The sequence below is a fragment of the Caulobacter sp. FW305-C-30-S16 genome (assembly GCF_058783025.1).
The window spans coordinates 1189943-1413342 of sequence record NZ_JBYSYH010000001.1 but is presented as its reverse complement, the minus strand read 5'-3'; the positions used below and the strand labels follow the sequence as shown (position 1 = coordinate 1413342).

Here is a 223400-nt window from a genome sequence, read left to right as displayed (position 1 = left end):
ACATTCCAGGTCAGCCGCTAGAGGCGCCCTACCCCGCCGGCAGCGGCGGCAGGTCGAGACGCCGGGCGTCGGCCACCTTCACGTAGAGCGCGCGGATCGCCTTATCGAGCGCGGCGTCCCGCGACGTTTCGACGGCGATATGCAGCTCGATCAGGGCCCGGCGAAGCGCGGCGTTCGAGGCGTCCAGCGCGGCCAGCGACAGGTCATCGTCCGGGCCCTTCGCCGCATCGGCGAAGCGCTCGCCGTACACCCCCGCCACCTCGGCGAGCAGGGCCCGTATGGCCCCGTTCTCCCAGACCCGCGCGGCGATCCCGCGCTCGGCTTCCTGGGCGCAGAGCAGCGAGATCATGCCGGTGACGCCGATCCGGGCCTGCAGGAAGTCACCGCTGGATTCGGGAGGCGGCGGCTCCATCAGACAGAGGAAGTTGCCCAGCAGCAGTTCAGGAACGGTCGGGGTCATGCCAGCGCCTCCAGGGCCGCGAGCCGGTCGGCGAGAATGACGTCCTGGCGACGGGCCGTGTACCAGCCCGAAAGGCCGAGCACCGGGTCCTTCAGGCCGCCCGCGCGGTACTCCTTCGCCGAGGAAATCCAGATCGCCTGGCCCTTCACCGAGGCGAACAGTTCCCACCAGGCGAAGGCGGCCGGGTCGACCGTCAGGCCGCTGGCCTTCTCCCAGATCGCGATCGCGTCGGCCTTCGGCAGCATGCCGGAGACGCGGTCGGTCTCGCCGTAGCACCACAGGGGCTCCATGGCCCAGCCGAGGTCCTCCAGCGGGTCGCCGATGTGGGCCATCTCCCAGTCCAGCAGGGCGACGACCTTGCCGGCGCCGTCGTGCATGAAATTGCCGGTCCGGTAGTCGCCATGGACCACCGACAGCTTCTGCGCCGGCGGCGGCGGATTGGCGCGCAGCCGACGGATGCAGGCGCGGACGATCGGCTGGGGATGCTCTTCGTCGGCGTCGATGACGCCTTCCCAGTAGTCGAGCGCGGCCTTCCAGCAGCCGTCGAGCGGCGGCGCGGGCGTCGCCTCGGCGATCGGCAGCGTCAGCGGGTCCGCCGCGGCGATCACGCCCAGATGGCCATAGAACTGCTCGCCGATGGCCCGGGCATGCTCGCCGTAGGGCGCGACGGTGAACGGGCTCTGCGCCTTGCCGCCGTCAATGCGGCCCATGATGAAGAACGGCCGCTCAAGCTCGGCCCCGTCTTCTTCCAGCGCCACGGCCTCGGGGACGGGCAGCCCGACGCCGAAGAAGGACCGGAAGGCCGCGAACTCGAGCTTGCGCTCGGTGTCGATCAGGCTGCCGACGGGGTCGCGTCGCAGGATCAGTCCACGCGTGCGGCCGCCGGCCTCGACGTCGAACCGGTAGGTCTCACGGCTGGCCCCGCCGGGGATGCGCGAGATGGTCGTCACCCGCGCCGGCGTCTCCCAGATGCGGGTCAGATAGGCTTCGAGCTGATCCTGTAGCGTCACTTGGCCATGTCCAGAAGGCCGGCGAAGCCGGACGGACCATGCGGGCCGATGACCAGCTGCTCAAGCACGCCCCTGCCCTTGCGCACCTTGCCCGCGGCGTCGGTGAAGACGACGTCGGACAGGGCCTGGACGTGCAGATTGAACGGCAGAGTCGGGTCGGCCTCGGCCAGGACGATGTTTTCGCGCTCGACGGTCAGCTGGCCGTGCAGCTGGCCGTGGCCCCACTTGGGATGGGTGTAGCCCAGACCCATCATCTGGAACTCATAGAGCGGCTGGAAGGCCACCGAGCCCGCCGGCTTGCCGTAGTCGTCTGTCAGGGTGACGATCGCGCTCTTGGCGTGCCGGGAGTTGCTGCGCCATTCGATGGCCGCGGCGCCGTTGAGATGCTCCATGCCCTCCTCGCCGGCGCCGTCCGGCGCCCAGACCGCGCGCGTGTTCCACGGCCGGCCGGTGGCGTCCTCATTGCTGTGGAAGAAGAAGCTGCCGTCCTCGAAGCTCGACGGCGACCACAGCCAGTAGAACTGCGGCGGCTGTTGCGGCACGACCTCCTGGCTGTCGCGGAAACCGACCGGACGCACGCCCCAGGACCGGTCGCGCGTGCCGACGAAGCCGTCCACCGACCGACGCTCGCCGTCCAGTTCGATCCAGCCGGTATAGGAGCCGTTCTGGGTCAGCCGGGTGTAGTCCATGAAGGTCCGCGTGCCCTGACGGCGGACGAAGCGCGGCTCCTCGATCGGGAAAGCGCGGCCGGTGAAGATGATCTCGCCCTTGAGGCCGTGCTCGGCGGAGTCGACCGTCACCTTCAGCTTGTTCAGCGGCTCGAGGATCTCGATCTTCAGCGGACCGGCGGTCAGATCCATGCGGTCGCCGAGCCAGCCGCTGACATGCAGCGCCGTCTCGACCCCGTTGCGGACGACGACAAAGGCCCCGTCGACGACGTTCAGGTGCGGATAGACGCCGAACGCCACGGCAAAGAAGTCCTCGCCCTCCGTCGGATGATAGCCGTTGAAGAAGTACCGGTCGTAGAAGTTCCGGTCGGTCCCCGAATAAGCGATCGGCTCCGCCGTCTGGTGGATCGGGAAATCGTCGCCCTTGGTCAGCGCCATGGCCTTGCTCCTCCAAACGGCCGACGCTTCTCAGATGAGCGTTTCGGGCCTACAGCCCCCAAAGTGAACGATGACAACCTGACTAGGCAACCGTGACGGAGGGTAAGGCGTGAAAAGCTGGACGAGGCGCACCTGGATGACCCTCGCCGCGATGAGCGGATTCCTCGCGGTGGCCATCGGCGCCTTCGCCGCGCACGGCGTGACGGACCCGGTCGCGAAGGACTGGCTGAAGACCGGCGCGAGCTACCAGTTCATGCACACGATGGCGACGCTGGCCTGCGCGACCTTCATGAACATCGGCGCGAAGCGAGCCCGCTTCGCACCGGCCTTCTTCCTCGGCGGGACCGTGCTGTTCTCGGGTTCGCTCTACGCCATGGCGCTCGGCGCGCCGCGCTGGCTGGGGATGGTCACACCGCTGGGCGGCCTCTGCTTCCTGACCGGCTGGGCGATCCTGGCCTGGGCCGCACGGGACGTGGATAGGGCCTGACGCCCATCCGCCCTCCCATCCCGTCATGGCCCGACCGGTTCGGGCCATGACGTCGCTAGTTTGAGGTCCGGGTCGCGTCCCTCTTAGGCAGCGCCAGCCCCCAGAGCGCGGCGCTCGACCCCAGCAGGCAGATCATCATCACCACGGCCATCGGCCGGGCCGATCCGTCGTGCAGCACGCCCGCGAGCCACGACGCAAACGCCCCCGCGGCGAACGACAAACCGCCCATCAGGGCCGAGGTCGAGCCGGCGCGCATGGGATCAACGCTGAGGGCGCCGGCCATGGTGTTGCCGGCCATAAGGCCGTAGCTGGCCAGGCAGGCGAACAGCAGCGGGAGCAGCAGCCGTGCGCCGCCCAGCCCCGTCAGCCCCGCGATCAGCAGCAGCACGCCGAAGCCCAGCGCCGCGAGGCTGGCCCGGGCCAGGACCTGGTCGGGGTTCAGGCGCCGCAGCAGCATCCGGTTGACCTGCCCTGCGCCGATCACGCCGAACGCATTGCAGGCGAAGACGACGGTGTAGAGGAACGGCGTGAAGCCGTAGGTCTCGATCATAAGGTTCGACGACGAGGAGATGTAGGTGAACAGCAGCGCGCCGTTCAGGCCGCCGCCGAGCGCATAGCCGATCAGTCGCCGGTTCGAGATCAGCACGCGATAGGCCTGCAGCGGAGTCTCCGAACGCGCCTGCCGGGCGGTGGCATCGGAGCGGCTCTCGCGCAGACGGAAGAACACCGCCAGCCCGCACAGCAGGCCGAACAGCGCCAGCGACCAGAAGATCGCCCGCCAGCCGAGGGCTGCGAGCACCAAGGCCCCTGACATCGGCGCCAGGATGGGCGCGAGGCCCATGATCAGCGTCAGCAGCGACAGCATCCGGGCCGTCTCGGTATGGTCGAAAAGGTCCCGCACCACGGCCCGCGCCACGACCGCGCCCGCGCAGCCGCCCAGCGCCTGCGCGAAGCGGGCGGCGATCAGCCAGTCGGGGTCGCGCGCCAGGGCGCAGGCGATGGAGGCGGCGACATAGACAGCAATGCCGACCAGGATCGGCGCGCGCCGCCCGAACCGGTCCGAGGCCGGGCCGTACAGGAACTGGCCGATCGCCATACCGAAAAGGAACACCGCCAGCGTCGCCTGCTGCTGGCCGGCGTCCGCCTTGAGGTCCGCGCCGAACGCCGGGAACGCCGGCAGGTACATGTCGATCGACATCGGCGCGAAGGCCGTCAGCGAGCCGAGGAGAATGACCAGCCCCCAGGGCGTGATCGTCGGACGGGGCGTGGCGGGGGACGGGCTCAAGGTGGGGCGTGTTTAGGGACGGATGCGCTCCAACTCAATCCTCCCCACATCGTGGGGAGAGGGACCGCGCAGCGCGCGGTGGAGGGGCCAGCGCGGGCGCAAGCGGCCTCATCCTGATTTCCGGTCATTCCGGCCAATCCACCGCCGGCCCCTCCACCATGCTCCGCATGGTCCCCCTCCCCGCTTCGCGGAGAGGAATGAAGCGGGCTTGCCTTCCCCAACGACTGCCGGGCAGCATTCCGAAAACACACCCAGGGAAACGCCACATGTCCGCGATCACCGCCATGATGCCGCCCGTGCAGTACGCCGACGTCAACGGCATCCGCATGGCCTACTACGAAGCCGGACCGCAGGGTGAAGGCGTGCCGCTGGTGTTCTGTCACGGGTGGCCGGAGCTGGCGTTTTCCTGGCGGCACCAGATCAAGGCGCTGTCGGAGGCCGGCCGCTGGGTGATCGCGCCGGACCAGCGCGGCTACGGCCTGACCGACGCCCCCGCCGAGGTCGAGAGCTACGCCCTGGAAAACCTGTGCGCCGACCTGATCGCCCTGCTGGACGCCAAGGGCATCGAGAAGGCGATCTTCGTCGGCCACGACTGGGGCGGCTTCGTCGTCTGGTACATGGCCATCCGCCACCCCGACCGCGTCGCCGGCGTGATCGGCCTGAACACCCCGTTCAACGAGCGCGCGCCGGTTGACCCCATCGCCATCATGCGCGCGCGGCTGGGCGAGCGGATGTACATCGTCCACTTCCAGACCCCGGGCGAAGCCGACGCGGTGCTCAACGCCAACGTCCGCAAGGCGATGAACTTCTTCATGAAGCGGCCGATGGACATGCCGGCCGCCCCGAGCGCGGGCTTCGCCACCGAGCGCAAGCCGGGCGATCCGAGCGCCTTCGCCATCGTCGACATGCTGGAGGCCTACGACCCGTCGGTCGACCCGCGCGAAACGCTGATGACCGAGGCGGAGTTCGAGGCGCTGGTCGAGACCTATGAGCGCACCGGCTTCACCGGCGGCATCAACTGGTACCGCAACTTCACGCGCAACTGGCACGCGTCCGAAGGCCTGGAGCATCGTGTGCGCCAGCCCAGCCTGATGATCATGGCCGAGAAGGACGCGGTTCTGCCGCCCTCGGCCGCCGACGGCATGGAAAACCTGATCCCGGACCTCGAGAAGCAGCTGGTGCTCGGCTCGGGCCACTGGACCCAGCAGGAAGAGCCCGAACAGGTGAACCGCATCATGCTCGACTGGCTGGGCCGGCGGTTTCCGTCATAGGGGGCACGTACCTTCGGTACATGTCCCCTTCTCCCTGTTTGTAATTGGCCCCGACCGCCGGGGGGCGCTAGAACCGCTCCATGGATCGCTCAGCGTCGCCGCCCGCCCCAGGTCACTCCAGTTTGCGCCGGAGCCTGTACCCCGAGATCGACGCCTACAGTTTCGGCTGGCTGCAGACCGGCGGCCCGCACGAGCTCTATTACGAAGAGTGCGGCAACCCGAAGGGCAAGGCGGCCATCGTTCTGCACGGCGGCCCGGGCGGGGCGATCAACCCGACCATGCGGCGCTTTTTCGACCCCGCGAAGTGGCGCGTGGCGCTGTTCGACCAGCGCGGCTGCGGCAAGAGCCGGCCCAACGCCAGCCTCGAGGACAACACCACCTGGTCGCTGATCGAGGACATCGAGCGGCTGCGCGTCCATCTCGGCGTCGAGAAGTGGACTGTCTTCGGCGGCTCCTGGGGCTCGACCCTCGCCCTCGCCTACGCCGTGATGCACCCCGAGCGGGTCGAGGGGCTCGTCCTGCGCGGCGTGTTCCTGCTGACCCAGCGCGAGCTGAAGTGGTTCTACCAGGACGGTGCGTCCTTCCTGTTCCCCGACGCCTGGGAGCGGTTCGTCGGCCCCATTCCCAAGGGCGAACGCAACGACATGATCGCCGCCTACCACAAGCGGCTGGTCCACTCCGACCGCAAGGTCCAGGCCGAGGCCGCCGCCGCCTGGAGCCAGTGGGAGGGCGACACCATCTCGATCCGCGGCCCGGAGGCCAGGCCTCCGAAGTTCAACGAGGTCGACTTCGCCATCGCCTTCGCCCGCATCGAATGCCACTTCTTCGCCAACCGCGGCTTCTTCCCCGAGGACGGCTGGCTGCTGAAGCAGGTCGAGAAGATCCGCAAGATCCCCGGCTGGATCGTCCAGGGCCGCTTTGACGTCGTCACGCCGCTGGAAAGCGCCTGGGCCCTGCACAAGGCCTGGCCCGAGAGCCGCTTCGACATCATCTGGGACGCTGGCCACGCCTCGACCGAACCCGGCGTGATCGACGCCCTGATCCGGGCGACGGATGAGGCGGCGCGCCTCCGCTAGACGCGGCCCGCTCGCCGTCCTGAAAAATCGACGCCGTGCGTGGAACCAATCGCGGTCCGGCGCATTCGGGGTCTGGCCAGGGACCATCGCGTCGGTGGCTCCCGGGGGGTAATCGAAGACATGTCCAGCCTGGCGCCGGCCGGCCCTCCGTGGCCGTAGTCCTCATCGTCGAAGACGAGCCCTTCATCCGCCAGGTCGCGGACTGGACGATTGGTGATCTGGGTCACACGACCCTGCTGGCCGACGATCTGGAGAGCGCGCTCGACCATCTGGTTGGCCCGCAACAGATCGACGCCCTGTTCGTGGACATCCGCCTGCACGCCCTGGTTCAGAGTGGATACGAGGTGGCCAACCGCGCGGTCGGCATGAGGCCGCTGTTGCGGGTGCTCTACACCTCCGGAACGCCGCTCTCGACCGCCATGACCGATCAGTTCACCGACGGCGCGACCTTCCTGCACAAGCCCTATACGCCGGCCCAGCTGGAACAGTCGCTGGAATTGCTGCTCCATTGAGCCCAATGGGTGTACGCTCCGGACTTGCGCCGGAGTTCATGTCTCCGAGTCAGGAAACCCGATCACCAAATCACCGGCCGCCTCCTCCACGGAGCCCCTGCCAGGACCGGCCGCGACCTCGACGGTCGACGGCCAGACCGAGGAATCCATCGTCAAGGCCGGCGCGCTGCAGAGCGCCATCTTCAACAGCGCGAACTTTTCCAGCATCGCGACCGACGCCCGCGGGGTCATCCAGATCTTCAACGTCGGGGCCGAGCGGATGCTGGGCTACACGGCGGGCGAGGTCATCAACTCGATTACGCCGGCCGACATCTCCGACCCCCAGGAGCTGATCGCCCGCGCGCAGACGCTCAGCGCGGAACTGGCCACCGACATTACGCCGGGCTTCGATGCCCTGGTGTTCAAGGCCTCGCGCGGGATCGAGGACATCTATGAGCTGACCTACATCCGCAAGGATGGCACCCGACTGCCCGCGGTGGTGTCGGTCACAGCCCTGCGCGACGCGAACGGCGTGATCATCGGCTATCTGCTGATCGGCACCGACAACACCGCCCGCAAGCTGGTCGAGGAAGAGCAGAAGAAGTCGGACCAGCGGCTTCGAGACCAGCAATTCTACACCCGGTCGCTGATTGAATCGAACATCGACGCCCTGATGACCACCGACCCCTCGGGGATCATCACAGACGTCAACAAGCAGATGGAGGCCCTCACGGGCTGCACGCGCGACGAGCTGATCGGCGCGCCGTTCAAGGACTGCTTCACCGATCCGGCGCGGGCGGAGGCCGGCATCAAGCGGGTGCTCAGCGAGAAGTCCGTAACCGACTATGAGCTGACCGCCAGGGCCCGCGACGGCAAACAGACCGTCGTTTCCTACAACGCCACGACCTTCTACGACCGCAGCCGCACCCTTCAGGGCGTATTCGCGGCGGCCCGCGACGTGACCGAGCGCAAGCGCGTCGAGGCCGAACTGCAACAGGCCAAGGCCGACGCCGAGAGCGCCAGCCGCACCAAGTCCGACTTCCTGGCCAGCATGAGCCACGAAATCCGCACGCCCATGAACGCCATCATGGGCATCGCCGACCTGCTGGCCAAAACCAGCCTGACGCCCGAGCAGGACAACTTCGTCCAGATCTTCCGTCGGTCGGGCGACAATCTGCTCAACCTGATCAACGACATTCTCGACCTGTCGAAGGTCGAGGCCTCGCAGCTCGATCTGGAGCGAACCGGCTTCGCGCTCGGGGATCACCTGGAAAAGGTCATGGAGATGGTCGCCGGCCGGGCCCATGAGAAGGGCCTGTCCCTGACCTGCGAGATCGCGCCGGGCGTCAGCAAGGACCTGATGGGCGACCCGACGCGGCTGCGGCAGGTTCTGCTGAACCTGCTGGGCAACGCCATCAAGTTCACCGAGACGGGTACGGTCTCGCTGAAGGTCGAACCTGATCCGGACCTCGCGGTCCCGACCGCCTTGCGGTTCAGGGTGTCTGACACGGGGATCGGCATCGCCGGCAACAAGCTCGCGCAGATCTTCGAACGGTTCACCCAGGCGGACTCGTCCACCACGCGTCGCTTCGGCGGCTCGGGGCTGGGCCTGACCATCTCAAAGCGTCTGGTCGAGTTGATGGGCGGGCGCATCGGCGTGACCAGCACGGTCGGCAAGGGGAGCGTCTTCACCTTCTCGGTGCCATTCGAAGTCTGGGCCGCCGCCGCCCGGACGGTCAGCGCCCCGCTGGGCGCTGGACCGGCCGTCGCCCTGCCGCGCCTGCGGATCCTGATGGCCGAGGACTCGCCGGACAACCAGACGATCACCCTCGCCTATCTCGAGGACACCCCCTACCGGATCGATGTCGCCGAGACCGGCAAGGCCGCCTTCGAGATGTTCCGGACGGGCGACTACGACCTGGTGCTGATGGACCGGCAGATGCCCGTCATGGACGGACTCTCTGCGACACGCGCCATCCGGGCCTGGGAAAAAGCCAACGACCTGGCGCCGACGCCGATCATCGCCCTGACCGCCTCGGCCCTGAAGGGCGACCGGGAGACCTGCCTCGCGGCGGGGTGCACGGCCTATCTGACCAAGCCGATCAAGCAAGAGACCCTGCTGCAGGCGATCTTCGACTTCTCGGCCGTGGCGCAGGCGGTGCTGGCGAGACGCGTCAAGGCCGAGGCCCTCTCGCTACCGCCCGGCCCGCGCGTCGCCCTGCGCGTACCGGCCTACCTGGAAAACTGCCGCCAGAGCGTGGTCGACATCCGCAACGCTCTCGACCGCGCCGATTTCCCGGCCGCGACGGTGCTCGGGCACAATCTGCGGGGAACGGGCGGCGCGTTCGGTTTCCAGCACATCACCGACATCGGCGCCGGCCTGGAACTGGCAGCCGAGGAGTCCGACATCAAGGCCTCGCGCGGCTGGGCGACAGAGCTGGATCGCTATCTGGACGATCTCAGACCGCTGCCGGCCGCCTGACGAGCCCGTCAGCCCCGGAGCGGCTTGAGGGCTTCGGCCCATCGGTGCAGTTCATCCAGCGCCTTGCCGGCCGACGCTTCCTGCATCGGTCCCGGCTTGAACACGCCGTCCTCGATATGTTGCCCGGCCATGTGCACCGACACCTGCTCCGGAATCGGCATGATCTTCAGCGTCGTCAGGATCTGTTTTTCCATCTGCACCGCGCGCAGGCCGCCAGACACGCCGCCGTAGCTGACGAAGCTGGCCGGCTTGTAGTTCCATTCGCGGTAGAGGTAGTTCAGCGCGTTCACCAGCGCCGGCGGCGGGCCGTAGTTGTACTCCGGCGTAACGAACACGAAGGCGTCGGCCTGGGCGACGCTGGCGCTCCAGGCCTTGGTGTGATCGTGCTCGTAGCTCTGCATCATCGGATGCTTCGGCTCGTCGTAGACGGGCAGATTGAAGTCGGCGATGTCGATCAGCCGGGCGTCGAACTTTCCGTGCGCGACGGCGGCGTCATGGAACCAGCGGGCGATCGTCGGACCGACGCGGCCCGGCCGGGTGCTGCAGATGATGGTCTGAACGACGAGGGACATGGCGAGCTCCTGTTTCGCCACCACTCCTGTTCCAATTCGCGCGCAATGTCACCTGGAAAGGCGACTACATCAGCGCGCCTCTCCCGCTTGTGACTTCGGAATAGCGGTGCACGCGCACCGACTGGACCAGACCGAAGCCGATCATCACCGTCAGCATGACCGTGCCGCCATAGCTAAGCAGCGGCATGGGCACCCCCACGACCGGGGCCAGGCCCATGACCATGGCGCCGTTGATAAGCACATAGAGCGCGAACGTGGCGGTCACCCCGGCGGTGGACAGGCGGCCGAAGTGGCTGTGGCTGATCGAGGCGATCCGCAGGGCCATGAAGATGATCGCGCCATAGAGGAACAGGATCGAGAAGCAGCCGGCGAACCCGAACTCCTCGGCCAGGGTCGCGAACATGAAGTCGGTGTGCTTTTCCGGCAGGAAGTCGAGCTGGCTCTGGCTGCCGAGGCCATAGCCCTTGCCCAGCAGGCCGCCGGCGCCCAGCGCGATCTTCGACTGCAGGATGTGATAGCCGGACCCGGACGGATCGGCTTCCGGGTTGAACAGCACGTCGACCCGCCTGCGCTGGTAGTCGTGCAGCACGAAGAAATACATGGTCGGCGCGGCGACAGCGACGGCGGCGATGCCGGTGGCTATGAACTTCCACGACAGGCCGGCCAGGATCATGATCGCGACCCCGGTAAACAGGATCAGCAGCGAGGTGCCCAGGTCCGGCTGGTGCGCCACGAGCAGCGTCGGCAAGGCGATCAGGAGGGCCGGGATCAGCAGCCACCAGCTCGCGCGGGCGTTGTCGGCCGACATGCCGTGATAGAAGCGCGCCAGGGCGAGCACGATGCCGATTTTCATCACTTCCGACGGCTGGAACCGCAAAGGCCCGATCTCCAGCCAGCGCTGCGCGCCCTTGGCCGAGTCCCCCACCAGCTCCACCCCGACCAGCAGGATGAGGGCCACGGCGTAGATCGGATAGGCCAGGGTGAACCACAGCCTCAGGTCGACCATCGCCAGCACGATCATCATCACGAAGAACACGCCGAAGCGGATCAGGTGCGGCGCGGCCCAGGGCTCCCAGGAGTTGGGCGCGGCCGAGAACATCATCATTCCGCCCGCCCCCGCGATGAGGCAGAGGATCAGACAGAAGGTCCAGTCGATCTCGGCGAACTTGACGATCAGCCGATCGCGCTCGCCGGGACGGGTCAGGCCGCCACTGGTCATTGGGGCGCTCCCGGTGTGATCGGCGGCGGCGCGCCGACGGCGGGCGCGGGCGGCGCGGCGCCGACGGCCAGGGACGCTTCATCGAGCTCGGGCATCGGCAAGGGCTTCTCGATCCGCGCGCGCAACTCGGGGTCCTTCAGCAGGGCGACCCGCATGACCTCGCGCGCCCGTGGCGCGGCGGCGGTGGCCCCGCCCAGGCCGCCGTGCTCGATCAGCACCGAAATGGCGTAGCGCGGGGCGTCGATCGGGGCGAAGGCGATGTACCAGTTGTGATCCTTCAGCGCCCAGCGGACGCCGGCGCTCTTGCGCGACTCGCCGTCGCGGAACACGCGCACCTGCGCCGTGCCGGTCTTGCCGGCCATCAGCACGTCGCCGAGCCCGAGCTGGCTCTGGCGGAAGGCGGTGCCGGACGTGTCGTTGGCCACGGCGATCATGCCGCCGCGGACGTAGTCCATCAGCTCCTTGGGATACGGCAGGTCCGGCACGGCGTTGCCGGGCGGCCGGTCCACGCCGCCGACCGACTTGATCAGGCGGGGATTGAGGGCCTTCACCCCATTGGCCAGACGCGCGGTCATCACCGCCGACTGCAGGGGGTTCACGTTGATATAGCCCTGGCCGATCCCGTAGTTGACGCTGTCGCCCGGGTGCCAGGTTTTGTCCTTCTTGAAGTTCTTCCGCTTCCACTCACGCGAGCCGACGATCCCCTTCTTCTGGCCGGGGATGCCGATGTCGAACGTCTGCCCGAGGCCGAAGGCGCGAGCGGCCGCGGCGATGCCGTCCGGCCCGATCTTCAGCGCGGTCTGGTAGAAGTAGATGTCGCAGGAGTTCTTGATCGCATCGTGCATGTTCTGGGCGCCGTGCCGGCCCCAGCAACGCCATGTCCGCCCCCCGAAGTACCAGCTGCCGCTGCAGTTGGTCCGGATGTTGGGGTCGACGCCGGCGGACAGCGCGGCCAGGGCGACCATCGGCTTGAAGGTCGACCCGGGCGGGTAGGTGCCGCTCATCACCTTGTCGAGCAGCGGCTTGCGCTCGTACTGCGCGAGCGCGCGGTATTCCGGTCCCGACAGGCCCTTAACAAAGCGGTTGGCGTCAAAGCTCGGCGTCGAGGCCATGCACAGCAGGTCGCCGTTCCGGCAATCCATCACGACGATCGCGCCGCTTTCCTCACCCATCACTTCAAGCGCGCGGTTCTGGATGTCCGCGTCGAGGGTGAGGCGGATCTCCTTGCCCGGGGTGGCGGGAATGTCGCCGCCGGGATCCTGGCGGACCACGCGCCCCCGGGCGTCGACCTCCTGCTTCTGCGCGCCGGACTTGCCCCGCAGATCGATGTCGAACGCCTTCTCCACGCCCTGACGGCCGATGCGGAAACCCGGGTTGTAGAGCAGCGGATCAGGACTGATCCCGGCCTTCTTGGCCGTCTCGATGTCCTTGTCGTTGACGCGGGCGACGTAGCCGATGACGTGCGCGAAGGCGCCGCCATAGGGATAGACCCGCACCTCGCCCATGTCGGCCGTCACCCCCGCCAGTTCAGGCGCCCGGACGTTGATGCGGGAAAACTCCTCCCAGCTCATGTCCTCCATCACCTGGACCGGCGCCTTCTTGGGCGCGCGCTTGATGTCGCGGATCAGGCGCTCGCGGCGCTTGGCGTCAATCGGCACCAGCGTCGCCAGGTCATCGACCGTCTTTTCTACGTCCATGTCCGTTTCCCGCGACACCAGCAGGCGGAAGTTGGGACGGTTTGACGCGAGCGTGACGCCGTTGCGGTCGAGGATCAGGCCGCGCGGCGGCGGCACGATGCGGAAGTTGAACTGGTTGGACTGGGCGAGCTTCTGGTAGCGCTGCGCCTCGACGATCTGCAGGTGGACCAGCCGCCCGGTCAGCGCCAGCAGACCCACGCCGGTCAGGCCACCCATGAGAAAGGCGCGACGCGTGAAGGCGCCCTGCTTCTCGTTGACCTCGCTGAAGAAGATTGTCGGTTCGCTCATCGGAACCTCACGTCCGCGTCTTCAAAGCGGTCGATCAGGCGGTGGGCGAACGGATAGAGGATGGCGGTCGCGAGCAGCTGCCAGACGACCCCGACCACGCTCGGCGCGGCCTTTACGTCCAGCATCGTGACCAGGTAGCCGGTGACCATCGCGACCACGGTCATGCCGGCGTACCAGGCCCACATCATCGGGCGGCTCTGGCCGGTCATCATGTTGCGCATGGCCAGCGTCACCGCATAGGCGAGCAGCAGCGAGACGACCCAAAGGCCGAGCGTTCCGCCCCAGTAGATGTCGAGAAACAGGCCCAGCAGCAGCAGCACCACGGGCGCCAGGATCGACGGACGGATCACGGCCCAGCCGAACGCGCAGACCATCGGAAAGATCGGCTCGGGCAGCCGCAGGCCGAACAGCTGGATCGGCGCCGCCAGCAGGATCGTCGCGCCGATGCACATCAGGGCGGGCACGCCGATCCAGCGCCACGGGTCCAGAGGCCGCGCGGCCGAGAAGCTCATTGGGCGGGCCCCGCCGGCGCGGCCGCGGGGGCCTTCTGGGGCGGTGTCGCGGCCTTCGGCGTCGGGACGGCCGGCGCGGCCTTCTGGGGCGGCGTGGTCGCCGGGGTCTTGGCCGCGGGAGTCTTGGTCGCGGGTGTCGCCGCCGCGGGGGCCGACGCGCTGATGATCCGGTCGTCGGGGTTCTCGGTGATCACCGGCGGCAGGCGCGTGGCGGCCAGCGCCTGCTGATCGGCCAGCTGCGAGTAGTCCTTGAACTTCAGGATGCGGATCCAGTCGATCGCGCCCGCGTCGGCGTCGAGCACGACACGCCAGCGACCGTCGAGACCCTTCACGGCGCGACCCACGGGGAGGCCGCGGGGCAGCACGCCGCCGTCGCCGCTGGTCAGCACCCGGTCGCCGTCGTGAACCGCGTCGCGGCCACGCAGGTAGTCGAGCTTGGGGTTGGGTCCTCCGTCGCCGGTCAGGATCGCCCGGGCGTTGCTGCGATCGATCATCACTGGCGTGCGCGAGGCGACGTCGGTCAGCAGCAGGATCCGGCTCGCATTCCGGGAGACGCCGACGATCCGGCCGACCAGCCCCCGCTCGCTGAGCGCGGGATAGCCGACGACGACGCCCGCGTCGCTGCCGGCGTTGGCCAGCCGCGCATTGGCGAACGGACCGCGCGAGTCGGTGACGGCGCGGGCGGTGACCATCGGAATCGGCGGGTCGGTCCTGACCCCCAGCATGGCGCGCAGACGCTCGTTCTCGTCGCGCAGCCGCACAGCCTCGTCGGCCTGGGCCTGGAGGCCGGCCATCACCTTGTGCAGGCGACGGTTCTCATGGGCGACGGCCACATAGCTGCGCAGCCAGCCGAGCAGGTCGCCGGTCCAGCGGCCGGGCGCGGCGACCGCGCCGCCGACCGGCGCGGAGACGGTGTCCACGGCCTGGCGCGCGGCGCCGTACGCTTCAGTCTGGAACGTCTCGCGACGGTCGCTGAGCAGAATCGAGACGCCCACGACGCCGCAGACAATCAGGGCCACCACTGCCATCCAGGTCAGCGGAACCTTCAATTCGCCGAACGAATCCTGACGCAGAGCCACCCGATGTCTCCGTCAGGGCCACCCCCGGCCCCGACTCATATGCTGATGTTACGCGAGAGTGCTTTCCAGCACGCCCTTCATCCACTTCGGGTGTTCAAGAACCTTGCCACACCCGAGCGCGACGCAGGACAGCGGGTCGTCGGCCACCGTCACCGGCAGACCGGTGTGGTCGCGGATCTCGGCGTCCAGGCCCCGCAGCAGCGCGCCGCCGCCGGTCAGCATGATGCCCTTGTCGGCGATGTCGCTGGCCAGTTCGGGCGGCGTCGCCTCGAGCGCGACCTTCACGGCCTCGACGATCTGGTTGACCGGTTCGGCCAGGGCGTCGGCGGCCTGCTTTTCGGAGATGCGCACCTCGCGGGGCACGCCCTGCATCAGGTCGCGGCCCTTGACGTCGATCGACAGGCCTTCGCCGTCGGCCGGCGCGCGGGCGGTGCCGATTTCCTTCTTGATCCGCTCGGCGGTGGTCTCGCCGATCAGCAGGTTATGGTGGCGACGCATGTAGCTGATGATCGCCTCGTCCATCTTGTCGCCGCCGACGCGCACGGAGCGCGAATAGACGATGCCGGACAGGGACAGCACGGCCACCTCGGTGGTGCCGCCGCCGATGTCGACCACCATCGAGCCGGTCGGCTCATGGATCGGCAGGCCGGCGCCGATCGCGGCGGCCATCGGCTCGTCGATCAGCCCGACCCGGCGGGCCGAGGCGTTGAGGCAGGAATCGTTGATCGCGCGGCGTTCCACGGCGGTCGCGCCGGACGGCACGCAGACGATGACCTTGGGGTTCACGAAGCCCTTGCGGTTGTGAACCTTGCGGATGAAATACTTGATCATCTCCTCGGCGACTTCGAAGTCGGCGATGACCCCGTCGCGCATGGGACGGATGGCTTCCATGTGGCCCGGCGTGCGGCCCAGCATCTGCTTGGCCTCTATGCCCACGGCATGGACGATCTTGCGGCCGCCCACATTGCGAAGCGCCACGACGCTCGGCTCGTTCAGGACGATGCCCTTGCCCTTCATGTAGATGAGGGTGTTGGCCGTTCCGAGATCGATGGCGATGTCGTTGGAAATGGCGCCGAAGAGAGAGCCGAACATTCAGAGCCTTGATTCTGAGAGCTTTTGGGACGGGCGGGTCGGAGCCTGCAAGTCCCACACCAGACCAAGGGCGCGCGCCCCGGAGCGCCGCATAGCCGAGGTGACAGGGCAAGCTGACATCACGCCGTGTGCACCGCGAACGTGTTGATTTCAAGGTCTATTGCGAATGGGTTTTAACCGAATGCGGCGAGGACCACCCCGAGCGCCGTGACACCCCCGGCGAGCCATTGGCGTGGCGTCACCCGTTCGGCGAAAAGCCGCCGTCCGGCGAGGGCGGCCATCGGCATTTCGACCACCCCGACCGCCCGCACGGGACCGGCCGGCGACAGCGCCAGGGCGATGAACCAGCCGGCCGACGCGAGCGCTCCGAAGAGGCCCGCCCCCATCGAGACCCGCCAGGATCCGAGCGCCGCCATCAGCGAACGCCGGTCCTTCAGGGCCATCCACAGCGTCAGCCCGGCCGACTGCATGGCCTGGACGATGGCCACGGTCACCAGGGCCGCCGGGATCGGATGGGCCGGGTCGAGCGCCAGGGCGCTCTGGCGAAAGGCGTTGGCCGAGATGGCGAAGCAGAAGCCGGATAGCGTGCCGAGCCCGGCGGCCGTCCAGTCGCGCGTCGCCTCGCCTGTTCGCGGCCAGGACAGGACGATGAGGCCCGCGCTGGCCAGCAGCACCCCGCCCCAGCCGCGCAGGCTCAGGTGGTCGCCGAACATCAGCAGACCGAGGATCGCCGCGAACGGCAGGCCGCTCTGCTGGAACGCGGTGCCGAGCGCGAAGCTCGACCGCTGCATGGCCGTCAGCAGGGCCGCCGTGGCGCCCAGCTGCATTGTCCCGCCGAGCGCCGCCCAGGCCAGCGTGACCGGCGTGACCTGAAGGTCGGCCGGCATCAGCAGCAGGGCCACGCCCGAGAACACCAGGCTGAACGGCAGGCCGAACAGGAACCGCACCAGGGTCGCGCCCCACGGCCCGGCGCCGGTCAGCAGGCTGCGCTGCGCCGCGTTCCGCGCAACCTGGCAGGCGGCGGCCGCGACGGTGATGGGGATCCAGAGCATGGAGGCGGGCTAGAACCCGCTGGCGATCGCCGTGTCGGGCTTGCCCTTCTCCTTGCGGGAGAAAAGGTTGTTCAGCGCGTTGACGTAGGCCTTGGCGCTGGCCGTCAGGGTGTCGGTGTCCGCCGCCTGGCCGGTGGCGATGCGGCCGTCCTCTTCCAGACGGACCGAAACCTGCGCCTGGGCGTCGGTGCCCTCGGTCACCGCATGCACCTGGAACAGGCGCAGCGCGGCGGCGTGCGGCACGATCTCGTGGATGGCGTTGAACACCGCGTCGACGGGACCGTCGCCGCTGGCCTCGGCCTTCTTCTCCACGTCGTCGACCGAGAGGGTCAGTTCAGCGGACTGGCCTTCGGTGCCAGCCACGACGCGCAGATGCACGACGCGGATCCGCTCCGAACCACGGGCCAGGGCGTCGTCGACCAGCGCGATCAGGTCGTCATCGAAGACATGCTTTTTCTTGTCGGCCAGTTCCTTGAACCGGACGAACGCCTCGTTCAGGGCGTTCTGGCCCAGGTCGTAGCCCAGCGCCTTCAGCTTCTCGCGGAACGCATGGCGACCCGAGTGCTTGCCCATGACCAGGTTGGTGGCGCCCTGCCCCACGTCCTCGGGGCGCATGATCTCGTAGGTCTCGGCGTTCTTGAGCATGCCGTCCTGGTGGATGCCGCTCTCGTGCGCGAACGCGTTCTTGCCGACGATCGCCTTGTTGAACTGCACCGGGAAGCCGGTGATGGCCGAGACGTAGCGGCTGGCGCGAGTGATGTGGATCGGGTCGACATCGCTGTCGAAGCCCAGGGTCTCGCCCCGGACCTTGAGGGCCATGACGATCTCTTCCAGCGCGGCGTTGCCGGCGCGCTCGCCGATGCCGTTGATCGCGCACTCGACCTGGCGCGCCCCGCCCTGCACCGCGGCGATGGAGTTGGCCACTGCCAGGCCCAGGTCGTTGTGGCAGTGGGCCGAGAAGATCGCCTTGTCCGAGTCCGGCACGTTCAGGATCACGTTCCGGAACATCAGGGCGTATTCTTCGGGGAAGCTGTAGCCGACGGTGTCGGGCAGGTTGATCGTGCGGGCGCCGGCGCGGATGGCGGCGTCGACGCAGCGGTAGAGGAAGTCCGGCTCGGTCCGGGTAGCGTCCTGCGCCGACCATTCGACGTCGTCGCACAGGTTGCGGGCGCGGGTGACCGACTGGACCACGGCTTCCAGAACCTCGTCCTGCGACAGCTTCAGAATGTAGTCCCGGTGCTGCGGGCTGGTGGAGATGAAGGTGTGGATCCGGCCACGTTTGGCCGGGCGGATCGCCTCGGCGCAGCGGTCGATGTCGACGGCGGCGGCGCGGGCGAGGCCGCAGACGGTGCTCTCGGTGACGATCTGCGAGATGGCGCGGACGGCCTCGAAGTCGCCGTTGGAGGCGATCGGGAAACCGGCCTCGATGACGTCGACGCCCATCTCCTCGAGGATCTTGGCCAGTTCGAGCTTCTCGTCGTGGCTCATCGAGGCGCCGGGCGACTGCTCGCCGTCACGCATGGTGGTGTCGAAAATGATGACGCTGTCGCGCTTGGCGGCGGATACGGGGGCGGTCATGGGAATTACTCTGCGTTGGCCGAATGCTTGGGATCAGGTGCGAGTCGAATGAGCCCCTGAGCGCCCGGCCGCGATCAAGCGGTCAGGCGGACGCCCAGGGGCGGCTAAGCCCCGTGGCGCGTAGAAGCAGACCGGTGTGATCGCATTGCATGGGCGCTGGATAACGGAATCCGGCGATTCAAGCAACAGTCTTGCGCCGGAGCGGCCACACACCGCGTCCTGCGCAAGAACTTTCCGTCCGTGTGCGGGCCTACTCCGGTCGCGTCACGATCGGAAAGGCGCCCGCCGGCCGGTCGAACCAGCCGACGAGCTTCTGCAGCGCCAGCGGACTGCCCTGGATCTTGGCCTCGCCCGACATGACCTTCGGTCCAAGCGGCGCGCCGGTGAACAGCGACTGCAGCAGCAGAGCCCTCGGCAGGGTCAGGGTGGCGTCGGCCTTCACCCCATCGCCCGCCGGCTCGGCGGTCAGCACCTGGTTCCGCACCTGCACCAGATAGCGCTCGTTGCGGTCCGGGAAGACGAACAGGATCCGCAGTTCGGCGTCGCCGGCCTTGGCGGGATCGAGACGCACAGCCAGCAGATCGAAGATCATCGGCGTGGGCAGGTTGGCGACCATGTCGGGCGAGCCGGCCGACAGGCTCGCCTGGATTCCGCCGCGCAGTTCGGCGGCGGCCATAAGGTACATGTTCCGCCACAGGGAGCTCTCGGCCTGGTAGCCCATCTGGTCATAGGCGCGGGCAAGGGCCTCCTTCGCCTCCATGTTGGCGGGCGCCGACAGTACGACGTTGTTCAGCAAGGTCGCGGCCCAGCGGTAGTCGCCCTTGTCGTGGGCGGCCTGGGCCAGCGCGATCACCTTGCCCGCACCGCCCATGGCCTCGACATAGCGACCCGCCTCGTCCGCGGGCGGCAGCACCGCCAGATGCACCGGATTGGCGTCGTACCAGCCCATGTAGCGCTGATAGACCGCCCGGCTGTTGAAGCTCATCGTGCCGTAGTAGCCGCGGTTGAACCACTCGCGGGCCAGAACCGGCGGCAGCGCGATCCGGTTGGCGATCTCGGCGCCGACATAGCCCTGGTTCATCAGGCGAACGGTCTGGTCGTGCAGGAACTTGTAGGCGTCGCGGTGGCTCGCCAGATAGCTGCGCACCACGTCGCCGCCGAACCTCGGCCAGCCGTGGCTGGTGAACATCACCTCGGTGCGGTCGCCATAGAGGCCGATCGACTCCGACAGATAGCCCGCCCAGGCCTTCGCATCCCGGACCAGCGCGCCGCGCGGCGTCAGCACGTTGTGCATGGTCGCATTGGCGTTCTCGGCCATGCAGAGGACTTTCAGGTCCGGGAAGTAGATGTTCATCTCGGCCGGCGCTTCCGTGCCCGGCGTCACCTGGAACTCCATCCTGACGCCATCGACGGTCAGGATCTCGCCGGTCCGGTGAACGCTCACGGTCGGCGCGATCAGGGTGATGGTGCCGCGCGAGATGCCCTTGCCGATGCCGGAGGTCATCTGGCCGTCCCGGCCCGGCGCCAGCCCCGTGCCGAACTGGTAGTTGGCCCGGCGGCTCATGGCCGGACCGGCGATCACGTTCTCGCTGACGGCTTCCTCGAGAAAGCCGTGCGGCGCGATCACCTGCACCTTGCCGGCGTCGACGTCAGCCTGGCTGATCACGCCCTTCACGCCGCCGAAGTGGTCGGTGTGGCTGTGGGTGTAGATCACCGCCACGATCGGCCGGGCGCCGAGCTTCTCGGTCACCAGCGCATAGGCCGCCTTGGCGACCTCCGCCGTGGTCAAGGGATCGATGACGATCCAGCCGGTCTGGCCCTTGATGAAGGTGATGTTGGAGACGTCGAAGCCGCGCACCTGCCAGACGGTCTCGCTGACCTGGAACAGACCGCTCTTCGACAGCAGCTGCGCCTGACGCCAAAGGCTGGGGTTCACCGTGTCCGGCGCCTCGCCCTGGAGGAAGTCATAGGCGGTCAGGTCCCAGGCCGCGACGCCGTCGGCCCTGCGGATCACCGGATCGGCCAGCGTGCCCACGTAGCCGCGCGTGGCGAAGTCGAAATCCTGGCGATCCTCGAACGGCAGGGATTTCTTGAGCGCGGCCTGCGCCCGGATCGTGGCGGTGGAAGGCGCCTCCGCGGCGCGCGCCGGCGCGGCCAGCAGCAAGGACGCCATCAGGACGGCAGACAGTCGGCGCATGGAATCCTCCCCGGAGACTCGTGATTGATCCGACCCTAGAGGGTCGCCGCCAAGCCCTTTGTAACCCCGGTTACATTGAGTGATCCGGGATCAGCTCCCGGCGTCCTCCCGTTCGGCCGCATCCTCCCGGCGCCGTAGCCAGCCCCGCGCCACCCAGGCGCCGCCGACCCAGATGACGGCCGCCAGCGCGATCAACACGACATGCTGCATCCCGCCGCCGCGCACGATCTGCACCACCGAATTGCCGGCGAAGGCCGTCAGGGCGATCTTGGGAACAATGCCGATCGCCGTCCCGCCCAGGAAGTCGCGGAAGCGCATCGGCGCGACCCCGGCCGCCATATTGACGACGATGAACGGCGCCGCCGGCACGAGCCGCACGATCAGGCTGGCCATGAAGCCATTGCGGCCGATCAGCTTCATGAACCGCGCGAGGCCTTCGCTGGCGACATCGCGGATCAGCCGCCCGCCGAACGCCCGACCCAGCCAGAAGCCGATGGTCGAGGACACGAGAGTGCCGATCCAGCTGTAGGCGAGGCCCGTCCACGGCCCGAAGGCGACCACTGCAGCGGCGATCAGGACGAACTGCGGCACGCCGACAAAGGCCAGCACCGCGAATGCGCTGACAGCGACCGGCAGGGCCCAGAGGCCATGCGCCGCGCCCAGCCATTGCTCGACCGCCGCCTCGCCATTGAGACCCAGCAGCGGCGCGGCGAACAGGAACACCACGCCCACGCCCCCGAACAGCAGGAAGGCGACGACCACGGTCCGCCAGGCCTTGGCGTCCATGTTCATCAGAAACTGGAAGGCGCGCTTCATGCCCAAGGCCTCGCCGATCACACCCGGAGGGTCAAGCGGGATCACGGCGCATTGACGACCGCCGCTGTTGTCATCGGAACGACGCGAAAACGATCAATGTTCGGTCATCTGCCCTCAACGCCCATATCGGGCGCCTCCCGGCATTGACGCGGGAAGGCGCGGGCCCGTTGCGTTAACGGAACGTAAATCCGCGACGGGGGTCGGGGCTACGATGAAGACGATTGTTGTGACTTCCCGCAAGGGCGGTGTCGGCAAGACCACGGTGGCGGTGAACCTCGCCCTGACCGCATTCGCCGGCGGCGCCCGCGTCATGCTGGCGGACATCGACCCGCAACGCTCAGCGACAGACGCGCTGAAGGCGCGAACCCGTCCCGGCCCGGCGCTGATCGAGACCACGGCGGGCAAGCTGTTCCAGTTGCACATGGCCGCGGGTCGCGAAGGCGTCGACCTGCTGGTCATCGACACGCCGTCGACGCCCGAGGCCGAGGTGGCGCTGGCGATGAACCTTGCGGACCTGTGCCTGCTGGTCAGCCGGCCCAACTTCCTCGATGTCGCATCGGTGGTGCGTTCGTCCGAGGCGGTGCGTCGACTGGGGCGCACGGGCCTGGTGGTCCTCAACCAGGCGCCGCCCAGCCGCAAGGGGATCGAGCCGCCCGCCGTTCTGCGCGCGATCGAGGCCCTGCGCTTCGGTGGCCTGCCGCTGGCCACCGTCGGCCTGCGCTCCCGGGCCGTCTACCAGGCGGCGATCGCGCACGGCGTTTCGGCGGCCGAATGGGACCCGACGTCGACGGCCGCCCGCGAGATGGCCGGCCTGTGGCGCGACATCCAGCGGCGCCTGGGCCTTGGACTGGCAGCCGAACGGGCCTGACCTGCCGCCGTTTCGTTGCGCCGCAGCACGGGCGCGTCTATGACCCCGGGCAATCCTGACACACCGAGTCCGGGGAGCCCCGCAGAACCATGTCGATCGAGTCGCAAGCCCTTCGCCGCATCAAGCCGTCCGCCACGATCGGGGTCAGCGCCAAGGCGCGCGCCCTGAAGGCCGCCGGCCGCAATGTGATCGCCCTGTCCGCGGGCGAGCCGGACTTCGACACCCCCGACAACATCAAGGAAGCGGCCATCGCCGCGATCCGCGCCGGCAAGACGAAGTACACCGACCCGGACGGCATGCCCGAACTCAAGGCCGCGATATGCGCCAAGTTCGCCCGCGAGAACGGCCTGACCTACACCCCGGCCCAGGTTCACGTGGCGCCGGGCGGCAAGCCGGTGATCTTCAACGCCCTGATGGCCACCCTGAACCCCGGCGACGAGGTGATCATCCCGGCGCCCTACTGGGTGTCCTATCCGGACATGGTCCTGCTGGCCGGCGGCGAGCCGGTGTCGGTCGAGACCTCGCCCGACAACAACTTCAAGCTCAGCCCGGCGGCGCTGGAAGCGGCGATCACGCCCCGCACCCGCTGGCTGATCCTCAACAGCCCGTCCAACCCGACCGGCGGCGCCTACACCCGCGCCGACCTGCAGGCCCTGGCCGACGTGCTGCTGCGCCACCCGCAGGTCTGGGTGCTGACCGACGACATGTACGAGCACCTGGTGTTCGACGACTTCGAGTTCACCACCATCGCCCAGGTCGAGCCGAAGCTCTACGACCGCACCCTGACGATGAACGGCGTGTCGAAGGCCTACGCCATGACCGGCTGGCGCATCGGCTATGCGGCCGGTCCCGAAGCGCTGATCAAGGCCATGGGCAAGATGATCAGCCAGACGACGTCCAACCCCTCGTCGATCAGCCAGTGGGCGGCGGTCGAGGCGCTGAACGGTCCGCAGGACTTCATCAAGCCGAACGCGAAGCTCTTCCAGACCCGCCGCGATCTGGTGGTCTCGATGCTCAACCAGGCCGCCGGCATCCACTGCCCGACCCCGGAAGGCGCCTTCTACGTCTATCCTTCGGTCGCCGGCCTGATCGGCAAGACCGCCCCCAGCGGCAAGGTCATCGAGACCGACGAGGACTTCGCCAGCGAACTGCTGGAGAGCGAAGGCGTCGCAGTCGTTCACGGCGCGGCGTTCGGTCTCTCGCCCTATTTCCGCATCAGCTATGCGACCAGCGAGGACATCCTCGAAGACGCCTGCGGCCGGATCCAGCGCTTCTGCGGCAATGTGAAATAGGGCGATGGCGATCGGTCCGTTCGACGATGACCTGTGGAGCGTCGGTGAGGCCGAGGCGCCCGACGGCGTGTCGATGATCGTCCGGTTCCGCTCGCACCTGCCCGCTCCGGCGGCGCGCGAGGCGTGGCGGCATCTCGTGCAGATCGGCTGGTCCTGTGAATCGGCCGACGAGGACGGCATGCCTGATGACGTCGAGAGCGGCCTGCAGGACGCCTTCGAGGATGCCCTGCTCGGGCAGGTCGACGCCCAGGGTCATGGCGCCCAGGTCGCCAGCCTGACCGGCGGCGGCGTTCGGGAATGGCGCTACTACACCCGCGATCCCGAGGCCTTCTTCGGGGCGCTGAACGAGGCCCTGAGCAGCCATCCCGAATACCCGCTGGAATTCACGGTGTTCGAGGACCCCGAGTGGGAAGGCCTCGCCGAGCTCCTGCCGCCGGTGAACTGAGACGAAAACGGGGACACGCACTCAGAGTGCATCTCCCCTCGCCGTCACCAGGCCGGAGTCGCCAGCACCTTCGCCTCGGCCTCGCACCCTTCGGTGAACGGTCGCGCCTTCAAGGCCGCCTCCAGTTCGACCTTCGCCGCGGCGAAGTCGGCCTGGAACTCCGGCTTGCCGTGCTCGGCGGCGACGATCGCCGCCGCGACGGACTGGCCGGCGACCACCGAGCTGTAGTTGTGCACCCCGCAGATCGCCCGGCCATCGCCCACGGCGCGGCCGCGCATCAGGATCGCGTCGGCGCGCTCGGGCAGCATCTCCGCCAGCACCAGGGCCACGGCCCAGCCCCAGGCGGAGTGGCCGGACGGATAGTCGAAGTTGGCTTCACTGTCGGGCAGCACGCCGCAGGTTTCGCCCGGATCGACCCTGTAGGGCCGCGCCCGGCCGTACGACGCCTTGGGCGTGTTGACCGCGCGGGCGATGTCCGGCGCCATATGCAGGATCAGCTTGGTGGTCGCCGGCAGGGCGGCCAGATCCATCTTCACGCCGATCGCGCAGCTCATGTTGCTGACCACCATCCGCTCGTTGAAGTCGGCCTGGGCCATGGCCCATCGCGGAGATCCCTTCATCGCCCGGGTGGCCCGGAAGATCGCCCGATCGGCCTCGTCGCGCGGCGAGCCGGCGGCCGGCGGCGGATCCAGCAGGTCGAGGGTGTCGCCGGCCGCCTCGCCGAGGTAACCCACGCGCGGGATGACCTGGGCCACCGCCAGGCCGCTGACGCAGACCGCAGCCAGCAGTCCGGCAGCCGCCAGGGCCCAACGGGTTCTCGAATCTGGATGGTTCATGGTCGCGCCCTCCCCGGCTGCCTGCTGTTCTGAACGCCAGTGTCGGACGCTTCGCGCGGGATCACAAACCCCCTTGCGCCTTTCCCCACGGAACGCGGCAGGCTGTTGTCCTGACGCTGGCGGAGCCACACCATGACCGACCTGTTCGACCCTTTCGACGCCAACGGCCTGCGCCTGCAGAACCGTATCGCCCTGTCGCCGCTGACGCGCACCCGGGCCGACATGGCCGGCAAGGTCGGTGCGCTGCAGGCCGAATACTATGCCCAGCGGGCGACAGCGGGCCTGCTGATCACCGAGGCCACGGCGGTCACGCCGGGCGGTCGCGGCGGCGCCTACTGCCCGGGCCTGTGGGACGACGATCAGATCGAGGGCTGGAAACAGGTCACCGACGCGGTGCACGCGAAGGGCGGCCTGATCTTCAGCCAGCTGTGGCACGCCGGGCGGCTGAGCCACTCGTCCCTGTCCAACGGCGCCGGCGCGCCCGTCGCGCCCAGCCCGATGAAGCAGCCCGGCCAGATGTTCGTCGAAAGCGGGTTTGCCGAATACGAGGAGGCCCGCGCCCTCGACCTCGGCGAGCTGCCCGGCCTTGTCGCAAGCTTCCGCGCCGCCGCCGTGCGGGCGAAGGCCGCCGGCTTCGACGGGGTCGAGCTGCACGCCGCCCACAGCTATCTGATCGACGCCTTCCTGCGCGACATGACCAACAAGCGGACCGACGCCTACGGCGGCTCGATCGAGAACCGGGCCCGCCTGCTGGTCGAGACCCTTCAGGCGCTGGTCGAAGTCTGGGGCCCGGCCCGCGTCGCCATCCGGCTGGCGCCGATCGGCCACGCCTACAACGCCTGGGACAGCGACCCCGAGCCGCTGTTCACCTATGTGGTCGAGCGGCTGAACGACCTGAAGATCGGCTGGCTGGATCTGGTCGAGGGCGACACCGGCATCTCCCGCGAATGCGAGCCGACGTTCGACCTGCAGAAGGTGCGCCGGCTGTTCAAGGGCGTGACCATCGCCAATAACCTCTATGACCGCGACCTGGCGCTGAAGGCCCGGGCCGAAGACACCGCCGACATGGTCGCCTTCGGCCGCGCCTTCATCGGCAACCCTGATCTGGTGGAACGCCTGCGCCGGAACGCGCCCATCGTCGACGCGCCGCGTCAGGCCTACTACGGCGGCGGCGCGCGCGGTTACACCGACTTCCCGACGCTCGCCGACGCCGGCTAGTTCAGCTCGCCCTCGCGAGCCTCGGCGCGCTTGATCATGGACTTGAGGTTGCCGCACCGCTTGATCAGCGGGGCCATGGCGGCTTTCGCGCCCAGCGAGGTGACGCTGAACCGGAAGCCGCCGCTTGCGACGGTGATCGGTCCCCTGGCCGTCGCCATCGACTCGATGGCTTCAAGGGTTCCGGACTGGTCGCCGGTGCTGCCGCGATAGCCGGCGCGACTCGTCAGCTGGGCGACTCCGCCGGGCTCCAGCCGGACCGAGTCAAAGCGGAACGGAACGCGGCGGCGGCCTTCGATGACCGCCTTCACGCTACGCCCGGCCTTCAGGCCCCGGGCCGGACCGCGCGCGACCAGCAGATAGACCGGATCTCGACCGCTCAGACAGGTGACGCTGATGCTGGAGCCCTTGCCGTCGCCGATCGCCGCCACCGGGTTGGGGCCGGCCTGTTTGATCCAGACCCATCCGCGCGCATCGGCGTCACCGGCCAGGACAAGCATGGCGGCGATGCCGGCGCCGAGCCGGAAGACCTGTCGAACCATGTCAGCGCTCCGATCAAGGCGCGGCGACCGGCCTTCGGCCGGTCCCTCCACCGGAGCATAGGCGGACCGTCGGCGGTTCGCCCAGTGTCCTGACCGCAGAAACGCCGCCCCGGAGATCCGGAGCGGCGTTCTGTCTTCGGGGCTGTCCGGTCCCGCGCGGACAATCGCGTCCGCGCCGGCCCAGGCGGCCTACCAGCGGTAGCGGGCGCCGAGCGTGACGGCCGTATCGGTCCATTCGTCGTTCCAGCGGTAGCTGGCGTTCAGGAAGGCCGAGACGCGCTCATCCTTGCCGAACACGTTGATGCCGCCGCCGACCTCGGTGAACATGCCTTCGAACTGGTCGTCGACGATCAGATCGGGACCGGAGTTGACCAGCGTGGTCTGGCCGTCGCCGTCGAACTCGTTCCAGGCCCGGGCGATGGCCGTGAACTGGACCTTCATCGTGTCCATCTCGACGAGCGTGCCGATCCGGGCGCCGATATTGGCGCGCATGCTGGTGGCGTCGTCGAACGAGACAACGCCGCCACGGACCGCCAGATCATCGATCGTGGTGCTGACGTAGCTGACGCCGGCGACGGGTTCGATGAAGGCGCTCTGGCCAAGGGCGAAGCGCCAGCCGCCCTCGACCTGGACACCCAGGCTCGAGAGTTCGCCGGACGCCGGCTCGTTGATCAGTGCGCCGTTGTTGAGGCTCGGCGTAGCGTAGGCCACGTCCAGCTTCAGCGCGTTGACGGTCGCATCGAGGAACAGGCCGCCGGCGACATAGCTGCCATAGAGGCCGAACAGGCCGCCCTCCATGCTCGCCATGGTCTGCGAGTTCGCGAAGCTGACGTCGGAGTCGACATAGCCGACGCTGGCGCCGAACACCCAGGCGGAGGTATCGCCACCGCCGCGGACCAGATCCACGCCGCCGATCAGGGCGACCGTGCTCTGTTCATAGCCGGTGTCGAAGGTGAACGCGCCGGCCGGGCCGGAGTAGGTCTGGATCCGGTCGCGTTCGGCTTCGGCGCCGACGATCTTCATCCAGATTCCCGAACCGGACTGGCCGTTGCCTTCCAGACCATCACGCAGGTCGGCCTGACGGTCGAACCAGACGCCGGTCGTGGTGTACCAGGCCTGATTGCCGGCCTGGACGAGGCCGACGAATTCGAAGGCCTCGCTGTCCGGCGCGCTGACCAGGGCCATCTGCGCCGCGCCCTGGGGGACCAGGGTGTAGAAGAACAGGCCGGTGTCGAGTGCGCCGGCGCCGCCACGGGTGGTGTAGCCGCTCGACGCCGGATCCAGCCGCAGCGAACCGGCGGCGATCGAGCCGCCCGTCGCGTCGACCAGCACGATGCCGCTGTTCATGCCGCCCGGACCGGCGTTGGTGTTGTTGACCCGGATCAGGGTCAGGCCGGAGACCGCGCCGCCCGGAAGGCTGAGGCAGTCGGCGACGGTCGCCGCAGCGCAGTTGACCTGGGCGGTCGCGCCGAGCGAGGCGTCAAGCGCCACGACCGACCCGCCGGAGCCGACGAAGCTCGTGCCGATGCCCGTGCCGGACATGACCAGGCGATCATTGGTCTCACCGTCGGAGGTGGTCCCGTTGAGGCTGCCCAGCAGGATCAGGCCGGAGTTGTTGAAGCGCTCCAGGCCCGTGAGGGTGAAGGTCGAGGCGCCGGCGGTTTCGCCGACGACGATCCGGCCGCTGTTGGTCAGCACGTCGCGCGGGGCGACGCCGGTGTCCGCGCCGAAGTCGAACGTGGTCGCGCCGCTGGTGGCCAGAAGGCCCACGCCGGTGTTGGCCACGGTGTCATTGCCGGCGCTGAAGGTCGTCAGGCCGGTGGTGTGCCAGGACGTCGCGCTGGTGTTGTTGACCAGAACGCTCGAACCGGCGGCCAGTCCGGAGAAGTCCATCCGGCCGTCGATGCGGCCGCTGTTGTTCACCGTGACCGACCCGCCCGTGCCGCGGATGGCGAGGTCGCCGGCCGCGCCGAGGATGGTGGCGTTGGTCGAGCGGATCAGGCCGGCGTTGTTGATCGTGGTCGTCTGACCGGCCGTGGTGGTCACGTCGACAACGGCCGTGGCCGCGCTTGTGCCCAGACCGCGAACCGAACCGGCGGCCAGCACGTTGACGACGCCGCCGTTGACGCCGGACGTCTGGATACCGTTGGCGCCGCCCTGCACGACGCCGCCGGCAGTGACACTGAAGGCGCCGTTACTGGTCAGGTTGACGCCGTCAGCGACGCCCCGGACCGTGCCGGTGGTCGAGACGGTCGAGGTCCCCGTGCCGCCGTTGGCGACCTGGATCCCGTTGCCGCCCGCATAGACCGAGGCGGTGGTGACGCTGATGGCGCCCGCACTGGTGGGCTGGGTGATGGTCGCCTGAACGCCGTTGCCGCCGACCGACGTAACGGTCGTACCGATCGCGCCATTGCTGACGACCGTGACATTGCCGTCATTGACGCCGTCAACGCCGCCGTCGCCGATACCTGTCGAGCGGGCGTTGATCCCGATCGTCCCGGCGGTCAGGGTCGTACCCGCCGCCGTGGTGATCAGCACCGTGCCGCGCGCGCTGGACGCGTCGATCGCCGTGCCGGTGGTCGCACTGATGTCGCCCGTGGTGGCCACGGTGACATTGCCCGTCTGCGGCGGGGGGCCGAAGGCGAAGAGCGGCAGGCTGGAGGCGACGATAGCGTCCCCGTCCGCCGTGACGACGGCGGCATTCACTGTGACGCCGTTGCCGCCGTACGCGACGATGCCCTCGCTGCCCTGACCCGTCGCGCTGACGGACTGGCTGTTGACCACACCGGTTCCGTTCCGGTTGGCGTTCACCAGAATGCCGGTCGCATTGCTGCCGGTGGTGACCACCGACCCGCTGTTGACCGTGGCCGTCGCGCTGGTGCTCGACGCCTGGATGCCGACGGCGTTGGCGCCCGTGGTGGACAGGGTTGTGCTGGTGACCGTGACAGCGCCGAAGCCGCTGGAGGCGCGGATGCCGTTGGACCCGGCGCCGAGCGTGCGGACGGTCGTCGCGCGGACGATCACAGGCGCGGTGTCGCTGGTCGCGACGACGCCCTCGGCGCCCACGCCTTCGGTGCGGACCGAAACCGCGTCGACCGTGACCGAACCGGTATTGGTGTTGGCGTTAACGCCGGTCGCGTTGGCGCCCGTGGTGATGACCGAATTGACCGACACATCCACCGCGCCGTCCGCTGAACTCGCGAACAGGCCGCTGGCGTTGACGCCGGAGGTGGTGATGCGGTCGAAGTCCGCCGTGATCGCGCCGGCGTTGGTCGCCAGCAGGGCGCCGAACGCGCCATCGTCGGTCGTGTTGATCAAGACGCCCGTGCCGGCATTGACCGTGATCGACTCGGTCAGACCGCCCTGGAGGACGAACAGGCCGATGTTGAGGCTGCCGCTGGTGTCGACGATCACGTCGGGTTCGACGTTGATCGTGAAGTCCGTCGCCGGAACGTAGAAGATGCCGTTCGGATAGGGATTGCCGGCCGGGGTGCAGGTGACGGTCGCGCCGACGCCGCATTCATCGATGGCCAGGGCCGCCGACGGCGTGAGGGCGACGCCCGTCAATGCCAGAAGGGTCGCACCGGCCGTGCTGGCCATGAGTGAAGACGTCGCCAGCCATACGCTGCGGCGACCCGTGGATTTCGTTGCAGTCAAGCTGCGCCCTCCAGACAGTAAAAAACACGCACCGTTGGCGCGCGTTTCAAGAACAATGTGCGACGGGGTGTCGCTCCATTGCTGATGAACGCTACCCGTTTCGGGTGGTTCCATTGGACGGGGCAAATAATGAAGCTGATTTATTTCAGATAGTGGCAAAGCAATGTTTGCCGCTTTTCAAATTGAGACGACAATACGAACAGCGCTTGGCAAATATGTTCAGGGCTTGAATTCGAAGCCGCCGCCTTACTCAGGCATAGATTTGTCGTCAGCACCGGATGTCGCGGGAGCCGGCGCAGGCCTGTGACTTGCGATGATGGCGCGCGCCACCTCCCGCATCAGAGCCTGGCGTGTATCGAACGACGCCCGCGACTGACCGATCATGACGGCGACCGCATACACCTTGCCGTCCGGCGCGGTCAGCAGACCCACGTCGTTGTGACCGGTAGCCAGGCGTCCCATCACCTGACCGGTGCCGGTCTTGTGCTGCAGCGTCCAGCCCGGCTCAAGCCCGGCGCGCAGCCGCCCGCCTCCTGTCGAGGTTCCGGCCATCAGCTTGAGCAGGTAGGCCGTCGACTCCGGCGACAGCAGCTCGCCCGCGTGCAGCCGCGCCAGGGTGTCGACGATGTCCAGCGGGCTGGCGGCGTCGGGCGGATTGGCGAGATAAGCGTTCAGCGCCGCGCGGCGTTCCGCCGGCGGCAGTTTTTCGCGATCTTCCCAGAACGTCCGGCCGAAACTGTACTCGGGCCGCCAGCTCAGGCCGGCGGCGCGGGTCTGCATCTCCTTCTCGCCGGGCCCGAAGCGGATCTCGCCGAGGCTCTTGCTGACGATCGCCACCTGCACCGCCCACGGCCCGCCCACCTTGCGGATCAGGGCGTCATTGGCCGCGTTGTCACTCTGCTGGATTTCGGCCGCCAGCAGCTGGGCGATGCTGGCGCGATAGCCGCCGGGGCCCACGCGATCCCGGATCGGCTGGTGGAAGATGCTGAGGTCTTCCTTGCGGATCACCACGGTGTCGGTCAGCGCGAAGTCGCCGCGATCAATGGCGTTCAGGACGGTGATCGCCACCCACAGCTTGCTGACGCTTTGTTGCGGCAGATGGCTGTCGCCGTTGAAATTGACCGCCCAGCCTTCGCTGACATCGAGCACGGCGATGCCGGCCTCGCCGTCAAACCCGGCGCCCAGCCGCTCGATTTCGGCGCGCAGGATCTCTTCCTGCGTCGGCGGCCCGCGCGGCGCCGGCGCCGACAGCAGGTCAACCCTCTGGATCCAGGGCGGCGATGGCACGGCGGAGACGGCCGCCATCGCGATACCGCCGATCAGAAGTCCGCCCAGAATGGATCGTCCTCGCCGCATGGCCCTATAAGACCATCACGGCGCCGATCCGGCCACTAGTCTCGGGTGTCAGGCGATATCGCGGAAGTAGGGTTCGACGGTTCCCTGCAGCTTCACGGTCATCGGATTGCCGTGGCGGTCGAGGGTCTTGCCGACGCTCAGACGCACCCAGCCCTCGCTGACGCAGTATTCGTCGACGTTGGTCTTTTCCTCGCCCTTGAAGCGGATGCCCACGCCGCGCTCGAGGATCGCCGCGTCATAGAACGGGCTCTTCGGGTTGGTGGCGAGGCGGTCGGGAGGGGTGTCGCTCATGTCGGTCGGCTCTCAGGCGTGGAGGCGGTCTGATAGCCATCCTCGCGCCGGAAGCCAACGAAAACCCCTCGCCGGGCGGCGAGGGGTGATCGGGACCGGGCGTCAGCCCCTAGTGCTTTTCGCGCCAGGCCGCCTTGGCCGCGTCGGCGGTGACGTTCAGATGGACCTTCTCGTCATCGACGAAATCGACCCACGACGTCGGGATCAGGTGATGCTTGAAGCCGCTGCCGAGGTCGAACTTGGCCAGCTCGATGTCGGTGCCGAGCACCTTGTCCACCTTGCCGACATGCTTGTCGTCCGAGCCGACGACTTCGAGGTGTTCGCGGATTTGCGTGGCGTCAATCATGGGAAGTCTCCTGTGATGGGTTCAGCGCCCCCGCCTCGATGTCGTAACGGTCGCAGCCGACCACGGTTGCGCAAAGACCGTTGTTCTTGTTCAGTCGCCGCACACGCCAGCAGAAGGTCCAGGCATGAAGGCTCTCCTCGTCGCGGCGCTGATCGCGCTCCTCCCGGCCGCCGCCCTCGCCCGTCCGGGACTGGACGCCAGCATCGGTCCCGACGGGGTGACGATCACCGACAGCGAAAAGCCGGTGCTGTTCTATCGCACCAAGCCCGCTGACCCGTCCGTCGAGCCCGGCAGGCTGAACTACGTCCATCCGCTCTATGCGCCGGACGGCACGATCCTGACCGAGGATCGGCCCGCCGATCACCTGCACCAGCGCGGGGTGTTCTGGAGCTGGCACCAGATCAGGCTGGGCGGCGACCAGGTCGCCGACGGCTGGTTCATGAAGGGCCTGACCTTCTTCGTCCGCCAGACCAACTTCGACGGCGAGCGCGGCGGCGCCGGCGTACTGACGCTGCAGGTCGACTGGATCATCAACAGCGGCCCCGAGCTGGTGTTCGTGGCGAAGGAGGTAACCAAGGTCCGCATCCAGCCGCTGAAGGACGGGACCCGCCGCATCGACTTCGACACCACCATCACCCCGCTGGTCGATGACCTGTCGATCGGGGGCAGTGATGACGCCAAGGGCTACGGCGGCTTCTCTATCCGACTGGTCGCCTCCGACCGGCTGGTGTTCGCCTCGGGCGGCAAGGCGGTCAAACCCGCCGTCACGCCGGTGACCGCCGCCAGCTCGATGGGCTTCACCTGGCCCGGCCAGCCCGGCCTGTCGAAATGGGCGGTCGGCATGGCCTGCAAGGTCAACGGCCGGCCCGTCAGCCTGTGGATCCTGCGCCGCGAAACCTCGATGCAGAACTGCGTCTGGCCCGGCCGCGCGCCCGTCGCCTTGCCGAAGGACAAGCCGCTGCGTCTGCAATCGACCCTAATCATCCGGGCGACCGGCAAGTGACCGAACCGGTCAACCTGAACCGTTTTCGCAAGGCCAAGGCCAGGTCCGAAGCCAAGGCGACCGCGGCGGAAAACCGCGTCCGCTTCGGCCAGACCAAATCCGAACAGACGCGGGTGGAGGCCGAACGCGAAAAAGCCGCCCGCGACCTCGACGGCTCCAAGCGGGACACGTGAACCCCACCCTGCAAAAGCGCTCGGTCAACCTGCACGGCCACGCCACCTCGCTGGCGCTGGAGCCGGAGTTCTGGGCGGTGCTGGACACAGCGGCGAAGGCCGGCGGCTTCAGCATGTCGGGCCTGATCGCCAGCATCGACGACGCGCGCGGGGAGCGCCCGCTGGCGTCAGCGTGCCGCGTGTTCGCGCTGGAGCAATTGCAATCACTGTCATCCCGGACGGCGTAGCCGATCCGGGACCCAGATTTGGCTTAGAGTCGATCGGGGTCCCGGATGGCCTTCGGCCTCCGGGATGACAGATCAGGTCAGGCGTCGAGCTTGCGGCTCAGTGGCCTGTCGCGCTGGTCGGCGGGGATGCTCTGATAGATCGTCGCCGGCTTGATGTTCAGCCGCGCGCGGGCCGCCTCGAGGTTCTCCCCGAACAGCTTCACGTAGTCGACTTCCGGCAGCCAGGCGGCGGCCTTGCCATTGCGGAACGCCTCCATCACCGCCTTGCGGTAGGGATGGCCGTTGCCGATCTTCTGGTACTGGTGCGCGCCCGCGTGAGCGATCAGCGCGAAGCCGAGGCTTTTGGTCTGGCTGTAGGAAAAGGCCACCACGCAGGCCTCGCCGAGCCCGTCGGTGCTGTAGCCCGTCAGCACGTGCCAGACGTCGTGCACGTCGCGCATCCGGCGGCCATACCAGGCGAAGGGATGCGGCGCGTCGATCTCGCCCTCGGCGGTCTTGCGGCTTTCCTCGGCCAGACCCTCGGCGCTCAGGCCGCGCGGCGCGATGAAGTTGCGATAGGCCTCACCGACCGTTCCCGGACCGAAGGTGTTCAGCCAGGCGGTATCCGACAGACGCTCGCAGAACTCTTCGCGCTCATAGGCCAGACGGCCGCCCTGGGGTGTCGACAGCAGGCGCTTGTAGCCCCGGACGATCGTATTGCCCGACAGCGCCCGCATGATTTCGAACACCTGGGCGGTGTCCTCCTTGTCGGCGATCAGCTTGCGCAACGCCTTGGCCGCGCGAAGCGGCTGGAGCCTGAACGCATTGCGGTCCCGCATCGCCGGCGCGGCGGTCTGGACAGGAGCGGCGGGAGCGGAATCGAAGGCCATCAGTCGCGGTCCTTGTGTCTCGTGACCCCAAAAATGACGCAGGCGTCATCTTTATGCAAGAGCCTCGCAATCACAGGACCGCGACCGTGTCTTTTCCGCCTCAGCTACTGCGGGTTGGGCAGCGGCGCGTCGGGCAGTTTCGGCGCTTCGGGCAACTGGGGCGCCTCGATCTTCACGTCGACGCTACGATCGGGGACCACTGACTGGCCCGAGTACATCATGAAGCCGATGATCGCCGCGACGACCACCAGGCCGCCGACGATGAACGCCAGCCAGGGCGTTCCGCCGGAGGAGGAGGATTGTTCAGCCATGGGGTGTTTCCTTCGCGTGTGATTGTGCCGCGAATAACGACGCGCGACCCCGGCGGTTCCGCTTAGTCCGCGCGCGCCGTGTGCTACATATGTTCCGATGTCCGACTCTCTCCTGCCCCAGCCGCGTATCAGCGACCTCGCCCGCGTAGACGGCGCGCCAGCCTATCTCGACGGCCTGAACCCCGAACAGAAGGCCGCTGTCGAGGCGACGGAGGGCCCGATCCTGGTGCTGGCCGGCGCCGGCACGGGCAAGACGCGCGTCCTGACCACCCGGCTGGCGCACATCCTGTCGACCGGCAAGGCGCGGCCCTGGGAGCTGCTCAGCGTCACCTTCACCAACAAGGCCGCGCGCGAGATGCGCGAGCGGATCACCCACATCATCGGCCCGCAGGCCGAGGGGCTGCGCTGGCTGGGCACCTTCCACTCGATCGCCGCCCAGATCCTGCGCCGGCATGCCGAGCTGGTCGGGCTGAAATCGAGCTACACCATCCTGGACACCGACGACCAGGAGCGGCTGATCAAGCAGATCCTGCTGGCCGAGAACATCGACGCCAAGCGCTGGACGCCCAAGGCGCTGTCAGGCCTGATCGACCACTGGAAGAACCGCGGCTGGACGCCGGAGCGCCTGCCGCCCTCGGAAGGTGCGGTATTCGCCAGCAACCGCGGCCAGCAGCTCTACAGGATGTACCAGGACCGGCTGCGGGTGCTGAACGCCTGCGACTTCGGCGACCTGCTGCTGCACAACCTGACCATCTTCCAGCAGCATCCCGACGTGCTGGCCGAGTACCACGACCGCTTCCGCTACATCATGGTCGACGAGTACCAGGACACCAACGTCGCGCAGTACCTGTGGCTGCGGCTGCTGGCCCAGAAGCGCCAGAGCGTCTGCTGCGTCGGCGACGACGACCAGTCGATCTACGGCTGGCGGGGGGCGGAGGTGGACAACATCCTGCGCTTCGAGCGTGACTTCCCGGGCGCGACGGTGATCCGGCTTGAGCGCAACTACCGCTCGACCAGCCACATCCTCGCCGCCGCCAGCGGCCTGATCGCGGTCAACAAGGGCCGGCTGGGCAAGACCCTGTGGACCGAGGGCGACGAGGGCGAAAAGGTCCGCGTGCGCGGCGTCTGGGACGGCGAGGCCGAGAGCCGGCTGGTCGCCGAGGAGATCGAGCGCTGGAAGAAGGACGGCCGCAAATACCGCGACGCCGCCATCCTGGTCCGCGCCAGCTTCCAGATGCGGGCATTCGAAGAGCGGTTCGTAATGCTGCAGATCCCCTACACGGTGGTCGGCGGCCCGCGCTTCTTCGAGCGCGCCGAGATCCGCGACGCCCACGCTTATCTGCGGCTGGTCCAGTCGCCCGACGATGACCTGGCCTTCGAGCGGATCATCAACGTGCCCAAGCGCGGCATCGGCGACACCACGGTGCAGAAGATCCTGCAGATCGCGCGCGGCGGCGGCGTCTCGGCGGTCACCGCCTCGCGCGGCATCGTCCAGACGGACGAGCTGTCGGCCCGCACCCGCACGGCCCTGGCCAACTTCATCCGCGATCTCGACCGCTGGGCGAACCTGTCGGCGACGGGCACGCATCATGACCGCCTGACCGAGACGATCCTCGAAGAGAGCGGCTACACGGACGCCCTGCGCCTGGACAAGGGCCCGACGAGCCAGACGCGGCTGGAGAACCTCAAGGAACTGGTCCAGTCGATGGGCGCCTTCGAGACCCTGGGCGACTATCTGGAGCACGTGTCGCTGGTCATGGATCTGGATCGGGGCCGGGGCGATGACGCGGTGCAGATCATGACCCTTCACGCGGCGAAGGGGCTGGAGTTCCCGCTGGTCTTCCTGCCCGGCTGGGAGGAAGGCGTCTTCCCCAGCCAGCGCAGCATGGACGAGTCCGGCGAGAAGGGCCTCGAGGAAGAACGCCGCCTGGCCTACGTCGGCGTCACCCGCGCCCGCCAGGAGGCGCGCATCAGCTTCGTCGCCAACCGCATGGTCTACGGCCGCTGGACCAGCCAGCTGCCCAGCCGCTTCGTCGACGAATTGCCGCTGGCCAATGTCGAGGCGAGCAGCGAGACGGGCTACTACGGCGGCGGCCCGGGCATGGCCCAGCCGACCTCCAGCCGCTGGGACGACGACCGCACCTTCGGCGCCGGCTACTCCTCCCCCGGGTGGAAGCGCGCCCAGGAACGCGGCTACCACGGCGGCCCCGCCGGCCGCACCCAGGTGCTGGAAGGCGAAGGCAAGCTGGTCGCCGTCTCCGAGGGCTCCGCCGCCAGCGACTACAAGCGCGGCGACCGCGTGTTCCACATCAAGTTCGGCTACGGGAAGGTGACCGCCGTCGAGGGCAACAAGCTGACCGTCGACTTCGACAAGGCCGGGACGAAGAAGGTGCTCGACGGGTTCGTGGAGAAGGGGTGAGGTCGGGCGAGGTTGTGGGCCGCATGATGTCCCAACAGTTCCGTCACGGCCCGACTTTCACGGGCCACCCAGGAACACCGTTGGTGGTCGTACACCTCTGACCGTTCAGCACCCCATGCCAGTCGACGCCGCGCCTGGATGGACGCCAGCGAAGCCGCCTCAAACGCTCCGTCTCCCCTTGCGGAAAAGGGTCAGCGCTCGCGAGACACTCAACCCCGCGCTTCAGCGTCCCCACTCCAGGGCGCCGTCCCTCGCGCGGTCAGGCCCCACTGCACGGCCGCGAACGCAACCAAAGCCGGCCTGCCGCGCTCTGCCTGCGAGACACCCGCGAGGACGCTGCTGATGACGATTTCCGCCCTGATGCTGGCCGGCGCCATGGTCTTTGGACAGGGGGCGGCGGCCGACCAGCGGTCCTTTGCCGCCAGTCGCACCGACGCGATCCGGTCGGCGGCGACGCAGCAGGCGGCGCAGGCGCCGGCGCCCGCCGCGACGACCGTCCGTTATCCCAGCGCCGACGGCGACATCCTGGCCAACCTCGGCGGCGCCATGACCGCCCTGCCCCTCCCGTCCACGCCGCCGATCGCGGCGACCTTCCCGCCGACGAGGCCGGCGTCCGCCTATCCGTACAGCACGGACGGCACCGGCCTGCTCGGCGGTCCGAAGTAGGAGGATGCTCCCTATCGGGGGAGCTGTCGGCGAAGCCGACTGAGGGGGTCGCCCGAAATCTGAGCGGACCCCCTCCGGCCCGGCTGCGCCGGTCCACCTCCCCCGATGGGGAGGATATCTTGGCAAATCCCTTGCTGCGCCCGGTCCAGCCTGCGCCGCAATGGGACACCGAGCATGACCGACCGCATTCTTCCGCCGCTGAACGCCGAGCAGAAAAAGATCGTCCGCAAGGAGATCATGCGTTTCAACCACCGGCTCGAGCAGACCGGCCTGTTCACGGACTCGGCGCTGGCGACGCTACTCGACGAGCATCCGCGCGACGAGGTGACGATCTGCACGATGCAGCCGAACCCGCCGGCCGACGTCCGCTGGATCGCAGGCGAGGCCAACGGCATGAGCGGCGAGGAGCTTGTCACCGCGGCCCGCACCGGCGCCCTGTGGGTGTCCCCGCGCAGCGCGATGACGAAGAACCCGCGCTACAAGGTGGTGTTCGACCAGCTGATGGGCGAATTCTCGCAGGCCACGGGCCTGCCGGTGCTGACCGCCGATGCGGCGGTGCTGATCTCCAGCCCGCGCATGGGCATCTATTTCCACGTCGACCCGGCCGAGACGATGCTGTGGCATATCCGCGGTCACAAGACGATGCACGTCTATCCGCCGCGCCAGGACATCGTCACCGAGGCGGCGCTGGAGGCTATCCTGCTCAAGGAAAACCTCTCGGACCTGCCCTGGTCGCCTTCGCTGGAGGACCATGTCCTGCCGGTGCCGCTGAGCCCCGGCCAGGCGGCGTTCTGGCCCCAGCATTCGCCCCACCGGGTGGTCAACGGCGACGACCTGAACGTCTCGATCTCGGTCGAGTTCTCCTCGCCGCAGTCGATGCTGACCAACGCGGTGTTCTACACCAACGGCCGGATGCGCCGGGCGCTGGGCTGGGCCCCGAAGTCGCGCGGCCTGATGCAGGCCTTCTCGCCGGCCTATCTGCTGGCCTCCAAGGCGCTGAAGACCTGGGCGCCGCCGTCCGCCAACGCCGAGCGCGCCCATGCCCGTCAGTTCGATGTCGACCTCTCGGCGCCCGGCTGCATTCGCTGGCGCGAGGGCATGGCTCCGGACTGGGCCGTCGTCGCCGAGCCGGCGAAACCGGCGCGCAAACCGGCGCGTCGACGCGCAGTCGATCGCAAGGCCGCGTGACGGCGGGCGTCCCTGACGTTATGGGGACGCCATGACCGATCAAGCCGTCCAGATCATCGCCCGGGGCCCCCGCGCCCTGGCTGAAGCCGCCGCCGAAGCCCTCGACGCCAATCCGCTGCTGGAGGGCGCGACCTACTCGATCCTCGAAGAGGATGAGGACAAGGATCTGTGGCGGATCGACGCCTTCCCGACCTCGACGGAAGAGGCCGAGGGGATCGAGGCGTCGCTGATCGCCTCGGGCGGCCTGACCGTGATCGTCGAGCCGCTGGCCGACGCCGACTGGCTGGCCATGGCCCTGTCCGGCCTGCCCCCGGTGCGTGAGGGCCGCTTCTTCGTCCACGGCGTTCATGACACCGGCCGCGTGCCGCCGAACGCGGTGGCGCTGCGCATCGAGGCCGGCGCGGCCTTCGGCACCGGCCATCACGGCACCACGGCCGGCTGCCTGCGCGCCTACCACGACCTGCTCAAGGCCCGGCGCTTCGGCAAGGTGCTCGACGTCGGCTGCGGCACCGGCGTGCTGGCCGTGGCCGCCGCCCGCACCGGCTCGCGCCGCGCCGTCGGCACCGACATCGACGGTCCGAGCGTCCGGATCGCCAACGAGAACGCGAAAGAGAACGCGGCCACCGCCCGGTTCGTCCACGCCTCAGGCCTGAACCACCGGCTGGTGCGCCAGGACGCGCCCTACGACCTGGTGTTCGCCAACATCCTCGCCCCGCCCCTCGTCGCCCTGGCGCAGGACATCAAGGGCGCCCTGCGTCCCGGCGGCGTCGCGATTCTGTCCGGGCTGCTGCGCACGCAGGAGCGGCGGGTGAAGGCGGCCTACCTGTCCAAGGGCTTCCGGGTCGTGCGGCGCATCCACCGCGACGCCTGGGCGACCCTGGTCCTGCAGCGGGGCTGACCGGAACCCCCGTCAGAGCGCCGCGTTGTCTGGGCGGTCGGGGGCTCATCCCCACGGAGGGCCGCCCATGACCAACATCGATCCCCACAACCCGCCGCCCTATGACAGCCGCGCGACGGCGTCGCGCAGTGGCAGCTCGACCCCCTGGGTCGTCGCCGCAGTCGTCGCCGTTGTGGCCATCATCGCCGTCGCCTTTATGGTGACCCGCCAGACCGCACCTGAGACCGACGCCGCCGCGATCGCCCAGGCGCAGGATCTCGGCCGGGCCGAAGGCGCGCTGGCCGGGGCGCAGTCGACGCTGAATGCTGCCGAAAACGCCGCCCGCACTGCAGCAGCCCAGACGGGCGCCGAGGCTGCCCAAGCCGCCGCCGACGCTCGCGCCGCTGCGGATCGCGCCGCCCAGAGCGCCCAGGACGCCGCCGACCGCGACGCTGCCCGGATGGAGGCTCCGCCGCCGCCTGAACAGCCCCTGCAATAGGGCGTCAGACGACCTGCAGCACGGTCCCGTCGAGGGCCATGAGGCCGATCTCGACCTCCATGTGCGGGTGTTTGACGAGGATCGCCGACCGGACCGCGTAGAGCTGTTTGACGTGGCTCTTCAGTTCCGTGTCGGCGTCCTTCACCGCGGGCTCGCCGAGGATCATCTTGTAGGCGCCGCAGTCGCGGTGATCGAGGATCATCACGCGGTGAACCTCGTGCAGGGTGATCGCCAGGTCGAGGTGCTGCCAGAACACCTCGCTCCAGGCCGGGAACCGGTCGTTCAGCGCGCCCAGCGAGGCGCCCGCCAGAACGACATGGTCGTATTTGTCCTTCAGGCCACGGGCGTTCATGTAGGTCTCGACGTCGTGGACCAGCCGGAAGTCCATGCAGGTCAGCAACAGCATCTCGGTGTGCCCGCCCGCCCGGGCGACGCCCGGCTGGAGGGTCGACAGCAGGCTGACGCCCGCGCCGAGGGCCACGGCCTGCATCGCCTTTCGGCGCGTCATCCGCGGGGATTGAATGTGGTCGCAGCAGGTCATGGGAGCTCAGCCAGGTTGATGCAGGTCGCTTCAAGCTGGGCTGCGCCGGTTATCAATCGGTTTCCGACGGTGGCGCCGATCCCGCGGGCCGCATAAGTTGCGCCCATGCGCCAGACCTTCGATGAATCGACCGACCCGTCGTTCGGGCCCCGCCACGTTCCGCTGATCCGCCAGGCCATGCAGGCCCAGGGTCTGGACGGCTTCCTCATCCCGCACGAGGACGAGCACCAGAACGAATATCTGCCGGAGGCCAACGACCGCCTCGCCTGGGCCACCGGCTTCACCGGCTCGGCCGGCGCCGCGGTGATCCTCAAGGATCGGGCCGCCGTGTTCGTCGACGGCCGCTACACCCTGCAGGTCCGCGAGCAGGTGGACCAGGGCGTGTTCGAGATCCGCGATCTCGTCGAAGGCGGCATGCCCGCCTATGTCGAAACCACGTCGAAGGGCGCGGTGATCGGCTATGACCCGCGCCTGCACAGCCCGGACGCCCTGGGCCACCTGCGCGCCGCCGCGGACAAGGCCGGGGCGACGCTGAAGCCCGTCGATCCCAATCCGCTGGACGCCGCCTGGGGCGCGTCGCGGCCGCCGCAACCGACCGCGCCGGTCGTGCCCCAGCCGCTCCAGTTCTCCGGCGAGGACTCGGCCACCAAGCGCGCGCGCATCGGCGAGGCCCTGGCCCGCGACGGCGCCGACGCCTCGGTGATCACCGCCCCGGCCTCCATCGCATGGCTGTTCAATGTGCGCGGCGGCGATGTCATCCGTTCGCCGCTGCCGATCGGGCAGGCGGTTCTGAACGCCGACGGCACGGCCCGCCTGTTCCTCGATCCGGCCAAGGTGACCGAGGACCTGCCCGCCTGGCTCGGCAACCAGGTCACGCTGGAACATCCCGACGCGCTCGCCGGTGCGCTCAGCGATCTCAAGGGCAAGAAGGTGCTGGTCGATCCGGCGCAGTCCTCGGCCTGGTATTTCGACACCCTCGCCGCGGAAGGGGCCACCGTGGTTCGCGGCATGGACCCCTGCACCATGCCGCGCGCCTGCAAGAACGCCACGGAGCTGGAGGGCGCGCGCCGCGCCCACATCCGCGACGGCGCGGCCCTGACCAACTTCCTCCACTGGATCGCCACCGAAGGGCAGATCAATCCGCCCGACGAGAAGGAGGCCGTGACGAAGCTCGAGGCCTTCCGCGAGGCGACCGGCGCTTTGAAGGACCTGTCGTTCGACACGATCGGGGCCGCCAACGGCCATGGCGCCCTGCCCCACTACCGCCCGACCGAGCGCAGCAACGAGCGCTGCGCCCAGGGCTCCCTGCTGCTGGTCGACAGCGGCGGCCAGTATCTCGACGGCACCACCGACGTGACCCGCACCATGGCCATCGGCGCGCCGTCCGAGGAAATGCGGCAGCGCTTCACCCTGGTGTTGAAGGGTCATCTGCATCTGGCCCGTGTGCGCTTCCCGGTCGGCACGACCGGATCGGCGCTGGACGCCCTTGCCCGCGCGCCGCTGTGGAACGCCGGCCTCGACTACGACCACGGCACCGGCCACGGCGTCGGGGCCTATCTGGGCGTCCACGAAGGTCCGGCGCGGATCGCCAAGGCGCCGAACACCGTCGCCCTGCGGCCCGGCATGATACTCAGCAACGAGCCGGGCTACTACAAGCCGGGCGAGTACGGCATCCGCATCGAGAACCTGCAGTTCGTCACCGAGGCGACCGACGTCCCGGGCGGCGAGCGGCCGATGCTGGGCTTTGAAAACCTCACCTGGGCCCCGATCGACCGCGCCTGCATCGAGGTCGACATGCTGACCGACGAGGAGCGCGCCCAGATGGACGGCTACCACGCCCGCGTGCTCGAACTGATCGGCCCGATGGTGGACGCCGAGGTTCGCCTCTGGCTCGAAACCGCGTGCGCGCCGCTTTGAACGGCGCCACCCTCTCCTGAGGTCACTCGGGGGAGGACGCCATGTTCGTCGGACACTACGCCGCCGCGATCGTCGGCAAGGCCATCGCGCCCAAGGCGCCGCTGTGGAGCTATATCGGCGCGGCCCAGCTGCTGGACATCGGCTGGAGCGCCCTGGTGATGGCCGGGGTGGAGAAAGTCAGCTTCGACCCCGAGCTGCCCGGCAGCCCGCTGGTGCTGGAGCACATGCCCTGGACCCATAGCCTGCCGGCGGCGGTGCTCTGGTCGATCGCTGGACTACTGCTCGCCCGCGTCCTGTTGCGCGTGCCGTGGTGGACGGCGGCGATGGTCGGGCTGGTGGTCTTTTCGCACTGGGCGACGGACTGGCTGGTGCACCGACCGGATCTGGAGATCTGGCCGGGCGGCGAGAAGGTCGGTCTGGCCCTGTGGAACTTCCCGGGCGCGGAGAAGACGCTGGAGATGGGCCTGATCGCCGTGGCCGGCGCCTGCTGGCTGTGGAACCGCGGCCGGTTCGGCCGCACCGCCTGGCCGGCGCTGCTGTTCCTGACCTTCCTGGTCGCGCTGCAGATGGTCGGCGAGTTCTCCGAACCCGCAGGCTCGGCCTTCGCCTTCGCGCGACTGGGGCTGGTGGTCTATCTGGCGGTGACGGCCGTGGCCTGGCTGGCCGATCTGGGGATCAACAGGGACGAGGCGTAGCGCACTCTCCCTCACCACCGTCATGGCCCGACTTGTTCGGGCCATGACGGACAGTGGCGGGGTCAGGACGCCCCGATCAGCTCCAGCCACTCGTCCTCGGTCAGCACCTTGACCCCGTGTTTCTCGGCGTCCTTCAGCTTTGACCCCGCCCCCGGGCCAGCGACCACCAGATCGGTCTTCTTGGACACCGAACCGGCCGTCTTGGCCCCGAGCGCCTCGGCCTGGGCCTTGGCCTCGTCGCGGGTCATCTTCTCCAGCGCGCCTGTGAAGACCACGGTCTTGCCGGCCACGGCGGTGTCGGTCTTGGCCTTGGCCAGCGGCTGGATGGCGTCCAGTTCGGCGACCAGCGCCTCGACCAGCGCCCGGTTATGCGCCTCGCGGAAGAAGGTCGCGATCGACTGGGCCGCGACCGGGCCGACGCCGTCGATGCCGGACAGGCGCAGGAAGTCCTCGCCCGGCGCGCCGCCCGCCGCCTCGCGCACAAAGCCGACGAGACCGGTCCAGGTCTCGAACCGGTCGGCCAGCGCCCTTCGGGCCGGACTGGCGAGGCCGGCGAAGGCGTGGTCGACCTTCGTGGCCATCGGCGCGTCCGGCCAGGGGTCATCACCGACCGACCCGGCGAGCGACAGCAGCTGGTCCCGCGCCTTGGGACCCATCCCGTGCATCTCGGTGAGCTCTACGTAGGCCGGGCTCGGCGTCTGCTCCGACGCCGCCAGCACGGCCCGCTCGAGCTCCTCGAAACTGTCGAACGCCCGCGCCAGATGGGTGGCCGTCGTCTCGCCGATGTCGCGGATGCCCAGACCGAACAGGAACCGGTCCAGGCTGATCGTCCGGCGGGCGTCGACGTTGCGGATGATGTTGGCGACCGAGGTCTCGCCGTAACCGTCCCGCTCGCGCAGGGCGGCCAGCTTCGCCTCGTCGCGCGCCAGGCTGAAGATGTCGGCCGGGGCGTTGATCCAGCCTTCCTCGATGAAGGCCTGCAGTTGCTTCTCGCCCAGCCCCTCGATGTCGAAGGCGCGTCGCGAGACGAAGTGCATCAGGTGGCGGATCTTCTGGAACGGACAGGCGAACTCGCCGGTGCAGCGACGGGCGACCGTGACCGCGCCGCTGGCCGTCGTCTCCTGCACCACAGGCGTCTTCAGCGGGCAGATGCAGACAGTCGGGAACTGATAGGGCTCCCCCCTGCCGGGCCGGTCGGCGTCCACCGGTCCCAGCACCTGCGGGATGACGTCGCCGGCCCGCTGCAGGGTAACGGTGTCGCCGATGCGGATGTCCTTGCGGGCGATCTCGTCGGCGTTGTGCAGGGTGGCGTTGCGAACCACCACGCCGCCGACCGTCACCGGATGCAGCCGCGCCACCGGCGTCAGGCTGCCGGTGCGGCCGACCTGGATGTCGATGCCCTCCAGCACCGTCGTCGCCTGCTGGGCGGGGAACTTGTGGGCGATGGCCCAGCGCGGCGAGCGGGAGACAAAGCCAAGCCGCTGCTGCCAGTCCAGCCGGTCGACCTTGTAGACGACGCCGTCGATGTCATAGGCCAGCGTCGGCCGGGCCGTGCCGATATCGCGATAGACGCCCAGCAGCCCCTGCGCGTTCTCCACCCGGCGCGAGCGGTCGTTGGTGGTGAAGCCCCAGGCCGCCAGCATCGCCAGCGCCTCGCTTTGGGTCGGGGCGAATGGGCCGCTGACTTCGCCCCAGGCGTAGGCGAAGAACCGCAGAGGCCGTTTGGCCGTGATGGTCGGATCGATCTGGCGCAGGGAGCCGGCGGCAAAGTTGCGCGGGTTGGCGTAGGTGCGCTGGCCGGCGGCCTCGGCGACGGTGTTGAACGCCTCGAACTCCGCCAGCGGCGCATAGACCTCACCACGGATCTCGATGACCTCGGGCCAGTCCCTGCCGGTGAGCCGGGTCGGGATGTCCTTCAGGGTGCGCAGGTTGGCGGTAATGTCCTCGCCGGTGCGTCCATCGCCCCGGGTCGCGCCGCGGATCAGCACGCCCTTCTCGTAGCGGATCGAGGCTGACAGGCCGTCGATCTTGGGCTCGGCGGTGAAGCCCACGGGCTCGCCGACGGGCAGGTCGAGGAACCGCCGCACCCGGGCGACGAAGGCCTCGACCTCCTCGTCCGAGAAGGCGTTGTCCAGGCTGAGCATCGGCACGCCATGCTCGACCGGCGCGAACTGCTCCGACCGCGAGGCGCCGACCTTCAGGGACGGGCTGTTCTCTCGCACCAGATGCGGAAAGCGCGCCTCGATCTCTTCGTTGCGACGCTTGAGCGCGTCGTACTCGGCGTCGCTGATCGTCGGGGCGTCATGCTGGTGATAGCGCAGGTCATGCCCGGCCAGTTCGTCGGCGAGCCGCTCAAGCTCGACGGCGGCTTCGGCTTCGGTGAGGTCGGGGACGGCGATCACGGTCATGAAGCGTGCGTGGCTCGATTCGTTGCGTGGTTCGAGACGCTCGCTTGAAGCTCGCTCCTCACCATGACGAACACTATTGCAGCACTCCCCCGCTCGTCATCCTGAGGAGCGGCGAAGCCGCGTCCCGAAGGACGCACTAGGCCCCGATCAGCGCCCTGGCCGCCGCGCGGGCCGCGTCCGTGATCTCCGCGCCGGCCAGCATGCGGGCGATCTCTTCCTCGCGGTCGGCGGGCGACAGGGTTTCCACGGCCGTACGGATCCGGGTGTCGTCGCCGCTCTTGCTAATGCGCCAGTGGGCGTGGGCGCGGGCGGCGACCTGCGGGCTGTGCGTGACGACCAGCACCTGGGCCTCGCCGGCCAGACGGCGCAGGCGCAGGCCGACCGCGTCAGCCACGGCGCCGCCGACGCCCTGGTCGACCTCATCAAAGATCATCAGCGGCTGCGCGCCCTTCACGCGACCGGCCAGCGCCGCCTTCAGCGCAAGCGCGAAACGGGCCAGCTCACCGCCAGACGCGATGGCCTCCAGAGGGCCGAACGGCGCTCCCGGGTTGGTGCAGATTTCGAAGGCCACCCGATCCATGCCGGACGGGCCGGCGCGATCTTCGGACAGGGCCTCGACCGCCGCGCGGAAGCGGGCCTTCTCGAGCTTCAGCGGGGCCAGTTCGCCCTCGACGGCCTGGGCCAGACGGTCGCCGGCCGCGCGGCGCTCGGCCGACAGGGTTGCGGCGGCGGCCATGTAGGCGGCGCGGGCGGCAGCCTCCGCCGCCTTCGCCTCACGAAGAGCCTCGCCGGACGTTTCCACGGCGCGCAGTCGGGCGGCGAAGTCCGCGCGGACGGCCGGCAGGGACTCCACGGCGACCGACAGCTTGCGGGCCATGGCGCGCAGGGCGAACAGGCGCTCCTCGGCCTCCTCGAGTCGCTTGGGATCGAGATCGAAGGCCTGGGCGGCGTGGTCGATGGCCGCCTCGGCCTCGCGGACCTCGCTGACGGCGCGGTCGACCGCTTCAGCGGCGGCGCTCAGGCGCTGGACGGCGGGGCCGTCAGCGGCCGCGCCGGCCTGGATCGCCCGTTCCCGCGCCCGCTCAAGCGCCCGGAAGGCCTGCGACAGGCGACCGGCGGTGCTCTCGCCCCCCAGGGCGTCACGGGCGGCGTCGACGTCGCCCAGCGCCTTCTCGGCGGCGCCCAGGAGGGCCCGCTCCTCGGCCAGGGCGGTTTCCTCGCCCTCGCGCGGGTCGAGCCGGTCGAGCTCCCCCAAGCGAAGGGTCAGTTCCTCGATCTCGGCCTCTGCGTTGGCGGCCTGGTCCCGCAGCGCGCCGGCCCGCTCCCGCGCCGCCCGCCAGCCGCTCCAGGCCGATGCGACGGCGCCCAGCGACACGCCGCCGAAGGCGTCCAGCAGGGCGCGATGGGTGCGCGGGTCGAGCAGGCCGACGGTCTCGTGCTGGCCGTGAACCTCGAGCAGCAAGGCGCCCAGCTCCTTGAGCGCGGCGACGCCCGTCGCCTGATCGTTGACGAAGGCGCGGCTGCGGCCGTCCGCCGACAGTTGCCGACGCAGGACCAGATCCTCGTCGCGTTCGTAGGCAAGGCCCTTTTCATCGAGCAGCGCCCAGACCGCGTGATCGGCAGGCGGCGAGAAGATCGCGGTGGCGCTGGCCTGGGCGGCGCCGCGCCGAACGAGGCTGGCGTCGGCGCGGGCGCCGGTGGCGAGGCCCAGGGCGTCGAGAATGATGGACTTGCCGGCGCCGGTCTCACCGGTAAGCGCGGTCAGCCCGGGACCGATGGCGAGATCAAGCGCCTCGATCAGCACGACGTCGCGAATGGCCAGCCCGATGAGCATGACCGCAGTCTAGACTGATTTTGCGAAAGTCAGCGTCGGAACAGTCGCCCGAACACACCCTTTTTCTTCGGCGGAGCCGACGGCGTCGCCGTGACCGGCTGAACGGCCTCGGCAGGCGGCGCGACGACGGGCGCCGTCTCGCCCGGAGGCGGCAGGGCCGTGCCACGACCCAGCAGACGGTCGAGGTAGCTGCGCTTGGCGCCCGGCGTCTTGGGCTCGATCGCCGGCTGCAGGCCGCGATCGGTCAGCAGGTTGTAGGCGTCGGTGTACCAGGGATCGCCCGGGAAGTTATGGCCGAGCACCGCGCCGTTGTTGGTGGCTTCCTGCAGCAGGCCCACCGTCAGATAGGATTCGACGAGGCGATACAGGGCTTCCGGCGTGTGAGTCGTGGTCTGGTAGCGGTCGACCACGGTGCGGAACCGGCCGATGGCGGCGATCGTCTGGCCCTGGCGCAGGTAGTAGCGGCCGATGGCCATTTCCTTGCCGGCCAGCTGGTCGTTGACCATGTCGATCTTGAGCCGCGCGTCGGCGGCATATTCGCTGCGCGGGAAGCGCGTGATCACTTCGTTCAGCGAGGCCAGCGCCTGTTCGGTGGCGGCCTGGTCGCGACCCACGTCGACGATCTGCTCGAAGTAGCAGATGGACTTGAGATAATAGGCGTAAACGACGGAGGCGTTGCCCGGATAGAGCTGGATGAACCGCTCGGAATCCTTGATCGCGTCGGCGTACATGTTCGCCTGGTAGTGGGCGAAGCCGGTCATCAGAATCGACCGGCGCGACCACTCCGAATAGGGGTGCTGGCGTTCGACTTCCTGGAAGTAGGCGACGGCCTCGGTCCAGCGGCGCTGGTCCAGCTTGTAGGCCCCCGTCGAATAGAGCAGCTCGACCGGACGCTCCTCGTAAGCCAGACGCGGCTTGGGTTTTTCGCGCGCACAGCCGGCCGCCGTCAGCGAGACAGCGATGGCGAGGATGAGAAGGGCCGCCCGGCCAGTCGATCTAGGAAGCACGTACCCTCACTTCGAACCCGTTCGTGCGCTCCCGAGCGCAGCCTTCGGCTTCTACACCACACAAAGGCGGGCGCAAATGCGGCGGAAAGCGATCAGCCGACCTGGGCGAGTTCCGGCGCGAAGGTGCGGACCCGCCAGGCCTGCGGATTCGCCACCAGAGCGCGCACCAGCTGGTTGTTCAGGCCATGGCCGGCGTAGAGCCCCTCGAAGCGGGCCATCAGCGGCGCGCCGAGCACATAGAGGTCGCCGACGGCGTCCAGCGCCTTGTGGCGCACGAATTCGTCCGGGCGACGCAGGCCTTCCGGGTTCAGCACGCGGTCGCCGTCAAGGACCACCGCGTTCTCCATCGAGGCGCCGCGGGCCAGGCCGGCCGCGCGCAGGGCTTCGACGTCCTTGAGGAAGCCGAAGGTGCGGCAATCGGCGAGTTCGTCGCGGAAAGACTGCTCGGTGATCTCCAGATCGACGCGCTGGCGGCCGATCGGCGCCGAGTCGAACTGGATTTCGAAGGCCATCTCGAAGCCGTCGCAGGGCAGAAGGGCCGCGGTCTTGTCGCCTTCGACGACCTCGATCGGCTCCAGCACCTCGATAAAGCTGCGGGGCGCCTCCTGGCGGCGGCGACCGGCGCGGTCGAGAATCTGGATAAACACGGCGGCCGAACCGTCGAGGATCGGCACTTCCGGGCCGTCCAGTTCGACGACGGCGTTGTCGATCGCCAGCGCCGACATGGCGGCCATCAGATGTTCGATCGTAGAGACACTCGCGCCGGCGTCATTGTTGATCACCGTGCCCAGACGCGTCTGGCCCACGGCTTCGGCGGAAACACGGATGGCGTTGTCGCCGGTCTTGAGGTCGGTGCGGACAAAGGTGATGCCGGCGTTCGGCGCGGCAGGGCGCACCGCGACCCGCACATGCGCGCCAGTGTGGACGCCAATACCCGCGAAGATCACGGGGCCGGCCACAGTGTGCTGATGATACGCCGACACGGACACGAAGAACCCTTTGACTGACTGCCGAGGGCCAAGCGCGGCCGCTCAACCCCCTGCATGCCATTTAAGAGCTATGCTGCAACGCGGCAAAACAAACCCTGTTTCGGATTGTTACCCTTTTAAGGCGCTGAAAAGATTGGATAAAACGAAAATCCCGGCCGGACTGTAACAGCCCGACCGGGATCGTTAACGCTGGCGGTTGAGCCGGTCGCCCGGCTTTTCCCGTGTGAGGCTAGTTGGCCAGACGGCGCAAGAAAGACGGGATTTCGAGATCCTCGCCCTCGTCGGCGTGGGACTCTTCCATCATCTGCGGCTGGGCGGCGGTCGCTGCCCGGCCCGTGGCGCGGACGGCGGGCGGGCCCTCGTAGCGCTGTTGCTGCTGCGGACGGCCGCCGAACAGGCTGAGGAATCCCTTCCGTTGCTGCCGGCTGTCCTCGAAGTGCGGATCCGCATAGAGCGGCGCGTCGAACTCGCCCTCTTCCGCGACCAGTGGATCGACGATGACCGTGCGCGGCGCCTCGACCTGCATTGTGTGATGCGGAGCGGGCTGGGTGATGATCGCCGGCTGGCTCGGGGCCGGCGGGGCGTCAAAACCCAGATCGGACTGCTCGGCCTCGAACGTCAGCTCCGGCTCGACATAGGCCGGCTCGGCCCGCCGGACCTGGTAGGCCGGCTCGACCGCGCGGGCCGGCTCGTAGGCGGGTTGCGCAGGCTGGACGGGCTGGGCGGCGATCGGCTGCACCGGCTCGACGATCAGGGGCTTGGCGGTCGCGTTGACGCGCTGCGGACGCGCCGGCTCGATGGCGGCGATCGAGGCGCCGTCCATGCCGGTGGCGACGACCGACACGCGGATCGAACCCTCCAGGGCCGGATCGAAGGCCGCGCCGAAGATGACGTTGGCTTCCGGATCGACCTGGTCGGTGATGGCGTTGGCCGCTTCGTCGACTTCCAGCAGGGTCATGTCGAGGCCGCCGGTCACGTTGACCAGCACAGCCTTGGCGCCCTTCAGCGAGACTTCATCGAGCAGCGGGTTCTGGATGGCGTTCTGGGCTGCCATGAGGGCGCGGTCTTCACCGGTCGCCTCGCCGGTGCCCATCATCGCCTTGCCCATCTCGGTCATGACCGTGCGGACGTCGGCGAAGTCGAGGTTGATCAGGCCCGGCAGCACCATCAGGTCGGTGATGGAGCGGACGCCCGAGTGCAGCACCTGGTCGGCCATGCCGAACGCTTCGGCGAAGGTCGTCCGTTCGTTGGCGACGCGGAACAGGTTCTGGTTGGGAATGACGATCAGGGTGTCGACGTAGCGTTGCAGCTCGGCGATGCCCGCATCGGCCAGCCGCATACGGTGACGGCCTTCGAAGTGGAACGGCTTGGTGACCACGCCCACCGTCAGAATGCCGCGCTCGCGCGCGCATTTGGCGATGATCGGCGCGGCGCCGGTGCCGGTGCCGCCGCCCATGCCGGCGGTAATGAAGACCATGTGGGCGCCGTCGAGGTGCTCGCCGATCTCGGGCGAGGACTCCTCCGCGGCGCTCATGCCGACTTCAGGATGGGCGCCGGCGCCCAGTCCCTGCGTCGTGGTCACGCCCAGCTGGATACGACGATCCGTCTTGGCGAACTGAAGCTGCTGGGCGTCGGTATTGGCGACGACGAACTCGACACCCTCCAGCCCGGCTTCAATCATGTTGTTGACCGCGTTTCCGCCAGCCCCGCCGATGCCGAATACGACAATCCTGGGCTTCAGCTCGGTCGTCTGTGGTGCGTACAGCTTCATAGTCGGGACCCCGCGTCCTGTTGTTCTTTCGAACGGTCCGGCGAGCCACCCGCCGGGAATGCCTTACGGCGGGGTTAACATCGGACCCACATCCTTAATCGGCAGTTAACCGCATAGCGTGAGTCGGCGCGGGATCGAGACGCCTGCGGAGCAAATTTGTTGATTCGTAAGGGGTTGCGCGAATCAACGCGCCTTTACCTGCTACAAATTATCACGGAGCCAGGCGGCGACCTTGGCCACGGCCCCGGCCTTGGGGTCCAGCGGCTCGCGACGCACACGGGCGCCGGCAAGGGCTTTGGCCGACACGGCTTCACGCGGACCGAAGGCGGCGCGGTGCAAAATGCCGGCGGCTGCGCAGAAGGCAGGACCGGTCACGGCGTCCGCCAGGTGCGGCACCCGGCGCGGCCGTCCCAGACGCACCGGACGATCGAACACCCGAACCGCGACCTCCCGAACGCCGGCCAGCTGGCTTGCGCCGCCGGTCAGAACAATGCCCGCCCCCGGCTCGATCGGCGCGCCGGAAGCCTTGAGGCGCTCGCGCAGCAGTTCCAGGGTCTCCTCGACGCGCGGTGCGATGATGCCCTTGAGCAGCGAACGGGGCGCGATCACCGGGCTTGCGCCCGGATCGTCGCCGCGCGGCGGCGCCTCGATCATCTCGCGGTCCTCGTTGGCCGAGGCGATGGCCGACCCGTGCAGGGTCTTGAGGCGCTCAGCGCCGGCGCGCGATGTGGAGAAGCCGCGGGCGATGTCCTGGGTCACGTGCTCGCCGCCGACGGCGAGACATTCGACGTGGACCAGGCTGCCGCCGCTGAACACGGCCGCGGAGGTGACGCCCGCGCCCATGTCGATGCAGACGCAACCCAGATCCATCTCGTCTTCTTCAAGGGCCGCCAGGGCAGAAACGAACGGCGCGGCCACCACGCCCTCGAACTGCAGGTGCGCGCGCTCCACGCAGTGTCCGAGCGTCTGGAAGATGGTCTCGGCGATCGACACGACGACCAGATCGACGCCGAGCGACTTGCCGAACATGGCGCGCGGGTCGCGCACGCCCTTCTGGCTGTCGACGGTCCAGGCGATCGGCAGGATGTGCAGCGGACGGCGACCGGGCAGCCGGATCTGGTCCAGCGCCGCGGCGAGCGCCCGGGAGCAGTCGTTGTCGGAGATCGGACGGGCGCCGATGGAAACGCGCGAGGACACGCGGTCGCTGCGCATCTGGCCGCCGGCGGTGGCGATGGTCACGCCTTGGACGCTGACGCCGGCGACGGACTCGGCCCGCTCGACCGCCAGGGCGATGGCTTCGGCCGCCTCGTCCATGCTGGAGATGGTCGCGCCCTTCACGCCGCGCGACTGGACGTAGCCCACGCCGGCGGTGGTCAGGGTGCGGTCGGAGCGGCGCACGCCGTCGGGCTTCATTACAAAGCAGGCGACCTTCGAGGCGCCCAGATCCACGGCCGCGATCACCGGCTGACGGGCGAGCGCCGCCTTCAGGCTGTCGCCAGCCTGTTTGCGATCATCCTGCCGCGACAGAGTCTTCACCACCAGACGTCCCCCAAAACCCTATGCGCCGCCCGAAGCGAGCGGCTCGCCCGGCAACGGCGCCCCGCGCGGGCGAACGGCGATGATGCCGGGCTCACGCAGGTCGATACGTTCAAATCCAAGTTCCAGAATGCGCTGACGCTGATCCAGCTGGTCCAGCTGGATCAGGGCCGATTCTTCCTCGACGGCGGGAAGCTGGACCAGCCCGCCGTCCTTCAGCCGAAGGTCCCAGCGACGGCCGTCGACCCGCACGATGGCTTCCAGCCGCTCAACCAGCCGCGGTCGCGAATGAACCGCCTGCAGGATTCGCGCGGCGCCCTCGTTGGCGCCCTCGCCGACGATCAGCGGCAATTGCGGGAAGCGGCCCGGGTCGGCCTCGGGAATCGGCGTTCCGGCGGCGTCGATCACCGTCATGCGGCCGCGGTTCTGCCAGACCGCCAGGGTCGAGCGTTCGCGCACGGCGACCACCAGGGTGTCCGGCAGCAGGCGCACGATCTGCGCGTCCTGGACCCAGCCGACGGTTTCGACCGACTTGCGGACGGCATCGAGATCTATGTCGAGGATCGGCTGGCCGATCGTCAGGCCGGTCGAGGCCAGGATGGCGCGCTCGGCCATCGGCGAGGCGCCCTGCACATGAACCTGACGCAGCTTGAAGCCCAGGCCGGCCGTCTGGCCGGCGACGGCCTGCTGGGTGTTGTGCGCCAGAGCCTGGGCGCGGTGGCCCGTGGCCAGGGTGACGATCAGACCGACGCCGAACACCGCCCCGGCGGCCATGATGGCGAACCTGGGCGGCAAGCCAACGCCACGGGCAGCGCGCAGCTTGGCCGCGGTCTGTGGCCCCTTGGCGGAGGCGCGGGGTTTTCCCTGACTCTGGGGCGCTTTGGCCCTGGGCCTGGCGTTACCTTGCCGGGCCCCCCGCAGTGTTGCGGGCATACGCGTCCTCCACGATCCAGAACACCAGTTGGTCGAACGACATTCCGAGATGCGCCGCCTGCTCAGGAACCAGAGAGGTCGGCGTCATTCCGGGCTGCGTGTTGACCTCCAAGAGGACCAGAAGACGTTTAACGGGGTCATAACGCAGGTCACTTCTGGTCACACCCCGGCAACCAAGAGCGGCATGAGCGAGCTCGGCCATGCGCAGGGCGCGGTCGAAGTCCTCCTGCGGCATCCGGGCGGGCACCACATGCTGGGAGCCGCCCTCCGCGTATTTGGCGTCATAGTCGTAGAAGCCCGAGGTCGGGACGATCTCGGTGACCGTCAACGCCTTGCCGTCCCTGACCGCGACGGCCAGCTCCAGCCCGTCGATATAGGGCTCGATCATGACCTCCTCGCCGTAGGTCCAGGAGGGGGCGACGATCTCCTGCGGCGGCCGGTTGGCGCCGTCGAACACCAGGAACACCCCGACCGAGGAGCCCTCGGCGTTCGGCTTCACGACGTAGGGCGGCTCCATCACGTGACGCTGTGCCGCATCAAAGCGGTTGAACAGGCCGCCGCCGGGCACCGTCACGCCGGCCGCCGCGAGCACCGCCTTGGACTTGGCCTTGTCCATCGCCAGGGCCGAGGCCAGCACGCCGCAGTGCGTGTAGGGGACGCCCAGCGTCTCCAGCACGCCCTGAACGCAGCCGTCCTCGCCCCATTCGCCGTGCAGGGCGTTGAAACAGACGTCCGGCTTGAGGTCGGTCAGCACCCGGGCCAGGTCCCGCCCGGCGTCAACCCGACTGACCTTCGCGCCCAGGTTTTCCAGCGCCGTCGCGCAGGCTGCGCCCGACACGAGACTGACCTCGCGTTCCGAGGACAGGCCGCCCATCAGGACCGCGACATGGCGGCCGGCCAGGGGAAGGGACATGCAGAGGCTCCAGAAGCTTCAGTGGTGCTTTAGCCGCCATAGCAGCCGGGTGTTAAGCGGCCGCTGCCATCGCGTGGATTTTCGGTGGAGACGGCCTCCATTCAGGGACACGCACTGAAGTGCATGTCCCTGAAGGTCACTTCGCCCGGAAATCGACGTCGCTGTCGGCCAGCATGTAGAGCAGCGCGGCCCAGGCGGCGACGTTCTGGTTCAGCTGGACGGGGTCCACCTTGTCGAGCGTGTCGTCCGCCGAATGGTGCAGGTCGAAATAGCGGCTGGCGTCCTGGCGAAGGGTGAACACCGGCACGCCGGCCGCCTGGAGGCCCTCGACGTCCGAACCGCCGAACGGCGCGGGGTCCCGCGAGATGAAGATGCCGAGCGGGGCGAGCACGGTCGGGAGTTCGGCCAGGGCCGGCGCCTTCATCGCGTCCTTCGGCAGCATCAGGGTGTAGATGCGGTCGGCGCCCAGGTCGCTCTCGCTGGCCATGACGATGTTGGGCATCTCGTCCTTGCGGGCCGCCGCGTAGGCTTCGCTCGAGCCGCCGGACTCCTCCGAACCCCACATCACCACGCGGATGGTGCGGCGCGGGTGCTTCGGCAGGTCGCCGATCAGCTTGGCCGCCGCGGTGGTGATGGCGATGCCGGAGGCGTCGTCGATGGCGCCCGTGCCCGGATCCCAGCTGTCGAGGTGGCCGCCGATGACGATGATCTCCTCCGGCTTGCCACTGCCGGCGATCTCGCCGGAGATATTCCAGGCCACGCCCTTGGGATCGGTCGTCGAGGCGAGGCTGAGTTTGATCCGCACCGGGCCGCGCAGGGCCAGCTCCTCGATCAGATCCGCGTCGGGCACGCCCAGGGCGGCCGCCGGAATCTTCGGCGCATCGTCGGCGTAACGGGTCAGGCCGGTATGGGCGAGACGCGAGTCGGAGGTCGACACCGAGCGCATCAGGAACGCCACCGCGCCGCGTTTCGCCGCCTCGGAGGGCCCGGTGCGGCGCGGCAGACCGGCTGCGCCATAGCCCTGCCCGTCCTGGGTGCGGGTCATCGGCTGGTTCACCACGGCGATCTTGCCGGTCAGCGATCCGACCGGCGCGGCCAGCAGGGCGGCGTAGCTCCGGAACACCACCACCTCGGCCTCGATGCCCTTGGCCGGCGTCGGGACGGTGCCGCCCAGACCGATGATCGACAGCTGGAACGGATAGGGGCCCGTGATCGAGGCCGACTCCGCCCCGCGGATCCAGGCGGGCTTGGCGAATTCCTCGACCTTGATGTTGGTGAAGCCGAGCTCGGTGAAGGTTGCGACCGCCCAGTCCTTCGCACGCGCCATGCCGGGCGTGCCGACCAGCCGAGGTCCGACCTCGGTGGTCAGGTCCTCGAGAACCGTCCAGGCGGTGATGTCGGTCAGGGCCTTGTCGCGCAGCACGACCGCGGTGTCGGCGGGTTCAGCGGCGAAGGCCGGGGTCGCGATCAACGACAGGGCGGCAAACAGGGCGGCGCGACGCATGGCTTACTCCTTCGCCGGCAGAGGCCTGCCGATCCGTTTGATTTCCCAGTCGAGCTGGATTCCGGTCTTCGCCAGCACGTCGGCCCGGACCGCCTCGCCGAGGCCCTCCAGGTCGGCGGCGGTGGCGTCGCCGGTATTGATCATGAAATTCGAATGCAGGGGCGAGAACATCGCCCCGCCGAACGGTTTGCCGCGCCAGCCGGCCTCGTCGACCAGCTTCCAGGACGAGTGCCCCGGCGGGTTCTTGAAGGTCGAGCCGCCGGTCTTGTCGCGGATCGGCTGGGTGGTTTCGCGGCGGGCGGTGATCTCGGCCATGCGGGCCTTGACGGCCTCGGGGTCGTCGGGCGTCCCGCGAAACACCGCCTGGGTCCAGAACATGGTGTTCGGCTCGACCACCGTGTGGCGGTAGGTGAACCCGAAATCCGCGTTGTCCCAGATCCGGAGCTCGCCGGTCCGGTCGTAACCCGTGGCGGAGACGAGGATGTCCCTGGTCTCACGGCCATAGCAGCCAGCGTTCATGGTCAGGGCGCCGCCGATCGTGCCCGGAATGCCGGCGTAGAACTCCAGCCCGGCCAGCCCAGCGTTGGCCGCCGCCCGCGCCACTTGGGCGTCGAGCACGGCGGGGCCGGCGATGACCAGGTCCTCGTCCACGGTGATCTCGCCGAACGCGCGGCCGGCGCAGCGGATGACCACGCCCTCGACCCCGCCGTCGCGGATGATGACGTTCGAGCCGACGCCCAGAATGGTCAGCGGGACGTCCGGCGACAGGGCGAGCAGGAAGTCCCGAAGATCCTCCGGGTCCGCCGGCAGGAACAGCACATCCGCCGGCCCGCCGACCCGGAACCAGGTGAACGGCGCCAGCGGCTCATCGAAGAGCAGCTTGCCGCGGACAGACGGGAGGTTTTCGCGCCAGGTCATCGGCGAATTCCTGCGTGGTTCGAGACGCTCGCCTGAAGCTCGCTCCTCACCATGACGAAGAGAGATGCAGCCCCAACCCTGTTCGTCATCCTGAGGAGCCCGAAGGGCGTCTCGAAGGACGCATCAGGGCCAATGCGATCCCTCACGTCAGCGCCTCAAGCTGCCCCGGAAGGGCATAGGACCAGCTGGTGATGTCGCCGGCGCCGCAGAGCACCACGATATCGCCGGCCTTCGCCTCTTCCTTCACCAGCGCGGCCAGCGCGCCCGGCCCCTCGAGCGGGATCGCCCGGCGGTGGCCGTAGCGGCGCAGGCCTTCGACCAGGGCGTCGCGATTGACCCCTTCGATCGGCGCCTCGCCGGCGGTGTAGACGTCGGCCACCACAACCACATCGGCGTCGTTGAAGCAGGCGCTGAACTCGGCCATCAGGTCGCGCAGCCGGGTGAACCGGTGCGGCTGGACCACGGCGATGACCTTGCCCTCGCCGGTCACCGCGCGGGCGGCGGTCAGCACGGCGGCGATCTCCACCGGATGGTGGGCATAGTCGTCGATGACCCGCACGCCGTCGACGACGCCGGTGGTCGTGAAGCGGCGCTTCACCCCGCCGAACGCCTTCAGGCCCGCGCGGATCGACTCGGCGTCGACGCCCAGTTCGCGCGCCACGGCGATGGCGGCGCAGGCATTCATCACATTGTGCAGGCCGGCCATCGGCAGGGTCAGGGCGTCGTAGCGGATCGGCTCGCCTTCGCGCGGGCTGATCACGACGTCGAACTGCGCGCCATCCGGCCCCATGGCGATATGCGTGGCGCGGACCTCGGCCTGCGGGTTGGTCCCGTAGGTCACCAGCCGCCGGTTCTCGACCCGGGCGCTGAGCGCCTGGACTTCCGGGTGATCCACGCAGATCGCCGCGAAGCCGTAGAACGGGATGTTCTCGATGAAATCCTGGAAGCCCTTCTTCACGGCGTCGAAGTCACCCCAGTGGTCGAGGTGCTCGGCGTCGATGTTGGTCACCACCGCCACGGTGGATTTCAGCTTCAGGAAGGTGCCGTCGCTCTCGTCGGCCTCGACGACGATCCAGTCGCCCTCCCCGACCTTGGCGTTGGTGCCGTAGGCGTTTATGATTCCGCCGTTGACCACCGTCGGGTCCAGCCCGCCGGCGTCCAGCAGGGCGGCGACCATCGAGGTGGTGGTGGTCTTGCCGTGGGTGCCGCCGACTGCGATCGAGAACTGCAGCCGCATCAGTTCGGCCAGCATCTCCGCCCGGCGCACCAGCGGCAGGCGGCGCTCGCGGGCGGCGGCCATCTCGGGATTGTCGTGCTTGACCGCCGTCGAATAGACGACCGCCGAGGCGCCCTCCACCTGGCCGCCCTCGTGGCCGATGAAGATGCGCGCGCCGAGCTTCTCGAGCCGCTCGGTGTTGGCCGACGCTTTCACGTCCGAGCCCTGCACCGTGTAGCCGATGCGGATCATGATCTCGGCGATGCCGCTCATGCCGATACCGCCGATGCCGATGAAGTGCACGGGGCCGATTTCGAAGGGGACAGGGCGTCGACGCTGGATCATGGCCAGCGCCTTACCCCAGAGCGGTCCGCTCGACCAGATCGGCGAGTTTTTCGGCGGCGTCGGGGCGGGCGACGGAGCGGGCGCCGGCGGCCATGCGGGTCAGCATTGCCGGATCCTTGAGCATGGCGTTCAGCGCGCCGGCGAGGCTGTCGACGGTCAGTTCGTCCTCGAGCGCCACGGCGGCCGCGTCAGCGTCGGCCAGCAGGCGGGCATTGAAGCGCTGGTGGTCGTCGGCGGCGATCTTGAGCGGCACGAGCAGCGACGGCTTGCCGGCCACGGCCAGTTCGCAAACCGTCGAGGCGCCCGCGCGGCCGATCACCAGATGGGCGGCGGACAGGCGGCCGGCCATGTCGCGGAAAAAGGGCGCCACCTCGGCCTTGACCATGGCGTTGGCGTAGGTCCGGCGGGCGCTGTCCATCGACTCCTTGCGGGTCTGCTGCTGCACCTCCAGCCGGGCGCGGATGTCTTCCGGCAGCCTCAGGATCGCCTCGGGCGTCGTTTCCGAGAGCAGGCGCGCACCCTGGCTGCCGCCGGTAATCAGCAGCCGCAGCGGGCCGCCGGGTTCGGGCGCGACATAGGGCTGGTCGTAGAGGGCGCGGATCTCCGGCCGCACAGGGTTGCCGACCACATGGGCGCCGGCCTTGACCTTCGCCGTGGCCATCTCGAGCGTCGGGAAGGCGCAGGCCACGGCCCGGACCTTCGGCGCAAGGAACCGGTTCACGCGGCCGAGCACCGCGTTCTGCTCGTGAATGACGGTCGGCCGCCCCTGGCTCAGCGCCGCCAGCAGGGACGGCAGCGAGGGATAGCCGCCGAAGCCGACCACGACGGCCGGGTCCATGCGCTTGAAGATCTGCCGCGCCTGCAGCGTGCCGCGCAGGACCGTGAAACCGGCTTTCGCCATGCCCAGCGGATCGCCGGACTTCGCCGTGGCGGCGGACAGGCTGATGCGGATATCGGCCGGGAACTTGTCGGCGTACATCGCGCCGCGATCGTCGGTGGCGAGCAGAATCCGCCAGCCGCGCCGGATCAGTTCCTCGGCGAGCGCCTGGGCGGGAAACATGTGACCGCCCGTGCCCCCGGCGGCCACGACGGCGATGCGTTCGGGCATGGACACGTCTTACGCGAACGCGCCGGCGCGGGCGAGACCCTCGCTGGGCGTATAGGCGCCGGGCCGGCGCCGGGTCAGGCCGAGCGCCATGCCGAGCGTCAGGCCCATGGCCAGCATCGAGGAGCCGCCATAGCTGATGAACGGCAGCGTCATGCCCTTGGTCGGGATCATGTTGAGGTTCACCGCTACATTGATCAGGGCTTGAAGCCCCACGATGACGAAGAGGCCCGCCGCCGCGACCTGCTCGAACGGATCCGACAGCCGCAGGGACTTGTAGAGCCCCCGGATCACCAGGAACGCAAACAGTCCGATCAAGGTCAGGGAGAAGACCAGGCCGTACTCCTCGGCGAGCACGGAGTAGGCGAAGTCGGTGTGCATGTCGGGCACGCCCCGCTTCATCACCCCCTCGCCCGGCCCGCGGCCGAACAGGCCGCCGGCCCAGATCGCCTCGGAGGCCTGGGTGATCTGGTGCTTGTCCGCCTTGTCCGAACTGAGGAAGGTCTCGACCCGCGCCTGGACGTGCGGCAGCAGGAAGTAGGTGCTGCCCAGGCCCACGAGGGCCGTCGCGCCCAGGCCCATGATCCAGCTGATCGGCACGCCGGCCATCCAGAACGCCGCCCCGAAGGCGATCGTGATCAGGATCGTCTGGCCGAGATCGGGCTGTTTCAGCAGCAGTGCGACCGCCAGAAGGTAGAGGCAGAAGGCGATGAACACGCCCGGCACGCCCTCGCCCTTCTGGCCCTCGGCGAACATCCAGGCGACCAGCACGATCAGCGCCGGCTTCATGAACTCCGACGGCTGCAGGGTGAAGCCGAGCAGATGAATCCACCGCGTGGCGCCCTTGGCTTCGTGTCCGATGAACGGCAACGCCGCCATCAGGAAAATCATCGCCAGATAGACGAAGAAGGCCACGCGCCGGATGGTCTTGGCCTCCAGCATCGAGACGCCGATCACCAGCACCCCGGCCATGCCGCCGAACACCGACTGGCGCAGGGCGAAGTGGAAGGCGTCGTCGTAGTGCAGCCGCGCCGCCGCCGCCGGGCTGGTGCCGAACGACAGCAGGACCCCCAGCGCGATCAACGCGAACACCGTGCCCAGCAGCCAGCGGTCCATGGTCCACCACCAGTTGCCCAGGGGCGTGGTGTCGGACCTCAGGAAGGTGTGGGGGCTGTAGCTCACGCCCGGGCTCCCTTGAGAGTCGGCCGCTGCAGCGACTCGACAGCGGCGCGGAAGGCTTCGCCGCGGGCCTCGAAATCGCTGAACTGGTCGAACGAGGCGCAGGCCGGCGACAGCAGGACGATCGCGTCTTCGCCGCTGGCCTCGGCGTCAGCGAAGGCCGCGGCGGTCGCCGCTTCGATGGTGCCGGACCGGACGCAGGGCGCCTTGCCGTCGAGGACCCTGGCGAAATCATCGGCGGCCTCGCCGATCAGGTAGGCCCTGGCCACCCGGCCGAACAGGTCGGCCAGCGGCGCGATGCCGCCCTCCTTGGGCTGCCCCCCGGCGATCCAGTAGACGCGCGGATAGCTGCTCAGGGCCTGGCGGGCCGCATCGGCGTTGGTCGCCTTGGAATCGTTGATGAAGCGGACCCGCCCGACGGTCGCGACCGTCTCCATGCGGTGCGCGAGACCGGGGAAGGTCATCAGGCCTTCTGCCGCCTCCTCGGCCGGTACGCCCATGGCCCGCGCGGCGGCGTAGGCGGCGGCCGCGTTCTGCCAGTTGTGCCGGCCAGGCAGGGAGCGGGCGCGCAGCAGGTCGGCGACTTCGATCACCCGGTCGCCGGTCGCGTCGTAGAGTACGCCCTGAATCGCATAGACGCCGCGGCCCATGGAGCGGCTGGCGCTGATCGGCCAGATGGTCCGGTGGTTGGCGGCGGTGATCTCGGTGCAGATGCGCTGGCACCAGGCGTCATCGACGCCGATGATGGCCGTATCGCCCTTGGTCTGGTTCAGCAGCACCCGGCGCTTGGCGGCGACGTAGCCCTCCATGCCGCCGTGGCGGTCCAGATGGTCGGGCGTGATGTTCAGCAGCACCGCCGCGTCGGGCTTGAGGCTGGAGGTCAGGTCGAGCTGGTAGGACGAGACCTCCAGCACATAGACCGCCCCGCCGTGCATGTCGGGCAGGTCGAGCACGCCGACGCCGATGTTGCCGCCGATCCGCGTATCGCGTCCGGCGCTGGCGCAGATGTGGCCGAGCAGGGCCGTGGTCGTCGACTTGCCGTTGGTGCCGGTAATGGCGGCGACCTTCGGCCGCTTGTGGGCCGGCGCCGAATTGACCGTCCGGGCGAAGAGCTCGATGTCGCCCAGCACGTCCACGCCGGCCGCCCGCGCCATCTCCACCGACCAGTTCGGCTTGGGGTGCGTCAGGGGCACGCCCGGCGACAGCATCAGGGCGGCGAACTGCGACCAGTCGGCGGACTTGAGGTCGACGACCGGAAAGCCCTCGGCCTCCGCCACGGCGCGGCTGTCCGCCTTCTCGTCCCACAGCGCGACCTGCGCGCCGCCGGCGACGAGCGCGCGCGCGGCCGTCAGCCCGGTCCGGCCGAGACCGAACACGGCGACCTTGCGTCCCTCGAAGCCGTGGATGGGGATCATGGCGGGTTTCTCGTCTCCCTAGCGAAGCTTGAGCGTGGCGAGGCCGATGAAGGCCAGCATCAGCGAGACGATCCAGAAGCGGATCACGACGGTCGACTCCGCCCAGCCCAGCTTCTCGAAGTGGTGGTGGATCGGCGCCATCAGGAAGATGCGCTTGCCGGTCCGCTTGAAGTAGGCGACCTGGATGATGACGCTGAGCAGTTCGGCGACGAACAGGCCGCCGATGATGGCCAGGACGATCTCGTGCTTGGTCGCCACGGCGATCGCGCCGAGCGCGCCGCCCAGCGCCAGCGAGCCGGTGTCGCCCATGAAGATCTTGGCCGGCGGGGCGTTGTACCAGAGGAAGCCGAGCCCTGCCCCGATCAGGGCGCCGCAGATCACCGCCACCTCGCCCACGCCCGGCACGAAGTGCACCTGCAGGTACTGGGCGAAGACGTAGTTGCCGACGAGATAGGCGATCAGGCCGAGCGCCGCCGCCGCGATCATGACCGGCACGATGGCCAGGCCGTCGAGACCGTCGGTGAAATTCACCGCGTTGGAGAAGCCGACGATCACCACCGCCGCGAAGGCCAGGTAGAACCAGCCCAGATTGACCAGCAGGTTCTTGAAGATCGGGAAGGCCACGGACGTCGACAGTTCCGGCGCCTCGGGCGACTTGCCGCCGAACCAGACCAGCAGCCCCGCTGCGGCGAGGGCGATAGCGAACTGGATTACCAGCTTGACCGGCGCCGAGACCCCCGCCGTGGTCTGTTTGGTGACCTTGTCGTAGTCGTCCATGAAGCCGAGCACGCCGTAACCGGCGGTAACCATCAGAACGACCCAGACGTAGATGTTGGTCAGGTTGGCCCACAGCAGGGTGCCGCCGATCGCGCCGGCGAGGATCATCAGCCCGCCCATCGTCGGCGTGCCGGCCTTCTCGAGCACATGGCGCTCGATCCCTTCCTTGCGGATCGGCTGGCCCTTGCCCTGCTTGGCGCGCATCCAGTTGATGAAGCGCGACCCCATCGCCACAGCGATGATGAAGCCCGTCGCCGTCGCCATGCCGGTCCGGAACGTCAGGTATTTCAGCAGGTTGAGCAGCGGGAGAGAGTCCCGCCATTCGGCCAGGAATTGCAGCATCAGGTCGTCCCCCCCGTCACATCGAGCGCGGCCAGGGCGGCGGCTATCGCGCTCGCCCGGCTTCCGTTCGACCCCTTGACCATCACCAGATCGCCCGGCTGCACCGCCGAGGCGATCGCCGGCGCGATATCGGCCGCCGCCTCCGCGTAGCCACCGCGCCGAGTCGGCGGAAGGGCGTCCCACAGCGATTTCATCATCGGCCCGGCGCAGAACACCAGATCGACGTCCGCCGCCTCGATCGGTTCGGCCAGGGCGGCGTGATAGCCGAGCGCTTCGGCGCCCAGTTCGAGCATGTCGGTAAGCGCAACGATCCGGCGTCCACGTTCCTGGCGCCCGCCGAGGGTTTTCAGCGCCGCGGCCATGGAGATCGGATTGGCGTTGTAGCTTTCATCGATCAGGGTGAAGGCGCCGCCGGCGATCCGCACGGTCCTCTCGGCGCCACGCCCCGCGAGCGGCGCGAACCCGGCCAGGGCGTCCAGCGCCGTCGCTCGGTCGACATCCATCGCTTCGAGCGCCAGCAGCGCGCAGAGGCTGTTCAGCCCCCAGTGCAGCCCGGTCTGCAGCAGCGGGTAGGCGACCGGCTCACCGTGGATCACGGCCCGAACGCTGGCGGCGCCGTGCGCGGCCCGGAAGTCGACCAGCCGGGCGTCGCAGCCCTCGCCGCCGCCGAACGACACCACCCGGGCGCCGGCCGCCCGGGCCGACTGGCTGAGCATCTCGAACCAGGGATTGTCGGCGTTCAGCACGGCGACGCCGTCAGGCTCAATGCCATCGAAGATCTCGGCCTTGGCGCGGGCGACGCCGGCCTCGCCATCGGGGAAGTTCTCGGTGTGGACGGGACCGACCGTGGTCACCACGACGACCTGCGGCCGGACCATCTTCGACAGCGGCGTGATTTCGTCGGCGTGGTTCATGCCGATCTCAAACACCGCCCGCTGTGTGGCCCAGGGCATCCGCGCCAGCGTCAGGGGCACGCCGATATGGTTGTTGTAGGACTTGACCGACGAATGCCAGCGGCCGGCGCCGGCGAGCCCCGCGGCGATCGCCTGGGTGACGCTGGTCTTGCCGACCGAACCGGTCACAGCGGCCCGGACGGCCAGCGACCGGTCACGCGCGGCGACGCCCATCGCTTCAAGCGCCTTGAGCGTGTCGGGTACGAGGACGTGAGGTCCTTCCACGGGACTGGAGGCCAGCACGCCCGCCGCGCCGGCGGTCCGCGCGCCCGGCGCGAAGAGATGGCCGTCCCGTTCGCCGGTCAGGGCGACGAACAGGTCGCCGGGATCGACCGCACGGCTGTCGATCGAGACGCCTGTGGCTTCGAACGCGCCGCCCGCCACCCGTCCGCCGGTCGCCCTGGCGATATCGTCCGAGGTCCACAACACGTCAGCCACGGGCTGCCTCCAGGCCAAGGGCCGCCACGGTCTCGGTCACATCGTCGAACGGATGGGTCACGCCGGCGACCAACTGGCCCTGCTCATGGCCCTTGCCCGCCACGACGAGCACGTCGCCCTGGCCCAGCAGGTCGGCGGCGGCGCGGATCGCCTCACGACGATCGCCGATTTCACGGGCGCCAGGCGCGGCGGCAAGGATTTCGGCGCGAATAGCGGCCGGGATCTCGGAGCGGGGATTGTCGTCGGTGACGATCGCGACGTCGGCCAGCCGGGCGGCGATCCCGCCCATCAGGGGCCGCTTGCCCCGATCGCGGTCGCCCCCGGCGCCGAACACCACGATCAGGCGGCCTTCGGTGTGCGGACGCAGCGCCTTGAGAACGGTCTCCAGCCCGTCGGGCGTATGGGCGTAGTCGACATAGGCGTCGCCGCCGCGCGGGCCCGCGCCGACATGCTGCAGGCGGCCGGGGGCGCCCTTCAGCTGTTCCAGGGCCCTGAGCACCGCGCCGGCGTCCTCGCCCGCGGCGATGCACAGGCCGGCGGCGACAAGGGCGTTGTCCGCCTGGAAGGCGCCGGCCAGCGGCAGGTGAAGATCATGACGCTGGCCGTCGTGTTCGATCGAAAGCTGTTGTCCGTCGGCGGTCAGGCGCCGGCCGGCGATGTGCAGGCCCTTGCCCGCTTCACCCGTGGAGAAGACCGGATGGCCGGCGGCGGTCGCCGCGTCTGCGAACGTCCCGAACTGATCGCTGTCGGCGTTCAGCACCGCGGTTCCGCCGGCCTGCAGCAGGGTCTCGAACAGCCGCAGCTTGGCGGCCCGATAGACGCCCATCGTGCCGTGATAGTCGAGGTGGTCCTGGGTCAGGTTCAGAAAGCCGGCGGCGGTCAGGCGCACGCCATCCAGCCGGCGCTGGTCAACGCCGTGCGAGGAGGCCTCCAGCGCCACATGGGTAACGCCGTCAGCGGCCAGCTTCGCCATCAGTTCGGCGACATCGGCGGCGTCAGGCGTGGTCAACCCCGGGGGCGTGATCTGGACGTCCGGAACCCCGAGCGACGACACGGTGACGCCCAGCGTGCCCATGCTGGCGGCCTTGCGGCCCAGCGACGCGAAGATCTGGCGACAGAAGGTGGCCACCGACGTCTTGCCGTTGGTGCCGGTCACCGCGACACAGACAGCCGGCTGGACGCCGTACAGGGCGGCGGCGGCCAGGGCGTAGGCGCGACGCAGGTCCTCGGCATGGACAACCGGCACCGCCGGGTGACGGACGTCATCGGGGGCCAGGATGGCGGCGGCGCCCGAAGCGACCGCGCTCTCCACATAGGCTCTGCCATCGACCTTCGAGCCCGGCAGGGCGGCGAACAGGAACCCCGGCGCGACCTTGCGGCTGTCGGCGGTGACCCCGGTGATCAGCGGGTCCGGCGTGACGGGCCGACCGATGAGCCGGGAGAGCAGCGCGGTCACAGGCCGGCCTCCGGCGTCGCCATCATGGCGGTCGCCCGCGCGGCGATCAGGGTCGGCGCGCCGGGCGCGGGCGTCAGCCGGCGAGGCACGCCGAGGAAGGGCGCGACGCGATCGATGGTGCGGCCGACGGCCGGCGCCGCGACCCAGCCGCCGGTGCGAATGCCGCCCTTGGGTTCGTCCAGCAGGACCAGAACAAAGTAGCGGTCGGCCTCGACCGGGCCGTCCGTCGGGAACACCGCCGCGAAGGACCCCACCTGCTTGTAGGAGCTGTAGCTGCGGATTTCGGAATCCCACTTCTCGCCGGTGCCCGTCTTGCCGCCGACCGACAGGCCGGCCGCCTCGGCCTTGCGGCCGGTGCCGCCCACCACGTTGCCGCGCATGATCTGGAGCATCGACAGGGTCGTGGCCTCCGACACCACCCGGGGGCCCTGCGGCCGGAAGCCTGGCGCCGCCTTGCGGATGGTCAGGGGGACCATCTGGCCGCCGTTGAGGATCGCGCCCATGGCCTGGGCGAGGGTCAGCGGCGAGACATTGATGCCATGGCCGAACGAGACGCTGGCGATGTCGTCATCGTTCCATTTCTTCGGCGTCAGCGGACGGGCGGACTCGATCAGCTCGACCTGCGCGCGGCGGGTCAGGCCGAAGGCGGCGAAGTACCGCGCCAGCTGCTCGTTGCCGATCGCATGGGCCAGCAACGCGGTGCCGATGTTGGAGGAGTGATTGAACACCTCCCGCAGGGTGAGGATGCGGTTTTCCCCGTGGTAGTCGTGGATCGTGCGATAGCCGATCTTCAGCGGCGCGCGGGCGTCGTAGGTCGAGTCCGGCTTCGCCACGCGGGTGTCGAGGCCGATGGCCACGGTGAAGGCCTTGAAGGTCGAGCCCATCTCGAACACCGAGGCGGCCGCGCGATTCAGCTTCTGGTCCGGCGTGGCCCGCTGCTGGAAGTTCGGATCGAAGTCCGGCCAGCTGGCCATGGCGACGATCTCGCCGGTGTGGACGTTGGTGATGATGCCGACCGCGCCATTGGGCTTGTACTCGGCGGCGGCGACGGCCAGCTCCTCCTCGAGCGCCGCCTGGACACGGACATCGATGGACAGCGCCACAGGCTTGCCGGCCGCGCCGGCCTTCAGGATTTCCTCCTGCAGCGCACGCTCGGCGCCCGCCAGACTCTCGCCGCGCCGTTCGGTGTAGCCGATGAAATGGGCGGCGAGCGGCCCGAGCGGATAGACCCGACGCTCCTCCGGTTCGAAGATGATTCCCGGCAGGCCCAGTTCATGGACGCGAGCGCGCTCGGCCGGCGTCAGGCCGCCGATCAGGAAGGCGCGCTTCTTCGCCGCGAGGGCCCGGTCGATCTGCGCCGGCGTCAGTTGCGGCAGGGCGGAGAGCAGGCCGGCGCGGGTCTCGCGTTTGCTCCAGACATCCTTGAGATCGAGCGACAGCGAGTAGTGGACCAGGTTGACCGCGAGCAGTCGCCCCTCGCGATCCACCAGATCCGCGCGTTCCGGCGCGCCGACGGCGGTTCCGCCGGCCCGGCCGGACTGCGCCAGCGTCGCCGACCAGAGGGCGCCCCCGGCCATGACGCAGAAGGCGACGGCGAACACCATCAGGACGACGAAGATGCGGATGCGGGTGTCGTTCTCGGCCCGACCGTCGGCATGAGCGCGTTCGAACGCATGCTCGACCCGCCAGACGCGTTCGATGATCCAGCGCCAGAGCAGCGGATACCTTTGCGGGGCGAGGTCGGCGATGCTCATGGGACCGCGACACTCACGGTGGAGACCGGTTGCGGCCGGGGCTGTTGCGCAGCGAGGGTCGACAGGGTGTCGACGGTGGCCTCCTGCCGCGCGGCCAGCGGCGCGAGTTCCAGATGCCCCCGCGCCAGCCGCTCGAGCCGCTCGGGCTGCTCGAGGTGCGCGACCTCGGCCTCCAGCAGCCGGATGCGCTTGCGCTCCTTGTTCATGTCGACTTCGACCTGACCGATCTCATTGCGTTCGCGGCCGGCGATGGTCTTGGCCAGGTTCACGCTGATCGCGAGCATCAGCAGGGTGGCGCCCAGCACGATGTTCAGGGTCCGAAAGCCGCGAATGCGATGGTTGAGCAGCGCCCTGATCATGCCGCATCCCTCCAGGCCGGCGCATCGGTGCGCACGCCGGCGCGCAGCTTGGCCGAACGGGCGCGGGGGTTGGCCGCGAGCTCGGCGTCGCCGGACTCCATCGCGCCCTTGAACGGCAACTCGAAGGTCGGCGCGGGTCCGCCCGCCACAGGCGGAGCATGACGCGAGCCGCCCGGCAGGTTGCCGGACCGGGCGGTGAAGAAGGACTTCACGATGCGGTCTTCAAGCGAATGGAAGGTTACCACCGCGAGCCGGCCGCCGGTCTTCAGGATCTTTTCGGCGGCGACGAGGGCGGCCTCCAGTTCGGCGAGCTCCTCGTTCACCGCGATCCGCAACGCCTGGAACACCTTGGTGGCCGGGTGGGTCTTGGCGCCGCGACGGCCGCCGAGGGCCTTTTCGACCACGTCGGCGAGATCCAGGGTCCGTTCGAAGGGCTGCGTGGCGCGCCGCCGGATCAGGAACGACGCGATGCGGCGGCTCTCGCGCTCCTCGCCGTACAGCCAGATGATCCGGGCCAGCTCATCTTTTTCCAGCGTGTTCACGAGGTCAGCGGCGGTCGGGCCCGTATCGCTCATCCGCATGTCGAGCGGACCGTCGCGCATGAAGGAGAACCCGCGGTCCGCCTCGTCCAGCTGCATCGACGAGACGCCGATATCCAGCGCCACGCCGTCCACAGAACCGGGGCCGAAGTGATCGCCCATTTCCGAGAACCGCGCCTCGATCAGCTTGAACCGGCCGGTGGCCTCAAGCGGCGCGGCGAACCGGCGGGCGGTCGGGTCGCGGTCGAACGCAACGACCTGGGCCCCGGAATCGAGAAAGGCGCGAGCGTAACCGCCCGCGCCGAAAGTGCCGTCCACGATGATCTCGCCGGGTCCGGGCCTGAGGACGCGGGTCACCTCATCAAGCAGCACGGAGAGATGGGGCGCCTCGCTCACTCGGCCGCCCCCGTCAGCCGGGCGCGCTGGGCGGCGCGCAGTTCGGCCAGGCCCGTGCGGGCGGTTTCTCGCGCGGCGGCCCGATGCGCCTGGAAAGCGTCTCGGGTCCAGATCTGGAACCGGTCGCCCATGCCGACCACCGACACCCAGTCGGTCAGGCCGACCATGTCGCACAGCGCCGGCGGCAAAGTGATGCGGCCCGCATCGTCGAACGACAGCCTGGCCATGCCGCCGAACACGCTGGTCTCGAGCGCCGAGCGCAGCGGATCGCCGAACGGCAGCTCTTCGATCATCGCGACGTAACGATCGAACAACGCTTTGCCGCCACCCTCCAGGCAGTCGGCTTCGATCGAGGGGAAACAGAAGACGCCGTCGAAGGGTTGGCCGACCGCCGCACGGAACTCATGCGGCACGACGATGCGGCGCTTGCTGTCCAGTTGCTTGTCGAAGGTCGACAGGAACACGTCGCCCAATCCCCGCCCAACGTCGCCCAACCCCTTCGGCGACACAAACTGGGTTAACATGGGATAAAATGGGACGCAATGACACGCGAGCCCGTTTCTTTACGAAAACAACTATGTCGCAGACCGCGTTGGCTGGCACAGGCTCACTATCCACAGAACATACACTGAACACGTTAATAACAGCGGGGATAACCGCGGCCGCGTTGCAGTCTAGAAGTGTGAGGACAGGCGGATCAGACGGCCTGTAAGCCGGGTTCTGTGCCAACGCCCTTGCGGGCGCGCGACGATCATTCCTCTGGACCGGCCCTTGCGGGACGGTTCTCGCGACCAACCCGGACGCCTCGGGCCGGAAACGGCCCTGCCTCGCAGTATCCCCGAAGGGACATACGGAGCGCGGAATCCCTATTCGGTCTTGCTCCAGGCGGGGCTTGCCATGCCGTCCGTGTCGCCACGTCCGCGGTGGGCTCTTACCCCACCCTTTCACCCTTCCCGCCGCCGAAGCGGAGGAGGTTTGCTTTCTGTGGCGCTATCCCTCGGGTCACCCCGGGCGGGCGTTACCCGCCGCCTTGTTTCCGTGGAGCCCGGACTTTCCTCGACCCCCGAAGGGACCGCGATCGCCCGGCCGTCTGATCCGGGGCGGGTTGTGGGCGAAGGGGGCGATGGGGTCAATGATGGTGCGTGGTTCGAGACGTGGACCTGAGGGTCCGCTCCTCACCATGACGAACAGGGTGGGCGATCAATCCCTGGACGTCATCCTGAGGAGCGAGCCTCAAGCGAGCGTCTCGAAGGACGCACGATCAGGCCGCCGCCCGCAGCACCGCCATCAGCCGCGCCCGGGTCAGGCCGTCGGCCACGCCGTCGAAGCGGGTCTGGACCCAGTGGCGCTGGAAGGCCAGGACCACCTCGCGGGTGTTCTGGTCGAACTTGCCGGTCGGGGCGCAGTCGTAGCCCAGCCGGGTCAAACCGGCCTGCAATGCGAACACCCCGACCCCCTCGGCCCCTTCGCTCAATGGCTCGCCCGGCGCAGGGTCAGCTTCCGCCCAGACGCCGTGCCCCGCTTGTGCAAGCGCCTTCCAGGGAAACAGTTCGCCGGGGTCCTGCTTGCGGGCAGGCGCGACGTCGGAGTGGCCGATGATGCGGCTGTCCTCGATCTCCCAGCGGGTGCGGATGTCGGCGACCAGCGCGATCACGGCGGCGATCTGGGCTTCGGGGAAGGCGCGGTAGCCGAACTCGTGGCCGGGATTGACGATCTCGATGCCAATGGAGGCGTGGTTGACCCCCTCTTCGCCCTTCCAGAACGAGACGCCGGCGTGCCAGGCGCGGCGCTCCTCGGCGACCAGCCGGAAGACGCGACCGTCCTCCTCAACCAGATAGTGGGACGAAACCTTCGCCTCGGGATCGCACAGCCGCGCCAGCGCCGCCTCCCCGGTCTGCATGCCGGTGTAGTGCAGCACAATCATGTCCGGGAGCTTGGTCCGGGCGTCGAAGTTCGGCGACGGCGCGTCGATGAGGGTCAGGGTCATAGGAACCGGTTTCGCATCTGCAGCAGCAGCGGCATCACGTTGTTGGGCCGGAGCGCGATGATCAGCACCCCCGCCAGCGCCAGCGTGGCGCCGATGGCCATTCTGGCATCGAAATGGTCATGGGTGACAAGCACCCCCAGCACGATCGTGAACAGGGGCGTCATAAGGACGAGCGGCGAGATCAGGGTCGCCTCGTACTTCTGGATCAGGCCGTAGTAGGCCGTGTGCGCGATCACCGAGATGACGATCGCCGAATAGAGCACCGCCGCCAGGAACGGCCAGCCGGCGGTCAGGGTCGCGGCCCACTGCCCCTGTTCGTTCAGGGCGCTGAATCCGAGCAGCGGCGCGGCGGAGGTGAACCCGACCCAGGCCTGGAACTGCAGCGGCTTCACGCCGTCCATCTGCTTCATCATGACCGCGCCGAGGGACCCCGCCAGCGCAGCCGCCGCGACGAGCCAAAGACCGACGGACATGGACATGCCGCCCGGCCGCCACATGACCACGAGCGCCCCGGCAAGGGTCAACACCATGCCGATACCCCGCCGCCAGCGGACCTGCTCGCCGAGCATGACCATAGACAGCACCGTGGTCATCGGCACGCCGAGCTGGATCACGATCGAGGCCGCCGACGGGCTGGCCGTCTTCAGCGCCATGAACATCAGCGCGAAATTGGCCCCGCCGATCAGCTGGCAGACGACGATCAGCCGCCAGATCGGTTTCGGCGCGGGCAGCAGCCAGGGCAGCGTGCAGAGCATCACCACCGCGAACCGCGCGCCGGCATAGTAGAGCGGCGGCACGCCCCAGTGGGCGATGACGATCTTGCTGACGATGGTGTTGGTCGCCCAGACGAAGCACATCAGCACGAGCAGGGCGAAATCGCGGAGGGCCATGAGCGACCTCTAGTCCCCTTTCGTCGCGGAAGGCGAGCGCCAAGGCGACGATTGCGTCACCGCCGACGGGTGAACCTCAGGGCCGTCCGGGTGGCCGAAAAGGCGCAGACCTTGTTGTCGACCAGTCCGTGCGCCTTGGCGGCGGCCATGACCTCGACATCCTTCAGCCTGAGCAGTTTCCCCTTGAGCGAGACGATCCACAGCGCCCCGCGCTCGGCGAGCCGAGGGATCAGGTCCGGGATGCGGGCCAGGTCCTCTGCGCTGTCGGCGCTGTAAAACAGGATATCAAGTTCGCTGAACGCGTTCGACAAAGTGGCGCGGCCCGCGAGTTCCGCCGCGAACTCGGGGTCTTCGAAGCCTTCGATGGCGACGGCCATGCCGGGCTTTACGCCCAGCTTGTCCAGTCGGCCGGGCGGATTGAGGATCGCTTGCGCCCACCGCGCGGCCTGAACCGCGCCCAGGGCGAAGCGCGAGCCGTCGGCGAGCACCAGATCACCCTCCTCGGCGACCAGCCCTTTCAGCGCCTCGCCCTCGAACACCCGGCGGGTCGCGCCGCGAAAGATCAGTTTCGGCGCTTCCCATTGCAGCCTGCCGACGTCGACGCCGTCGCCAAACCGGGCGGGAATGGAGTCAACGTCCTTGCCCATCAGACCGGCGTGCCCGCGTTCAGTTTGCGGCAGGTCTCGGCGAAGGCGCGCCGGAGCGCGGGCGCAGCCACGGCGAGCGGTCCATAGGTCTGGGCGCCATAGCTGATGGAGATCGGCCCGCCAGCGGTCAGCGCGGTCAGCAGCCCCTCGTCCACAGGTCCCGTCGCGCGGATCCGCGGGCCGTGCGCGCCCTGCCCGGCCACCGCCACAAGGGCGACGACCGTATCGCCTGCGCCGATCGAAAGCCGCTCCTCGCTGGCGACCGGCGTCAACGTCGCGGCCTCCACCATGAAACCGTCATTCCGGGCGCAGACCAGCCGCAGGGGCGATCTGCCGGGCATGGTCTCGGTCATCCAGGCCATTTCGACGCTGTTCTTGCCGATCGCAAAGGCCCAGCCGTTGGGATCGGGCGTCGCCGCCGGAGCCGCAGCCGGCGGCGACGCCGTTTGCGACGGGTCTGGTCCGCACGCGCTCAGCAGGAGTGCGGCCAGGAGGCAGGACGCCGCCCTCATTGCTACATCCCCTTGAAGTTCGCCGGGCGCTTCTCGAGCAGGGCGTCGACGCCCTCCATGTGATCCTCGGTCAGGTGGCAGATGGCCTGGGAGGCGGCGCTCATCTCCAGCAGGGTGTCGTAGCTGGTGCTCTGGCCATGTTTGAGCAGGGCCTTGGCCAGACGCAGGGCGTGCGGCGGCTGCTGGGCGATCTTTTCGGCCATGGCCATGGCTTCGTCCATCAGGGTCTCGCCCGGGACGACCCGGCTGACCAGGCCCCAGTCACAGGCGGTCTGCGCGTCGATCACGTCGCCGGTGAACAGCAGTTCGGACGCGCGGCTCATGCCGATGGTCCGCGGCAGCAGCCAGGCGCCGCCATCGCCGGGGATCAGGCCCAGCTTGAGGAAGGTGACGCCCATCTTGGCGCCTTCGGCGGCGATGCGGATGTCGGTCATGCAGGCGACATCGCAGCCCAGGCCGATGGCCGCCCCGTTCACCGCCGCGATGGACGGAACCTCGAGGCCGTAGATGGCGCGGACGATGCGGTGGATGTTGGTGCGATAGTTCTCGCGGATGCTGACGGCATTGCCGCCGAACGCGCCCTCGCGGTCCTTCATGGCCTTGACGTTGCCGCCCGCCGAGAAGGCGCGGCCGGCGCCGGTGAGGATCACGCACCGCACGTCCTTGTCGGCGTTGATCGCCGCGCAGGCGGCGGCCACCTGGTCGCCGTCGCCCGGCGCGCCCAGGGCGTTCATCGCGTCCGGCCGGTTCAGAGTCAGGATGGCGACATGGCCGCGCTTTTCGGTGGTGATCAGGCTCATGGTCGCTTCCCCGGTTGGGTTGTTGTGCTGTCGCCATTCCATAGCCGGGCGAAAGCCGCGCGTCATCGGCTAGCGACGCCTTCACCATACCCGTCTGGCGGGGAAACGGGATTGTTGTGGATAACGCGGATCACCGGGCGACAAACCGGTTGCGGGGACGAGTCCCAGCTCGTGCACCGCACATCCACAGCCTCTTCCCGAACGCTGCACAGTCGCGATTTTCAGGCCTGTTGCGCCCCGCCCGGACCCGAAACACACTCGGGACGTCGAGAGGAAACGCGGCGCGGGCGAGACGGGAAACCGGAAGGCCAGGCGGGCGGGACGCTCCAGGGAGACGGACCGGGGGGAGACCCGCGGAGACCGGACCGGGAGCGGATCGATGAGGACCGGGGGCGACCCCGGACACCCGGCGATCCACTACCTCCAGACCGCAGGACCCGCAAGGGCCCTGGGTGAGAGGGCGATGCGGCCGGGCGACCGGAAGCACCGTCCTCTTGCTCGTTTGGGGCAGCGCTTTCCCTCCGCCCCCTCCACAATCGTTGATCGTCCCTTGGCGCCCCAGCATCGTCGACCTAGGTTCTGCGAGCAGCAGCCGGGGACACCGCCATGACCACTCGCCGTCAGATGATCGCCGCCTCGCTGGCGGTTCTGGCCGCCGCCTGTGCGCCCAAGCCCAAGGCCCCGACCGGTCGAAAGACGATCCGGTTCGCGACCGACTGGCGCGCCCAGGGCGAGCATGGCGGCTTCTACCAGGCGCTGGCCAGCGGCGAGTACGAGAAGCGCGGCCTCGACGTGACCATCATGCAGGGCGGGCCGAGCGTGAACGTGCCCCAGCTGCTGGCCGCCGGCGCCATCGAGCTGGGCATGGGCTCCAACAGCTTCATCCCGCTGAACATGGCCGCCGAGAAGGCGCCGGTGAAAGCCGTCGCGGCCTTCTTCCAGAAGGACCCGCAGGTGCTGATCGCCCACCCGGACACGGGCGTGGCGAAGATCGCCGACATGACCGGCCGGCCGATCCTGCTGGCCGACGCGTCAAAGACCGCCTTCTGGGTCTGGCTGAAGGCGAAGTACGGTTTCACCGACGCCCAGACGCGCAGCTACAACTACAGCCTGGCGCCCTTCCTCGCCGACAAGCGGGCCATCGTGCAGGGCTACCTTTCGAGTGAGCCGTACCAGGTCGAGAAGGAGGGCGGTTTCAAGCCGGCGGTCTTCCTGCTCGCCGACGAAGGCTACCCGGGCTACGCCACGATGGTGCTGGCGCCGAACAAGCTCATCGAGGCCGACCCGGACACCGTCCGTGCGTTCGTGGAGGCGAGCGCCGTGGGCTGGAAGGCCTATCTGCACGGCGACCCCGCAGCGGCCGACGCCCTGATCCTGAAGGACAATCCGGAAATGACGCCGGCCCTGCTGGCCAATGCGCGCGAGCAGATGCGCAACCACGGCATCGTCGAGTCCGGCGACGCGGCCGGCGGCAATGTCGGCGCCATGAGCGAAGCCCGCTGGGCCGAGTTCTTCCGTGTGACGTCGGAGCAGGGCGTCTATCCGAAGGACATGGACTATCGTCAGGCCTTCACCCTCGATTTCGTGACGCCGAACGCGTGACCGCCGCCCTCGCCTCGGTCGAGGTCGACTACCGCGGCCGTCAGGCGCTGGGGCCGTTTGACCTGACGCTGGCGGCCGGAGAGGTTGTTGCGCTTGTCGGGCCGTCGGGCTGCGGCAAGTCTACGGCGATGCGGCTGCTGGCCGGCCTTGAATCCCCGAGCCGGGGAACGGTCGAGCGAACGGCCGGCCGCGGCGAGACGTCGCTGGTGTTCCAGGCGCCGACCCTGGCGCCGTGGATGAGCGCGACGGCGAATGTCGCCCTGCCTCTGGAACTGACCGGGATCGACCGACGGGAAGCGCACGACCGTGCACGGGACGCGCTGTCGAAAGTCGGCCTGGCCGACGCCGCCGACCGCAGGCCGGCGCAACTGTCCGGCGGCATGGCGATGCGGGTCTCGCTGGCCCGGGCGCTGGTCACCCGCCCCCGCCTGCTGCTGCTCGACGAGCCGTTCGCGGCGCTCGACGAGATCACCCGGCGCACGCTGGCCGATGACGTTCTGGCCCTCTGGTCGGACCTCCGACCGGCCATCCTGTTCGTCACCCACAATGTCGAGGAGGCCGTCTACATGGCCTCGCGGGTTGTCGTGATGACCGCGGGCCCCGGCCGCATCGCCGGCGAGGCGCTGGTCGACGGGCCGATGCCGCGCCCGGCCGGGTTTCGGACCACGGAAGCCTTCCGCAGAACCGCCGAGCAGGTATCGGACCTGCTCGGGGCGGGCATGGGGCGGGCGGCGTGAAGTCCCTGACCGCCATCACCGCGCCTGTCGTGTTCATCGGCCTGCTGCTCGGTGTCTGGGAGGCCGCCTGCCGGCTGCTGGAGACGCCGAGCTACCTGCTGCCGACGCCGTCAGCGATCGGCCAGGCCCTCGTCCAGAACCTGCCGCTGCTCGCCTCGTCGGGATGGAACACCCTGGCCACTGCGCTGTGGGCGCTGCTGACCGCGAGCATCCTGGCCAGCCTGCTGGCGCTCGCGGCGGGCCTCAGCGGCCTGGTCGAGCGGGCCATCCAGCCGGTCGTGGTCACGCTGCAGGTCACGCCGGTGATCGCCATCGCACCGCTGGTGACGATCTGGGCCGGCCTCGAGCATCCCGAGCGGGCGGTCATCGGTCTGGCGGCCGTTGTCGCCTTCTTCCCGATTTTTTCCGGCGCCCTGACGGGCCTGAAGGCCGTCGATCCGGACCTGGAGCGGTTGTTCGACCTCTACGGCGCGACCCGCTGGCAGAAGCTGACGCGGCTTCGCCTGCCGACGGCCGTGCCCTTCCTCCTGGAGGGGCATAAGGTCGCAGCCGGGCTGGCGGTCGTCGGCGCCGTGGTCGCCGAGTTCGGCGCGGGCTCGGGCGGATCCCAGGGTCTCGCCTGGCGGATTCTCGAAGCCAGCAACCGGTTGCAGACCGCGAAGGCCTTCGCCGCCCTCTTCGTTCTGGCCGTCATGGGCGCCGGGCTCTACGCCCTGCTGCAGATCGCGGAGCGCCGGGCTCTGGTCTGGTGGCGCGGGCGTTAGGCGCGGATTAAGCGGCATCGGCTAGACCTGAAGGCTCCAGATCATCGGAAGCGTTCATGCGTCTCGTCCTCGCCATCGCCATCCTGGCCTCCAGCGCCGTCAGCGCCCACGCCGGCGAGGATCGCTATGGGCCGCGCGCCGCGCCGGCGACCGGCGGTCAGGCGCCTGTGCCCTATTCCGGTCCGATGCTGCGCTGGAGCGGCAAAACCGCCGCACCGGCAATCGCGTCCGCAGCGCCCCGGCAGCAAGCTCCAGCCCGTCCGGAGCTGATGGCCGGCGGCATTTATGGCAGGGGGGCGGCGACCCAACCGCCCATGGCGATACCGCCCGCTGCCGCCTACACCGCCCCGCGCGCCCTGTCGGCTGCGCCCGCGCCTGCGCGTTACGCACCGCCGCCGGCCCAGCCGGCCGCGCCGCAAAGCCTGTACAGCGCGCCTGCGCCCCGCGCAGCCGCCGCCACTCTGCCGCCGCCCCCCGGCGCGACGGCGGTCCAGGGAGGTCTTTACGCCTCGGCCGGCCCCCGCTTCTATTCCGTACACCGTCCCTATGGCGAAACGCCTGACCCGATACCGGCGACGCCGGAGGGCGGCGCGCCCGCCTATCGGCCCGAGGCCAGCCTGGCCGGTGCGGTCGCCCTCAGCGGCGTGGGCGATGGCGTGCTTTCCGATGCGCCGGCCGGAGACGATCTCGGCGGCGTCGGCGCGTCCGACGCGGCGGAAGAGGCCGAGCGCGCCGCCCGGCGCGAAGCAGAGCGCGCCGCCGCCCGCCGCTCCCCCGCGGGGAGCGCGAAATGACGACGGCGCCCGCCGGCGGCAGTCGGCTCCATGACCTGATCGCCCTGGCCGGCGAAACCGACAGCAGCCGCCGACGCGAGTTGCTGCGCGGCGTGACTGACCTGTTCTTCTCCGGCAGCCGGCATGGCGCCACGGAGATGGCCCTGTTCGACGACGTCCTGAGCCAGCTGGCGGGTGAGATGGAGCTCGCCGTGCGCGCAGAGCTTTCAACCCGCATGGCGCAAGGAGGCGGCGCCCCGGCGGGCCTGATGCGGTCGTTGGCGCGCGACGACATCATGGTCGCCCGCCCGGTGCTGCAGCACTCCTACGCCCTGAGCGACGCAGATCTGCTTCAAGTCGCCCGCACCCACGGCCAGGATCATCTGCGGGCGATCTCGCAGCGGCATTCGGTGTCCGAAGCCGTGTCTGACGCGATCGTCGAGCGCGGCGATGACCAGACCCTGGGCGTTCTGCTGCGCAACGAGGGCGCCGAACTCTCGCGCGCATCACACGAGCGCGTTATTGATCGCGCCACCGTCAATCCGGCGCTGCACGAAGCGGTCGTGAACCGCAAATCCCTGCCGGCCGATCTGCTGAACGAGATGTACTTCGTCGTCGAGGCCAGGCTTCGCGACCAGATCATCGCGCGGAATGCCGGGATTGACCCCGCCCAGCTGGATTCCGCCCTGAGCGCCGGGCGCAAGCGCGTCGCCGTCGGCGACGGGGTGCTGCCCGCCGACTACGCCGAGGCGGAGGCGGCCGTTAAGGCGATGAAGGCCAAGGGCGAGATCAGCCCCCGCACCCTGGCGGCCATGCTGCGCAACCGCGAAACCACCCGCTTCCTCATCGCGCTCGGCGTGCTGGCCGACATCGACTTCCACACGGCGCGGCTGATCCTGGAGCGCAAGGAACTCGACGCCCTGGCCATCGTCTGCAAGGCGGCGGATTTCGACCGCAGCCTGTTCCTGACCTTCACCGTTCTGATCCTGGATCGCGCCGACGACGCCATGTCCCGCGCCAAGGCGCACGGCGACCTCTACAGCGCCCTGCCCCGCGACGCGGCCCTGCGGACAATCCGGTTCTGGCGCATGCGCCGTTCGACGGGCGATGTCGCGGCGGCCTAGTTCGGCGGCGGGTTCCAGACGAGCGGAATGCGGACCGTCCCGCCGACGATGGACTTTCCATCCTGATCGACGGGCGACAGCAGGAACTTCGGCGCCAGACGGAGCGCGGCCGCTCCAAATCCGCTTTCAGCCGGCGTTTCCTCCGCAACCACGCAATCGGCCAGGCGACCCGTGGCCAGCAGGCTGCAACTGATCACCGCACGGCCGGCCAGACGGTTCGCCATCGCCCTGCGAGGATAGACCTTCAGGAAGTCCTGCCCGGACGGCTTCGCCAGCCATCGCGGCAGACCATCAATAGCGGGCGGGGGCGGCGGCGCTGGACTTTCAATCAGCAGGGCAAGCGCCAGCACCATAGCGGGCATGTGCGGCCTCCGATTTCCTGGCGCCGGGCGTGGCGGTGAGCGCCGGGACTACTCCGGCGTGTTCTTCCAGATGATCGGAATCTGGACCATCCGTCCAGCGACGGGGCGGCCGTTCATATCCACGTCGGGCATCCTGAAAACCGGCGCCAGGGCCAGGGCGGCGGCGCCGTAGCCCAGGCCGGCGGGGGTCTCCGACTTGATGGAACAGGCCTCGAGCCGCCCGGCTCCCGTGATGCGGCAGGCCATCACGACCTGAACCTCGGCCGGCGGGCTCTCGAGGTAAGGCGTCACCCGGCCGATGTCGTCGCCGGTAGGCGTCTGGAGCCACGACGGCTGAACGACCATCGCGTCCTCGCCGAGGGTCGGGCCGGACAGCAACAGCGTGACCAGCAGGGCTATCACCAGCGTTCATCCGCCTGGTGCGGCGCGCCGCGGGTCCGCAACCGCTCCAGCGCCTGATGGGCCAGGTCGGTCAGCGACCGCATGCCTTCCTCGCCGAACACATCCATGGCGGTGGCGAGCGCGACGGACGCCGCCTCCAGCCCGCCGTCATCGCGGCCGGTGATGTCGACGCGGGTTTCGTAGAGGCGGGCCAGATTCATCTGCGCCACGGCCCAGGCGACCGGTTCGACGGAAGGCTTGAGCCGGCAGAGTTCGGTCTTCAGCGCCGCGACGGCGACGTCCAGCACCGCCAGATCGCCGGTCAGCTCGGCCTGCCGGCCCAGCGCCATGGCGCGCGCACCGGCGGCCTGGGCGCGCAGGGCCAGCGCCGGCTGTTCCTTCAGCACCAGTTCCGCGCGGTCGAAGCAGGTCACGGCCTGTTCAAAGGCGCGGGGATTGTCGCTGGTCTCGCCCAGCAGGATCAGCGCCTGGCCAAGGCCGGTCTGGATGCGGGCCCAGTCGAGCGGGCTGTGATCCTTGGCCACCTGTTCCAGCGCGCCGGCCAGCGCGTCCACGCCGTCCGCCGCCACGCCGACGTCGCCCGTCAGTTCCGCCAGCAGCGCCAGCGCCGCGCCCTCAGCGGCTCTCGCCCGACCCCAGCTCAGGGGTTCGACGGCCAGGTCCAGTCCGGCGACGACGGCTTTCGCCTCCCGTACGCCCTGCTCGATCAGGTCCTTGTCCCGCACCGCCGCGCCCGCCAGGGACAGCAGGTCCGCGCGGGTTGTGCGGTGTTCGGCAGCCATCAGGCGCGCGGCGGGACTGGCCCGCCCGGCGGCGGTCAGGACGGCCAGGGGCGTGTCATAGGCCGCCGTGATCGCGGCGACGTTGTTGCTCGAGGCCAAGGCCGAGCGGCCCCGAACGCCTGCCAGCGCAGCGCCGGCCAGCGCCGCACCTACGCCCGAGGCCGTGGCCGCCTCGCCCAGAACCCGCTCGGCGGCGGCCACCAGGCCCTCGTCTCCGAACAGTTCGGCGCCCAGCAGGGCGCAAAGCCCCTGTTCCGCCTTGGCCCGGGCGACGCCCGAAGCCTTGTGTTGTTCCGTGAACAGCTTCGCCGCGGCCTCGGCGCCCGAGGCGGCCTTGCGCAGGGCGGTGGCGTCTCCGGACCGGCGGGCGACTTCGCGCCAGGCGACGGAGGCCTCGATCAGCCGCGTGCCGCGATCCTTGACCCCGATGCGCCCGGCCGCCACGTCCGCGCCCCGCGCCTCGTTGATCAGCAAACGCAGATCAAGGAGCTCCAGCAGGGTGGAGTCTCCCCCCGTCAGACCATCCCGGAATACCCCGGCGACGGGCTCGCCCCCCAGGAAACGGCGCAACTCACGACCGAACTCGAACATGCGACGCCTGCTCCCCGGCGAAATCCGTCCCGACCCGGAACACCCGGAGGACAGTCTTCAGGAGCAGAGCAAACGCCGGTCCCAAGCCGTTAACAAGACGTAAATTTCTTCGGTATGGTTAACGCGACGCCTTAGCCGCCCGTGGGCGGCACCCGTGCGGCGCAGGCCGCCAGCCGCGCCCTGGCCGCCGGATCACCCGCCGCCAGCAGCGCCTTCTCAACGGCCCGGTCCCTCTTCTGGTCGGCCTCGGCCCGGGCGGAAGACATTCCGGCCCGCTGGGCCGAATCCATCGTGGCGAACGACCAGAACATCGCGTTGTCGAACTCGGGATTGGCCGGAATGCCGGTGACCGGGTCCTTGACCAGCTCCGCGGCCGCCTGGGTCACCGCAGCGCAGGCGAGGCTCTCCGGATAGGGCGGCGGCCCGGAGGATGCGGCCAGGATCAGGGACGCGGACAGGACTGACGCGAGCATGGCGGACCTCCAGGTTCGGTCGCCAGTCAATCACGGCCCGCGCCGGCGTCCATACTGCAAAGAGGGGGCTAGCCGCGTTCCCGCGTCCGCAGGAACTCCAGATCCGGGTACCTTTCGGCCACGTAGTTGATCTCCCAGGCGGACTTGCCGAGGAAGATCGGCGAGGCGTCAATGTCCTCGGCCATGGTGGTGCGGTGGGTCGAGGCGAAGGTCTCGATCTGGGCGGCCGTGCCGTGCAGCCAGCGAGCCTCGGCGTAGGGCGCCGGCTCGAAGATCACGTCCAGCTGGTATTCGTTGAGCAGCCGGTCGGCCATGACCTCGAACTGCAGCTGGCCCACGGCCCCGACGACGAAGTCCGATCCGAGGATCGGGCGGAACAGCTGGGTTACCCCCTCTTCCGCGAGGCCTTCGAGGGCGCGTTTGAGGTGCTTGGCCTTCAGCGGATCCTTGACCCGCACGCGGCGCAGAATTTCCGGGGCGAAGTTGGGCAGGCCGGCGAAGCGCAGCGCGCCGGTCTCCGACAGGCTGTCGCCGACGCGCAGCACGCCGTGGTTGGGAATGCCGATGACGTCGCCGGCGTAGGCCTCCTCGGCCAGTTCGCGGTCGGAGGCGAAGAACATGATCGGCGCGTTGACGCTCATCTGTTTGCCGGTGTTCTGCGCCTTCAGCTTCATGCCACGCTGGAACTTGCCGCTGGTCAGCTTGAGGAAGGCGATCCGGTCGCGGTGGTTGGGGTCCATGTTCGCCTGGACCTTGAAGACGAAGCCGGTGACTTCGCTGTCGCCCGGCAGGACCTGGGTCTCCTCGCCATTGCGCGTGGCCTTCACCGCCTTGGGCGGCGGCGCGAAGGCGGCCAGGGTCGCCAGCAGCTCGCTGACGCCGAAGTGGCGCAGGGCCGAGCCAAAGATCACCGGCGTCATGTGCCCTTCGAGGAAGGCCTGCTGGTCAAACGGCTTGGACGCCTCCTGGACCAGCATGGCGCCCTCCTCCAGCTCGTCGCGTTCGTCGGGCGACAGCAGGGCGTCGATTGCGTTGGACTTGAACGCGACCGGCGCGGGATGACCCTCGTCGCGGTTCTTGCTGAAGGGGATCAGCGTCTTGTTGCGGAAGTCCATCATGCCCTTGAACCGCCCGCCGGATCCGGCCGGCCAGTAGAGCGGCGCCGGATCGAGCGCCAGCTTGGAGGCGATCTCGTCCAGCAGGGCGAACGGGTCCTGGGCCTCGCGGTCCATCTTGTTGATGAAGGTGACGATCGGAATGTCGCGCAGGCGGCAAACCTCGAACAGCTTCAGCGTCTGCGGCTCGATGCCCTTGGCCGCGTCCAGCACCATGACGGCGGCGTCGGCGGCGGTCAGGGTGCGGTAGGTGTCTTCCGAGAAGTCCTCGTGGCCCGGCGTGTCCAGCAGGTTGAACATCAGGCCGTCGTGGTCGAACGTCATCACCGAGGCGCTGACCGAGATGCCGCGCTCGCGCTCGATCTTCATCCAGTCGGACCGGGTGCGGCGGTTTTCGCCGCGCGCCCGCACCGCGCCGGCGGCCCGGATCGCCCCGCCGGCCAGCAGCAGGTTCTCGGTCAGGGTCGTCTTGCCGGCGTCAGGGTGACTGATGATGGCGAAGGTGCGCCGGCGCGCGGCTTCCAGGGCGGTCGTGTTGGACATGGCGGCGGGGGTAGCCGTCCCGCCGCCGTTTGTCACCTGTCGCCGGGGCCTTCATCCGCCGGCTCGCCGGCCGCATCCGCCAGCTGGCCGGCGCGAGCCTGGGCGATCAGCCGTTCCGCCGCATCGGCGAGCGAGCCGCCGTGCGGATTGTTGGCCAGCGGGGTCAGCAACGCGATGGCCTGGGGGAACCGGCCGCGCTTCATCAGCGCCCGCGCCGCGTTGAGCCGTATCGTACCGACCTGCGGCGCCAGTTCATGCGCCTTGAGCAGCACCGCCAGGGTGTTGTCGGTCGGGTAGTCCGGCGTCATCGAGCGCGACTGGGCGTAGTTGTACAGGATCTGGTAGCGGTTCTGGTCGACCGCGAACGCCTTGCCCAGCCAGGGGCTGGCCTCGGCATAGAGCGCAGCGCGGCGGGAACGGTCGGCGTCTCCGGCGAAGATGCGGCTCAGCGCCATCAGCCACAGGGCGTCGGCGTCGCGGGCGTCGGCGGCGATGCGGCGGGTCAGGATCGCCTCGCCCGCCGACCGGTCGCCGAAGGTGATCTCCGCCCGGGCCAGGGTCAGGTCGGCCAGACGGTCTCCGGGAAAGCGCGCGGCGCGCTCGCGGATCTCGGCCAGGAACGCCGGACGATCGCTTGCGGGCACGCCGCTCTTCAGACGCTGCGCCTCAAGCAAAAGCGCATCGGCCGACGGCGGCATCTCCGTCACTACAAGCTCGGCCGGCGGCCGCGCGGTGCGCTTGTAGCGAATGCCGGGCGTGGCGCGCAGGTACTGCTTCAGCGTCTTCTCCGCGGTCACAAGATCCGTACCCAGCGCCGTCTCGAGCGACTTGACCGGATCCTCTCCGCGACCGATCGCCAGCAGATAGTCGCCCAGCCGGGCCTTTCGCGCCGGATCGCTGAGCATGTAGTGCGTCAGCAGCCAGGACTGGGCGTAGTACATGCCCCTCGCCCGGTCCGGCCCGTCTCCGGCCCGGATCGGCGGGGCGATGGCGGCGATGGTGCTCAGCGGCAGCCAGGCGTTGTTGGCCAGGTTCGCCGCCCGCCCCTGCGGTGCGACGCCGACTTCAATCAGGGTGTCCTCGACCCGCGTGGCCCCGAAATACTCGGCATAGCCCTCGACCAGCCAGGCCGGATAGGCGGCGGCGAAGTGCTGCATCATGAAATGATGGACGTACTCATGGAACAGGAAGCGCTGGCCGTTGCCCGACCCCCGCTCGCCGCGGATCGCGACGGCGTAGATGTCGCCGAGGTTGGCGCGATAGACGCCGGCGACGTATTCGGTGGCGTCGGGCCAGCTCCGCTTCAGGTCCTTGTTCCCCCCGACGAGATAGATGTCGAGCTTGCGGGGCGGCGCTGCGGACGGGTCCATGCCATGGGCCATGCGCAGCAGGCTGTCGAAGTCCTCCAGATCGGCCGCAAAGTTGCGCAGGTTCGACTCCGGCCCGTCACTGTAGAGGACGAAGTGGGCCGTCTCGGCCCGCAGCCATTTCGCCTCCGCCGCCGATGCGCCCCATCCGGTTGCGACCAGCAGGCCGACGACGACCGCCAAGACGGCGCGGAACATTGGCGACACGGCGGAACTCCTAGCTTGCGGCGAGCGCCGCCTGAACACGCTTCATCAAGACCCTGGCCCGTTCGACCAGATCGCCGCCATGGGGACTGTTGACCAGGGGCCGTAGCAGGGCCTCGGCCTCGCGCCAGTTCCTGCGGGCCATCAACACCTGAATGAGCTCGAACCGGAGATCAACCACCTGCGGCGCCTGACGGTAGGCGGTGACCAGCAAGGTCTGGGTTTCCAGCGTCGGAAAGCCGGTCTCCCCTCGCCGGGCCTGGGCGTAGGCGAACAGGATCCGGTAGTCCGTCGGGGCGAGCTGCGCGGCGCGCTGAAGCACCGCCAGGCCCTCAGCCCGCAGCGCCTCCGCTTTCGTGTCGTCCTTTTCCTCGTCCGCCGCGTAGTTCAGGTGGGAGCCCAGAATGAACATCGCCTCGACGTCGGTCGGGTTGGCCTTGATCCAGTCACCCGCCACGGCCCGGCCCTTGGCCGGATCGCCCAGTTCCATCTCTGTCTGGGCCAGGGCCAGCATGGCCAGCTGGTCGCCGGGGAACTTCGCCGCCTTGGCGCGGATCATCGGCAGGTAGGCCTCGTTCGTCGACTTCCAGGAATGGGCGACCAGCTGCATCCGGTCGAGAAGCAGGGCGTCCGCGGACGGCGGCAGAGCCGTAACGGTGATGGGCGGCACGGCGAAATCCGTCCGCTTGTACTGGGTGTAGAGCAGACCGGTGTTCATGTACCGGCGCAGGGCCTCGTCCAGCGCATCGGCGGACATGCCCGTCGCCGTGACCATCGCCTCGACGGGGTCCGCCCCCCGGCCGACCGCGGAGGCGTAGGCGCGGAACTGCCCGAACCGGGCCGGGTCGCTCATCAGATAGTGGGTGAGCAGCCAGGATTCCGCATAGAAGTCGCTCCAGCTGGAGGTCCCCGGCCCGCGCTTGTTGGACAGCACGTCGGCGATCTTCAGCCACCGGCCATCGCGCAGTTCCGACGAGCGCCCGACATTGACCCGTCCGACCTCGACGAACGCGCCCTTGATCCGGGTCGTGCTGTAGTATTCGGCGTACCCCTCGACCATCCAGGCCGGATAGGCCCCCGGAAAGTTCTGCAGCATGAAGTGGTGCACGTACTCGTGCTTCAGGGTGACGGAGTCCTCGTCGTCCCCCTCCAGGACGGCGATGGCGAACACGTCGCCCGGACCAGAGGTGTAGTAGCCGGCGACCATGTCGCTGGCGCCGTGCCAGGTGCGCTGGAGATCCGCGCGGCTGCGGACGAGGTAGATCGGCAGCTTCCGGGGCGGTACGCCGGTCTCGGGCAGGCCATGGCGCGCGCGCAGCAGGCTGTCGAACGTCTCCATCTGGATGACGTAGTCCCGCAGGACGCTTTCACCCCGGTCGGTATAGATGATGAAGCGCGGACTCTCGGCCCGCAGCCACTTCGCCTGCGCCGCTGCGGGTACGAGCAGGAGCCCGACGGCCGCTGCCAGAGCCGCAACCCAGCGTTTCCATAGTGGCATCGCCTGTCCCCCCGGGCGTACGCGCCTCAACTTCAACGCGCAGGTTAGGCGAGCGGTCGGACGTCCGTAAAGGTTCGGAAAGCCACGGCAGCCGGGATTCGTCAGGCGGCGAGGCGCCGCCACACCTGCCGGTCAGCCTCGACCGTCGTCAGGGAGCCCTGCTTCTGGCGTTCGTACAGCAGCGCCATGACCTCGAACCCGATCTGGCAGTAGCGGGTCTGCACCTGGTCGATCGGACAGCCGACCGCCGTCGCGACGAACAGGGCGGCGTTGATCTCCGGCGTCCGCGTCATGATCAGCGCGGCCAGGCGCTCGGCCCGTTCGGGATCGGTGTGCGGCAGCATCGGGTTTTCCGAGAACAGCTCGGCGCCGAGTTGCTCCACGAACCTGTGACTGAGACGGGCGAACCGTCGCGCAGCGACCGGCGGGGCGAGATCAAGCGCGTCGAGATTCAGCACGACGTCGTTCATCAGGAAAAGCATGGTTGGCGCGCCGGACACTGCAGAAGGAACCGACCCCATTTGAGCCGGTCGGGCTTTCAGTCCGGTGTAGAAAGGCGGTTAACGGCGCGGCTACCGGTGTTCCACGGCCTCGACGAGGAAGTGCCGGCCCTCGCGATCATCGATCTCGACGATCCAGACATCGGGATCGATACGCAGGGCGCGCTGGGCATAGGCGTCCAGATCGGCCTCGGCTTCGGAGATCACCGGCTGCATCCAGACGCGCTCGCCATCGCCGCGGGTCGCCTCGCTGTAGAGCCGCGCCGTGCCGGCCTTGCGATCCAGCACCTTGACCAGGACTGCGCCCGCGCGGGGATCGCCCTTGCGGACCACGACCGGAAAGGCGCCGCCCAGTTCGGCGCGGCGCAACAGCGCGCCCACCCAGATGTCCGTCGAAAGAAGCACGACCGTTCCCGCTAACCGAACCGCAACCCGCACACTCTAGGCTGCGCCCTGCGATTTCAGAGCATACGGAAAAAGACCGGTCCATGACGAGCCCGCGCACGGCGCCTCTCCCCCGGTGGCGGGAAATCTGGCTGGCGGCGGCCGTCTGCGCCACGCCTTGCGTCGCCCTGGCCGGCAGTGCGCTGGACCTGTTCTACGAACGGTCCGTCATGGCGGCGGCTGATACGCGTTGCGACCTCTTCGATCCGGGCGTCTCCACGGCGCTGGATGCGGCAAGGGTTCAGGCGCGGGGCGCGGCCTTGCGCGCCGGCGCCAGTGAGGACGTCCTGCTCGGCGTCGAACAACGCGCGCGGGCGAAGGCCCAGGCCGCCGATTGTCGATCCGCCGACGTCGCGACAGCAGCCGGTCGGGTCCGGACAGCTTTCGAGGGCTATTCCCGCATCAGCCGCCTGACCTACCCGGGCGACACTGCGGCCTGGCAGGCCGACCGTACGATTTCCATCGACGGCCCTCTCTGGCGGCTGTCGCAGCCGTCGAAGTTCGGCTGGGACAAGATGGTCTTCGGCCTGGGCGGCAAGCACGGCCAGGGCGTGCTGCTCGCCTCGGCCAGTTTTGCAGACGGCGCCTCGCCCTACGCGGTGCGGCTGGTGATGCGCGACGTCAGCCGGACATCGGGCCCGTATCTTGATCGACGTCTGGCGGGGCCTGACGGCCGCATTCCGCTGGCCGGGCGGATGCCGCCGTCGGCGACGCGCGCGTTTTCGGCCGAGGCCCGCAGTCCCGCATCGGCCCGCCTCGCCCCGGCCGGCGCGAAGTCCGCCCTGCTCGTCCGCTTTCCGGCCCAGGCGACCGAAGCCCTTGCACGGCTTGATCCCCGCGAGGCCGTGATGGTTGAGTTCGTGTTCTCGGGCCGCGAGCGGGACGCCGTCCGCCGCGCCTATGTCGAGGTCGGCGACTTCGCCGCCGGCAGGGCCTTTCTGAAGGTCGAAAGCCGTTAGCGGATCGGGTTGAACGCGATCACGTTGTCGCCGACAGGCGGCGGGACACCCTGTTCCGGCTTGATCAGCACCGGCAGCCTGACCGTGACCGAAGTGCCCTCGCCCACCGTGCTTTCGATCGTCATCTCGCCACCGTGCAGTTCGGCGAACGAGCGGACCAGCGACAGCCCCAGCCCGGTGCCCATCTGGCGCTGGGTCGGATCGCCGGCCTGTTCATAGGGCCGCCCGAGGCGTTCGAGATCGTCCTTCGAAATGCCGACGCCCGTGTCGGCAACGACGAGTTCGAAGACTCCATCATAGCCGTGCGCGGTGACGGTCACGGCTCCGCCCTTGGGGGTGAACTTCAACGCGTTGGACACCAGGTTCAACACGATCTGCTTGATCGCCCGGCGGTCGGCATCGACGTCCAGCGCCCCCTGGGCGATGACGCCGCGCAGCCGGACGCCGACGCCGTCAGCCTGGACTCGCATCAACCGCATGGCCGCGGAAACCGCCTCGCGGGCGTCGAAATCCTCGCGCGACAGCTGGAAGCGTTCGGCCTCGATCTTGGACATGTCGAGCACGTCGTTGATCAGGTCCAGCAGGTGGCCGCCGGACTCGTGGATCAGGTCGCCGTACTCGCTGTACTTGTCAGGCAGCGGGCCGAACATGCGCGCCCGCATGATGTCCGAGAAGCCCATGATGGCGTTCAGCGGCGTCCGCAGTTCATGGGACATGTTGGCGAGGAAGCGCGACTTTCCGGCGGCCAGGCTCTCGGCGTCCTGCCGCGCCTGCTCGAGTGACGCCTCGCGGTCACGCTCAGGCGTGGCGTCGCGCACGACGGCCAGCAGCAGGTTCTCCTCGACCCGGCGCAGGGTGACGGCCGACCAGCGGTCGACCGCGCCGGCGGGGGTGAAGCCGACCTCGGCCGCGCCCTCCGATGAAGCCTTGCGCAGGCCATCCAGAATGGCGTTGCGATCCCGGCCGCCAAGGGCGGCGGCGGCCAGACCCAGGGAGCCCAGGGTGTCGCGCGAAATCCCTGCCGGCGGCCGGCCGAACATCGCGCGCACCCGGCCGTGCGGATACAGCGAAAGAATCAGGTGCGGTTGCTCCTCGAGGACCGCGCGCAGGCGTTCGACCTCGTCATCCAGCCGGATTTCGCGGCGGTTGACCTGGCGTTCGATCATGATCAGGCCGGCGCCGAGGCCAAGGCCGGTGGTCGCCAGGGCCGTCAACCCCATCCAGAAGGCGACCATGCCGGTCGGCGGAGCCGGCGCCAGACCCGCCAGAACTGCGAAGGCGGAAACGGCGGCGGCCATCAGCGCCAGAGCCGCGCTCTGCGGCAGGCGTCCGCCGCCGCCTTGCGCCGCCGCGGCTGCAACGGGCGCGAGGCACCAGGCGGCCAGCGGCCCGGCGACGCCGCCGGCGAGGATACAGGCCAGGCATCCGCCAACGGCCCAGAGAACCAGCATCAGGCCCTGGTCGCGGCGCGACTGACGCCGGCGCGTCGCCAGAGCGACACCGGCGGGCAGACCGCCGACGAACAGCGCCGGGGCGACCGGCCAGAGCGTTTGCGGATAGATGATGGCGAGCAGGACCAGGGTGATGCCGACAGTCGACAGCCAGGCGATGGACCAGACGCGGCTTCCGCGCGTCAGGTCCGCGTGCGTCGCCGAAGCGACGCCGCCCACTTGGGCCTCGTCGGAGTCGCTTTCGCCCACTGGCCTATCGTCCCCTCGCCCCGTTCTGGGCCTTGCAAGGACAGTAGCGGCCTCTCGCCCCCGGCTCCAGACCGCTCAATCGCCGGGCGACATGAATTGGTGGGCACTCGCGCGGGGTCCTGTGGACAGAAACGGATCCGTAACCGTGAAGCCCCATTTTGGGCCGATGACCAGGACGGTACGGCCTTCAGCCGCGCCCCTGCAGTCCGACACTCCGGGGCGCAAGTTCGAACTGCCGGCGGCGCGCGATCCAGCGCTCGACGAGAGACGCCGGGCATTTCTGCGCGCGATCAGTCATGAGCTGAGAACGCCACTGACCTCGATTATCGGCTTCTCCGAGATTATCGCCGCCGAGCTTTACGGCCCTCTGGGCGCGCCGCAGTACCGGGAATACGCCGAACATGTCCGGCGCAGCGGGCGTCGACTGCTGAAACTGGTCAATCAGGTGCTGGAGATCGCCAGGCTCGAGGGCGGCGCGGCGGACATGGCGCTGACGCCTCAACCGCTGGTGCACCTGCTCGACGATGTCGGCGATCTGCTGCGCGAAGACCTCCTTGCCAGGAACGGACGGATCGTCGTCGCGGACGAATCCGACCTGCCGACCGTCCGGGTGGACGCGCGGGCCGCCCGCGACCTGCTGTTCAATCTGATCCAGAACGCCCTGCTGCACGGGCCGGTCGATGGCGCAGTCGAAATCCGCGCCCGCCAGGAGGGATACCAGGTCGTGATCGAGATCAAGGACGCCGGCCCGGGCGTCGATCCGGCGGACATCCCCGGCCTGCTCACCCTTTTCCCACAAGACGCCCCCTCCAGCCCGATGACCCTCCGTATCGGGCTGGGCTTGCCGATCGCCAGGCTGCTGGCCGAGGCCATGGGCGGCGGACTGGCGCTGTCCTCGGCTGAAGGGCGCGGCCTGACGGCGATCGTGACCTTGCCCGCCGCCTGATGCCGCCCTAAGTGCGCGGTCCATGACCACCAGCATCTCCGAAGCGTTGGCTGAGCTCGCCGGCGAATTTGAACTCCTCGGCGATTGGGAGGAGCGCTACCGCTACGTGATCGAGCTCGGACGCGAGCTTGAACCCCTGAGCGACGCCGAGCGGTCGGACAGCAACAAGGTTCGCGGCTGCGCCAGCCAGGTCTGGCTGGTCACCGAGCCGCGCGACGACGGAACCGTCCATTTCCGGGGCGATTCTGACGCCCATATCGTGCGGGGACTGATCGCCATTCTGATGCGGCTCTACGCGGACCGCACGCCGGACGAGACGCTGGCCTTTGACGCCAACGCCGCCTTCGCGACGCTCGGCCTCTCGGGCGCCCTGTCGACCCAGCGGTCAAACGGTCTGGCGTCGATGGTCGATCGCATCCGCCGCGACGCCGGGGCGCTTCAGCAGCCCAGGCCGTAGTGGGTCGCCAGCCGGCCCAGCGCCAGCTTCAGCACCGTCTTGCCCGCCCGCCGCGGCAGCCCCAGCGAGCGCTCCGCCGCCTCGAGCGCCGTGCCGGCGAAACAGACATGTTCGAGGATCTCTCTGAGCCCCGGGCCGACATCCGTCAGGGCCCGGGCGATCCTGGCCTTGGCGGCCCTGGCCCGTTCCGCCGGATCAACGCCTGGGCCGCGCCCGCCCCGCGCCCTGGGCCCGGCGTCCCAGGCCATGGTCAGGCGACCGACCGTGCCGGCGGCTACGAAGTCATCGCGCAGTTTCTCGGCCGCGGCGATCTCCGGCAGGGTCAGCCAGGCCTCGCCCCGACCGTCGCGCCGGCGCGCCAGCCAGGCGATGGGCGACTCTCCGAGATTGACAGTCCTCAAGGCCGGACGGCCGTCCGGTCCGGTGACCAGACGGCGGCCCTCGATGAGGCTGGGACGGCCGGGCGGCGGCGGCGCTGAATCTGTCGATACCCGCGCCAGGCGCCAGCCGCCCTCGGCCCTGACTTTCAAACCCGGGTCCCGCGTGAGCGCCGCGAAGTCCGCTTCATCAATCTGGACCGAGGACCGCCGGCGACGATCGGCGGACAGGCGGACGGCGTAGAGCCCCTCACCTTCCGCATCGAGCCAGGCGCCGGGGCGGGCGAGGACCCTCAAGGCGCGCACGACCGGCGCGCTCATGGCCGCGTCTCCGACCAGGAATCGGGCGCCTGGCGAATACAGGCTTCGAGTTCGGCCAGTCGGGCGTCGATCCCGGGATCGTCGCGCAGGTCCTCGACCACCCGGACGGCGTTGCTGGCCGTGGTCCGGTCGCGCCCGAAGGCCGCCGCCACCCGGGCGAGCGACCACTCGAGCGTGACATGCGCCAGATAGATGGCGATGTGCCGGGCGCGGGTGGCGGCCTGGCTGCTGCGGGTTCGGGCGGCGATCTCGCGCGCGGGCAGATCGGTGGCCAGCCCGATAAGACTGGTGATGAAGGCCGCCTTCAGCCTGTCGCGGCGATGATCGGGGGGCGGCCCGTAGAGATCGTCCTGGTCCTGAAGTGTCATGTGATCCTCGTCATCGCCGCCATCAGGACGGCGCGTCCGCCCACTGTGCCGGATTGCGATGGGTTGAGGATAATATTCCTATCTATGGACGCGCAATAGGAAAATTGTCATTTGTCCGCAGGCGTTTGCCCGACGACAGAGTCAACTGCGCCTCAGAGGAACGGGAAATCGTGGATCGACTTGGCGGCGATCAGGCCGCGCGGATGCCGGACAGGTCGCCCTGCACGCCGACGACGGCGTCGTAGCCCAGGATCATGTCGACGTTGACGCCGTCGCTGGCGAGCGGGAGGCGCAACCACAGCAACGAAACGTGGCCAGAGCCACGCCAGGACAGGCTGTGGCAGCCGACGGCCGGACGACGGTCCTCGACCACCTTGTCGAGTTCAGTGCGCCAGTAGTCAGCGGTCTTGGATCCATAGACATCGCTGAGGGTCCGACCCGTGATCTCCCGACCGTAAACGCTGTACAGGCCAGTGCCCGCCAGACGCAGGCGGTAATCACGGCGCAGGCCGTCGACGACATCGATCAGGCTGACCGTAGGGAGCAGGCGTTTGAAATCTTCGGGACGGATGTCCGCCCGCCCGGGGATCCGGCCGGCCTGGCGCAACGAGGCCCAGTAAGCGAACAGCTCTTCATGGGCGCGGGCGGCTGTCGCCGAAGCGCCCAGTTGCGCGGCCATCTACAGAATCCTTAACAACCCCTTGGAATCACCGGTGATTCACTATCGCTTAACCAGCGAATCGGGGGCAAGCGAAATTCGCGTTGCGCGGCAAAGTTTCGCGCGCGGAGTCAAGGATCTGGCGAAAAAGCTGAGTCTTCACAACAGAAAGGGGCGGCGAGCCGAGCCCGCCGCCCCTCTGGCATAAACCGGAAAGAGACGCCTTAGCGCTTCTTCTTGGCCGCCTGACGGCCGCCCTGGCCGAGGCCCATCTGCTTGGCCAGTTCCGAACGCGCCTTGGCGTAGTTCGGAGCGACCATCGGGTAGTCCTTGGGCAGGCCCCACTTGGCGCGGTATTCCTCGGGGCTGATGTTGTACTTGGTCCGCAGGTGCCGCTTCAGCGACTTGAACTTCCGGCCATCCTCGAGGCAGACCAGATGGTCCGGCGTGATCGAGCGGCGAACCGGCACGGCAGGTTCCTTGGGCGCAATCTCGACCGTCACCGATCCGCTGGCGACTTCAGTCAGCGCCTTGTGGACGTTCTGGATCAAGCTCGGGATATCGTTGGCGGCCACGGAATTGTTGCCGACATAGGCGGACACGATGTCCGTCGTCATCTCGATGATCGCGGATTTGTCTTCCATCTGACCTTGTTCCATCAATTTGGAGATTGGACCCGACCGGAATCGGCTCGCGTCATTGCATTTCGACGCTGCATATAGCGCCCGTTCCAGGGGCACAAGCATTTCGAACATAGAAACGGGAGCAATTACTCGTCGCCAAGGCAATGGAAGAACGGCGCCCTTCAATCAATCAACGCGTCTTCACTCGCACGTTTCTGTCCGGCGACAGGATATCAGCGGCGGCGCAGGTCGCCGCCGAGGGCCAACATCGCAGCCCGTTGCGGTTGCGAGAATTCGTCGAGCGCCTGTTCGTCGCCGTTCCGGATCGCCTGGATCAGCGCCGGGGTCAGAGCCGAAGACAAGGACCAGTTCCAGTACCGCAGCACCGTTTGGGCCCGATCGACCGCAATCGTGTCGAACAGGGTCAACACCCGATCCAGTGTCGGCGCGACATTGCCGGCCGCATCCGTCTCCGGGCGTCGCAACGCGCGCCAAAGCAGGCGCACATTGTTGCGCGGCAGACCGGTGGCCTTGCAGAGGATCGCCAGCGGCTCTCCGCCCGGATCAGTGAAGATCTTCGCGCCGGTCATCGGCTTCAGGCCGGACAGGTAGGCGATCTCTTCCGCCACTTCGCGGGTGAAGCTCTCGGACGCGACCTGGACGGCCTCGTCCAGGCTTTCAAAGGGGCTCTTGGCGATCGCCGCGCGGTTGCGCTGACGGCGCTCGATGAACTGCAGCGCCTTGCGGGTCAGCGGGTCCTGCCAGTTCTCGTCGGCCGCCATCGCGAAGACGTCGCTGACCGCCTCCTGCAGGACTTCCCGCGAGACCGCGAACCGCTGAAGGATCACTCGCCGGGCATCGGCGTCCGACCACCAGAACATCACATAGGCATGGCTCGGCCGCAGTTCGCTCCGGCGCAGCAGCAGCGGAATGTGCCGGGGGTTGTCACGGGTGCCGGCGACGATGGTCTCGATCGCCTCGTGACTCAGCTTCGCAAGGTCGTTGCGCAGCAGGGCTTCGGTCACCGCGGGCTCGCCGCGCTGAACCAGTTCGTCGGCGACCATCTCGTTCAGGCCGCGGCGCGCGGCGATCAGACGGCGATGCTCGAGCGTTCCACTGCGCACACAGTCGATCAGGTCGCCGTCGCCGACGGTCGCGCTGTTCTCGAGCAATTGCCTGGCGACCTCGAGGTCGTCGCGCATCAGCATGCGGGCGAGGCCGGTGGGAATGTCCGAGACGTTGGCGATCCGCCGGGCGATCCGGATACGCTCGTCGAGGGCGGCCTCGCGCAGAAGCTCTACGATCAGGTCGGCCGTCATCGATCGCTCGAACGTATTGACCCGGCTGCCCGGCAGACAGACGACGTCCGCCAGCCGCTTCAGCAGCGTCGTGCGCGACCGGGCCGGCGGCGGAGTCGGCGGCACGGCGTCGCGCCCCTGACCGACGTCAGGTTGATCAAATGCGGGCCGGGCGGCGGGATCGCTCATGATTCACGGGGACGGGCGGCGCCAGAGCGCGCCGCTGCCCCGATCACACCAGAGGCTTGTTAACCGCTGGTGACCGCGCGGCTATTTGAACGCGCGCTGGTCCCAGTAGGGCCAGATATCCGGCAGATCGCTGGATACCTTGTCCGGATAGGCCGGGGCGCGCTTCTCGAGGAAGGACATGACGCCCTCCTTGGCGTCACCCTGGGCGCCGCGGGCCATGATCGCGCGGCTGTCGGACATGTGCGCGTCCATCGGATGCGGCGCGCCGACATTGCGATAGAGCAGCTGACGGGTCAGGGCGACGGACACCGGCGCGGTGTTGTCGGCGATCTCCCGGGCCAGGGCGTAGGCCGCCGGCAGAAGATCTTCCGGCGCATGCAGCGAGCGAACCAGGCCGCCGTCCTTAGCTTCCTGGGCCGGGAAGACGCGGCCCGTGTAGCACCACTCCAGCGCCTGCTGCAGACCGACCAGTCGCGGCAGGAACCAGGACGAGGCCGCTTCCGGCGTGATGCCGCGACGCGCGAACACGAAGCCGAACTTGGCCTCGGTCGAGGCCATCCGGATGTCCATGGCCAGCTGCATGGTGACGCCGATGCCGACCGCCGCGCCGTTCACGGCCGCGATCACCGGCTTCAGGCTTTCGTAGATGCGCAGGGTCAGAAGACCGCCGCCGTCGCGGTAGACGCCGTTGACCTTATTGGCCTCGCGCGGGTCGCTCTCCAGCTTGGCGTAGTCGAACGTCTTTTCGCCGCCGCCCAGGTCCGCGCCGGCGCAGAAGGCGCGGCCGGCGCCGGTGACCACGACCACCTTCACCGCGTCGTCAGCGTCGGTGATGTCGAACGCCTTGATCATCTCCGCCATCATCTGGGTGGTGAAGGCGTTCATCCGGTCGGGCCGGTTCAGGGTGATCGTCGCGATACCGTCCTTCACGTCCAGAAGGATGGTCTCGAAGGTCGGGCTGGCCATGGCGGGCTCCTGATTTGCTGTGTCGCGCGGATGAAGACCGCCGGACGTGACGGAAGGCAAGGGGCCGACTAGGCCGCCTTGCGCTCCGGAGAGAAACTGACGCCGAGCTTGCGGATGGCGTGGACGAAGTTGTTCGGCGCGATGTCGATCTCGCCGTTCCAGCGCATGTCCGGGAAGCGGGCCAGGATCTGGCGGTAGGCTTCCTCAAGCTGGATCTGCGCCACGCGCTTGCCGATGCAGGTGTGGGGGCCGTAGCCGAAGGCGATGTGCTTGTCGGCGTTGGCGCGGGTCACGTCGAGGCGGTCGGGATCGGCGAACACGGCCGCGTCCCGGTTGGCGGCGCCATAGTACATGATCACCTTCTCGCCCTCGGCGATCGTCTGGCCGTTGATCACCGCATCGCGGGTGGCCGTGCGGCGCATGTAGATCACCGGGCTGACCATGCGGATGAACTCGTTGACCGCGCCCGGCAGCAGATCCGGATTGGCGATCAGTTTCGCGCGCTCTTCGGGAAACTCCGTCAGCAGCTTCATCGAGCCCGACAGGGTGTTCCGCGTGGTGTCGTTGCCGGCGAAGACGATCAGCAGCCAGGAGCCGTCGAGGAACTCGTCGCTCAGTTCCTCGCCCTCGACCTTCGCCCGGGCGATGGCGGTGAGCAGATCGGCCTGGGGGTCGAGGCGGCGCTTGTGCAGCATGTGCCGGCCGTAGTCGAACATCTCTTCGACGTTGCTGTTGAAGTCGGCGATGAACTGCATCAGCTCCAGCGTCGGCGTGATGCCGGCTGTCGCCTGCTCGCTGGCCATGTTCTGGGCCATCTCGAGATAGTGCATCCACTTCAGGAATTTCGGGCGATCCTCGGGCGGCACGCCGAGGATTTCGCAGAGCGTGAACAGCGGCAACACGGCGGAGAAGTTCTCCACCAGGTCGCACTCGCCCTTGTCGGCCATCTCGTTGAGCAATCGCGTCACCTCGCCGCGCACCTTCTCGGTCACGCCGCGCAGGTAGGAGGGGGTGAAGTAGGGCATGTGCTCGCGGCGCAGCTGCAGGTGATTGCCGCCGTCCAGATTGATCATCGCGTCCATCGAGGCGCGGTACAGCAGGGCGTGCCGCTGCTCGGGCCTGCCCTGGGCCATCAGGATGCCGCCGCGCTGGCTGGAAAAGGTCTCCGGGTCGCCATTCACCGCCATGACGTCCTCGTGGCGCGTCACGACCCAGAACCCGGGCCCGCCGTGCCGCGTCTCGGAGTGCCACATGACCGGCGCCTCGGCGCGCAGCCGGGCGAAATCGCTCCAGGGCTGGCCGTCGCCGAACTTGCGGATGTCGGTCATGTCGACCCCGTCCAGCACGGGCCAGGCCTGCGGAAAGCCGGGCCCAGGGCGGCCGTCGACGGCGGTCTCGCTGATCAGTTGCATGGCCCGAACCTCCCAAGGTTATCGTTGTTACGGCGACCATAGGGCAGTCGGGTGACGGGGCAATCATCACCTCGCGTCAGCTTCCGCGACGGCGCCCTTCCCTTCCGGCCTTCCGCGCCCGTAAGGTGATCGCCGATCAGGCGAGCGGAGACTCTCCGGTCATCGAGAGGACACGAGGCAGGGGCGCCATGAGCGACATCATCGAAGCGGACTACATCATCGTCGGCGCCGGCAGCGCCGGCTGCGTCCTCGCCAACCGGCTCAGCGCCGACGGCAAGACGAAGGTGCTGTTGCTCGAGGCCGGCGGCGACGACCGGCCGACGAAGAACCCCTCGCAGTTCCTCTCCAACATGATGATCCACATTCCGGTCGGCTACTCGCAGACCCTGAAGGATCCCAAGGTCAACTGGCTCTATTCTACCGAGCCCGACCCCGGCACCGGCGGCCGCACCCACGTCTGGCCCCGCGGCAAGGTGCTCGGCGGGTCCTCCTCGATCAACGGCCTGCTCTACATCCGCGGCCAGGACGCCGACTATGACAACTGGCGCCAGTTGGGCTGCGAAGGCTGGAGCTGGGACGACGTCCTGCCCTACTTCCTGCGGTCGCAGCATCAGGAGCGCGACGCGGGCGACCTGCACGGCAAGGGCGGGCCGCTGAACGTCTCTGACGTCACGACCACCCATCCCGTGTCTGACGCCGTGGTCGACGCCTGCGAACAGGCCGGCATTCCGCGCCGCGCCGACCTGAACGGCGGCGACCAGGAAGGCGTGAGCTACTACCAGCTGACGGTGAAGAACGGGCAGCGCTGCTCGGCCGCCGTCGCCTATCTGCATCCGGCCATGGGTCGCCAGAACCTGCGGGTCGAAACCAACGCCCTGGCCTCGAAGGTGCTGTTCGAGGGCAAGCGGGCCGTCGGCGTCGCCTTCACCCAGAACGGCGTCAAGCGCACCGCCCGGGCGGCGAAGGAAGTCATCCTTTCGGGCGGCGCGGTCAACTCGCCGCAACTGCTGCAGCTGTCGGGAGTCGGCCCGGGCGGCCTGCTGCGCGAGCACGGCATCGATGTCGTGGCGGATCTGCCCGGTGTCGGTGAAAACCTGCAGGACCACTATGTGATGAGCGTGCGCTACCGGCTGAAGCCGGACGTAATCTCGGTCAACGAGCTGACGCGCGGTCCGCGCTTCATCGGCGAGGCGATGAAGTTCCTGTTCCAGCGCAAGGGCCTGCTGACGCTGTCGGCGGCGCATATCGCGGTGTTCTGCAAGTCGCGCCCCGACCTCGCGCACCCGGACATTCAGTACCACATCCTTCCGGCCACCATGGACGCCGACAAGCTGGCCAACGAGCAGAAGATGGAGCTGGAAGGCGCACCGGGCCTGACCATCGCCCCCTGCCAGTTGCGCCCCGAAAGCCGCGGCCACATCCGTATCAAGTCGGCCGACCCGAGCGTCTATCCGAGCATCTTCGCCAACTATCTGGCCGACAGTCTCGACCAGGAAGTGGCCGTCGCCTCGCTGAAGATCGGCCGGAAAATTGCCGAACAGGCGGCGCTCGCGCCCTACATCGACCACGAGATGAACCCGGGTCCGGAATTCCAGAGCGACGAGATGCTGCTGGAATACGCCCGCGGCGCAGGCACCACGATCTATCATCCGGTCGGCACCTGCCAGATGGGCAGTGGCCCCCAGGCCGTGGTCGACGCCCAGCTGCGGGTTCACGGCGTGGAGGGCCTGCGGGTCGTCGACGCCTCGATCATGCCCCGGCTGGTCAGCGGCAACACCAACGCCCCGACCATCATGATCGCCGAAAAGGCCAGCGACATGATCCTGGGCAAGTCGGCGCCATCCGCGCTCGCTGCCTGACCCCTATCGTCTCTCCTCAAACCGAAGCGTCTGAACCATGCACCCCTTCATCCACGCCCAGACCCAACCCGACCGCGCCGCCTACATCATGGCCGGAACGGGCGAGACGGTGACCTACAAGCAGCTGGACGAGCGCTCGAACCAGGGCGCCCAGCTGTTCAGATCGCTGGGCCTGCAGACGGGCGACGTCATCGCCATCTTCATGGACAACAGCCCGCGCTATTTCGAGCTTACGTGGGCGGCCCAGCGCGCGGGGCTCTACTACACCTGCATATCGTCGAAGCTGACCGCCAGCGAGGTCGAGTACATCGTGCGGGACTGCGCCGCCAAGGTGTTCATCGCGTCCGCCACCGTCGGCCCTGTGGCTGACGAAATGCCGGCCCTGATCGGCGACCTGACGCTGTTCATGACCGGTGGCGCGAAGGCTCCGTACGCCAGCTTCGAGGCCGCGCGCGACGCCATGCCGTCGACGCCGATCGCCGACGAAGCCGCCGGCTCGGACATGCTGTACTCGTCCGGCACGACCGGCCGCCCGAAGGGGGTCAAGCCGGCCCTCACCGGCCTGCCGATCGACTCGCCCAACTCGCTGCAGATGATGAGTCAGGCGCTGTTCGGCTTCACCAACGACTGCGTCTACATCTCGCCCGCGCCGCTCTATCACGCGGCCCCGCTGCGCTGGTGCATGAGCGTGCACAAGCTCGGCGGCACCGTGATCGTCATGGAGAAGTTTGACCCGGAGGCCATGCTGGCGCTCATCGAGAAGTACCGGGTCACCTGCGGCCAGTTCGTGCCCACCCACTTCGTGCGCCTGCTGAAACTGCCGGAAGCCGTGCGGGCCAGGTACGACGTTTCGTCCCTGACTTCAGCGGTCCATGCCGCCGCCCCCTGCCCCGTGCCGGTCAAGGAACAGATGATCGCCTGGTGGGGTCCGATCATCCACGAATACTACGCCGGCACCGAGGGTAACGGCTTCTGTTACATCGGCTCGGCCGACTGGCTGAACCACAAGGGCTCGGTCGGCAAGGCCGTGCTGGGCGAACTGCGAATTTGCGACGAGGAGGGCAATGCCTTGCCGCCGCGCAGCGAAGGTCAGGTCTATTTCGAGAACGGCCCGCCGATCACCTATCACAACGACCCCGTGAAGACCGCCGAGAGCTACAACAAGCATGGCTGGACCAGCCTGGGCGACGTGGGCTGGGTCGATGAGGAAGGCTTCCTCTACCTGACCGACCGCAAGAGCTTCATGATCATCTCCGGCGGCGTGAACATCTATCCGCAGGAGATCGAGAACCTGCTGGTGACTCACCCCAAGGTCGCCGACGTGGCCGTGGTCGGCGCGCCGGACGACGAAATGGGCGAAAAGGTCGTCGCGGTCATCCAGCCGGCCAACTGGGACGAGGCCGGCGACGACCTGGCGGCCGAGTTGAACGCCTATGTCCACGCCAACCTCAGCGGCGTGAAGCGGCCCCGGCAGATCGATTTCATGGAACAGCTGCCGCGCCATGACACGGGCAAGATCTACAAGCGCCTGATCCGCGACGCCTACTGGGCCGACAAGGCCGCCAAGATCGGCTGACGATCGCGCAGGCGGGTCGGTCACCGGTCGCAGCTCAAGGTCCCGGGCGGTCGGGGCGGCCATCTCGCCGACCCCATGGCGTCCGCGCCGGTGAATCACCGGCGTGGACGCGCCGGCGTCAGTATCGACGCGACCGGTCTGAAAAAATGCAGCTGCGCATTAAATGGCGCGAACGCCGTCAGGCCTGTCCGCGTCGGTCGATGAGGACACTCTGCACCGCTCGGCCGAAGTAACCTTTGCGATCCGCCAGCCGGGCGAAGGCCAGACCGCCGCCGCTGTCGCCGACCCAGGTTTCGGCGTCGAGCAGGATCCAGGACCCGACCGGATCGCGGCTGAAGCTCACCGACAGGTCGGCGTTGATGAAGGTCCACTGCTGGAAGTCCAGCACCGCCGAGACGCCGTTGCAGAAGTCCGCCGTGAGCGCCGCCCGCATCACCGGCGTGGTCGCCTCGCCCTCGACGATCGCCCGGTCGGCGCGGAACCAGACAGCGGCGGGGCCGGGCTTGCCCCATTCCCCGCGAGCGATCTTCGCCGACATGCCTGAGCCAAAGCCCTGGCTGGATCCGAAGCCCGGACGCCGGGCCTCGTCCTCGGGCGGCGCCTCGAACGCCAGCGGGCGGAAGCCGTCGTGGTCCGGCAGGTCCTGCGGCTCGTCACGCAGCTTCAGCACGCTGGCGCGGACGCATTCCTTGCCCTCGGACAGCAGGCGGATCTGAAGGAGTTGCAGCTTGCGGCCCTCGCGCAGGACCTCGGTCTCGATATCGAGCGTGGCCACCGGCACCGGCCGCATCAGGTCGACCGTGATCCTGGCCACCCGCATCGGCCGGGCCGAAGGAAACCGCTCCGCCGCCCGCGCGACCAGTGCGGAAGGCGCGCCGCCGTGCTGCATCGTGGGGTCCCAGGGACCGGCCGAAAAGGGCGTCGCGGCGGCGCGGGTTCCATCGAGGCTGAAGACGTAGTCGCTCACCGTGATCCTCCGCGGGCGCTGCTGCGCTCGTGTTCGCCCCGTGCCGTGACGGAAATCAATGGCCGGGCTTCCCTTACCCGTCGGCACGGGGCAGAAAGCTGGCGAACAAGCGTTTGAGGAAACAGCGCCATGAAGGAAGTCGACTACAAGGATCTGCAGAGCCTCGTTGGCCAGGAGATCGGCGTTTCGGACTGGGTCGAGATCACCCAGGAGCGGGTCAACCAGTTCGCCGAGGCGACCGGCGACCACCAGTGGATTCACGTCGACGTCGAGCGGGCGACCCGCGAGATGGGCGGCCCGATCGCCCACGGCTACCTGACCCTGTCGCTGATCCCGTTCCTCGGCGCCGGCATGCTGCGCGTCAACGGCGTGACCCGCGGCATCAACTACGGCAGCGACAAGGTCCGCTTCACCAACATGGTCCGCGTCGGCAAGAAGGTGCGCATGCGCCAGAAGCTGCTGGCGGTCGAGGCCAAGTCCGGCGGCCTGCAGATGAAGAACGAATGCACGATCGAGATCGAGGGCGAGGATCGCCCCGCCTGCGTCGCCGAGACCATTTCGGTCATCTACGGCGGCTGATCTCCCGTAGAGGCCCTGCCCGCCGATCACGCGCCCTTCACGACCAGTCGCCTGGACCGTGAAGGGTCCGCGCCCTAGATCAGGTTTCGGGGAGAGGCACGGAGAGAGATCGATGCCCTATCGCGTGACACGCACCGACGCCGAATGGCGCCGCCTGCTGACCGCTGACCAGTACGCCGTGCTGCGCAAGCAGGGCACAGAGCGCCCTTTCACCAGCCCGCTGGACCATGAAAAACGGCGGGGCGTATTCCATTGCGCCGGCTGCAACTGGCCTGTGTTCAGCTCGGTCGACAAGTTCGACAGCGGTACGGGATGGCCGTCCTTCAAGAAGCCGATCAACGCGCGGGCGACGGGTACGTCGATCGACCGGTCATTCTTTTCGGTCCGCACCGAAGTCCACTGCGCCAACTGCGGCGGGCATCTGGGACATGTGTTTCCCGACGGCCCCAGACCGACAGGTCAGCGATGGTGCATGAACGGGGTCGCCATGATCTTCCGGCCAAGCTGACATGACAACGGCCGCGGATCGCTCCGCGGCCGTTCTCTGTTCTGATCCGGACAGACCTAGCTCTTGAACGAGCGGTCTTCCTGGAGGCGGTGTTCGAAGGCGGTGATTTCCTCGTCCGCCTTGTCCCGGGCGTAGCCGTAGCGCTCCTGGATCTTGCCTGCGAGCTGGTCGCGCTTGCCGGCGATGACCGTCAGATCATCGTCCGTGAGCTTGCCCCACTGTTCCTTCACCTTGCCGGTGAATTCCTTCCAAGAGCCTTCGACGCGGTCCCACATGGCGGTACTCCTTGCATGGTCATGGCGTCCGTGGACGCCTCGCAACAAGAACCGCCGGAAGGCCTCAGGGTTCCGCCGCTTCTTCGGCGGACGCCGTTTTTGATCCGACCGGAGGCGGGTCGGACCGAAGCGCGGCAGGCGGCTTGACGCCGTCCAGCATGTTGATCGCCTCGCGGATGAAGCGGGCCTGGGTGACGATGCCGATCTCGAGCCGCTCGCCCGACAGTTCGACCTGCTGGGTCAGCATGCCGGCGATGAACTGAACCTCCTGGGCCTCCGTCGCGCCGGGCCGGCGGCGCGCGGCCTGGGCCATGAACACCGGCCCGCCGGAGTTGCCCGGGAACACGCTGAAATCCAGCAGGAAGGTGGGGAACGATGCGGACGGCGCCAGCGGATAGGAGGCCACCCGGCCGGACCGCAGGATCGGGAACCCCGCCTGGTTGGCAGCCAGGCCGCGCGGGAAGCCCAGCGCCATCATCTCGTCGCCGGGACCGAGCGCGTACCGGGTGAAGGTCTCGTCCTCGGCCAGCCAGGCCAGTGGAATGGCGGCGCGGGCGAACTCGGGCGGCGCCTCGATCACCATGGCGGCCACGTCCCGGTCAGGATGGCGGGTCCAGAGCGGCTTCTCGCCGTCACGGATCGTCAGCGGCGTCGGATCGTAGCGCCAGCCGCCTTCGGAGGTCCTGGCCCGAAAGCCGATCTTCGCCGAGGCGATCGGCATTCGGTCGAGCACGTGGGCCGCCGTGACGAGCACGATGCGCGGCTGGCCTTCAGGCGTCGGCGCGTTGATCAGAAACCCGGTGCCGACTGTGCGCGTACCATCGCCAAGCGGCTGTTCGAGCTGGACCGTCGCGTTGATCAGGTCGACCGAAAGGTCCCAGGCCATCGACGCCCCCCGCCCGTACGCTTACCATCGGGCCATTCGCGCCCGTCTCATTACCTGCGCTTCATTTGACCAGAACCGCGGCGGCGCACAAGCTGGCGTCCTGCCGCACCCGGAGAGTTGATACATGAATCGGCGAGACCTTTTGGCCGCGACCGCCGCCGCCGCCCTCACCACCACCCTGTCCACCCGGAGCGCCATGTCCGCCACGCCCAAGCCTGTTCCTCCCGTCGCCCGCAAGATTCCCAAGCGCACCGAGCAGCTGGGCCGCGTCCGCGTCGACGACTACGCCTGGATGAAGGACGACAACTGGCAGAAGGTCCTGCGCGACCCGACGCTGATCAAGGCCGACGTCAAGGAGCACCTGACGGCCGAGAACGCCTATACCAAGGCGATGCTCGCCCCGACCGAGGCGCTGCAGGCGGCGATGTTCGAGGAGATGAAGGGGCGCATCAAGGAAGACGACGCGTCCGTTCCCGACGCCGACGGCCCCTGGGAGTACTACACCCGCTTCGAGAAGGGCGCGCAGCACCCGATCCACGCCCGGCGCCCGGTGGGCAAGACCACCGGCGAAGTGATCCTGCTGAACGAGGAAGCCGAGTCGAAGGGCAAGTCCTTCTACAGCGTCGGTTCCGCCAGCCACACCGCCGACCACGCGCTCTACGGCTGGACCGTCGATGAGCAGGGCTCGGAAGTCTACCGCCTGCATGTCCGCGACATCGCCACCGGCAAGGCCGTCGGCGATGTGGTCGAGAGCGTCTCGGACTTCACCTTCTCGCCGGACTCGAAGTGGATCTTCTGGACCCTGCGCGATGACAACGGCCGGCCGGCCAAGGTCTACCGCCGGCCGATCGGCGGCGCGGCGAAGGACGACGTGCTGGTCTATGACGAGCCCGACGAGGGCTTCTTCATCGGCGCCGGGGTCACCCCGTCGCGCAAATGGATCGTCATCAGCTGCGGCAACCAGGAAACCAGCGAAGCCTGGCTGATCCCGGCCTCAGACCCGACCGCCGCGCCGAAAGTCGTCGAGCCGCGCAAGGTCGGGGTCCGCTACGATCTGGACCACTGGAACGACCACTTCGTGATCCGCACCAACGCCGACGGCGCGGTCGACTTCAAGCTGGTCAAGGCCCCCGAAGACAAGCCCGGCAAGGCGAACTGGACCGACTGGGTCGCCCACAAGCCCGGCAACCTGATCCTCGGCACGGGCGCCTTCCGCGATCACTTCGTGCGGCTGGAGAAGGTCGACGCGGTGAACCGGATCGTGGTCACCGCGAAGGGCGGCGAAGAGCACGTCGTCGGCTTCGACGAGGCGGCCTACGCGCTCGGCCTTGATGGCGGCTACGAGTACGACACGACCAGCGTGCGGTTCACCTACAACTCGATGACCACGCCGCGGCAGTGGATCGACTACGACATGGCGACCCGCAAGCGGACCCTGCGCAAGACGCAGGAAATCCCGTCGGGCCACAATCCGGCGGACTACGAGACCCGTCGCCTGAATGCGAAGGCTCCGGACGGCGCCGAGGTGCCGATCTTCATCCTGATGAAGAAGGGCACGAAGCTCGACGGATCCGCGCCGCTGCTGCTCTACGGCTATGGCAGCTACGGCATCTCGCAGGAGCCGAACTTTTCGATCCGCAACCTGAGCCTGGTCAACCGCGGCTGGATCTGGGCCACGGCCTGCCCACGCGGCGGCGCCGAGAAGGGCTGGGGCTGGTTCCTCGACGGCAAGAAGTTCAAGAAGAAGAACACCTTCACCGACTTCATCGCCTGCGCCGAGCACCTGCACGCCAACGGCTACGGCAAGCCCGAGCGGACCGTCGCCTATGGCGGCTCTGCCGGCGGCCTTCTGATGGGCGCGATCACCAACATGCGGCCCGAGCTGTGGGCCGGGATCATCGCCGCCGTACCGTTCGTCGACGTGATCAACACCATGAGCGACACCAGCCTGCCGCTGACGCCGCCGGAATGGCCCGAGTGGGGCAACCCGATCGAGGACCCCGAGGCCTACGACTACATGATGAGCTACAGCCCCTATGATCAGGTCTCGGCCAAGCCGTACCCGGCCGTGCTGGCGACCGGGGGTCTGTCCGATCCGCGCGTCACCTACTGGGAGCCGGAGAAGTGGGCCGCCAAGCTGCGCGACCACACCACCAGCGGCGACCCGATCCTGCTGAAGATCAACATGGAGGCCGGTCACGGCGGCGCGTCGGGCCGGTTCGACTTCCTCAAGGAGATCGCGCTCGACTACGCGTTCGCCGTCTGGGCCGTGGATCGCGGATGGACCAAGGCCTGATCCTGAGAGCAGCCTCGGCGGACGACGCCGGGGCGCTCGCTGATATCTACGGCGACGCCTGCCTGCACGGGTCGGGCACGTTCGAGGAGGTCCCGCCGGGGCCGGCGGCCATGGCGGAACGGCTCGAGGCGATCCTCGCCAGGGGCCTGCCCTACTACGTCGCCGAGCTGGACGGCCAGGTCGCGGGCTATGCCTACGCCTCGCCGTTCCGGCCGCGCACAGGCTATCGCTATACCGCCGAGGACAGCGTCTACATCGCGCCCTGGGCCAAGGGCCGTGGCCTCGGCAAGGCGCTGCTGACGCCGGTCATCGCCGACTGCGAGCGGCTGGGTCTGCGCCAGTTGATGGCCGTGATCGGCGGCTCGGAGAATGCGGCGTCGATCGCGCTGCACCGGTCGCTGGGGTTCGAGCTCAAGGGCGTGATGACCGGCGTGGGCTTCAAGCTCGGGCGCTGGATGGACATCGTGATGATGCAGAAGGCCCTGAACGGCGGCGTGGAGACCCTGCCAGCCGGACCGGGGCTGCCGCTGGGCGGGGGATAGCAACCAACCGGCGCCCTTCGAACCACGCATTGCACGCGCCCCTCCCCTTCCCTACCTTCGCCCCATGCGATCGATGCGCACCCTTGTCCTGACCCTGATCGCGGTGCTGTTCGCCGTCAGCGGCATGGTGCGCCCCGCCCCGGCGGAGGCCGCGCCCTCGCCCTCGCCCTGTCACGAGGCGCCGGCGCATCACGACAAGTCCGTTCCAGGCCAGGCCGCCATGACCTGCTGCATCGGCTGTATGCCCGCCCCGACCGACGCCGTTGTCGTGTTGACCAGCCTCGCCGCCGAGCGGCCTGCCTATGACCAGCCGGTCTCCGGACTCGAGGGCCGTCTGACTGCGCCGGATCCTGACCCGCCACGCCTTCGCGTCTGAAGCCACACGCCGCTATTGTTGTTTCCAGACAGAAGGAGGGTCCGATGACCCCCGCTACCCGTTCGCGCCTGTTTGCAGGCGCCGCCGCCGCGAGCCTGATGCTCGCGCCCGCCGCGTTCGCGCAGGATCACGACCATCACAGGCCGCCCGCTCCGGCGGCGGCTCCAGCCGCGACGCCGCCCGCAGCCGATACAGACGAAGACACCGTCGTCGGCGGCATGAGCCGCATGACCAGCGCGCTCGGCCCCTATGGCCCCGGCCGCGACGCCGGCGGCACCGCCTGGCAGCCGGACGCCGCCCCGCATGGCGGTCTCCATCTCATGCCCGGCGACTGGATGGTCATGGTCCATGGCGAGTTCAATCTCGTCGCCTCCGAACAGACCGGCCCGCGGGGCGACAGCCGCAGCTTCGCCGCCGGCATGATAATGGCCATGGCCCAGCGGGATCTGGGCCCCGGCAAGCTGCAGCTGCGGGCCATGCTGAGCCCCGATCCCTTCATGGGGCCGGAGGGCTATCCGCTGTTGCTGGCCACCGGCGAGACGGCCGACGGGATCACCCATCTGGTCGACCGCCAGCATCCGCATGACCTCTTCATGGAGCTGTCGGCCAGCTACAGCCTCCCGGTCGGCGACAAAGGCAGTCTGTTCGTTTACGGCGGCCTGCCCGGCGAGCCCGCGTTCGGCCCGCCGGCCTTCATGCACCGCAGCGCGGCCATGGACAGCCCCGAGGCCCCGATCAGCCACCACTGGCTGGACTCCACCCACATCACCTACGGCGTGGTCACCCTGGGCTTCGTCCATGACCGCTGGAAGGTCGAGGCCTCGACCTTCAGGGGCCGGGAGCCGGACCAGCAGCGGTGGGACATCGAGACCGGCGATCTCGACTCCCGCGCCGTACGACTGAGCGTCAATCCGACGGACAACTGGTCGCTGCAGGCCAGCTGGGCGGACATCAGGAGCCCCGAGGCGCTGGAACCGCTGGTCGATGAGGAACGCGTCTCTGTCAGCGCCCTCTATGGCCGCGCGTTCGGCAGCAGCGGCTTCGCTTCGGCCACCGGCGCCTGGGCCCGCAAGGAGAAGGACGGCGACACGCTGGACGCCTGGCTGTTCGAGGGCGCTGTCCAGGTCAACGACGCCTGGACGGTGTTCACCCGCGCCGAGCAGGTCGACCAGGCCGAGCTCGCGCCGGGCAACATCTACACCGTGCGCAAGGTCTCGCTCGGCGTGATCCATGACTGGCGCCTGAGCGATGACATCAAGCTCGGCGTCGGCGCCCTGATCAACGGCTTCGACATCCCCTCTCCCCTGTCGGCCAGCTATGGCGACGCGGGCGGGGGCATGGCGTTCATGCGCCTGAAGATCGGGTAGGTCAGCCGCGTCCAAGCGCGCGGGCAAGCGCGGCGGCGTCGTAGGGCTTTTCCAGTCCCACGGCGCCGTCGATCCCGATCACACTGTCCTTGTCGCTGTAACCGCTGGCGAGGACCACCTTCAGACCCGGTCGGAGCACCATGGCCTTCCCCGCCATGACGTCGCCCCGCAGGCCGGGCAGGCCGATGTCGGTGAACAGGATATCGACGCGGGCCCCGCTCTTGAGGATCGCCAGGGCCGATGCGCCGTCGCCGGCTTCGAGCACCACAAAGCCCAGGTCGCTGATCATGTCGGCGGCCGCGGCCCGGACCAGGACCTCGTCCTCGACAAGCAGCACCACCTCGCGGCTGTCGAGCAGGGCGGCCGCGACCTTCCGGGCCAGATCGGCCTTGCCGTAGGGCTTGGACAGCAGCGCCACGCCCTCGTCCAGCCGGCCATGGTGGACGATGGCGTTCTCGGTATAGCCGGACGTGTAGAGCACCGGCATGTCCGGCCTCAGCAGGCGGGCTTCCTTCACAAAGGCCGGGGTCTTCATCGAGCCGGGCATGACGACGTCGGTAAACAGAAGGTCCACCGGCTCGCCGCCCCTGAGGATTTCCAGCGCCGCGTCCGGACCGTCGGCCTGGATGCAGTTGTAGCCGAGGTCGGTCAGCATGGCGCAGGCCGCCTCGCGGACCGCCGCCTCGTCCTCGACCACCATCACCGTCGCGCCGTTGCCGTCGACCAGCACCTCGCGCGTGTCGGGGAGCGCCTCGGCCTTGCGGGTGCGCGGCAGATAGATCTTCACCGTCGTGCCCTGGCCGGGCTCGCTGTAGATCTGAATGTGGCCGTTCGACTGTTTGACGAAGCCGTGGACCATCGAAAGACCCAGGCCGGTGCCCTTGCCCTCGCTCTTGGTGGTGAAGAAGGGCTCGAACACCCGGGCGACTGTTTCGGCAGACATGCCCTGGCCCGTGTCGGACACCGCCAGCATGACGTACTGGCCGGGCTTGATATCGTCGTCGCGGGCAGCATAGCGGTCATCCAGCGACGCGTTCGCCAGTTCAATCGTCAGCCGTCCGCCGCCGGGCATGGCGTCCCGCGCATTGATCGCGAGGTTCAGCAGGGCGCTTTCGACCTGCGCAGGGTCGGCGATGGTGTTCCACAGGCCACCGGCGACAACCGTTTCGACCTCGATCGCCGAGCCCAGCGTCCGCCGAAGCATCTCGGCCATGGTCTGGACCAGCCGGCCGGCGTTGACCACTTCCGGCTCCAGCGGCTGGCGTCGGGCGAAGGCCAGCAGCTGGCGGGTCAGGTCGGCGGCGCGATCGGCGGCGTGGGTGGCGTTGGCGATCCGGGCCAGCGCCTTCTCGTCCTTGATGGTGCGCTCGATCATCTCGAGGTTGGCGCGGATGACCTGCAGCAGGTTGTTGAAGTCATGGGCGACGCCGCCGGTCAGCTGGCCGACCGCTTCCATCCGCTGGGATCGCCGCAGCTGCTCCTCGGCCTGCTCGCGTTCGGTAATGTCGCGCGAGGAGCCGACGATGCGGGTCGGCCGGCCCGCCTCGTCGAAGACGGGCGCCAGCATCGACTCCCAGGTGATCCGGCCGACGCCCGGCACCTCGGCCGAGTCGCGCTGGGCGCTGGTCTTGCCGGTCTCGATGACGCGGCTGTAGAGCTCGGTCAGGCGCGGGCCCATGACCGGGAAGGCTTCCATCACGTCGCGGCCGCGCCAGGGCGCCATGTCGCCGCCGAGCAGTCTGGCCAGGGCGGGGTTGAAGTCGCCGATCAGGAAGCGGCCGTCCGCCGTCACCTCGAAGGTGTAGAGATAGTCGGGGATGTTCTCGAAGACCGCCCGCACGAGGGCGTCGGCGTCGCGCCGGCCCGTCTCGGCGGCGTCACGTCCGGCAAGCGCCGCCGTCAGCGCCTGATTCGAGCGGACCATGGCCACGATCATGACGGCCAGACACAGCAGGCCGGCGCCGCCTAGGCCGAGCGTCAGCAGCAGGCTGACCTGCTCGTCCTTGCGCGCCTTGATCTGGCGGGTCGCGAGGAGGTCTCGCTCCACCGCCATGACCTCGGCCGCGAGGCCCCGGATCCGGTCCATCTGGACCTTGCCGATACCCGACGCGATACGATCCCGCGCACCCTCGATGTCGCCGGATCGCGCCAGGTCCAGGTTCTCGCGCAGGGTCTTGAGGCGAAGGTCGGCGGCCTGCCGGAGTTGCTCGACCCGGGCTGCCTGCTCCGGGTTGTCGGACACCAGCTTCGCCAGAAGCGCCTCATGGCCGGGTACGCGCGCCGACCCGGTCCGCCAGGGTTCGAGATACACGTCCTCGCCCGTCAGCAGGTAGCCGCGCTGGCCGGTCTCGGCGTCCTGCAGACTGGAAAACAGGGACTGCGCGGCGATCATCACCTCGTGGGTGTGATTCACGTCCGCCTGGCTGCGGCGCAGGGCGACCATGTGATTGAAGGAGGAGAAGGCCGTCAGCCCCGCCATGGCGAGGATGAGGAGGATCGGAACCAGAAGAGACCGCTTCGACTCCGTCACGCACGCACTCCCCGGCCAGACAAGCGCCGCAGCCCGCAACCTATCGGGCCTCGGCCAATCGGCAAAGCGCCGCGTTCCCCGGGGCGGGGGTTCGTCGATGAGGGAAGAAGTGGCTGGGGAACTAGGACTCGAACCTAGAATGACGGTACCAAAAACCGCTGTGTTACCATTACACCATTCCCCAGCAGGAACGGCGCGGCTCCGGGGAGCCATGCGTCGCGAGGCGGGTCAGATAGCGCAGGCGGGGACCGGATGCAACGTCGTGCGAAACGGTTTCTGATGGTCGCTTGCGGTCCCGGGAAGTCGCCTCTATAAGCCGCGTCCTTACGTCGGAGTGTAGCTCAGTCTGGTAGAGCACCGTCTTCGGGAGGCGGGGGTCGAAGGTTCGAATCCTTTCACTCCGACCATCTTTCCCGCGCCCCGCGAAATCCTGATTCAGAACGATTTCGCGGGGAGTGTGTCCCCGTGTTCATTTGACGCGAACGCGCTTCCCTATAGCGTGAGCGCTCAGTCCACCCGGGGTTCCCGATGAAGCAGTTTCTCCTGACCATGGCCGGCGTGTTCGCCGGTCTGGTGTTGTTCTTCGTGCTGATCCCGTTCCTGGTGATCGGATCGATCATCGGCGCAGCCAGCAATCCGAAGGACACCACCCCGGCCCAGGCCGTGCTGGAACTGGATCTGCGCGGCGGCATGACCGACCAGGAGTCCAAAAACCCGTTCGCCGCGTTCGGCGGTTCCGGCCTTTCGGTCGTCTCGGTCATCGAGACGCTGCGCCACGCCGAGACCGACGACAAGGTGAAGGGCGTCTTCGTCCGCCTGCCTGAAGGCGGGATGGCGCCGGCGGCGGCGGACGAGCTGCGTCTCGCCTTCCTGCACTTCCGCAAGGCCGGCAAGCCGATCTGGGCGCACAGCCAGGGCCTGTATCCGTCCGGCGTGGTGACCTCGACCTACATGCTCGGCGCGGCGACGGACGCCCTGTGGATGCAGCCCGACAGCTCGTTCCAGGCCGTCGGCCTGGCCGGCGAGGACATGTTCTTCAAGCGCTTCTTCGACAAGTACGGCGTGAAGGCCGACTACGAGCAGCGCATGGAGTACAAGAACGCCGTCAATCCCTACCTCTACAGCGATTACACGCCCGCGCACCGCGAGTCGGCGACGTCGTGGATGGGATCGGTCTACCGCACCGGAATCCTGACCGCCGCCATCGACCGCAAGAAGGAGCCGGTCGCCTTCGTCCGCGCCATCGAGGCCGGGCCCTATTCAGCCGAGGACGCCGCCCGCAAGGGTCTGATCGACAAGGTCGGCCAGGTGCGCGAGGCGAGCGACGCCCTGATCGCCCGGGTCGGCGGCAAGGCCAAGCTGGTCGAGTTCGATGACTACATGACCCAGACGGTCCGCAGCCAGCGGGCCGCGGGCGGGCTGGGCGGCAAATCGGTGATCGCCGTGATCGGCGCCGAGGGCCCGATCATGACCGGCCGCGGCGGCAGCGGAAATCCGTTCGCCGGCGATGAGACGGTCTGGTCCGACGACGTCTCCGAGGCCTTCTACGACGCCATCGAGGACAAGGACGTGAAGGCGATCGTGTTCCGCGTCTCCTCCCCCGGCGGGTCGGACACCGCGTCCGAGCAGATCCTGGCGGCCGTGAAGGCCGCGCGGAAGGCCGGCAAGCCGGTGGTGGTCAGCATGGGCACCTACGCCGCCTCGGGCGGCTACTGGATCTCGTCGTCGGCCAACGAAATCGTGGCCCAGCCGACGACCCTGACCGGATCGATCGGCGTCTATGGCGGCAAGTTCGCCCTCGGCGACGCCCTGTCGCGGTTCGGCATCGATGTGCGCACCACGGCCGTCGGCGGCGAATACGCCGGCGCCTTCGGCACGGCCGGCAGTTTCACGCCCGACCAGCGCGCCGCCTTCGCCCAATGGATGGACCACATCTATGACGGCTTCGTCGGCCGCGTGGCCGAAGGGCGCAAGCTGCCCGTCGACCGCGTGCGCGAAATCGCCAAGGGCCGGGTCTGGACCGGCGTGCAGGCGCGGCAGCTGAAGCTGGTCGACAGCCTCGGCGGCTACTACGAGGCCATCGACCGGGCCAAGGCGCTGGCCGGGATCAAGGGCGAAGTCCGCATCCGCCATATGGACTCGCCGTCGTCGCCGTTCGAGGCGTTCGAGAAGATGTTCGGCGTCAGCTCGACGTCCGTGCGCACGCTGGCCGCGGCCGGTTGGGTGATGGGCGACCCGCGCGCCGCGGCGATCCTCGACGAGATGGCCGCCGCCCGCCTGCGCGCCAGTCCGTCCGGCGCCGCCGTGCTCGCGCCGACGCCGGTGCGGTAGCGGGGGTCTAGCCCTCCAGCTCGGCGGCCGACATGACGCCGCCGGCGATCAGGATGTCGGTCAGCGGCTTCAGCCGGTCGCCGTAGCGTTTCCAGCGGCCGACGGAGCTGGCGTAGACCGGCTTGCGGACCTGGGCGGCGCTGGCCGTCGCCACGGGCGCGGCGTTCTCGTGGAAGGTCAGCGCCGCATCGGTCCAGGGCAGGTCGAGCCAGGCCAGCAGCGCCCGCGCCTGGCCTTCCTGGTCGGCGACGACGTCCTCGTAGGATACTTCGAGGAACCGGTCGGCCGGCAGGGTCTCCCGCCAGTGGGCGACCAGGCCGTCGAACGCCAGGTAGAAGCGCGCCGTGGCCTCCAGCGAATAGACCCAGTCGTAGTAGGCGAACCCGGTCGAGAAGATCTGGCGGAAGATCGCAAGGCAGCTGTCCACCGGGTGGCGGCGCAGACAGACCATGCGGGCGTTCGGCAAGGCCGCATGGATCAGTCCGGCGTAGAGGAAGTTGAGCGGCAGCTTGTCCGTGAAGCGACCCTGCCCGGGGTGGCGCGCCCGGATCGCTGCGACATAGTCAGCGCCCAGCCGCGACAGGTCCGCTGAGGACGCCGCCGCAAGCGTCGGGCCGTCGATCAGCTCCCGCGTCGGCGCGCCGGCCAGTCGGCGAGTGAGGATCGCCAGATCCATCGGCTCTCCCGCGGAGATGACCGAGGGGTGGCTGGTGATGATCCGTTCGACCAGGGTGGTGCCGCTGCGGGGGAGGCCGAAGACGAAGACCGGCTCGCTTGAGGGATACCCCGCCGACGCGGTCGCAGGCCGGGGCGCCGTGGCGCGCGCCGCGGCGAACAGGGCGTCCTGCCACGCAGGCAGCGTGGTGGCGGCGGCCGCACGCGCGGCCTTGGCCCGGAGCAGCCAGTCGAAGGACGCCAGCGGCTCGCCCTGGTCCTCGTAAGTCTTGGCAAGCGCGTGACCGATCCGCAGCCGCCGCTCGGCATCTCCGCCGGCGCCCGCGAACAGCCGCTCCAGAGTCGGGATGAAGTGGTCCTCGCGCGTCTGGGTGACCATCTGGACCAGCGCCGAGATGGCCCGGTCGTTGTCGGGCTCCAGCGTGACGCAGCGCCGCCAGGCCTGCTCGGCGGCGGCCAGGTCGCCGAGAAACTGCTCGGCCCAGCCGAGGTTGAGCAGGTAGCCAGGATGGGTCGGCGCGTGCCGGTGGGCCGCGCGGAAGCAGACGGCCGCTTCCGCCTGGTGGCCGACGCGGCTGAACACCACGCCGAGGGTATCGAATGTCTGTGCCTGCGTCGGGCCCAGCGCCAGCGCCTGTTTCGCGGCGATCAGGGCGGGGCCTTCGCGGTTCAGACCGATCAGGCTGCGCGCGAGATCGGCGCCCCAGGCCGCTTGACGCGGGTCGATCGCCAGCGCGCGTTGAAGCAGGTCGATGGCCTGGTCAAAGACCCGTTGGTCGGCGGCGATCCGGCCCAGCAGGGCATAGGCGGCGCCGGCCTTTGGATCGATCCGCAGCGCCTGGAGGCAGAGGCCGTGCGCCTCGCGCGCCTGGCCGCGCCCGTAGTGCTGCAAGGCCTTGTCGATCAAGGAGGCGGTCGGGGCGGACATGGCTCTGGCCTATCTGTCCTCCGCCCAAAAGAAAAGGGCGGCGGAGTTTCCTCCGCCGCCCCGTTCAGGTCTCTGATGAGATCAGATTACCACTTCTTGGACACGTTCACGAAGAGGCTGCGTCCAACCAGGTCGTAGCCGTTGAGGGCCGCATTGCCGAGGCGGAACTGGCCGGCCGACTGGGACGGAGCCCGCTCGTCGAACAGGTTCGTGATGCCGCCGACCACGGTCCAGGTGTCGAACTTACGACGGACCGAGATGTCGTGGTACGCCGTGAACTCGGTGTACTGCTTGTAGTACACGCTGGTTCCGTAGCGGGTGCTCGGGAACACGTCGCCACCGTACTCGGGGGTGTCGGAGCCCTTGCCGATCAGGTCGGTCGCCCAGTTGAACGTCCAGTCACCGCTGTCGAAACGCGCGCCGAGCTGGCCGGTGAAGTCCGGACCGTCGTAGCCGAACGTCGTACCGTTGTAGTCGTCGGCAGCGACGCTGGTTTGCAGCTGGGTGGTCGTGCCGAGCTGCCAGGTGAACTGACCGTCCAGCGTCAGTCGACCGAGGTCGAATTCGTGCTGGTAACGAACGGTCAGGTCGATACCGCGGTTCTTCTCTTCGGCGATGTTGATGTAGTCGTCATGCACTTCGGTGATGCCGAAGTTGATGCCGGCGCCGCCGCGGGTGAACTGCGTGCAGAAGTAGTTCGTCGGGAAGCTGGTGCGCGAGTAGCACTGCTCAACAACGTTGCCGGCGCCGAACTTGGTCACCGAGTCGGTCAGCGAGATGTCGAAGTAGTCGATGGCCACGTTGAGGTCGATGAAGCTGGGGGTCCAGATCACGCCCAGGGTGTAGGCCTTGGACTCTTCAGCCTTCAGACCGGCGCCGCCGCCCGAGTAGATGAGCGCCGAACCGTTGGTGCCGCCGCCGTAGCCAGACGGAAGCATCGGACCCGCAGGGTTGGTGCCGCAGTTGAACTGCAGGATCGGGTCGGTGCTGTTCTGCCACTGGATGCAGGGGTCGACCGAGGTCTGGCCCAGGAAGCCCGTTTGGTCGCCGAGGTATTGCTCGTACAGCGCCGGGGCGCGGAACGAGGTGCCGTAGGTGGCGCGGGCGCGGAAGGCCGGAACGACCTGCCAGTTGAGGCCGACCTTGTAGGTGCTGTTGGAGCCGTAGCTGGCGTAGTCGGTGTAACGGCCCGACAGCGACAGATCGAGGCTCTCAATGCCCGGCATGCCCTTGGCGACCGGGATCGCGAACTCGGCGAAGACTTCCTTGATGGTGTCGTCACCCGCCGTACGGCCGGCCGAGGTCAGGCCCCAGATGTTGTAGGTCTGCGACGTGATGCCAGGCGTGTCGTCGATCGCTTCCTTGCGCCATTGGAAGCCGATGGCGGCGCCCACCGGACCGGCCGGCAGGGTGAACAGGTCACCGGAGATGCTGCCTTCGACCAGGTCCTGGTCGTAGGTGGTGGTGCCGGTTTCGGTCGCGAACAGGAACGCACGCTCGGCGGCCGTGAAGTTGCCCGAGATGACCCGCGAGGTGTACCAGGGGATACCGCCGACCGGCAGGGTCGAGCAGTTGCCGCCCGGCAGGCCGTTGGAGAGCGTGATCAGGGTGTTGTCGCAGGCCGAAGCCGTCGCGGTCGTGGCGAGCACGCGGTCGTTGTAGACGATGTCGCCGGTGTACTCACCGTCCGAACGCGAGAACTGGTAGAACAGGTCCCAGTCCCAGTTGTTCAGGAAGGCGCCGTCGAAGGTGCCGCGCAGGCCGATCACGCCGCGGGTGTAGTCGATTTCCTGCGAGAAGCTGTACGGGATCGCGATGATCGGCCGCATGATGCCGCGGTCGGTCAGGCCCGTCGTGGCGAAGACGGCGTTGTTCGGGTTGTTGGCGACGACGCTGGGGAACAGCTGACGAACGCTGTCCTGCTGCGACTCGCGGCGGTTGTAGAGGAATTCACCGTAGAGCTCGGCGCCCGGGGTGATGTCGTAGCCGAACGTGCCGAACAGCGTCGAGCGCTTGACCGGGCTGATGACCGTGCGCTGCTGGTCATAGGGGCTGTCGTAGTTGGCGTACGGGAACGTATCGGCGATGCCGGCGCGAGCCGAACGGATCAGCTGGGCGGCGAGACCGCCGCCGAAACGGGCGGGATCCGGCAGCGACGTGGCGGTCACCGGATAGACGCCGGCCAGCGCCGGGTCACGGTACTGGAAGAAGCCGCCGTAGAACTGCGGAAAGTCGAACACGTTGTTGATGACGTTGTAGCACTTCGGGTTGCCGTCCAGACCGAGGTAATCGATCCGGGTCATGTTCGAAGCGCGGAGCAGATAGTCCGACGAACAGGACAGGTTGTCGCGGTCGCTGCGGCGCAGGGCCTTCTGTTCCGAGTAGTCGGCCGAGATCGTCACGAAGCCGCGGTCGAAGGTCTTGCCCCAGACGCCGTTGAAGCGGAGGTACTCGCCGCCCTGCTCTTCACCGGCCTTGTAGAAGGCCGAGAGTTCGCCGCCGTCCAGGTTCGACTTGGTGATGATGTTGACCACGCCGGCCACGGCGTCGGAGCCGTAGATCGACGAAGCGCCGTCCTTCAGGATTTCGACGCGCTCGATCGAGGAGTTCGGGATGACGTTCAGGTCGACCGGGCCGACCGTGCCGCGCACGCCGGCGGGACCGACGCGACGGCCGTTCAGCAGAACCAGGGTGCGCGTGGCGCCGAGGCCGCGCAGCGAGATCGTGTTCACGCCGGGGCCGCCGTCGACGACGAAGCCGGTCAGCATGTTGTTGACCTGGAACGAGCCGCTGGCCAGCGTCGACTGCTGGAGGATCTCGGTCGTGTCGACCAGACCTTCGAGCGTCGAGGACTCGGCGGTGATCACCTGGATCGGGGCCGGGCTGGTGAATTCAGAGCGCTTGATGCGCGAGCCGGTGACGACCAGGGCTTCGACTTCGGTGTCGTCTTCGTCGTCAGCCGTGGTGGCGGGAGGCGTCGTCTGAGCGAACGACACAGTGGGCGTGGCGACGGCGAGCGCGGCGGCGAAGCCAGCGATCACGGTCGTGCCCAGGAGAAGCTTGCGGTCCAGCATTTGGTTTTAAATCCCCAGTAACCCGATGATTCAGCGGCCGAGAGACGGCCGGCCACGGGATACAATCCCGCGCGGTACGGCGAAACTAGCAGCTTCGGCGCCCCCGACAAGAATGTTGACGCAATTTCGCCCCATAGCCATCCCGGCGTAACAATCCCGCCACAGTTTCCCCCTGAGCGGGCATGGCCTGCCGAAAATGCTTACAAAAAGGGAAAGGCAAGATCAGCTTGGCGAAACCGCTGAAGCGGCTAGATTAGCCGCCGATTGGCCGTCTGTCGGCCGCGCTTCGCCACCATACCTTACGTCATCGGGGAATGTTTCCCGTGACGGGCGAGCGAAAACCAGCTTCGAGGGGTCACCGTGACGCCGAAACTCCGTTCCTTCTGTCTCGCCGCCGCGATTTCGCTGCTCGGGCTTGCCGCGGCCGCGCCCGGCCAGGCCCAGGCGCCCGCAGCCGCGCCGCCCAGCGCGGCCGACTTCGACCGCGAATCGGCCATCAGCAATGTCAGCCTGTCGCCCGACGGCAAGCACCTGGCGGCGCTGGTTTCGCCCGATGGCGTCAACGTCTACGTCTCCATCTGGAGCACCGACGCGATGGACAAGCCGCCGGTCAATCTCGGCTGCGGCGATCGCTCCAAATGCATGGGCGTTGGCTTCCTGAAGAACGACCGGATCCGGATCTCGGTTCGCCAGACGATCACGTCGGGCTCGAACAAGACCCACCTGTTCCGCTTCTTCACCACCGACCTTGAAGGCAAGGTCTGGCGCAACGCGCTGGGCACCACCGACCAGACCACCGGCCCGAACGCCGGCGTGGTCTCGACCCTGCCGCGCGACCCGCGCAACATCCTCATCCAGAGCTATGAAGACGCCAACTTCTACCTGCTGGACCTCTATTCGGGCAGCCGCAAGAAGGTCGGCACCGGCTCGGAGAAGTTCGGCGGCGAACAGGTCGACCTGAAGGGTGAAATCCGCGCCCGCCAGTCCGTCGATTTCGAGAACGGCAAGGTCTACGTCGCCCAGTGGATCCGCAATCCGGCCAACGACCAGTGGGAAGAGCACTTCCGCTGGTTCGCCGCCGACCGCGAACCCAAGGAGATCGTGGGCTTCAGCGAAGACCCCAACATCATCTACGTGCGAACCAACGCCGGCCGCGACAAGACGGCGGTGTTTGAATACGACATCGCCGCCAAGAAGTTCCTCGAGCCGATCTTCGAGATCAAGCTGTTCGACGCCAGCGACGTGATCCAGTCCTCCGCGGCGGCCAACTACGGCGCGATCCTCGGCTTCGCCTACGAAGGCGAGACCGGCAAGGTCTACTGGGTCGACGAGAAGATGAAGGCGATCGCCAAGGGCCTGCGTCAGGCGCTCGGCATCACCACCGTTCCCGTCGCCTGGACCGACATCGCCACCGGCGAAAAGGCCCGCTTCTCCACCGGCGACGGCGCTGACGCGACCATCACCGACTGGTCCGACGACATGAAGTACGTGATCGTCGTCAAGTCCGGCCCGCGCCAGCCGCCGGAGTACTATCTGCTGACCGACGGCGCGAAGCTGACCAAGCTCGGCGCGCAGCGTCCCTGGCTGAACACCGCCGCGCTCGGCGACACCCGCCTGATCCAGTATCCGGCGCGTGACGGCTTGCTGATCCCGGGCTTCCTGACCACCCCGCGCCCGGAACTGTACGGCGCGGGCCCCTACCCGACGATCATCGTGCCGCACGGCGGCCCGTGGGCCCGGGACGGCATGGGCTGGGACGGTTCCGGCTGGGTGCAGTACTTCGCCTCGCGCGGCTACGCCGTGCTGCAGCCGCAGTACCGCGGCTCCGACGGCTGGGGTCAGAAGCTCTGGCGCGCCGGCGACGCCGAATGGGGCGGCAAGATGCAGGACGACAAGGACGACGGCGTGAAATGGCTGATCGCCCAGGGCATCGCCGCTCCGGACCGGGTCGCCATGCACGGCTACTCCTACGGCGGCTATGCGGCCATGGCGGCCTCGGTGCGGCCCAACGGCCTGTACCAGTGCGCCATCGCCGGCGCGGGCGTCGCCTCGATCGACCGCTTCCGCGAACTGGTCAACCAGAGCCGGATTGGTCGGGAACTGCAGCGTCCGTCGATCCAGGGCCTGTCGCCCGTCGATCACGGCCCCGAGGTCTCGATCCCGATCTTCCTGTACCACGGCGACCGTGACGTCACGGTGCCGATCGGGGAGTCGGAGCGGTTCGTCGCGGCCCTGCGGGCCGCCGGCAAGCCGTACAAGTACCTGGCCATCCCGGACATGGGCCACCAGTACAACCGCTGGGAAGCCGGCCAGACCGCCATGGTGCTGAACGCGGTGGAAGCCTACCTCCGCACCGAATGCGGCCCAGGCGGGCTCTGACCCCACCCCGCGTCACAGCGGACAAAACGACGGAAAGGGCGGGGAGCAATCCCCGCCCTTTTTCGTTGGCCGGGGCGGGGGCTTCGGGGACATGTACCGCAGGTACGTGTCCCCCAATCGAGCGGCTGGTTTAGGGGACACGTACCTTCGGTACATGTCCCCGCGCGTTCGGAGCACGGCTTCGCGCCCTCACGGTGGGTGAAGGTCGGGAGGGCGCGGCGCGCTCGGGCCTCAGCGGGTGCTGAGGGGGTGTAGAGGGTCTGAGAAGGCCAAGGCCGTCGCGCGCCGCGAAGTCCGTTATCCGGGAGCAGCCGGCAGGCAGCCCTCTTAGGGCTTTACCGGCAGTCGCCTCCGGCGGGCGGGCGGCGGCGAAGCCGTCCCCGGACCGTGAGCGTAACCCCCGCTCACCTGCCGCGCCTCCGGCCAGGGGCCGTCCCGGTCTGGTCTCCCGCCTGGCCCCTGGCCGGCGAAGGAGGGACCTGAACGACTGGCGCCGTCGATGCTTCCCGCTCGAACTCCACCCCGCCGCCGCATCGGATCGCCTGGCCGAGGCGCCCTCCCCTGCAGCGGGATGAGGTGAGTATGGGGGCGGGTTGGCGGGGCGACGGGGAGATTGTTCGGCGCGGCGGGGTAGCCCGAGCGGAGGTGAGGGATTTCAGGGGGTTGGGGGCGGGGATCGGCAGATAGGGCGCGGCGTCCTCTCCCACTTGGGAGAGGGGGACCATGCGAAGCATGGTGGTGAGGGACGCTCGGTGGCGGACAGGCGCGCGCTGTCGATCCGGACGTCCCGGCCAACACCGCGCCTCCCACTCCACCAGCCTTCGGCTGGTCCCCCTCTCCCTCACGGGAGAGGAAAGAACGAGGGGCGGGAGGGGAAGGCCAGAAGGCAAAGAAAAAGGGCGGCGGACCGAAGTCCGCCGCCCCAATTCTTTCGAAGGCTTTGTGGGCCTTAGAAGTCGAGCGTCACACCCATGAAGATGTAGCGACCGAAGGAGTCGTACGTCTGCGGGTAGGTGTTGCCGTTACCGGTCGTGCCGACCGAGCGCGAGAGTTGCGGATCGTTGTCGAACAGGTTGTTGACACCGCCGCGGACGCTCACGCCGTCCAGGACTTCCCAGTTGGCCGAGAGGTCGAAGTAGTTCTCGGCTTCGAAGTTGTAGTCGATGCGAGCGCTGACGGGGGCTTGCAGGTGCACCTCGCCAATGTAGCGCCAGGTCAGCGAGACCGACGCATCCCAGGGGGTTTCCCAGGTCGCGCGGGCGCGGTGACGCCACTCGGGCTTCGGCGTGCCGCAGTCGTTGCCGTACTTGCCGGCGCACTCGTCGATCGCCTGGCCAGCGCCCGGATCGGTGTCGTTCTTTTCGAGGATCGAGCCCACGAAGTTGAGGGACACCGAGCCCAGGTCTTCCATGCCGAGGGCGTCGAGGTTGAAGCGGTAGTTGGACACGATATCGATGCCCGACACTTCAAGACCACCGATGTTGACGTTGAAGTCTTCAACGTAACCACCGCCGACCCAGATCTGGCCACCGGCGCTGCGCTTGATCTTGGCGCAGGAAACCGCGTCGTTGTCGCCGTAGCAGGAGTCCAGCGTGTTGGCGGCGCCAACCGAGCTGATCAGGTCCGTCACTTCGATGCTGTAGTAGTCGACCGACAGGCTGAAGCCCGGCAGGAAGCTCGGGGTGAACACCACGCCGTAGGTGTAGGTGTCGGCCGATTCCGGATCCAGGTTCGGGTTACCACCATTGAGGTTCTGGTACTGGCCGGCGGGGCTGGTCAGACCAGCCGTACGCCATTGACCCGCGCTGACGCCGGTCGCCTGGCACTGGGCCAGGGTCGCCTGGATCACGCCAGCCGTCACCGGACCGCAGGGATCGCCGTCGATGTCGAACAGGCCAAGGCCCTGGGCCGTGAACAGTTCGATGACGTTCGGCGCGCGGACGGCGCGTTGGAAGCTGGCGCGGAAGCGGACGTCGCTGGTCGGAGCCCAGTCACCGGCGAGCTTGTAGGTGTCGGTGTTGATGCCGCTGCCGTAGTCGGAGAAGCGATAGGCGGCTTCGACCGACAGCAGTTCAGCCATCGGCTTGCCTTCGGCCAGCGGGATCACGACTTCGGCGAAGAGGTCGTAGTTCTCGGTGGTGCCGGCGAGACCGATGGTCGGGCCGCCCTGACCGGCGAGGTCGCCGGTCGAGAAGGCGTTGTCGGTGTCCGAAACCAGGGCTTCGCGACGGTATTCGACACCGCCTGCGACCGCGACCGGACGGTCGGCGTACGGGCTTTGCAGGCCCATGCCGCCCAGGTCGCCGTTGACCGCGAAGGTCACGACTTGCTGCGTGGTGGCGGCGGTCTGAATACCCGGGACTTGCAGGTAGTCCAGGGCGGCCTGGGTCACGTTGCCGAGCGTGAAGATGTCGTAGGGCACGCAGTTCGGATCGGTTCCGTTGACCACCGAACGGCAGGTCGGGGTGCCGGCGACGTCAACGACGTCCAGCGCACGGCCGAGGCGCGTGACCGAGAAGTCGTTGCGATAGACGCGCGACAGCTGCACGCGGCTGTACTGGGCCGAGAAGTCGTAGTTCCAGCCGTCGACCAGGGTGCCGCGCGTGCCGATGACGCCGCGGAACGACTGGTAGCGCAGGTCGTCCTGACGACCGCCGCCTTCAACGTTACGACGGGCGATGTAGAACGGCGATGAGCACTGGTTGCCCGGCGTCAGAGGGTCGGGATCGGCGCAGACCTGCGCACCGATCGTCGCCGGATCCAGTTCGTTGACCAGCGGGGTGGTGGGATCGTCCAGAACGTCGGCGACGAGGTCGACGTTACAGATCGCGTTGACCTGCTGGGCCGACAAGAGCGGGTTGTCGCAGCTGATGCTGTTGGTGCTGAAGAAGTTACCGGACGGAGCGATCTGGGCGACCGTCGAGTAGTCCGTGAACATCAGCTGGGTGAACACGTCGAAGTGTTCGTTGATTTCGTAGTGGCCCATCGCGCCGAGCGAATAACGCTCGTCCGGCCGCTGGAAGTAGTTGATCGGGCCGAAGTTGTACTGGTCGGTACCCGCGTTGAAGGGACGGAAGGTGTTCCCCGTGGCGCTGTCGACCGTGTAGTTCCAGGCAGCCGTACCGCCCCCGAAGTTCGTGAACGAGCCCGGGTAGGACGTGCCCGAACCGCCGCAGCGGAAGCTCTGGACGCCGCCGAGGACCTGTTCGGTCGTGCCCAGCGAGCAGGCCGAGAAGTCGCGGTCGGCTTGCGAGATCGCGTCGTCGGTGCGGTAGGTGACGTAGGCGGTCAGGTTGCCACGGTCGTCCGGCGCGTTCACGCCGATCAGCATCGTGACTTCCTTGCCGTAGCCGTCGGTCACGTTGGCGTCGGGCAGGGCGAACTGCGAGGGGTTGGTCGCGGCGCGAGCGGCCACGACGTTGCGGATGTTGCCCACGCCGTCGAAGTCGTTGTGGTGCTGGTAGAAGGAGTACTGGGCGTCGATCTGAACGCCTTCGAAGTCCTTCTTCATGATGAAGTTCACGACGCCGGCGATGGCGTCCGAACCGTAAACGGCCGAGGCGCCGCCGGTGAGCACTTCAACGCGCTCAACCATGCCGCCCGGGATCTGGTTCAGGTCGGCGGCGGGATCGTTCGGCGAACCGTAGGGAAGACGACGACCGTCGATCAGCACCAGGGTGCGGACCGAACCGATGCCGCGCAGGTCGACTGTCGCGGTGCCCGAGGCGCCGTTGGAGACCGAGGAGTTCTGCGCCGCGAAGGCTTGCGGCAGCGAGTTGATGAGGTCTTCGACCTTCGTCACGCCGGCGACGGAGATGTCTTCCGACGTCACCTGGGTCACCGGGCTGGTGCCGACCAGGTTCGGTTGCGGAATGCGCGAACCGGTGATGGTCACGGCCTCAACCGTGGTTTCCTGCGCGAAGGCAGGAGCAGCAACGGCGAGAGCCGCACCGCAGATGATGGTGGACGCCAGCAGGCGACCGCGCGTGGTTTGGAGCCTCAACTTATTCCCTCCGGTTCAGCGACACTCCGGGTGGTCCGGTAGCGCGCCCCCTCTAAAATCTGGACGAATAGGCATCCGGGCGCATTACACGCCCGGTTACGACGATCCTTGCTCTCCGCTTTCTGGACGGTCAACGATCATTACAGGACCGTCACGAGACAGCCGCCACAATGTCGCACTTTGGCAACAGCACGACGCCGCCGCGGCTGAAATGAGGCCCGGATTCGCGGCCACGAGACCTTCGCCAGCCAATTCCGACCCGCAATTCGCCCCTGTGGCGAATCGGCAACCTGTCAGCGGGCGAGCCGTTAGCGCGCCGTCGGCTTCATGCACAGCCAGCGGGTGCGATGGTGGTCGAGCAGATTGTCGACCCAGCCGGTGATCTCGGGCCGTACGAGATTCTTGTTCACCAGGAAGTAGACCGGGGCGATCGGGGCGTCCTCGAGCATGATGTGCTCCGCCTCGGCCATGAGCGCCGCCCGGCGCACGACGTCGGGCTCGTTGTCCGCCAGCGCCATCAGACGGTCGAACTCGGGGTTGTTGTAATCGCCGTAGTTCTGCGGGCCGTAGAACGACCGCTGGAGGTCCAGGAAGCTGGTCGGGTCGTTGTAGTCCGCGATCCACGACGCATCGGCCACCTGGAAGGCGCGGGCCCGGTAGTCGGCGTAGGCGATCTGGGCCTCCTGCTGGGCCAGGGTGACCTGGACCCCGATGTCCTTCCAGTCCGCCTGGATCACCGGCATGAACAGCATCGGATCGGGCGTGTTGCGCTGCTTGATCTCCAGCTTCAGCGGTCGCTTCGGGCCATAGCCGGCCGCGGCCAGCAGGCGCCGGGCCTCGGCCTTGCGCCGCTCCAGCGGCCAGGCCGCCCAGTAGGCCGGGCGAGCGCCGCTGTAGTTGGCCACCCCCGGCGGCACCAGGGTCCTGGCCGGCAACTGACCGCCGCGCAGCAGGCGGCCGGTGATGAAGTCGCTGTCGATCGACATGGCCAGAGCCTGCCGCACCCGTTTGTCGCGGAAGGGCGGGTAGCCGCTCCGGGGATTGTTGTTGAACGCCAGATACACCACGCCGAGCCAGGTGTTGGTCCGGGCGTAGCCGGGCATCGTTTCGCGGACGAACGCGATCCGGTTGGACTGGATGTCGGCGTTCACATCCAGTTCGCCACGCGCCACCCGTCGCTCGGCCGAGATCGAGTCGGTCGTGGGGTAGTAGTAGACCTCGTCGACGCAGACGCTGGCCGCATCCCAGAACAGCGGGTTCTTCACCGAGCGGACGTAGTTGCCGAGCCGGACCTCCTTGAGGATGTAGGGACCATTGCCGACGAAGTGTTCGGGCTTGATCCAGTCCTGGCCCCAGCGCTCCACGACATGTTTGGGCACCGGATACATCGTGTGGTGCTTGGCCAGCTCGATCAGGTAGGGCGCGGGGTGGTTCAGCTCGACCCGCAGGGTGCGGGCGTCCAGCGCCGTGACGCCGAGGCTCTCGAGTGGAGCCTTGCCCTCGTTGACCGCCCGCGCGCCCTTCACGAGGAAGAAGACCGAAGCGTATTCGGACCCCGTCTTCGGATCGAGCAGTCGGCGGAAGGAGTAGACGAAGTCGTCGGCCGTCACCGGCACGCCGTCGGACCACTTCGCCTCGCGCAGATGGAAGGTCCAGACCAGGCCGTCCGGGGTGATATCCCACCGCTCGGCCATGCCCGGGATCGGCTTGCCCTCGGGATCGGACTGGCTGAGGCCGATGAGCAGGTCGCTCTGGATGCGGTCTTCCCAGGTGCCGGTCGACAGCTGCGGGTCCAGGGTCTGGGGTTCGGACAGGTTGCCGTACTGCAGACAGACCTTGCCCGGCGGACAGGCGGGGCGCGACGGAGCCGACTGGCCGCACGACGACAGACCCAGCGCGACGACGCCCGCAAGGAAGAGATTGCGGATCATGCGGCCCGGCCCTTCAATGGCGGCTGAAATCTTTCGGGAGTCACCCATGTCATCGTTCGTCCTGCGCCGGGTTACCGGCATCGCCCTGGCCGCCGGCGCGGCGACCCTCGCCCTGGCCGGCGCTGCGACGGCCGCCGACGCCCCCAAGGGCCGCGCCGCGCAACTGCAGGCTGTCGTCGACTGCCGCCAGCAGGCGGACCCGGCCCAACGGCTGGCCTGCTACGATGCAGCGACCGCTTCGCTCGACGCGGCCGAGAAGTCCGGCGACGTCGTCGTGGTCGACCGGCAACAGGTGCGCGAGGCGCGCCGCGCCGCGTTCGGCTTCAACTTCGTCATGCCGTCCTTCATGACGCGCGATGCGGCGCCCGAGGAGCTGGACCGGATCACCGCCACCGTCGATTCCGCGCGGATGGACGCCACCGGCAAGTGGGTGATCAAGCTGGCCGACGGCGCCGTCTGGCGGCAGATCGACGCCAAGTCGATCTTCAAGGACCCGCAGCACGGCTCGACCGTCGAGATCCGCACCGCGGCCATGGGCAGCTACTTCATGAAGATCGACGGCCAGCGTCAGATCCGGGTTCGCCGCGACAACTGACGCGCGGCTATGGACGGGGCGGGCCACTATCGGTCCTTCGGGTCGAGCGCGTCGCGCAGGCCGTCGCCGATGAAGTTGAAGGCCATCAGGGTCACGACCATCGTCAGCGACGGGAAAATGAGCAGCCAGGGCGCCATCTCCATGTCCTGGGCGCCGGTGGCGATCAGGGTTCCCAGCGAGGCCATCGGCGGCTGCACGCCCAGGCCGAGGAACGACAGGAAGCTCTCGGCGATGATCACCGCGGGGATCGTCAGGGTCACATAGATCACCACCGGCCCCAGCAGGTTGGGCACGATGTGGCGCAGGATGATCTGGCCCGAGGAGAGGCCCGCGGCGCGCGCGGCCTCGATGAACTCCTTGCTCTTCAGCGACAGCGTCTGGCCGCGCACGATCCGCGACATGGTCAGCCACTCGACCGCGCCGATGGCGAGGAAGATCAGGAAGATGTTCCGGCCGAACGTCACCATCAGCAGGATGACGAAGAAGATGAAGGGCAGCGAATAGAGGGTGTCGACGATCCGCATCATGATCTCGTCGATCCGGCCGCCCAGATAGCCGGCCACCGCGCCCCACAGGACGCCGATGACCAGCGACACGCTGGTCGCCACCACGCCGATCGCCAGCGAGACGCCCAGCCCCGCCAGCAGCCGGGCGGCCAGGTCGCGGCCGAGCGAGTCGGTTCCGAGCAGGTGTCCGCTTTGCAGCGGACCCATCCAGACGTCGGTCTTGGTGACCGTGTCGTAGTCGTAGGGGATCAGCCAGGGGCCGACGACCGCCAGGACCACCATCACCGCCAGCACGAGCATGCCGGTGACGGCGGCCTTGTTGCGCAGTAGGCGGCGCGTGGCGTCGTCCCAGAGGGAGCGGCCCCTGACCGCGTTCTGCAGGAGCGCCGCGCGCTCCGGCGATCCGGGGATCATGTCGACGACGCTCATGACAGCCGCACCCGCGGATCGAGCGCCGCATAAAGGATGTCGGCGATCAGGTTCAGAACCAGGATCAGCACGGCATAGACGATCACCATGCCCATCACGACCGTGTAGTCGCGCTGCAGCGCGCTGTTGACGAAGAACTTCCCCAGGCCCGGCAGGTTGAAGATCTTCTCGACCACCAGCGAGCCGGTCAGCAGGCCGGCGGCGGCCGGGCCGAGATAGCTGACCAGCGGCATGATCGCCGCGCGCAGGGCGTGTTTGCGGACGATCAGGGTTTCGGGAAGGCCCTTGGCGCGGGCCGTGCGGATGTAGTTGGAGCCCAGCACCTCGATCATCCCGGCCCGCGTGAGGCGGGAGATGACGGCGATCTGCGGCAGGGCGAGAACCGTGATCGGCAGGATCAGGTTGGCCAACGCCCCGTCATTCCACCCCGCGGTGGGCAGCCAGCCGAGCTTCGAGGCGAACACCAGCACCAGCAGCGGTGCGGTGACGAAGGTCGGAATACAGACCCCGAGGATGGCGACGCCCATGGTCAGATAGTCGGCGACACGGTTCTGGCGCAGGGCGGCGATGACCCCCAGCGACATCCCGACCATCGCCGCCAGCAGGATCGACAGCCCGCCCAGGGTGAGGCTGACCTTGTAGTTGGCCTGGAGGATCTCGAGCACCGTCTTGTCGCGGTATTTCAGCGACGGCCCGAAGTCGCCGACGACGACGCCCTTCAGGTAGGTCACGTACTGCTCGGCCAGCGGGCGATCCATGCCGAACTGGGCCATGACCGCCTTCTCGACCTCGGGCGACAGCTGGCGCTCATTGACGAAGGGACTGCCCGGCGCCGCGCGCATCATGAAGAAGGCGACGGTGATCACCAGCAGCAGCGTGGGAATCGCCACGAGGAGACGGCGGAACAGGAAACGCAGCATCGTCGGCTCACTGGCGCGGCGTTCACCGCAAAGGCATTGCGAAACTTCCACCCGGCCTGAATGATGTCAACGAACCCCATCCCGGATGAGCCCGACATGACTGAATTTCGCCGCGTGACCGATGACTTTTCCGTCAGCCCGCAGATCGCGCCCGAAGACATGGCCGCCGCGGCCGCCCAGGGCTTCACCCTGGTGATCAACAACCGGCCCGACGGCGAGGTCCCGGACCAGCCGACCAGCGCGCAGATGGAAGCCGCCGCCCGCGCCGCCGGCATGGACTATGTGCACATCCCGGTCGTGGGCAGTCCCAACGACGACCAGATCACCGCCCATCGCATCGCTATCGAGGACGCCGACGGCCCGGTGCTGGCCTTCTGTCGGTCCGGCACGCGCTCGATCGTCACCTGGTCGATCGGCCAGGCGCTGTCGGGCGTGCGGTCACGCAGTGACCTGGCGGCGCTGGGACGGCAGGCCGGGTACGACCTGTCGGGCGTGCTGGGGTAGGCTTTATTGGCCTTGCTCCCCGCTCGCGGGGAGCTGTCAGCCAGGGGCTGACTGAGGGGCTGAACCGGATCGTCTCGTTAGACCTGAACACAGGCGTCGGCCGGCAGCGGTATTCATGACTGTCCGGGAACGACCGCGCCGCCCCTCCACCATGCTCCGCATGGTCCCCCTCCCCGCTGCGCGGAGAGGATCAGATCCCACCGAGCGTCACCCGCGCCGCCATCGCCGAGGGCTCCGGCTCGCAGCTGGCCAGGACCAGTTGCGCCGCGACGAGACACAGGAAGGCGAAGGCCGCGCGCTGGAGCCGTTTTGAGACAAAGATCGCTGCGTCGGCCGCCATTCCGGCGTTCTCCCCCGTTGTTACGAGGGGCTCAGCGCAAGTCCCGGGCCGCGGGGCGTTCACAGTCCCGTCACGCAGCCGTCGTTTGTCCGTGATGCAAATTACACTAGTTAACGGCGTCGACGCAGCCGCGGGGGCGGCAAGAGGTTTGCATGGCCGGGACGCTCTGGACGTCCGATTTCCACTTCGGGAGTGGCAGGGTGAAGGTTCGCGCGACCGGCGCGGACCTGGCGATCGATCGCGGCCTGATGGGCGATATCGCGCTGTGGCTCGCCTACTATATCCCGGTGCGGCTGAAGGGGTTCTGGGCCTCCGCCGTCACGCCCGGACCGAGGGTCTGGTTCGCGCCTGCCCCGCCCCGGCCCTGGTATCTCCTGGGACTGGCGGCCCTGTGGGGCGGGGTCAGGATCGCCCGCTCTCCCGGAGACGCCGACGCCGCCGTCTATTTCGAGGACACAACCGTCGGCCAGGCGCCGGCCTGCGACCTGCCGGTGCGCTACAACTTCGAGTGCGGCGATGTCTCCAAGAGCCATGTAGCCCGCGTCTTCGAGGACGTGTTCGGCTATCCGCTGCGGCTCGACCCGGCGGCCTGGACCGGCCCGGCCGTCGAGAAGGGCGAGGGCAACGGCGCCCATGACGGGCGGATCGTGCAATGCCCCTGCCCCGCCCTGCCCGGCCGGGTCTACCAGCGGGTGATCGACACCGTCGACGGCGAGCATGTCGTCGATCTGCGCACCCCTTGCGTCGGCGGCGCGCCGGCGCTGACCTTCATCAAGCGGCGGCCCGTGCGGGACCGGTTCGCGAACTACAACAGCTCGGTTTCGCTGCACCGGCCGGAGGACCTCTTTTCGCCGCAGGAGCTGGCGATGATCGGTCAATTCTGCGGCGCCATGCGGCTCGACTGGGGCGGGCTGGATATCCTGCGGGATCGCGGCGACGGGCGGCTGTATATTGTTGACGTCAACAAGACCGACATGCCGCCGCTGCGCCTGCCCTGGCCGCAGAAACTGGCGGCGATCGCGATCCTGTCGAAGGCGTTCCTGACGATGATTGAAACCGACACTGCAAAGGCCCGCGCATGATCCCGTTCGTCCGCGACATCACGTTCGAGTACGGCGCCTGTGACCGGCTGACGCCGCTGATCCGCAGGGTCGTGGCCAACAACCCGGGCCCGTTCACCTTCATGGGCACCGGCACCTACATCATCGGCAACGGCGAGGTCGCCGTGATCGATCCCGGCCCGGACATGGACGATCACCTGGAGGCGATCCTGGCGGCCACGGCCGGCGAGACGATCACCCACATCTTCGTCACCCATAACCACATGGACCACTCGCCGCTGGCCCGGCCGCTGGCCGCGCGCACCGGGGCGACGATCTACGCCTGCGCGCAGCAGGGCGTCCCGACCGAGGCCGAGGTCCGGCTGGAAGCCGGCGACGACCGGGTGTTCACGCCCGACGTCGGCCTGTGCGACGGCGGGACCTTCAGCGGCGGCGACTGGACCATGGAGGCGATCCCGACGCCGGGGCACACCTCCAACCACATCTGCTACGCCCTGCACGAGGAGAACGCGCTGTTCTCCGGCGACCACATCATGGGCTGGTCGACGACGGTGATCAGTCCGCCCGACGGCGACATGGGCGACTACTTCGACAGCCTGGACCGGGTGAAGGCGCGGAACTTCGAGATCATCTGGCCGACGCATGGCCCGCCGATCACCGAGCCCGGCCCGTTCGTGCAGGCCTATATCGACCATCGCCGCGCCCGCGAGGCGCAGATCCTGGCGGCGCTGGCCGGCGGCCACACGCAGATCAAGCCGATGGTCACCGACCTCTACAAGGCCGTCGACGCGCGGCTGCACCCGGCGGCGGCCCATTCGGTGATGGCCCACATGGTCCAGCTGGTGAAGGAAGGCCGCGTCCTGTGCGACGGCGCCCCCGCGCTGGACAGCGAATACCGGCTGGCGAGCTAGCGCCGCAGGGGCCAGGGCGGCTTGGGTTTGTTCGGCGACAGCGGACACATCTGCCGCACGGCGGTCCAGTCGGCCGGGGTCATCGCCGGGACGCCAGCTTTGGCCAGCGCGCGCGCCGCGGTCGCCCGGCGGCCGCTGTCCGGATGGGTGGCGAACCACTCGGCGGCGCGGTTGACGCCGTCCGGCGAGGTCTTGTCGGCCAGTCGTTCGAAGAAGGCGGCCATGCCGGCGGTGGAGATCCGGTTCGCCGCCAGCAGCTCGAACGCGCGCTCGTCAGCCTCCTGCTCCAGGCCGCGGCTGTAGCGCTGTTCGGTGAAACTGCTCGCCAGCAGCACGGCCTGCTGGCCCGCCCCGGACCCGCCGCCGACCACCGCGTCGAGCACCAGGCCGAGGCCGAGCGACCGCAGGACCGCCTCCATGACGTGGCGCTTTTCGATGTGCGCGATCTCGTGCGCCAGGACGCCGGCCAGTTCATCCGACGACCGGGCGTCGGCGATCAGGTCGTCGGTCACGAGGATCGTCCCGCCCGGAAGCGCGAACGCGTTGACCATCGGCGCGTGGACCGGAATGACCCGGACCGCGAAGGGCATGTCCACGTCACGGGTGAGACGGCGCGTCAGATCGTTCAGGCTGGCCTGGCCGGCGGGGTTGCCCGTGCAGGGCTTGAGCGCCACCTGCAGCTGGCTGGCCATGTTGCGGCCCATGTCGGCCTCGATGCCCGGCGGCGTGGCCCGGGCGAGCGGCCGCGCGGCCATCGGAATGCCGACGAAGATGCCTACCGCCAGCATGACGCCGGCAACGGCCAGCCAGACCACCAGACGTCCCTCGCGGTCGCGGTTCGCGCGCCGGACGGCCCTGACCGACTGGCCGCTGGCGGACTCCCATTCGGCGACGTCAAGGACCAGCCGCCCGTCCCCGCTGCGGGGCGCCAGCCGGATGCGCCCGGCCTCGACGCCGAGGATCCGGATGGCCTTCAGCGGCCAGCGAAAGGACGCTCCGTCGCCTTCGCCGATGAGGTCGCCATCAGCGACCGTCACCTCGACCCGGCGCCTCCTTGATGTCAGACCGTCGTAGTAGTCGCCCTGCATCGTCAGATCGGCGAGAAGCCGAACGCGTCAGCCATGCCCTCGCCGGACCCGGGTCCGCGCTCGGCCTGGTTGGCGTCCGCCAGCGGCGCCAGGCCGGACGCCGTCAGGCGGCGGACCATGAAGCGGGCGGTGCGCGCCTGGATGAACGGCGACAGCAGGCCGAAGCTGAAGATCAGCATCAGGACGTTCGTGACGGTGAGGCCCAGCAGGTCGAGCGCCTTGAGGTTCAGGGTGAACCGCGCGTCGCCGATCTTGAGCGAGCCGATGATCGCCCGCAGGAGCGCAGCGTTGTACGGCGCGAAGATCAGCATGACGTAGACCGCGAACACCAGCGCCCAGGCGTAGGTGATCGCCATGAACATGGCCGACGGTCCCGCCGACGGGTTCTCCGGATCGGCCATGGCGCCGGTGGCCAGCATCGAACCGACCAGCACGAAGGCGAAGATGAAATAGCCGACAAGGACGCCGGCCCATCCCAGCGCGAACCAGCCGTAGAGACCTTCGTCCTCGCGGCGGGCCCAGCGGACCTTCAGATCGCCGAAGCGAAGGTTGCCCCAGAGCTTCTCCGCCAGCCGCATCGAGGCCGCCGGCTGGAACCAGCCGAAGGTGATGCCGGTCAGCAGGCCATAGCCGAGCGTCGACAGGCCGTAGTCCCACGGCGAACCCTTGAGACTGAACCGCACGCCGCGCCAGACTGTGCGGCTGGCCATGTAGCGGAAGGCGAAGAAGATCGCCGCGCCCAGCAGCACCGGCAGGGCCAGATAGAGCGGCAGGATGATCAGCACCGCGAACGCCGGGCCGAGGAACTGCGCGCCGCCGACGACCAGCAGGAACGGCAGGCCGACGGTGAACAGAGCGATGAGAAAGCCGATGAACAGCTCCCGTCCCGTTCCGGTGTATTCAAAGGCCTCGCCGTTGAGGCTGATATGCGACCAGACGCGGCGGCGGACCTCGGTGCGCCCCCAGAACCGGTAGAGCGTCAGCGTGATGAGGTTGAGCAGGCCATTCTTGACGCTGAGGCCGAGGAACGACTGCGTATCAATCGACTCGCTGAACGTCAGCGATTCACCGGCCGACTCCCCCGTCGACTCGCTACCCTGGACTTGCATGAGACCCCCGCCTGACAGACGGGCAGTTTCCGGCGGGGGCGGCGGGAGTCAACCGATAGCTGAGCGCGGCGCGCTGATTTCTCCGGCCTTCGCAGCCGGCGTTCCGGCTAGCCGGCGATCGCGGTCGCCAGGGTTCCGATGCGGCGGCAGTTGGCGCCCATGTCGCTCTCGCCGATGCGGCGCACGGCGCGCAGGTCGATACGGGCGCCGGCGCCGCTCGGGCGGACGCGGACCACGACGTCGTCCTTGAACCCATAAAGCAGGCTGACCGCCGTCGCCTCGATGCGGCCGGAGGACGGGTCGGCCGTGACGATCGACAGGCCCGCCGCCTCGAGCGCCGACTTGGCGTGGGCAAAGGCCTTGGCGGCGTCCGCCGCCAGCGTCACCGGCCGTGCGGCGGGGCAGGTCTCGGCGTTGACCTCCGCCACCGGGCGACCGGCGTAGGCCCGCGACCCGAGCGGCAGGATCGGCGAGGGATCGACGGGATTGGCGTCCGGACCGCGGTCCCGCAAGACCGTCGGCGAGAACATCAGCGGTTCACTCCAGTCGGTGGCCACGTCGTGGATCAGCGGGCGACTGGTGTCCCACAGGCCAAAGCCGATGAACGCCCCCCAGGTCAGGGCCGTGACCAGCAGGGCGAGGAAGGCCTTGCCCCACAGCTTCGCGAAGCCGCCGAAGATCGCCACGAGCAGGCCGATAATGCCTGTCAGAACCCCGACCAGGGCGATCGCGGGGGCCCAGCCGAGCGACTCGGTCGGCCCCTGGATCAGCATGGCGTCGAAGCCCTGCTGCGGCGTGATCACCTGGAACTTCACCGCCAGCGCCCCGACCAGCCACATGGCCGCCGGCGCGAGCGCCACGAGCAGGGCGAAGTCCAGATAACGGGCGGCGAAGCCGGGCCCCTTGCCTGACTTGGCGGCGGGTTTCGACTTGCCCTTCGCGGTCTTCTTGCGCGTCGCGCCCGGGAGGGGGGCGAAGGCGAGCGGCGCCTCCTCGCTGGAGAACAGCGCCTTGCCCGTCGGCGCCGGCCCCTTGTCCGGCGTCGCCTTCATCGTCAGCGGCGCATCGGCGGCCGGTTTGCCGCCGGCCGAGGCCGGGGTCATGTCCGGCATGCTGGGCAGCGGCGGCGGGACATCACCGTCGTCCTCGGGCTCCGAGGGCGACCAGGCATGGGATTCCTCGACCACGGGATCCGGTTCCGCAGGCGCGGAGACGGGCGTGACGATCTTGTCTTCAAACTCGGCGTCCACGGGTTCATTGGCCCCGACGGCAGCAGCCACGCTGGCCGGGGCCTCAGATTTTCCCGCGGTAGCCTCCGGCGCGCGGGCGGACGGTTCGGGCGGCTCCGGCGCATGCAGCACGGGGCCGGGCGCGGCGCGTTCGGCCACCGTCGTGGCGACCAGGACCGGCGTGGACGGCAGGACATAGTCCTTCATCCGCTCGCGGATCAGCTTCTTGTCGATCTTGCCGGTCGCGCCGAGCGGGATGTCGTCGACGAAGGCCACGTCGTCCGGCATCCACCATTTGGCGATCTTGCCGACGAGGAACTGGAGCATCTCCTCCTTGGTCGCCGTCTCGCCGTCCTTGAGCTTGATCAGCAGCAGCGGACGCTCGTCCCACTTGGGATGCGGCATGCCGATGACCGCCGCCAGCGCCACCTTCGGGTGGCCCATGGCGATATTCTCGATGTCGATCGTGCTGATCCACTCGCCGCCGGACTTGATCACGTCCTTGGCGCGGTCGGTGATCTGCATGAAGCCTTCGGGGTCGATCGTGGCGACGTCGCCCGTGTCGAAGTAGCCCTCGTTGTCGAGGATGTTGCCGCCGGCGCCCTTGAAGTACTCGCGGACCACGAACGGGCCCTTGACCATCAGGTGGCCGAAGGTGCGCGCATCGTGCGGCAGCTCATGGCCTTCGTCGTCGGTCAGCTTCAGGTCGATCCCGAGCGGCGGGCGGCCCTGCTTGAGCTTGTAGGCCATCCGCTCGTCGTAGGAGAGACCGGCGACGCGGGCGTTGGGCGAACCCAGGGTGCCCAGCGGCGAGGTCTCGGTCATGCCCCATGCATGCAGCACGTCGACGCCGTAGCGGTCGTGGAAGCCGCGGATGATCGATTCCGGACAGGCCGAGCCGCCGATCACCACGCGCTTGAGTTTGCTGAGCTTTCCGCCCGTTTTGTCGAGATGCTGCAGCAGCATCTGCCAGACGGTGGGCACGGCCGCTGAGAAGGTCACGCCCTCGGTCTCGATGAGCTCGTGGATCGACTCGCCGTCCATCTTCGAGCCCGGCATGACCAGCTTGGCGCCGACGGCCGGAGCCGCGAAGGCGATGCCCCAGGCGTTGGCGTGGAACATCGGCACCACCGGCAGCACCGTATCCAGCGCCGAAACGCCGAGCACGTCGCTCTGCAGCCCGACCAGGGTGTGGATGTAGTTGGAGCGGTGCGAGTAGAGGACGCCCTTGGGGTCGCCCGTCGTGCCCGAGGTGTAGCAGAGGCCGCAGGCGGTGTTCTCGTCGAAGCCGCCCCAGGCGACGTCGGCGTGGCTGCCCTCGACCAGGGTTTCGTAGGTGTGCGCGCCCTTCCAGTTGATCGACGGCACGCCGCGGATCTGGAACGGGGTCATGTGGTGGCTGTCGGTGAAGACGATCACATGCTCGACCGACGGGCAGTTGGCCAGGATCGTCTCGAGAATCGGCACGAAGGTCAGGTCGACGAAGATGATGCGGTCTTCGGCGTGGCGGATGATCCAGGCGATCTGGTCAGGATGCAGGCGCGGGTTCAGCGTGTGACAGACCGCGCCGATGCCCATGATGCCGTACCAGGCTTCCATGTGCCGGCCGGTGTTCCAGGCCAGGGTCGCAACCCGGTCGCCGAGGCGAATGCCCAGGCCCAGCAGGGCGTTGGAGACCCGCTTGGCGCGGTCGTGCATCTGCGCATAGGTCTCGCGCACGATCGGTCCCTCGACCGATCGCGACACGACCTCGCGGTCGCCGTGCCACCGTTTGGCGTGATTCAGGACCGTGTCGACGGTCAACGCCGACTGCTGCATCAGGCCCTGCATGCCCGCTCTCTCCCCAGTGTTTCCTTGCTGGAGCAACCCTAGCCGCGCAGGGCCGCGCGGGCAACGCGGGGCAAGCCAAGCGCGAAAATTCACCATGTTGCCGTTGGCAAACCGCGCCGGCTGTGGCCGATAGGCCGTCATGAGTGAAGCCGCTGTCCCGACCGCCGCCGCCCCGCTGCTGATCGCCGTCGCCGGCGGGTCGGGATCGGGCAAGAGCACCCTCGCCACGGCGCTCGCGGCGCGGCTGCCGGCGGGAACCGTGACGCTGGTCATCGAGGACGCCTACTATGGCGATTTCGGCGGCCGGCCGGGCTTTGAGGCGGCCACGTTCGACTTCGACGACGTCACCGCCAAGGATCACGGCCTGCTGGCGCAGCACCTGACCGCGCTGCGAGCCGGCCAGACCGTGGATGCGCCGCTCTACTGTTTTGAGACGCACCGCCGCCTGCCGTCGCTGGAGACCATCGCGCCGGCGCCGCTGATCGTCGTCGAGGGCGCGCACCTGCTGTGCACCCCGGCGCTGGCGGATCTTTTCGACCTGCGGATCTATGTCGACACCCCGCCCGACGTGCGGTTCATCCGCCGGCTGATCCGCGACCAGGCCCAGCGGGGCCGGACCGCCGATTCGGTGATCCAGCAGTATCTGGCGACCGTTCGACCGGCGCATGAGCGGTTGATCGAGCCCTCACGGTCACGGGCGGACATCATCATCGCCGACGGTCGCGGCGCCGTAGTTCCGGATGATCCGACCGAGTTTGATCGGCTGCTGACGCCGGTTCTCGCCCACCCTCTGCTGCATTCATTTCGCAGCTAGGCCCAAATTGGGGCCCCGGCGTCTTGCCGCCCGGATTCTTTCGCCTATAGGCTGAGTGGGTAACAGCGTTTTTCGAGGGTACATGGCGACGTCAGCCTTGGGAGAGAACCGGTCCGAGCGAAAGCGCAAACTCATTCTCACCTCCGCCCGGACGATCTTCACACGTGAAGGTTTCGCCAGCACGGGCATGGAGCAGGTCGCGCGCGACGCGGGCGTGTCCACCGCCACCCTCTACGCCCACTTCCCCGGCAAGGCCGAGCTGTTCCGCATCGTGGTCGAGGAGACCATCGGCGACATCTCCGCGCGGGTGGTCGAGTCCACCTCGGTAGCCGGCGACGCCGCCGCGCGGCTCACCGCGTTCGGCATGGCCTACGCGGAATTCTACTGCTCGCCGACCGCCCGGGCGACGTTCCGGATGGTGGTCGCCGAGCGGCGGCGGTTTCCGCAGTTGGCCGACCATTTCCAGTCCCGCAGCCGTCTGGAGCTGGGCGGGACGCTGCTGGATCTTCTCAAGGCGCTCGAGGCGAGCGGCGAGATCGCCGTTGAGCGGCCTTCGTGGGCCGCCGGCCAGTTCCAGGGCATGATCGAGCACGCGACCCTGATCCTGGGTCTGGTGGGCGGCGACGATGTGATGCCCGTCCGACCGCTCGACACGATCGTGGCCGAGGCGGTCGAAACCTTCCTGGCCCGTTACGGCGTCAGGGAAAGAGCCGCCTAGTCGTCCAGCCGCCGCCATCCTGATGGTCGAAGACCAGTCGCTCGTGCAGTCGGAACGGACGGTCGCGCCAGAACTCGATCGATTGCGGCGTCAGCCGGAAGCCGGACCAGTGAGGCGGGCGCGGCACCTTGCCGAGGCCGAAGCGCAGTCCGGCCTCGGCGACCCGTTTGCCCAGCGCCAGCGGCTCTTCCATCGTCCGCGACTGGTCCGAGGCCCAGGCGCCGATCTGGCTGTGGCGGGCGCGGGAGGCGAAATAGGCGTCCGCCTCGGCGGCGCTGACCGGCGTGATCGTCCCGCGCACGCGCACCTGACGGCGCAGGGACTTCCAGTGGAACAGCAGCGCGGCGACCGGATTGGCCGCCAGCTCGCGGCCCTTGGCGCTTTCGAGGTTGGTGTAGAAGACGAAGCCGTCGGCATCGACATCCTTGAGCAGGACCATCCGCACGTCCGGCATGCCCGCCTCGTCCACCGTGGCCAGGGCCATGGCGTTGCCGTCGTTGGGCTCGGACTTGTGCGCCGCCGTCAGCCAGGTCTCGAACAGCGTGATCGGGTCGCCCTCGGGCAACAGGGGCAGAGGCTCGGCCTCGGTCACCTGTTTGACGTAGTCGGCCTCGGCGGGAGACGGCGGGATCAGGTCGGTCTTGTCGCTCATGGGGGCTCATATAGCGCGCCCGCGACAATGTTTCAGGCTTAACCGCCCATTGACGGTGTCGGTGCACCTTGCCGGCCATGACCGGGGACGGGCGCAGGATGACCGCGCGTTGGGCGCGCGCACGGCTCGGGGTCGGACCCGGGGCGGACGAACACGCCCTGCGCGCCGCCTTCCGTGAGGCCGCCAAGCGCAATCACCCCGACCGGCCGGGCGGCGATCCGGCCGCCTTCCGCGAGATCATGGAAGCCTATCGCTTCCTCAAGGGCGGGGATCCCGAGGCCGCCGCCTTCCTGCCCGCGCCGCCGGCCCCCGCCGCGCCGGCGCGGCTGGTGATCACCATTCCGCCCGAGACCGCCGTGTTCGGCGGGTCGGTCACGGCCGAGGCCACCGACGGCCGACGGCTGAAGGTCAGCCTGCCGGCGGGCATGCGGCCCGGCGAAAAGGTGCGGGCCGGCGACCAGCTGTTCGAGGTCGTGGTGCGCGGCGAGGGCGCCATCGTCCGGGGCGATGACCTGTGGATCACCACCCGGGTCGATCCGGCCGTGCTGGTCGACGGCGGCCGCCTGGCCGTGGTCACGCCGCGCGGCGCCCGCACCGTCTGGGTCAGCCGCAAGGCCGCCGCCCGGGCGCTGGTGCGCCTGCCGGGCGAGGGTCTGCCGGCGCGCGAGGGCCACCGGCAAGGAGATCTGTTCGTGCGGCTCGCCGCCGGTGCGGCGCGGGCCGAGAGCCCGGCGCGCACGCTGCTGCGCCAGTTCGCCGCCGCCTGGGCGGCGTGAAGGAGCGGCCCAGGTTTGTGACCTCCTCTCCCTTCCGCTAGAAGCGCCCGCATGTCGCACAACAGCTTCGGCCATCTTTTCCGCGTGACCACCTGGGGCGAGAGCCATGGGCCGGCGCTCGGCTGCGTGGTCGACGGGTGTCCGCCGGGAATCCCGCTGACGCCCGAGGACATCCAGGTCTGGCTCGACCAGCGAAAGCCCGGCCAGGGCAAGTTCGTCACCCAGCGCCAGGAGCCGGACGCGGTGCGCATCCTGTCCGGCGTTTTCGAGGACGATCGCACCGGCGGTCCGGTCACCACCGGCACGCCGATCAGCCTGATGATCGAGAACACCGACCAGCGGTCGAAGGACTATTCCGAGATCGCCCAGGCCTTCCGGCCGGGCCACGCCGACTGGCCCTATTTCGCCAAGTACGGCGTGCGCGACTACCGCGGCGGCGGCCGGTCCTCGGCCCGCGAAACAGCCGCCCGGGTGGCCGCCGGCGCCGTGGCGCGCAAGGTGCTGGAGGGCGTCACCATCCGCGGCGCCCTGGTGCAGATCGGCCCGCACGCGGTCGACCGCGACCGCTGGGACTGGGACCAGACCCGCGAGAACGGCTTCTGGTGTCCCGACGCGGGGACCGTGCCCGTTTGGGAAGAGCACCTGGAGAAGATCCGCAAGGCCGGCTCCTCGACCGGCGCCGTCGTCGAGGTCGAGGCCACGGGCGTGCCCGCCGGCTGGGGCGCGCCGCTCTATGGCAAGCTCGACGCCGAACTGGCCGCCGCGATGATGTCGATCAACGCCGCCAAGGGCGTGGAGATCGGAGCCGGCTTCGCGTCGGCCGCCCTGACCGGCGAGGAGAACGCCGACCAGATGCGCATGGGCAACGACGGCATCAGCTTCCAGTCGAACAAGGCCGGCGGCGTGCTGGGCGGCATCTCGTCCGGCCAGCCGGTGGTCGTCCGCGTCGCCTTCAAGCCGACCTCCTCCATCCTGACCCCGCGCGAGACGGTCAACGAGACCGGCGCGGAGATTGAGCTGCGCACCAAGGGCCGGCACGACCCCTGCGTCGGCATCCGCGCCGTGCCGGTGGTGGAAGCCATGATGGCCTGCGTGCTGGCGGATGCGTTCCTGCGTCACCGCGGGCAGACGGGTGGCGGCGCGTTTAGCCCGGGTGGGGATGGGCGGCGGTAGGCTGGGTCGTCAGGTGAAGGGCCGCTTTCGACCCAGAGCGGAAGTTGGTCAATTCAGCCTCGTCGCCAGACATAGGTCATGTCCGGCATTCTCTCTTCGTTGCGCTGGCCGTCGGTTAGCTCCTCCACGGTGAACCCGTGCCGCTCGTACAGCGCATGCGCTCGCAGGTTGGACTGGAAGGTGTAGAGCCGCAGTTCTGATTGCTCGCGCTGGGCCAACCCCACTAAGGCGCTTCCAATCCCGCGTCCGTGGAAATCAGGATCGACATAAAGATGATCGATCCAGCCGGGCAGCAGCGCCATGTGTCCCCGTAACCGATCTCCCTCAAATGCCCCCCAGACGGGGCCATCGATCATCACCTGGTTGCGATAGAATGCGACAAACTCCTCAGCGGAGTGCAGCGCCGTGTCGTATCCGGGTATGAGCGCCCCGGCCCGTCGGTGAATTTCAGCCGCCGCCGAGCCTTCGTGGCTCGCGAGTAGTCGGTAGGTGATCATGGGGTGAGACTAAGCGATGGCTAGATCGCCGTCCAAGGTCCGACTTCCGACCGGTAGCCGCTGTCGGCCCCCGCCCCAAGACGGACATGCAGCGCCACTCGGCTCCTAGCTGACGGTCAGCCTGTCGCGCGCACAGCCCTTCCGCCGTTCCCCCGTTCGGCTAAGGTTGCGAATACGGGAGTACGCGAATGGACATGTTCGAATATGTGATGGTGCTGGTGTCGATCATCGTCGGCCTGGCCCTCACGCACCTGCTTCAGGGCCTGGTAGAAATCGCCCAGCGGCCGAAGCGTATGAAGATCGCCTCCATCCATCTGGTCTGGGTGATCTATATGGTGATCACCGTGGCCTTCTGGTGGTGGTGGCAGTTCAAGCTTCAGTTGCTGCCGGTCTGGACCTTCAAGAGCTATCTGTTCATCCTCGGCTACGCCGTCATCCTCTACATCCTGTCTACCCTGCTGTTCCCCAAGGTGCTTGACCCCGAGCTCGACCTCGACGCCTTCTTCTATGATCGCAGAGGGTGGTTTTTCGGCTTCAACGCACTCTATTTCGTGGTCGACATGGTCGACAGCCGGCTGAAAGGCGCTGAGCATTTCGCCAGCCTCGGCCTTGAGTACGTCATCACCACCGTCCTCTCGGCGGTACTCTGTCTGGCTGGAATGAAGACCCGCAATCCCGTCTATCACTGGGTCGTTGGCCTCGCCATTCTGGCGTATCAGACCAATTGGGCTTTCCGGCAATTTGGAACCATGGGCTGACCCCCCGTCGGTCACTCAAGTCACGTCTGCTGTCCACCCATTGCTGACGCTCACCAGGTCAGGTCCAGGATGACACTACGTCGATCATCGTAGGGACGCAGGATGCGCAACCCGCACCAGCGCCCGCGCACGCCCTCCCGGCGACAGGGGGGCGAACGCCGCGCCACAATTGTGCTCGCCAGGTCGCTCTGGTAGCTAGCTTGACCTTAATGCCAGTCTTGGGGGGCTGATGATCCGGATGCAGTTGCGCGGCGTATGCGCCGCGGTCTTGATGTTGTGCGCCGCGCTCCCCGCGCAGGCCGCGCCGAAACCTCTGAAGTACGTCCTGCCGGAGGCAGCCCGCCCGGTCGCCGGCGGCCGCTCCGTTCAGGTCAGCGTCGGCCAGGCTGAGCTTGGGTCGAACATCAACTCCACCCTTGGCTTCGCTATGGTGGCCGGCGGTGCGGTCGGCGTGCTCATCGAGGCCGGGGTCGGAGCCGACCGCGCCCAGCGCGCCCAACTCGGCATCACCCCCATCCGCCGCGGCCTGATGGACCTTGACGCCGACCAGCTGGCTATCGACAGCACAAAGGCCGCCCTGGCCGCCATGCCCTGGCTCGAAGGCCAGGAACCGGCCTTCAGCCGCGACGCCACCCTGTTCGGCAAGAGCGACTTTCTCACCGCCGCCGCGACCAGCCAGGTCGCCTATTTCACCTATGTCTACGACATGGCGCCCGACTTCTCGTCGGTGAACGTCAGCGTCGGCATCGCCATCGCCGACAAGGCGCAGGCCAAGAAGGGCCAACCCTACACCCGGCTCCTCGACAAGAATCTGGTCTACGGCCAGCGGGTCAGCAGCGTCGTGCGCCTCGCCAACCCCACCACGCCGGTCGAAAACGCGCAGCGCTGGGCGGCCAACGACAGCGCCCTGGCGAAGAAGGCGCTCGCCGTCGCCTTCGCCAGGGCCGGCGATCTCATTCCGCGCGCCCTCACCCTCACCGACGCGGATGTGGCCCGTTTCAACGCCGCAGAGCGCAGGACCATCGGCCCCCTCGGCGGCAAACCGATGGAGGAGGGCCTCGGTGGAGTTCTGCTGTTCAATCCCCTCCCCATGGGCCTTGTCCATGTCCAGACTCTTCAGGAATAGCGGCATGCGCAGCGCTCATATCCTCGCCACCGCAGCCCTGGCCACGGGCCTGCTGACCGTTGGCTCCGCCGCCGCCGCAGTCGGAGACGCCAAGCTCCTTGGACCGCTCTACGTCGAGCCGGCGGCCGCCGCAGACGCCGCTACCCGGTCCACCGCCGGCGGCTGCGCCGTCCAGATCGAGCTCACCGACCCCCGCCGCGACCCCCAGATCGTGGGAGCCTTCGGCGTCGCTCTCCGTGCGCCGGATGATCGCGAGGCCTGGCTGCGCTCGGTGTTTGACGTCGGCCTCAAGGCCCGCGGGTTTACGCCCAGCTTCGCGCCGGCCGGCGGCCAACCCGACCCCGCCGTGGTCACGGTCCGCATCCGGATTCAGGTGATCTGGATCGGCACCCAGCAGTTGAACAAGGTCGGCAGCGTCGTCCTGCGCGGCGTCCTTGCGGCTCCAGGCGCGGCCCCCGGACCGGAAGCGGTCTATCGCGGTGACAAGACGGCGGTGAACATGTGGGGCTCCGCCAAGGAGTTCAACGACCACGCCAACGCCGTCTTCGCCCTCGCCCTCGACGACCTGGCCGAAGACCTCCGCCCTCTCTGCGCCGCCCCGCCGCCCGCAAGCGCGGCGTTGGCGCTTGCTCCAGGCCGCCAGGGGCGACGCTGAAAGCGATACGGGTCAGCGTCTTCATTCGCTCGGGCGACCTATGCCTGTGTCCGCCCCCCACCCTTGGTGGACGCTCAAGGCATCCCCTCACCCCGCCCGCGTGAACGCCATTTCCCAGTTCGTCTCCCACGTCGCGCCGCCGTCTTCGGAGAAGGCCTGGCGCCATTCGCAGGTGGTCGGGGTGATGGCTGACCAGAGGAAGCGGACCTTGATCGGCTTGCCCTGAAAAACGTCGTCGCCGAGGAACACGCCCTCCCCGTCCGCGAAGGCGCCGTGGACCGGCGGGTCGATGTCCGGCTGGCGGGCGTCCAGCCACCAGATCGACCAGCGGCGCAGGACCGGGTCGAACCGGCGCAGGGTCAGGGCGGCGTAGGCGCCTTCGGGCAGGTCGACCGTGTTGTCGTCCATGTTGCCCAGACCGCCCATGGTCTTCCGCATCACGCAGGTCCCGTCGAACGACGTCCAGTCCGCGCAGCCGGCGAGGCGCGCGTTCAGCCGGCGATGGCGGATGGTCCAGCGGCCGACGAGGAAGTCGAAATCCTCGCGGCCGTCGTTGATCGGTTCTTTGGTTTGCATGCTCGTGATCCCCCCGTTCGGGGTCTCATAGCCATTGCCGGCGCCAGCGCCTGTCAGCATGGTGGCGGCACGCAGCGACCGCCCGCGCATTCAGGCACCAGACCGGTTGCAATTACCGATGGCCGTCCCTATCTCTCCACCTGAAAGGGAGATACCCCATGATTGACCGCAGGCCATTCGAGCAACTCGGACACGCCAACCACGGCTGGCTGAACGCCCGCCACCACTTCAGCTTTTCCAGTTGGTACGATCCTGCCCGTATGGGCTGGGGCGCGCTGCGGGTGTGGAACGACGACGAGATCGCGCCGAAGTCCGGCTTTCCGCCGCATCCGCACAACGACATGGAAATCATCACCTATGTCCGCACCGGCGCGATCACCCACCAGGACAGCCTGGGCAACAAGGGCCGCACCGGCGCGGGCGACGTTCAGGTGATGAGCGCCGGCGCCGGCATCCGCCACGCCGAGTACAATCTCGAGGACGAAACCACGACGCTGTTCCAGCTGTGGATCGAGCCCAAGGAACGCGGCGGCGCGCCGTCCTGGGGCGCCAAGCCGTTCCCCAGGGATGACCGGTCCGGCAAGTTCGTGGCGCTGGCCAGCGGCTTCGGCGACGAGGGCGCCCTGCCGATCCGCACCGACGCGCGGGTCCTGGGTGCGACGCTCAAGGCCGGTGAAACCACCACCTACGCGCTGGGCGACGGCCGGCACGGCTACCTCGTCGCCGCGACCGGTTCGGTTGACGTCAACGGCGTCACCCTGAACGCCCGCGACGGCGCGGCGATCCGGGACGAGCCGCTGCTGACGATCCGGGCCACGGCCGATGCGGAACTGGTGCTGGTCGACTCAAATTGAGGCGCCCATTTTGGGCGCCCCGAGGCAAGCCGGTTGAACCCGTTCAGTTTTTTCGTTTGACCGGGTCTGAACTGCGCCCCTAGGAGTCGGCTTCCAATCCGGGGGCGGTCGCAATTCCGCGGCCGCTCGCGCGTGGTTGATGGTCTCCGCTTCGCCCTTGCGCTTCGATCTGATCAAGATTTTGCTGGTCGACGACAACCACCACATGCGGGTGCTGTTGACGGAGATTCTGCGCGCCATCGGCGTGAAGCACATCTTCGAGGCCGGCGACGGCGCCGAGGCGCTTCAGATCATGCGCACGCATCAGGTCGATGTCGTGATGACGGACCTGGCGATGCAGCCGCTGGACGGCATCGACTTCGTCAAGCTGCTGCGCAATTCGCCCGACAGTCCCAATCCGTTGACGCCGGTGATCATGATTACCGGGCATTCCACTTCGCGGCGCGTCGCCGAGGCGAGGGACGCCGGCGTCAACGAGTTCCTCGCCAAGCCGGTCACGGCGCGCGGCGTGATCGAGCGGATCGGCGAGATCGTCGAACACCCCCGTCCCTTCGTTCGCACCAGCGACTATTTCGGTCCGGATCGCCGCCGCAAGTCCGACGCCCATTTCCCTGGTCCCTGGCGGCGCAGCGCCGACCCGGCCCGCGAGGACGCCGAGCCGGCCTGACCGGACATCATTCAGCGACGATTGTCCGCTACGGCTGCCGGGTCACCGGAGATTCGCCATGTCCCGCCGCATCCTGCCCCTGATTGTCGCGCTGGCGGCCCTCGGCCTGCAGGGCTGTGTCGCCACTGTTGTCGGCGCCACCGCCGGCGCGGTCGTCGGCGCGACGTCAGCGGTGGTCGTGACCACGGCCAAGGTCGGCGGGGCGGTCGTCGGCGCCGCGATCCCGGACGGCGACAAGAAGGACGGGAAGAAGAAGAAGAAGGACTAGCCGGCGGGGCGTGGACCTCACGTCCCCTGGCCTCAGAGGGCCAGCGAGCAGCTCTCGTTGATCGTCGGCCGCGAGACCACGATGCGCGAGAGGCCGGGGAACGCCGGACGCAGTCGCTCGACGAAATAGAGGCACAGACGTTCGAGCGTCGGGACCTCCAGACCTGGCTTGTCGTTCAGCAGCCCGTGATCCAGCTCGGTTGCGACGGCCTTGAGCGCCGTATCCAGCCGGTCCAGGTCGACGACCCAGCCCTCGGCGGCGGCCGAGCCGCGAACGCTCGCCTCCACGCGGAACGAATGCCCGTGCAGACGGCGGTAGCGATGGTCCGGCTCGCCCTGCTGGATGTAGTGGGCGGCGTCGAAGGTTGCGGCCTTCGTGATCTCGAAGATGGAGTCGGTCATGTCTTCTTGAGGTGGCCTGGGAGGCTTCAGGTCCGCGGAATGCGGGCCGTATCCATCAGGGCAGGCCGAGATACTTGTGTGTCTGGACGCTTAAACGCCAACGGGGGTGGGAAAGGCAATAGGCGACCGCCGCGGCGGTGTTGGCCGCCTGGTCGGCGGAATCCATCGGCTGGAGGAAAAACCGCTCGAAATCGAGACCGTCGAAGCGGGCCGGATCGACGCCCTTCTGGGGAAAGACGAGCTTCAGCTCCTGGCCCGAGGTCTGGACCACGGTCGCGTCGGCCTTGGGACTGACGCAGATCCAGTCGATGCCGGGCGGGGCGAGGATGGTGCCGTTGGTCTCCACGGCGATCTCGAAGCCGCGCCGGTGCAGGGCCTCGATCAGCGGCGGATCCAGTTGCAGCAGCGGTTCGCCGCCGGTGCAGACGACCAGCTTGTTCTGGCCCGGACCGGTCCAGGCGGCGTCGACCGCCGCGGCCAGGTCGTCGGGGGTCAGAAACTTGCCGCCGCCCTCCCCGTCCACGCCGACGAAGTCCGTGTCGCAGAAGGTGCAGACGGCCCTGGCGCGGTCCTGCTCGCGACCGCTCCACAGGTTGCAGCCGGCGAACCGGCAGAACACCGCCGCCCGGCCGGCCTGGCCGCCCTCGCCCTGCAGGGTGAGGAAGATCTCCTTGACGCTGTAGGTCATGGCGCGGCCGTCGGGCGGCCCGCCGCGACCCAGCCGTCCCAGCCGGCGGCGCGCAGGTCGCAGGCCGGACACTCACCGCAGCCATGGCCCCACGCGTGCATCGCGCCGCGCTCGCCGCGGTAACAGGTGTGGCTGTCCTCGACGATCAGCTCGACCAGCGGGTCGCCGCCGAGGTGTGCGGCCAGTTGCCAGGTTTGCGCCTTGGTCAGCCACATCAGCGGCGTCTCGATGCGGAAGTCGCGCGCCATGCCCAGGTTCAGGGCCTGCTGCATCGCGTCGAGCGTGTCGCGGCGACAGTCGGGGTAGCCGGAGTAGTCGGTCTCGCACATGCCGCCGACCAGGGCGGTCAGGCCGCGCCGATCGGCGAGGGCGGCCGCGTAGGTGAGGAACACGAGGTTGCGGCCCGGAACGAAGGTCGAGGGCAGGCCCCGTTCGGTCATCTCGATCGCGCGATCCGCCGTCAGGGCCGACTCGCCGACCGCGCCGAAACTGGCGAGATCCAGGACGTGATCCTCGCCGAGTCGGGCCGCGAGCGCCGGAAACCGCGCCAGAATGCCGCTCCGGACCTTCTGGCGGGCGTCCATCTCGACAATGTGACGTTGACCGTAGTCGAAGCCGACTGTCTCCACGAGCTCGTAGCGTTCGAGCGCCCAGGCCAGACAGGTGGCGGAATCCTGCCCGCCCGAGAAGAGAACGAGCGCGCCTTGGGAGGACGGTGAACCGGGGGTCATGAAGCGGACGATACGCCTTGGAGTTATGCGCTTTGCGCGTCCTGTTCCCTACACGATCCGGACCGGTCCCGAAACGTCCGGACTCCGCGCCGGCGGCGTCACGTTCCCGCAGGGCGGGAAGAAGTCGTTTCCCGTACGTCACAAGGCGAAGCAGGCAGGCAACACCAAGGTGAAAAGCGGCAACTTGACGGCGGTAACGTGACGCTGGCGGTTGACACCACCCCTTGGCCCGTATGCAATTCCGGAAGCTGCGGGGGAATGTGTCGCGCGACCCCGGCGGTAACCAAACGCGCGATACACGAGGAAACATCGACGCCGCGAACCTCCCAGAAGAGGTCGCGCCGTCCGGGGAGGGTTACGAATGTCCGAATCTCTGCGCCTGCGCAGTATGCTCATCGCCAGTGTGTCGGCCGCCGCCATGCTTGGCGTCGCCGCACCTGCTTTCGCCCAGGACACGACGGTCGGCGAAGTCGTCGTGACCGCCCAGAAGCGGGAAGAAGCGATCCAGGACGTGCCGATCGCCGTTTCGGCGTTCAGCGCTGAAACGCTCGAGAAGGCCAAGATCGACGGCGGCCCGAACCTGGTGCTCGCCGTGCCGAACGTGAACTTCTCCAAGGGTAACTTCACCGGCTACAACTTCCAGATCCGGGGCGTCGGCTCCAAGCTGGTCGCCGGTTCGGGCGACGCCGGCACCGGCATCCACCTGAACAACGCCCCGCTGACCGCCAACAACCTGTTCGAGTCGGAATTCTTCGACGTTGAGCGCGTGGAAGTGCTGCGCGGCCCGCAAGGCACGCTGTACGGCCGCAACGCCACCGGCGGCGTGGTCAACCTGATCTCCGCCAAGCCGACCGACGAATTCGACGCGATGCTCCGCCTGGAAGCCGGCAACTTCGGCTCCAAGAAGGTCCGCGGCATGGTCAACGTGCCGCTCGGCGACACCCTCGCCCTGCGCGTCGCGGCCAACATGCTGCAGCGCGACGGCTACGGCACCAACCTGACGACCGGCAACGACGCCGACGACCGCGACCTGTGGAACGTCCGCACGACCCTGGCCTTCAACCCGAGCGACACGTTCCGCACCTTCCTGATGTGGGACCACTTCGAGGAAGACGACGCCCGTTCGCGTATCGGCAAGCAGCTCTGCGTGAAGGACCCCGGTCCGGCAACGGCCGTCGGCGGCCAGTCGCTGAACGCCGGCGGCGCCGGCCCGATCGCCCAGATCCAGCGCGGCTTCTTCAGCCAGGGCTGCTCCGCGGCGTCGCTCAATGACCCGGGCATCCTGGGCACCCCGAACTCGCAAGCCACGCTCGGCGGCCTGTTCGGCACCCTGTACGGCTTCACCACCGGTGACGCCTTCGCGGGCCAGATGCAGGACCCGGACATCCGCAACATCCAGTCGGCCGCGGACCCGATCTACCAGGCCAAGACCGACATCGTTCAGTTCCAGATCTCCTGGGACCTGAATGACGAACTGCAGCTGACCGCCCTCACCGGCTACAGCAAGAACAACCTGTACACCCGTCAGGACTACAACCGGATCGTTCCGAACTCGCAGTTCAACGCGACCCCGAACCCGATCAACGTCTACGGCGGCTTCGGCGTGGTTTACACCGGCCTCTACGCCGCCCTGTTCAACCCGACCGCCGCGGCGTTCGGTACGGTTCAGGATCCGCAACTCGGCGCCCAGAGCCGCTTCACCACCTTCGACATCTCCGGCGGTGAAAGCGAAAACTGGTCGCAGGAACTGCGCCTGCAGTCGAACTTCGATGGTCCGTTCAACTTCAACGTCGGCGCCATCTACATCGACTTCAAGTCGGACGGCGACTACTACGTGATGGGCAACACCCTGACCGCCGCCGCCCAGGTCGAGAACAACCTGCCGGCCATCGCTTCGGTCCTCGGCTGCTCGAGCGTCACGCCCTGCTTCATCGACCCGAACGCCAAACCGGACCGCTCGGGCCGCAACTACTATGACAGCACCGGCGCCTATCACCTGAAGTCCCGCGCCGTCTTCGGTGAGCTCTACTGGCAGGTCGCCGACAGCTTCAAGGTCACGGGCGGCCTCCGCTACACCCACGACATGAAGCGCCAGGAAAACCGTCCGGTGGCCCTGTTCGTTGCGGGCGGCCCTGGCATCCCGCTCAGCGCGACGACCCCCTACCTGACGGCCGACTTCGAAGAGATGACCGGTCGCCTGGGCTTCGACTGGAAGCCGGACGTGGGCTTCACCGACGAAACCCTGATCTACGCCTTCTACTCGCGCGGCTATAAGGCCGGCGGCATGAACCCGGCCTGCTCGGCCGTGGTTGGTTGCCCGCCGCCCACCTTCGATCCGGAATTCGTCAACTCGATGGAAATCGGCGCGAAGAACACCCTGCTGGGTGGCGCGATGGTCCTGAACTTCACGGCCTTCAAATATGACTACGAAGGCTATCAGGTGTCGAAGATCGTGAACCGCGCCTCGGTGAACGAGAACATCGACGCCGAGATCAAGGGCCTCGAGTTCGAAAGCGTCTGGTCGCCGATGGACGGCCTGCGCCTGAACATGAACATCGGCTACCTGCAGACGGAAATCACCGGCGGCACGTCGATCGACGTGTTCAACCGCACCCAGAGCAACCCGCTGCTGACGCTGATGAAGTCCAGCAGCGCCGCCAACTGCGTGCTCCCGACCGCCGGCGCCGCCGGCATCCTGGCCGCGTCGAACACTGCTCCTACGGTGTTCAACCTGCTGGGCGCCTGCACCGTCACCGCGACGGGCGCCGGCAACACCGGCGTCGCCCTGATCCCGGGCGGCCCGCTGTCGGTCGGCCGCAACGCCTTCGGCGTGCTGGTCAGCGACGGTGTGGAAGTCGACCTGACGGGCAAGGAACTGCCCAACGCGCCGCACTACACCCTGTCGATCGGCGCCCAGTACAACTGGGAGTTCGGCGCCGGCTGGGAAGGCACGATCCGCGGCGACTACTACCGTCAGACGGACTCGTTCTCGCGGATCTACAACTCCGCGCCGGACGAGCTGGAAGGCTGGGAGAACTTCAACGCGACCTTCACCCTGGCGAACTACGAAGCCGGCTGGTCGGTTGAAGTCTACGGCAAGAACCTGATGGACGACGCGCCGCTGACCGACACCTACCTGACCGACGACTCGTCGGGTCTGTTCCGGAACGGCTTCTACCTTGAGCCCCGCACCTACGGTGTGGCGGTCACCAAGTCCTTCTAAGCCGAAAGGCCTCTGAAGAGCGGAACGGCGGGGACGCAAGTCCCCGCCGTTTTTCTTTGTCCGGCGCATGCTTAACCTCTCTGCAAGCGCAATCGGCCATAGTGAGGATCAATCTGACCCTCACGTGCGGCTTCATGGACACCTTTTCCAGTTTTGTTGATCGCCGTGCGCCGGTCCCCTCGGGGGCCAGTTGCGACACGGCCGCCATGCGCTTCGCCGCCGAGCCCGACGCCGCCGTCCTGGCCGTGGTCGATGGCGAGACACCGGTTGGCCTGGTGAGTCGCGAGGTTGTGCTGTCTCAATCCGACGGCCAGCGCCCGTTGTCCGAGATCATGGATCCGACGCCGGCGATCGCCGACGCGGGTATGACGCCCTGGGGGTTCCTCGAACATCTGCGGGCCACGCGTCCGGACGCGCTGAACCATGGCTTTATCGTTGTCGACCACGGCCGGTATGTCGGCGTCGGCACGCCCGCGACGCTGCTGACGGCCCGTCGCTCGCGCGCCCGGGCGCCGCAGGACCCGACCGCCCTGCTGATCCAGCGGATGAGCGCCGAAGTGCTGCGCCATCTCGACGGAGTCGCCGATTTCGCCGGACGTCTGACGCGCCAGAACCTTCCGCCCGACGCACTGGCCTGCGTGCGGGCGATCACCGAGACCAGCGAAGACCTGACCTCGCTCATGCGGCGTGCCGTCGATCTGCACGAAGCCGACCTCGGCGTCCTCACCTTCCACCCGCACCCGGTTCAACTGCAGACGGTGATGGACACGGTCGACGCCCGCTGGAAGCAGCGTGCGGCCGACAGCGGACTGACGCTGCTGACCGCCTTCGACGGCGATCCCGAAGACGTCGCCGACATCGACGAAGCCCGCCTGCTGCAGGTGTTCGACGCGCTGATCTTCCGCGCCCTCAGCGAAACGCGGCGCGGCGCCATCGAGGCGACCCTCAAGGTGCGCCCGACCGCCGACGGACTGATCCTCGAAGGTCGCGTGCGCGACGCCGGCAGCGCGACCAGCGCCGAGCGTCTGGCGCGCATTTTCGAGCCCGTCGACGCCAGCGAAGCCCGGGGTGAGGGCCTGTCGGTCAGCCTCGGCATGGCGCTGGCCAGCCGCATCAGCATCGCCGCCGGCGGCGTGATCCGCGCCGAATCAAACGCCGGCGCCGGCCTGACGGTGGTGTTCGAGTTCATCGCCCGCCAGTCGCAGACCGCCGCGGCCGCCGCCGCCGCCCAGGACCAGGCCCCCTCGCACGCGGCCCACATCCTGATTGTCGACGACAACGCCACCAACCGGATGGTCGCCGAGGCGCTGTGCGAGATGTTCGACTGCACGTCCGAACAGGCCGTCGATGGTGTCGAGGCGCTGGACGCCGTTCAGGCCCGTCGCTTCGACCTGATCCTGATGGACATCAAGATGCCGCGCATGGACGGGGTCGCCGCGACGCGGGCCATCCGCGCCCTGCCCGGCCCGGTCGGCCGCACCCCGATCATCGCCCTGACCGCCAACGCCGATCCCGAGGACGTGCGCGGCTATCTGGAAGCGGGCATGAACGACGTCGTCGAAAAGCCGATCAAGGCCGAGCGGATGCTGGTGGCGCTGCAGGCGGCGCTCGACGGCGCCGACGATCAGTCGGCAGCCGCCTAAGCCGTTCATTTATCGGGGAAAAGTGGTAGCTGGGGGCGGGATCGAACCGCCGACCTGTGGGTTATGAATCCACCGCTCTAACCATCTGAGCTACCCAGCCACACGCGACGGCAAATCAATCCGCGAGCGCGAGAGGCGGCCTTATACGGGCGCATCGGTTCCGCTTCAAGAGCGCGTCATGCGGCTTGGGAAAGCGCCGCTGTCCAGCTAGGTTCCAGACCACATGAGCGTGCTTCATCTGCTCGGGTCCGGGGGCGACGGCGGCGCCGAGACCTACTTCGTCGACCTCGTCACGGCCCTGCATCGCGCGGGGGTGGCGGAGGCATGCGCGATCCGCCGCCACGCCGCCCGGACGACCGCCCTCGCCGAGGCCGGCGTCGTCTCCCAGACCTTCGGCTTCGGCGGCCCGCTGGACATCTTTACCCGCCCCCGGATCGCCACCTGGGGCCGGCGGATGGACGCCCGGGTGATCGTCGCCTGGATGAACCGGGCGGGGCGGCACACGCCCGCCGGCCCGTGGAAGCGGATCGGCAGGCTGGGCGGCTACTACAGCCTGAAATACTACCGCGGCTTCGACCATCTGGTCGGCAATACGCGCGACATCGTCGACTGGGTGATCGGCCAGGGGTGGCCCGCCGACCGCGTCAGCTACATCCCCAACTTCGCCGGCGGGCCGGACGAGGACGCGCCGGTCAGCCGGGCCAGCCTCGACACACCGGAGGACGTCCCGCTGCTGCTGGGCATGGGCCGGCTGCACGACGCCAAGGCGCATGACGTCAGCCTCAAGGCGCTGACGCAGATCCCTGGGGCGTATCTCTGGATCGCCGGCGCCGGTCCGCTGGAGGGCAAGCTGAAGGCCATGGCCGGCGCGCTGGGCGTGGCCGACCGCGTGCGGTTCCTCGGCTGGCGGCAGGACGCCTCGGCCCTCTATCGCGCGGCGGACGTCTGCCTGTTTCCCTCGCGGTTTGAACCGCTCGGCAATGTGGTCATCCAGGCCTGGGCCAATGGTCTGCCGGTCGTGGCCGCCAACAGCCAGGGGCCGGGCGCGCTGATCCGCGACGGACAGGACGGCTTCCTCGTGCCCGTCGACGACGCCGACGCGCTGGCGGAGCGGACGCGGGCGCTGCTTGCCGATCCGATGCTCGGCATCCGGCTGATCCAGAACGGCCATGCGCGGGTCGAGGCCGAGTTCTCACAGGACGCCGTGGTCGCCGAATGGCGCCGCCTGTTCTCCCGCCTGGGTGAAGCCTGATGTGCGGCATCGCGGGCATCCTGGGGGTCACCGACCCGGCGCAGGCCGAACGCGACGTGCGGGCGATGATCGAGCGCATCGCCCATCGCGGCCCGAACGGCATTCGGGTGGAGAGCGGACCCGGCTGGTGCGTCGCCCACGCGCGGCTGTCGATCATCGACCTCGAAGGCGGCTGGCAGCCCCTGCACGCCGCCGGCTCGACGGTCATCGGCAACGGCGAGATCTACAACTACCTGGAGCTGGCCGAGGAATTTGGACTTCGGGACAAGCTGTCGACGGGCTCGGATTTCGAACCCCTGCTGCACATCTACGCGCTGGAAGGCGAGAAGGCCTTCGAGCGGCTGCGCGGGATGTACGCGTTCTGCTTCATCGGGTTCGACGGGCGGACGTGGCTGGTCAGGGACGGGTTCGGGATCAAGCCGCTGTATGTCACCCAGCGCGGCCAAGGCACGGCCTTTGCGTCCGAGCTCAGGGCTCTACCCGGCATAGCGCCGACGACGCTCGAAGGCGCCTCGGCCAACAATGCGGCCGAAGTCCTGGCGTTGGGCTATGGGATCACCGGTCCCCAAACAGCGGAGAACGCTACCCGCCTTCGCCCGTTCGAGGGTTTCGAGATAGAGGCAGACTGTGGACTCATTGGCTTCCGAACCGGCAGCTTGCTCTTCGAACCCTCAAGCCTGGGCTTCGCTCGCAAGCCACCGCCAACTTCCACCCGCGGCAGCGAGAGCCAGCTGCTTGATCGCCTGGATGCCGTCCTCGAAGACAGCGTAAAGGTCCATCAACGGTCGGATGTGCCCTACGGCCTGTTCCTGTCCGGCGGCATCGACAGTAGCGCTATCGCCACCCTGATGAGCCGGCTGAATGCACGGCCGGTCACCGCCTTCACCTGCGGCTTTGACGCGCCCGAGGCCCGGGATGAGCGTGGGCAGGCAGAAAAGGTCGCCAATGCTCTGAACCTCGACTGGCGCGAGACCACGTTCGGCGAGGACGACTTCTGGCGGATAGCGCCACAGGTGGCGAAATTCCTCGATGATCCGACCACCGACTACGCCTGCCTGCCGACCTACAAGCTGGCGGAGGCGGCGAAGGGGACCCTGACAGTGGTGCTGAGCGGCGAAGGCGGGGACGAGCTGTTCGGCGGCTATGGCCGCTATCGCCGAGCTCTGCGGCCGTCTTGGCTGGGTGGCCGTCCCGCCGAACCGCAGATCGACGCGCAGTTCCTGAAGGACCGCGGCGCCGACGCCTTGGACAACTGGCGCGTTGAGAGCGCACCCCCACCCAACCTCACCCGCCTCCAGCAGGCCCAGTACGCCGACATCGTCACCTGGCTGCCGAACGACCTGCTGCTCAAGCTCGACAGGATGCTGATGGCGCATGGCCTCGAAGGCCGGACGCCGTTCCTCGACAAGGAAGTCGCGGCGTTCGCGTTCAACCTGCCGGACCGCATGAAGGTGCGGGGGAAGTACGGCAAGTACATCCTGCGCAAGTGGCTGGAGCGGCATTGCCCGGCGGCCGAGCCGTGGGCGAAGAAGAAGGGCTTCACCGTGCCGGTGGCCAGCTGGATCGCGCCGCGCGCCGGCGATCTGGGCCCGCGCATCGCCGGTGTGAAGGCCGTGGCCGAGATCTGCGACGTCGACGCCGTCCGGGCAGTCTTCACCGATGAAAAGCAGGCGCACAACCGCTGGCCGCTGATGTTCTTCGCCCTATGGTCATTGATCCACCTCGAAGGCGCGGAACCGCCCGCCGCCCTCGCGGCTTTGCTCGGTGACGCCTAGGAGATTCGCCATGCGCCCTGCCCCGCTCGCCCTCGCCGCCCTGCTGCTCGCCGCCTGCGGAGGGCAGCCGTCGGGCGCCCAGACTACCGGGACGGGGACCGCGCCCGGCCAGCCGCTGGAGACCCGCCCGGCCAACGGCGCGAAGCAGACGCCGGCTTTCGCCGGTCAGACCCGCGCGCCGCTGGTCACGCGCGGCGTCGCCTTTGACATCCAGACGGTCGCGACCGGGCTCGACAAGCCGTGGGCGATGGCCTGGCTGCCAGACGGGCGGATGCTGGTCACCGAGCGGCCGGGCAACCTGCGGATCGTGGCGAAGGACGGAACGCTGTCGGCGCCCGTCGCGGGCCTGCCGAAGGTCGACGCGCGCGGTCAAGGCGGCCTTCTGGACGTCGCCCTGTCGCCGACGTTCGCCACCGACGGCCTGGTCTACTGGACCTATGCCGAGCCGCGCGAAGGCGGCAACGGCACGGCGGCGGCGCACGGCCGGCTGGTGCTCGACGGCGCGACCGCCAGGGTCGAGGCCGTACAGGTCATCTGGCGCATGCTGCCGACGCTGGACTCGGTTCAGCACTTCGGCAGCCGGCTGGCGTTCTCGCCGGACGGCTTCCTGTTCATCACCACGGGCGAGCGCTCGATCCTGCCGGGCCGCGTTCAGGCGCAGGACCTCAAGTCCTCGTTCGGCAAGGTGATCCGCATCTATCCCGACGGCGCGGTCCCGAAGGACAACCCGTTCGCGGCGGTCAGCGAGGCGATCAAGAGCATCTGGTCCTACGGCCACCGCAACCTGCAGTCCGCCGCCTTCAACCCCTGGACCGGCCAGCTCTGGACCGTCGAACACGGCGCGAAGGGCGGCGACGAGCTGAACATTCCCAAGGCCGGCAAGGACTACGGCTGGCCGACCATCACCTATGGCGTGGAATACTCCGGCCAGCCGATCGGCGACGGGATCACGGCGAAGGCCGGCATGGAGCAGCCGATCTACTACTGGGATCCGGTCATCGCGCCCTCGGGCATGGCCTTCTATGACGCGGCGCTGTTCCCGGCCTGGAAGGGCAGCCTGTTCATCGGCGGCCTGAGCAGCAAGAAGCTCGTCCGCCTGACCCTCGACGGCGACCGCGTGGTCGGCGAGGAATGGCTGCTGCAGGACCTCGGCCAGCGCATCCGCGACGTGCGCGTCGGGCCGGACGGGGCGGTCTATGTGGCGACGGATGACGGGCGGGTGCTGAGGCTGGTTCCGAAGGGCTGATCCGGGCTGCGTGGTTCGAGACGCTCGGCTGAGGCCTCGCTCCTCACCATGACGACCACTTGCGCACCCTGTTCGTCATCCTGAGGAGCGATCCCTCAGGATCGCGTCTCGAAGGACGCGCGGCGGACGTTCGCGCCGGCCCCTCCACCACGCTCCGCGTGGTCCCCCTCCCCGCTACGCGGAGAGGATCGCTGCCGTTTCTTCCCCGATCGCCAGGGAACTCGTCAGGCCCGGGCTTTCGATGCCGAACATGGCCACCAGGCCCGGGACGCCGTGCACGGCCTCGCCGTCGAGGCGGAAGTCGGGTTGAGGCTCGTCGGGACCGTGGATCTTGGGGCGCAGGCCGGCGTAGTCCGGGGACAGGTGATCCTCCGGCACAGCAGGCCAGAACTTGCGGATATAGGCCGCGAACACGGCCGCCTTGGCCGGATCGACGGAGTAATCCTCGGTGGGCACGAACTCGAGATCGGGTCCGAACACCGCCTGGCCGCCGAGGTCCTTGCGGTAGTGGGTGCCGAGCGCCCCGTGGATCGGCGGCGGATAGATCAGGCGGCTGAAGGGCGCCTTGCCCTGCAGGCGGAAGTAGACGCCCTTGCCGAAGTGGCGTGCGGGGATGCGGTCGGCCGGAAGGCCCTCGATCAGGGCCGCGACGTGCTGGGCGCCCAGGCCGGCGGCCGTCACAAGCTTGCGCACCGTCAGGGTCGTCGGCGCCTCGCCGCCCGCACGGACCGTGAAGCCGCCGCCCGGCAACGGGGTCGCACCCTCGAAGGGGGTCGCGGTCACCACCACCCCGCCGGCCGCCTCGATCTCGCCGACCAGGGCGTTCATGTAGCCGTGGCTGTCGAACACGCCGCTCTCGGGCGAGAGCAGCGCCATGTCGCATTTGAGGCCGGGCTCCATCGCCATGGCGGCGGCGCCCGTCAGCCGCTCCATCCCCTCGACGTCGTTGATCCGCGCCTGCTCGAGGATGGCGTCCAGCCGCTCCACTTCGGCTTCGCCGTTGGCAACGACGAGCTTGCCGCATTTGCGGTAGTCGACGTGATGCGTGTCGAGAAAGGCGTAGAGCCGCCGGCGGCCCTCGACGCAGAACCGCGCCTTCAGGGAGCCGGTCGGATAGTAGAGCCCGGCGTGAATGACCTCGGAGTTGCGCGAGGAAACGCCCTGGCCGATGGCCCGCTCCTTCTCCAGCACCACGACGGACAGGCCGCGTTTTGCCAGCGCATGGCCGGTGGCCAGACCCACCGCGCCGGCGCCGACCACCAAGGCGTCGAAGTCGAACTCGCTCATGCCCAAGGCGTAGACCACGGCGGCCCGTCAGGCCAAGCTGTCATTTCCGGACACAGCGAGAGACTCATGGCCTTCGATATCGCCACGCCCCAACGGCCGACCGGCGCCAGCGCGGCGGCGCTCGATCTGTATGAAACGGTGCTGGCCGGTCATCAGTGCTTCATCGGCGAACCGGTGCGCGGCCTGCGCGCGGCGCTGGCCGACAGTCCGGACTTCGTCATGGCCCGGGTGTTTCTGGGCTACCTGCACGCGGCGGGGACGGACGCCTTCACCCTCCCCGTCGCTCTGGATTGCCATGCCAGGGCGCTGGCCCTGCCGGCCAATGACCGCGAGGCCGGGCATGTGGCGGCGCTCGGCCATATGGCGCGGGGCGAGATCGCGGCGGCGGCGCAGGTGCTGGCGAACGTCTCGGCGGCGTACCCGCGCGACGCCCTGGCGCTGCAGATCGGCCAGCTGCTGGACTTCCTGCAGGGCGACGCGCGGCGGTTGCGCGACCGGATCGGCGCGGCGCTGCCGCACTGGGACGAGACCATGCCCGGCTATCACGCTGTGCTGGGCCTGCACGCCTTCGGGCTGGAGGAGACGGGCCACTACGCGGCGGCCGAGGCGACGGGGCGGCGAGCCATCGACCTGGAGCCCCGCAACGGCTGGGCGCAGCATGCAGTCGCCCATGTGCTGGAGATGCAGGACCGGCGCGAGGAAGGCGTGGCCTGGATGCGCGACGACCTCGCCCGCTGGACCGGGGACAGCTATTTCCAGGTGCACAACTGGTGGCACCTGGCGCTGTTCCACCTGGGTCTTGGCGACACCGACGCGGTGCTGGCGCTGTATGACGATCCGATCTGGGGCGACCGGTCGGAGCTGGCCTACAACATGGTCGACGCCTCCGCCCTGCTCTGGCGGCTGCACCTGCAGGGCGTGGATGTGGGGGATCGCTGGGACGTACTGGCGGACACGTGGGCGCCCGCGGTGGCGGAGAGTCTCTACGCTTTCAACGACGCCCATGCGGCCATGGCCTTCGTCGGCGCGGGCCGGACGGATGCCCTGGCGAGCCTGCGGGAGGCGCAGCGGCGGGCAATGGCGCGGCCGGGCGACAACGCCGCCTTCACCGCTGTCGGCGAGCCCGTGGTGCGCGGGCTGGCGGCCTTCGGCGAGGGCGACTGGCGCGGCGCAATCGACGCGCTGGGTCCGGTCCGGGCGACGGCGCACCGGTTCGGCGGCAGTCACGCCCAGCGCGACATCATCGACCTGACACTGATGGAAGCCGCGCGGCGTGCGGGCGACGGGGTGCTCGTATCGGCGGTCGAGGCTGATCGAGCGAGCGCACGGTTGCGTGCGATAGATTAACATCTTATAGTTGTTTTTGCGGGACTGACACGGTCGGGTGGGCTTGAGGAGACTCGGGCCGTGATCCTGTTGCTCAACGCCGCCAACCGGGACGCCTTCCCGGCGCTGATGGACGACATGTTCCGCATCCGCCACGAGGTGTTCGTCGACCTCAAGGGCTGGGAGGAACTGCGCCGGCCGGACGGGCGCGAGACCGACCCGTGGGACCGGCCGGACAGCCTCTATCTGCTCGCCGTCGAGGACGGCCGGGTGATGGGCGGGGCGCGCTTCACAGGCGGCGAGGCGCCGTCGCTGGCGGGCGAGATCCTGCCGGAACTGTTCGCAGACGCCCCGACGCTGGATGAGGACGTGATGGAGATGAGCCGGCTGTTCGCCCGCTCGGTCGCCGCCGCGCGCGATCTGCTCAGCCCGGTGATCAGCGAGGTGCTGGTCGCCGCCGCCGAACTGCAGCGGATCGTCGGCGGACGCGGCGCCCTGACGATCATGGAACTGCGGCTGGCGCAGTCGCTGCTGGCCTGGGGCGGCCATCCCGAGCCGCTGGGTTTGCCCAAGCGGACGCGGGACGGGGTGCTGATCGGGGTGATGAGCCACGCCACCGCGCTGGCCGCCCGCAACCTGCGCCGGGCGCGCGGCCTGACCGGGCCGGCGGTCTGGTGGGCGGACGGGCCAGAGTTTGCGCCGGTGCGCTACGCCGACGTGCTGCGCGTGGACCCTGTGGAGCCGGACTGGTCACCGCCGGCGGGGCTCACGCCCCTGGAGCGGGCGCACATGACGCCGCATGCCCTGGCGGAGGCCTACTGGAGGGGGAGGCTGGGTTGAGGCGAGACCGCCCCGATGTCTTGACGGCCAGTGTTGCTCCGGCGACGGCCCTGCTCAAGGTCGACCGTCCGGGGCGCATCATTCCATCAAGGCCAAAGGGCAGCCGCCATCATGACGGCGGGGACATGTACCGAAGGTACGTGCCCCCCAATCGAGGTGACCAGGGGACTTAGGGGACACGCACCTGCGGTACATGTCCCCGTGCAGCCTACCCCCACTGCGCCCAGAGCGCCGCTTCATCCGCCTTGGCCACCTTCACGGCGGCTTCCTTGATGTGGCCGTACCCGCGGATCTGTTGCGGCACGGCGGCGATGCGGGCGGCGAGCGGGAGGCGTTCGGCGGTCAGCCCGGCGAGGATCATGTCCAGCTGGGCCTCGTAGGAGACGATCAGGCCACGCTCCATCCGGCGCTCTTCTGTCATGCCGAAGATGTCCAGCGGACCGCCGCGCAGGCCCTTCATCCGGGTCAGCATCGGGAAGACCAGGTCGATCATCCAGCCCCCGAGGGCGATCTTCTTCGGCTTGCCGTCCGGCCCCTTGGGCGCGATCAGCGGCGGGCTCATCCAGACCTTGACCTTGCCGCCCTTGAAGGTGCCCGCCAGCTCCGAGGCGAAGCGGCCGTCGGTGTAGAGCCGCGCGACCTCATACTCGTCCTTGTAGGCCATCAGCTTGTAGAGGTTGGTCGCCACCGCGCGGGTCAGGGCGTCGCCGCCCAGCACCGTCTCGGCCGCCTTCACCTGCGCCACCCGCTTCGCATACCGATCCGCGTAGGCAGCGTTCTGGTAGGCCGTCAGCTCGGCCGTCCGCTTCGCGATCAGATCGTCCAGCGGCATCGTCTCCGGCGTGGCGACGTTGTCCTCGGTCTGTCCCTTGAACTCCGGGTCCATCGCCGCCTTCCGGCCGACCTCGAACGCCTGGAGGTTGGACTCATAGTCCACGCCGTTGAGCTTGATCGCCCGGTAGATGGCGCGGCTGGAGATCGGGATCACGCCCTTCTGCCAGGTGAAGCCCAGCATGATCATGTTGGCGTAGATACCGTCGCCCAGCTTGTGCTCGGCCAGCGCCTGCGACGGGCAGGCGTCGTAGCTCTTCGTCGCCGCGGCGACCTTGCGGGCCATGCCGGCCGTATCGAACCGGACATCGCGGTTGGTGACGAAGTCGGCCGTCGGCGAGAAGTCGGCGTTGCCGAAGGCGCGGGTGGTCTTCTTGGAGAACAGCGCCAGGCCTTCCGGGCTGGCGGCCACCAGCAGGTCACAGGCGATCAGCACGTCGGTCGACGCCGCCGGCACGCGGCCGCCAACCACGGTGTCCTCGCGCTCGCCGATCTTGACGTGGCTGAACACCGAACCGCCCTTCTGGGCCAGGCCGGTCATGTCAACCACGCTGGCGGCGCGGCCGTCGACGTGGGCGGCCATGGCCAGGATCGAGGCGACGGTGGTCACGCCCGTCCCGCCGATCCCGGTGAACAGGATGCGGCGCACGCCGACCAGCGGCTCGAACTCGGGCAGCGGGGTCGCATCCGCCGTCAGGGCGGCCATCTTCTCCCGCGTGGCGTTCTCCGCGCCCTCGAGGGTGATGAACGAGGGGCAGAAGCCGTCGACGCAGCTGTAGTCCTGGTTACAGGTCGACTGGTTGATCTTGCGCTTGCGGCCGAACTCGGTGTTCAGCGGCTCGACCGAGACGCAGTTGGACTTGACCGAACAGTCGCCGCAGCCTTCGCAGACCAGCGGGTTGATGAAGACGCGGCGCGGGGCCTTCTCCATCGTGCCGCGCTTGCGGCGACGGCGCTTCTCGGTGGCGCAGGTCTGATCGTAGAGCAGCACCGTCACGCCCGGCGTGTCGCGCAGCATGCGCTGGACCTTCATCAGGTCGGAGCGCGGGAAGACCTCGACGCCCGGGGCCAGGTCGGTGACGCCCGCGTAGCGCTCCAGCTCATCGACGACGACGACGGTCCTGGTGATGCCTTCGCTGGCCAGCTGGCGGGTGATCTGGGCCGGAGTGAAGCCGCTCTCGGCCGCCTGGCCGCCGGTCATGGCGACCGCGTCATTGAAGAGCAGCTTGTAGGTGATGTTGGCGCCGGCCGCGATCGCCGCGCGGATCGCCAGCGAGCCGGAGTGGTTGTAGGTGCCGTCGCCAAGGTTCTGGAAGACGTGCTTCTCGGTCGTGAACGGCGCGGCGCCGACCCAGGTCAGGCCCTCGCCGCCCATGTGGGTGTTGAGGTCGGTCGAGGGGTCGTTGAACCCGGCCATGTAGTGGCAGCCGATGCCGGCCAGGGCGCGACTGCCTTCCGGCAGGCGGGTCGAGGTGTTGTGCGGGCAACCCGAACAGAAGAAGGGCTTGCGCTGCTGGTCGCTGGCCAGGGTCACGGCGGCCATGGAGGCGGCGGAGACCTTGTCGAGATAGGCCTGCGCCCGCTCGCGGTGCGGACCATCCGGCAGGTAGTTGTAGAGGTCCAGCGCGATGGCCGCGACGGTCAGGGAGCCGGTCTGTTCCATCAGCGGCCGGCCGTTCTCGTCCTTCTTGCCGATGATCTTCGGGCGGGCGTGGGCGGGCAGGTCATAGAGGGCGGCGCGGGCCTGGTCCTCGATCAGCGGCCGCTTGTGCTCGATGCACATCAGCGTCTCGAGCCCGGCGGCGAAGGCGCGCAGGCCCTGCGGCTCCAGCGGCCAGGGCATGCCGACCTTGTAGATCGAGACGCCGAGCGCGGCGGCCTCCGCGAGGCTGAGATCCATGGCCTGGAAGGCTTCCAGCACGTCCTTGTAGGCCTGGCCTGAGCAGACGATGCCGAGACGCGGGCGCGGGGCGGCCAGGGCCACCCGGTCGATGCCGTTGGCGCGGGCGAAGGCCAGGGCGGCGGGGATGCGGTAGTTGCGGAGCCGCAGCTCCTTGTCCATCGGCTGGTCCTTGGCCCGGATATGCAGGCCGCCCGGCGGCAGGGCGAAGTTCTCGGGGACCACGTGCCTGTGGCGGTCGAGCGAGACATCGATGGTCACGCCGCTGTCCATGGTGTCGGCCAGCGCGATCAGACCGATCCACAGGCCGCTGAAGCGCGACATGGACAGGCCGAGCAGGCCGTAGTCGAGCACCTCCTGGACGTCGGCCGGCGAGAGCACCGGCATCTCGAAGTCCTGGAAGGCGTACTCGGACTGCGACGGCAGGGTCGAGGACTTGCAGTTGTGGTCGTCGCCGGCCACCGCGATGACGCCGCCCTTCGGCGTCGTGCCGGCGAAGTTGGCGTGCTTGAAGACGTCGCCCGTGCGGTCGACGCCGGGGGCCTTGCCGTACCACATGGCGCTGACGCCGTCGTACTTCGCGCCCGGGAACAGGTTGGCCTGCTGGCTGCCCCAGACCGCCGTCGCGGCCAGGTCCTCGTTGAGGCCTTCCTTGAAGACGATCTCATGACTGGTGAGCAGCTTGCGCGCCCGGCCTGCCTGCTGGTCCAGCCCGCCGAGGGGCGAACCGCGATAGCCGGAAACGAACCCTGCCGTATTCAGCCCGTCACGCAGATCGAGGCGTCGACGGTCGAGCATGACACGGATCAATGCCTGCACGCCGGTTATGAACGCCCGGCCGTTTTCGAGCAGATATTTGTCGTCCAGCGTCACATTGTCGTGGCGCATTGAAAAATCTTTCCTGTGGCGGGCTCGGTTCGGCTTGCAAGATCATATAAGCACGGCGAAATTGCTTGCCAAAGCCGTGCCCCATTCACCGTGCTGTTCGGCACGATCGGCGCGCGGAATGGCGTATTGGGGGAAAAAGGTTTGGCCGAGCAGCTCGACGCGGTTGACGCAAAGATTCTCGATCTCATCCAGCACGACGCGAGCCTGTCGGTTGCGGAGATCGCCGAGCGCGTGGGCCTCAGCTCCAGCCCCTGCTGGCGACGGATCAAACGGCTGGAGGACGCCGGCATCATTCAGCGCCGGGTGACCATCCTCGATCGCGAGCAACTGGGCCTCGGCTTCGAGGTCTATTGCACCGTGAAACTCTCCCTGCCGACCAAGGAGAACCTCGAACAGTTCGAGACCAATGTCGTGAAGTGGGCCGAAGTCGTGCAATGCGCCACCGTCACCGGCGCCGCGGACTATGAGCTGCGGGTGATCACGCGCGACATGCACGCCTTCGACGACTTCCTGCGCGACAAGATCCTGTCGCTGGGCCTGGTCTCCAACATCGAGAGCCGCATCGTCATCCGCGGCGTGAAGAACACCACCGCCGTGCCGCTCGGGATGGTCAGCCCCTATGTCAGTCCGCACGGCTAGCCGCATCGCGGCGGCCCTGGCCGTCCTGATCCTGACGACCGCCGGGGCGCCGGCCCGGAGTCGACTGGAGCAGTACTTCCATCTGCGCCAGGAAGCGGCGAAGGCGGCCCAGGCCAATGACCTGACCAAGGCCGAGACCCTGTTCGAGCAGGCGCTGGCCCTCTACCCGACAGCGCCCGGCTCTTTCATCCGCCTCGCGCGGGTCGAGGTCGCGGCCGGCAAGCCGCAGGAGGCCATCGCCCATCTCGCCGCCTATGCCCGGCTGGGGCTGGTCTGGGACGTCGCCGGCGACCCGGTGCTCAAGGCCCTGGTCGCCGATCCCGCGTTCGCGCCGATCGCCGCGCGGCTGGCCGAGAACGCCAACCCCGTGGGCGAGGTCACTCAGATCGCGACCCTTGGACCGGCCGGCGCGGTCAACGAAGGCGTTGCACCCGGCGGCGGCGGCTGGCTCGTCAGCGCGGTCGCCGGACGCTCGATCATTCGCGTCGGCGGGGCCGAACGCGCCGACTATCTGAAGCCCGACGCGGACACCGGCGGGCTGTTCGGCCTGGCGACCGACGTTCGCCGCGGCGTCGTGTGGGCGGCGGAGGCGAGCGGGCCCGGAATTCCCGGATCCAGCGGCCCCAGGCGCACCGGTCTGCTCAAGCTGTCGCTTCAGGACGGCAAGGTCCTGGCCCGCTTTTCCGTCCCCGACGACGGCCTGGAGCATCAGCTCGGCGACGTCACGGTCGCCGACGACGGCACGGTCTATGCCTCCGACAGCCTTGGGGCGGTGATCTATCGCCTGAAGCCGGACGCGGCGCGTCTGGAGCCCTTTCTGCGGACGAAGGAGATGGCTTCGCCGCAGGGCATGGCCATCTGCCGGGAAGCCGACGCCATGGTCATCGCCGACTATTCCACCGGCCTGCATCGGCTGGACCTCAAGACGGGAGCGTTGACCTGGATCGGCGGGCTTCGCGCGGCGCTGGCCGGGACGGACGGGCTTGTCGCGGTCGCGCACGACTTCGGCATGCGCAGCGCATCGCCCAATCCCGTGGGCATGGTGGCCGTGCAGAACGGCGTCTCGCCCCAGCGTCTGATGTTCCTGCGCCTCAGTCCCGACTGCGACGAGCTGGAGGACGCCACGGTGCTGGCCGCCAATCTGCCGCAGACCGAGGATCTGACACTCGGAGTGGACGGCGGGGGCCGGGTGCTGTTCATCGGTTCGAGCGGCTGGGCCGACCGCGACGGCGACGGAAAACTTACCACCGACACGCCCCGCACCGCCGGACTGTTCAGCGTTCCCCTTCCCCGATAGGCGCCCCGATGATCGACCTTGTCCTTGACCAGCACCGGCGCGACCTCGGCGGGTTCGAGGTGGGCCGCGTCCTGCCCCAGGCGGCGCGGCGGATGGTCGGCCCGTTCATCTTCTTCGACCGCATGGGACCGGCGGACTTCCAGCCCGGGTTCCCGCGCAGCGTCGACGTGCGGCCCCATCCGCATATCGGCCTGTCGACCCTGAGCTACCTGTTCGACGGCGCCATGACCCATCGCGACAGCGTCGGCTCGGACATCGTGATCAAGCCGGGCGAGGTGAACTGGATGACCGCCGGCAGCGGTATCACCCACTCCGAGCGGTTCGAGGACCTGCGCGAGCACGGCGGGCGGATGGACGGCATCCAGACGTGGCTGGCCCTGCCCAACGAGGCCGAGGAGACCGCGCCGGCCTTTTCGCACCATGCCGGCAATGACGACCTGCCGTTCTATGCGGGCGACGGGATGACGGCGCGGCTGGTCGCCGGCTCGGCGTTTGGCGCCAAGGCGACCGTGCCGGTGTTCTCGCCGCTGTTCTATGTGCACTGGGAACTGCAGGCGGGCGTCACCGCCGGGCTGCCGGCCGAGTATCCCGAGCGGGCGGCCTATGTCGCCAAAGGCAGCATCGAGGTGGACAACCGGACGATCAACGAAGGCCAGATGGTCGTCTTCGCGCCCGGCCAGACCGTGCCGGTCAAGGCCCTGACGGCGGCCAGCGTGATCCTGATCGGCGGCGAGCCGGTCGGCGAGCGGTTCATCGACTGGAACTTCGTCTCGTCCAGCAAGGACCGCATCGAGCAGGCCAAGGCCGACTGGCGCGCCGGCCGGATGAAGCTGCCCGACCTGGACGACGGCGAGTTCATCCCGCTGCCCTGATGCGCGGTCAGGCCGCTGGCTTGCGGGGCTCGACAAACAGCATGAACCGCGCGACCGGCCGTTTGAAGACGATCAGATAGGCGACGTGAGCGCCGACCAGAGCCATCAGCAGGTTGCCGAGCAACTCATGCGCCTCGCCCAGCGGGCCTTCTTCCTCTTCCTCTTCCTCGCCTTCGCCTTCATCGGCGTCCGCGTCATCGCGGGCTTCGACACTCCGGCTCGCCGGCGCCGAGGCCGAGGCCGAGGCCGGTGATTGAGACAGGCCGAACGATCGGCCGCCATCCATCGCGATGCCCGTTCCCGTTGCGCCAACCAGGGTGACGGCGATGCTCATCAGGAGCACCCGGCTTATGACCGGGTGCGCGAACAGGTTATCGAGCTTCAGTCCATGAAACTCGGGATAGAAGCGCGAAAGCCCCAGCTGTCGCGCGCCCGTCAGGACCAGCAGCAGCCGGACCAGGATCATCACGCCGACCCCGTAGCCTAGCCAAAGGTGCAGGCGTCCCCATTCGGGGCTGAAGAAGGCCAGGATGACAATGAGGGCGAGAACGGCGTGGTACAGCCGCAAGCGATGCATGGCGGACACGGAGGCTTCCTGACCGGGGCAGATCCGGAGGGCCGGCCCCTGACCACTCCATCGGCGATACCGGCGCCGTTGGCCATGATCCAGATCAGGCCGTCTTCAGCGCCTTGCGCGCAGCCAGCGCGTACTCGACGCCGGTCCAGATCGTCACGGCCACTGCCAGCCAGAGCACGATATCGGCGGCCATGGTGGCGCGCTGGGCCAGGACAGGCTCGCGGGGCAGGCCCCAGGCGATCCAGCCGCCGACGAACAGCTGGGCGCCGAGCGCCAGCAGCTGCAGCGTCGTCTTCCACTTGGCCAGCAGGGTCACCGGCAGGGTCAGGCCCTTCGGCGCCAGCGTCTCGCGCAGCGCGCTGACCGCGAACTCCCGGAACAGGATCAGACCGCCGGCGAGGCCGACCATCCACGACCCAAGGACCGCCAGGCCGACCACGGCGCCGGCGACCAGCACCTTGTCGGCGATCGGATCGAGGATCGCGCCGAGCGTGCTCTCGACCTGCAGCTTGCGGGCCAGCCAGCCGTCGAAGAAGTCGGTGATCGCCGCGATGGCGAAGCCCCAGAAGGCGGTGAAGTAGAAGCCGGTCTGCACCAGCTGCGGATCGAGGCCCGTCGACACCAGCCACAGGATGATCGGCTGCGAGGCCAGGCCCAGCATCGCGAGGAAGACCACCAGGGTCAGAACCAGCCGCAGACCGGTGATGATGTTCGGAAGATGTTTCATGCAGGGGTGACTAGCGGGTTTTATCCCAACGGCCAATGCTCCCCCACGTTTGTGGGAGCTGTCGCGCGGAGCGTGACTTAGGGGAGGATCATTTCCGGAAGTAGTCGTGGATCCGCTGGGCCAGCGGCTCGCTGACGCCGTCGACCTTCATCAGGTCGCCGACTGTCGCCTTGCCGACCTCGCGGGCGGAGCCGAAGGCATGCAGCAGGGCGCGCTTGCGGCCGGGGCCGATGCCGTCGATCTCGTCGAGCGGGTTCTTCTTCATGTCCATCGAGCGGCGCGTGCGGTGCGCGCCGATGGCGAAGTGGTGCGCCTCGTCGCGCAGGCGCTGGAGATAGTAGAGCACCGGCGATTTCGGCTCGAGCATGAAGGGCGTCTTGCCCGGCATGAAGAACCGCTCCAGCCCTGCGTCGCGGTCCGGCCCCTTGGCCACGCCGACCACGGCGATGTCGTCGACGCCGAGGTCGGCCATCACCTCCAGCACCGCGTCCAGCTGGCCCTTGCCGCCGTCGATCAGCACCAGGTCGGGGCGGGCGCTGTCATCGCCCTCCTCCTCTTCCTTGACCAGCCTGGCGAAGCGGCGCCGCAGCACCTCCTTCATCATCCCGTAGTCGTCGCCGGGGGTGAGCTCGGTCCCCTTGATGTTGAACTTGCGGTACTGGTTCTTCTGGAAGCCGTCGGGCCCGGCCACGATCATGCCGCCGACCGCATTGGTGCCCTGGATGTGGCTGTTGTCGTAGACCTCGATCCGCTCGGGCGGGGTATCGAGCCCGAACGCCTCGGCGACGCCGGTCAGCAGTTTTCCCTGGGCGGAGCTCTCGGCCATCTTGCGGCCGAGCGCCTCGCGGGCGTTGTTGACCGCCTGGTCGACCAGCTGCTTCTTCTCGCCGCGCTTGGGCTGCACGATCTCGATCTTCCGGCCGCCCTTCATGCTGAAGGCCTCGGCGAACAGTTCGTGCTCGAACGGCTGGACGTTGACGAGGATCGACCGGGGGATCGGCCGATCGTCGTAGAACTGGCCCAGAAACGCGCTCATCACCTCCGCGTCGCTGTCGCTCTTGTCGACCCGCGGGAAGTAGGCGCGGTTGCCCCAGTTCTGGCCGGCGCGGAAGAAGAACACCTGGACGCAGGCCTGGCCGCCCTCGGCGAACAGGGCGAACACGTCGGCCTCGTCGACCGTCTCGGGATTGACCTGGGTCTCCTGGGCCACCGACGACAGGGCGCGGATCCGGTCGCGCAGGCGGGCGGCGCGCTCGAACTCCAGGTCATCGGACGCGGCCTGCATCGCCTCGGACATGCGCTGCATCACGGCCCGGCTCTTGCCGCGCAGGAAGGCCTCGGACTCCTCGACCAGCTTGGCGTAGTCGTCCAGCGCGATCAGACCGGTGCAGGGCGCGGCGCAGCGCTTGATCTGGTGCAGCATGCAGGGCCGGGTGCGGCTGTCGTAGACGCTGTCGGAACAGGACCGCAGCAGGAACGCCTTCTGCAGGGTGTTGAGCGTGCGGTTGACCGCCCCGGCCGAGGCAAACGGGCCGAAGTAGTCGCCCTTGATCGTGTGCGCGCCGCGATGCTTGCGCAGCTGCGGCGCGGCATGATCGCGGCGGATGACGATCTCGGGGAAGCTCTTGTCGTCGCGCAACAGCACGTTGAAGCGCGGCTTCATCTGCTTGATCAGGTTGATCTCGAGCAGCAGGGCGTCGGTCTCGGTCCGCGTCGAGACGAACTCCATCGACCGGGTCAGGTCGACCATGTGGGCGATGCGGTTCGTATGGAACCGGCCCTGGGCGTACTGGATCACCCGCTTCTTAAGCGAGCGCGCCTTGCCGACATAGAGCACCTCCCCGCCCTCGCCGATCATCCGGTACACGCCCGGCGCGTCAGGCAGCCGTTTGGCGTGGTCCGCGATCAGGGCGGCGCCGGTCAGGGGGATGTCGGAGGGCGTGTCGGTCACGGGGAGAGATATAGGGGAGTCGGGGGGCGTTGGCGCGGGGGTGTTGGCAGCAACCTGTGCACCCGTCTCCCTGCGGCACGAGGCGATTGACGAAGCACGGCTGGATGACCGAGTCTTGCTGGCGTGCCCGCATAGATCAGGGCGGAACGGCGCGTGAGGGGACGTTATGAATCAAGGCTCGCTGGGGTCGCCGGGTCCACACCGTCTCCGTCACCGCCTCCGGCCAAAGCTCGCCGCGGCGCTGGTGCTGGGCGTCTGCGCCGCCACGGTGACCGCACCGCCAGCGGCCGCCCGCGCCGGCTCGGCCTGCCGCGTCGAGTTCACCCGGATTTCGACGGTCCAGTTCAACCCGGCTCTGGGCCTGTCGGGCGTGATCATCCAGGGATCTCACAATTACGACGCGACGACCCGGACGGGCGGATCGCGGACGACCGGCTTCGAGGTGCTTGATAGCGACGGCTTCCTGACCCTCATCATCCTGCTGAACGAATGGCGGGTGACGGGGCTGCTGAAGGCCAACCAGACCACCGCCGTGACCGTGCGCCGGGCCGACCTGGTGCTGGCGATGGAGGGGGCCGAACGGGCGGCCAAATTTCACGGCGCCGTGCTCAAGAAGGCCAACACGGACACCCCCGCGCCGGCCAATCTGGAGGACGTTCGTCGCTTGCTGGCGCTCAAGCTGTCCGGCTTCCAGATCCTTGCGGACGGGCTGCGCCCGCTGCTGGCCAATTCCCAAGGCGCGCAATCGGTTTCGGTTCCCGCGGGGTTCATGGCGAACCGGGCCGGCGCCCTGATCGACCGCCTGATCCCGCCCGGCGAATCGATGATGGTCCAGTACCTCGACAGGCCAACGGGGGCGACGCCGAGTGTCTACTGTTCGGACAAGGCGGCCAGCACCCTCATCGGCCAGCTGCTGTGCGGCTATCGCTTCTCGACCCTGGAGGCGCGAACCCCGGCTCTCTGCCCGCAAGGCCTGTCTCTGGCGGCGCTATCGTCCGCCCCGCGCTGCAAACGGGTTGGCAGCGCGGACCAGTGCTAGCGGGAGGCGTCGGCGGCTAAAGCCATGCCTCTCCCCCGTGGAGAGGGAGAAGCGCTTCAATCTCTTGCAGGCCAGCCTGCCGGTCGGGACCGATCAGTCAAGGACCGCCCTCCGGGCGGCCGCGGGCGGCGGCGCGGCGCGCCGTCCTTGAGTGATCGGTCCCGACCGGCGAACGTCGTCGCATGAGATGAAGGGAGGAGTGTGGGGCGGTGACAAGCGGCTATCGATTGTTCAATGCGCCCTTCAACTGCCCATCCAGTGCCTGTTCATCGCCTCTTGGTCAGAGATCGGCTGTTTGAGGTAGGCGACCCATGAGCCACCGGGCAGCGCCTTCGTGAAGAGCTCGCGCGCTTGCGGGTACGGCAGGCCCGAACCGCTGGGCATGTTCGCCAGAAAGTCTGCTTCGGACAACAGGCCAGCATAGGCGATGACGTCATGCCGGCCATCCAGCTTGCCTGATCGGAGCGCGGTGCGAACCTGCCCGACGGTATAGCTTTCCGAAGCGCCCCAGCCTTTGATCATCAAAGGCGGTAGCACTCTTGCGAAACGCCTGGCGGCACGGCGACGCCCGGCGGATACAATCCAGATAGCGACGCGGTGAAACATCCCTACCGCCCCTTCCACTCCGCCTTGCGCTTCTCGCCCCAGGCGGCGACGCCTTCGCGGCGGTCTTCGGTGGGGGTGAGTTCGTTGTAGGCGGCCAGTTCGACGGCGGTGGCCTCCGCGCCTGAGAGGACGGCGGTGTCGCGAACGACGCGGCGGATGTTGCGGACCGAGAGCGGGGCATTGGCGCCGATGCGTTTGGCGAGGTCGATCGCCTCGGGCAGCAGGCCGGCGGGGTTCCAGACGGCGTTGATCACGCCCCACTCATGCCCCTGCGCCGCCGTGAACGGATCGCCGGTCAGCAGAATCTCGCGCGCCCGCCGCTCGCCCGCCGCCCGGACCAGGTTCTGCACCCCGCCGAGCCCGGGCATGATGCCCAGCTTGACCTCCGGCAGGGCGAACCGCGCGGTGTCGGCGGCGTAGATCAGGTCGCAGTTCAGGGCGATCTCGAACCCGCCGCCGTAGGCCGCGCCGTTCACCGCGCAGATCACCGGAACCGGCAGGGCGACCAGGGCGTCGCGCATGGTCTCGAACAGAACGTGCTGGGCCTTCCACTGCGCGTCGGTCATGCCGTCGCGCTCCTTCAGGTCGGCGCCGGCGCAGAAGATTTTTTCGCCCGCCCCGGTCAGGACGATGGCGCGTGTGGCGCCGGGCTGGGCGAGGTCGGTCCAGAGGGCGAGGAGCTCCTCGGCCATCCGTGTGGACAGGGAGTTGCCGGCCGCCGGGCGATTGAGGGTGACGACCAGCACGCCCTCGGCGGGGGTGTCGGTGAGCAGGGTTTCGAAGGCTTCGTTCATGGGGGGAGGCTAGCGACCCCACCGCCTACTGTCATCCCGGACGGTCCGTAGGGCCGATCCGGGACCCAGAGTGGGGTTCAGCCGAATCTGGGTCCCGGCTCTCCGCTGCGCTTCGGCCGGGGTGACAGTCTTTGGCGTACTGATGACAAAGAGCCCTGAAGAGCTTGATGGAATTCTCCACTCCGGGCGTCGGCCTTGGTCAAGGACCGCTTCGCGGCCGCGGAGCGGCGGCCCGGAGGGCCGTCCTTGACCAAGGTCGTCGCCGGAGCAAGCTGGCCGTCAAGACATCAGGGCGTGGTCTGCCTTGAGGTTACCGCGTCCCGTACAACCGGTCCCCGGCGTCCCCCAGCCCCGGCAGGATGAACCCGCGCTCGTCGAGCGTGCGATCAATCGCCGCCGTCCAGATCGGCACGTCGGGGTGGTCGCCGCGCAGGGCTTCGATGCCCTCCGGACAGGTCAGGATGCAGACGAACCGCAGGTCGCGGGCGCCTTCCTCCTTCAGCCGGTCGACGGCGGCGCGGGCCGTTACGCCCGTAGCCAGCAGCGGGTTAATGACGATGACCTGGCGCTCGGCCATGGTCTCGGGGACCTTGAGATAATACTCGACCGCCGCCTTCGTGCCCGGGTCGCGGTAGAGGCCGATGTGGGCGACGCGGGCCGACGGGACGAGCGTCAGCATGCCCTCGAGCATTCCCTCCCCGGCCCGCAGGATCGGTGCGAAGACCAGCTTCTTGCCGGCGATTTCGGGCGCGGTCGTGGTCTCCAGGGGCGTTTCGACCGCACGGTCGGTCAGCGCCAGATCACGGGTCACCTCGTAGCAGAGCAGGGTCGAGATCTCCCGCATCAGCTCACGGAAGGTCTTGGTCGAGGTCGTCTTGTCGCGCATGCGGGTCAGCTTGTGCTGCACCAGCGGGTGATCGACGACGGTGACGCCGGAGAAGGTGCGCATCAGAAGACGGTCCCGTCGCTGGTGATGGTCAGGGGCGGTCCGCCCCCCTCGCGTCGGTCCCGGGCAAGCACCCGACCCGCGGCCCAGGTGCCGCCTTCGAGCACGCGGGCCAGCGGGAAGTCCGCCTCGGCCACGCCCAGCCGCTCGCGGACCAGCGGGGCGATCCGGTCGAGCAGGGCCACGGTGAGGGAGCGCCAGCCGACCACCAGCGGGTCGCCGACGGCGTGGGTGCGACCCATGTCGGCGGGGTCCTTGAGCACCATCACGCTGTCGTCGATGAACAGGCCGCCGTTGCGATATTCGGCCAGGCCCGTCAGGCCATCGAGGCTGTGGACGGTGATCCCTGCCTCTTCCAGCGGCTCGATCAGGCTGTAGGCCAGCCATTGCGAGAGCTTGTGGATCGGAACCAGCCCGTCGGTCGCGTCGTCGCGCTTCATCGCCGGATGGCGCCAGCAGTCGCCGAGCGGCACGCCGCCGAGCGTCAGCCGGTTCTCCCAGATCGGGCCGAGTTTCTCGAGCAGCACCTCGAGGATCACCGGCGCCGGCAGGCGTCCCTCCGTTGCGCGCGCCGCCATGACGTCGAACAGGTCGCCGGGCCGGCCGACCGCCGCGCCCAGACGCCGGAGCAGCGCCGCGCGGCCTTCCAGCCCGATCAGCGGGTTGGCGTCGGTGACCTGGAACGCCTCGGCGAGCGTCGCAGCGGTCAGGCCAGCCAGACCGTCCGCACACGGACTGTCTCCGCTCGCGGACAATATGCCTGACTGGAACAACCGCAGACTGGCGACGCCGAGGCCTTCCGATCGGCGGGTTTCGGTGCAGGTCGGCGCGTCGAGGAACCGCCAGCCAGGGCCCGCGCCCGCGTCGAGCAGCACCGAGGTGATCGCCAGATCGAAGGCGGCGCGGGCCTTCGCGTTCGCGTCCGGCCAGTCCGTTGTCGCGGCCATCTCGGCCCACAGGTCGCGACCGCCGACAACAAAGTGCCGCCAGCGCGCGTGGAACGGCACCTGCAGCGTCGGGTACTGCGCACGGATCACGCCGGCAACGATGTCGGCCGTGGCCGGCAGCCGCGCCAGATCCACGCGCCAGTCGCTCAGGCCGTCGGCCTCGGCGATGGCCAGCATCTCATGCGCCCGCTCGCGCACGGCGGCGGCGGAGAGGAGGGTGCGGGCGGCGGCGATGTCAGTCATGGGCAAACCCGGGGACATGTACCGAAGGTACGTGTCCCCTAATCGAGCAGAACCGTTTGGGGGACACGTACCTTCGGGACATGTCCCCGGCGGCGTTAAAACTCCCCAAGATCGCGTCCCACGGTCTTCTTCAGGTCTTCGGCCGAGGGCGCGCCTTCGGGGGTGAAGTATCCGGCGGCCTTCTTGGCCTCCATCTCCACGCTGGCGTCGTCCGGGATCAGGTAGTCGGGGATCGGCACGCGCTCACCGATAGTCAGGCCGCCTTCAACCAGGGCGTCGTGCTTCATGTTCGACATCGAGACGAACCGGTCGATGTGCTTGATCCCCAGCCAGTGCAGGACATCCGGCATCAGCTGCTGGAAGCGGGCGTCCTGGACCCCCGCGACGCATTCGGTGCGCTCGAAATAGGTCGCCGCCTGGTCGCCGCCCGGCTGGCGCTTGCGGGCGTTGTAGACGAGGAACTTGGTCACCTCGCCGAGCGCCCGGCCTTCCTTTCGATTGTAGACGATCAGGCCGGCGCCGCCGTTCTGGGCCTCGCGGACGGCCTCCTCGATCCCGTGGATCAGGTACGGGCGGCAGGTGCAGATATCGGAACCGAACACGTCGCTGCCGTTGCACTCGTCATGCACGCGGCAGGTCAGGCGGCGGTTCGGGTCGGCGATCGCCGCCGGGTCGCCGAAGATGTAGAGGGTGATGCCGCCGATCGGGGGCAGGAACACCTTGATGTCCGGCCGGGTGACCAGCTCGGGGTACATGCCGCCGGTCTGTTCGAACAGGGTGCGGCGCAGGGTGGTCTCGTCGACCTCAAACCGCTCGGCGATGCCCGGCAGGTACCAGACCGGGTCCAGCGCGGCCTTGGTCACGGCCACATCGCGGGTCTCGTGGACCACCGTGCCGTCGATCTTCAGCCGGCCGGCGTCGATGGCGTCGCTGATTTCCGGCAGTGTCAGCCGGGCCTTGGTGATGGCGATGGTCGGCCGGATGTCGACGCCCTCGGCCACCTCGCCGGCGAAGTCCTGCTGGATGCGGTGACCCCAGGGGTCGAGCGAGACGATCTTGTGCGGATCCGCCCACTGACCAAACGGCCCGACGTCGACGACGGGAGCGGTGTCGGTGAGGTCCGGCCGGACCAGCGGGTTCAGGGCGCCCGACGCGATCGCCAGGCTGCGATAGATGGAATAGGCGCCGCCGTGGGCGCCGATGGCGTTCCGGTCGCTGCCGGCGTTGACGGTGGCGACCACCGGCCCGCGCTCGCGGGCCGTGGCGGCGCCCCAGGTCAGGGGAAAACGGGTGGGCGCGCCTGATCCCGGGTGGGAAGTCAGACGGATGTGGCCTTGACGGTTTACGGACATTGGCAGCTCGCGCGCGCTCGGCGCCTCCAGAATCGAAAAGGCCCCTCCCGGTTTTCGCCGGCGAGGAGCCTTTGAGCGAGGATAGTGCTCTCGCGTTTTCGACTTGGCAAGCGGGCCGCGATTACTCGACGCCGTCGCGCGCTATGCGAAAGAGCAGGGTGTCGCCGTCGAGCACCTCGACCGCCAGATGGTGCGCGGATTCATCAAGCTTCTGGCGCGCCAGGTCGGCCACCAGCACATCAGCTTTCACATCGACGAACAGGAGGGAGGGAACGCTGTATCGGGCGTCGCGGATATAGACAGTGTAGGTGCGCACCCGACGGGGCCTCCCGGCAATGAACCAAGGCAACGCGTAGCACAGCCCAAAACGCCCGTTCGTCGGCTGGCCGACACCTCCGGCGCCTTGACCTCAGGGGCCTGCAACCCCGAGATTGGGCCCATGACCGACACCCTGGACGACTTCATCCGCGGCCTGCCCAAGGCCGAGCTTCACCTCCATATCGAGGGCAGCCTCGAGCCGGAGCAGATGTTCGAGTTCGGCCGACGCAACGGCATCGACATGCCGTTCAACTCCGTCGAGGAGGTCCGCGCCGCCTACGCCTTCTCGAACCTGCAGGACTTCCTCGACATCTACTATCAGGGCGCCGGGGTGCTGCAGAACGAGCAGGACTTCCACGACATGGCGATGGCCTATTTCCGCCGGCTGCATGCCGACGGCGGGGTGCATGCGGAGCTCTTCTTCGATCCGCAGACGCATACGGATCGCGGCCTGCCCTTCTCCTTCGCGATCGACGGCCTGCTGGCCGGGATGAAGACGGCGGAGACCGAGCTGGGCATCTCTTCCGGGCTGATCATGTGTTTCCTGCGGCACCTCGACGAGGACTCGGCCATGGCCACGCTCAAGGCCGCCGAGCCGTGGCTGGACCGGCTGGTCGGGGTCGGGCTGGACTCGTCCGAGGTCGGACATCCGCCGTCGAAGTTCCAGAAGGTGTTCAAGGCGGCGAAGGAGCGTGGCCTGACGCTGAGCGCGCACGCCGGCGAGGAAGGCCCGCCCGAATACGTCTGGGAGGCTCTGGACCTGCTCAAGGTCGACCGCATCGACCACGGCAACCGCGCGCTGGAAGACGAGGCGCTGGTCAAGCGGCTGGTCGCATCGGAGACGACCCTGACGGTCTGCCCGCTGTCGAACCTGAAGCTCTGCGTGGTGAACGATCTGAAGGACCATCCGATGAAGCGGATGCTGGATCTGGGCCTGAAGGCGACCTGCAACAGCGACGACCCTGCCTATTTCGGCGGCTACATCGGCGAGAACTTCATCCAGACCGCCCGGGCGCTGGACCTCTCCCGCGACGAGATCGTGACCCTGGCGAAGAACAGCTTCACCGGCTCGTTCCTCGATGAGGAACGGGTGGCGCGGCATCTGGCGGCGATCGACGCGTACGCGACATAGGGGACATGTACCGCAGGTCCGTGTCCCCCAATCGAGCCATCGCAGAATCTGGATTTGGGGACACGGACCTTCGGTACATGTCCCCGCTTCCAGTTAGCCCGTAATGCGATAGCGGCCCTGACGGTCGGGGCAGACGCGGACGTAGCGGTATTCCATCCGGCCGCCGTATTCGGCCGGCGCGGACGCCAGGCGGCAGCCGCGGCGGGCGTAGCGGTTGTAGTCGTACTGGCCGCTGCGCTCACGACGATCACGGTAGTAGCGGGCCTCGCGGTACGGGATCGTCTCGCCCTTGCTGTACCAGTAGCCACGGCTGTCGCAGCGGGCGGTATCACGGCCGATGCCGGCGCCGATCGTGCCGCCGACGACGGCGCCGAGCACCGCGCCTTCGGTCTGGACGTCGGTGGCGGCCACGTTCGAGCCGATCGCCGCGCCGGCCAGGGCGCCGATGATCAGGCCCGCGGCGGTGTTGCCGCTGCGGCGCTGTTCGCAGGAAGTGCTGCGGTAACGGTCCATGTTGACGCTCGCGGAAGCGTCGCGGCCGTAGTAGCCGGCGGCCGGCGGGTAGCGGGTCTGATAGGCCGAGGGCTCCCAGCGCCAGGCGCCGTACTGGCGTTCGTACGCCCCGACGCCGTAGCGACGGTCGTAGGCGTCGCGGTCGCGCAGGTACTGCTGTCGCTTGGCCTCATAGGCCTGCCGTTGATCGGCGTAGGCCGCCTGGCGGTCCTGGTAGGCGTCCTGCTGCTGCTCATAGGCGCCTTGCTGACGCTGATAGTCGCGTTGCTGCGCCTCGTACTGTTCCCATGTCGGGATCTGCGACTGGGCAAGGGCGGCTCCGGCGCTCAGGGCCAGCACGCTGGCCAGGCTGAGGGCGATGGTCTTGGTCTTCATGGTCTGCGCTCCGTTGTCGTCTGGAAGAGCGGAGACCGGATGGCCGACGCTCTCGCGAGCGCCCACCCCCGATACGTTGACCAAACGCGGGTCGGGTTAACCGGTTGCGTCAGCGAGGGGACATGTACCGGCTTCGGTAGGTGTCCCCCAATCGAGCCATCGGTGAATCCGGATCAGGGGACACGTACCTGCGGTACATGTCCCCGCGATCAGAGCTGGTCGGCGCGGGTCGGCAGGCCCAGCAGGACGCGGCCGGTCAGCTCGTACATCGCGGGCGACACCATCGCATGGTGGGTGATGACGTTGGCGTCGCGGAACCGGCGCTGCAGGTCATTCTCCAGATAGACCGCCGAGCCGCCCATCATGTCGTAGGCGACCTTGCTGACGTCGGCGGCGGTCTCGGCGGCGTGGGCGCAGGCGAGGCGCAGGCGATTGCGTGGCTCCAGGCCCGCCTCGCCCGACTGCACGGCCGTCCAGAGGACGCCGATGGTCTCGAAATAGTGGGCGCGGGCGGCGGACAGCTTCGCCACGGCGCGAGCGAAGTCGGCCTGGACCACGTTGCGCTCGGCCATGGTCCGTTGGGAACCGGCCGCCTTCTTCGTCTGGGCGGCCGCGCCGGCGGCGAGCAGCGCGCCGCGGGCGTTGCCCAGCGCGACGCCGGCCACCCCCATGGCCAGCAGGCAGAAGATCGGGAAGCGGGCCAGCGGCGTGTTGACGGTCACCGGGTCAGAGTGCAGCGCCACGCTGCGCGCCTTCGGCACCCGGACGTCCTTGACCTGGAAATCAAGGCTGCCCGTGCCGCAGAGGCCCGCCGTGCGCCAGGTGTCGATCAGTTCAACCTCGGCGGCCGGGAAGAGCATCATCCGGTGCAAGGGCTGTCCGTGCTCATCGAGTTGCGGGCCGTCGGGGCCCATCAGGATCGCGCCGCCGGCGATCCAGGAGGCGTTCTGCGAGCCGCTGCCCCACTGCCAGCGACCGCTGACCACCCAGTGGTCACCGTCGTCCACGGCCTTGCCCATCGGGGCGAAGACGCCGGCAGTGATCACCTCCGGCGACGCGAACACCTCCCGCGCCAGGCCCGCCGGGAGCCGGTTGGCCATGGCCGCTGTGGTCGCGCCGATCATCACGCACCAGGCGGCCGAGGCGTCGGCCTGGGCCAGGGTCTCGAGCGCCAGCGCGATCTGCGCAGGCGGCGTGTCATGGCCGCCGAGGTTGGCCGGCAGAACCATGCGGAACAGACCGGCCTGGGCCATCTTCTTCGCCAGGTCCGCGGGCAACCGCCGGACGCTCTCGATCTCCGGCGCGCGGCGGTGGATTTCCTCGGCGAACGAACTGGCGACCGCGACGGCGTTGAAGGTCATCCGGGCAGTCTCCACAGGGCCGCGAGATTGTTTCGCTGCATGTTCGAGGACCCGCCGACGATCGGCATGCCCAGCAGGTCGCGCACGTTGCGCTCGATATCGTAGTCCGCCGACATCGCGTAGGCGCCCATCACCCGCTGGCAGGTCAGGGCGATCTCGACGCCGTTCTCGGCGATGAACAGCTTGGCCATGCTGGTCTCGACGGCGCAGGGCTCGCCGGCGTCGGCGAGGCGCGCGGCGTTCCACAGCATCAGGCGGCAGGCCTCCAGCTTCGTCTTCGCGTCGACCAGCGCGTGGCGCACGGCCTGGTGGCCGCTGATCGGCTTGCCGAACTGCACCCGCTCGCCGGCGTAGGCCCAGGCCTCCTCCAGCGCCGCCTGGGCGATGCCGAAGGCGCAGGCGCTGATCTCCAGCTTCTCGATGTCGAGGGCCCGCCCGGCCAGCATCTTCCAGCCCTGGTTCCAGCGCTCCGGCCCGCCGACAATGGCCGACAACGGCAGACGCACCTCGTCGAAATGGACGTCCGACGACAGGGTGTAGCGCAGGTTCACATGGTCGATGGGCGTGATCGTCACGCCCGGGGCGTTGGTCGGGATCAGCACGAAGCTGAGGCCGCCGCGAGCGGGCGCCTCCGGGTCGCTGCGGACCAGACAGTAGATGTAGTCGCTGAAGTCCGCGCCGGTGCACCACCGCTTGGCGCCGTTGATGACGATCTCGTCGCCCTCGCGCCGGGCGCGGGTGGTCACCTGCGACAGGTCGCCTCCGACATCGGGCTCGGACAGGCCGTAGGCGAAGAACAGCTCGCCCCGGGCCAGCTTCGGCAGCAGCTCCGCCTTCTGGTCCGGGGACCCGTTCTCGAGGATGTTCATGCCGCCGTAGAAGGCGCACTGGATGAAGGGTCCGGCGAGGAATGATCCCGCCCGGCACAGTTCCTCGATGGCGGCGACCGCGCCCAGGATGTCCGGGCCCGTGCCGCCGTATTCCTCCGGCACCGTCAGGCCGCAGAGGCCGAGGTCCGCCAGCTCGCGGAACAGGTCGCGCGGGAAGGTGTGGCTGCGGTCCCATTCGCGGCGCTGCTCGCGCGGAGCCTTCTCCGCGATGAACCGCTGGAGGATGGCGCGGAGGGCCGTGACGTGTTGGGGTTCGGCGGGGAGGGTCATGCGCGGTGAGACCCTGCGTGGTTTGAGACGCTCGCTTGAGGCTCGCTCCTCACCATGACGGGCGCCTTTGCAGCCCACCCCTTTGCGTCATCCTGAGGAGCGAGCCCCCGGCGAGCGTCTCGAAGGACGCAACCTGCCAGCCCCATCCTATTCCCCCGTCAGGTTCATCGGACGGCGCTCGCGGAAAGCCGCGACGGCCTCCTTGCGGTCGGCGGTCATGTTGGAGAGGGACTCATAGGCCACCGCCGCGTCGCTGGTGCTGACCATGATCTGCTTGAGGGTGATGTTGGCCGTCATCTTGGTCCAGCGCACCGCCCAGCGGGGGTTGCCGAGGATCTTGCCGGCGATCTCGGCGACCTTGGCGTCGAGCTCGCCCGTCGGGACGGCGTAGTTGATCAGGCCCATGGCCGCCGCTTCGGTCGCCGACAGCAGGTCGCCGGTCATCAGCAGCTCCTTGGCGCGGGCGAAGCCGATCAGCTGGGGCCAGATGATCGCCCCGCCGTCGCCGGCGACCAGCCCGACCTTCACGTGCGGATCACCGATCTTCGCCGCCTCGTCGGCGATGATCACGTCGCACAGCAGGGCGATGGTCGCACCGAGGCCCGCCGCCGCGCCGTTCAGGCGGGCGATGATCGGCTTTTCCAGATCCAGCAGACCGCTGACGATCCGCTTGGCGTCATAGGCGATGGCCCGGAACTTCCTGGGATCGTTGATCTGCTCGTCGAACCAGTCGAAGTCGCCGCCCGCGCAGAAGGCCCGGTTCTCGCCGGTCAGGACGATCAGGTCGCTGTCGTCATCGTGCTGCAGGTCGACGAACAGCTCGGCCAGCTCATCGTGCATGCGGGCGTCGACGGCGTTCACGGCGTTGCCGCTGAAGGCGCAGATCAGGATCCGGCCGTCGCGGCGGAAGGTGAAGCGCTGGTAGTCCTCGAACTTCATCAGGCAGGGTCCCCGGAGACGCGCACGAGCCGGCGACCGAAGTTCTCGCCGCGGAACAGGCCGCAGAAGGCCTCGGCCGCGCGCTCGAGTCCGTCGAACTCCTCGATGGCGAACTTCAGCGAGCCGTCGGCGATCCAGTCGGCCATCTGGGCCTGGGCGGCGGCGAACTGGCGGATGTCGTCGAACACCACCAGGCCCTCCATGCGGACGCGGTGGGTGATGAAGACGTCCGTGTGCTTCAGGCCATACCGCTGCTCGACCGGCACATTGTAGTCGGCCACCTGACCGGAAACGACGACGCGGCCGCGCAGCTTCATCAGCGGCAGGACGCGGTCGACCATCTCGTTGCCGACGTTGTCGAACAGGACGTCGACGCCCTCGGGACAGGCCGCGCGGATTGCCGCGGTGAGGTCACTCTCGGCCTTGTAGTCGATGACCGCGTCGAAGCCGGCCTCGTCCTTCAGCCAGGCGCATTTCTTCGGTCCGCCGGCGACGCCGACGACGCGCATGCCGAGCTTCTTGCCGATCTGGCCGGCGGTGGCGCCGACCGGCCCGGCGGCCGAGGTGACCAGCAGGGTCTCGCCTTCCTTCGCCTGGGCCACCCGGTTCATGCCGAACCAGGCGGTCAGGCCGGGCACGCCGAGAATGCCGATCCAGCAGCCGAGCGGCACGCGGCGGTCGGTGATCTTCTGGATGAAGCCCCGTCCGTCCGACACGAAATGCTCGCGCCAGCCGCCGCCCGCCGCGATCAGGTCGCCGACCGCATAGTTGGGGTTCTTGCTCTCGATGACTTCGGCCACGCAGAAGCCGTCGATGCCCTCGCCGATCTTCATCGCCCCGGCGTAGCTGTCGCCGCCGGACAGGCGCGAACGAGTGCCGGGGTCAACGGAGCCGAGGATGACGCGCGACAGGAACCGGCCGTCCGCGAGCTCGCCCAGCGGCGCCGCCTCGAGCGTGAAGTCGTCCGGCGACGGCGCGCCCTGGATATGGCGCGCAAGCACCCAGCGGCGAGTTGTTCCCGGCATCGTTCCTCCTGCGCCGGGTCAGCCCGGTCTCGAGGGGACTTTAGGCGGATCGAATGCGGCAGGGGAAGGCGCTCTCGTCGGTCGCGACACCGGGCCACAATTCCGCCGCCGGGCTGAATCGACTATGACCCTCACATGCGCCGCCTGAGCCTGATCACAGCCCTGAGCCTCCTGGTTGCCGGGCCCGCAATGGCGCAGGACGGCGAGCGGCCTGACCCGCGCCGGGATCGGGGCGAAACCCAGTCGCGGCCGAACCTGCGCGACGCCGTCACCGCCCCGCTCGACGACCTGAACCTGAAGCACACGAACATTCCCGACGTTCTGAAGCGTGCGGTCGCCGGGCCCTACGCCATGGACGGTCTCAAGACCTGCGAGGCCATCGCCGGCGAGGTCGGCCGGCTGGACGCGGCGCTGGGGCCGGACCTGGACGAGCCGCCGCCGCCCGACACGCGGACACGGGGCCAGAAGCTCAAGCAGGCGGCCGGCGACGCCGTTGTCGGCGCGGTCGAGGACGAGACCCGCAGCGTCCTTCCGTTCCGTGGCTGGGTGCGCAAGCTCTCGGGCGCTGAACGCCGGGACCGGCGCGTGGCCGAGGCCATCAGCGCCGGCAAGATCCGCCGCGGCTACCTGAAGGGCGCCGGCATGCGCATGAACTGCGCGCCGCCGGCTGCGCCCAGCTGGTTCGTGCCCGAGCGGACGGCGACGGGCGGCGGCGTTGTGGCCTGGCTGGCCGGGATCTGGGACGCCCTTGCGGGCTGGTTCAGGAGCCTGTTCGGCTGAGCCGGCCGGCTCGAAAAGAACGAATCACCAACCCGAAGGGGTAGCGTTGGAACATCGCCCGACCGCTAGGGGTTGAGTTTTGTTCGGCGGGTGTTCCGCGATGCTCCCCTCTCGGGGGAGCTGTCAGGCCGTAGGCCTGACTGAGGGGGTCACCCTGGATCTGAGCGGACCCCCTCCGGCTCGCCGAAGGCGAGCCACCTCCCCCGATGGGGAGGATTAAAGCCCCAGCACCGCTTTCGCGATGATGTTGCGCTGGATCTCGTTGGAGCCGCCGAAGATCGAGGTCTTGCGCATGTTGAAGTAGGTCGGGGCGGCCTTGCCGGCGTAGTCGGGGCCGACCGGCAGGGCGTTGCCGCCCTCCATGCCGCGGGCGTAGGGCGCGCCGTAGTGGGCGGCCGCTTCCAGCGTCAGTTCGGTCAGGCGCTGACCGACCTCGGTGCCCTTGACCTTCAGCAGCGAGGCTTCCGGGCCGGGGCCCTTGCCCTTGCTCTCCGAGGCCAGGCTGCGCAGCTCGGTGTATTCCAGCGCGGCCAGATCGACCTCCAGCTCGGCCACCTTGCGGCGGAAGTCGCTGTCGCGGATCAGCGGCTGGGCGTCGTCGGCCAGCTCGGCCGTGGCCAGCTCGCGCAGGCGCTCGATGCCGCGCTTGGAGCGGGCGACGCCGGCGATGCCGGTGCGCTCGTGGCCGAGCAGGTACTTGGCGACCGTCCAGCCCTTGTTCTCCTCGCCGATCAGGTTGGCGACGGGGACGCGGACGTTGTCGAGGAAGACGTCGTTGACCTCATGGCCGCCCTCGATGGTGATGATCGGACGCACGGTGATGCCCGGGCTCTTCATGTCGATCAGCAGGAAGGAGATGCCCTCCTGCTTCTTGGCGTCCGGATCGGTGCGGACGAGGAAGAAGCCCCAGTCGGCGAAGTGGCCTTGCGTGGTCCAGGTCTTCTGGCCGTTGACGATGTAGTGGTCGCCGTCGCGCACGGCGCGGGTCGAGAGGCCCGCGAGGTCAGAGCCGGCGCCCGGCTCGGAGTAGCCCTGGCACCACCAGATGTCGCCGTTCATCGTGCCGGGCAGGAACTTCTCTTTCTGCTCGGGCGTGGCGAAGGTGTAGAGCACCGGCCCGATCATCCCGAGGCCGAAGCTGGTCTGGCTGGTCTGGGCGCGGGCGAGCTCTTCGCTGAAGATGTATTTGCGGACCGAGTCCCAGCCCGTGCCGCCGTATTCCACAGGCCAGGACGGCGTCAGCCACCCCTTCTTGTGCAGGGTACGGTGCCAGGCGAGGATGTCTTCCTTGCCGAGGTGCTCGCCGGCCTCCTGCTTGCGGCGGGTCTCAGCCGGGTAGTTGGCTTCGATCCAGTCGCGGACTTCCTTACGGAATTCGGCGTGCTCGGGCAGGAAATCGAGATCCATCGGACATCTCCCAAAGTTGTGCGCTGGACTCTGGCGGTCCGGCTCGGCAGTTTGCGCTCAAACAAGCGTTTCAATGAACGATAGGGGTGAGGCGTCATGGCCGCAATAAATTCCGTCACCGAACTGACCCAGGATGGCGACATCGCCATCATCACGCTGAACTCGCCGCCGGTGAACGCCCTGTCGGCGAACGTCCGCGACGGGCTGTTCGAAGGCTTCAAGGCCGCCATCGCCGACGACTCGGTGAAGGCCATCGTGTTGATCTGCGCGGGGCGCACCTTCATCGCCGGCGCCGACATCAGCGAGTTCGGCGGCGCCTCGAAGGGCGCCAGCCTGTTCGACGTCCAGAACATGATGGAAAACAGCCCCAAGGCGGTCGTCGCCGCGATCCACGGCACGGCGCTCGGCGGCGGCCTGGAAGTGGCGCTGACGGCGCACTATCGCGTCGCCGTTCCGTCGGCCAAGTGCGGCCTGCCGGAAGTGAACCTCGGCCTGCTGCCGGGCGCCGGCGGCACCCAGCGCCTGCCGCGCATCGTCGGCGCCGAGAAGGCGCTGGAGATGATGACCAGCGGCGCGCACGTGCCGGCCAAGGAATGCCTGGCCATGGGCCTGGTCGACGCCATGGCCGAGGAGGGCAAGCTGCTCGAGGGCGCCGTCGCCTTCGCCCGCAAGGTGCTCGACGAGAAGATGCCGCTGAAGAAGGTCCGCGATCGCGACGTGGCCGGCGGCTCGCCGGAAGTGTTCGCCGCCTTCCGCAAGGCCAACGCCCGCAAGTTCCGCGGCTTTGACGCCCCGGAAGCCAACATCAAGTGCGTCGAGGCCTCGCTGCTGCCCTTCGAGGAAGGCCTGAAGGTCGAACGGACCCTGTTCATGGGCCTGATGACCGGCGCCCAGTCGGCCGCCCAGCGCTATGTGTTCTTCGCCGAACGCCTGGCCAACAAGATCCCCGACGTGCCCGACGACACCGCCGAGATCCCGGTGAAGAAGGTCGGCATCATCGGCGCCGGCACCATGGGCGGCGGCATCGCCATGAACTTCCTCAACGTCGGCATCCCGGTGACGATCGTCGAGACCAAGCAGGAAGCCCTCGACCGCGGTCTGGGCGTGATCCGCAAGAACTACGAGAACACCGCCAAGCGCGGCCGCCTGACCATGGAGCAGGTCGAGCAGCGCATGGGCCTGCTGACCGGCACCCTGGAACTGGAAGCCCTGGCCGACAGCGACCTGGTGATCGAGGCCATCTTCGAGAACATGGCCGTCAAGAAGGAGGTGTTCGGCAAGCTGGACGCCATCGTCAAACAGGGCGCGATCCTGGCCTCCAACACCTCGGCGCTGAACATCGACGAGATCGCCACGGCGGTGAAGCGCCCGGAAGCGGTCATCGGCCTGCACTTCTTCTCGCCGGCCAATGTCATGCGCCTGCTGGAAGTCGTCCGCACCGACCACAGCTCCAACGAGGTCATCGCCACCTCGATGAAGCTGGCCAAGAAGATCGGCAAGGTCGCGGTGCTGGTCGGGGTCTGCCCCGGCTTCGTCGGCAACCGCATGCTGTTCCAGCGCCAGAACCAGGCCCAGCGCCTGGTGATGGAAGGCGCCATGCCCTGGGACGTCGATCGCGTGCTCTACGACTTCGGCTTCCCGATGGGTCCGTTCGCCATGAGCGACCTGGCCGGCCTGGATATCGGCTGGAACAAGGACGCTTCGAAGGGCGAGACCATCCGCGACCAGCTCTGCGAGCTTGATCGCCGCGGCCAGAAGACCGGCGCCGGCTACTACGACTACGACGAGAACCGCAACGCGATCCCCTCGCCGGTCACCGAAGAGATCATCAAGGGCTTCGCCGCCAAGCAGGGCCTGAACCAGCGGGACATCAGCGACGAGGAAATCCTCGAGCGGACGATCTTCCCGATGATCAACGAGGGCGCCAAGATCCTCGAAGAGGGCAAGGCGATCCGCGCGTCGGACATCGATATCGTCTGGATCAACGGCTACGGCTGGCCCGTCTATCGCGGCGGCCCGATGCACTACGCCGACCTCGTCGGCCTGCCCAAGGTGCTCGAGCGCCTGAAGCAGTACCAGAACGAGATGGGCGACTTCTTCAAGCCGTCGGCCCTGCTCGAAAAGCTGGTCGCCGAGGGCAAGGGCTTCAAGGACCTGAAGTAACCGCGCCGGCTGCCTTCTCCCCTTGCGGGAGAAGGTGGCCCGCGTAGCGGGTCGGATGAGGGGTTGCACCGCCTTGTCCGCTCCGTGAGGCGGGTCGCGGACCCGTCCGCGAGCCCCCTCATCCGTCGGGCTTCGCCCGACACCTTCTCCCGCGAGGGGAGAAGGAGACGTATGCGGAGTTTGCCATGCCCACCCTCGCCCAGATGATCGCCGACGACTTCGGCCTTCTCCCGGACCTGATCCGCAACAACGCGGCCGCGCATCCGGCCAAGCTCGCCCTGATCCAGGACGACCGGTCGATCACCTGGGGCGAGTTGGACGCCCTGGTAGAGCGCATCGCGGCCGGACTGCAGCGGGACGGGGTGGCGCACACCCAGGCGGTGTCGGTCTGCGCGACGACTTCGATCGAATACGCGGCCCTGTTCCTCGGCGGCCTGAGGGCCGGGGCGGCTGTGGCGCCGATCGCGCCGTCCTCCACGCCCGATCAGATCGTCGCGATGGTCAACGACTCCGGCGCGAACCTGTTCTTCCTCGACAAAGGCGTCGCGGCCGAAATGGGTGCCGCGCTCAAGGGCGTGAAGACCCGCCAGATCGCGCTCGACGGATCCGACGTCGGCCAGGCCTTCTACGACTGGCTGCCGCCCGTGGGCGCCTCGCCTTCGCCGGTCGAAATCGGCCGGAAGGACCCGTTCAACATCATCTATTCGTCGGGCACGACGGGCACGCCCAAGGGCATCGTCCAGAGCCACGGCATGCGCTGGCGCCACCTGGCTCCGCGCGAGGACGGCATCGGTTACGGACCCGACGCCGTGGGGTTCATCTCGACGCCGCTCTATTCCAACACCACGCTGGTCTGCTTCTTCCCGACCCTGGCGGGCGGCGGAACGCTGGTCATGCTGGCCAAGTTCGATGTCGTGAAGTGGCTGACGGCCGCGCAGAAGCACCGCGTGACCCACGCCATGCTGGTGCCGGTGCAGTACCGCCGGCTGCTGGAGCACCCCGACTTCGACAACTACGACCTCTCGAGCTTCGTGATGAAGTTCGCCACCAGCGCGCCGTTCGCGGCGGAGCTGAAGAAGCAGGCGCTGGAACGCTGGCCCGGCGGGCTGATCGAATACTACGGCATGACCGAGGGCGGCGGCGGCTTCATGCTGCAGGGCCACCTGCATCCGGACAAGCTGCACACCGTCGGCCAGGCCAGCCCGGGCGCGGTGATCAAGCTGATCGATGAAGAGGGCAACGAGGTCGGCCCCAACGAGGTGGGCGAGATCATCGGCCGCTCCCCGGCGACGATGAACGGCTACCACAACCAGCCGGGCAAGACCGCCGAGGCCCAGTGGGTCGATCCGGCGACCGGCGATGTCTACATCCGCACCGGCGACGTCGGCCGGCTCGACGAGGACGGTTTCCTGACCCTGATGGATCGCCGCAAGGACATGATCATCTCGGGCGGCTTCAACGTCTATCCGAGCGACCTGGAAGCGGTGATGGCCCAGCACGAGGCCGTGGCCGAGGTGGCGGTGATCGCCGCTCCGTCCGACGCCTGGGGCGAGACGCCGGTGGCGTTCGTGGCGCTCAAGGACGGCGCCGTCGCAACGCCGGACGAGCTCAAGGCCTTCACCAACAGCATGGTCGGCAAGACCCAGCGGGTGTCCGACGTGGTGCTGATCGACGTTTTGCCGCGCAGCCACATCGGCAAGGTGCTCAAGCGCGAACTGCGGGACGCCTACGTGGCGCGGGGCTAGCTGCCGTTTCCTTCGCCTGCCCGTGCAAGCGGGACAGTTGACAGACCCTCGGTCCCCGAACCCTCTCTCGCGCGTTCCCTCCCGGACGGATGGGGCGCAGGGTGTCGGTATGAAGGTGATTTTCTGGGCGGTTGTGGCGTGGGCGGTGGTGATGCTCGGCGTCGCCTGGTTCGCACCGCGTCCGTCATCGCAGGTCGTCGCGGCGGCGGGCTCAGCGCCTGAGGCGCCGGCCTTCGAGCCCCTGCCGGTCAGTGTGGCGCCAGTCTGGGGCGCGCCGCCGGCCGAGAGTTGCGACGAGGCGCCGACCTTTGCGGCGGCCGCCGGCCGCAACGCCACCGACATCGACGCCCTGACCTGGATCCCCTACGGCCCGACGGAGACAGGCTGGCGCACCTACGCCCCGCGTATCGCCGTCGAGATCGCCTCGAACTGCCCCTATGAGAGCCCCGGCTTCGCCAACGCCCTGGCCGGCTGGCAGCGTGCGCACGGTCGTCCGCCGACGGGCGTGATGGACCAGGACACGTTCAGCCTGATGAAGGTACGCTGGCACCTGCTGCGGCCGTTCGTGATCCTGCAGCGGTCCGGCGGCTGTCCGCCCGCCCCGCCGGCGGAGGCGCTGATCGCAGCCCGTCCCGAGGAGGTCTGGGGCCAGAAGCCGATGCAGATGCGGGCCGACGCCCTCTCCGCCTATCGCCGGATGGTCGCGGACGCCCGGGCGGCCGACCCGGCCATCGCTCGCGACCGCCAGGCCCTGCTGATTTTCTCCGCCTACCGCAGCCCGGTGGAGAATGATGTGACCTGCCTGCTGCGCGGCGGATGTGACAACGTCACCCGGGCGCCCTGCTCGGCCCATCGCACCGGTCTGGCGGTCGACATCATCGTCGGCGCCGCGCCGGGCGGCCGCGTGGATTCCACCGAGAATTCCAACCGCCTGGCGCAGTCGCAAACCCCGACCTACCGCTGGCTCGTGCGCAACGCCCACCGCTACGGCTTTGTGAATTACGTCTTCGAACCCTGGCACTGGGAATGGTCGCCGCCGGAACAGCGGGGCGCGACGCGCGCTTAGGTCTCCTGCACCTGGAGACGACCCGTGACCCGCGCACCGCTTTGCACCGCCCTTCTGCTCGTTCTCGCCGCCTGTGGCGACCGCTCCGACCCCAAGGCTGGCCAGGATGTCCCGGCGGCGGTGATCACCGCGCCGCCGCTGAGCCGCACCCGCATCGACGCCGCCGTCTTCACCCCGCCGCCGGCCGCGCCGGTAGCGGCCTCGACCATCCCCGACGCGGCCGTCATGCGCGCCCAGGTGCTGCTCGACCGGGCCGACTTCTCGCCCGGCGTGATCGACGGCCTCTCCGGCGAGAACGTGCGTCAGGCTATCGCCGCCTACGAGACCGCGCAGGGCCTGCCCGTCGACGGGCTGCTGGATGGGGAGGTGTTCGCCCGGCTGACCGGCGCCGACGCCGCGCCGGCCCTGTCCGACTACACGGTCACCGCCGCAGACGTCGCGGGGCCGTTCGTCGCCAACATGCCCACTGACCTGGAGGGCAAGAGCAAGCTGGCGAAGCTGTCCTTCTCGGGCCCGGCCGAACTGCTGTCGGAGCGCTTCCACACGACGCCGGCGGTTCTGGCGACGCTGAACCCCGGCGTCGACCTGACGAAGGCCGGCGCGGTGATCGTGGTCCCGGCCGTGCGGGAGATCGCGCTGGCCGCGCCGGTCACGAGGATCGTCGTCGACAAGGCGGAGCGGGCGGTTAAGGCCTATGCCGCCGACGGCCGACTGCTGGCCTTCTATCCCGCCAGCATCGGCAGCGAGGAGCGGCCCGCGCCGACGGGGGCCATGACCGTGCGCGCCGTGGCGCCGAACCCGACCTACACGTTCGATCCGAAGCGCCTGACCTACGGCACGTCCAGGAAGAAGTTGACCGTTCCGGCAGGGCCGAACAGCCCCGTCGGCTCAGTGTGGATCGACCTGTCGGAGGACACCTTCGGCATTCACGGCTCGGACGAGCCCAAGTCCATCGGCAAGACCTTCAGTCATGGCTGCATCCGCCTGACCAACTGGGACGCCGAACAGCTCGCCGCGGCGGTGAAACCCGGCGTGGCGGTCGAGTTCGTCGGCTGACGTTCCCCCTTTTGGGTCGTCGAGGCTCTGGCCCTTCTCCCGGAGAGGGGTCAAAGTAGCCAAAACGGACGGAGGAACGGTCATGAGCGATGGTGCGGTGGATTTGAGCCAGGATGCCCGCGAACGCGCCTGGAGCATGCCCCTGTCGGAGATCAAGGTCGCCGACCCGCTGCTGTTCCAGACCGACACCATGTGGCCCTACTTCGAGCGCCTCCGGAAGGAAGCGCCCGTGCACTACCAGGCCGAGCACGAGTTCGGGCCCTACTGGTCGGTGACCAAGTACAACGACATCATGGCCGTCGACACCAACCACCAGGTGTTCTCGTCCGAGGGCGGCATCACCCTGGCTGAGGGGTCGGAAGACTTCCGGCTGCCGATGTTCATCGCCATGGACCCGCCCAAGCACGACGTGCAGCGCAAGACCGTCAGCCCGGCCGTCTCGCCGATGAACCTGCAGCTGATGGAGCCGGTGATCCGCGAGCGGGCGGCGAAGATCCTCGACGACCTGCCGATCGGCGAGGAGATCGACTGGGTCGACAAGGTTTCGATGGAACTGACCACCATGACCCTGGCGACGCTGTTCGACTTCCCGTGGGAGGACAGGCGCAAGCTGACCTACTGGTCGGACACGGCCACCGCCAGCAAGTTCAGCCCGTTCTACAAGGGCGAGGAGCATCGCCGGGCGGCGCTGTTCGAATGCGTCGAGTACTTCACGCGGCTGTGGAACGAGCGCGTCAACGAACCGCCCCGGGGCGACCTGATCTCGATGCTCTGCCACGGCGAGTCCACCCGCAACATGGACCGCATGGAATACCTCGGGAACCTGATCCTGCTGATCGTCGGCGGCAACGACACCACCCGCAACACCATCAGCGGCAGCATCCTGGCGCTGAACCAGAACCAGGACCAGTACGCCAAGCTGAAGGCCAATCCGGACCTGATCCCCTCGATGGTGTCCGAAACCATCCGCTGGCAGACGCCGCTGGCCTACATGCGCCGCCGCGCGCTGCAGGACGTCGAGCTGAACGGCCAGAAGATCAAAAAGGGCGACAAGGTCCTGATGTGGTACGTCTCGGGCAACCGCGATGACGAGGTTATCGAGAACCCCAACGCCTACATCATCGACCGCGAACGGCCACGACAGCACCTGTCGTTCGGGTTCGGCATCCACCGCTGTGTCGGCAACCGCCTGGCCGAACTGCAGCTGCGGGTGATCTGGGAAGAGATCCTCAAACGCTTCCCCGACATCCAGGTGACCGGCGAACCGACGCGCGTGGCCTCGTCCTTCGTGAAGGGCTACGAGCACCTGCCCGTGGTCATCCCGCGCCGGCTCTGAGGGGTCAGAGCAGCGTCGCGTCGAGGGTGATCTCGGCGTTCAGCAGCTTCGACACCGGGCAGTTCTTTTCCGCCACGCCTGCCAGTTCGTCGAACTTGGCCTGGTCGAGGCCCGGGACCTTCGCTGTCAGGGTCAGGGCGGACTTCGTGATCGTGAAGCCGCCGTCCTTCGAGTCGAGCGAGATTGCCGCCTCCGTGGTCAGTTCGTCCGGCGTGAAGCCGGCCGTCTGCAGCTGGAAGGCCAGGGCCATGGTGAAGCAACCGGCGTGGGCGGCGGCGATGAGCTCTTCCGGGTTGGTTCCGGGCGCGTCCTCGAAGCGGGTCTTGAAGCCGTAGGGGCTCGAGGACAGCACGCCCGAACCGGTGGTCAGCGCTCCGCTCCCGTCGCGACCGGTTCCTTGCCAGACAGCCTTGGCCTTGCGGATCATGATGCTCTCCCTGTGATGTCCTGCCGCTCCAAACGCGGGACGGGGCCTTCTGTTGCCCGCGCCGGGCGAGGAAGGCTGCGCCCGGATGGCGGGCGCCTGCCAGCCGTCTGCCTGCAAACCGCCAGAAGACTAGTTTACAAAACAAACTTGTTCTGTATGTTCGCTCCGTCGCCGGTAGACGGCGAGGTCGGTCCGCATCGCGCGGCCCAGCAGGGACATTCAGATCATGGGAAATCCGGTTCAATCCGCCAGCGAGGATCTCGCCTATCTTCGCGGCATCGTCGAGACGGGCGGGAACCAGCGCACGACGGGGATCCTGTTCGTCACCGGCGGCCTGCTCTATGGCGGCCAGGTCATGGGCCACTGGAGCCAGGCGGCCGGCCTGCTGGTGCTCCCCCCGCTGGGCGGACTCGCTCTGATGGTCGGGCCGACCGTGGTCTTTCTGGCGATCACCGCCTGGGTGCTGACGCGCAGCCGCAGCAAACCGACGGGATCGACGGCCAAGGCCTTTTCCGCCGTCTTTTCCTCGATCGGCTGGACCAATGCGGTGATGGTGGCGATCTTCGCCCCGGCGGCCCTCCGCGAGCAGAGCTGGAGCACCTGGCTGTTCTACGGCGCGGTGGTCTACGCGCTGCAGGGCTGCGGCTGGCTGACCGCCTACAGTCTGCGCAAGGAACTCTGGATGGCGGTGACCGCCGCCGGCTGGTTCGCCGCCGCCATCGGCATGGGACTGCTGATCGCGGCCCCCCTGACCTACGCCCTGGTCGCCGCCGTTTCCCTTACGGTGCTGATGGTCGGCCCCGGCCTGATCATGATGCGCAAGCCGGCCTGAGGCGATCATGGCCCGGTTCGATATCGGCGGCATCGACGACGTCATCCACGGGCGTCTGCGACTGGGCGTGATGGCCTATCTCGCGGACGCCGAGGTGGCCGACTTCACCGAACTGAAGAACGCCCTGGAGGCCACCCAGGGCAACCTGTCGATCCATCTGCGCAAGCTGCAGGAGGCCGGCTACGTGACCATCGACAAGAGCTTCCTCAACCTCAAGCCGCTGACCCGCGTGCGGATGACCGAGGCCGGGCGGCAGGCCTTCATCGCCTACCTCGAAGCCATCGGTCGACTTGTCGGCGGCGGGAGCGGAAGCTGACCCGGATTTGACGCGACATCGTTACGCGGGTAACGAGTAGCCACCTGACGGGCATGGGGCCTGTCGAATCGCGAGCCAGGATCCATGCGGAAATTCGTTCCCATGACCCTTCGACCGGCCTCCTCCGCGCCCAAAGGCGCGGGTTGCACCGCGTCTGCTCGCGAGGATTACGCCGCCTAGATCACACCAGATCCAGCGCCCCGTCCCTCCCGAGCCCGATCGCTCTGGAGGGATTTTTTGTATCCGTCATCCAGTTTCGTTCGGGTTCGGGCTTACTCTGAAAGTCTCCGACCGTGACCGACATGACCCTTGAACACCCCGCCCTGCGAAGAACGCCCTGGCTGGCTGAAGCCCGCGCGCTGCTGATCCTGGCCGCGCCGATGGCCGGCTCGCAGCTGGCGCAGATGGCGATCATGACCACCGACGTGGTCCTGCTCGGCAGGCTGAGCCGCGAAGCGCTGGCCGCAGCGGCGATCGGCAACACCGTGTTCTATTTCGCCTGGCTGATCGGCAGCGGGCCCGGCATGGCCGTGGCCCCCGTCGTGGCGCAGATCCTCGGCGCACAGCCGGGCGACCGGCGCCATGTGCGGGCGACCGTGCGGATGGGCCTGTGGGTGACCATGCTGGCGGCCCTGCCGCTGATGCTGATCATGCTCAACGCCCGCTGGATCCTGTCGCACCTGGGACAGGACCCGGACCTGGCGGCCGGCGCCGGCCTGTTCGTCTCGATGCTGGCCATCGGCCTGCCGTTCGCGCTCGGCTACCAGGCCCTGCGCAGCTTCACCGCCGCGCTCGGCAAGCCCGTCGCGGCGCTGTGGGTGATGCTGGCGGCGATCGTCGTCAACGGCGTGCTCGGTTACGGACTGATCTTCGGCGCGCTCGGCCTGCCCAGGCTCGGCCTGCTGGGCTCGGGCCTGGCCACGGCGATCTCGAGCATCTTCCAGTTCAGCGCCATGGTGGTGGTGATCTGGCTGACGCCGAGCCTGCGGATCTACCGCATCTTCCGCCGCGCGCACCGCCCGGTGCCGGTGCGGGTGCGCGAGCTCATCCGGCTGGGCGTGCCGATCAGCATGACGATGATCTTCGAGGCTATGCTGTTCAACACCATGACCCTGGTCATGGGGACGTTCGGCGCCGTCGCGGTGGCCGCGCACCAGATCGCGCTGAACTTCGCCTCGATCACCTTCATGGTGCCGCTGGGCATCGGCATGGCCTCGACCGTGCGGGTCGGGCTGGCCGCCGGCCGCGACGACATGGCCGGCGCACGCCGGGCGGGCGTCACGGCGATGGTGCTGTCGGTCGGCTTCATCAGCGTGGTGGCCGTGTTCATGGTGCTGTTCGGCAAGGAGATCGCGTCGCTGTACCTCGGCAGCGGTCGGGCCGGCGATGACCAGGTGATCGTCCTGGGCGCGCAGTTCCTGCTGATCGCCGCGGCGTTCCAGGTGTTCGACGCCCTGCAGGTGGTCGGCGCCCAGGCGCTGCGCGGGCTGAAGGACGCCCGTGTGCCGATGATCCTCGCCGGCGTCAGCTACTGGCTGGTCGGGGCTCCGGTCTGCATCCTGCTCGGCATCGGCATGAAGATGCAGGGGCTGGGCATCTGGATCGGCCTTGCCGTCGGTCTGGCCGTCGCGGCGCTGGCGATGACTTGGCGGTTCGCGCGGATCACGCGGTAGCGAGGGGACATGTACCGAAGGTACGTGTCCCCTAAACCCGCCGCTCGATTGGGGGACACGTACCTTCGGTACATGTCCCCGGATCAGAACGGCAGCGCCTTCAGGTCCGGCTCGACCCATCCGCGCCGCGCCTCTGCCGAAAACAGGCGCTCCCGCGTCCAGTAGGCCAGCAGCCAGTCCCGCTTGCCGAGGTCTGTCGCCAGCAGCGCGTTGCAGGCGGCGAACAGCGGCGTCCCTTCCGGCAGGCTGGCGAGGAACACCCGCGTCGCCCGCAGCGAGGCCAGGGTGATGGTTTCGTGATAGCCCCCGGTGTCCGTATTCGGCACCCCGGTGGCGGTGTTGTAGGCGCGGATAAGGCCGGGCATGTCGCGCTCGGGATCGATCGCCGACTGCCCGGCGATCAGCCAGACGGCCGCCGCGAAATGCGCCGCGTGCGTCCAGGCCGGCTTGGGCAAGGTCAGGCCGACAATACCCTCGCCGATGGCCGTGATCTCGGCGTCAGAGGTGAACGGGGTGGTCATGAGAGGCTCCTGTAGCTGAGCCGGCGCCCCGATACGACAAACCCGCCGGGGTCGCCGGCGGGTTCTGTTGGTCGATGGGTGGAGATGGATCGGACTCGATCACCTCACCGCACGCGCAAACGCCGCCGGAAGAGTCCGACGTTGTTGCTGCGCGGTGGTGGTGCGGGCGAGGATCATGGGCCGGCGTGTAGGGCAGGATGACTCGACAGACAAGATGCTCCCCATCGGGGGAGCTGTCAGGCCGCAGGCCTGACTGAGGGGGTCCACTCAGATCGGGGGTGACCCCCTCCGGCCCTTCGGGCCACCTCCCCGATGGGGAGGATTTAGGCCGCCGTCGCCAACGCCCGGTTCGCTTCCGCGGTGATCTCGAAGCTGCGCAGGCGGGCGGCGTGGTCGTGGATTTGGCCGGTGATGATCAGCTCGTCCGCGCCGGTGAGGTCGATAAACTCGGCCAGGCCCTTGCGGACCGTCTCGCGGGACCCGACCACCGAACAGCGCAGGGCCGAGGCCAGCCGCGCCTTCGCCATCGCGTCGAGCCGCTCCTCATAGCCTTCCATCGGCGGCGGCAGGCGGCCGGGCATGCCGGTCGCCAGGTTGACGAACGCCTGCTGCAGCGACGTGAACAGCAGCTTCGCCTCGTCGTCCGTGTCGGCGGCGAAGACGTTCAGCGCCAGCATCACATAGGGCTTGTCGAGCTGTTCGGATGGCTCGAACCGCGCGCGGTAGGCGGCGACGGCGGCCTCCATCTCCTGCGGCGCGAAGTGGCTGGCGAAGGCGTAGGGCAGACCGAGCGCCGCGGCGAGGTGCGCGCCGAACTGGCTGGAGCCGAGGATCCAGACCGGGACGTCGAGCCCCTCGCCAGGCGTCGCCACTACCGCCTGGCCGGGCTGGGCCGGCTGGAAGTAGCGCATCAGTTCGACGACATCCTGCGGGAAGCGGTCGACGTCCCCGACCATGGTCCGTCGCAGGGCGCGGGCGGTCAGCTGGTCGGTGCCCGGCGCGCGGCCGAGGCCCAGGTCGATGCGCGGACCGTAGAGGGCCGCCAGCGTGCCGAACTGCTCGGCGATCTGCAGCGGCGCATGGTTGGGCAGCATGATCCCGCCCGAGCCGACGCGGATCGTCGAGGTGCCCTCCGCCACATGGCTGATCAGCACGCTGGTCGCCGCGCTGGCGATGCCGCGCATGTTGTGGTGCTCGGCCAGCCAGAACCGGTTGTAGCCCCACCGCTCGGCGTGCTGCGCCAGATCCCGGCTGTTGTGCAGCGCCTGCTGGACGGTCGAGCCCTGAACGACGGGGGCGAGGTCGAGTACGGAGAGTGGGGTCATTTGCTGCATATTGGGAGGGCAACCCACGTTGTCATCCCGGCCGAAGCGTAGCGGAGAGCCGGGACCCAGATTCGGGTGGGATTCCATCTGGGTCCCGGATAGCCGCGATGCGGCTTCCGGGATGACAGTTGGGGTTAAGGAATCAGCAGCACCCGCCCGACCGCCTGCCGGCTCTCGATGTAGGCATGCGCGGCCGCCGCTTCCGACAGCGGGAACTCCCGGTCGATCACGACCTGGATGTCACCCCGCGCCGCGTCCTCGACGAGGCCCTGGATCATGTCGTGGGCGCGGTCGGTCATGATCTCGGCGCCGAGGAAGACGCCGCTGAGGGAGCGGTTGCCGCCCATCAGGCTGCCGACGTCGACGACCATCGGCTCACGGCCGGCCTGGCCGACCATCGAGACGCGGCCGCGATAGGCGAGCGACTGGATCGAGCCCTGCAGGGTCGGGCCGCCGACGCTGTCGACGACGAGGTTCACGCCCTTCTTGTCGGTGATCTTCATCACCGACTCCGGCACCGAGTCCTTGGTGTAGTTGATGCCGTGGTCGAGGCCGTAGGCCTTCAGCTTCTCCAGCCGCGCGTCGCTGGAGGCGGTGGCCAGCACCGTCGCGCCCGCCCGCTTGGCCAGCTGGATGGCGGCCAGGCCCACGCCGGAGGCGCCCGCCTGGACCAGCACCGTCTCGCCGGCCTTGAGGCGGCCGAACTCGAACAGGCAGTCGTGCGCCGTTCCGAAGGCCACCGGAATGACCGCGGCGTGGCGCGGGTCGAGGCTGTCAGGGATCGGCCAGCAGTTGCGCGCCGGGACCGGGCGTAGCTCGGCATGGCTGCCGAAGCCGTCGCAGGTGGCGACCTTCTGGCCGACCTTCAGATGGGTGACCTCGGAGCCGACCTCGACGATTTCGCCGGACGCCTGGTAGCCGACGATGTGCGGCACCCGCACCAGCGGCCCGCGCCAGCGGTTCAGGGTGTCGCCGCCCTCGATGGAGACGGCGAGCACGCGGATGATGACGCCCTTGGGGTGGCAGGCGGGATCGGGGACGTCCTCGTATTTCAGGACCTCGGGGGAACCGTTCTCGTAGTAGACGGCGGCTTTCATGGGGGTTTCCTCCGGGGACATGTACCGAAGGTACGTGTCCCCCAATCCAGATTCAGGGACGGCTCGATCAGGGGACACGTACCTCCGGTACATTTCCCCGGGGCGGCTAGTTCCAGACCGGCGGCTTGCGGCCGATCCAGGGGATTTCCTTCTCCAGTTGGCCGGCGAGGCGGTAGAGCGTCGCCTCGTCGCCGAACTGCCCGGTGAACATCATGCCGAGCGGCAACTTATCCACACTTTCCCAGAGCGGCAGCGACAGGCTGGGCTGGCCGGTGAAGTTGAACGGCGGGGTGGTGCCGTAGGTCGCGGCCTGGCGCTTGTCGAATTCCTTCACGTCCACCGCAAGCGGATCGAGCCAGTCGATGCGCGGCGAGGGGTAGCTCATGGTCGGCGTCAGGAAGACGTCGAAGGCCTGGAAGCGTTCGAGGATCTGGATGTTGATCAGCCGCAGGGTCTGCCAGCCCCAGAGGGCCTGCTGGCCGCTGACCCGCCGGCCGCCGTCGTAGCCGCGCTGGGCCAGGGGGCCCAGTTCGCCGGGCTCCGGCTCGCGGCCGAGCTGATCGACCCAGCGCTGGATCGAGGCGGCGAAGTTGGAGGCCGAGACCAGGCCCTGGGCCCGGTAGAGCAGGCGGTAGTCGATGCCGAGGCCCATCTCGAAGACGTCATGGCCGAGCGCCTTCAGCGTCTCCACGGTCTTCTGCGTCGCGGCGATCATTTCGTCGCCCATCGGCCGGCCACTGGGGGTTTCATTGGTCCAGGCGATGCGCAGCTTGCCGGGGCTGCGGCTGACCTCCTCGAGGAACGGCCGCTCCTTCTTCGGATGGGTGAAGGGATCGCCCGGCTGCGGGCCGTCGGTGGCGTCCAGCATGGCGGCGCTGTCGCGCACGGTGCGGCTGACGACGTGATGGACCGAGAACCCGACTGCGCCGTCGGTGACCTCGCAGATCGGCGTGCGGTCGCGGGTGATCTTCATCCCGACCAGGCCGCAGTTGGCCGCTGGAATCCGGATCGAGCCCAGGCCGTCGCTGGCGTGGGCCATCGGGACCATGCCGGACGCCGTGGCGCTGGCCGCGCCGCCGGACGAGCCACCGCTGATGTGTTCCGGGTTCCAGGGATTGCCGCAGGGGCCCAGCCGCTCGGACTGGGTCACCCCCGGGATGCCGAACTCCGGCGTGTTGGTCTTGCCCAGCAGGACAACGCCGCTCTCGCGATAACGGCGCACCAGCTCGCTGTCGGCGTCATCAGAGGCGACCTGGGCGTAGTTGGAGCCGGAGCTGCGCGGCCAGCCCTGGACCTTGGCGCCCAGGTCCTTGATCAGGAACGGCACGCCCTTGAACGGCCCGTCCGGCAGCGGCCCGGCGGCGACCTTGCGCGCCTCGTCGTAGGCCTTGTGGACGACGGCGTTGAGCGTCGGATTATGCCGCTCGATCCGCTCGATAGCGGCCTCGACCAGCTCGGTCGGCGAGACCTCGCCCTTGTTCACCAGAGCGGCCAGACCAAGGCCGTCGTAGTCCGCGTAGTCGGCGAAGCTCATCCTGATCTCCCGTGCGTCTTATCGCGCGGCGAGGAAGGCGAGCTTCTCCACCGGCGGCAGGTCGTGCGCCTGCGTCCTGAGAGTTTGAAACGCTTGTTCGGCCGCGTCGAGGGCGAAGTCGATATCGGCCTCGGTCATCGCCGCGCAGAGGAACATATTGTGCCAGGGGTGCACGTAGACGCCCTTGGCCAGCATGGCGCTGGACCAGCAGAAGCCGCGGCGCAGGTCCGGGTCGTCGTCGAACAGGAACAGCGGCATGGTTCCGGGGCCCGTCTGGCGGAAGCCGAAGCCGGCGGCGGTGGCGCGTTCGGCCAGGCCCGCGCGCAAACGCTCGCCCAGCGCCGTGATCCGCTCCAGATAGTCCGTCTCGCGCACCAGCCGCAGCGTTTCCAGCCCGGCCGCCATGGCCGCCCCGGCGTACCAGAAGGAGCCGGTGACGTAGATCGAGGCCGCCGCCTTGCGTGCCTTGTCATTGCCCAGCAAGGCCGAGATCGGGTGGCCGTTGGCGATGCACTTGCCCCAGGTCGAGAGGTCCGGCTGGACGCCGAGCGCCGACCAGCTGCAGTCGCGGGCGATGCGCAGGCCCGCGCGAACGTCGTCGACGACGAGAAGCGCCCCGTGCTGATCGGCCAGTTCCCGCGCCCGTCGGGCGTAGGCGAGGTCCGGCGCGGCCTGGTCGATGAAGGCGTCGTGGCGGAACGGCGCGGCGAAGATCGCGGCCAGGTCGTCCCCGGCCTTGGCCACCGCCGCCTCAAGGCTGGCGATGTCGTTGTAGGCGCAGAAGACCTGGTTGGCCTTGTCCTCCGCCGTGGTCCCGGCGGGCCGTGGCGTGCACCAGGGCGCGGCCCCGTGATAGGCGCCCCGGGCCAGCACCAGCGTCTTGCGGCCGGTGTGCTGGCGGGCGGTCATCATCGCCATGGTCGTGGCGTCCGTGCCGTTCTTGCAGAACATCGCCCAGTCGGCGTGGGTGACCAGGGCGACGAAGGCCTCGGCCAGTTCGACCATCAGGCCGGTCGGGCCGGTCAGGGCGTCGCCCTGCCCCAGTTGCCGCACATAGGCCGCGTCGATCTGCGGGTTGGCGTATCCGAACAGGTTCGGGCCATAGGCGCACATAAGGTCGAGGTAGCGCCGGCCGTCGGCGTCGGTGATGTGGGCACCGTCGCCGCTGCGGAAGAACTGGGGGTAGTCGTCGGGCAGCAGGCCCACCGCCTGGTGGCCGTACATGCCGCCAGGGATCACCGCCTCGGCCCGGCGGCGCAGGTCTCGGTCGGTGCTGTTGGAGCCGCTGGACGTCATCGCTCGCCTCCCGATCTCGATGTCGGCGCGAGTCTAGCAATGAAAAGGCCGCGGAGTCGCCCCCGCGGCCTGATCGTTGGCGAACGGGTCGTGACCGCTACTTGCCGCCGCCCGTCCAGATGTCTTCCGCGATCAAAAGGAAGACCTCGATGTTCGCTTGCAGGTTCTTCCGCGTGATGCCGTGGTCGAAGATGATGTAGCGGTTCACATCGAGCCGGTCATCGCCACCGTGGCGGGAGCCCACGGCGATGCGGTCGATCTCCAGCGCGCGCCGGGTCGCCTCGGCTGCGCTAGGCTGGGTGAAACCGACGCTGAGGTTCAAGCCACCGCAGCGCTTGGGCGAGCCCGAGCAGACCGTGCCGTAGGCTAGGAACTTCATGCCGGAGGCCGTCTTGCCGTCGATGTAGAGCGCGCCGTCGGAGGTGGTGCCAGACCCGGTCACCGTCGCGCCGGCGTCGGTGATGGCCTGGCTCACGTCGGCGATCGCCCAATCGCTCAGCAGGCTTTGCGCCGCCGAGGGCGTGGGCAACGCGAGCGCAAAACTGCCAGCGACCAGTGCGGCTTTCAACATGTCAGTTCCCCGGGTGTTGCGCGGAAATCCGCCGCAAGCACGTCCTCAACTCATTTGAACGCGATCACCCCGCCGCGACTGGCGGCAGGGTGAAAGTCGCTGAGAGACTATTCGCCGCCGCCGTTCCAGATGTCTTCCGAGACTTCGATGAAGACCTCGATGTTGGTCCGCAGATTGCCGCGGGTCAGACCTTCGTCGAAGATCATGTAACGGGACACTTCCAGCGCGTTGTCGCCGGCGTTGCGCACGCCGACCGCCGAGCGGTCGATCTTCTTTTCGCGGGCGTCGACTTCAGCGTCGGAGTCGAGCGTGAAGGTCGCCGACATGTTCGCGCCCTTGCAGCGGGCGGGCGTGCCGGTGCAGACGGTCCCGTAGATCAGGAACTTCATGCCGTTGGCCGAGCTCGCGCCAACATAGGGCGCGCCGCCGTCAAGGGTGCCTTCCTTGGTCACCGTCGCGCCGGCCGCCGTCAGCGCCGTCTTCATGTCCGACATGCCCCAGTCGGTCAGGATGCCGCTCTGGGCGGACGCGCCGGCGGGAATGGCGAGCGCGAGCGTCAGGGCGCCCACGGTAGCGAGAGTTTTGATCATGTTACTGTTCCTGTTCACTAGAGTTGACCCCAGATGTCCTCGGCGATCCCGGTGAAGACGCTGATGTTGATCTGGAGATTTTCGCGATGAAGTCCGTGGTCGAAGATCAGATAGCGTGAAACCAGCAGGTCCGACTCGCCGCCGTTGGTGATCGACACTGCGGCGAAGTCGAACTGCTTCAGCCGGGTCTCGACCTGGGCGTCGGAATCCAGCGTGAACCGTGTCTCCAGCAGGGCGCCCTTGCAGCGTTTGGCGCCGGCCGGGCCTTCGCAGACCCGCCCGCTGACGGTGAACTTGAGGCCGCCCGGCGACTTGGCGGAGACGTAGGGGCTGCCATCGGACAGGGCGCCGTCGCCGGTGACCGTGGCGTTCACCGCCGTCAGCGCCGCGCGCATGTCGGCCACGCCCCAGTCGGCCAGATAGGTCTGAGCGTTCGCCGGTCCCGCGAAGGCGAGGCCAAGCGCCAGAACGCCCGCCACCAAGGTCGACCCGAGCTTCACGTCAGCCCCCAGAATGAACTCCCGGCGGGCAGCTTATGACGTCAAAAGCCGTCAGGCTACCAGATCGGACGTCCCAGGATGCCTTTTCAGCCAGGCTGCTGCATACCCGCAAAGGGGGGTGATCTTCAGCGCGCGGGCGCGGGCCGCGTCCGCCACGCCCTGCATCAGTCGGCCCGCCGTGCCCGCGCCCCGCAATTCTGGCGGCGAGAAGACGTAGTCGATGATCATGCGGTCATCCGAGAGGCGGTAGTCCGCATAGGCGATCAGGTCCTGTTCGATCAGTTCGAACCGGCCGGCGGCGGTATTGTCGGTGATGTCTGCCATGATGCGGATCATAGCGTCTCGCGCCGCGTTGTGATCCCGGATATCGTCGATCTTTCACCATTCGGGAGCCCTCCGATGCGCATCCTCGCCGGCGTCTGCCTCGCTGCCCTCGCCCTCGCGGCCTGCAACAAGCCCGCTGAAACGGCCGAAGCCCCCGCCGTCGCGGGCAAGCCGCCCGTGCCGCCGGGAATTGACGCCGCGCCGCACCTGAAGGCGGGTCTGTGGGAAATCAGCGTCGAAGGCACGCCCATGCGGGCGCAGTCCTGCATCGACGACGCCACGCAGTCCGACGGCGCGGCGCTGGGTCAGAGTCTGGACCGGCGCGACTGCGCCAAGAGCGACTGGGATCGCATTCCGGGCGGGATGGCGTTCGAGATCGACTGCACGACCGGCGGCCGCCACTTCACCAGCAAGGGCACTGTGACGGGCGACTTCAACAGCGCCTATCGCATGGAGGCCGATGTCAGCGGCTCGGCCAGCGGAAAAACACTGACCGCGAAACAGGTGATCTCGGCCCGCTACGTCGGAGCCTGCCCGGCGAACATGAAGCCGGGCGACAAGCGGGTCATGGTCAACGGCCAGACCCTGGACGTCCCGGCCAGCCGACCGCTGGGATAGGGCAGCCGACGCCGGCTCAGACCAGTTCCACCGCCATGGCCGTGGCTTCGCCGCCGCCGATGCACAGGCTGGCCATGCCGCGCTTTCCGCCGCGCGCCTGAAGCGCCGACAGCAGCGTGGTCAGGATGCGCGCGCCGGACGCGCCGATCGGGTGGCCAAGCGCGGTCGCGCCGCCGTTGACGTTCAGCCTGGCCCGGTCGATGCCGAGCTCCCGCATGGCGATCATGGCGACCACGGCGAAGGCCTCGTTGACCTCCCACAGGTCAACGTCGTCGGCGGTCCAGCCGGCCTTCTTCAGCGCCTTCTGCATCGCCGGCACCGGCGCGGTGGTGAACAGCCCGGGCTCATGGGCGTGGGCGGCGTGGGCGACGACGCGCGCGACGATCGGCAGACCGAGCGCCTTCGCCACGCTCTCGCGGGTCATCACCAGGGCCGCGGCGCCGTCGCTGATCGAGCTGGCGTTGGCGGCGGTAATCGTCCCGTCCTTCGCAAAGGCCGGCTTGAGGCCCGGGATCTTCGAGGGATCAGCCTTCATCGGCTGTTCGTCCTGGCTGACGATCTCCTCGCCCTTGCGGGTTTTCACCGTCACCGGAGTGATCTCGGCGGCGAAGGCGCCGGTCTCGGTGGCGGCCCGGGCGCGGCTCAGGCTCTCGATGGCGTAGGCGTCCTGGTCCTCGCGGGTGAACTGGTAGGTGCGGGCGCTGTCCTCGGCGAAGGACCCCATCAGCCGGCCCGGCTCGTAGGCGTCCTCCAGGCCGTCCAGGTACATGCTGTCGCTGATCACATCGTGGCCGATGCGGGCGCCGCCGCGATGCTTGGTCATCAGGTAGGGCGCGCCGGTCATGCTCTCCATGCCGCCGGCGACGATCAGGTCGACCGATCCGGCCGCCAGGGCGTCGTGCGCCATGATCGCCGCCTGCATGCCGCTGCCGCACATCTTGTTGACGGTCGTCGCCTCGACGCCGAGCGAAAGACCGGCGCCCAGGCCCGCCTGGCGGGCCGGCGCCTGACCCAGGCCCGCGGGCAGCACGCAGCCCATGATGATCTGCTCGATCTTCGCCGGATCGACCCCTGCCCGCTCCACGGCCGCCCGCACGGCGGTCGCGCCGAGCTCGGTGGCCTTCACGCCGCTGAGGGCGCCCTGGAAGCCGCCCATCGGCGTGCGGGCGAACGAGACGATGACGACGGGATCGGCGGACATGGGAGCGGCTCCATCTGCTGGACGACGCTGATGTGATCGCTCGCGACGCACCCCGCAAGCCTGTCTGGGCGTTGGGCACAGGAATGGAGCCTTCCGGCCACGGAAGGCAGGTTCCTGAAGGACGACCCATGACTCACAAGATCCTGCTCGCCGGCGTCGCCGCGACCGCCCTGCTGGCCGCTTGCGACAAGCCGTCTCCGCCGCCGACGCCCGTCGCCGAAGCGCCTCTGCCGGCGGATATCGGCCTGGCGCCCGCGACCGCGGAGGCCCTGCCGCCCGCACCGCCCGCACCGGTCGCCGCCCCGCAGCCGGCCCAGGCGGAGCGCTACTGGACCGAAGCCGAACAGGACGACCGCTACTATGACGACCGGCCGCCGTCCTACGCCTATGACTATGGCGAGGAATCGCCGGCGGTGTGGCTGGACGGGGAGATGGTCCGCCGGGTGGTTGAGCGCCTCGTCGGCGGCGGCGAGCGCTACTACTACTACCGCGCCGGCCAGGACCGGCCCTACTACGTGCAGGATCCCGACTACGGGTATGGCTACAGCGACGGGGCCCTGGTGACGGTTTACGACCGCCGTCGGCGGGAGGCGCTGGACCGCGAGGCGACCCGCGCCCGCGCCGCTGAGGCCGGTCGGTATCTGGCCCGGTCCCAGGCGCTGCGCCGCGCGGCCCTGCAGGCTGACCAGGAAGAGCGTCGCAGACTCGATGCCGCCCAGTGGCGCCAATGGCAGGCTCGTCAGGACCGTCGTGGCCGCGACCGGCCGCAACGGCCCGACCGGCCGGTCGCCCAGACACCGCCGCCGCCGGTCGTTGTGGCGCCCCCGCCCAGGGAGGACCGTCCCGGACGGCCGGACCGCCCGGATCGCGGGGATCGTCCTGACCGGGACGGTCCGGAAGACGGTCGCCCGCAGCGGCCGGACCGTCCGCCCGAGTCGCCCGTGGCCAAGCCGACCGCACCCGACGCCGCCACCGAGCAGCGCCAGCGCGACGAGGCCGCCCGCGCCCTTCGGCTGAAACGGGAAGCCGCCATGGAGGCCCGGCGTGAAGCCGCCGCGGCGCGTCTGCGACCGCCGCAGCCGGCGACCCCCGCCGCGAAGCCGGCCGCGCCTGTCGCTCGCGTTCTGACGCCAGAGCAGGTCAAGGCCCAGGCCGACCGCCGCACGGCGGCGCGCGCCGCCGTCGAGGCCAGGCGCGCCAAGGCGAGAGCCGACGCTGCGGCGGCGAAGGCCGTCGCCGCAAGAGCCGCTGCGGAAAAGGCCGCCGCTGACGCCGCCGCCACGCCGGCGCAGCCCTAGACTGAAGCCGCCCGCTCCAGGGTGACGCGGAAGCTGGCCCTGGCGCGGGCGACGGTCTCGCCGTCCGCGCTGATGTCCATCTCGGCGTGGCAGAGGGTCTTGCCCGGCCGGCAGAAGTGGGTGTCGAAGACCAGCCACTGTCCGAAGCTCGCCGCGCCGAGGTAGTCGACCGTCATCGAGGCGGTCCACAGGGTCGAGACCGGGACGCCCTGCGCCTTCAGGCGGGCGGCGCAGGTCATGCCCATCGCCTGGTCCGCCAGCGCCGCGAACAGGCCGCCGTGGACGGTCCCCCGCGAGTTGGTGTGGGGCTCGCGCACGGTCAGGCCCAGCACCACCCGGTCGTCCAGCGTGCGCATGAACAGCGGCCGCCAGGGATCGATGAGCGGGCTGGGGCGCAGAAAGGGCTCGAATCCATCAGGCGTCGACATAGGGCTCACTCCGGTTTCAAACATATGTTTGAAACAAATGTTTGACGCGTCAAGCCATTCCGCCTGCGGCGGCCCTGGGCAGGCGGCGCCCGGAGCGACGACCGCTCAGGTTCGTTCACTAAAACAACTCTGTTGCGTTCCCCATGGGGAAGCCGCACTCTCGGGCCATGGGCCGTACCGCCGACTATTCGCATCAGACCTGCGGCATTGCCGCGACCCTCGAGGTCGTCGGCGATCCCTGGACGCTGCTGATCCTGCGGGACTCCTTCCGGGGCGTTCGCCGGTTCGAGCAGTGGCAGGAGAGGCTGGGCGTCGCGCGCAACGTGCTGGCCGCCCGGCTGAAAAGCCTCGTGGCGCACGGGGTGCTGGAACCGCGCCGCTACTCCGAGCGCCCGCCCCGCCAGGAGTACATCCTCACCGCCAAGGGCCACGCCCTGCGGCCGGTGCTGTTGACCATGGCCGACTGGGGCAATCACCACGTCTACGGCGACAAGGCTCCGGTGAAGTTCGTCCACGACCACTGCGGCCACGCCTTCACACCCAGGCTGGTCTGCGAGCACTGCGGCGAAGGCCTGATCCCGGGCGACCTGCGCCAGATGCAGATCGACGAGGACGCCGTCACCGTCGGCGAGGCCCTGGCCCAGTCCGACAAGGGCTGACGCGGCCTCAGGCGACCTGCGGTCGCCAGGCGATCATGCCTTCTGTTCTCGCGCGCACCTCCGGCGACCCAAGGCAACCGGCCACGGCCTCATAGCCCTGCGCGCCCGGGTATCGGCCCACCCACATCGGCGGGCTGTGATTGGCGGGACAGTAGAGGATCGCCTCGTCGGCGGTCGTCGCCGCCAGATCCAGAATCGACGAGGACCGGGTCATCAGGACCAGCGGCGGCCGCCCCGGCCCCCGACGGCGAAGATGGGCGATCAGCGCCTCCTGCGTGGCCTGGTCCAGCCCCTGCTCGACCAGATCGACGACCAGGGCGCCCGGGGCGTCCGACTCCAGATGGGCCAGCAGAGCGACCAGCGCCGGCGACGCAGCGGCGCCGTCCTCGACCAGCCAGGCGAGGGCTTCGTCCACCCGACCCGGCGGCGCTACGCCCGCGCCCTCCCCTGCCCGGTCCAGCCCGACAAACGCGCCGCGCGGCAAGGCGGCGGCGATCGCCTGGGCCAGCCGGGTCTTGCCGCTGCCCAGCGGCCCGACGATGAAGGTCAGCGGCCGAATGTCGAACAGTTCGAACCGCTCTCCGCCCCAGGGCCAGGGCAGATCAAAGGCCACGATCGGCTCCACCGCCGTCCTTGCAAGCCGTGTCAGCTCGCCGAGCGCGGGCGTCTCGCCCCGCCCCAGGTCGTCACGGACCCCGCGAACCCGTCCCAAGGTGTCGACCAGCGCGCGATACCGCTCCTCGAGGACGGCCTGATGCGCCGCAAGCGCGGGCTCGAGTCCGTTCAGGTCCCCGCCCAGCACCCGCGCGACCTGGGCCAGGCTGAAGCCCAGCGCGCGCAGGGCGACGATCTCGCCGGCCCGCTTCATCTGTTCGGGCCCATAGGTCCGCCAGCCCGTCGACGTCCGCACCGGCGCGACCAGTCCGCGCTGTTCGTAGAGCCGCAGGGCCTTGGCCGAAACGCCGAGCCGGGCGGCGGCCTCGGACGGACTGAAGAACCGGGGAGAAGCACGCACGACTCACCTCGCTGATGGCTGACCGCGTCCCTTTTCAGGGCGCCCCCCGGGGCCGGGTCAAGCGGCGGTTCGGAGTCTGCGGGGGCGTGCGGTCGGCCTTCATGTCCAGCCGGCTTCGCGCTAGGCTCGCCTGCGCAATCGGGGAGGATCAGATGGGTGGTCTCGCTTCGGCCAGGGTCGTGACGTTCGTGCTGACGCGCGACCGTGAGGCCGCCAGGGCCTGGTATACGGGCGTGCTCGGCCTGCCGCTGACGGGCGACGACGGCTTCGCCACCGTTCTGGACATGAACGGCGTGATCCTGCGGATCACCCAGATCGAGGGCTACCAGGCGCCGCCGCACCCGGTGCTCGGCTGGGAAGTACCGGACATCGCCGGCGCCATCCGCGACCTGGTCGCCAAGGGTGTGGCCATGACGATCTACGAGGGCTACGGCCAGGACGCGCTGGGTGTGTGGACCTCGCCGGATGGCAAGGCGAAGGTCGCCTGGTTCAAGGACCCGGACGGCAACGTGCTGAGCCTGACGCAATGCTGATGCACAAGGGATCCTGCCTCTGCGGCGCGGTGCGTTTCGAGGTCGAGGGCGACCTGCCCGCGCCCGACGCCTGCCACTGCACTCAATGCCGCAGGGCGTCAGGGCATTTCTGGGCCTCGACCGACGTTGCGAAATCCGCCGTGACGATCCACGGCGAGGACAATGTCCGCTGGTTCCAGTCGTCGGAGAAGGTGCGGCGCGGCTTCTGCGGAACCTGCGGCTCGCAGCTGTTATGGGATCCGGTCCACCACGACAAGATCGCCATCGCCATGGGCGCCTTCGACGCGCCGACCGGGACGCAACTGGGCAAGCACATCTTCACCGCCGACAAGGGCGACTACTACGCCATCGCCGACGGCCTGCCGCAGAACGCGCGGTAGACGTGGGGACATGTACCGCAGGTACGTGTCCCCTAATCCCTCCCCCTGATCCCGTAGCCGCTCGATTGGGGGACACGCACCTGCGGTACATGTCCCCGCCGATTGACTCCCTGACATGCGTCAGTTATTTCTGACATATGATAGCGATGCCGCCACCGACGGGAGATCAGCTGCTGGCCATGCTGGCGGCGCTGGCCAGCCCGCACAGGCTGCGGATCATCGCGGCGTTGCAGACGGGCGGTCGCAACTACATCAGCGCGCTTGCCCGCGAGCTCGGCATCAGCCGGCCCCTGCTGCATCTGCATCTGGCGAAGCTTGAAGAGGCCGGGCTGGTGGTCAGCCAGCTCGAGCTTTCCGCCGACGGCAAGGCGCTCAACTATTTCGAGGCCGCCCCGTTCGCCATCGACCTCACACCGGAGGCGATCGCCCGCGCGGCGCCCTCCCTGACCAGCAAACCCGAGACCTAGGGGGACCCCGATGTCCACGCCGATCTACATCTTCACCGCCCTGTTGCCGTTCGTGACGGCCCTGCTGATCTTCGGCATGCGCTACCTCGCCCAGATCCAGCAGGCGAAGGCCCGCGGCGCCAGTGACGAAGCCCTGGCCGCCATAGAGGCTCGCCTGGCGGCCATCGAAAAGATCCTCAAGGACGTCGGCTGACCGCCGGGTCCCTTCCCACCAACACCCCTGCAAGGAATTCCCGGCATGACCCAGGTCTCGCTGCTGCGCCTCTATGCCCTGAGGGGCGCCTATCTGCTGATGTCCGTGGGCCTCGGCCTGACCATCTGGCCGGGCATCCTGCACCCCGAAAAGCCCTGGCCGCTGATGTACGGGGTGGTCCAGTGCATGCTGGCCGCCGTCTCGCTGCTGGCGCTGCTGGGCCTGCGCTACCCGCTGAAAATGTTGCCGCTGCTGATGTTCGAGCTGATCTGGAAAGGCCTGTGGATGGCGCTGGTCGGCATTCCCGCCTGGCAGGCCGGCGGCATGAGCGCCGGAACGTCCGAAACCCTGCTGGCCTGCGGCATGGGGGTGATCTTCCTGATCGTCATTCCGTGGGGCTACGTGTGGAGCCACTACGTCGCGGCGTCGGGCGATCGCTGGAAATAGGGGACATGTACCCCCTTGGGTACGTGTCCCCCAATCGAGCCGCAGAATTAGGGGACACGTACCTGCGGTCCATGTCCCCGCCGCCCCTTTCATTTATGGTTAAAGCAACCTTGCCATGATGGCCGCCAGGTAACCCCGGGGCCATCGCGTTGCGCAGTCTGATCGCCGCCGTCGAGCGTATCGAGCCGCTGTCCATTTCCTGTCGCGTGGCGGCGGTGAACGGGCTGCTGATCGAGGCGCGGGGCGGACTGACCCATCTGGCGGTCGGCGCGCGAGCCGAGATCGAGCGCCGCAACGCGCCCTCGCTGGCCGCCGAAGTCGTCGGCTTCCGGGAGACGCGCGCCCTGCTGATGCCGTTCGGTCCGGTCGAGGGCATCGCGCCGGGCGCCGAGATCCGTATCCAGCCGGACGGCGGCATGGTGCGGCCGCACAAGGCGTGGCTGGGCCGGATCATCGACGCCTTCGGCAATCCCATCGACGGCAAGGGTCCGCTGCCGCAGGGCGCGTCGCCCTACAGCCTGCGCGCGCCGCCGCCGCCGGCTCACGCCCGTGGCCGGGTCGGCGAGCGACTGGACCTCGGCGTGCGGTCGATGAACGTCTTCACCACCACCTGTCGCGGTCAACGCCTCGGCATCTTCGCCGGCTCGGGCGTCGGCAAGTCGGTGCTGCTGTCGATGCTGGCGCGTCAGGCTGACTGCGACGCGGTCGTGGTCGGGCTGATCGGCGAACGGGGCCGGGAGGTGCGCGAGTTCATCGAGGAGACCCTCGGCGAGGAAGGCCTCAAGCGCGCCGTCGTGGTCGTGGCCACCTCCGACGAGCCCGCGCTCAAGCGCCGTCAGGCCGCCTACATGACCATGGCCGTCGCCGAGGCGATGCGCGACCAGGACATGGAAGTCCTCTGCCTGATGGACTCGGTGACCCGCTTCGCCATGGCCCAGCGCGAGATCGGGCTGGCCGCCGGCGAGCCGCCGACCACCAAGGGCTATACCCCCACCGTCTTCACCGAACTGCCCAAGCTGCTGGAGCGGGCGGGGCCGGGGCCGGTGCGGCCGGACGGGTCAACAGCGGGTCCGATCACCGGCCTGTTCACCGTGCTGGTTGACGGCGACGACCACAACGAGCCCATCGCCGACGCCGTGCGCGGCATTCTCGATGGCCACATCGTGATGGAAAGGGCGATCGCCGAGCGCGGACGCTTCCCGGCTATTAACGTCCTCAAGTCCATAAGTCGGACCATGCCCGGCTGTCAGCTGCCCCACGAGCGCCAGATCGTCTCCAACGCGCGCCAGACCCTTGCGGCCTACGCGAACATGGAGGAGCTGATCCGCATCGGCGCCTATCGCGCCGGCGCCGACCCGCAGATCGACCGCGCCATCGCCCTGAACCCCGACCTCGAACGCTTCCTCGGGCAGGACAAGGACGAGGTGACCAGTCTCGACGACGCCTTCGCCGGGCTGGACCAGATTCTCGGTAGCGCCTGATGAAGGCGATGGGCTCCCTGATCCGCATCTCGACCTTCGAGGTCGAGACCCTGCAGAAGCGGCTGGCGGAGATTGTCGACCGGCGGACGGAGGGCGAGTTGAAGCTGGCGATCCTCGAGGCCGAGGGTGAGTCGGAATTGCAGAACGCCCGCGCCGACGCCGAGGCCGGCTGGTACATGGCCGGCTTCCGCGAGGGGCTCAAGGCCCGCAAGGCCGTCGCCCAGTCGACGCTGGACACCCTCATTCTCGAGGAAGAAGGCGCCCGCGACGCCCTGGCCGAGGCGTTCGAGGCGCTGAAGAAATACGAGCATGTCGCCGAAGCGACGAAACAGGCCGCCCGCAAGGAAGCCGGCCGCCGCGAAACCGCCGCCCTCGACGAACTGGGGCTCCGCCGGGCGGCACGAGGGTGAAGGCGCGCCCGACACCTTCTCCCGCGAGGGGAGAAGGAAACGTCAGTCGCCGTATAGTCCTGGCGTCAGGCCTGGCCCTCGCCGCCTGTGGCCGCGAACCGGCGGCCGCCCAGCCGATCCCGGAGCCGCCGCTCAGGTCCCTCGCGCCCTTTCCGATCGGAACCTGTGTGCGCGCGCCGGAGCTCAGCGACCCGGCCTACGGCGATCTCGCGTCCCGGCATTTCTCCCAACTGACCGCCGAGTGGGAGATGAAGATGGAGTACGTCGTCCAGCCGGACGGCAGCTTCCGCTTCGACCGCGCCGACGCCATCGCCGCCTTCGCCCGGGCGCACGGGATGCGCCTCTTCGGCCATACGCTGGTCTGGTACGCGAGCGAGCCGGAGGGTTTCGTCAAACTCGACGAGAGCCGCCAGAGCTTCGAGGGCGCGCTGCGCAACTACATCACCGCCATGGTCGGCCGCTATCGCGGGCTGGCGGCGGGCTGGGACGTGGTCAACGAGCCGGTGATGGAGAACGGCGAGGGCTGGCGCGAGAGCCTGTGGACCCGCAAGCTGGGCCAGATCGGCCACTTCAAGGTGGCGTTCGAGGCGGCGAAGGCGGCCGACCCGGACGCCGTGCTGTTCATCAACGACTACCACCTCGAGAGCCGCCCGGCGAAGCTGCGCAGCTATGTGCAGCTGATCGAGCGACTGCTGGCCGAAGGCGTTCCGCTGGGCGGCATCGGCTGCCAGACCCACTGCTGGTCGGAACTGGCGCCGGGCGCCATCACGGCCGCGCTGAAGACGCTGGCCGGGTTCGGGCTGCCGATCCATCTGTCGGAGATGGACGTGTCGGTGGTCCAGGGCGGGATGCTGGCCAACCGCGGCGAGGCCGAGCGGCGCCAGGCGGGACTCTATGCCGAGGCGATCGAAGCCTTCGCTGCCCTGCCCGAACGCCAGCAGTTTGCGTTCAGCATCTGGGGACTGCGCGACAAGGACAGCTGGCTGAAGCGCGAGAATGCGTCGGACACGCCGCTGCTGTTCGATGACCAGGGCCGCCCGAAGCCGGCTTTCAGCGCCGTCGTGAACGCCCTCAGACGTTAGAGACGGGCGGGTTGACCGGCTTCTTCAGGATGTGATCGGCGTCGCTCGCCTGGCGCAGCGCGCGCAGGTCATCGGCGATGCGGAAGATCGCCACATAGAACTCGCAGAACGACCGCCAGAGCAGCGTCAGGGCGAGCCCGACCAGGACGCCGGCAATGGCCACCGGCAGGGCCAGCAGCTTGCCGATGATGTTGGTGTCCTGGAACGCCACGCCGACCGCAGCGCCGATGGCGCCGCAGATGCCGATGACGATCACGCCCAGACCCGCCCAGTAGATCAGGTGGATCACCGGGCCGGTCATCAGGCGGTCGAAGGTCAGCAAATCCCACAGGAGGGTCCCGCCGGAGCCTTGTTTTCTGTTCGGTCTGGCCGGAGCCATGCGCAACTTTCCCCGGCGGCCACGTCGCCGCCCTCACGGCCGCATGTCTATCGGCGCACGGCGCGCGGGGCAATGGCGACGAAGTGTCCGGGCTTACCTTGGGTGACGACTTGCGGCGGGCGAGGCGGGACCGATACCCTGTCGCAAACAGCCAGGGAGGCGCGCGCGCCATGAGCACGCAGGACCGGATTTCCGTGACCATCGAAGGCGGCGTCGCCGACGTGCGGCTGATCCGCACCGACAAGATGAACGCCCTCGACGACGCCATGTTCGACGCGCTGGTCTCCACCGGCGAACGACTCAAGACCGAAGCGGGCGTCCGGGTGGTGGTGCTGTCGGGCGAAGGCCGCGCCTTCTGCGCCGGGCTCGACATGGGCAATTTCGGCAAGATGGCGTCCGGCGAACGCAAGGGCGGCGAGGGCCTGGTGACGGCAAACCGCACGCCCGGCGGCGCCAACCGCGCCCAGCAGGCGGCGATGGTCTGGCGCGAGATCCCGGTCCCTGTAATCGCGGCGATCCATGGCGTGGCGTTCGGCGGCGGCTTCCAGGTCGCCCTGGGCGCCGACATTCGTTACGTCACCGCCGACGCGAAGATGTCGATCATGGAGATCAAGTGGGGCCTGGTGCCCGACATGGCCGGGCTTGTGCTGATGCGTCACCTGGCCCGCGACGACGTCATTCGCGAGCTGACCTATTCCGGCCGCCAGTTCAGCGGCGAGGAAGCCGTCGGCTACGGCTTCGCCACGCGGATCTGCGCCGATCCGCGCGCGGACGCTCTGGCTTTGGCGCATGAGATCGCCGGCAAGAACCCGCACGCCATCCGCGGCGACAAGCGCCTGATTGACCTGGCCGCTTCCGGCGCCGACCAGCACACGGTGCTGCTGGCCGAGTCAAAGGAACAGGGCGCCCTGATCGGCTCGCCGAACCAGATCGAAGCCGTCATGGCGACGATGCAGAAGCGCGCGGCGGTGTTCGCGGAGGCTTGAGGCCAGAGGGGACGCGTACCGAAGACGGTACATGTCCCCTCGCCTCTCACTTCAGCAGTTTGCCGATCGCCCCGCCGATGAGGCCGCCGACGGCGGAACTGAACGTGCCGGCGAACAGGATGAACGGCGTCACGTCGCCGAGAAGCCACGACACGGCGATCCCGAGGAAGGCGCAGACGCCGCCGGCGATCAGACCGCCGAGGGTGCTGTCACCCCAGCTTCCCTTCGCGGCGCGGGCATAGAGCAGGCCGGCGACCAGCGAGATCAGGATGCCGACCGGCGCGAACAGGGCGGCCACGGCCGGCACGAAATGGCCGACGCCGACCATGATCAGTTGAAGACCGGTTCCGACGACGGTCGCGTTGATGAGCGCCTTGCGGTTCATGTCAGTTTCCCCCTTGAACGACGGCCGAGGCGGCCGCGGCTTTCTGGCGTTCGAACACCTTCGCCCAGTCGACCGGGCCGACGTCGAAACGCTTCTTCAGTTCGGCCAGCGAATAGGCGTTGCCCCATTCGAAGTGGCGGTAGAGGTAGTCGAACCCCTCCCCTGCGCCCCAGCCCACGCCGGTCATGGTCACGCGCGTGCGGCCTGCGCCGAAGTCCTCGAACTCGATGGTCTGGACGACCTGCCCGAACAGCTCGCGGTGCTTCAGGCCTGAAGGGGTCTGGATGTTGCGGATCGAGAGCAGCCGCCCGGGCACATAGCTGACGATCTGGTTCTTGATGTTCTCGGCGTCGCCGGGCCTGGCCGTCGGCTGATAGCTGCTCTCCATCACCCCGCCGACGCGGAAGTCGACCCAGGCGACCGGCACCGCCCAGGTGCTGAAGCCCGCGCTGGTGGTGAAGGCCTCCCAGACCGCCTTCGGCGGTGCGTTGACGACAATGCTGAGCTGCAGGACCCGCGCGCCGCCCGGCTCGACGAACGAGCTGTTGCTGACATCGCGGAAGGCGCGCCAGTCAGGAAAGGTGTCGGCCGCCCGGGCCGGCTGGGCGACAAGCAGCATCGAGACCGCGGCGGCGGCGAGCAGGCGTTTCATGTTCCGGTCTCCTGGCGTTCGGCAGGCGCGGCGGCGGCGGCGGCCCCGGCGGCGGATTGAAGCAGGTTGAAGTAGTTTCGCAGTCCGGCGACCGAGGCGTCGAAGGCGTCCAGGGTGCGGTGCGTGCGCGACTGCATCACCCCGCCCTCCATGGTGGTCAGCACGAAGGTGGCCAGGGCGTGGGTGTCGGTCCCGGCGGGCAGGCGCGACTTCGCCGCGTCGAGGCAGCCCTTCACATGGCGCACCCAGCCCTCGAAATTGACCGACAGCATCTCCCGCACGGGCGGGTCGGGCTCATGCAGTTCCAGGGCGATGGAGCCGATCGGGCAGCCGTAGAGGCAGGCGGTGTCCTTCAGCATCCCGCGATACGCGTTCAGCAAGGCGAAGACCCGCTCGATGGGGTCCTCGACGCCCTCCCAGGCCGGCGCCAGGAGCATCGGGTAGATGCCGTCCCGGTACATCTCCAGCACCGCCAGCAGCACGTCCTGCTTGGTCGGGAAGAAGTGATACAGGCTGCCCGAATTGGCCCCCGCCTCCTTGAGGATGTCCGCCACCGAGGTCGAGAGATAGCCCTTCTCCGAGAAGAGCTTCAGGGCGGCGAACAGGATGCGCTCGCGGGTGGGTTCCATGGGGCCGCTCACTTGATTGAGTGCTCAAGTAAGCATGAGTTGAATGGGCGATCAAGTCTCTCTCATTCCTCCCCTCGCAGAGGGGAGGGGGGCCATGCGGAGCATGGTGGAGGGGGCGGCGCAGGGCGCCCCGGAAAGACCGGAATTCAGGATGGGGCCGCTCACATTCACGCTGCCCCTCCACCGCTCTTCGAGCGGTCCCCTCCCCGCTTCGCGGAGAGGATAGCCGGGTCTAAACCTGCCCGACCGTCTTCAGACGCGCTTTCGGATGGACCTCGTTCTGGCTCATCACCACGGTCTGGCCGCGGAAGCGTTCGATGATCGAGCGGACGAACGGGCGGATCTGCGGGCTGGTCAGCAGCACCGGCTGGTCGCCGGCCAGGGCGGCGCGCTCGAAGGCCTCGCGGACGCCACGGATGAACTCCTGCAGCTTGCTCGGCGCCATGGCCAGCTGCTTGTCCTCGCCGCCGGTGCTGACCAGAGCCTCGCTGAACGCGATTTCCCAGTCTGGCGACAGGGTGACGATCGGCAACGCGCCGTCGTCGCCACGATTGGCCCAGCATAGCTGGCGGCCCAGCCGGGCGCGGACGGCCTCGACCAGCTGGGTGATCGAGCTGGTGTGCGGCGCGGCCTCGGCGACGCCCTCGAGAATGGTCGGCAGGTCGCGGATCGAAACCCGCTCGCGCAGCAGCGCCTGCAGCACCCGCTGCAGGCTGGTGCCGGTGACGATCGCCGGGACCACGTCGTCGGCCAGCTTCTTCTGCTCGGGACCCAGGTCCTTCAGCAGCTTCTGCACCTCGGCGTAGGACAGCAGGTCGGACATGTTGTCCTTGAGGATCTCGGTCAGGTGCGTGGTCAGGACCGTCGCCGGATCGACGATGGTGTAGCCGCGGAACGTCGCCTCTTCCTTCAGCGTCTCATCGATCCAGGTGGCCGGCAGGCCGAAGGCCGGCTCGCGCACATGGTCGCCGGGCAGCTCAACCTGGCCGCCGCGCGGGTCCATGGCCATCAGCGAGCCGATCCGCACCTCGCCGGCCCCGCACTCCATCTCCTTGATCCGGATCGCATAGCCCTGGGTGGCCAGCCGCATGTTGTCGAGGATGCGCACGGGCGGCATGACGAACCCGAAGTCCGCCGCCAGCGTCTTGCGCAGGGCGCGGATCTGGTCGGTCAGCTTGCGGCCGTCGAGGTCGTTGATCAGCGCCAGCAGGCCGTAGCCGAGCTCGATCTTCACATCGTCGATCGCCAGGGCGTTGGAGATCGGCTCCTCTTCCTGCTCGACCGGCGCGGTCGTCTCGACGACGATTTCCGGCGCATTCTCCTGGACCGTTCGGCGCCAGGCCAGGAAGCCCGCGGCGACGGCGAGGACCAGGAAGGGCAGCTTCGGCATGGCCGGGATCAGGGCGATGACGCCCGACATCGCCGAGACCATGCCCAGGCTGATCGGGTTCATGGCCAGCTGGACCACCAGCGCCTTGTTCGCCGAGCCCTCGACGCCCGCCTTGGAGACGAGGAAGCCGGCGGCGATCGAGATGATCAGCGCCGGCACCTGGCTGACCAGACCGTCGCCGATGGTCATCAGGGTGTAGGTGGTCGCGGCCTCGCCGGCCGGGATCTTGTGCTGCAGGACCCCGATCAGGAAGCCGCCGACGATGTTGATGGCGACGATGATCAGGCCCGCGACAGCGTCGCCGCGCACGAACTTGCTGGCGCCGTCCATGGCGCCGAAGAAGGTCGATTCCTGCTCCAGCTCCTTGCGGCGCTTCTTGGCCTCGTCCTGGTCGATCAGGCCGGACGACAGATCGGCGTCGATGGCCATCTGCTTGCCGGGCATGGAGTCGAGGGTGAACCGGGCGGCGACTTCGGCGATCCGGCCCGAGCCCTTGGTGACCACGACGAAGTTCACGATCACCAGGATCGCGAACACGATCACCCCGATGATGTAGTTGCCGCCCATCATCAGTTCGCCGAAGGCCTTGATGATCTGGCCGGCGCCGTGGGCGCCCTCGTGGCCGTGGGTCAGGATCAGGCGCGTCGAGGCGAGGTTCAGGCCCAGCCTGAACAGGGTGGTGACCAGCAGCACGGTCGGGAAGGCGCTGAATTCCAGCGGCCGCTTGATCAGCAGGGCGGTCATCAGGATCAGCACAGCGCTGGTGATCGACAGCGAGAGCAGCACATCCAGCAGGAAGGCCGGAATCGGCAGGATCAGCAGGATGATGATCCCGATGACGCCGATCGCCAGCCCGACCTCGCCACGGACCAGCCAGCCCCAGACGCGTTGCGCCGAGGGCCGTTGACCTGCCAGTGCTGAGAGTCCGATGTCCGCCATGCCGGGTCAGACCTTGGGGGCTAGCCCTAGGCCGCGTGCGCTCCCATCCCCGCCTGCGGCGCGGGGACCGCCACGCCGGCTTCGGAGTATTCCTTGAGCTTGTTGCGCAACGTGCGGATCGAGATGCCGAGGATGGTCGCGGCGTGGGTCCGGTTGCCGAGGCAGTGGCCGAGCGTGTCGAGGATCAGCTGCTGTTCGACCTGCGCGACGGTCTGGCCGACGAACGCGCGGCTGACCGCATCAGCGGCCATCGAGGCCGAGCGGGCGACCGCGGCGTCGGGCGCCGGGGCCATCGGCTGACCGTCGGGCAGACGGACCGCGAATTCCTCGATCTCGGCCCCGGTGCTGAGCAGCACCGCCCGGTGCATGGCGTTTTCCAGCTCCCGCACGTTGCCGGGCCAGCGATGGCCGACCAGACGGCGACGCGCCTCGGCGGACAGCGGCCGCTCCGGCACACCGTTGGCGGCGGCGTACTTCTTCACGAAGTGATCGGACAGGGCGACGATGTCGCCGGGCCGCTCCCGCAACGCCGGCAGGCGCAGGTTCACGACGTTCAGACGGTAGAGCAGGTCTTCGCGGAACACCCCGTCGCGAACGGCCTGGGCCAGGTCGCGGTTGGACGTCGCGATCACGCGGATATCGACCTTCACCGGCTTGCCGCCGCCGACGCGATCAATCTCGCGTTCCTGCAGGGCGCGCAGCAGCTTGGCCTGCAGCCGGCTGTCCATCTCGCTGATTTCGTCCAGCAGCAGGGTGCCGCCGTTGGCTTCCTCGAACTTGCCGATCCGGCGAGCCACGGCCCCGGTGAAGGCGCCCTTCTCGTGGCCGAACAGTTCGCTCTCGAGCAGGTTTTCGGGGATGGCCGCGCAGTTGACGCTGATGAACGGCTTGTTGGCCCGGCGGGACTTGGTGTGGACGTAGCGGGCCATCACCTCCTTGCCGACGCCGCTTTCGCCGGTGATCAGGATCGAGGCCTCGGACGGCGCGACCTGGTCGGCAAGCTTGATCACGACTTCCATCACCGGATCGCGGGCGATCATCGGCCGGGCGTCGTCGCCGATGGCCGCGAGCACAGCGGCGATCAGGTCGGCCTCGGCGGGCAGCGGGATGAACTCCTTGGCGCCCGCGCGGATGGCGTCACCGGCGCGCTGGGCGTCGGCGCCGACACCGCAGGCCACCACGGGCACGCGAATCCGCTCGGCCTCGTTGGCCGCGATAAGCCCCGCGATGTCGAGTTCGTAGTCGACCATCAGCAGGTCGGCGCCCTGCCCGGCCCGCAGGGCCTGGGTGGCGGCGGCCACGGTTTCCACGTGAGCCACCTTGGCGCCCGCCGCCATCGCCATCTTCACGGCGAGGGACAGCTGTCCGTTCAATCGTCCGACGACCAGAAGCCGCATAGGTTTTCTCCTTTAGTCCCCGACCGCCGTTCAGCTGGCCGAGTCGCCGTCCTTGATGATTTCCGTCATGGTCACGCCGAGGCGCTCGTCGACGACGACGACCTCGCCGCGCGCGACCAGGCGGTTGTTCACGTAGATATCGATGGCCTCGCCGACCTTGCGGTCGAGCTCCAGCACGCTGCCCTGTCCGAGCTGCAACAGCTGGGCGACCGAGAGGCTGGCGCGTCCGAGCACCGCCGAGATGTTGACCGGCACGTCAAAGACCGGCGCCAGGTCGGAAGCCGTTTTCTCTTCCGCATCGAAGTGGGCTTCGGAGGCGAGGGCCTCGTCGGGCGCGAACTCGTCGAGCGTGAGATTGGTGTCTTCAGCCATGGTCGGCCTCGCTGGCGGGGATCAGGGGTTCGGCGTGCAGGCCCTCGGCGGCGAGCGCGGCATCGAGGGCGGCCGCCACGCGTTCGGCGGCGGCAAGAGGATCAAAGGCGGCCTTGCCGTCGCCCCAGTCGAGGACGAAGGCGGCCAGCGGCAGTGTCGCGTCCGGGCGGGCCGTGATCTGGCCCTGGAAACCGATGGCGATCGCCGTCTGATCGAGCGCGGCCTGCACCCGCCCCTCGAGACCGGCCGCCACGCGAACCGTCAGCCGCGGCTGCGCCTCGACCTCGCGCGCCAGGGCCTCGAGCGCGGCCGAGACCGGTGCGTCGGGGAAGCGGGCCAGGGCGGCGTCGGCGATCCGCCGGGCGGCCGCCAGGGCCAGCTCGGCCGAGCCGGTGCGGTGTTCGTGCGCGACGGCGGCGAGCGCGCTCATGGCGCTGCGGGCCGCGCGGGCGATATCGGCCAGGGCGTCGGCCGCATCGGCCTCGGCCTGGGCGACCGCCGACCGCTCGCCCTCGGCGAAGGCGGCCTGACGAACCTGCTCGACCTCCTCGGGGCTCCACGACTTCTTGCGCACCGGCGGCTGGTAGGCGACCGAGCCGGCGTCGTCGAAGACGGTGTCGAAGGCGAAAAGCTGGCGGGTGGGCTGGGTCATCAGTAGATCAGCTCATCGTCGCCGCCGGCGCCGGCCAGCATGATCTCGCCCTTGGCGGCGAGGTCCTTGGCGGCCTGGACCATGGCCATCTGCGCCTGGTCGACGTCGCGCAGACGCACCGGGCCCATGCTCTCCATGTCCTCGCGCATGATCTTGCTGGCGCGCTCGGACATGTTGGAGAAGAACATCTCGCGCAGGGCGTCGGAGGCGCCCTTGAGCGCCAGGCCCAACTGGTCCTTCTCGACGGCGCGCAGCAGGGTCTGGACCCCGCCCGGGTCGAGCTTGGAGAGGTCCTCGAACACGAACATCAGCGCCCGGATGCGCTCGGCGCTCTCGCGGTTGCGCTCTTCCAGCGCGGCGATGAAGCGGGCCTCGGTCTGGCGGT

General features: G+C 68.6%; 210 protein-coding genes, 3 tRNA genes, 1 other RNA gene and 1 pseudogene (2 of these 215 running past the window's edge). 86 read left to right on the top strand and 129 right to left on the bottom strand.

The genetic code is table 11. From position 1 onward, the window contains the following. Window positions 1-21 carry the 3' end of a hypothetical protein gene (locus tag AC3WJT_RS06950; protein ID WP_492342336.1) on the top strand. 405 nt of this gene lie to the left of the window's left edge, so the window shows 21 of its 426 coding nt (coding positions 406-426); its start codon lies off the left edge, out of view; the stop codon is at window positions 19-21. Window positions 22-28: 7 nt separating this feature from the next. Here AC3WJT_RS06950 and AC3WJT_RS06945 read toward each other — a convergent pair whose 3' ends face one another. From AC3WJT_RS06945 to AC3WJT_RS06935, 3 genes are read right to left on the bottom strand one after another with little or no spacing between them, the layout of a single operon-like run. Next, window positions 29-460, bottom strand: a complete 432-nt coding sequence (locus AC3WJT_RS06945) for a hypothetical protein (RefSeq protein ID WP_492342335.1) — start codon at window positions 458-460, stop codon at window positions 29-31. Continuing rightward, window positions 457-1470: a phosphotransferase family protein gene (locus AC3WJT_RS06940; RefSeq protein ID WP_492342334.1), complete on the bottom strand. Its 1014-nt coding sequence runs from the start codon at window positions 1468-1470 to the stop codon at window positions 457-459. The genes AC3WJT_RS06945 and AC3WJT_RS06940 overlap by 4 nt, the downstream gene beginning before the upstream one ends. Continuing rightward, window positions 1467-2576, bottom strand: a complete 1110-nt coding sequence (locus AC3WJT_RS06935) for an Rv3169 family protein (protein WP_492342333.1) — start codon at window positions 2574-2576, stop codon at window positions 1467-1469. Before AC3WJT_RS06935 ends, AC3WJT_RS06940 begins: the two co-directional genes overlap by 4 nt. A 109-nt stretch (window positions 2577-2685) precedes the next feature. On the opposite strand from AC3WJT_RS06935, the gene AC3WJT_RS06930 reads away from it, so the two are divergent. Continuing rightward, window positions 2686-3063, top strand: a complete 378-nt coding sequence (locus tag AC3WJT_RS06930; protein WP_492342332.1) for a DUF423 domain-containing protein — start codon at window positions 2686-2688, stop codon at window positions 3061-3063. Window positions 3064-3118: 55 nt separating this feature from the next. Here the strand turns inward: AC3WJT_RS06930 and AC3WJT_RS06925 are convergent, their stop codons facing one another. After that, window positions 3119-4348 (bottom strand): multidrug effflux MFS transporter, encoded by a 1230-nt coding sequence (locus tag AC3WJT_RS06925; protein ID WP_492342331.1) that lies wholly within the window; start codon window positions 4346-4348, stop codon window positions 3119-3121. Window positions 4349-4614: 266 nt separating this feature from the next. Between AC3WJT_RS06925 and AC3WJT_RS06920 the strand changes: the two genes are divergently transcribed. The 3 genes from AC3WJT_RS06920 to AC3WJT_RS06910 all read left to right on the top strand — a co-directional run bounded on the left by AC3WJT_RS06920 (window position 4615) and on the right by AC3WJT_RS06910 (window position 7207). Continuing rightward, window positions 4615-5619 carry an alpha/beta fold hydrolase gene (locus AC3WJT_RS06920; protein WP_492342330.1) on the top strand — a complete coding sequence of 335 codons (1005 nt, stop codon included), beginning with the start codon at window positions 4615-4617 and terminating at the stop codon, window positions 5617-5619. A gap of 80 nt (window positions 5620-5699) precedes the next feature. Continuing rightward, window positions 5700-6695 (top strand): prolyl aminopeptidase, encoded by a 996-nt coding sequence (gene pip, locus AC3WJT_RS06915; RefSeq protein WP_492342329.1) that lies wholly within the window; start codon window positions 5700-5702, stop codon window positions 6693-6695. Between the two features lie 149 nt (window positions 6696-6844). Next, a complete protein-coding gene (locus tag AC3WJT_RS06910) occupies window positions 6845-7207 on the top strand; it encodes a response regulator (RefSeq protein WP_492342328.1) in 363 nt (120 codons plus the stop codon). A gap of 36 nt (window positions 7208-7243) precedes the next feature. Here the strand turns inward: AC3WJT_RS06910 and AC3WJT_RS06905 are convergent, their stop codons facing one another. After that, window positions 7244-7438 carry a hypothetical protein gene (locus tag AC3WJT_RS06905; protein ID WP_492342327.1) on the bottom strand — a complete coding sequence of 65 codons (195 nt, stop codon included), beginning with the start codon at window positions 7436-7438 and terminating at the stop codon, window positions 7244-7246. Between AC3WJT_RS06905 and AC3WJT_RS06900 the strand changes: the two genes are divergently transcribed. Next, on the top strand, window positions 7356-9668 hold the full coding sequence (locus tag AC3WJT_RS06900; RefSeq protein WP_492342382.1) for a hybrid sensor histidine kinase/response regulator: 2313 nt from the start codon (window positions 7356-7358) through the stop codon (window positions 9666-9668). The two genes, AC3WJT_RS06905 and AC3WJT_RS06900, sit on opposite strands and share 83 nt — an antisense overlap. 8 nt (window positions 9669-9676) lie before the next feature. Here the strand turns inward: AC3WJT_RS06900 and AC3WJT_RS06895 are convergent, their stop codons facing one another. The 10 genes from AC3WJT_RS06895 to AC3WJT_RS06850 form a co-directional block, all read right to left on the bottom strand. Beyond that, complete coding sequence (locus tag AC3WJT_RS06895; RefSeq protein WP_492342326.1) at window positions 9677-10240, bottom strand: NADPH-dependent FMN reductase; 564 nt, start codon at window positions 10238-10240, stop codon at window positions 9677-9679. A 64-nt stretch (window positions 10241-10304) separates the two neighbouring features. Further along, window positions 10305-11459, bottom strand: coding sequence for a rod shape-determining protein RodA (gene rodA / locus AC3WJT_RS06890; RefSeq protein WP_492342325.1), 1155 nt, complete (start codon window positions 11457-11459; stop codon window positions 10305-10307). After that, entirely contained in the window at window positions 11456-13444 is a 1989-nt protein-coding gene (gene mrdA / locus AC3WJT_RS06885) for a penicillin-binding protein 2 (RefSeq protein ID WP_492342324.1), read from the bottom strand. Before mrdA ends, rodA begins: the two co-directional genes overlap by 4 nt. Further along, on the bottom strand, window positions 13441-13956 hold the full coding sequence (locus AC3WJT_RS06880) for a hypothetical protein (protein ID WP_492342323.1): 516 nt from the start codon (window positions 13954-13956) through the stop codon (window positions 13441-13443). The genes mrdA and AC3WJT_RS06880 overlap by 4 nt, the downstream gene beginning before the upstream one ends. Beyond that, complete coding sequence (mreC, locus tag AC3WJT_RS06875; RefSeq protein ID WP_492342322.1) at window positions 13953-15035, bottom strand: rod shape-determining protein MreC; 1083 nt, start codon at window positions 15033-15035, stop codon at window positions 13953-13955. Before mreC ends, AC3WJT_RS06880 begins: the two co-directional genes overlap by 4 nt. Window positions 15036-15083: 48 nt before the next feature. Continuing rightward, complete coding sequence (locus AC3WJT_RS06870) at window positions 15084-16127, bottom strand: rod shape-determining protein (protein ID WP_488900710.1); 1044 nt, start codon at window positions 16125-16127, stop codon at window positions 15084-15086. Between the two features lie 173 nt (window positions 16128-16300). After that, window positions 16301-17179 (bottom strand): DMT family transporter, encoded by an 879-nt coding sequence (locus AC3WJT_RS06865; protein ID WP_492342321.1) that lies wholly within the window; start codon window positions 17177-17179, stop codon window positions 16301-16303. Between the two features lie 9 nt (window positions 17180-17188). Next, window positions 17189-18757: a 2-isopropylmalate synthase gene (locus tag AC3WJT_RS06860; protein WP_492342320.1), complete on the bottom strand. Its 1569-nt coding sequence runs from the start codon at window positions 18755-18757 to the stop codon at window positions 17189-17191. 250 nt (window positions 18758-19007) lie between these two features. Next, window positions 19008-20954, bottom strand: a complete 1947-nt coding sequence (locus AC3WJT_RS06855; RefSeq protein WP_492342319.1) for an alkyl/aryl-sulfatase — start codon at window positions 20952-20954, stop codon at window positions 19008-19010. Window positions 20955-21044: 90 nt separating this feature from the next. Then, on the bottom strand, window positions 21045-21770 hold the full coding sequence (locus tag AC3WJT_RS06850) for a TVP38/TMEM64 family protein (RefSeq protein ID WP_492342318.1): 726 nt from the start codon (window positions 21768-21770) through the stop codon (window positions 21045-21047). Window positions 21771-21981: 211 nt separating this feature from the next. Here AC3WJT_RS06850 and AC3WJT_RS06845 point away from each other — a divergent pair, with 211 nt between their 5' ends. The 3 genes from AC3WJT_RS06845 to AC3WJT_RS06835 all read left to right on the top strand — a co-directional run bounded on the left by AC3WJT_RS06845 (window position 21982) and on the right by AC3WJT_RS06835 (window position 24375). Further along, complete coding sequence (locus AC3WJT_RS06845; protein WP_492342317.1) at window positions 21982-22638, top strand: AAA family ATPase; 657 nt, start codon at window positions 21982-21984, stop codon at window positions 22636-22638. Window positions 22639-22727: 89 nt separating this feature from the next. After that, entirely contained in the window at window positions 22728-23930 is a 1203-nt protein-coding gene (locus AC3WJT_RS06840) for a pyridoxal phosphate-dependent aminotransferase (protein WP_492342316.1), read from the top strand. Window positions 23931-23934: 4 nt separating this feature from the next. Then, a complete protein-coding gene (locus AC3WJT_RS06835; protein WP_492342315.1) occupies window positions 23935-24375 on the top strand; it encodes a DUF695 domain-containing protein in 441 nt (146 codons plus the stop codon). Between the two features lie 44 nt (window positions 24376-24419). On the opposite strand, the gene AC3WJT_RS06830 is transcribed toward AC3WJT_RS06835, so the two are convergent. Next, the gene (locus AC3WJT_RS06830) at window positions 24420-25211 is read right to left on the bottom strand and encodes an acid phosphatase (RefSeq protein WP_492342314.1); all 792 of its coding nucleotides are present in this window, start codon (window positions 25209-25211) and stop codon (window positions 24420-24422) included. 132 nt (window positions 25212-25343) lie between these two features. Between AC3WJT_RS06830 and AC3WJT_RS06825 the strand changes: the two genes are divergently transcribed. Next, window positions 25344-26429, top strand: a complete 1086-nt coding sequence (locus tag AC3WJT_RS06825; protein WP_492342313.1) for an alkene reductase — start codon at window positions 25344-25346, stop codon at window positions 26427-26429. Here AC3WJT_RS06825 and AC3WJT_RS06820 read toward each other — a convergent pair. From AC3WJT_RS06820 to AC3WJT_RS06800, 5 genes are all read right to left on the bottom strand, one after another. After that, window positions 26426-26968, bottom strand: coding sequence for a hypothetical protein (locus tag AC3WJT_RS06820; protein ID WP_492342312.1), 543 nt, complete (start codon window positions 26966-26968; stop codon window positions 26426-26428). The genes AC3WJT_RS06825 and AC3WJT_RS06820 overlap by 4 nt on opposite strands. A 189-nt stretch (window positions 26969-27157) precedes the next feature. After that, complete coding sequence (locus tag AC3WJT_RS06815) at window positions 27158-30568, bottom strand: autotransporter domain-containing protein (protein ID WP_492342311.1); 3411 nt, start codon at window positions 30566-30568, stop codon at window positions 27158-27160. A 303-nt stretch (window positions 30569-30871) separates the two neighbouring features. After that, complete coding sequence (gene bla, locus AC3WJT_RS06810; RefSeq protein WP_492342310.1) at window positions 30872-31981, bottom strand: class A beta-lactamase; 1110 nt, start codon at window positions 31979-31981, stop codon at window positions 30872-30874. 48 nt (window positions 31982-32029) lie between these two features. Next, a complete protein-coding gene (locus AC3WJT_RS06805) occupies window positions 32030-32272 on the bottom strand; it encodes a DUF3297 family protein (RefSeq protein WP_492342309.1) in 243 nt (80 codons plus the stop codon). Window positions 32273-32381: 109 nt separating this feature from the next. Further along, window positions 32382-32618, bottom strand: coding sequence for a DUF2171 domain-containing protein (locus AC3WJT_RS06800; RefSeq protein ID WP_492342308.1), 237 nt, complete (start codon window positions 32616-32618; stop codon window positions 32382-32384). Between the two features lie 124 nt (window positions 32619-32742). On the opposite strand from AC3WJT_RS06800, the gene AC3WJT_RS06795 reads away from it, so the two are divergent. From AC3WJT_RS06795 to AC3WJT_RS06785, 3 genes are read left to right on the top strand one after another with little or no spacing between them, the layout of a single operon-like run. Next, window positions 32743-33621: a DUF6807 family protein gene (locus tag AC3WJT_RS06795; protein ID WP_492342307.1), complete on the top strand. Its 879-nt coding sequence runs from the start codon at window positions 32743-32745 to the stop codon at window positions 33619-33621. Next, window positions 33618-33794: a DUF4169 family protein gene (locus AC3WJT_RS06790; protein WP_492342306.1), complete on the top strand. Its 177-nt coding sequence runs from the start codon at window positions 33618-33620 to the stop codon at window positions 33792-33794. The genes AC3WJT_RS06795 and AC3WJT_RS06790 overlap by 4 nt, the downstream gene beginning before the upstream one ends. After that, window positions 33791-34021: a ribbon-helix-helix domain-containing protein gene (locus AC3WJT_RS06785; RefSeq protein ID WP_492342305.1), complete on the top strand. Its 231-nt coding sequence runs from the start codon at window positions 33791-33793 to the stop codon at window positions 34019-34021. Before AC3WJT_RS06790 ends, AC3WJT_RS06785 begins: the two co-directional genes overlap by 4 nt. A gap of 77 nt (window positions 34022-34098) precedes the next feature. Here the strand turns inward: AC3WJT_RS06785 and AC3WJT_RS06780 are convergent, their stop codons facing one another. Then, complete coding sequence (locus AC3WJT_RS06780) at window positions 34099-34890, bottom strand: Coq4 family protein (RefSeq protein WP_492342304.1); 792 nt, start codon at window positions 34888-34890, stop codon at window positions 34099-34101. 104 nt (window positions 34891-34994) lie between these two features. Then, window positions 34995-35201 (bottom strand): hypothetical protein, encoded by a 207-nt coding sequence (locus AC3WJT_RS06775; RefSeq protein WP_492342303.1) that lies wholly within the window; start codon window positions 35199-35201, stop codon window positions 34995-34997. Window positions 35202-35298: 97 nt separating this feature from the next. On the opposite strand from AC3WJT_RS06775, the gene AC3WJT_RS06770 reads away from it, so the two are divergent. The 5 genes from AC3WJT_RS06770 (at window position 35299) to AC3WJT_RS06750 (ending at window position 40850) form a co-directional block, all read left to right on the top strand. After that, a complete protein-coding gene (locus AC3WJT_RS06770; protein WP_492342302.1) occupies window positions 35299-37620 on the top strand; it encodes an ATP-dependent helicase in 2322 nt (773 codons plus the stop codon). Window positions 37621-37962: 342 nt separating this feature from the next. Further along, window positions 37963-38286: a hypothetical protein gene (locus tag AC3WJT_RS06765; RefSeq protein ID WP_492342301.1), complete on the top strand. Its 324-nt coding sequence runs from the start codon at window positions 37963-37965 to the stop codon at window positions 38284-38286. A 174-nt stretch (window positions 38287-38460) separates the two neighbouring features. Continuing rightward, window positions 38461-39474 (top strand): hypothetical protein, encoded by a 1014-nt coding sequence (locus AC3WJT_RS06760; RefSeq protein ID WP_492342300.1) that lies wholly within the window; start codon window positions 38461-38463, stop codon window positions 39472-39474. A 31-nt stretch (window positions 39475-39505) separates the two neighbouring features. Then, window positions 39506-40372 carry a 50S ribosomal protein L11 methyltransferase gene (locus AC3WJT_RS06755; RefSeq protein WP_492342299.1) on the top strand — a complete coding sequence of 289 codons (867 nt, stop codon included), beginning with the start codon at window positions 39506-39508 and terminating at the stop codon, window positions 40370-40372. Window positions 40373-40439: 67 nt separating this feature from the next. After that, window positions 40440-40850 carry a hypothetical protein gene (locus tag AC3WJT_RS06750; protein ID WP_492342298.1) on the top strand — a complete coding sequence of 137 codons (411 nt, stop codon included), beginning with the start codon at window positions 40440-40442 and terminating at the stop codon, window positions 40848-40850. Between the two features lie 4 nt (window positions 40851-40854). Here the strand turns inward: AC3WJT_RS06750 and AC3WJT_RS06745 are convergent, their stop codons facing one another. Continuing rightward, the gene (locus AC3WJT_RS06745) at window positions 40855-41358 is read right to left on the bottom strand and encodes a carbonic anhydrase (protein ID WP_492342297.1); all 504 of its coding nucleotides are present in this window, start codon (window positions 41356-41358) and stop codon (window positions 40855-40857) included. A gap of 138 nt (window positions 41359-41496) precedes the next feature. On the opposite strand from AC3WJT_RS06745, the gene AC3WJT_RS06740 reads away from it, so the two are divergent. Together AC3WJT_RS06740 and AC3WJT_RS06735 are read left to right on the top strand one after the other, a co-directional pair. Then, window positions 41497-43308: an aminopeptidase P family protein gene (locus AC3WJT_RS06740; RefSeq protein ID WP_492342296.1), complete on the top strand. Its 1812-nt coding sequence runs from the start codon at window positions 41497-41499 to the stop codon at window positions 43306-43308. A gap of 41 nt (window positions 43309-43349) precedes the next feature. Further along, entirely contained in the window at window positions 43350-44003 is a 654-nt protein-coding gene (locus AC3WJT_RS06735; RefSeq protein ID WP_492342295.1) for a metal-dependent hydrolase, read from the top strand. 62 nt (window positions 44004-44065) lie between these two features. On the opposite strand, the gene ligA is transcribed toward AC3WJT_RS06735, so the two are convergent. The 27 genes from ligA to AC3WJT_RS06600 all read right to left on the bottom strand — a co-directional run bounded on the left by ligA (window position 44066) and on the right by AC3WJT_RS06600 (window position 74926). Further along, complete coding sequence (gene ligA, locus AC3WJT_RS06730; RefSeq protein ID WP_492342294.1) at window positions 44066-46411, bottom strand: NAD-dependent DNA ligase LigA; 2346 nt, start codon at window positions 46409-46411, stop codon at window positions 44066-44068. A gap of 136 nt (window positions 46412-46547) precedes the next feature. After that, window positions 46548-48245, bottom strand: a complete 1698-nt coding sequence (recN, locus tag AC3WJT_RS06725; RefSeq protein WP_492342293.1) for a DNA repair protein RecN — start codon at window positions 48243-48245, stop codon at window positions 46548-46550. 29 nt (window positions 48246-48274) lie between these two features. Then, on the bottom strand, window positions 48275-49252 hold the full coding sequence (locus tag AC3WJT_RS06720; RefSeq protein WP_492342292.1) for an outer membrane protein assembly factor BamD: 978 nt from the start codon (window positions 49250-49252) through the stop codon (window positions 48275-48277). 92 nt (window positions 49253-49344) lie between these two features. Beyond that, window positions 49345-50241: a UDP-3-O-acyl-N-acetylglucosamine deacetylase gene (gene lpxC, locus AC3WJT_RS06715; RefSeq protein WP_492342291.1), complete on the bottom strand. Its 897-nt coding sequence runs from the start codon at window positions 50239-50241 to the stop codon at window positions 49345-49347. A 229-nt stretch (window positions 50242-50470) separates the two neighbouring features. Continuing rightward, window positions 50471-52012 carry a cell division protein FtsZ gene (ftsZ, locus tag AC3WJT_RS06710; protein ID WP_492342290.1) on the bottom strand — a complete coding sequence of 514 codons (1542 nt, stop codon included), beginning with the start codon at window positions 52010-52012 and terminating at the stop codon, window positions 50471-50473. 201 nt (window positions 52013-52213) lie between these two features. Then, a complete protein-coding gene (ftsA, locus tag AC3WJT_RS06705; RefSeq protein ID WP_492342381.1) occupies window positions 52214-53539 on the bottom strand; it encodes a cell division protein FtsA in 1326 nt (441 codons plus the stop codon). A 30-nt stretch (window positions 53540-53569) separates the two neighbouring features. After that, window positions 53570-54481 (bottom strand): cell division protein FtsQ/DivIB, encoded by a 912-nt coding sequence (locus tag AC3WJT_RS06700; RefSeq protein ID WP_492342289.1) that lies wholly within the window; start codon window positions 54479-54481, stop codon window positions 53570-53572. Then, window positions 54447-55394, bottom strand: a complete 948-nt coding sequence (locus AC3WJT_RS06695) for a D-alanine--D-alanine ligase (protein WP_492342288.1) — start codon at window positions 55392-55394, stop codon at window positions 54447-54449. Before AC3WJT_RS06695 ends, AC3WJT_RS06700 begins: the two co-directional genes overlap by 35 nt. Window positions 55395-55530: 136 nt before the next feature. Beyond that, window positions 55531-56898, bottom strand: a complete 1368-nt coding sequence (locus AC3WJT_RS06690; protein ID WP_492342287.1) for a M28 family peptidase — start codon at window positions 56896-56898, stop codon at window positions 55531-55533. A 3-nt stretch (window positions 56899-56901) separates the two neighbouring features. After that, window positions 56902-57816: a UDP-N-acetylmuramate dehydrogenase gene (gene murB / locus AC3WJT_RS06685; protein ID WP_492342286.1), complete on the bottom strand. Its 915-nt coding sequence runs from the start codon at window positions 57814-57816 to the stop codon at window positions 56902-56904. A gap of 142 nt (window positions 57817-57958) precedes the next feature. After that, window positions 57959-59377, bottom strand: a complete 1419-nt coding sequence (murC, locus tag AC3WJT_RS06680) for a UDP-N-acetylmuramate--L-alanine ligase (RefSeq protein ID WP_492342285.1) — start codon at window positions 59375-59377, stop codon at window positions 57959-57961. A 10-nt stretch (window positions 59378-59387) separates the two neighbouring features. Then, window positions 59388-60485 carry an undecaprenyldiphospho-muramoylpentapeptide beta-N-acetylglucosaminyltransferase gene (gene murG / locus AC3WJT_RS06675; RefSeq protein WP_492342284.1) on the bottom strand — a complete coding sequence of 366 codons (1098 nt, stop codon included), beginning with the start codon at window positions 60483-60485 and terminating at the stop codon, window positions 59388-59390. A 9-nt stretch (window positions 60486-60494) separates the two neighbouring features. Then, window positions 60495-61664: a putative lipid II flippase FtsW gene (gene ftsW / locus AC3WJT_RS06670; protein ID WP_492342283.1), complete on the bottom strand. Its 1170-nt coding sequence runs from the start codon at window positions 61662-61664 to the stop codon at window positions 60495-60497. Continuing rightward, window positions 61661-63076 carry a UDP-N-acetylmuramoyl-L-alanine--D-glutamate ligase gene (murD, locus tag AC3WJT_RS06665; protein ID WP_492342282.1) on the bottom strand — a complete coding sequence of 472 codons (1416 nt, stop codon included), beginning with the start codon at window positions 63074-63076 and terminating at the stop codon, window positions 61661-61663. The genes ftsW and murD overlap by 4 nt, the downstream gene beginning before the upstream one ends. A gap of 18 nt (window positions 63077-63094) precedes the next feature. After that, the gene (gene mraY, locus AC3WJT_RS06660) at window positions 63095-64195 is read right to left on the bottom strand and encodes a phospho-N-acetylmuramoyl-pentapeptide-transferase (RefSeq protein WP_492342281.1); all 1101 of its coding nucleotides are present in this window, start codon (window positions 64193-64195) and stop codon (window positions 63095-63097) included. Beyond that, complete coding sequence (locus AC3WJT_RS06655; RefSeq protein WP_492342280.1) at window positions 64195-65586, bottom strand: UDP-N-acetylmuramoyl-tripeptide--D-alanyl-D-alanine ligase; 1392 nt, start codon at window positions 65584-65586, stop codon at window positions 64195-64197. Before AC3WJT_RS06655 ends, mraY begins: the two co-directional genes overlap by 1 nt. Beyond that, window positions 65579-67042, bottom strand: coding sequence for a UDP-N-acetylmuramoyl-L-alanyl-D-glutamate--2,6-diaminopimelate ligase (locus AC3WJT_RS06650; protein ID WP_492342279.1), 1464 nt, complete (start codon window positions 67040-67042; stop codon window positions 65579-65581). The genes AC3WJT_RS06655 and AC3WJT_RS06650 overlap by 8 nt, the downstream gene beginning before the upstream one ends. Continuing rightward, complete coding sequence (locus tag AC3WJT_RS06645) at window positions 67039-68796, bottom strand: peptidoglycan D,D-transpeptidase FtsI family protein (RefSeq protein WP_492342278.1); 1758 nt, start codon at window positions 68794-68796, stop codon at window positions 67039-67041. The genes AC3WJT_RS06650 and AC3WJT_RS06645 overlap by 4 nt, the downstream gene beginning before the upstream one ends. Beyond that, the gene (ftsL, locus tag AC3WJT_RS06640) at window positions 68793-69155 is read right to left on the bottom strand and encodes a cell division protein FtsL (RefSeq protein ID WP_492342277.1); all 363 of its coding nucleotides are present in this window, start codon (window positions 69153-69155) and stop codon (window positions 68793-68795) included. The genes AC3WJT_RS06645 and ftsL overlap by 4 nt, the downstream gene beginning before the upstream one ends. Next, window positions 69152-70090, bottom strand: coding sequence for a 16S rRNA (cytosine(1402)-N(4))-methyltransferase RsmH (gene rsmH, locus AC3WJT_RS06635; protein WP_492342276.1), 939 nt, complete (start codon window positions 70088-70090; stop codon window positions 69152-69154). The genes ftsL and rsmH overlap by 4 nt, the downstream gene beginning before the upstream one ends. Next, the gene (locus AC3WJT_RS06630) at window positions 70087-70554 is read right to left on the bottom strand and encodes a division/cell wall cluster transcriptional repressor MraZ (RefSeq protein ID WP_492342275.1); all 468 of its coding nucleotides are present in this window, start codon (window positions 70552-70554) and stop codon (window positions 70087-70089) included. The genes rsmH and AC3WJT_RS06630 overlap by 4 nt, the downstream gene beginning before the upstream one ends. 229 nt (window positions 70555-70783) lie before the next feature. After that, an RNA gene (gene rnpB, locus AC3WJT_RS06625) (RNase P RNA component class A) lies at window positions 70784-71184 on the bottom strand. A 167-nt stretch (window positions 71185-71351) separates the two neighbouring features. Then, window positions 71352-72077 (bottom strand): peptidoglycan recognition protein family protein, encoded by a 726-nt coding sequence (locus tag AC3WJT_RS06620; protein WP_492342274.1) that lies wholly within the window; start codon window positions 72075-72077, stop codon window positions 71352-71354. Further along, window positions 72074-72967, bottom strand: a complete 894-nt coding sequence (locus AC3WJT_RS06615) for a DMT family transporter (RefSeq protein ID WP_492342273.1) — start codon at window positions 72965-72967, stop codon at window positions 72074-72076. Before AC3WJT_RS06615 ends, AC3WJT_RS06620 begins: the two co-directional genes overlap by 4 nt. Before the next feature lie 56 nt (window positions 72968-73023). Continuing rightward, window positions 73024-73614, bottom strand: a complete 591-nt coding sequence (locus AC3WJT_RS06610; RefSeq protein WP_492342272.1) for a DUF3052 domain-containing protein — start codon at window positions 73612-73614, stop codon at window positions 73024-73026. Next, window positions 73614-74126, bottom strand: coding sequence for a hypothetical protein (locus AC3WJT_RS06605; protein WP_492342271.1), 513 nt, complete (start codon window positions 74124-74126; stop codon window positions 73614-73616). The genes AC3WJT_RS06610 and AC3WJT_RS06605 overlap by 1 nt, the downstream gene beginning before the upstream one ends. A 2-nt stretch (window positions 74127-74128) precedes the next feature. Next, window positions 74129-74926 (bottom strand): crotonase/enoyl-CoA hydratase family protein, encoded by a 798-nt coding sequence (locus AC3WJT_RS06600; RefSeq protein ID WP_492342270.1) that lies wholly within the window; start codon window positions 74924-74926, stop codon window positions 74129-74131. Window positions 74927-75532: 606 nt separating this feature from the next. On the opposite strand from AC3WJT_RS06600, the gene AC3WJT_RS06595 reads away from it, so the two are divergent. Genes AC3WJT_RS06595 through AC3WJT_RS06575 form a run of 5 tightly spaced genes read left to right on the top strand, consistent with a single transcriptional unit; the run spans window position 75533 to window position 79926 of the window. Beyond that, window positions 75533-76528: an ABC transporter substrate-binding protein gene (locus AC3WJT_RS06595; RefSeq protein WP_492342269.1), complete on the top strand. Its 996-nt coding sequence runs from the start codon at window positions 75533-75535 to the stop codon at window positions 76526-76528. Then, complete coding sequence (locus AC3WJT_RS06590) at window positions 76525-77265, top strand: ABC transporter ATP-binding protein (protein WP_492342268.1); 741 nt, start codon at window positions 76525-76527, stop codon at window positions 77263-77265. Before AC3WJT_RS06595 ends, AC3WJT_RS06590 begins: the two co-directional genes overlap by 4 nt. Before the next feature lie 5 nt (window positions 77266-77270). After that, on the top strand, window positions 77271-78029 hold the full coding sequence (locus AC3WJT_RS06585; protein ID WP_492342380.1) for an ABC transporter permease: 759 nt from the start codon (window positions 77271-77273) through the stop codon (window positions 78027-78029). 56 nt (window positions 78030-78085) lie between these two features. Continuing rightward, complete coding sequence (locus AC3WJT_RS06580; RefSeq protein WP_492342267.1) at window positions 78086-78823, top strand: hypothetical protein; 738 nt, start codon at window positions 78086-78088, stop codon at window positions 78821-78823. Beyond that, window positions 78820-79926, top strand: a complete 1107-nt coding sequence (locus tag AC3WJT_RS06575; RefSeq protein WP_492342266.1) for a DUF2336 domain-containing protein — start codon at window positions 78820-78822, stop codon at window positions 79924-79926. The genes AC3WJT_RS06580 and AC3WJT_RS06575 overlap by 4 nt, the downstream gene beginning before the upstream one ends. Here AC3WJT_RS06575 and AC3WJT_RS06570 read toward each other — a convergent pair. The 9 genes from AC3WJT_RS06570 to AC3WJT_RS06530 form a co-directional block, all read right to left on the bottom strand. After that, window positions 79923-80288 carry a TonB family protein gene (locus AC3WJT_RS06570; RefSeq protein ID WP_492342265.1) on the bottom strand — a complete coding sequence of 122 codons (366 nt, stop codon included), beginning with the start codon at window positions 80286-80288 and terminating at the stop codon, window positions 79923-79925. The genes AC3WJT_RS06575 and AC3WJT_RS06570 overlap by 4 nt on opposite strands. A gap of 48 nt (window positions 80289-80336) precedes the next feature. Further along, entirely contained in the window at window positions 80337-80690 is a 354-nt protein-coding gene (locus AC3WJT_RS06565) for a hypothetical protein (protein ID WP_492342264.1), read from the bottom strand. Continuing rightward, complete coding sequence (locus tag AC3WJT_RS06560; protein WP_492342263.1) at window positions 80687-82063, bottom strand: hypothetical protein; 1377 nt, start codon at window positions 82061-82063, stop codon at window positions 80687-80689. Before AC3WJT_RS06560 ends, AC3WJT_RS06565 begins: the two co-directional genes overlap by 4 nt. A 131-nt stretch (window positions 82064-82194) precedes the next feature. Next, window positions 82195-82536, bottom strand: coding sequence for a hypothetical protein (locus AC3WJT_RS06555; RefSeq protein WP_492342262.1), 342 nt, complete (start codon window positions 82534-82536; stop codon window positions 82195-82197). A gap of 68 nt (window positions 82537-82604) precedes the next feature. Then, window positions 82605-84194, bottom strand: coding sequence for a peptide chain release factor 3 (locus AC3WJT_RS06550; protein ID WP_492342261.1), 1590 nt, complete (start codon window positions 84192-84194; stop codon window positions 82605-82607). Between the two features lie 32 nt (window positions 84195-84226). Then, window positions 84227-85768, bottom strand: a complete 1542-nt coding sequence (locus AC3WJT_RS06545) for a DUF1570 domain-containing protein (RefSeq protein ID WP_492342260.1) — start codon at window positions 85766-85768, stop codon at window positions 84227-84229. A 10-nt stretch (window positions 85769-85778) separates the two neighbouring features. After that, entirely contained in the window at window positions 85779-87263 is a 1485-nt protein-coding gene (locus AC3WJT_RS06540) for a DUF1570 domain-containing protein (RefSeq protein ID WP_492342259.1), read from the bottom strand. 101 nt (window positions 87264-87364) lie between these two features. Continuing rightward, window positions 87365-87745, bottom strand: coding sequence for a hypothetical protein (locus AC3WJT_RS06535; protein WP_492342258.1), 381 nt, complete (start codon window positions 87743-87745; stop codon window positions 87365-87367). A 90-nt stretch (window positions 87746-87835) separates the two neighbouring features. Beyond that, entirely contained in the window at window positions 87836-88168 is a 333-nt protein-coding gene (locus AC3WJT_RS06530; protein ID WP_492342257.1) for a DUF1491 family protein, read from the bottom strand. 83 nt (window positions 88169-88251) lie between these two features. Here AC3WJT_RS06530 and AC3WJT_RS06525 point away from each other — a divergent pair, with 83 nt between their 5' ends. After that, the gene (locus AC3WJT_RS06525; protein ID WP_492342256.1) at window positions 88252-89166 is read left to right on the top strand and encodes a hypothetical protein; all 915 of its coding nucleotides are present in this window, start codon (window positions 88252-88254) and stop codon (window positions 89164-89166) included. Here the strand turns inward: AC3WJT_RS06525 and AC3WJT_RS06520 are convergent. Next, the gene (locus tag AC3WJT_RS06520) at window positions 89163-90866 is read right to left on the bottom strand and encodes a sensor histidine kinase (protein ID WP_492342255.1); all 1704 of its coding nucleotides are present in this window, start codon (window positions 90864-90866) and stop codon (window positions 89163-89165) included. The two genes, AC3WJT_RS06525 and AC3WJT_RS06520, sit on opposite strands and share 4 nt — an antisense overlap. Window positions 90867-91032: 166 nt before the next feature. Between AC3WJT_RS06520 and AC3WJT_RS06515 the strand changes: the two genes are divergently transcribed. Beyond that, window positions 91033-91812: a sensor histidine kinase gene (locus AC3WJT_RS06515; RefSeq protein ID WP_492342254.1), complete on the top strand. Its 780-nt coding sequence runs from the start codon at window positions 91033-91035 to the stop codon at window positions 91810-91812. Between the two features lie 22 nt (window positions 91813-91834). Beyond that, window positions 91835-92269: a SufE family protein gene (locus tag AC3WJT_RS06510; protein ID WP_492342253.1), complete on the top strand. Its 435-nt coding sequence runs from the start codon at window positions 91835-91837 to the stop codon at window positions 92267-92269. On the opposite strand, the gene AC3WJT_RS06505 is transcribed toward AC3WJT_RS06510, so the two are convergent. From AC3WJT_RS06505 to AC3WJT_RS06475, 7 genes are all read right to left on the bottom strand, one after another. Next, complete coding sequence (locus tag AC3WJT_RS06505; RefSeq protein ID WP_492342252.1) at window positions 92251-92967, bottom strand: DUF6456 domain-containing protein; 717 nt, start codon at window positions 92965-92967, stop codon at window positions 92251-92253. The two genes, AC3WJT_RS06510 and AC3WJT_RS06505, sit on opposite strands and share 19 nt — an antisense overlap. Next, on the bottom strand, window positions 92964-93335 hold the full coding sequence (locus AC3WJT_RS06500) for a helix-turn-helix domain-containing protein (RefSeq protein ID WP_492342251.1): 372 nt from the start codon (window positions 93333-93335) through the stop codon (window positions 92964-92966). The genes AC3WJT_RS06505 and AC3WJT_RS06500 overlap by 4 nt, the downstream gene beginning before the upstream one ends. Window positions 93336-93525: 190 nt before the next feature. Continuing rightward, window positions 93526-94014: a motility/cell cycle regulatory protein MopJ gene (gene mopJ, locus AC3WJT_RS06495; protein ID WP_492342250.1), complete on the bottom strand. Its 489-nt coding sequence runs from the start codon at window positions 94012-94014 to the stop codon at window positions 93526-93528. A 203-nt stretch (window positions 94015-94217) separates the two neighbouring features. Further along, entirely contained in the window at window positions 94218-94637 is a 420-nt protein-coding gene (locus tag AC3WJT_RS06490; protein ID WP_492342249.1) for a Ros/MucR family transcriptional regulator, read from the bottom strand. A 212-nt stretch (window positions 94638-94849) separates the two neighbouring features. Further along, window positions 94850-96103 (bottom strand): DUF2336 domain-containing protein, encoded by a 1254-nt coding sequence (locus AC3WJT_RS06485; protein ID WP_492342248.1) that lies wholly within the window; start codon window positions 96101-96103, stop codon window positions 94850-94852. Between the two features lie 81 nt (window positions 96104-96184). Next, complete coding sequence (locus AC3WJT_RS06480; RefSeq protein WP_492342247.1) at window positions 96185-97069, bottom strand: crotonase/enoyl-CoA hydratase family protein; 885 nt, start codon at window positions 97067-97069, stop codon at window positions 96185-96187. 68 nt (window positions 97070-97137) lie between these two features. Further along, the gene (locus AC3WJT_RS06475) at window positions 97138-98481 is read right to left on the bottom strand and encodes a cytochrome P450 (RefSeq protein WP_492342246.1); all 1344 of its coding nucleotides are present in this window, start codon (window positions 98479-98481) and stop codon (window positions 97138-97140) included. Between the two features lie 188 nt (window positions 98482-98669). Here AC3WJT_RS06475 and AC3WJT_RS06470 point away from each other — a divergent pair, with 188 nt between their 5' ends. Together AC3WJT_RS06470 and AC3WJT_RS06465 are read left to right on the top strand one after the other, a co-directional pair. Continuing rightward, window positions 98670-100340: a GMC family oxidoreductase gene (locus tag AC3WJT_RS06470; RefSeq protein WP_492342245.1), complete on the top strand. Its 1671-nt coding sequence runs from the start codon at window positions 98670-98672 to the stop codon at window positions 100338-100340. Window positions 100341-100377: 37 nt separating this feature from the next. Next, window positions 100378-101916, top strand: a complete 1539-nt coding sequence (locus AC3WJT_RS06465; protein WP_492342244.1) for an acyl-CoA synthetase — start codon at window positions 100378-100380, stop codon at window positions 101914-101916. Between the two features lie 178 nt (window positions 101917-102094). Here AC3WJT_RS06465 and AC3WJT_RS06460 read toward each other — a convergent pair whose 3' ends face one another. Next, on the bottom strand, window positions 102095-102883 hold the full coding sequence (locus AC3WJT_RS06460) for a thioesterase family protein (RefSeq protein ID WP_492342243.1): 789 nt from the start codon (window positions 102881-102883) through the stop codon (window positions 102095-102097). A gap of 129 nt (window positions 102884-103012) precedes the next feature. Between AC3WJT_RS06460 and AC3WJT_RS06455 the strand changes: the two genes are divergently transcribed. Next, window positions 103013-103462, top strand: coding sequence for a MaoC family dehydratase (locus AC3WJT_RS06455; protein WP_492342242.1), 450 nt, complete (start codon window positions 103013-103015; stop codon window positions 103460-103462). A 112-nt stretch (window positions 103463-103574) separates the two neighbouring features. Next, window positions 103575-103970: a peptide-methionine (R)-S-oxide reductase MsrB gene (msrB, locus tag AC3WJT_RS06450; protein ID WP_492342241.1), complete on the top strand. Its 396-nt coding sequence runs from the start codon at window positions 103575-103577 to the stop codon at window positions 103968-103970. Between the two features lie 56 nt (window positions 103971-104026). Here the strand turns inward: msrB and AC3WJT_RS06445 are convergent, their stop codons facing one another. Together AC3WJT_RS06445 and AC3WJT_RS06440 are read right to left on the bottom strand one after the other, a co-directional pair. Then, window positions 104027-104245 (bottom strand): CsbD family protein, encoded by a 219-nt coding sequence (locus tag AC3WJT_RS06445; protein ID WP_492342240.1) that lies wholly within the window; start codon window positions 104243-104245, stop codon window positions 104027-104029. A 64-nt stretch (window positions 104246-104309) separates the two neighbouring features. Then, a complete protein-coding gene (locus AC3WJT_RS06440; RefSeq protein WP_492342239.1) occupies window positions 104310-105131 on the bottom strand; it encodes a trypsin-like serine peptidase in 822 nt (273 codons plus the stop codon). Between the two features lie 124 nt (window positions 105132-105255). On the opposite strand from AC3WJT_RS06440, the gene AC3WJT_RS06435 reads away from it, so the two are divergent. The 4 genes from AC3WJT_RS06435 (at window position 105256) to AC3WJT_RS06420 (ending at window position 109712) form a co-directional block, all read left to right on the top strand. Further along, a complete protein-coding gene (locus AC3WJT_RS06435; RefSeq protein WP_492342238.1) occupies window positions 105256-107427 on the top strand; it encodes a S9 family peptidase in 2172 nt (723 codons plus the stop codon). Further along, a complete protein-coding gene (locus AC3WJT_RS06430) occupies window positions 107412-107969 on the top strand; it encodes a GNAT family N-acetyltransferase (protein WP_492342237.1) in 558 nt (185 codons plus the stop codon). The genes AC3WJT_RS06435 and AC3WJT_RS06430 overlap by 16 nt, the downstream gene beginning before the upstream one ends. Window positions 107970-108042: 73 nt before the next feature. Further along, window positions 108043-108345, top strand: a complete 303-nt coding sequence (locus AC3WJT_RS06425) for a hypothetical protein (RefSeq protein WP_492342236.1) — start codon at window positions 108043-108045, stop codon at window positions 108343-108345. A 44-nt stretch (window positions 108346-108389) separates the two neighbouring features. Then, on the top strand, window positions 108390-109712 hold the full coding sequence (locus tag AC3WJT_RS06420; RefSeq protein ID WP_492342235.1) for a hypothetical protein: 1323 nt from the start codon (window positions 108390-108392) through the stop codon (window positions 109710-109712). Between the two features lies 1 nt (window position 109713). Here AC3WJT_RS06420 and AC3WJT_RS06415 read toward each other — a convergent pair whose 3' ends face one another. Continuing rightward, the gene (locus AC3WJT_RS06415; RefSeq protein ID WP_492342234.1) at window positions 109714-112242 is read right to left on the bottom strand and encodes a CHASE3 domain-containing protein; all 2529 of its coding nucleotides are present in this window, start codon (window positions 112240-112242) and stop codon (window positions 109714-109716) included. Window positions 112243-112352: 110 nt separating this feature from the next. Beyond that, window positions 112353-112426 (bottom strand) — tRNA-Gln (locus AC3WJT_RS06410). A gap of 146 nt (window positions 112427-112572) precedes the next feature. Here AC3WJT_RS06410 and AC3WJT_RS06405 point away from each other — a divergent pair. Together AC3WJT_RS06405 and sppA are read left to right on the top strand one after the other, a co-directional pair. Then, window positions 112573-112649, top strand: a tRNA-Pro gene (locus AC3WJT_RS06405). A gap of 121 nt (window positions 112650-112770) precedes the next feature. Beyond that, on the top strand, window positions 112771-114573 hold the full coding sequence (gene sppA / locus AC3WJT_RS06400) for a signal peptide peptidase SppA (protein ID WP_492342233.1): 1803 nt from the start codon (window positions 112771-112773) through the stop codon (window positions 114571-114573). Between the two features lie 7 nt (window positions 114574-114580). On the opposite strand, the gene AC3WJT_RS06395 is transcribed toward sppA, so the two are convergent. Further along, window positions 114581-116176 (bottom strand): sulfotransferase family protein, encoded by a 1596-nt coding sequence (locus AC3WJT_RS06395; RefSeq protein ID WP_492342232.1) that lies wholly within the window; start codon window positions 116174-116176, stop codon window positions 114581-114583. A gap of 86 nt (window positions 116177-116262) precedes the next feature. Further along, complete coding sequence (locus AC3WJT_RS06390; protein WP_492342231.1) at window positions 116263-119250, bottom strand: TonB-dependent receptor plug domain-containing protein; 2988 nt, start codon at window positions 119248-119250, stop codon at window positions 116263-116265. A gap of 360 nt (window positions 119251-119610) precedes the next feature. On the opposite strand from AC3WJT_RS06390, the gene AC3WJT_RS06385 reads away from it, so the two are divergent. Further along, window positions 119611-121629 carry an alpha/beta hydrolase family protein gene (locus AC3WJT_RS06385; protein ID WP_492342230.1) on the top strand — a complete coding sequence of 673 codons (2019 nt, stop codon included), beginning with the start codon at window positions 119611-119613 and terminating at the stop codon, window positions 121627-121629. A 949-nt stretch (window positions 121630-122578) separates the two neighbouring features. Here AC3WJT_RS06385 and AC3WJT_RS06380 read toward each other — a convergent pair. Together AC3WJT_RS06380 and AC3WJT_RS06375 are read right to left on the bottom strand one after the other, a co-directional pair. Further along, the gene (locus tag AC3WJT_RS06380; RefSeq protein ID WP_492342229.1) at window positions 122579-125632 is read right to left on the bottom strand and encodes a TonB-dependent receptor plug domain-containing protein; all 3054 of its coding nucleotides are present in this window, start codon (window positions 125630-125632) and stop codon (window positions 122579-122581) included. 308 nt (window positions 125633-125940) lie between these two features. Further along, the gene (locus AC3WJT_RS06375) at window positions 125941-127563 is read right to left on the bottom strand and encodes a peptide ABC transporter substrate-binding protein (RefSeq protein WP_492342228.1); all 1623 of its coding nucleotides are present in this window, start codon (window positions 127561-127563) and stop codon (window positions 125941-125943) included. A 46-nt stretch (window positions 127564-127609) separates the two neighbouring features. Here AC3WJT_RS06375 and AC3WJT_RS06370 point away from each other — a divergent pair, with 46 nt between their 5' ends. Next, entirely contained in the window at window positions 127610-128158 is a 549-nt protein-coding gene (locus AC3WJT_RS06370; protein WP_492342227.1) for a hypothetical protein, read from the top strand. 26 nt (window positions 128159-128184) lie between these two features. Here the strand turns inward: AC3WJT_RS06370 and AC3WJT_RS06365 are convergent, their stop codons facing one another. After that, on the bottom strand, window positions 128185-129093 hold the full coding sequence (locus AC3WJT_RS06365; protein ID WP_492342226.1) for an ABC transporter permease: 909 nt from the start codon (window positions 129091-129093) through the stop codon (window positions 128185-128187). Continuing rightward, window positions 129090-130013, bottom strand: coding sequence for an oligopeptide ABC transporter permease OppB (oppB, locus tag AC3WJT_RS06360; protein ID WP_492342225.1), 924 nt, complete (start codon window positions 130011-130013; stop codon window positions 129090-129092). The genes AC3WJT_RS06365 and oppB overlap by 4 nt, the downstream gene beginning before the upstream one ends. 96 nt (window positions 130014-130109) lie before the next feature. Here oppB and AC3WJT_RS06355 point away from each other — a divergent pair, with 96 nt between their 5' ends. Next, entirely contained in the window at window positions 130110-130517 is a 408-nt protein-coding gene (locus AC3WJT_RS06355) for a protein tyrosine phosphatase family protein (RefSeq protein WP_492342224.1), read from the top strand. Window positions 130518-130707: 190 nt separating this feature from the next. Here AC3WJT_RS06355 and AC3WJT_RS06350 read toward each other — a convergent pair whose 3' ends face one another. Continuing rightward, window positions 130708-130857, bottom strand: a complete 150-nt coding sequence (locus AC3WJT_RS06350; protein WP_492342223.1) for a hypothetical protein — start codon at window positions 130855-130857, stop codon at window positions 130708-130710. 152 nt (window positions 130858-131009) lie between these two features. On the opposite strand from AC3WJT_RS06350, the gene AC3WJT_RS06345 reads away from it, so the two are divergent. After that, window positions 131010-131939, top strand: coding sequence for a hypothetical protein (locus AC3WJT_RS06345; RefSeq protein ID WP_492342222.1), 930 nt, complete (start codon window positions 131010-131012; stop codon window positions 131937-131939). Beyond that, window positions 131936-132829: an MBL fold metallo-hydrolase gene (locus AC3WJT_RS06340; protein ID WP_492342221.1), complete on the top strand. Its 894-nt coding sequence runs from the start codon at window positions 131936-131938 to the stop codon at window positions 132827-132829. Before AC3WJT_RS06345 ends, AC3WJT_RS06340 begins: the two co-directional genes overlap by 4 nt. On the opposite strand, the gene AC3WJT_RS06335 is transcribed toward AC3WJT_RS06340, so the two are convergent. The 3 genes from AC3WJT_RS06335 to AC3WJT_RS06325 form a co-directional block, all read right to left on the bottom strand. After that, window positions 132826-133917 carry a M48 family metallopeptidase gene (locus AC3WJT_RS06335; RefSeq protein ID WP_492342220.1) on the bottom strand — a complete coding sequence of 364 codons (1092 nt, stop codon included), beginning with the start codon at window positions 133915-133917 and terminating at the stop codon, window positions 132826-132828. The two genes, AC3WJT_RS06340 and AC3WJT_RS06335, sit on opposite strands and share 4 nt — an antisense overlap. 2 nt (window positions 133918-133919) lie before the next feature. After that, window positions 133920-135026 (bottom strand): YjgN family protein, encoded by a 1107-nt coding sequence (locus AC3WJT_RS06330; RefSeq protein WP_492342219.1) that lies wholly within the window; start codon window positions 135024-135026, stop codon window positions 133920-133922. A gap of 107 nt (window positions 135027-135133) precedes the next feature. Continuing rightward, window positions 135134-138085: a long-chain-fatty-acid--CoA ligase gene (locus tag AC3WJT_RS06325; protein WP_492342218.1), complete on the bottom strand. Its 2952-nt coding sequence runs from the start codon at window positions 138083-138085 to the stop codon at window positions 135134-135136. Window positions 138086-138224: 139 nt separating this feature from the next. Here AC3WJT_RS06325 and udk point away from each other — a divergent pair, with 139 nt between their 5' ends. Both udk and AC3WJT_RS06315 read left to right on the top strand, forming a co-directional pair. Next, on the top strand, window positions 138225-138899 hold the full coding sequence (gene udk, locus AC3WJT_RS06320) for a uridine kinase (RefSeq protein ID WP_492342217.1): 675 nt from the start codon (window positions 138225-138227) through the stop codon (window positions 138897-138899). An 82-nt stretch (window positions 138900-138981) separates the two neighbouring features. Next, entirely contained in the window at window positions 138982-139617 is a 636-nt protein-coding gene (locus AC3WJT_RS06315) for a TetR/AcrR family transcriptional regulator (protein WP_492342216.1), read from the top strand. Here AC3WJT_RS06315 and pdxH read toward each other — a convergent pair. After that, on the bottom strand, window positions 139598-140269 hold the full coding sequence (pdxH, locus tag AC3WJT_RS06310) for a pyridoxamine 5'-phosphate oxidase (protein WP_492342215.1): 672 nt from the start codon (window positions 140267-140269) through the stop codon (window positions 139598-139600). The two genes, AC3WJT_RS06315 and pdxH, sit on opposite strands and share 20 nt — an antisense overlap. A gap of 98 nt (window positions 140270-140367) precedes the next feature. Between pdxH and AC3WJT_RS06305 the strand changes: the two genes are divergently transcribed. Both AC3WJT_RS06305 and aroC read left to right on the top strand, forming a co-directional pair. After that, on the top strand, window positions 140368-141045 hold the full coding sequence (locus AC3WJT_RS06305; RefSeq protein WP_492342214.1) for a DnaJ C-terminal domain-containing protein: 678 nt from the start codon (window positions 140368-140370) through the stop codon (window positions 141043-141045). Window positions 141046-141096: 51 nt separating this feature from the next. Continuing rightward, a complete protein-coding gene (gene aroC / locus AC3WJT_RS06300) occupies window positions 141097-142218 on the top strand; it encodes a chorismate synthase (RefSeq protein ID WP_492342213.1) in 1122 nt (373 codons plus the stop codon). 53 nt (window positions 142219-142271) lie between these two features. Here the strand turns inward: aroC and AC3WJT_RS06295 are convergent, their stop codons facing one another. Beyond that, complete coding sequence (locus AC3WJT_RS06295) at window positions 142272-142715, bottom strand: GNAT family N-acetyltransferase (RefSeq protein WP_492342212.1); 444 nt, start codon at window positions 142713-142715, stop codon at window positions 142272-142274. Between the two features lie 188 nt (window positions 142716-142903). Here AC3WJT_RS06295 and AC3WJT_RS06290 point away from each other — a divergent pair, with 188 nt between their 5' ends. From AC3WJT_RS06290 to AC3WJT_RS06280, 3 genes are all read left to right on the top strand, one after another. After that, window positions 142904-143473: a hypothetical protein gene (locus tag AC3WJT_RS06290; RefSeq protein ID WP_492342211.1), complete on the top strand. Its 570-nt coding sequence runs from the start codon at window positions 142904-142906 to the stop codon at window positions 143471-143473. A 229-nt stretch (window positions 143474-143702) separates the two neighbouring features. Beyond that, window positions 143703-144599, top strand: a complete 897-nt coding sequence (locus tag AC3WJT_RS06285; RefSeq protein ID WP_492342210.1) for a hypothetical protein — start codon at window positions 143703-143705, stop codon at window positions 144597-144599. A gap of 4 nt (window positions 144600-144603) precedes the next feature. Next, complete coding sequence (locus AC3WJT_RS06280) at window positions 144604-145254, top strand: hypothetical protein (protein ID WP_492342209.1); 651 nt, start codon at window positions 144604-144606, stop codon at window positions 145252-145254. A gap of 87 nt (window positions 145255-145341) precedes the next feature. Here AC3WJT_RS06280 and AC3WJT_RS06275 read toward each other — a convergent pair whose 3' ends face one another. Continuing rightward, entirely contained in the window at window positions 145342-145830 is a 489-nt protein-coding gene (locus AC3WJT_RS06275) for a DUF1579 domain-containing protein (protein WP_492342208.1), read from the bottom strand. 158 nt (window positions 145831-145988) lie between these two features. Here AC3WJT_RS06275 and AC3WJT_RS06270 point away from each other — a divergent pair, with 158 nt between their 5' ends. From AC3WJT_RS06270 to AC3WJT_RS06260, 3 genes are all read left to right on the top strand, one after another. Further along, window positions 145989-146684: a pirin family protein gene (locus tag AC3WJT_RS06270; RefSeq protein WP_492342207.1), complete on the top strand. Its 696-nt coding sequence runs from the start codon at window positions 145989-145991 to the stop codon at window positions 146682-146684. 157 nt (window positions 146685-146841) lie between these two features. Continuing rightward, a complete protein-coding gene (locus AC3WJT_RS06265; RefSeq protein WP_492342206.1) occupies window positions 146842-147351 on the top strand; it encodes a response regulator in 510 nt (169 codons plus the stop codon). Between the two features lie 58 nt (window positions 147352-147409). Further along, window positions 147410-147619 (top strand): hypothetical protein, encoded by a 210-nt coding sequence (locus AC3WJT_RS06260; protein WP_492342205.1) that lies wholly within the window; start codon window positions 147410-147412, stop codon window positions 147617-147619. A 32-nt stretch (window positions 147620-147651) separates the two neighbouring features. Here the strand turns inward: AC3WJT_RS06260 and AC3WJT_RS06255 are convergent, their stop codons facing one another. The 3 genes from AC3WJT_RS06255 to queC are packed head-to-tail and all read right to left on the bottom strand — an operon-like array spanning window position 147652 to window position 149439. Then, on the bottom strand, window positions 147652-148020 hold the full coding sequence (locus AC3WJT_RS06255) for a 6-pyruvoyl trahydropterin synthase family protein (protein ID WP_492342204.1): 369 nt from the start codon (window positions 148018-148020) through the stop codon (window positions 147652-147654). A gap of 55 nt (window positions 148021-148075) precedes the next feature. Continuing rightward, complete coding sequence (queE, locus tag AC3WJT_RS06250) at window positions 148076-148708, bottom strand: 7-carboxy-7-deazaguanine synthase (RefSeq protein WP_492342203.1); 633 nt, start codon at window positions 148706-148708, stop codon at window positions 148076-148078. Further along, window positions 148705-149439, bottom strand: coding sequence for a 7-cyano-7-deazaguanine synthase QueC (queC, locus tag AC3WJT_RS06245; protein ID WP_492342202.1), 735 nt, complete (start codon window positions 149437-149439; stop codon window positions 148705-148707). Before queC ends, queE begins: the two co-directional genes overlap by 4 nt. Before the next feature lie 361 nt (window positions 149440-149800). Between queC and AC3WJT_RS06240 the strand changes: the two genes are divergently transcribed. Then, window positions 149801-152662, top strand: coding sequence for a TonB-dependent receptor (locus tag AC3WJT_RS06240; protein ID WP_492342201.1), 2862 nt, complete (start codon window positions 149801-149803; stop codon window positions 152660-152662). A gap of 134 nt (window positions 152663-152796) precedes the next feature. Beyond that, entirely contained in the window at window positions 152797-154305 is a 1509-nt protein-coding gene (locus AC3WJT_RS06235) for a response regulator (protein ID WP_492342200.1), read from the top strand. A 23-nt stretch (window positions 154306-154328) separates the two neighbouring features. On the opposite strand, the gene AC3WJT_RS06230 is transcribed toward AC3WJT_RS06235, so the two are convergent. After that, a tRNA-Met gene (locus tag AC3WJT_RS06230) sits at window positions 154329-154405 on the bottom strand. A 123-nt stretch (window positions 154406-154528) separates the two neighbouring features. Here AC3WJT_RS06230 and AC3WJT_RS06225 point away from each other — a divergent pair. Genes AC3WJT_RS06225 through AC3WJT_RS06215 form a run of 3 tightly spaced genes read left to right on the top strand, consistent with a single transcriptional unit; the run spans window position 154529 to window position 158578 of the window. Beyond that, window positions 154529-155557, top strand: a complete 1029-nt coding sequence (locus AC3WJT_RS06225) for a glycosyltransferase (protein ID WP_492342199.1) — start codon at window positions 154529-154531, stop codon at window positions 155555-155557. Further along, window positions 155557-157332: an asparagine synthase (glutamine-hydrolyzing) gene (asnB, locus tag AC3WJT_RS06220; RefSeq protein WP_492342198.1), complete on the top strand. Its 1776-nt coding sequence runs from the start codon at window positions 155557-155559 to the stop codon at window positions 157330-157332. The genes AC3WJT_RS06225 and asnB overlap by 1 nt, the downstream gene beginning before the upstream one ends. Window positions 157333-157342: 10 nt before the next feature. After that, the gene (locus AC3WJT_RS06215; RefSeq protein WP_492342197.1) at window positions 157343-158578 is read left to right on the top strand and encodes a PQQ-dependent sugar dehydrogenase; all 1236 of its coding nucleotides are present in this window, start codon (window positions 157343-157345) and stop codon (window positions 158576-158578) included. Between the two features lie 174 nt (window positions 158579-158752). Here AC3WJT_RS06215 and AC3WJT_RS06210 read toward each other — a convergent pair whose 3' ends face one another. Further along, on the bottom strand, window positions 158753-159865 hold the full coding sequence (locus AC3WJT_RS06210; RefSeq protein ID WP_492342379.1) for an NAD(P)/FAD-dependent oxidoreductase: 1113 nt from the start codon (window positions 159863-159865) through the stop codon (window positions 158753-158755). A 66-nt stretch (window positions 159866-159931) separates the two neighbouring features. Between AC3WJT_RS06210 and AC3WJT_RS06205 the strand changes: the two genes are divergently transcribed. Together AC3WJT_RS06205 and AC3WJT_RS06200 are read left to right on the top strand one after the other, a co-directional pair. Then, window positions 159932-161212 carry a tetratricopeptide repeat protein gene (locus AC3WJT_RS06205; protein ID WP_492342196.1) on the top strand — a complete coding sequence of 427 codons (1281 nt, stop codon included), beginning with the start codon at window positions 159932-159934 and terminating at the stop codon, window positions 161210-161212. Between the two features lie 60 nt (window positions 161213-161272). Further along, window positions 161273-162031: an acyl-homoserine-lactone synthase gene (locus AC3WJT_RS06200; protein WP_492342195.1), complete on the top strand. Its 759-nt coding sequence runs from the start codon at window positions 161273-161275 to the stop codon at window positions 162029-162031. A gap of 208 nt (window positions 162032-162239) precedes the next feature. Here AC3WJT_RS06200 and AC3WJT_RS06195 read toward each other — a convergent pair. Then, window positions 162240-165659: pseudogene (locus AC3WJT_RS06195) on the bottom strand (indolepyruvate ferredoxin oxidoreductase family protein); the annotation flags it as partial. A gap of 132 nt (window positions 165660-165791) precedes the next feature. Between AC3WJT_RS06195 and AC3WJT_RS06190 the strand changes: the two are divergent. The 3 genes from AC3WJT_RS06190 to AC3WJT_RS06180 are packed head-to-tail and all read left to right on the top strand — an operon-like array spanning window position 165792 to window position 168458. Then, window positions 165792-166289, top strand: coding sequence for an Lrp/AsnC family transcriptional regulator (locus AC3WJT_RS06190; RefSeq protein ID WP_492342194.1), 498 nt, complete (start codon window positions 165792-165794; stop codon window positions 166287-166289). Beyond that, complete coding sequence (locus tag AC3WJT_RS06185) at window positions 166270-167586, top strand: tetratricopeptide repeat protein (protein ID WP_492342193.1); 1317 nt, start codon at window positions 166270-166272, stop codon at window positions 167584-167586. Before AC3WJT_RS06190 ends, AC3WJT_RS06185 begins: the two co-directional genes overlap by 20 nt. Window positions 167587-167594: 8 nt before the next feature. Further along, on the top strand, window positions 167595-168458 hold the full coding sequence (locus tag AC3WJT_RS06180) for a pirin family protein (protein ID WP_492342192.1): 864 nt from the start codon (window positions 167595-167597) through the stop codon (window positions 168456-168458). Window positions 168459-168465: 7 nt separating this feature from the next. Here the strand turns inward: AC3WJT_RS06180 and AC3WJT_RS06175 are convergent, their stop codons facing one another. The 3 genes from AC3WJT_RS06175 to uvrC form a co-directional block, all read right to left on the bottom strand. Beyond that, a complete protein-coding gene (locus tag AC3WJT_RS06175; RefSeq protein WP_492342378.1) occupies window positions 168466-169035 on the bottom strand; it encodes a cytochrome b/b6 domain-containing protein in 570 nt (189 codons plus the stop codon). A gap of 94 nt (window positions 169036-169129) precedes the next feature. Further along, window positions 169130-169762 (bottom strand): CDP-diacylglycerol--glycerol-3-phosphate 3-phosphatidyltransferase, encoded by a 633-nt coding sequence (gene pgsA / locus AC3WJT_RS06170; protein WP_492342191.1) that lies wholly within the window; start codon window positions 169760-169762, stop codon window positions 169130-169132. Window positions 169763-169850: 88 nt separating this feature from the next. Next, window positions 169851-171713 carry an excinuclease ABC subunit UvrC gene (gene uvrC / locus AC3WJT_RS06165; protein WP_492342190.1) on the bottom strand — a complete coding sequence of 621 codons (1863 nt, stop codon included), beginning with the start codon at window positions 171711-171713 and terminating at the stop codon, window positions 169851-169853. Between the two features lie 166 nt (window positions 171714-171879). Here uvrC and AC3WJT_RS06160 point away from each other — a divergent pair, with 166 nt between their 5' ends. Then, window positions 171880-172752 (top strand): hypothetical protein, encoded by an 873-nt coding sequence (locus tag AC3WJT_RS06160; protein WP_492342189.1) that lies wholly within the window; start codon window positions 171880-171882, stop codon window positions 172750-172752. 243 nt (window positions 172753-172995) lie between these two features. Here the strand turns inward: AC3WJT_RS06160 and AC3WJT_RS06155 are convergent, their stop codons facing one another. The 6 genes from AC3WJT_RS06155 to AC3WJT_RS06130 form a co-directional block, all read right to left on the bottom strand. Further along, window positions 172996-173358: a DUF6559 family protein gene (locus AC3WJT_RS06155; RefSeq protein ID WP_492342188.1), complete on the bottom strand. Its 363-nt coding sequence runs from the start codon at window positions 173356-173358 to the stop codon at window positions 172996-172998. Between the two features lie 2 nt (window positions 173359-173360). Continuing rightward, the gene (locus tag AC3WJT_RS06150) at window positions 173361-174152 is read right to left on the bottom strand and encodes an enoyl-CoA hydratase/isomerase family protein (protein WP_492342187.1); all 792 of its coding nucleotides are present in this window, start codon (window positions 174150-174152) and stop codon (window positions 173361-173363) included. A gap of 310 nt (window positions 174153-174462) precedes the next feature. Further along, window positions 174463-175101, bottom strand: coding sequence for a uracil phosphoribosyltransferase (gene upp / locus AC3WJT_RS06145; protein ID WP_492342186.1), 639 nt, complete (start codon window positions 175099-175101; stop codon window positions 174463-174465). Then, the gene (locus AC3WJT_RS06140; protein WP_492342185.1) at window positions 175101-176288 is read right to left on the bottom strand and encodes a DUF1688 family protein; all 1188 of its coding nucleotides are present in this window, start codon (window positions 176286-176288) and stop codon (window positions 175101-175103) included. The genes upp and AC3WJT_RS06140 overlap by 1 nt, the downstream gene beginning before the upstream one ends. Window positions 176289-176383: 95 nt before the next feature. Continuing rightward, window positions 176384-177640 carry a GTP cyclohydrolase II gene (locus AC3WJT_RS06135; RefSeq protein WP_492342184.1) on the bottom strand — a complete coding sequence of 419 codons (1257 nt, stop codon included), beginning with the start codon at window positions 177638-177640 and terminating at the stop codon, window positions 176384-176386. Window positions 177641-177761: 121 nt separating this feature from the next. After that, on the bottom strand, window positions 177762-177956 hold the full coding sequence (locus AC3WJT_RS06130) for a hypothetical protein (protein ID WP_492342183.1): 195 nt from the start codon (window positions 177954-177956) through the stop codon (window positions 177762-177764). Window positions 177957-178079: 123 nt separating this feature from the next. Here AC3WJT_RS06130 and AC3WJT_RS06125 point away from each other — a divergent pair, with 123 nt between their 5' ends. Continuing rightward, window positions 178080-179090 carry an adenosine deaminase gene (locus AC3WJT_RS06125; RefSeq protein ID WP_492342182.1) on the top strand — a complete coding sequence of 337 codons (1011 nt, stop codon included), beginning with the start codon at window positions 178080-178082 and terminating at the stop codon, window positions 179088-179090. Window positions 179091-179183: 93 nt separating this feature from the next. Here AC3WJT_RS06125 and AC3WJT_RS06120 read toward each other — a convergent pair whose 3' ends face one another. The 5 genes from AC3WJT_RS06120 to AC3WJT_RS06100 all read right to left on the bottom strand — a co-directional run bounded on the left by AC3WJT_RS06120 (window position 179184) and on the right by AC3WJT_RS06100 (window position 184463). Beyond that, window positions 179184-179978, bottom strand: a complete 795-nt coding sequence (locus AC3WJT_RS06120; RefSeq protein ID WP_492342181.1) for a YMGG-like glycine zipper-containing protein — start codon at window positions 179976-179978, stop codon at window positions 179184-179186. 209 nt (window positions 179979-180187) lie between these two features. Next, window positions 180188-181339, bottom strand: coding sequence for an acyl-CoA dehydrogenase family protein (locus tag AC3WJT_RS06115; protein ID WP_492342180.1), 1152 nt, complete (start codon window positions 181337-181339; stop codon window positions 180188-180190). After that, entirely contained in the window at window positions 181336-182499 is a 1164-nt protein-coding gene (locus AC3WJT_RS06110; RefSeq protein WP_492342179.1) for an acyl-CoA dehydrogenase family protein, read from the bottom strand. The genes AC3WJT_RS06115 and AC3WJT_RS06110 overlap by 4 nt, the downstream gene beginning before the upstream one ends. A gap of 147 nt (window positions 182500-182646) precedes the next feature. Further along, the gene (locus tag AC3WJT_RS06105) at window positions 182647-183438 is read right to left on the bottom strand and encodes an enoyl-CoA hydratase/isomerase family protein (protein WP_492342178.1); all 792 of its coding nucleotides are present in this window, start codon (window positions 183436-183438) and stop codon (window positions 182647-182649) included. Next, window positions 183438-184463 carry an NADP-dependent oxidoreductase gene (locus AC3WJT_RS06100; RefSeq protein WP_492342177.1) on the bottom strand — a complete coding sequence of 342 codons (1026 nt, stop codon included), beginning with the start codon at window positions 184461-184463 and terminating at the stop codon, window positions 183438-183440. The genes AC3WJT_RS06105 and AC3WJT_RS06100 overlap by 1 nt, the downstream gene beginning before the upstream one ends. A gap of 135 nt (window positions 184464-184598) precedes the next feature. On the opposite strand from AC3WJT_RS06100, the gene AC3WJT_RS06095 reads away from it, so the two are divergent. After that, complete coding sequence (locus tag AC3WJT_RS06095) at window positions 184599-185243, top strand: hypothetical protein (RefSeq protein ID WP_492342176.1); 645 nt, start codon at window positions 184599-184601, stop codon at window positions 185241-185243. A gap of 216 nt (window positions 185244-185459) precedes the next feature. On the opposite strand, the gene AC3WJT_RS06090 is transcribed toward AC3WJT_RS06095, so the two are convergent. Beyond that, the gene (locus AC3WJT_RS06090; RefSeq protein WP_492342175.1) at window positions 185460-186650 is read right to left on the bottom strand and encodes an acyl-CoA dehydrogenase family protein; all 1191 of its coding nucleotides are present in this window, start codon (window positions 186648-186650) and stop codon (window positions 185460-185462) included. A 96-nt stretch (window positions 186651-186746) separates the two neighbouring features. Between AC3WJT_RS06090 and AC3WJT_RS06085 the strand changes: the two genes are divergently transcribed. From AC3WJT_RS06085 to AC3WJT_RS06065, 5 genes are all read left to right on the top strand, one after another. Next, window positions 186747-188813, top strand: coding sequence for a 3-hydroxyacyl-CoA dehydrogenase NAD-binding domain-containing protein (locus AC3WJT_RS06085; RefSeq protein ID WP_492342174.1), 2067 nt, complete (start codon window positions 186747-186749; stop codon window positions 188811-188813). A 185-nt stretch (window positions 188814-188998) separates the two neighbouring features. Then, window positions 188999-190558, top strand: a complete 1560-nt coding sequence (locus AC3WJT_RS06080; protein WP_492342173.1) for a class I adenylate-forming enzyme family protein — start codon at window positions 188999-189001, stop codon at window positions 190556-190558. 109 nt (window positions 190559-190667) lie between these two features. Next, window positions 190668-191624 carry a M15 family metallopeptidase gene (locus AC3WJT_RS06075; RefSeq protein ID WP_492342172.1) on the top strand — a complete coding sequence of 319 codons (957 nt, stop codon included), beginning with the start codon at window positions 190668-190670 and terminating at the stop codon, window positions 191622-191624. Window positions 191625-191648: 24 nt separating this feature from the next. After that, window positions 191649-192680: a L,D-transpeptidase family protein gene (locus tag AC3WJT_RS06070; protein ID WP_492342171.1), complete on the top strand. Its 1032-nt coding sequence runs from the start codon at window positions 191649-191651 to the stop codon at window positions 192678-192680. 82 nt (window positions 192681-192762) lie between these two features. Then, complete coding sequence (locus tag AC3WJT_RS06065; protein ID WP_492342170.1) at window positions 192763-194016, top strand: cytochrome P450; 1254 nt, start codon at window positions 192763-192765, stop codon at window positions 194014-194016. Between the two features lie 4 nt (window positions 194017-194020). On the opposite strand, the gene AC3WJT_RS06060 is transcribed toward AC3WJT_RS06065, so the two are convergent. Continuing rightward, on the bottom strand, window positions 194021-194443 hold the full coding sequence (locus AC3WJT_RS06060; protein WP_492342169.1) for an OsmC family protein: 423 nt from the start codon (window positions 194441-194443) through the stop codon (window positions 194021-194023). 226 nt (window positions 194444-194669) lie between these two features. Between AC3WJT_RS06060 and AC3WJT_RS06055 the strand changes: the two genes are divergently transcribed. From AC3WJT_RS06055 to AC3WJT_RS06045, 3 genes are all read left to right on the top strand, one after another. Continuing rightward, entirely contained in the window at window positions 194670-195275 is a 606-nt protein-coding gene (locus AC3WJT_RS06055) for a hypothetical protein (protein ID WP_492342168.1), read from the top strand. A 4-nt stretch (window positions 195276-195279) separates the two neighbouring features. After that, window positions 195280-195591, top strand: coding sequence for a winged helix-turn-helix domain-containing protein (locus AC3WJT_RS06050; RefSeq protein WP_492342377.1), 312 nt, complete (start codon window positions 195280-195282; stop codon window positions 195589-195591). 302 nt (window positions 195592-195893) lie between these two features. Then, entirely contained in the window at window positions 195894-197264 is a 1371-nt protein-coding gene (locus AC3WJT_RS06045; RefSeq protein WP_492342376.1) for an MATE family efflux transporter, read from the top strand. A gap of 83 nt (window positions 197265-197347) precedes the next feature. Here AC3WJT_RS06045 and AC3WJT_RS06040 read toward each other — a convergent pair whose 3' ends face one another. From AC3WJT_RS06040 to AC3WJT_RS06000, 9 genes are all read right to left on the bottom strand, one after another. Continuing rightward, the gene (locus AC3WJT_RS06040) at window positions 197348-197785 is read right to left on the bottom strand and encodes a hypothetical protein (RefSeq protein ID WP_492342167.1); all 438 of its coding nucleotides are present in this window, start codon (window positions 197783-197785) and stop codon (window positions 197348-197350) included. Between the two features lie 323 nt (window positions 197786-198108). Next, window positions 198109-199110 (bottom strand): LLM class flavin-dependent oxidoreductase, encoded by a 1002-nt coding sequence (locus AC3WJT_RS06035; RefSeq protein ID WP_492342166.1) that lies wholly within the window; start codon window positions 199108-199110, stop codon window positions 198109-198111. A 134-nt stretch (window positions 199111-199244) separates the two neighbouring features. Next, entirely contained in the window at window positions 199245-200207 is a 963-nt protein-coding gene (locus AC3WJT_RS06030) for a quinone oxidoreductase family protein (RefSeq protein WP_492342165.1), read from the bottom strand. 106 nt (window positions 200208-200313) lie between these two features. Continuing rightward, complete coding sequence (locus AC3WJT_RS06025) at window positions 200314-201741, bottom strand: amidase (RefSeq protein ID WP_492342164.1); 1428 nt, start codon at window positions 201739-201741, stop codon at window positions 200314-200316. Between the two features lie 18 nt (window positions 201742-201759). Continuing rightward, complete coding sequence (locus tag AC3WJT_RS06020; RefSeq protein WP_492342163.1) at window positions 201760-203037, bottom strand: aminotransferase class III-fold pyridoxal phosphate-dependent enzyme; 1278 nt, start codon at window positions 203035-203037, stop codon at window positions 201760-201762. 97 nt (window positions 203038-203134) lie between these two features. After that, entirely contained in the window at window positions 203135-203608 is a 474-nt protein-coding gene (locus AC3WJT_RS06015; RefSeq protein ID WP_492342162.1) for a type III secretion system chaperone family protein, read from the bottom strand. A 107-nt stretch (window positions 203609-203715) separates the two neighbouring features. Further along, window positions 203716-204198, bottom strand: coding sequence for a type III secretion system chaperone family protein (locus tag AC3WJT_RS06010; RefSeq protein WP_492342161.1), 483 nt, complete (start codon window positions 204196-204198; stop codon window positions 203716-203718). Between the two features lie 17 nt (window positions 204199-204215). Then, window positions 204216-204698, bottom strand: coding sequence for a hypothetical protein (locus AC3WJT_RS06005; protein ID WP_492342160.1), 483 nt, complete (start codon window positions 204696-204698; stop codon window positions 204216-204218). Between the two features lie 51 nt (window positions 204699-204749). After that, complete coding sequence (locus AC3WJT_RS06000) at window positions 204750-205034, bottom strand: GNAT family N-acetyltransferase (RefSeq protein ID WP_492342159.1); 285 nt, start codon at window positions 205032-205034, stop codon at window positions 204750-204752. A gap of 63 nt (window positions 205035-205097) precedes the next feature. Here AC3WJT_RS06000 and AC3WJT_RS05995 point away from each other — a divergent pair, with 63 nt between their 5' ends. Continuing rightward, a complete protein-coding gene (locus AC3WJT_RS05995; protein WP_492342158.1) occupies window positions 205098-205640 on the top strand; it encodes a DUF3617 domain-containing protein in 543 nt (180 codons plus the stop codon). Between the two features lie 16 nt (window positions 205641-205656). Here the strand turns inward: AC3WJT_RS05995 and AC3WJT_RS05990 are convergent, their stop codons facing one another. Then, window positions 205657-206841 (bottom strand): acetyl-CoA C-acyltransferase, encoded by a 1185-nt coding sequence (locus tag AC3WJT_RS05990; RefSeq protein ID WP_492342157.1) that lies wholly within the window; start codon window positions 206839-206841, stop codon window positions 205657-205659. A 128-nt stretch (window positions 206842-206969) separates the two neighbouring features. Between AC3WJT_RS05990 and AC3WJT_RS05985 the strand changes: the two genes are divergently transcribed. Further along, complete coding sequence (locus AC3WJT_RS05985) at window positions 206970-208139, top strand: hypothetical protein (RefSeq protein WP_492342156.1); 1170 nt, start codon at window positions 206970-206972, stop codon at window positions 208137-208139. Here the strand turns inward: AC3WJT_RS05985 and AC3WJT_RS05980 are convergent. Beyond that, window positions 208136-208567 (bottom strand): PaaI family thioesterase, encoded by a 432-nt coding sequence (locus AC3WJT_RS05980; protein ID WP_492342155.1) that lies wholly within the window; start codon window positions 208565-208567, stop codon window positions 208136-208138. The two genes, AC3WJT_RS05985 and AC3WJT_RS05980, sit on opposite strands and share 4 nt — an antisense overlap. 167 nt (window positions 208568-208734) lie before the next feature. Between AC3WJT_RS05980 and AC3WJT_RS05975 the strand changes: the two genes are divergently transcribed. After that, window positions 208735-209226 (top strand): winged helix-turn-helix transcriptional regulator, encoded by a 492-nt coding sequence (locus AC3WJT_RS05975; protein WP_492342154.1) that lies wholly within the window; start codon window positions 208735-208737, stop codon window positions 209224-209226. Window positions 209227-209233: 7 nt separating this feature from the next. On the opposite strand, the gene AC3WJT_RS05970 is transcribed toward AC3WJT_RS05975, so the two are convergent. Beyond that, on the bottom strand, window positions 209234-210241 hold the full coding sequence (locus AC3WJT_RS05970; protein WP_492342153.1) for a MerR family transcriptional regulator: 1008 nt from the start codon (window positions 210239-210241) through the stop codon (window positions 209234-209236). A gap of 152 nt (window positions 210242-210393) precedes the next feature. On the opposite strand from AC3WJT_RS05970, the gene AC3WJT_RS05965 reads away from it, so the two are divergent. The 8 genes from AC3WJT_RS05965 (at window position 210394) to AC3WJT_RS05930 (ending at window position 215234) form a co-directional block, all read left to right on the top strand. Further along, complete coding sequence (locus AC3WJT_RS05965; protein WP_492342152.1) at window positions 210394-210774, top strand: VOC family protein; 381 nt, start codon at window positions 210394-210396, stop codon at window positions 210772-210774. Continuing rightward, window positions 210774-211154 (top strand): GFA family protein, encoded by a 381-nt coding sequence (locus AC3WJT_RS05960; RefSeq protein ID WP_492342151.1) that lies wholly within the window; start codon window positions 210774-210776, stop codon window positions 211152-211154. The genes AC3WJT_RS05965 and AC3WJT_RS05960 overlap by 1 nt, the downstream gene beginning before the upstream one ends. Before the next feature lie 146 nt (window positions 211155-211300). Continuing rightward, on the top strand, window positions 211301-211621 hold the full coding sequence (locus tag AC3WJT_RS05955; RefSeq protein ID WP_492342150.1) for an ArsR/SmtB family transcription factor: 321 nt from the start codon (window positions 211301-211303) through the stop codon (window positions 211619-211621). Between the two features lie 10 nt (window positions 211622-211631). Further along, the gene (locus AC3WJT_RS05950) at window positions 211632-211814 is read left to right on the top strand and encodes a hypothetical protein (RefSeq protein WP_492342149.1); all 183 of its coding nucleotides are present in this window, start codon (window positions 211632-211634) and stop codon (window positions 211812-211814) included. Window positions 211815-211859: 45 nt separating this feature from the next. After that, a complete protein-coding gene (locus AC3WJT_RS05945; protein ID WP_492342148.1) occupies window positions 211860-212261 on the top strand; it encodes a hypothetical protein in 402 nt (133 codons plus the stop codon). A 149-nt stretch (window positions 212262-212410) separates the two neighbouring features. Continuing rightward, on the top strand, window positions 212411-213742 hold the full coding sequence (fliI, locus tag AC3WJT_RS05940) for a flagellar protein export ATPase FliI (protein ID WP_492342147.1): 1332 nt from the start codon (window positions 212411-212413) through the stop codon (window positions 213740-213742). Continuing rightward, window positions 213742-214152 (top strand): flagellar FliJ family protein, encoded by a 411-nt coding sequence (locus AC3WJT_RS05935; protein WP_492342146.1) that lies wholly within the window; start codon window positions 213742-213744, stop codon window positions 214150-214152. The genes fliI and AC3WJT_RS05935 overlap by 1 nt, the downstream gene beginning before the upstream one ends. Next, window positions 214149-215234, top strand: coding sequence for an endo-1,4-beta-xylanase (locus tag AC3WJT_RS05930; RefSeq protein WP_492342145.1), 1086 nt, complete (start codon window positions 214149-214151; stop codon window positions 215232-215234). The genes AC3WJT_RS05935 and AC3WJT_RS05930 overlap by 4 nt, the downstream gene beginning before the upstream one ends. Here AC3WJT_RS05930 and AC3WJT_RS05925 read toward each other — a convergent pair. Beyond that, the gene (locus AC3WJT_RS05925; protein WP_492342144.1) at window positions 215224-215613 is read right to left on the bottom strand and encodes a DUF4282 domain-containing protein; all 390 of its coding nucleotides are present in this window, start codon (window positions 215611-215613) and stop codon (window positions 215224-215226) included. The two genes, AC3WJT_RS05930 and AC3WJT_RS05925, sit on opposite strands and share 11 nt — an antisense overlap. A 170-nt stretch (window positions 215614-215783) precedes the next feature. Here AC3WJT_RS05925 and AC3WJT_RS05920 point away from each other — a divergent pair, with 170 nt between their 5' ends. Continuing rightward, on the top strand, window positions 215784-216599 hold the full coding sequence (locus AC3WJT_RS05920; RefSeq protein ID WP_492342143.1) for a crotonase/enoyl-CoA hydratase family protein: 816 nt from the start codon (window positions 215784-215786) through the stop codon (window positions 216597-216599). 46 nt (window positions 216600-216645) lie between these two features. On the opposite strand, the gene AC3WJT_RS05915 is transcribed toward AC3WJT_RS05920, so the two are convergent. The 8 genes from AC3WJT_RS05915 to fliG all read right to left on the bottom strand — a co-directional run. Beyond that, window positions 216646-216984, bottom strand: a complete 339-nt coding sequence (locus AC3WJT_RS05915; RefSeq protein ID WP_492342142.1) for a hypothetical protein — start codon at window positions 216982-216984, stop codon at window positions 216646-216648. A gap of 1 nt (window position 216985) precedes the next feature. Continuing rightward, window positions 216986-217636 (bottom strand): SRPBCC family protein, encoded by a 651-nt coding sequence (locus AC3WJT_RS05910; protein ID WP_492342141.1) that lies wholly within the window; start codon window positions 217634-217636, stop codon window positions 216986-216988. Next, window positions 217633-218265 carry a TetR/AcrR family transcriptional regulator gene (locus AC3WJT_RS05905; RefSeq protein ID WP_492342140.1) on the bottom strand — a complete coding sequence of 211 codons (633 nt, stop codon included), beginning with the start codon at window positions 218263-218265 and terminating at the stop codon, window positions 217633-217635. The genes AC3WJT_RS05910 and AC3WJT_RS05905 overlap by 4 nt, the downstream gene beginning before the upstream one ends. Window positions 218266-218497: 232 nt before the next feature. Then, entirely contained in the window at window positions 218498-220594 is a 2097-nt protein-coding gene (gene flhA, locus AC3WJT_RS05900; RefSeq protein ID WP_492342139.1) for a flagellar biosynthesis protein FlhA, read from the bottom strand. A 26-nt stretch (window positions 220595-220620) separates the two neighbouring features. Next, window positions 220621-221991, bottom strand: a complete 1371-nt coding sequence (gene flbD / locus AC3WJT_RS05895) for a sigma-54-dependent transcriptional regulator FlbD (protein ID WP_492342138.1) — start codon at window positions 221989-221991, stop codon at window positions 220621-220623. Window positions 221992-222021: 30 nt separating this feature from the next. Further along, entirely contained in the window at window positions 222022-222363 is a 342-nt protein-coding gene (gene fliN / locus AC3WJT_RS05890) for a flagellar motor switch protein FliN (RefSeq protein ID WP_492342137.1), read from the bottom strand. After that, the gene (locus AC3WJT_RS05885) at window positions 222356-223015 is read right to left on the bottom strand and encodes a FliH/SctL family protein (protein ID WP_492342136.1); all 660 of its coding nucleotides are present in this window, start codon (window positions 223013-223015) and stop codon (window positions 222356-222358) included. Before AC3WJT_RS05885 ends, fliN begins: the two co-directional genes overlap by 8 nt. Then, window positions 223015-223400, bottom strand: partial view of a flagellar motor switch protein FliG gene (fliG, locus tag AC3WJT_RS05880; protein WP_492342135.1) — the 3' portion only. 646 nt of this gene lie beyond the right edge of the window; 386 of the gene's 1032 nt are visible here — the last part of the coding sequence; the start codon falls outside the window, past its right edge; the stop codon is at window positions 223015-223017. Before fliG ends, AC3WJT_RS05885 begins: the two co-directional genes overlap by 1 nt.

What these genes read in the sequence shown, in the direction of transcription:
- AC3WJT_RS06535 (WP_492342258.1), bottom strand. Translation starts at nt 87,745, where the DNA reads ATGCTTTTCCTGATGAACGACGTCGTGCTGAATCTCGACGCGCTTGAT.
- AC3WJT_RS06645 (WP_492342278.1), bottom strand. Translation starts at nt 68,796, where the DNA reads ATGAGCATCGCCGACCTCGCCCCGCAAAGGTATCCGCTGCTCTGGCGC.
- AC3WJT_RS06570 (WP_492342265.1), bottom strand. Translation starts at nt 80,288, where the DNA reads ATGCCCGCTATGGTGCTGGCGCTTGCCCTGCTGATTGAAAGTCCAGCG.
- AC3WJT_RS06335 (WP_492342220.1), bottom strand. Translation starts at nt 133,917, where the DNA reads ATGCAGGGCGACTACTACGACGGTCTGACATCAAGGAGGCGCCGGGTC.
- AC3WJT_RS06580 (WP_492342267.1), top strand. Translation starts at nt 78,086, where the DNA reads ATGCGTCTCGTCCTCGCCATCGCCATCCTGGCCTCCAGCGCCGTCAGC.
- AC3WJT_RS06275 (WP_492342208.1), bottom strand. Translation starts at nt 145,830, where the DNA reads ATGCAAACCAAAGAACCGATCAACGACGGCCGCGAGGATTTCGACTTC.
- AC3WJT_RS06695 (WP_492342288.1), bottom strand. Translation starts at nt 55,394, where the DNA reads ATGTCCCTTCCCCTGGCCGGCCGCCATGTCGCGGTCCTGATGGGCGGC.
- AC3WJT_RS06430 (WP_492342237.1), top strand. Translation starts at nt 107,412, where the DNA reads ATGGACCAAGGCCTGATCCTGAGAGCAGCCTCGGCGGACGACGCCGGG.
- murD (WP_492342282.1), bottom strand. Translation starts at nt 63,076, where the DNA reads ATGATCCCCATCCACGGCTTCGAGGGACGCAAGGTCGCCGTGTTCGGT.
- AC3WJT_RS06745 (WP_492342297.1), bottom strand. Translation starts at nt 41,358, where the DNA reads ATGACGCGCCGAAAGGCGATGCAGGCCGTGGCCCTCGGCGCGGGCGTC.
- AC3WJT_RS06420 (WP_492342235.1), top strand. Translation starts at nt 108,390, where the DNA reads ATGACCCCCGCTACCCGTTCGCGCCTGTTTGCAGGCGCCGCCGCCGCG.
- AC3WJT_RS06465 (WP_492342244.1), top strand. Translation starts at nt 100,378, where the DNA reads ATGCACCCCTTCATCCACGCCCAGACCCAACCCGACCGCGCCGCCTAC.
- AC3WJT_RS06375 (WP_492342228.1), bottom strand. Translation starts at nt 127,563, where the DNA reads ATGATCCGCAATCTCTTCCTTGCGGGCGTCGTCGCGCTGGGTCTGTCG.
- AC3WJT_RS06365 (WP_492342226.1), bottom strand. Translation starts at nt 129,093, where the DNA reads ATGAGCGTCGTCGACATGATCCCCGGATCGCCGGAGCGCGCGGCGCTC.
- AC3WJT_RS06750 (WP_492342298.1), top strand. Translation starts at nt 40,440, where the DNA reads ATGACCAACATCGATCCCCACAACCCGCCGCCCTATGACAGCCGCGCG.
- AC3WJT_RS06305 (WP_492342214.1), top strand. Translation starts at nt 140,368, where the DNA reads ATGACCGCGCGTTGGGCGCGCGCACGGCTCGGGGTCGGACCCGGGGCG.
- upp (WP_492342186.1), bottom strand. Translation starts at nt 175,101, where the DNA reads ATGCGCACCTTCTCCGGCGTCACCGTCGTCGATCACCCGCTGGTGCAG.
- AC3WJT_RS06470 (WP_492342245.1), top strand. Translation starts at nt 98,670, where the DNA reads ATGAGCGACATCATCGAAGCGGACTACATCATCGTCGGCGCCGGCAGC.
- AC3WJT_RS06455 (WP_492342242.1), top strand. Translation starts at nt 103,013, where the DNA reads ATGAAGGAAGTCGACTACAAGGATCTGCAGAGCCTCGTTGGCCAGGAG.
- AC3WJT_RS06015 (WP_492342162.1), bottom strand. Translation starts at nt 203,608, where the DNA reads ATGTTGAAAGCCGCACTGGTCGCTGGCAGTTTTGCGCTCGCGTTGCCC.
- AC3WJT_RS06500 (WP_492342251.1), bottom strand. Translation starts at nt 93,335, where the DNA reads ATGACACTTCAGGACCAGGACGATCTCTACGGGCCGCCCCCCGATCAT.
- pip (WP_492342329.1), top strand. Translation starts at nt 5,700, where the DNA reads ATGGATCGCTCAGCGTCGCCGCCCGCCCCAGGTCACTCCAGTTTGCGC.
- AC3WJT_RS06800 (WP_492342308.1), bottom strand. Translation starts at nt 32,618, where the DNA reads ATGATTGACGCCACGCAAATCCGCGAACACCTCGAAGTCGTCGGCTCG.
- AC3WJT_RS06490 (WP_492342249.1), bottom strand. Translation starts at nt 94,637, where the DNA reads ATGGAAGACAAATCCGCGATCATCGAGATGACGACGGACATCGTGTCC.
- mrdA (WP_492342324.1), bottom strand. Translation starts at nt 13,444, where the DNA reads ATGAGCGAACCGACAATCTTCTTCAGCGAGGTCAACGAGAAGCAGGGC.
- AC3WJT_RS06755 (WP_492342299.1), top strand. Translation starts at nt 39,506, where the DNA reads ATGACCGATCAAGCCGTCCAGATCATCGCCCGGGGCCCCCGCGCCCTG.
- AC3WJT_RS05975 (WP_492342154.1), top strand. Translation starts at nt 208,735, where the DNA reads ATGGGCCGTACCGCCGACTATTCGCATCAGACCTGCGGCATTGCCGCG.
- AC3WJT_RS05910 (WP_492342141.1), bottom strand. Translation starts at nt 217,636, where the DNA reads ATGAAACGCCTGCTCGCCGCCGCCGCGGTCTCGATGCTGCTTGTCGCC.
- ftsZ (WP_492342290.1), bottom strand. Translation starts at nt 52,012, where the DNA reads ATGAAGCTGTACGCACCACAGACGACCGAGCTGAAGCCCAGGATTGTC.
- AC3WJT_RS06865 (WP_492342321.1), bottom strand. Translation starts at nt 17,179, where the DNA reads ATGCTCTGGATCCCCATCACCGTCGCGGCCGCCGCCTGCCAGGTTGCG.
- AC3WJT_RS06100 (WP_492342177.1), bottom strand. Translation starts at nt 184,463, where the DNA reads ATGCCGGGAACAACTCGCCGCTGGGTGCTTGCGCGCCATATCCAGGGC.
- AC3WJT_RS06180 (WP_492342192.1), top strand. Translation starts at nt 167,595, where the DNA reads ATGATCGACCTTGTCCTTGACCAGCACCGGCGCGACCTCGGCGGGTTC.
- pgsA (WP_492342191.1), bottom strand. Translation starts at nt 169,762, where the DNA reads ATGAAACATCTTCCGAACATCATCACCGGTCTGCGGCTGGTTCTGACC.
- AC3WJT_RS05965 (WP_492342152.1), top strand. Translation starts at nt 210,394, where the DNA reads ATGGGTGGTCTCGCTTCGGCCAGGGTCGTGACGTTCGTGCTGACGCGC.
- AC3WJT_RS06555 (WP_492342262.1), bottom strand. Translation starts at nt 82,536, where the DNA reads ATGCTCGCGTCAGTCCTGTCCGCGTCCCTGATCCTGGCCGCATCCTCC.
- AC3WJT_RS06830 (WP_492342314.1), bottom strand. Translation starts at nt 25,211, where the DNA reads ATGAACCATCCAGATTCGAGAACCCGTTGGGCCCTGGCGGCTGCCGGA.
- AC3WJT_RS06035 (WP_492342166.1), bottom strand. Translation starts at nt 199,110, where the DNA reads ATGACCCCACTCTCCGTACTCGACCTCGCCCCCGTCGTTCAGGGCTCG.
- AC3WJT_RS06285 (WP_492342210.1), top strand. Translation starts at nt 143,703, where the DNA reads ATGATCCGGATGCAGTTGCGCGGCGTATGCGCCGCGGTCTTGATGTTG.
- AC3WJT_RS06160 (WP_492342189.1), top strand. Translation starts at nt 171,880, where the DNA reads ATGAATCAAGGCTCGCTGGGGTCGCCGGGTCCACACCGTCTCCGTCAC.
- AC3WJT_RS06110 (WP_492342179.1), bottom strand. Translation starts at nt 182,499, where the DNA reads ATGACCCTCCCCGCCGAACCCCAACACGTCACGGCCCTCCGCGCCATC.
- AC3WJT_RS06945 (WP_492342335.1), bottom strand. Translation starts at nt 460, where the DNA reads ATGACCCCGACCGTTCCTGAACTGCTGCTGGGCAACTTCCTCTGTCTG.
- AC3WJT_RS06370 (WP_492342227.1), top strand. Translation starts at nt 127,610, where the DNA reads ATGTCATCGTTCGTCCTGCGCCGGGTTACCGGCATCGCCCTGGCCGCC.
- AC3WJT_RS06600 (WP_492342270.1), bottom strand. Translation starts at nt 74,926, where the DNA reads ATGAGCCTGATCACCACCGAAAAGCGCGGCCATGTCGCCATCCTGACT.
- AC3WJT_RS06825 (WP_492342313.1), top strand. Translation starts at nt 25,344, where the DNA reads ATGACCGACCTGTTCGACCCTTTCGACGCCAACGGCCTGCGCCTGCAG.
- AC3WJT_RS06820 (WP_492342312.1), bottom strand. Translation starts at nt 26,968, where the DNA reads ATGGTTCGACAGGTCTTCCGGCTCGGCGCCGGCATCGCCGCCATGCTT.
- AC3WJT_RS06615 (WP_492342273.1), bottom strand. Translation starts at nt 72,967, where the DNA reads ATGGCCCTCCGCGATTTCGCCCTGCTCGTGCTGATGTGCTTCGTCTGG.
- AC3WJT_RS06020 (WP_492342163.1), bottom strand. Translation starts at nt 203,037, where the DNA reads ATGACGTCCAGCGGCTCCAACAGCACCGACCGAGACCTGCGCCGCCGG.
- AC3WJT_RS06225 (WP_492342199.1), top strand. Translation starts at nt 154,529, where the DNA reads ATGAGCGTGCTTCATCTGCTCGGGTCCGGGGGCGACGGCGGCGCCGAG.
- AC3WJT_RS06205 (WP_492342196.1), top strand. Translation starts at nt 159,932, where the DNA reads ATGGCCTTCGATATCGCCACGCCCCAACGGCCGACCGGCGCCAGCGCG.
- AC3WJT_RS05935 (WP_492342146.1), top strand. Translation starts at nt 213,742, where the DNA reads ATGAAGGCGATGGGCTCCCTGATCCGCATCTCGACCTTCGAGGTCGAG.
- murG (WP_492342284.1), bottom strand. Translation starts at nt 60,485, where the DNA reads ATGCCCGAACGCATCGCCGTCGTGGCCGCCGGGGGCACGGGCGGTCAC.
- AC3WJT_RS06080 (WP_492342173.1), top strand. Translation starts at nt 188,999, where the DNA reads ATGCCCACCCTCGCCCAGATGATCGCCGACGACTTCGGCCTTCTCCCG.
- AC3WJT_RS06595 (WP_492342269.1), top strand. Translation starts at nt 75,533, where the DNA reads ATGACCACTCGCCGTCAGATGATCGCCGCCTCGCTGGCGGTTCTGGCC.
- AC3WJT_RS06795 (WP_492342307.1), top strand. Translation starts at nt 32,743, where the DNA reads ATGAAGGCTCTCCTCGTCGCGGCGCTGATCGCGCTCCTCCCGGCCGCC.
- AC3WJT_RS06065 (WP_492342170.1), top strand. Translation starts at nt 192,763, where the DNA reads ATGAGCGATGGTGCGGTGGATTTGAGCCAGGATGCCCGCGAACGCGCC.
- AC3WJT_RS06345 (WP_492342222.1), top strand. Translation starts at nt 131,010, where the DNA reads ATGGCCGGGACGCTCTGGACGTCCGATTTCCACTTCGGGAGTGGCAGG.
- flhA (WP_492342139.1), bottom strand. Translation starts at nt 220,594, where the DNA reads ATGGCGGACATCGGACTCTCAGCACTGGCAGGTCAACGGCCCTCGGCG.
- AC3WJT_RS06040 (WP_492342167.1), bottom strand. Translation starts at nt 197,785, where the DNA reads ATGACCACCCCGTTCACCTCTGACGCCGAGATCACGGCCATCGGCGAG.
- fliN (WP_492342137.1), bottom strand. Translation starts at nt 222,363, where the DNA reads ATGGCTGAAGACACCAATCTCACGCTCGACGAGTTCGCGCCCGACGAG.
- AC3WJT_RS06700 (WP_492342289.1), bottom strand. Translation starts at nt 54,481, where the DNA reads ATGCCCGCAACACTGCGGGGGGCCCGGCAAGGTAACGCCAGGCCCAGG.
- AC3WJT_RS06510 (WP_492342253.1), top strand. Translation starts at nt 91,835, where the DNA reads ATGACCACCAGCATCTCCGAAGCGTTGGCTGAGCTCGCCGGCGAATTT.
- oppB (WP_492342225.1), bottom strand. Translation starts at nt 130,013, where the DNA reads ATGCTGCGTTTCCTGTTCCGCCGTCTCCTCGTGGCGATTCCCACGCTG.
- AC3WJT_RS06210 (WP_492342379.1), bottom strand. Translation starts at nt 159,865, where the DNA reads ATGAGCGAGTTCGACTTCGACGCCTTGGTGGTCGGCGCCGGCGCGGTG.
- AC3WJT_RS06355 (WP_492342224.1), top strand. Translation starts at nt 130,110, where the DNA reads ATGACTGAATTTCGCCGCGTGACCGATGACTTTTCCGTCAGCCCGCAG.
- AC3WJT_RS06155 (WP_492342188.1), bottom strand. Translation starts at nt 173,358, where the DNA reads ATGTTTCACCGCGTCGCTATCTGGATTGTATCCGCCGGGCGTCGCCGT.
- AC3WJT_RS06105 (WP_492342178.1), bottom strand. Translation starts at nt 183,438, where the DNA reads ATGAAGTTCGAGGACTACCAGCGCTTCACCTTCCGCCGCGACGGCCGG.
- AC3WJT_RS06150 (WP_492342187.1), bottom strand. Translation starts at nt 174,152, where the DNA reads ATGAACGAAGCCTTCGAAACCCTGCTCACCGACACCCCCGCCGAGGGC.
- AC3WJT_RS06760 (WP_492342300.1), top strand. Translation starts at nt 38,461, where the DNA reads ATGACCGACCGCATTCTTCCGCCGCTGAACGCCGAGCAGAAAAAGATC.
- AC3WJT_RS06255 (WP_492342204.1), bottom strand. Translation starts at nt 148,020, where the DNA reads ATGACCGACTCCATCTTCGAGATCACGAAGGCCGCAACCTTCGACGCC.
- AC3WJT_RS06860 (WP_492342320.1), bottom strand. Translation starts at nt 18,757, where the DNA reads ATGACCGCCCCCGTATCCGCCGCCAAGCGCGACAGCGTCATCATTTTC.
- AC3WJT_RS06440 (WP_492342239.1), bottom strand. Translation starts at nt 105,131, where the DNA reads ATGGCCTGGGACCTTTCGGTCGACCTGATCAACGCGACGGTCCAGCTC.
- AC3WJT_RS06575 (WP_492342266.1), top strand. Translation starts at nt 78,820, where the DNA reads ATGACGACGGCGCCCGCCGGCGGCAGTCGGCTCCATGACCTGATCGCC.
- AC3WJT_RS06125 (WP_492342182.1), top strand. Translation starts at nt 178,080, where the DNA reads ATGACCGACACCCTGGACGACTTCATCCGCGGCCTGCCCAAGGCCGAG.
- AC3WJT_RS06295 (WP_492342212.1), bottom strand. Translation starts at nt 142,715, where the DNA reads ATGATCACCTACCGACTACTCGCGAGCCACGAAGGCTCGGCGGCGGCT.
- AC3WJT_RS06855 (WP_492342319.1), bottom strand. Translation starts at nt 20,954, where the DNA reads ATGCGCCGACTGTCTGCCGTCCTGATGGCGTCCTTGCTGCTGGCCGCG.
- AC3WJT_RS06215 (WP_492342197.1), top strand. Translation starts at nt 157,343, where the DNA reads ATGCGCCCTGCCCCGCTCGCCCTCGCCGCCCTGCTGCTCGCCGCCTGC.
- mraY (WP_492342281.1), bottom strand. Translation starts at nt 64,195, where the DNA reads ATGCTGCAATTCCTGGCCGAATGGCGGGACTCTCTCCCGCTGCTCAAC.
- AC3WJT_RS06175 (WP_492342378.1), bottom strand. Translation starts at nt 169,035, where the DNA reads ATGCATCGCTTGCGGCTGTACCACGCCGTTCTCGCCCTCATTGTCATC.
- AC3WJT_RS06550 (WP_492342261.1), bottom strand. Translation starts at nt 84,194, where the DNA reads ATGTCCAACACGACCGCCCTGGAAGCCGCGCGCCGGCGCACCTTCGCC.
- AC3WJT_RS06840 (WP_492342316.1), top strand. Translation starts at nt 22,728, where the DNA reads ATGTCGATCGAGTCGCAAGCCCTTCGCCGCATCAAGCCGTCCGCCACG.
- AC3WJT_RS06030 (WP_492342165.1), bottom strand. Translation starts at nt 200,207, where the DNA reads ATGAAAGCCGCCGTCTACTACGAGAACGGTTCCCCCGAGGTCCTGAAA.
- AC3WJT_RS06525 (WP_492342256.1), top strand. Translation starts at nt 88,252, where the DNA reads ATGACGAGCCCGCGCACGGCGCCTCTCCCCCGGTGGCGGGAAATCTGG.
- flbD (WP_492342138.1), bottom strand. Translation starts at nt 221,991, where the DNA reads ATGCGGCTTCTGGTCGTCGGACGATTGAACGGACAGCTGTCCCTCGCC.
- AC3WJT_RS06935 (WP_492342333.1), bottom strand. Translation starts at nt 2,576, where the DNA reads ATGGCGCTGACCAAGGGCGACGATTTCCCGATCCACCAGACGGCGGAG.
- AC3WJT_RS06540 (WP_492342259.1), bottom strand. Translation starts at nt 87,263, where the DNA reads ATGCCACTATGGAAACGCTGGGTTGCGGCTCTGGCAGCGGCCGTCGGG.
- AC3WJT_RS06340 (WP_492342221.1), top strand. Translation starts at nt 131,936, where the DNA reads ATGATCCCGTTCGTCCGCGACATCACGTTCGAGTACGGCGCCTGTGAC.
- asnB (WP_492342198.1), top strand. Translation starts at nt 155,557, where the DNA reads ATGTGCGGCATCGCGGGCATCCTGGGGGTCACCGACCCGGCGCAGGCC.
- AC3WJT_RS06895 (WP_492342326.1), bottom strand. Translation starts at nt 10,240, where the DNA reads ATGTCCCTCGTCGTTCAGACCATCATCTGCAGCACCCGGCCGGGCCGC.
- AC3WJT_RS06845 (WP_492342317.1), top strand. Translation starts at nt 21,982, where the DNA reads ATGAAGACGATTGTTGTGACTTCCCGCAAGGGCGGTGTCGGCAAGACC.
- AC3WJT_RS06075 (WP_492342172.1), top strand. Translation starts at nt 190,668, where the DNA reads ATGAAGGTGATTTTCTGGGCGGTTGTGGCGTGGGCGGTGGTGATGCTC.
- AC3WJT_RS06815 (WP_492342311.1), bottom strand. Translation starts at nt 30,568, where the DNA reads ATGGCCAGCACGGCCGGTGCGACCCTTCTGGCATTGACGGGCGTCGCC.
- AC3WJT_RS06235 (WP_492342200.1), top strand. Translation starts at nt 152,797, where the DNA reads ATGGACACCTTTTCCAGTTTTGTTGATCGCCGTGCGCCGGTCCCCTCG.
- AC3WJT_RS06140 (WP_492342185.1), bottom strand. Translation starts at nt 176,288, where the DNA reads ATGACTGACATCGCCGCCGCCCGCACCCTCCTCTCCGCCGCCGCCGTG.
- AC3WJT_RS06870 (WP_488900710.1), bottom strand. Translation starts at nt 16,127, where the DNA reads ATGTTCGGCTCTCTCTTCGGCGCCATTTCCAACGACATCGCCATCGAT.
- AC3WJT_RS06010 (WP_492342161.1), bottom strand. Translation starts at nt 204,198, where the DNA reads ATGATCAAAACTCTCGCTACCGTGGGCGCCCTGACGCTCGCGCTCGCC.
- AC3WJT_RS06085 (WP_492342174.1), top strand. Translation starts at nt 186,747, where the DNA reads ATGGCCGCAATAAATTCCGTCACCGAACTGACCCAGGATGGCGACATC.
- AC3WJT_RS06290 (WP_492342211.1), top strand. Translation starts at nt 142,904, where the DNA reads ATGGACATGTTCGAATATGTGATGGTGCTGGTGTCGATCATCGTCGGC.
- AC3WJT_RS06055 (WP_492342168.1), top strand. Translation starts at nt 194,670, where the DNA reads ATGGGAAATCCGGTTCAATCCGCCAGCGAGGATCTCGCCTATCTTCGC.
- AC3WJT_RS06480 (WP_492342247.1), bottom strand. Translation starts at nt 97,069, where the DNA reads ATGGCCAGCCCGACCTTCGAGACCATCCTTCTGGACGTGAAGGACGGT.
- AC3WJT_RS05920 (WP_492342143.1), top strand. Translation starts at nt 215,784, where the DNA reads ATGAGCACGCAGGACCGGATTTCCGTGACCATCGAAGGCGGCGTCGCC.
- AC3WJT_RS05950 (WP_492342149.1), top strand. Translation starts at nt 211,632, where the DNA reads ATGTCCACGCCGATCTACATCTTCACCGCCCTGTTGCCGTTCGTGACG.
- AC3WJT_RS06605 (WP_492342271.1), bottom strand. Translation starts at nt 74,126, where the DNA reads ATGAGGGCGGCGTCCTGCCTCCTGGCCGCACTCCTGCTGAGCGCGTGC.
- murB (WP_492342286.1), bottom strand. Translation starts at nt 57,816, where the DNA reads ATGACCTGGCGCGAAAACCTCCCGTCTGTCCGCGGCAAGCTGCTCTTC.
- AC3WJT_RS05915 (WP_492342142.1), bottom strand. Translation starts at nt 216,984, where the DNA reads ATGAACCGCAAGGCGCTCATCAACGCGACCGTCGTCGGAACCGGTCTT.
- AC3WJT_RS06090 (WP_492342175.1), bottom strand. Translation starts at nt 186,650, where the DNA reads ATGGATCTCGATTTCCTGCCCGAGCACGCCGAATTCCGTAAGGAAGTC.
- udk (WP_492342217.1), top strand. Translation starts at nt 138,225, where the DNA reads ATGAGTGAAGCCGCTGTCCCGACCGCCGCCGCCCCGCTGCTGATCGCC.
- AC3WJT_RS06805 (WP_492342309.1), bottom strand. Translation starts at nt 32,272, where the DNA reads ATGAGCGACACCCCTCCCGACCGCCTCGCCACCAACCCGAAGAGCCCG.
- AC3WJT_RS06610 (WP_492342272.1), bottom strand. Translation starts at nt 73,614, where the DNA reads ATGGGCAAGGACGTTGACTCCATTCCCGCCCGGTTTGGCGACGGCGTC.
- AC3WJT_RS05985 (WP_492342156.1), top strand. Translation starts at nt 206,970, where the DNA reads ATGACTCACAAGATCCTGCTCGCCGGCGTCGCCGCGACCGCCCTGCTG.
- AC3WJT_RS06560 (WP_492342263.1), bottom strand. Translation starts at nt 82,063, where the DNA reads ATGTTCGAGTTCGGTCGTGAGTTGCGCCGTTTCCTGGGGGGCGAGCCC.
- recN (WP_492342293.1), bottom strand. Translation starts at nt 48,245, where the DNA reads ATGCTCATCGGGCTGGCCATTCGCGACGTCGTGCTGATCGAGGCGCTT.
- AC3WJT_RS06515 (WP_492342254.1), top strand. Translation starts at nt 91,033, where the DNA reads ATGACCAGGACGGTACGGCCTTCAGCCGCGCCCCTGCAGTCCGACACT.
- AC3WJT_RS05905 (WP_492342140.1), bottom strand. Translation starts at nt 218,265, where the DNA reads ATGGAACCCACCCGCGAGCGCATCCTGTTCGCCGCCCTGAAGCTCTTC.
- AC3WJT_RS06350 (WP_492342223.1), bottom strand. Translation starts at nt 130,857, where the DNA reads ATGGCGGCCGACGCAGCGATCTTTGTCTCAAAACGGCTCCAGCGCGCG.
- AC3WJT_RS06880 (WP_492342323.1), bottom strand. Translation starts at nt 13,956, where the DNA reads ATGAGCTTCTCGGCCGCGCGGCCTCTGGACCCGTGGCGCTGGATCGGC.
- AC3WJT_RS06765 (WP_492342301.1), top strand. Translation starts at nt 37,963, where the DNA reads ATGACGATTTCCGCCCTGATGCTGGCCGGCGCCATGGTCTTTGGACAG.
- AC3WJT_RS06475 (WP_492342246.1), bottom strand. Translation starts at nt 98,481, where the DNA reads ATGCAACTGATCAGCGAGACCGCCGTCGACGGCCGCCCTGGGCCCGGC.
- AC3WJT_RS06330 (WP_492342219.1), bottom strand. Translation starts at nt 135,026, where the DNA reads ATGCAAGTCCAGGGTAGCGAGTCGACGGGGGAGTCGGCCGGTGAATCG.
- AC3WJT_RS06435 (WP_492342238.1), top strand. Translation starts at nt 105,256, where the DNA reads ATGAATCGGCGAGACCTTTTGGCCGCGACCGCCGCCGCCGCCCTCACC.
- AC3WJT_RS06270 (WP_492342207.1), top strand. Translation starts at nt 145,989, where the DNA reads ATGATTGACCGCAGGCCATTCGAGCAACTCGGACACGCCAACCACGGC.
- AC3WJT_RS06445 (WP_492342240.1), bottom strand. Translation starts at nt 104,245, where the DNA reads ATGTGGGACCGCGTCGAAGGCTCTTGGAAGGAATTCACCGGCAAGGTG.
- AC3WJT_RS06045 (WP_492342376.1), top strand. Translation starts at nt 195,894, where the DNA reads ATGACCCTTGAACACCCCGCCCTGCGAAGAACGCCCTGGCTGGCTGAA.
- AC3WJT_RS06260 (WP_492342205.1), top strand. Translation starts at nt 147,410, where the DNA reads ATGTCCCGCCGCATCCTGCCCCTGATTGTCGCGCTGGCGGCCCTCGGC.
- AC3WJT_RS06120 (WP_492342181.1), bottom strand. Translation starts at nt 179,978, where the DNA reads ATGAAGACCAAGACCATCGCCCTCAGCCTGGCCAGCGTGCTGGCCCTG.
- AC3WJT_RS05980 (WP_492342155.1), bottom strand. Translation starts at nt 208,567, where the DNA reads ATGTCGACGCCTGATGGATTCGAGCCCTTTCTGCGCCCCAGCCCGCTC.
- queC (WP_492342202.1), bottom strand. Translation starts at nt 149,439, where the DNA reads ATGACCCCCGGTTCACCGTCCTCCCAAGGCGCGCTCGTTCTCTTCTCG.
- AC3WJT_RS05995 (WP_492342158.1), top strand. Translation starts at nt 205,098, where the DNA reads ATGCGCATCCTCGCCGGCGTCTGCCTCGCTGCCCTCGCCCTCGCGGCC.
- AC3WJT_RS05945 (WP_492342148.1), top strand. Translation starts at nt 211,860, where the DNA reads ATGACCCAGGTCTCGCTGCTGCGCCTCTATGCCCTGAGGGGCGCCTAT.
- AC3WJT_RS06690 (WP_492342287.1), bottom strand. Translation starts at nt 56,898, where the DNA reads ATGCGTCGCGCCGCCCTGTTTGCCGCCCTGTCGTTGATCGCGACCCCG.
- AC3WJT_RS06905 (WP_492342327.1), bottom strand. Translation starts at nt 7,438, where the DNA reads ATGACCCCGCGGGCGTCGGTCGCGATGCTGGAAAAGTTCGCGCTGTTG.
- AC3WJT_RS06390 (WP_492342231.1), bottom strand. Translation starts at nt 119,250, where the DNA reads ATGCTGGACCGCAAGCTTCTCCTGGGCACGACCGTGATCGCTGGCTTC.
- AC3WJT_RS06395 (WP_492342232.1), bottom strand. Translation starts at nt 116,176, where the DNA reads ATGTCCGCCCCGACCGCCTCCTTGATCGACAAGGCCTTGCAGCACTAC.
- AC3WJT_RS06780 (WP_492342304.1), bottom strand. Translation starts at nt 34,890, where the DNA reads ATGGCCTTCGATTCCGCTCCCGCCGCTCCTGTCCAGACCGCCGCGCCG.
- AC3WJT_RS06425 (WP_492342236.1), top strand. Translation starts at nt 108,043, where the DNA reads ATGCGCACCCTTGTCCTGACCCTGATCGCGGTGCTGTTCGCCGTCAGC.
- AC3WJT_RS06115 (WP_492342180.1), bottom strand. Translation starts at nt 181,339, where the DNA reads ATGACCTTCAACGCCGTCGCGGTCGCCAGTTCGTTCGCCGAGGAAATC.
- AC3WJT_RS06185 (WP_492342193.1), top strand. Translation starts at nt 166,270, where the DNA reads ATGTCAGTCCGCACGGCTAGCCGCATCGCGGCGGCCCTGGCCGTCCTG.
- AC3WJT_RS06920 (WP_492342330.1), top strand. Translation starts at nt 4,615, where the DNA reads ATGTCCGCGATCACCGCCATGATGCCGCCCGTGCAGTACGCCGACGTC.
- AC3WJT_RS06025 (WP_492342164.1), bottom strand. Translation starts at nt 201,741, where the DNA reads ATGAGCTTCGCCGACTACGCGGACTACGACGGCCTTGGTCTGGCCGCT.
- AC3WJT_RS06740 (WP_492342296.1), top strand. Translation starts at nt 41,497, where the DNA reads ATGCGCCAGACCTTCGATGAATCGACCGACCCGTCGTTCGGGCCCCGC.
- murC (WP_492342285.1), bottom strand. Translation starts at nt 59,377, where the DNA reads ATGATCCAGCGTCGACGCCCTGTCCCCTTCGAAATCGGCCCCGTGCAC.
- AC3WJT_RS05885 (WP_492342136.1), bottom strand. Translation starts at nt 223,015, where the DNA reads ATGACCCAGCCCACCCGCCAGCTTTTCGCCTTCGACACCGTCTTCGAC.
- AC3WJT_RS06315 (WP_492342216.1), top strand. Translation starts at nt 138,982, where the DNA reads ATGGCGACGTCAGCCTTGGGAGAGAACCGGTCCGAGCGAAAGCGCAAA.
- AC3WJT_RS06095 (WP_492342176.1), top strand. Translation starts at nt 184,599, where the DNA reads ATGCGCCGCCTGAGCCTGATCACAGCCCTGAGCCTCCTGGTTGCCGGG.
- AC3WJT_RS06060 (WP_492342169.1), bottom strand. Translation starts at nt 194,443, where the DNA reads ATGATCCGCAAGGCCAAGGCTGTCTGGCAAGGAACCGGTCGCGACGGG.
- AC3WJT_RS05925 (WP_492342144.1), bottom strand. Translation starts at nt 215,613, where the DNA reads ATGGCTCCGGCCAGACCGAACAGAAAACAAGGCTCCGGCGGGACCCTC.
- AC3WJT_RS06770 (WP_492342302.1), top strand. Translation starts at nt 35,299, where the DNA reads ATGTCCGACTCTCTCCTGCCCCAGCCGCGTATCAGCGACCTCGCCCGC.
- AC3WJT_RS05990 (WP_492342157.1), bottom strand. Translation starts at nt 206,841, where the DNA reads ATGTCCGCCGATCCCGTCGTCATCGTCTCGTTCGCCCGCACGCCGATG.
- AC3WJT_RS05955 (WP_492342150.1), top strand. Translation starts at nt 211,301, where the DNA reads ATGCCGCCACCGACGGGAGATCAGCTGCTGGCCATGCTGGCGGCGCTG.
- sppA (WP_492342233.1), top strand. Translation starts at nt 112,771, where the DNA reads ATGAAGCAGTTTCTCCTGACCATGGCCGGCGTGTTCGCCGGTCTGGTG.
- AC3WJT_RS06000 (WP_492342159.1), bottom strand. Translation starts at nt 205,034, where the DNA reads ATGATCCGCATCATGGCAGACATCACCGACAATACCGCCGCCGGCCGG.
- AC3WJT_RS06135 (WP_492342184.1), bottom strand. Translation starts at nt 177,640, where the DNA reads ATGTCCGTAAACCGTCAAGGCCACATCCGTCTGACTTCCCACCCGGGA.
- AC3WJT_RS05960 (WP_492342151.1), top strand. Translation starts at nt 210,774, where the DNA reads ATGCACAAGGGATCCTGCCTCTGCGGCGCGGTGCGTTTCGAGGTCGAG.
- AC3WJT_RS06485 (WP_492342248.1), bottom strand. Translation starts at nt 96,103, where the DNA reads ATGAGCGATCCCGCCGCCCGGCCCGCATTTGATCAACCTGACGTCGGT.
- AC3WJT_RS06505 (WP_492342252.1), bottom strand. Translation starts at nt 92,967, where the DNA reads ATGAGCGCGCCGGTCGTGCGCGCCTTGAGGGTCCTCGCCCGCCCCGGC.
- bla (WP_492342310.1), bottom strand. Translation starts at nt 31,981, where the DNA reads ATGCGGCGAGGACGATCCATTCTGGGCGGACTTCTGATCGGCGGTATC.
- AC3WJT_RS06850 (WP_492342318.1), bottom strand. Translation starts at nt 21,770, where the DNA reads ATGAAGCGCGCCTTCCAGTTTCTGATGAACATGGACGCCAAGGCCTGG.
- ftsL (WP_492342277.1), bottom strand. Translation starts at nt 69,155, where the DNA reads ATGATCAGGGCGCTGCTCAACCATCGCATTCGCGGCTTTCGGACCCTG.
- queE (WP_492342203.1), bottom strand. Translation starts at nt 148,708, where the DNA reads ATGACCTACAGCGTCAAGGAGATCTTCCTCACCCTGCAGGGCGAGGGC.
- msrB (WP_492342241.1), top strand. Translation starts at nt 103,575, where the DNA reads ATGCCCTATCGCGTGACACGCACCGACGCCGAATGGCGCCGCCTGCTG.
- AC3WJT_RS06325 (WP_492342218.1), bottom strand. Translation starts at nt 138,085, where the DNA reads ATGCAGGGCCTGATGCAGCAGTCGGCGTTGACCGTCGACACGGTCCTG.
- rodA (WP_492342325.1), bottom strand. Translation starts at nt 11,459, where the DNA reads ATGACCAGTGGCGGCCTGACCCGTCCCGGCGAGCGCGATCGGCTGATC.
- AC3WJT_RS06735 (WP_492342295.1), top strand. Translation starts at nt 43,350, where the DNA reads ATGTTCGTCGGACACTACGCCGCCGCGATCGTCGGCAAGGCCATCGCG.
- AC3WJT_RS06280 (WP_492342209.1), top strand. Translation starts at nt 144,604, where the DNA reads ATGCGCAGCGCTCATATCCTCGCCACCGCAGCCCTGGCCACGGGCCTG.
- AC3WJT_RS06835 (WP_492342315.1), top strand. Translation starts at nt 23,935, where the DNA reads ATGGCGATCGGTCCGTTCGACGATGACCTGTGGAGCGTCGGTGAGGCC.
- AC3WJT_RS06620 (WP_492342274.1), bottom strand. Translation starts at nt 72,077, where the DNA reads ATGACCCTGACCCTCATCGACGCGCCGTCGCCGAACTTCGACGCCCGG.
- pdxH (WP_492342215.1), bottom strand. Translation starts at nt 140,269, where the DNA reads ATGAGCGACAAGACCGACCTGATCCCGCCGTCTCCCGCCGAGGCCGAC.
- ligA (WP_492342294.1), bottom strand. Translation starts at nt 46,411, where the DNA reads ATGACCGTGATCGCCGTCCCCGACCTCACCGAAGCCGAAGCCGCCGTC.
- AC3WJT_RS06240 (WP_492342201.1), top strand. Translation starts at nt 149,801, where the DNA reads ATGTCCGAATCTCTGCGCCTGCGCAGTATGCTCATCGCCAGTGTGTCG.
- aroC (WP_492342213.1), top strand. Translation starts at nt 141,097, where the DNA reads ATGTCGCACAACAGCTTCGGCCATCTTTTCCGCGTGACCACCTGGGGC.
- mopJ (WP_492342250.1), bottom strand. Translation starts at nt 94,014, where the DNA reads ATGGCCGCGCAACTGGGCGCTTCGGCGACAGCCGCCCGCGCCCATGAA.
- AC3WJT_RS06775 (WP_492342303.1), bottom strand. Translation starts at nt 35,201, where the DNA reads ATGGCTGAACAATCCTCCTCCTCCGGCGGAACGCCCTGGCTGGCGTTC.